Raw genomic sequence first — 226,694 nt, forward strand, 5'->3', positions numbered from 1 at the left:
GCATTGAAACGCAAGTGCCGGGGCCGGAAGATCGCGAACGCGTGAACCAGATAATCTTTGAAGAGCTGTGTCTCGGCACCTTTAGCGATGTTTCGCGCCAGTACTTCGTCAATTTGATTACTCACATGGCGGAAGCGGGCGCGGAAGGGGTGATTTTCGGTTGCACCGAAATTGGCCTGCTGGTGCCGGAATCACGCAGCCCGATCAAGGTGTTTGATACCGCGGCGCTGCACGCGGCCGATGCAGTTAACTTTATGCTCTCTTAATGCTTGTCTGACATGGCAGCCAGCGATCCGGTCACCTGCGGCATGGCTGCCTGCAAATGGTGGGTAAAGGCCTCGACCAGCGCGGAAGCCGGGCGATGCAGCGGGCGAATTAGGCTGACGGTAAACGGCACGTCGATACTGAAGCGCCGTACCGCGACGCCGTTGTTGGCGTAATCCAGCGCCGTGAGCGGGTTGACCACCGAAATGCCTACCCCGGCGCGCACCATCGCACACACCGATGCCGCGCTGTGGGTTTCCAGCACCATTCGCCGTTTCACCTGATGTTCATTGAACAGCGCGTCCAATAATTGCCGATAACTGTCGGTGCGCGACAAACTAATGTAATTCTCCCCCTGAAAATCCCCCGGTGTGAGCACGCTTTTGCGCGCCAGCGGGTGGTTTTGCGGCATCACACACACTTCATTGCAGGTCAGTAGCGGCGTGCGCTCGGTGCCCGCTGGCGTGCTGAGGGTTTCGGTTAAGCCTAAATCATGGCGCTGCGCCGACAACCACTCTTCGAGTAGCGGCGATTCCTGCGGCACGATATTGAGGCTGACATCCGGGTAGCGGGCGAGAAACGGCTGCAACAACAGCGGCAAAAAGGATTGGGAAAACACCGGCAAACAGGCCACCGACAGTTCGCCCTGGCGGAATTCGCGCAGGCTTTCCGCTGCGCTGACAATCCTGTCCAGCCCGTACCAGGATCGCTGCACCTCTTCGAACAGCCGCAGCCCTTGCACTGTTGGGTGTAAGCGCCCGCGCGTGCGCGTAAACAATTTCAGGCCGAGCACTTTTTCAAAGCGCGCCAGTTCGCGGCTCACGGTCGGCTGCGAGGTGTGCAGCATTGCCGCGGCTTCGGTCAGGTTGCCGGTGGTCATCACGGCATGAAAGATTTCAATATGGCGCAAGTTAACAGCAGGCATGGCAGTATCCGGTTACTGAGCGTTATCCATATCATTTTTGCATAGAGTCTCGATAAAACGATATTTTTTATTCCGTTCGTGCTGTGGCGTAATCATAAAAAAGCACGCTATCGGAGTGACTATGCCACGCCCATTACACCAGACCGAAACCGACCTGAACGCCGCCAACCTGCTGAAACTGCCCGCTGAATTTGGCTGCCCGGTATGGGTTTACGATGCGCAAATCATTCGCGCGCAAATCGCCAAACTGCGCGATTTCGACGTGGTGCGTTTCGCGCAGAAAGCCTGTTCCAACATTCATATTTTGCGTTTGATGCGTGAACAGGGCGTCAAAGTGGATTCGGTTTCCCTCGGCGAAATCGAGCGTGCGCTGGCGGCGGGTTACTGCCCGAAAACGCACCCGGACGATATTGTCTTTACCGCCGATGTACTGGATGAGGCGACGATTGCGCGGGTCAGCGAGTTAGGCATTGCGGTAAATGCCGGTTCGGTGGACATGCTGGAGCAACTCGGCGCGGTGTCGCCTGGCCATCGCGTTTGGCTGCGCGTGAATCCGGGCTTTGGTCATGGTCACAGCCAAAAAACCAACACCGGCGGCGAAAACAGCAAACACGGTATCTGGCACAGCGACATGGGCGCGGCGCTGGCGGTTATGCAGCGTTATCAACTGAAACTGGCCGGGATTCATATGCATATCGGTTCCGGTGTCGATTACGGCCACCTCGAACAGGTCTGTGGCGCGATGGTGCAGCAGGTGGTGGATTTCGGTCAGGATCTGCATGCCATTTCCGCCGGTGGCGGCCTGTCGATTCCCTATCACGAAGGGGAAGAGCAGGTCGATACCACACACTATTACGGCCTGTGGAATGCGGCACGTGAGCAGATCGCCAAACATCTCGGCCACGCGGTGAAACTGGAGATCGAACCGGGGCGTTTCCTGGTTGCTGAATCCGGTGTGCTGGTGTCGCAGGTGCGCAGTGTGAAAGCGATGGGCAGCCGCCACTTTGTGCTGATCGACGCCGGGTTCAACGATCTGATGCGCCCGGCCATGTACGGCAGCTATCACCATATTACGGCGCTGGCCGCCGACGGCCGCGATCTGCGTCAGGCGACGCTTATCGACACAGTGGTGGCTGGCCCGCTGTGCGAATCCGGCGATGTGTTCACCCAGCAAGAGGGCGGCAAAGTGGAAACCCGCGCGCTTCCTGAAGTGAAAGCGGGAGATTACCTGGTGTTGCACGATACCGGCGCGTATGGCGCGTCGATGTCCTCCAACTACAACAGCCGCCCGCTGCTGCCGGAAGTGCTGTTTGATAACGGCGTCGCGCGTTTGATCCGCCGCCGCCAGACCATCGAAGAGCTGATCGGCCTTGAACAGTTTTAATGTCTGACCTTCGATCCCGCCGTACAGGGCGGGATCGCCACACGCCTTTCCCACCGCCCTTAAGAAAAACCCCGTCAAATGTCAGGTGGTATGCCAATGTGCCGCCACGTCTCGTTTTGGAATACCGGATTGCGGGTTGCGAGCCGTGTCACAGAACTTTTCTTGATGCATCGCTATTTTTGGTATGCCAAATGGGACTTCAGCTGTATCCCTGTATCGATAAAAAAGCCCCTTACCTGAGGTGTTAACTCATGGCCCTACAAGAAAAGCTCATCGATTCTCTGGGTAGTTTCGCGACCAAGTTCAACAGCTATCGCTATATCATGGCGATCAAATCCTCGTTCATTACCCTGATGCCGGTGATTATCGTCGGCGCGTTTTCCGTTCTGATCTCCAACATGGTGCTGGACCCGAAAAACGGGCTTGCCAGCTTCCAGGCGTTGTCATTTCTCGCGGCGCTAAAACCGATCACCAGCGCGCTGAACTACGCCACGCTGAACTTTCTCAACATCGGCGCGGTGTTTTTAATCGGCATCGAGCTCGGGCGCATCAACGGCATTAAGACGCTGTTTCCCGGTCTGCTGGCGGTGATTTGCTTTATCTGCGTGACGCCGACCACCGTTGAAATGCTGGTGGATGGGCAAATGCACGTGGTGAAAGATGTGCTGCTGCGCCAGTTCTCGGATACCCGCAGCCTGTTCCTCGGCATGTTTATCGCCATTTTGTCGGTGGAGATTTACTGCTGGCTGGAGAGCCGCAAAGGGCTGAAGATCAAAATGCCGGACACCGTACCACCTAACGTCTCGGCTTCGTTCTCGGCGCTGATCCCGGCGATTATCACCACCACCGTGATTGCGACGTTTGGGTTTGTTTTCCAAAAAGTCACCGGCATGTACCTGTATGACGCCGTTTACCAGGTGGTGCAACAGCCGCTGGAGCGCGTGGTGCAAAGCCTGCCGGGGATTTTGCTGCTGATGTTTGTCGCGCAGCTATTTTGGGTCATCGGCATTCACGGCAACCAAATGATCAAGCCTATTCGCGAACCGCTGCTGCTCGGCGCGATCACCGTCAATATGAGCGCTTTTGAGCAGGGCAAAGAGGTGCCGAACATCATCACTATGCCGTTCTGGGATGTGTACATGAGCATCGGCGGCTCCGGGCTGACCATCGGTTTGCTGGTGGCGGTGATGATCGCCACCAAACGCAAAGAGATGAAAGAGATCGCCAAATTGTCGATTGGGCCGGGGATCTTCAATATCAACGAACCGGTGATTTTCGGTATGCCGATCATGCTTAACCCGATCCTCGCGATCCCGTTCATCATCACGCCGCTGGTCACCGGTTCGATTGGCTACTTCGCGACGGCCACCGGTTTTGCCGGGAAAGCGGTGGTGATGGTGCCGTGGACCACGCCGCCGTTGATCAACGCCTGGCTTTCCACCGCCGGTTCGATGGGCGCGGTCATTACGCAGCTTATCTGCATTATCACCGCCATCATTATCTACCTGCCGTTTGTGAAGATTGCGTCACGTCGCGCTGAGCAGGCGCAACTGCAAGCCGAAGCCACTAACAACGCCTGAGGGACGTAATGAGTACAAAAACACTCGCTATACCGCCGTCGTTTATTCTGGGGGCTGCCGCGTCGGCCTGGCAGACAGAAGGTTGGACAGACAAACGCGAGGGCCAGGATTCCTGGCCCGATCTCTGGTACAAAAACGATCGTCACGTCTGGCATGAAGGCTACGGCCCGGCGGTGGCGACTCACTTTTACCAGCGCTTTCGAGAAGATGTGCAGTTGATGAAGCAAGCGGGGCTGACCCACTATCGCACGTCGATCAACTGGTCGCGCTTTCTCACCGATTATGAAAACGGCGTCGTCGACGAGCGTTACGCCGCGTACTACGACGAACTTTTTGATGAGATGGCGCGCCACGACATTGAACCGATGATCTGCCTTGAACACTACGAACTGCCTGGTTATTTGCTGGAAACCTACGGCGGCTGGGCGTCGAAAAAAGTGGTCGAACTCTATCTGCTGTATGTCGAAAAGGTGTTCGAACGCTTTCACCAAAAAGTGACGCGCTGGTTCACTTTCAACGAACCGATTGTGGTGCAAACGCGCGTCTACCTTGATGCGCTGCGCTGGCCCTACGAGCAGAACACCCACACCTGGATGCAGTGGAACCATCATAAAAATCTCGCCACGGCGAAAGTGGTGAAGCTATTTCGCGAGAAAGGTTATGCCGGAACCGTGGGCTGTATTCTCAACCCGGAAGTGACTTATCCGCGTTCGCGCGCGCCGCATGATGTGCTGGCCGCCGAGCGTTATGACCTGTTCTATAACCGCGTGTTTCTTGATCCGATGGTCAAAGGCCACTATCCGCCGGAACTGTTTTCGTTACTGGAAAAACATGGCGTTAAGTGGGATTACAGCGACGAAGAGTTGGCCATTATTCGCGATAACACTGTCGATGAGTTGGGCATTAACCTTTACTACCCGCACCGCGTGAAAGCGCCGTCCCGCGCCTGGCACCCGGAAACGCCGTTTCACCCGGCGTATTATTACGAGCCGTTCGACTTGCTGGGCCGCAAGATGAACAAATCCCGCGGTTGGGAGATCCTGCCGGAGATCATCTACGATATGGCGATGCGCATTAAAAACGACTACGGCAATATTCCGTGGTTTGTCGCCGAAAGCGGAATGGGCATTGAAAACGAGGGGCAGTTTCGCAACGGCGAAGGCATTATCGAGGATGATTACCGTATCGACTTTATCGCTCAGCACCTTTACCAGACGCTGCGCGCCAGAGCCGACGGCGCAAACTGCCACGGTTATATGCTGTGGGCGTTTACCGATAATGTCTCGCCAATGAACGCCTTTAAAAACCGTTACGGGCTGGTAGAAATTGACCTGCAACACAATCGCGACCGTCGGGCGAAAAAATCGCTCTCCTGGTTTCGCAAACTGAGCGATGAGCGTCAGTTGACCCTCACCCTCGACGATGACGTAAAATAGCGCGCAAAGACTAAAAAAGTGCAGGTGATATTGTGGAGAAGGCCGTCGTCCCGCCGGAAAAAAAACAGTACCAGGAGATTGGCGAAGATTTACGCGAGCAGATAATCCAGGGGCATTACCCCGTGGGTTCACGTTTGCCGCCCGAGCGCAATATCGCCGAAAAATACGGTGTCAGCCGTACCATCGTTCGCGAAGCGTTACTGATGCTGGAACTGCAAGGCACGGTGGATATCCGCCAGGGTTCCGGCGTTTACGTGATGCGCATTCCTCAGGAGCATGAAAACGAAGAGGAGCGCTTTCTCAGCAGCGATGTTGGCCCGTTTGAAATTTTGCAGGCGCGCCAGTTGCTGGAAAGCAACATCGCCGCCTTCGCCGCTAAAATGGCGACCCGCGCGGATATCGATAATCTGCGGCGCATTCTGGAGCAGGAACAGCGTGCGATTGCCATGAATGACACTTCGCAGGACAACAGCAAAATGTTCCACCTTGTGCTGGCGGGCGCCTCGCAAAACCAGATGCTGCTGGCGACGGTGGAAAGCATTTGGCACCACATGGACAGCAGCCCGTTGTGGCAGCAATTTAATGTGCACATCGCCAGCCGCCCGTATCGTCTGAAATGGCTGGGTGATCGGCAAACCTTGCTGGCGGCGCTGCGCCGCCGCGATGTGATGGGGGCCTGGCAGGCGATGTGGCAACACCTGGAAAACGTAAAAAAGAGTCTGCTGGAGCTGTCGGACGAAGACGCGCCGGATTTTGACGGTTATCTGTTTGAATCGGTGCCGATTTTTCAGGGGAAATTGATGTGAAAATTGTTCCCTTATATGACGCGCCGCACTTCGCAGAACAGGTGATAGATTGGCTATGGCAGGCGTTTGGCGATTCCCTGCCGCGCGAGTTTTTCGCCAGCATTATCGAACACAGCCAGACGCCAGGGCAGTTGCCGCTGACCTTTGTGTTGGTGGATGATGAACAGTTGCTGGGAACCGTCGGTTTGTGGCGCTGCGATTTGATCAGCCGCCAGGATCTGTTCCCGTGGCTGGCAGCGCTGTATGTGAAAGAGAGTGCGCGCGGGCAGGGGCTCGCAGGGCAGTTACAAGACCATGTCAAAGTGCAGGCGAAAGCGATGGGCTTCGAGCAGTTGCACCTTTATTCCGCCTGCCGCGATTTTTACGAGCGCTTTGGTTGGCACTATATTGGCGACGCGCTCGATTACCCGAATACGACCGTGCATGTGTATCGCATCGCATTGTGATTTTTTGCCGGATGGCGCTGCGCTTAACTCTCCGGCGGCGCAATCACTGAATGGCGTCGCACCAACGTCGGGTTAAACAAATGGGTAATATCCGGTAACGGACGGTTTTCCGCCAACGCCAACGCTAACTCGGCCGCTTGCGTTGCCATGGTGACAATCGGGTAACGCACGGTGGTCAAGCGCGGGCGAACATAACGCGACACCAGCACATCATCGAAACCAATCAACGAAATCTCGCGCGGCACGTCAATGCCGTTATCGTTCAACACGCCCATCGCCCCGGCGGCCATTGAATCGTTATAACAGGCCACGGCGGTAAAATTGCGCCCGCGCCCGAGCAGTTCGGTCATCGCCTGCTCGCCGCCGCTCTCGTCCGGTTCGGCGAATGTCACCAGCCGGTCGTTACACGGCAAACCATTCTCTTTCAGCGCGTCGTAATAGCCCTGCAAACGATCGTCGGCATCGGAAATCGCGTGGTTCGAACAGAGGTAACCAATGCGTGTGTGACCTTGTTGAATAAGATGGCGTGTCGCCAGCCAGGCGCCGTAGCGGTCATCGAGCGCCACACAGCGCTGCTCAAAACCAGGCAGAATGCGGTTAATGAGCACCATGCCCGGCATTTGCTGCATCAACGAGGTGAGATCCTCATCAGGAATGATTTTGGCGTGCACCACCAGGGCTGCGCAGCGGTGGCGCATCAGTTGCTCAATGGCTTTGCGCTCTTTTTCTTCGTTATGGTAGCCATTGCCGATCAACAGGAAATTGCCTGTGGCGGAAGCCACTTGTTCAACGGCTTTCACCATTGCGCCAAAAAACGGATCAGAAACATCGCCCACCACCAGACCCACTGTTTCAGTGGACTGTTGCGCCAGCGCGCGGGCATTTGCGTTCGGGTGGTAATTCAGCGAATCCATCGCGCTTTGTACCGCCTGGCGTGAACTCACACTGGCTTTCGGCGAGTTGTTGATCACGCGGGAAACCGTCGCGACAGAAACCCCTGCCAGCCGTGCTACATCTTTAATCGTCGCCATTTTACACCTTCATGGGTAAGCGTTTACACGCTGCCTAGTGTTACGGAAAAGGGATGTCTTATCAAGGAAGTCACCGGACGGGTATGCGCAAACGTGAACTGACGCGAAGGATAATTGTGAAAACGTTACACGCGGAATTTTGCAAATTAATACAGCCAGAACCTTTAGTTACACTTTGCGAAGGGCTGTTTCGATTGTCCGCTGGTGGAGGGGGAGGCTCTCGTGACAGAGTGATTATCCCAGAGGTATTGATAGGTGAGCGCAACTCGTAGAGTTGCATACTCGAATTACACCAACCTGCGCAGATGCGCAGGTTTTTTTTTGCCAGCGTTTCTCCCTCCGCAGTTCTCATGTAATCTGCCACACTTTGAAGATAACTTGCTTAATTGACTGGCAAAAGGAGTTGAAATGCTACTGAGCTTTTTCCGCGGTCTGTTTCGTGTGTTATTCCGCATTCAGCTGACCGGAAATACACAGGCGTTGCACGGCGAACGCGTGCTCATTACCCCTAACCATGTCTCCTTTATTGATGGCATTTTACTGGCGCTCTTTCTCCCCGTGCGTCCGGTCTTTGCGGTCTACACCTCGATCAGTAGCACCTGGTACATGCGCTGGGTCAGCAAAATTATCGACTTCGTGCCGCTCGATCCCACAAAACCGATGTCAATCAAACATCTGGTACGTTTGATTGAGCAAGGTCGCCCGGTGGTTATTTTCCCGGAAGGGCGTATTTCCGTTTCCGGCTCGCTCATGAAGATTTACGACGGTGCCGGTTTTGTGGCGGCGAAATCCGGCGCGACCGTGGTTCCCCTGCGGATTGATGGCGCCGAGCTTACTTATTTCAGCCGCCTGAAAGGGCTGGTCAAACAGCGCCTGTTCCCGCGAATCACGCTGCATATTCTGCCGCCAACCCAATTGCCAATGCCGGACGCGCCGCGCGCCCGCGACCGCCGCAAGCTGGCCGGCGAAATGCTCCACCAAATCATGATGGAAGCGCGCATGGCGGTGCGCCCGCGTGAAACCCTGTTCGAAGCGCTGCTCTCGGCGCAGCATCGTTTTGGCGCCAATAAACCCTGTGTTGAAGATATTAATTTCACGCCGGACAGCTACCGCAAGTTGCTGACCAAGACGCTGTTTGTCGCGCGCATTCTTGATAAATACAGCGCGCAGGGCGAGAAAATCGGCCTGATGCTGCCGAACGCCGGTATCAGCGCAGCCGTGATTTTCGGTGCGATTGCCCGCGGACGCATTCCGGCGATGATGAACTACACCGCCGGGGTGAAAGGCCTTAGTAGCGCGATCACCGCCGCGCAAATCAAGACCATCTTTACGTCGCGCACCTTTATGGACAAAGGCAAGCTGTGGCATCTGCCGGAACAGTTGACGCAGGTGCGTTGGGTTTATCTGGAAGATTTGAAAGGCGATGTCACCTGGGAAGATAAAGCCTGGATTTTCCGCCATTTGCTGACGCCGCTGAAAGCGCAGGTGGCGCAAAAGCCGGAAGACCCGGCGCTGATCCTCTTTACCTCTGGTTCGGAAGGCAACCCAAAAGGCGTGGTGCACAGCCATAAAAGCCTGCTGGCCAACGTCGAGCAGATTAAAACTATTGCCGACTTTACCGCCAACGACCGCTTTATGTCGGCGCTACCGCTGTTTCACTCCTTCGGGTTAACCGTTGGGTTGCTCACGCCGCTGCTGACCGGCGCGCAAGTGTTTCTCTATCCCAGCCCGCTGCATTACCGCGTGGTGCCGGAACTGGTCTATGACCGTAACTGCACTGTGCTGTTTGGCACCTCGACCTTCCTCAGTAATTACGCGCGCTTCGCCAACCCGTATGACTTTTACCGCCTGCGCTATGTGGTCGCCGGTGCGGAGAAATTGCAAGAGAGCACTCGCCAGTTGTGGCAGGACAAATTTGGTCTACGTATTCTGGAAGGCTACGGCGTAACTGAGTGTGCGCCAGTGGTTTCCATCAATGTGCCAATGGCGGCAAAACCCGGTACGGTCGGGCGCATCTTACCGGGCATGGACGCGCGTTTACTGGCGGTGCCGGGAATTGAAGAGGGCGGGCGCCTGCAACTGAAAGGGCCAAACGTAATGACCGGCTACTTGCGGGTGGAAAACCCCGGTGTGCTGGAAACGCCGGTCGCGGAAAAGGTCAACGGTGAAATGGAGCCTGGCTGGTATGACACCGGCGATATCGTGCTGTTTGACGAGCAGGGGTTTGTGCAGATTCAGGGGCGTGCGAAGCGTTTCGCCAAAATCGCCGGCGAAATGATTTCCCTTGAAATGGTCGAACAACTGGCAATGTCGGTGTCGCCTGAAAAACTGCATGCCACAGTAGTGAAACACGATGCCAGTAAAGGTGAAGCATTGGTGATGTTTACTACCGACGATGCGCTAACGCGCGAAAAGTTACAGCAGAAAGCGCGTGAGCAGGGCATCCCGGAATTGGCGGTGCCTCGCGATATCCGTTTCCTGAAACAACTGCCTGTATTAGGCAGTGGCAAGCCGGATTTTGTGACGCTGAAAACGAGGGTTGATGAGGCGGAAAACCAACATGCATGAGTCAGTAAGCACTAACTCCTCGCTATGGTCGCGTGGAATGATGGCGGTGATTGCCGCCCAGTTCCTCTCGGCATTTGGCGATAACGCATTGCTATTTGCCACACTGGCGCTGCTGAAAGCGGAGTTTTATCCCGACTGGAGCCAGCCGGTTTTGCAGATGGTGTTTGTGGGCGCTTACATTCTTTTCGCGCCGTTTGTCGGTCAGGTCGCCGACAGCTTTGCTAAAGGGCGCGTGATGATGGTCGCCAACGGCCTGAAATTGGTCGGCGCGGCGAGCATTTGTGTGGGCGTGAACCCGTTTGTCGGCTACTTGCTGGTAGGGATTGGCGCGGCGGCGTATTCCCCGGCGAAATACGGCATTCTCGGTGAAATCACCACCGGCGATAAACTGGTGAAAGCCAATGGATTGATGGAATCTTCAACCATTGCCGCGATCCTGATTGGTTCAGTGGCTGGCGGTGTGCTGGCGGACTGGCATGTGCTGGCGGCGTTAATAGTTTGCGCGCTGGTGTATGCCGGCGCGGTGGTCGCCAACCTGATGATCCCCAAACTGCCCGCCGCGCGGCCGGGGAAATCCTGGCGTTTCACGCCGATGACCTACAGTTTCTTCCATGCCTGTAAAAGCCTGTGGCGCAACAGCGAAACCCGTTTTTCACTGGTCGGCACCAGCCTGTTTTGGGGCGCGGGTGTCACGCTGCGTTTCCTGCTGGTGCTGTGGGTGCCGGTGGCGTTGGGCATTACCGATAACGCGACGCCGACCTATCTGAACGCGATGGTCGCTGTCGGGATTGTCGCCGGTGCCGGGCTGGCGGCGAAACTGGTGACGCTGCAAACCGTTGCGCGCTGTATGCCTGCCGGGATTTTGATCGGTGTAGCGGTAGTGCTGTTTTCGTTACAACAGGCGTTGCTGCCTGCCTACGCGGTATTGCTGTTAATTGGCGTGCTTGGCGGCTTTTTCGTGGTACCGCTGAACGCGTTATTACAGGCGATCGGCAAAGATTCTGTCGGCGCGGGCAATGCCATTGCGGTGCAAAACCTCGGCGAAAACGCCGCGATGTTGCTGATGCTAGGGCTTTATTCCCTGGCGGTGAAAGTCGGTGTGCCGGTGATCGGCACGGGTGTGGGCTTTGGTGTGCTGTTTGCGCTGGCGATTGCGGCGCTGTGGATCTGGCAGCGCCGCCGCTGAACATCACGGAGCGGGGTAGGTGTAAACCTGATGCACCGCTTCGATTTCCGCCAGCACTTCGTTGCTCAGTTGCAGATGGAAACTTTCGACATTGGTTTTCAGTTGCTCCATCGTCGTCGCGCCCAGCAGGGTGCTGGCGACGAAGGGTTGACGGCGTACAAAGGCGAGCGCCATTTGTGCCGGATCCAGATTGTGCCGTTTGGCGATATCCACATACGCCGCCACCGCTTTTTGCGCTTGCTCGCCGCTGTAACGCGTAAAACGGCTGAACAACGTGTTGCGTGCGCCCGCAGGCTTCGCGCCGTTGAGATACTTGCCGGTCAGTGTGCCAAACGCCAGACACGAATAGGCCAGAAGCTCGACGCCTTCATACTGGCTCACCTCCGCCAAACCCACTTCGAAACTGCGGTTAAGCAGGCTATACGGGTTCTGAATCGTCACAATGCGCGGCAACTCATGTTTTTCTGCCAGTTGCAGATAGCGCATCACGCCAAACGCGGTCTCGTTTGAGACGCCGATATAGCGAATTTTCCCGGCGCGCTGGCATTCGGTGAGTGCTTCCAGCGTCTCCAGCAATGTCACCACCGGCGCGCTATCAACCCAGCTGTAACCCAGCTTGCCGAAGCAGTTAGTCGGGCGTTGCGGCCAGTGCACTTGGTAGAGATCGAGATAATCCGTTTGCAGGCGTTTTAAGCTTTCGTCCAGCGCGGTGCGGATATTTTTGCGATCCAGCGCCTGGTTCGGGCGAATGCCGCTGTCGTTATTGCGGCTCGGGCCGCTCACTTTGGAGGCGATAACCAGCTTTTCACGGTTAGCGCGTTTTGCCAGCCAGTTGCCGACATAGGTTTCTGTCAATCCCTGCGTTTCCGGGCGTGGCGGAACAGGGTACATTTCTGCGACATCAATCAGGTTGATTCCCTGGCTGACCGCGTAATCGAGCTGTGCATGTGCGTCGGCTTCGCTGTTTTGTTCACCAAACGTCATTGTGCCCAGCCCCAGGGTGCTTATTTCAAGCGAACTGTGGGGGATACGGTGATACTGCATAGCCGGTTTCCTTAAACATACAACGTCAGACGTCCTGACAAAGGAATATAAACATGGCAGAGGGTAGGCAAAAGGGGAAGGAAAAAATGGGATTAAAGGCCAGCAGGTGACTGACCTTTATGGATAATTCTTAGCGTTCGATAATCTGGGAGACGTCATCGCGGTTAATCTGCATTTTGTTGCCTTGCTGATCGTGGTAGCTGACCAACCCGGTATCATCGTCGATTTCCGGCTTGCCATCAGTGAGGATCATTCTGCCGTCTTTTGTTGCCATCACATAATCACTGCTGCATCCGCTAATTGCGCAAGCTAACCCAACTGCGGAAATAATCACTGCCCATTTCTTCATCGTTCTGAACCCTCGTGGCTTTTCGTCTCACACAAGTTTAGTAATAACCTGCTGTTTAGCGATGGAAAACCGGGAATATCCGAAAAAAATTATCTTAGGGCAGATAAAGTATAAAACGCTTCCTCAGACGAGGAAGCGCACTATTTACAGAGGATTCTTCTTATTACGCATCAGGTTCAGGGACTCTACAGCGATGGAGAAGAACATCGCGAAGTAGATATAGCCTTTCGGCACATGAATGGAGACGCTTTCCAGAATCAGCGTGAAGCCGACGAGAATCAAAAACGACAGCGCCAGCATCTTAACAGAAGGGTGACGATCAACAAATTCGCCAATCGGGCGCGCTGCGAACATCATCACACCAACGGCTATCACGACCGCCGCCATCATAATGAACAGGTGATCGGACAGACCCACGGCGGTGATCACCGAATCGAGGCTGAAAATAATATCCAGCAGCATGATCTGTACTATCGCACCCAGGAAGGAGTGAACATTGGTTTTCAGCCCTTCTTCTTCGCCTTCGATCGATTCATGGATCTCTTTGCTCGCCTTCCAGATCAAGAACAGGCCACCTAAGAAAAGAATCATATCGCGGGCAGACACGCTGTGGTCAAACACGCTAAACAGTGGGTGCGTTAGCCTTGTGACCCAGGCGATAGACGCCAACAGCAGCAAACGCATAATCATTGCCCCTGCCAGCCCAAGCCGACGGGCGTGGTTACGTTGAGCGGTGGGGAGTTTCGCAACAACCAGAGAGAGGAAAATAATGTTGTCGATCCCAAGAACGATCTCCAGCAGCGTCAATGTACCGAGCGCGAGCCAGGCGTTGGGATCGGTTATCCATGCAAATAACATCTATAAAGTCCTGCCAAAAAAAGAAGCGCTAATTATAAGCACCGATGAAGCTCAGGCAAAAATTTAATAAGACGACAAAAAGAAATGGCGAGCCAGCAGGGCGCTGGTGAAATTCTTTTTCAGGTAAAAACCGCGCGGCAGAGTCAGGATTGGTTCGCCATGTTCGCCGATGGCCTCGGTCAGCGCTTTACTGTTCGCCGCCTTCGGGCGCAGTTGCAGCACTTCGCCGTGGCGCGCGGTAATGCGGGTCACCTGGCCCAGCACGATCAAGTCCATCAACTCTTCCCAATCCAGACGCAACTGCTGCTCTTCTTCTTCATTTGGGCTCCAGAGCAGCGGCGATCCGACACGGCGCTCGGCGACGGGAATGTCGCGTGAACCTTCAATGGGAACCCATAAGACGCGCTTCAGTTTATGGCGCACGTGGCTGGTTTCCCACACCACGCCGGTGTTACCGGTCAATGGCGCGACGCAAACAAAGGTGGTTTCCAGCGGGCGGCCCAGGTTATCCACCGGGATGGTTTTCAACTCGACGCCCAACGCGGCGAAATCCTGCTCAGGTTTGCTACCCGCGCTGGCGCCCAACCACAGCTCCAGCAAGACGCCCGTCCAGCCTTTATCCCGTTTCAAATCACGCGGGACGGGCATGCCCGCAAGCGCCGCCAGTTCGCCAAGCGTATAGCCTGCCAGACGCTTGGCCTGGGCCAGCAATTGGGCTTCTGTTTCGGGTGGAGACGTGAAAGGAGACAACGCGAGCATGCTAAAAACCTTTTGGTTAAAAAACGAACGGTAGTTTTCCACTGCCTTCGGGGAGTTTACCTTTTTCTGCGAACAATGAGCAATTTGATGATTTGTAAGGTAATTTATTTTATTGCGCACATTGTTGCGCAACAGCGTGGCGGGTTTTCCAAATCTGGTCACTGACAATAAACAGGATCTTACACCCTGTTATCCACAGAAAAGTGGGATAACTGGCAAAAGGGGGTACTACTGTTTCGATCTACAGCCTTGACGTGCGAGGAAAATCGAATTTTTGCACAAAAGGTGCCTAACTTATTGGCATAAACTGTGGATAAAATCGGCTCTGTTCGATCTTTCATCAATGCCAGGATCCTTAAAGTGATGATCGTCACATTGTGAGATGTAATAAGGGTAAATAATGGCTTAACTCGATGAATTATTGAGGATAGTTTTTTATGTCTTAAATTGAGTTATTCGGACTACTCTGGGTTTTCCCTGGGTAATTCCATACTTCTTCACAACTCTATCCACAGAAAAGGTGAATAAAACCGATCGACGGATGGCGTTGCTGTTTATAACTCTCACAATAACTGTGAGTTATTCAATTGTTATCCGTTCGCATCCCTGTCATAGAGTGGTTTACCGTTTTCCGGGAGTGTGAAACAATCGCTTCATTCAGGTTTATTTTGAGGTAGTCCGGTGATTGATGACGATGGCTACCGCCCAAATGTGGGAATCGTAATCTGTAATCGACAGGGTCAGGTCATGTGGGCCAAACGCTTTGGACAACACTCATGGCAGTTCCCCCAGGGGGGAATCAACCCTGGTGAGTCCCCGGAGCAGGCCATGTACCGGGAACTGTTCGAGGAAGTGGGCTTAAGTCGTAAAGATGTTCGTATCCTTGCTTCTACCCGTAACTGGTTGCGTTACAAGTTACCGAAACGTTTGGTGCGTTGGGACACAAAGCCGGTTTGTATCGGCCAGAAACAAAAATGGTTTCTTTTGCAGTTGGTCAGTAACGATAGTGATATCAACATGCAAACCAGCAGTACACCCGAGTTCGATGGCTGGCGTTGGGTGAGCTACTGGTACCCTGTTCGCCAGGTTGTGTCGTTTAAACGCGATGTCTACCGGCGGGTGATGAAAGAGTTTGCAGCCGCAGTCTTGTTGCTTCAGGAAACGCCTCCTAAGCCGCAAAACGCGCCTGCCTGGCGACGTAAACGAGGTTAAGCCACCCACATTATGCTCACCCGACTGCGAGAAATAGTTGAGAAAGTCGCCAGCGCGCCACGTCTTAACGAAGCGCTGGAGATACTGGTTACCGACGTTTGTCTGGCGATGGAAACCGAAGTGTGTTCGGTGTATCTCGCAGATCACGACCGGCGTTGTTTTTATCTGATGGCGACTCGCGGTTTGAAGAAGCCGCGTGGTCGCACCGTTACGCTCGCATTCGATCAGGGGATCGTCGGTCTGGTAGGCAGGCTGGCGGAACCCATCAACCTTGCCGATGCGCAAAAGCACCCCAGTTTTAAATACATTCCCTCAGTAAAAGAGGAGCGTTTTCGTGCGTTTCTCGGTGTGCCGATTATTCAGCGCCGCCAGTTACTCGGTGTGTTGGTGGTGCAGCAGCGTGAACTTCGCCAGTACGATGAGAGCGAAGAGTCTTTTCTGGTTACCCTCGCCACGCAGATGGCGGCGATCCTCTCGCAATCTCAGTTAAACGCCCTGTTTGGCCAGTATCGGCAAACCCGCATTCGCGCATTACCTGCTTCCCCTGGCGTGGCTATCGCCGAAGGCTGGATGGATGAAACGCTGCCGTTGATGGAGCAGGTTTATCCGGCATCCACGCTGGATACTTCCCTTGAGCGCGAGCGGCTGACCTTCGCGCTGGAAGAGGCGGCCAACGAGTTTCGCCGCTACAGCAAGCGCTTCTCCGCCGGGGCGCAAAAAGAGACAGCGGCGATTTTTGACCTTTATTCGCATCTGCTGTCCGATGCCCGCCTGCGGCGTGAACTGTTTGAAGAGGTGGATCGGGGCGTAGTCGCCGAATGGGCGGTGAAAACCGTTATCGAAAGTTTTGCCGAACAGTTTGCCGCCCTTAGCGATGGCTACCTGAAAGAACGCGCTGGTGATCTACGCACCCTTGGTCAGCGTCTGTTGTTCCATCTTGATGACAATATTCAAGGGCCGAATACCTGGCCTGAGCGCTTTGTGCTGGTTGCCGATGAGCTGTCGGCGACTACGCTCGCAGAACTGCCGCACGACCGGTTAGCCGGGGTGGTGGTGCGTGACGGTGCCGCCAACTCGCATGCTGCCATTATGGTGCGCGCGCTGGGCATCCCGACGGTGATGGGAGCGGATATCCAACCGTCGGTGCTACATCGCCGAACACTGGTCGTTGATGGTTATCGCGGTGAACTGCTGGTGGATCCTGAACCGGTTCTGTTGCAGGAATACCAGCGTCTCATCACTGAAGAAAATGAATTAAGCCGTCTTGCCGAAGATGACGTTAACCTGGAAGCCCGGTTAAGCAGCGGCGAACGGGTGAAAGTGATGCTCAACGCGGGTTTAAGCCCTGAGCACGAAGAGAAACTTGGCAAGCGTATCGACGGTATTGGGCTGTATCGCACCGAAATTCCTTTTATGTTGCAAAGCGGTTTTCCCTCCGAAGAGGAGCAGGTGGCGCAGTATCAGGGCATGTTGCAGATGTTCAACGAAAAGCCGGTGACCCTGCGTACGCTGGATATCGGCGCCGACAAACAACTGCCGTATATGCCGATTAGCGAAGAGAACCCGTGTCTTGGCTGGCGCGGCATTCGTATTACGCTCGACCAGCCGGAAATCTTTCTGGTGCAGGTGCGCGCGATGCTGCGTGCCAACGCCGCTACCGGTAATCTCAGCATTTTACTGCCGATGATCACCAGTATTGATGAGGTGGATGAAGCGCGCAGATTGATTGAGCGTGCCGGGCGCGAAGTGGAAGAGATGATCGGTTATGCCATTCCGAAACCGCGTATCGGTGTGATGTTAGAAGTGCCGTCAATGGTGTTTATGCTTTCGCATCTGGTGAACCGGGTCGATTTTATCTCCATCGGTACCAACGATCTGACGCAGTACATTCTGGCGGTGGATCGTAACAATACCCGCGTGGCGACCATGTATGACAGCCTGCACCCGGCGGTGCTGCGCGCGCTGGCGATGGTTTCCAGCGAAGCCGAACGTTTGGGCATTGATCTTTGTTTGTGCGGTGAGATGGCTGGCGACCCGATGTGTGTTGCTGTACTGATTGGTCTGGGTTATCGCCACTTGTCGATGAACGGACGTTCCGTGGCGCGCATCAAATATTTGCTGCGCCGTATTGATTGCGAAGAAGCGCAAACGCTGGCGCGCCGAGCATTGGATGCGCAACTGGCAACCGAAGTACGTCATCAGATCGCCGCATTTATGGAACGACGCGGCCTTGGCGGCCTGATTCGCGGCGGGATTTAAAAAACGTTTTCCGTTGTTCGTTGTCTGCCTGACCCGTTTGGTCTTTATAGGCCGGATAAGCGCAGCGCCATCCGGCGAACAAGGCTCCGACGAGCAATTCAATATCTGACTTGCTTTATACATAACTTTTACAACATAGCGGCAACCCGCCCCCAGAGCCTTATGCTATGATTCGCAGCTTTGGAGCGGCCGCCAAATGTGGTCGCATACGTAAACCGCTGTCCACTTTCGGCGGAATAACAACAAGTTGTGGTGACAGATGAACAGTGGCTATCTGCATTTTCCGGACTTCGATCCGGTGATTTTTTCCGTTGGGCCAGTTTCCCTCCACTGGTACGGTTTGATGTATCTGGTGGGATTCGTTTTTGCCATGTGGCTGGCTACCCGCCGCGCTAACCGCCCAAACAGTGGCTGGACGAAAAATGAAGTTGAAAATCTCCTCTACGCTGGCTTTCTCGGTGTCTTTCTTGGTGGCCGTCTCGGCTACGTGCTGTTCTACAATTTTCCGCTGTTTCTCGCCGATCCGCTTTATCTGTTCCGCGTGTGGGACGGCGGCATGTCCTTCCACGGCGGTTTGATTGGTGTCATTGTGGTGATGATTATCTTCGCCAAACGCACTAAACGCACATTTTTCCAGGTCTCTGATTTTATCGCTCCCCTGATCCCGTTTGGTCTTGGCGCAGGTCGCCTGGGCAACTTTATTAACGGTGAACTGTGGGGCCGTGTCGATCCGTCTTTCCCGTACACCATGCTGTTCCCCGGCTCGCGTGCTGAAGATGCCGCGCTGCTGCCAGCACACCCGGAATGGCAGTCTATCTTTGATACTTACGGCGTGCTGCCGCGTCACATGTCTCAGTTGTATGAGCTGGCGCTGGAAGGCGTTGTACTGTTTATCATCCTTAACCTGTTTATCCGTAAACCTCGCCCGACTGGCGCGGTCTCGGGCCTGTTCCTGATTGGCTACGGCGCGTTCCGTATCATTGTCGAGTTCTTCCGCCAGCCCGATGCACAGTTCACCGGCGAGTGGGTGCAATACATCAGCATGGGGCAGATCCTGTCCATTCCGATGATTGTCGCGGGCATCATTATGATGATTTGGGCGTACCGCCATCGTTCGCCGCAACACGTTTCCTGAGGAACCATGAAACAGTATTTAGATTTGATGCAAAAGGTGCTGACCGAAGGCACCCCGAAAAACGACCGCACCGGGACAGGCACGCTGTCTATTTTTGGCCATCAGATGCGTTTTAATCTGCAGGACGGCTTCCCGCTGGTGACCACCAAGCGTTGCCATTTGCGTTCAATTATTCATGAGCTGCTGTGGTTCCTGCAGGGCGATACCAACATTGCGTATCTGCGCGAAAACAAAGTCACCATCTGGGACGAGTGGGCCGATGAGCAGGGCGATCTTGGCCCGGTTTACGGCAAACAATGGCGCGCATGGCCAACGCCTGATGGCCGCCACATCGACCAGATTTCGACGGTTATCGAGCAGTTGAAAAACGACCCCGACTCCCGCCGTATTATTGTCTCGGCTTGGAACGTCGGTGAGTTGGACAAAATGGCGTTAGCGCCGTGCCACGCGTTCTTCCAGTTCTATGTGGCGGACGGGAAACTCTCCTGCCAGCTCTATCAGCGCTCCTGCGATGTCTTCCTCGGCCTGCCGTTCAACATCGCCAGTTACGCGCTGTTAGTGCATATGATGGCACAGCAGTGCAACCTGGAACCGGGCGACTTTGTCTGGACCGGCGGCGACACGCACCTTTACAGCAATCACCTGGAACAGACCCATTTGCAACTGAGTCGTGAGCCGCGCGCATTGCCGAAACTGGTGATCAAACGCAAGCCCGCCTCGCTGTTTGATTACCGTTTCGAAGACTTCGACATCGAAGGCTACGATCCCCATCCTGCAATCAAAGCACCGGTCGCTATCTGACCTTGCTCAACATGCCACAACCGGTGCGTTAACGTGCCGGTTTTTTTTGTCTGAAATTCCCTTCTTCGAGTTGGCTTCCAGCCAAAATGCAAGCCGCTGCAACACCGCCAATTTCTCGCGTAACGCCTCGATAATCCTCCTTTTGCGCCTCGACGGCATTCTTCAGCGGCGACAGACTGCCGACATGAAAAAAGAAGATGGCTTTACCCTGATTGAAACCCTCGTTGCGGTGGCGCTGGTTGTTATCCTAAGCGGAGTGGGCATTTCCGGCTGGCAAACCTGGCAGGCGCAGCAGCGCTTGTGGCAAACCGCGTTGCAGGTGCGTCATTTTCTGGAGCGGCTGCGTGATGAGGCCAACTGGAGCAACCGTTCAGTGGTGGTCTACAGCGCGCGTGCAGGCGAACAATGGTGTTTGCTCACCACGCCATCGCAAACCTGCGCGGCGGAGCAGCGCCTTATACTGCGCCCGGCGTGGCCGGAAGTTTCGCTGGTGGACGCTACGCCGTCGCTCGGTTTCTATGGTTTGCGCAACACCGCCTGGCCCGGCCATATTCGCTTGCGCAGCAGTGCAGGGGAGTGGCGGGTAGTGATTTCGGCCTGGGGCAGGATCAGGATGTGTCAGCAAGCGGCGGATAATCTATGTTGAGCAACCAGAAAGGGTTTTCACTGCTTGAGACGTTGCTGGCGATGGCGATTGGCAGCGTGATACTCCTCGCCTCCGCCCGGTTTTTACCATCACTGCAACTGGCGGTGACGCAGCATACACGCATGCAGACGATCGAGGACGATCTCTGGCAGCGGCTATGGGCGGTGGCGAAACATCTGCAACGTTCCGGCTACTGTAATGGCAGTTGTAGCGGGCAACCGCTGTTTATCAGCAATACAGGGGAGTGTGTGATTGTACAGTGGGATGCCAACAACAACGGTCGCTGGGAAGCCCCAGCCAGCAGTGAAGCGGAACAGACCGGTTTTCGCCTGCAAAATGGTGCGCTGGAAATGCTACGCGGCGCAACCTCATGCACCGGGCGTGGCTGGGAAAAGGTCACCGACCCCGCGCAGATGCGCGTTGAGCGGTTCATTGTGACGAAGCGCCAAACACCCGGTTTCGCCCCGCAGCTTTCCGTCACGCTTGCAGCCAGTGCGCCGGGGTACGCCGGGCAGGTGGTAAGCGGCGAACTCAGCGTGACCGGGTACAACTTATGAACCGACAACGCGGAATGTCATCGCTGGCGCTGGTGCTCTTGTTACTGCTGTTGGGCAGCCTGATGTTGAATGGGCTAAATCAACAACTGACCAGCCATATCTGGCGTGTGAATCATGAAAACCAGGGCATACGCTATGCTGCGGAAATTCACGCGGCGATGGAGTGGGCGCGTCGCCAGCCATGGTTGCCGCAACCCGTGCAGCAGTGCCTGCAACCCGCAGGACAAAACGCGCGAAGTTGCCTGCGCATTTTTGCCGACGGCTCAGCGTTGTTGATTGTGGCGAATGCTGAGGCAACACTGTGGCGTTTGGCGCGTGTGGAGAACAACAAGGTTCGATTCCTGCCACATGGCTGGAGTGATTTTTGCCCGCTTCAGGAGGCTGCGTTATGTCAGTTGCCATAAATAAACAGCGCGGTTTCAGCCTGATGGAAGTCCTGCTGGCGATGATGCTCATGGTGATGGTGGTCACCGCGCTTGGCGGTTATCATCGCGCACTGGCGTCCGGGTTTTCCTCCGCCAGCCAGTGGCGACAACTATGGCGTTACGCCTGGCAGCAGGCGCAACCGGACGCACCGTCTTTACCGTCGGGCTGGCAGGTTTTACGGGGGCAGACAACGTTAGCGGGATGTGTCAGCATCAACGTCACCGTTATCTCGCCAGTGGGCAGGCAGGGGAAAATGACGCGATTATTTTGCCCAAACAGTCAGTAGTCAGGAGCGCATATGTTAAGGGTTTACCACTCCAATCGTCTGGATGTGCTGGAAGCATTGATGGAGTTCATTGTTGAGCGTGACAGGCTCGACGATCCCTTCGCACCTGAAGTGGTGATGGTGCAAAGCACCGGCATGGCGCAATGGCTGCAAATGACGCTGGCGCAAAAATTCGGCATTGCCGCCAATATCACCTTCCCGCTACCGGCGAGCTTTATCTGGGATATGTTTGTCAGCGTACTGGACGATATTCCCAAAGAGAGTGCTTTCAACAAACAGAGTATGAGCTGGAAGCTGATGTCGCTGCTGCCCGGCATGTTGGCGCGCGAAGAATTTGCCATGCTGCGTCATTACCTGAATGACGATGACGACAAACGCAAACTCTTTCAGCTCTCTTCCCGCGTGGCGGATTTATATGACCAATATCTGGTCTATCGCCCCGAGTGGTTGACGTGTTGGGAAGCTGACGAAATGGTGGATGGGCTAGACGAGGCGCAGCGCTGGCAAGCACCGCTATGGCGCGCGCTAGTGGAGCACACTCGCGCATTAGGCCAACCTCACTGGCACCGTGCCAATCTCTATCAGCGGTTTATTAACAAGCTCGAATCTGCACAGGAACCGCCTGTCGGGCTACCCGCCCGCGTTTTCATCTGCGGGATTTCCGCATTGCCACCCGTTTATCTGCAAGCCTTGCAGGCGCTGGGCAAACATATTGATGTCCACTTGCTGTTTACCAACCCGTGCCGTTACTACTGGGGCGATATTAAAGATCCGGCGTTTCTGGCAAAACTGATCACCCGTAAACGCCGCCATCACCGGGAAGATCGCCAGTTTCCGCTCTTCCAGGACACGCACAATGCCGAAGGCTTATTTAACGCTGACGGCGAGCAGGATGTGGGCAACCCGATGCTGGCGTCATGGGGAAAATTGGGGCGCGACAATATTTTCCTGCTGGCGGGTCTGGAGCGCTATGAAGAGCTGGATGCGTTTGTCGATATCACGCCCGGTACGCTGCTGCAAAACCTGAAGTACGACATCCTTGAACTGCAAAATAATGCGGTCGCCGGTGTCACCGCCGAAGAGTTTGCCCGCAGTGACAAAAAGCGCCCGCTCGATCCGGATGATCGCAGCGTTACGGTGCACATTTGCCATAGCCCCCAGCGCGAAGTGGAAATCCTGCATGACCGGTTGCTGGCGATGCTTGCAGAGGATCCTGAGCTGACACCGCGCGACATTGTGGTCATGGTTGCGGATATCGACAGTTACAGTCCCTATATCCAGGCGGTGTTCGGTAGCGCCAGCGGCGACCGCTATCTGCCTTACGCGATTTCTGACCGCCGCGCACGGCAGGCGCACCCGGCGCTGCAAGCCTTTATCAGCCTGTTATCCCTGCCGGACAGCCGCTTTGTTTCTGAGGATGTGCTGGCGCTGCTCGATGTGCCAGTGCTGGCCGCGCGGTTCAACATTAACGAAGAAGGGCTGCGCTACCTGCGTTTGTGGGTGAACGAGTCCGGGATTCGCTGGGGCATGGATGACGATAACGTGCGCGAGCTGGAACTGCCGCCGACCGGGCAGCACACCTGGCAGTTTGGTCTGACGCGTATGCTACTTGGTTATGCGATGGAGAGTCGTCAGGGGGAATGGCAGTCCATTTTGCCTTATGACGAGTCGAGCGGGCTTATCGCCGAACTGGTGGGGCACCTGGCCTCATTGCTTATGCAGTTGAATATCTGGCGCAGAGGGCTTGCCGAGGCGCGCCCGCTGGAAGAGTGGCTGCCGGTTTGTCGTGAAATGCTTAATGACTTTTTCCTGCCGGACCAGGACACCGAAGCGGCGCTGGCGTTGATCGAGCAGCAATGGCAGGCGATTATCGCCCAGGGCGTTGGCGCGAACTACGACGAGGCGGTTCCGCTCTCTTTACTGCGTGATGAGCTGGCTCAGCGCCTTGATCAGGAGCGTATCAGCCAGCGTTTCCTTGCGGGACCAGTCAACATCTGTACGCTGATGCCCATGCGCTCCATTCCATTCAAAGTCGTTTGCCTGCTGGGAATGAATGACGGGATCTACCCGCGTACGCTCCCGCCGTTGGGTTTTGACCTGATGAGCCAGAAACCACAGCGCGGCGATCGCAGCCGCCGGGACGATGACCGCTATCTGTTTCTTGAAGCGCTGATCTCTGCCCAGCAGCAGCTTTACATCAGCTACATTGGCCGCTCGATTCAGGACAACAAAGAGCGTTTTCCCTCTGTGTTGGTACAGGAGTTGGTGGATTACATCGGTCAGAGCCACTATTTGCCGGGCGACGAATCGCTGAACTGTGATGAAAGTGAACGCCGGGTGAAAGCGCATATCACCCATCTGCATACTCGAATGCCGTTCGATCCTGCCAACTACACGCCTGATGAGTGGCAAAGCTATGCCCGCGACTGGCTGCCCGCGGCGAGTTTGCAAGGCGAAGAACACCTGCCGTTTATTCAAACATTGGAAAATCTCCCGCTGGATACGCTCTCTTTTGATCAGCTCCAACGTTTCTGGACGCACCCGGTGCGGGCCTTTTTTCAGATGCGCTTGCGGGTCAATTTCCGCCCGGAAGAGAGTGAAATCCCCGATGCCGAGCCGTTTATTCTCGATGGCTTAAGCCGCTATCAGCTAAACCATGAATTGTTGAATGCGCTGGTTGAACAGCAGGATGCCGAAAAACTGTTTCGCCGTTATCGGGCGGCGGGAGCACTGCCCTATGGCGCGTTTGGTGAAATCATCTGGGAGACGCAGTGCCAGGAGATGCAAGCGCTGGCCAGCCGTGTGATTGAACATCGCCAACCCGCTGACAGCCTTGAAATTGACCTGCATTGTGCCGGCGTACACCTGACCGGCTGGCTGCCGCATGTGCAGGCGGATGGTCTGTTACGCTGGCGTCCTTCGCTGTTGAAGGTCTCGCAAGGTCTGCAACTTTGGCTGGAACATCTTGTCTACTGTGCCTGTGGCGGAACGGGCGAAAGCCGGTTATTTGTTCGCAAAGACGGGGAGTGGCGTTTTCCGGCGCTGCCTGCCGATCAGGCGCTGCACTACCTTGCCATGATGATTGAAGGATACCGGGAAGGGATGGCAAAACCGCTGTTGCTGCTGCCAGAAAGCGGCGGCGCATGGATAAAAGCCTGTTACGACGTGGCAAATGATGCCATGGTAAAGGACGAGGAGACGTTACAAAAAGCGCAGAGCAAATTTTTGCAGGCGTATGAAGGCAACATGATGGTCAGCGGCGAAGGCGATGATATTTGGTATCAACGTCTGTGGCGAACCCTGGAGCCGGAGTACTACGCTGAAATTACCGAACAGGCGCAACGTTTCCTGTTACCGCTTTATCGCCATAATCAGCCCGGCTGATCGTATAAAAATTGCGCAGAGTGGGTGCTTCCATTATCATGCGCGACGGTCACGGACTGATATAACAAACGTGCTGGCACAGTCAGCACACATTTACCCGCGCTCTCCATGGTCATTGAGAGGCGGGAAAAGTTAATGATGAGGTTCGTGAATGCCCCGCAGCACCTGGTTAAAAGCTTTAGTTCTGTTTTTTGCCCTCTGGGCGTCATTCAGTCAGGCAGACAATGGTTGGCAACCTGTTCAGGAAACCATCCACAAGAGCGACAAAGATACGCGTCAGTATCAGGCGATTCGCCTTGATAACGGCATGGTCGTGCTGCTGGTCTCTGACTCTCAGGCGGTGAAATCCCTCTCCGCGCTGGTGGTGCCGATTGGCTCGCTGGAAGATCCGCAGGCGCATCCCGGTCTCGCTCACTATCTTGAGCACATGACGCTGATGGGCTCGAAAAAATACCCGCAGCCGGATAGCCTCGCCGAATATCTCAAATTGCACGGCGGCAGCCACAACGCCAGTACGGCGCCTTATCGCACTGCGTACTATCTCGAAGTCGAGAATGACGCGCTGGATGGCGCGGTTGACCGTATGGCGGACGCGATTGCCGAACCCATTCTGGATAAAAAATACGCCGAGCGGGAACGTAACGCTGTTAATGCGGAACTGACGATGGCCCGCACCCGTGACGGGATGCGTATGGCGCAGGTCAGCGCTGAGACCATCAACCCCGCTCACCCTGGCGCGCGCTTCTCCGGCGGAAACCTTGAAACGCTGAGTGATAAACCTGACAGCCCGGTGCACGACGCGCTGCTGGCGTTTCGCGATCGGTACTACTCTGCGAACCTGATGAAGGCGGTGATTTACAGTAACCGTCCACTCGATGAACTGGCGAAGTTGGCCGTGAAGACCTACGGTCGCGTACCGAATAAAAATATCGATAAGCCGGAAATTACGGTGCCCGTCGTTACCGATGCGCAAAAAGGCATCATCCTGCATTATGTCCCGGAAGTGCCGCGCAAAGTCCTGCGCGTTGAGTTCCGTATCGACAACAACACCGCGGCATTTCGTAGCAAAACTGACGAACTCATCACCTATCTGATTGGTAACCGTAGCCCTGGAACGCTCTCTGACTGGCTGCAAAGCCAGGGGCTGGTTGAGGGCATTCGCGGCGATTCCGATCCGGTTGTGAACGGCAATAGCGGCGTGCTGGCGATCTCCGCAACCCTGACCGACAAAGGCCAGGCGAACCGCGATCAAGTGGTGGCCGCCATTTTCAGCTACCTGCAATTGCTGCGTGAGAAAGGCGTTGATAAACGCTATTTCGACGAGCTGTCGCACATTCTGGATCTCGATTTCCGCTACCCGTCCATTACCCGCGATATGGATTATGTGGAGTGGCTGGCGGACACCATGATCCGCGTTCCGGTTGCCCATACGCTGGATTCGGTGAATATTGCTGACCAGTTTGATGCCAAAGCGGTGCAGGCGCGTCTGGATGAAATGACGCCGCAAAACGCCCGCATCTGGTACATCAGCCCCGATGAGCCACACAACAAAATGGCTTACTTTGTTGAGGCACCTTACCAGGTCGATAAAATCACCGCGGAAAACTTCGCCGACTGGCAAAAGCGTGCGGCCAACATTGCGCTGAAGTTCCCGGAACTCAACCCCTATATTCCTGACGATTTCTCGCTGATCACCGCGACGAAAAAATATCAACACCCTGAACTGATCGTCGATGAGCCGACGCTGCGCGTGGTTTATCAGCCGAGCCGCTATTTCACCAATGAACCGAAAGCGGATGTCAGCGTGGTGCTGCGTAACCCGCAAGCGATGGACAGCGCAAAGAACCAGGTGATGTTTGCTCTGAATGATTATCTGGCGGGGCTGGCGCTTGATCAGTTAAGTAACCAGGCGGCGGTTGGCGGGATCAGTTTTTCCACCAATGCCAACAATGGCTTAATGCTTAACGCCAACGGTTATTCCCAGCGTCTGCCGCAGCTTTTCCAGACGTTGCTGGAGGGCTACTTCAGTTATACGGCAACGGATGAACAGCTTGAGCAGGCCAAGTCCTGGTATAGCCAAATGATGGCATCCGCCGAGAAAGGCAAAGCGTTTGATCAGGCAATTATGCCGGTGCAGATGGTGTCGCAAGTGCCGTACTTCCAGCGTGAAGAGCGCCGCGCATTGCTGCCGTCGATTACCTTGCAGGACATTTTGCAGTATCGCGATGCGCTGAAAAGCAACGCGCGCCCGGAATTCCTGGTAGTGGGTAATTTGAGCGAACAGCGGGTGAAAGACCTCGCTCACGATGTGCAAAAACAGCTTGGCGCAAACGGCACCGTATGGTGTCGCAACAAAGATGTGCTGGTGGATAAGCAACAGAACGTCAGCTTCGAAAAAGCGGGCACCAGTAGTGATTCCGCCCTTGCCGCAGTGTTTGTGCCGCCGGGCTTTGATGAGTACAGCAGTTCGGCATACAGCGCGATGCTGGGTCAGATTGTTCAACCCTGGTTCTACAACCAGTTGCGTACCGAAGAACAGCTTGGCTATGCGGTCTTTGCCTTCCCGATGAGCGTTGGCCGCCAGTGGGGCATGGGCTTCTTGTTGCAGAGCAACGACAAACAGCCTGCTTATCTTTGGGAGCGTTACAAAGCCTTCTTCCCGACGGCGGAAGCCAAACTGCGGGCGATGAAGCCGGAAGAGTTTGCGCAAATTCAGCAGGGCGTGATCGCGCAAATTATGCAAGCGCCGCAGACATTAGGTGAAGAGGCTTCCAAACTCAGCAAAGATTTCGATCGCGGCAATATGCGTTTCGATTCACGTGATAAAGTAGTGGCCCAGATTAAACTGCTGACGCCGCAAAAACTTGCTGACTTCTTCCATCAGGCGGTGGTGAAGCCGCAAGGTATGGCGATATTGTCACAGATCTCCGGTAGCCAGAGCGGGAAAGCGGAATACGCCCGGCCGCAGGGCTGGAAGGTCTGGGATAGCGCCAGCGCCCTGCAGCAATCCTTACCCTTGATGAGCGAGAAAGATGAGTGAAACAACCGCTGAGTCCCTTGATCCCCTGCGCTTGCCGCTTACCGGCGAGCGCCTGATTGAAGCCTCTGCGGGCACCGGTAAAACCTTCACCATCGCCGCACTCTATCTGCGGCTGTTACTCGGGCTAGGCGGCAACGCCGCCTTCCCGCGTCCACTCAGCGTTGAAGAACTGCTGGTGGTCACCTTTACCGAGGCTGCGACAGAAGAGCTGCGTGGCCGTATTCGCAGCAATATTCATGAACTGCGTATCGCCTGTCTGCGTGAAAGCACCGACAACCCGCTGTATGCCCGCCTGCTTGAAGAGATTGACGATAAACAGCAGGCCGCGCACTGGTTGCTATTGGCAGAACGGCAGATGGACGAAGCCGCTGTCTTTACCATCCATGGCTTTTGCCAGCGCATGCTGAGCCTCAATGCGTTCGAATCCGGCATGTTGTTCGAACTGCAACTGCTGGAAGATGAATCCCTGCTGCGTTACCAGGCCTGCGCCGATTTCTGGCGTCGCCACTGCTACCCATTGCCGCGCGCCATTGCGCAGGTGATCCACGAATCGTGGAAGGGGCCGCAAGATCTTCTCAAATCGATTGACCGCTACCTGCAAGGCGAAGCGCCGCAAATCAAATCGCCGCCGTCGGCGGCTGAGACACTCGCCTCCCGCCATCAGCACATTGTTGCGCAGATCGACGCGGTTAAACGCCAGTGGTTAGCCTCGGTCGGCGAGCTGGAGCCGCTGCTTGAAAACTCTGGCATCGACAGGCGCAAGTTCAACCGGGGCAACCAGGCGAAGTGGATTGAAAAAATCTCCGCCTGGGCGCAGGAAGAGACCTGCAGCTATCTGCTGCCGGAGGCGCTGGAAAAATTTGCGCAGTCGTTTCTCGCCGAGCGCACGAAAGCCGGTGGCGTGGTGCCGGAACATCCGCTATTTGTCGCCATTGAAGAACTGCGTGCGCAGCCTTTAACGCTTAATGATCTGGTGCTGACCAGCGCCATGCGCGAAATTCGCGAGGCGGTGGCAAAAGAGAAGCGCCGCCGGGGAGAGTTAGGTTTTGACGATATGCTCAGCCGGCTGGACAACGCGCTGCAAAGCCCGAACGGCGAGGCGCTGGCAGCCGCGATCCGCGCCCGTTTCCCGGTGGCGATGATTGATGAATTTCAGGATACCGACCCGCAGCAGTACCGTATTTTTAGCCGTATCTGGTTAAACCAGCCCGAGTGCGGATTGTTGCTGATTGGTGACCCGAAACAGGCCATTTACGCGTTTCGCGGCGCGGATATTTTCACCTATATGAAAGCGCGCGACGAAGTGAGCGCCCGCTATACTCTCGATACCAACTGGCGCTCGTCGCCGGGCATGATCGCCAGCGTTAACCGGCTGTTTAGCCAGATGGACGACGCTTTTATGTTTCGCCAGATCCCCTTCCTGCCGGTGAAATCCGCCGCCAAAAATGCCGGGCTACGCTTTGCGTTTCGCGGTGAAACCCAGCCCGCTATGAAGCTGTGGCTGATGGAAGGTGAGGGCGTCGGTGTTGGGGATTACCAGAGTTTTATGGCGCAACTTTGCGCCACGCAAATCCGCGACTGGCTCAGCGCCGGTCAGCAGAATGAGGCGCTGCTCTATGAAGGTGAAACCGCGCGGCCGGTCAGGGCGTCCGACATAACCGTGCTGGTGCGTAGCCGCCATGAAGCGTCGCTGATCCGCGATGCGCTCACGCTGCTCGGCATTCCCTCGGTGTATCTCTCCAACCGCGACAGCGTTTTTGACACGCCGGAAGCGCAGGAACTGCTGTGGCTTTTACACGCGGTGTTGACGCCGGAGCGCGAAAGCACACTGCGCAGTGCGCTAGCGACCTCAATGCTCGGGCTTACCGCGCGGGATATTGAAGCGCTTAATCTGGATGAGCAGGCGTGGGACGACGTGGTGGACGAGTTTTCCCGCTACCGCGAGTTGTGGCAAAAACGCGGTGTGATGGCGATGCTGCGCACGTTGATGAGCGCGCGCCACGTGGCGGAAAACCTGTTGGCGACATCTGGTGGCGAACGGCGGCTGACCGATATTTTGCACATCAGCGAGCTGTTGCAGGAAGCCGGGACGCAGCTTGAAAGTGAGCATGCACTCACGCGCTGGCTGACGCAGCACATCGCGGAACCCAATGCCAACGCCTCCAGCGAACAGCTACGCCTGGAAAGTGACAAACATCTGGTGCAGATTGTCACCATTCACAAATCCAAAGGCCTTGAATACCCGCTGGTCTGGCTGCCGTTTATCGCCAACTTTCGCGTGCAGGATCAGGGCTTTTACCACGATCGTGACTCTTTTAATGCCGTACTCGATCTCAGCCATGCCGACGAAAGCGTCGAACTGGCGGAAGCCGAGCGTCTGGCGGAAGATCTGCGTTTACTCTACGTGGCGCTGACGCGTTCGGTCTGGCATTGCAGTCTCGGCATCGCGCCACTGTTCCGTCGCCGGGGCGAGAAAAGCGGGCCGAGCGATTTCCACCAGAGCGCGCTGGGACGGCTTCTGCAAAAGGGCGAAGCGCTGGATGCCGCCGCATTGCGCAACGCGCTGCAACAGTTGTGCGATAACGATATTGTGCTTTCGACGCCGCCGACGCCGGATACCGCCCGCTGGCAATTTCCGCAAGCGGAAATGCCTGCGCTAAGCGTGCGTGAAGTGACGCGAAAAGTCGCCGATGACTGGCGCGTCACCAGCTATTCCGGGTTACAGCAACGCGCCCACGGTATTGCGCAGGATCTGCTGCCGCGCCTGGATGTGGACGCGGCGGGGGAACGGGAGGCGCAAGCGGAATCCATGCTCACCCCGCATCAATTCCCGCGCGGTGCCGCGCCGGGGACTTTTTTGCACAGCCTGTTTGAAGACCTCGATTTTACCCAACCGGTCTCGCCAACGTGGGTTAGCGAGAAATTACTCGCTGGCGGTTATGAAGAACACTGGCAGCCAGTATTGAGCGGCTGGCTGGAGACCGTGCTACACGCGCCGCTGACGCCTGCGGGCGTTTCTTTAAGCCAGTTAACGGCCAAAGAGAAACAGGTGGAGATGGAGTTTTACCTGCCGATTAGCGCGATGCTGAGCGCCGAGGCGCTGGATGGCCTAATCCGCCAGTACGACCCGCTGTCGGCTGGCTGCCCACCGCTGGATTTTCGCGACGTGCGCGGCATGCTGAAAGGCTTTATCGACCTGGTGTTTCGCCATAACGGGCGTTACTACCTGCTGGATTACAAATCCAACTGGCTCGGCGAAAGCGCCGAAGCCTACACGCAAGCGGCGATGGCGGCGGCAATGCAATCGCACCGCTATGATTTGCAATACCAGCTTTATAGCCTGGCGTTGCACCGCTATTTGCGCCACCGCATCGCGGATTACGACTATGAACAGCATTTTGGCGGTGTGATTTACCTCTTTTTACGCGGCGTTGAGGCGCAAAAACCGCAGCAGGGTATTTTCACCACCCGACCGGATGCCGCGCTGATCGCCCAAATGGATACCCTGTTTGCAGGTGTTGTACCGGAGATGACGCCATGAGTATGCAAGCTTTATTGCAGGATGCGATGGAGCAGAAGTTGCTGCGGCCGTTGGATGTCCAGTTTGCCTTAACCGTTGCCACAGAAGACGAACCGGCGGTGATGCTGGCCGCCGCGCTGCTCAGCCGCGATGCTGGCGAGGGGCACGTCTGCTTGCCGCTGGCGCGTCTGACGCCGGACGCGTTAGCCAATGGTTCGCCCCTTGTCAGCGCATTATTCGAACGGGCTGGGGAACCTGACGACTGGCAGGAAACCCTGCTGGCGTCGCCCGCCGTCGGCGATGGCAGCACCGCAACGCCGCTTATCCTGAGCGGTTCCCGGCTCTATCTGAACCGCATGTGGTGGAACGAACGGCGCGTCGCCGAGTTCTTTGCTGAACAGAGTGCGCTGGTGGAGGTGGATGAAGCCCGGCTGGCGCACGCGTTGGAGACGCTGTTTCCGCCTGGCGCGGATACGGAAGTTAACTGGCAGAAAGTCGCCGCTGCTGTGGCGTTAACACGGCGGATTTCGGTGATTTCCGGCGGGCCGGGAACCGGGAAAACCACCACTGTGGCGAAACTGCTCGCGGCGCTGGTGCAAATGGTGGATGGCGAGAAATGCCGCATCTGCCTTGCCGCGCCAACGGGGAAAGCTGCCGCGCGTTTGACCGAATCGCTGGGCAACGCGCTGCGCCAGCTTCCGTTAAATGATCAGCAAAAAGCGATGCTGCCAGAGGAAGCCAGCACGCTGCACCGCCTGCTTGGCGCGCAGCCTGGCAGCCAGCGTTTGCGTCACCATGCTGGTAACCCATTGCACCTGGATGTGTTGGTGGTGGATGAAGCGTCAATGATTGATTTGCCGATGATGTCGCGGCTGATTGATGCGCTGCCCCCCCGTGCCAGAGTGATTTTTCTCGGCGATCGCGATCAGCTGGCGTCGGTGGAAGCCGGCGCGGTGCTGGGGGACATCTGCGCGTGGGTAAATGCCGGTTACAGCGCCGAACGCGCCGCGCAACTGTCGCTCCTGACCGGCTCAACGGTTCCTGCGGGCACAGGCAATGCGGCGACGGCGCTGCGCGACAGCCTGTGTCTGCTGCAAAAAAGTTACCGTTTTGGCAGCAACTCCGGCATTGGCCAACTGGCGGCGGCGGTCAATCGCGGAGATAAAAGCGCCATGCGGGCAGTCTTCAACCAGGGTTTTGGTGATATTGAACGTAAACCGCTGAACAGCGTTGAAGAGTACCAGGTGATGATCGACGATGCGCTGGCGGGTTATGCGCATTATTTGTCGCGGGTGCACAGCAACGCGGCGCCGGAAGAGATCATCGCCGCGTTTGGTGAATACCAGTTGTTATGCGCGCTGCGCGAAGGGCCGTTTGGCGTGGGCGGGCTAAACGAACGGCTGGAGCTGGCGCTGGTACGCAAGGGGCGAATTTCCCGCCTGACGCATTCGCGTTGGTATCACGGACGACCGGTGATGATTTCGCGCAACGATTCCGCGCTGGGGTTGTTTAATGGCGATATCGGAATCGCGCTGGATCAGGGGCAGGGGATACGCGTCTGGTTTCCGCTGCCGGATGGCAACATCAAATCGGTTCAGCCAAGCCGTTTGCCCGAGCATGAAACGGCCTGGGCGATGACGGTGCATAAATCGCAAGGATCCGAGTTCGATCACGCGGCGCTGATTTTGCCGGGGCAGATTGTGCCGGTCATCACGCGCGAACTGGTTTACACCGCCATTACCCGCGCGCGCAAACGGTTGTCGCTGTATGCCGACGAACGTGTGCTGACGCAGGCGATTGCCACGCGTACCGAGCGGCGCAGCGGGCTTGATGCGTTATTCAGTACGCTTAAGTAACACCCCCGCAGAACGCGGGGGCTGGGTTCAGGTGAGATCCGCCATCAGCACTTTGGAGCGCCGCTGGTAGTTGTACATCTCTTTTTTGGTTTCCGGCAGCGAGTCGATATCCACCGGCGTAAAACCGCGCTCCTGGAACCAGTGAATGCTGCGGGTAGTCAGCACAAACAGCTTGCTCAGGCCAATCTGCTTCGCCTGCGCCGCAATGCGCTCCAGCAGCACTTCGCCACGTGACGAACTGCGGTAATCCGGGTGCACGGCCACGCAGGCCATTTCACCAATCTTCTCTTCCGGGAACGGATAGAGCGCCGCGCAGGCGATGGTCAGATTATCGCGCTCAATAATTGTGAACTTGTCGATTTCCATTTCCAGCTGCTCACGCGAACGGCGCACCAGAATACCTTGCTGCTCCAGCGGGCGGATAAGCTCAAGAATGCCGCCGATATCGTTGATGGTTGCGCGGCGAATTTGTTCGGCGCTCTCCATCACAATCTGCGTACCAATGCCGTCGCGCGAGAACAGTTCCTGCAACAGCGAGCCATCTTCCTGATAGCTGATTAAGTGGCTGCGACGCACGCCGCTGCGGCAGGCTTTCACCGCGCCGCGCAGAAAACGCACGGTACCGGAATGGTAATCTCCGCGTTCTTCCAGCACCTCAACGCGCGCCTGCGCTTCATTCGGGAAGAGCTCGGAAACAATGTCGCCGTCGTCGTTCATCACCCCTTGCGTGGAGCAAAAGCCGATCATTTTTTCTGCTTTAAGTTTGATGGCCAGTTGTGTGGCGATCTCTTCAGAAGTGAGGTTGAAGCTCTCGCCCGTGACGGAAACGGCGACCGGGCCCATCAGCACAATCGCGCCGCTGTCGAGCTGGCGGTGGATCGCTTCTTCATCAATGCGGCGAATACGGCCGCTGTGGCAGTAATCAACGCCGTCATCCACGCCCAACGGTTGGGAAATAATAAAGTTGCCGCTCACCACATTAATATGCGCGCCTTGCAGCGGCGTATTGTTGAGGCTCATCGACAGACGCGCGGTAATATCCAGTTGCAGCAGCCCGGCGGCTTGTTTTACCAGCTCAAGGGTTTTTGCGTCGGTCACGCGGGTATGTTTGTGATAAATCGGCTCGTGGTTGTGTTCGGCCAGATTTGCGTCGATTTGCGGACGCGCGCCATAGACCACAACCAACCTTATTCCTAAGCTATGCAGAAGGCCGATGTCGTTGACAATACTGGAGAAGTTTTCATGCTCAATGGCTTCACCGCCGAGCATAATGACAAATGTCTTTCCCCGATGGGCATTGATATAGGGAACGGAATGGCGAAATCCCTGCACCAGTTCGGTCCTGCGCTCTTTTACCACGGCCTGTCCTCACTGCATGATTATTCGTAAAATGTGTATTTTTATTCTTTTATGACCGTCGGCGCAAGTGTAAATTTTCACGCTATCTCATCAACGCGCTTTCACGAAGCCAGCCAGCAGACATATGTTTACCCTTTAATAGATGACAGTTTATGCATCATTCGCTAAAGTTTTCGGTCAATTCTGACGTAAATCATTATTTAAAGTAATTGCTCGGGAGAAGCATGTCGGGAAGTCATTCAGCGCTGAGCCGCCGCAGATTATTAAAAGGAGCGGGGGCCATGTGGTTATTAAGCGTGAGCCAGGTTGGTCTGGCGGCCGTCAGCCAGGTGGTGGCGGTTCGCGTCTGGCCAGCGTCCAGCTATACGCGCGTGACGGTGGAATCGAACCGTGTTGTGAAATACAAACAGTTTGCGTTGAGCAATCCCGACCGGCTGGTGGTGGATCTTGAAGGGGTGCACCTTAACTCTGTGCTGAAAGGCATGGGCGCGCAGATCCGCGTCGACGATCCTTATATCAAATCCGCGCGTGTCGGGCAGTTCGATCCGCAGACCGTGCGCATGGTGTTTGAGCTAAAACAAGACGTGAAGCCGCAACTGTTTGCGCTGGCACCGGTCGCAGGTTTCAAAGAGCGTCTGGTGATGGATCTTTATCCGGTGAATGCGAAAGATGTGCAGGATCCGCTGCTGGCGCTGCTCGAAGAGTACAACAAAGGCGATCTCGACCAGCAAGTGCCACCGGCGCAAAGCGGCCCGCAGCCAGGTAAAGCCGGGCGCGACAGGCCGATCGTCATAATGCTCGATCCCGGCCACGGTGGTGAAGATCCAGGTGCTACGGGGAAATATCGCACCCGTGAAAAAGACGTGGTGCTGCAAATCGCCCGCCGCTTGCATGCGCTGATCGAGAAAGAAGGCAATATGAAAGCCTATATGACGCGCAACGAGGATGTGTTTATTCCGCTGAAAGTGCGTGTCGCGAAAGCGCAGAAACAGCGCGCGGACCTGTTTGTGTCGATTCACGCCGATGCGTTTAGCAGCCGCCAGCCAAGTGGTTCTTCGGTGTTTGCGCTGTCGACCAAAGGCGCGACCAGTACCGCGGCGAAATATCTGGCGGACACACAGAACGCGGCAGACTTAATTGGTGGGGTGAGTAAAAGCGGCGATCGCTATCTGGACCACACCATGTTCGATATGGTGCAGTCGTTGACCATCAACGACAGCCTGAAGTTTGGTAAAGCGGTGTTGAACAAGCTGGGCGGCGTTAACAATCTGCATAAAAACAGCGTTGAGCAGGCGGGCTTTGCGGTGCTGAAAGCGCCTGATATTCCGTCGATTCTGGTCGAGACGGCGTTTATCAGTAACGTGGAAGAAGAGCGTAAGCTGAAAACCGCGAAATTCCAGCAGGAAGTGGCGGAGTCGATTCTGGCCGGGATTAAAGCCTACTTCGCGGATGGCGCGACGCTGGCGAGAAGGGGATAACAAAATGGCGCTCAATAGCGCCATTATTCTTTTATAAACCGTAGATACAAAAAAACACCCGTTAAGGTGTTTATTGTGTTGGTTGCGGGGGCCGGATTTGAACCGACGACCTTCGGGTTATGAGCCCGACGAGCTACCAGGCTGCTCCACCCCGCGTCCGTCTGTTTACACTTCCATCATGTAAACTTATTTCTTCACATTTTAATTGGTTGCGGGGGCCGGATTTGAACCGACGACCTTCGGGTTATGAGCCCGACGAGCTACCAGGCTGCTCCACCCCGCGTCCGTGGATGCGCACTATACTCTGCAAACTTATTGATGCAACCTTTTTTTTGCCTTAATCAATGAATTGGCGGGATTATGTGTAAAAACAATACAATCAGTTCATATTTTGAACGAAATTGACCTCTGAACGTGCTGGCGCATTTCATTAGCGGGTGGGGTTTGTTATCTTCAATTCGCTTCGGGTTAATCAAAAAGTTGAGAAATAATGAAAGGACGTTGGGCTAAGTACGCACTCACAGGCGCGATGGTGGCAATTCTCGCGGCCTGCTCTTCAAAACCGACCGATCGCGGTCAACAGTATAAAGACGGAAAATTTTCCCAGCCTTTTTCCCTCGTTAACCAACCTGACGCCATTGGCGCGCCAATCAACGCCGGAGACTTCTCCGAACAGATAAGCCAGGTCCGCAGTGCTGCCCCGCGCCTTTATGGTAGCCAGAGCAGCGTTTACAACGCGATTGACGCCTGGCTGCGCGCCGGGGGCGACACGCGTACGCTGCGCCAGTACGGCATTGATGCCTGGCAGATGGAAGGCACCGACAATTATGGCAACGTGCAATTCACTGGCTACTACACGCCGGTGGTGCAGGCACGCCACACTCGGCAGGGTGAATTCCAGTATCCGATTTACCGCATGCCGCCAAAACGCGGCCGCTTACCGTCTCGCGCCGAGATCTACGCCGGTGCGCTCAGTGAGAATTATGTGTTGGCCTACAGCAACTCGCTGATGGACAACTTTATTATGGATGTGCAGGGCAGCGGCTATATCGACTTTGGCGATGGCAGCCCGCTTAACTTCTTTAGCTACGCCGGGAAAAATGGTCATGCCTATCGCAGTATCGGCAAGGTGCTTATCGATAGCGGAGAAGTGAAGCGCGAAGATATGTCGATGCAGGCCATCCGCGAGTGGGGCGAAAAGCACAGCGAATCCGAAGTGCGCGCGCTGCTGGAAGAGAACGCTTCCTTCGTCTTCTTTAAACCGCAATCCTGGGCGCCGGTAAAAGGCGCGAGCGCGGTACCGCTGATTGGCCGTGCGTCTGTTGCCTCTGACCGGACCGTGATCCCGCCGGGAACCACGCTGCTGGCGGAAGTGCCGCAGTTGGATAACAACGGCAAATTCAACGGTCGCTATGAGTTGCGCCTGATGGTGGCGCTGGATGTTGGCGGCGCCATTAAAGGCCAGCACTTTGATATCTATCAGGGCATCGGTCCGGATGCCGGTCACCGCGCCGGTTGGTATAACCATTATGGCCGCGTCTGGGTGCTGAAGAATGCGCCCGGAACCGCCACGGCTGGCAACGTGTTCAGCGGCTGAGTGTGCTAGACTTCGCCCTCTTCCGCCCTGGAAGAGGGTTTCCCGTTTTACCTTGAGGTTTGTTTATGTCAGCAGTAATCAGCGACGCCTGGCGACAGCGCTTTGGCGGCACGGCGCGTTTGTATGGTGAGAAAGCGCTGCAATGGTTTGCCGACGCGCATATCTGCGTGGTGGGTATTGGCGGCGTGGGATCCTGGGCAGCAGAAGCCCTGGCGCGCACCGGTATCGGCGCGATCACGCTGATTGATATGGACGATGTGTGCGTCACGAATACCAACCGGCAGATCCACGCCCTGCGCGAGAATGTCGGCCTGGCGAAAGCCGAAGTGATGGCGAATCGCATCCGTGAAATAAACCCAGAGTGCCTGGTCACCGTGGTGGATGATTTCGTCACGGCGGATAATGTCGCGCAATTGATGAACCGCGATTACAGCTACGTGATTGATGCCATTGACAGTGTGCGCCCAAAAGCGGCGCTAATTGCTTATTGTCGCCGTAACAAAATCCCGCTGGTGACCACCGGCGGCGCGGGCGGGCAGATCGATCCGACGCAGATCCAGGTGAGCGATCTGGCGAAGACCATTCAGGATCCGCTGGCGGCCAAACTGCGCGAGCGCCTGAAAAGCGATTTCGGCGTGGTGAAAAACAGCAAAGGTAAACTCGGCGTGGATTGCGTATTTTCCACTGAAGCGCTGGTTTACCCGCAGGCAGATGGTTCGGTGTGCGCGATGAAAAGCACGGCGGAAGGGCCAAAACGAATGGATTGCGCGGCCGGCTTCGGCGCGGCGACCATGGTGACCGCCACCTTTGGGTTTATCGCGGTCTCCCATGCATTGAAAAAACTGCTGGCGAAAGCCGAGCGTCAGGCCAGCGCCTGACGAGCATCTTCCTGAACGGCGGCGGCCAGCGCCGCCAGCCCCTGGCTGCGTGACGCGCTAAGCTGCGTGCGCAGCCCTAACTCATCAAACAACGCCAGCGGATCGCCCTCAACCAACGTTTCCGGGCGTTTGCCTTCTATTGCGGTCAGCAACACCGCCAGCAAACCGCGAACAATTCGGCCTTCACTGTCGCCAAAAAAGTGCATGGTGCCCTCTGCCGACAACCTCGAACCGAGCCAGACGCGATTTTCGCAACCGGGGATTTCCCGCGCCTGCGCTTTTAGTTCGTCTGTTGCGGCCGGCAACTGTTTACCCAGCAGGATCAGCTGGCGGTACTTATCTTCCCACGCGTTGAGCGTGCTGAACGTTTTGCGTAATGTCTCTTCTGTGACCACGCTGCCGAACGGGTGTCCGGCAAAAGCAGGACTTGTCATTAATCCACCAATATTTCCAGGGCACGGTCAACGGCGTTGACCAGCGCGTCCACATCCTGCTGTGTATTATAGGGCGCAAATGAGGCACGCAAGGTGCCGGTCACACCAAGTGCCGCCAGCAGCGGCTGTGCGCAGTGCTGACCAGCGCGAAGCGCAATACCGTAACCGGCGAGCAGCGTCACCATATCACTGTGGTGGATTCCTTCGAAATCAAACGCCACCAGGCTGGAATCCTGGCAGCGAAAAGAGCGGAAACCGGGGCGCTGCGCCAGTTGCTCTTCCGCAAGCGTCGCCAGGCCACGGCTGTAACTTTCCGCTTGCGCGATATCCAGCGTGTTGAGCCACTCCAGCGCGGCGCTTAAACCAATCACGCCCGCCACGTTCGGCGTCCCGGCTTCCAGCTTGTAAGGCACTGGCTGGGTGGTGAAACCTTCAAACGTCACTTCGGTGATCATCTTGCCGCCGCCAAGCCACGGCGACATCGCATTCAACAATTCTGTTTTGCCATACAGCGCGCCGATGCCGTTTGGCCCATAGAGTTTATGGCCGGAGAACGCATAAAAATCGATATCAAGACGTTGTACGTTAGCCGGGAAATGCACCACGCCTTGCGCACCATCGACCATCACTACCATGCCTGTCGCATGAGCAAGCGTAATGGCGCGTTCGAGATCCGGGCAGCCGCCTGTAACATTGGACATTTGCCCCAGCGCCAGAATGCGGCTGCGCGGCGTAATCAAGTGCGGCAGTTGGTTTATATCAGGAAGATGGTCAGCACCGAGCGGCAATTTCACCACCCGCGCGCCGGTTTGTTGCGCCACCATCAGCCACGGAACGAGGTTCGCGTGATGTTCCGCTTCGCTCACAATGATTTCGTCATCGGGCTGCAAGCGCGGGCGAGCGTAACACTGAGCGACCATATTGATGGCTTCGGTGGTGCCGCGCGTCCAGACAATATTTTTGCCGGAAGGGGCGTTAAGCAGAGCGGCGACCTGGTCGCGCGCGGCTTCATAACGCGCGGTCAGCTGTTGCGCCTGCGCAAACTGGCTGCGATGCACATTGCCCGCGCTCAGGCTGTAGAACTGTTGCGTGGCGTCAATGACCGCCTGCGGTTTTAATGCCGTTGCCGCGCTGTCGAGATAGACACCCGCGTCAGCAAGCGCCGGAAACTGGGCACGAAAGTGTGATGGGTTAAATGCGTTCATACTCATCCTCATCTGTAAGCCGTCGATCGTCGCGCAATTTTTCTGTTGTAGCAAGGAAGTTGATAACCATCGGAATTATCTGTTTGTACTGGCGAACTTGGGGAAGCAGGTTATGCTGAATAGTGTTAGGTATGTGTTCCAGACTCTTCCAGGAAGAGTATTTCACAGCATTAATTGCCAGAAGCAAGGAGAAGAAGATGAAGAAGACTGCCGCAATTATTTCTGCCTGTACGTTAGCTTTTGCCCTGAGCGCTTGTTCCGGTCCTAACTACGCGTTGCACACCAACGATGGTCGGACGATTATTTCTGAAGGCAAGCCGAAAACCGATGACCAGACCGGCCTGATTTCGTACAAAGACGCCAACGGTAATGAGCAGCAGATCAACCGTACCGACGTGAAAGAAATGGTCGCCCTGGATAAGTAATGCCGTTTTCCGGGCAAAAAAAAGCACCGCAATCTTGCGGTGCTACATTAATCACTATGGACAGACAGGGTAAATGTACAGGAAGTGAAAAAGGGGTAGCGTTGCTACCGGGGTCTGAATAGCAGACCAATTTGCAAACACAACAACACAACATCACAACCGTAAGCCAAAAGCCCTTCAGAACAGACATTCCAAAACAGCTTTTCGTTCCGGCTCAGGAAGTGCCGCCACTATAGGTATTTGCTGGTAGAAGCTCAACGGACAATTTATAATGGCTCAGATAAAAAAAACTAATAGGTTAACCACTGTTTCCTGTTTGTTAAATTGAGTTTACATATAAGCCTGATAACCATGTCCAAGCGATTACCACCACTGAATGCATTACGTGTTTTTGATGCCGCTGCCCGCCATCTGAGTTTTACTCGCGCTGCCGATGAGCTTTTTGTGACGCAGGCCGCAGTAAGCCACCAAATCAAGTCTCTCGAGGATTTTCTCGGCCTGAAACTGTTCCGTCGACGCAACCGATCGCTGTTGCTTACCGAAGAAGGGCAGAGTTATTTTCAGGATATCAAAGAGATATTTTCCCAACTCAATGAAGCCACACGCAAACTGCAAGCGCGCAGCGCCAAGGGCGCGCTAACGGTCAGTTTATTGCCCAGTTTTGCGATTCAATGGCTAGTGCCGAGGCTCTCTAGCTTTAACTCAGCTTATCCGGGAATCGATGTGCGAATCCAGGCGGTGGACCGTGAAGAAGATAAGCTGGCGGACGATGTCGACGTGGCGATTTTCTACGGTCGCGGCAACTGGCCGGGGCTGCGCGTTGAAAAGTTGTACGCTGAATATCTGCTGCCGGTCTGCTCTCCTTTATTACTCACCGGCGACAAAGCGATAAAAACGCCGGAGGATTTGGCGCATCACACTTTATTGCACGACGCGTCGCGTCGCGACTGGCAAACTTATACCCGCCAATTAGGTCTTAATCTTAACGTTCAGCAGGGACCCATCTTCAGCCATAGCTCTATGGTGCTACAGGCGGCAATCCACGGACAGGGGATCGCACTGGCCAACAATGTGATGGCGCAGTCCGAAATTGAAGCAGGCCGGTTGGTCTGCCCGTTTAATGATGTTCTGGTCAGTAAGAATGCGTTTTATCTGGTTTGTCATGACAGTCAGGCAGAACTGGGTAAAATAGCCGCCTTTCGTCAATGGATCCTGGCAAAAGCGGCAAGCGAACAGGAAAAATTCCGTTTCCGTTACGAACAATAATTCGCGCGCGTACTGCGCGTATGACTTTTTAGGGTACTCACATGACCAGCCGTTTTATGCTGATTTTCGCCGCGGTGAGCGGTTTTATTTTTGTCGCGCTGGGCGCTTTCGGCGCGCATGTTTTAAGTAAATCTCTGGGTGTTCAGGAGATGAGCTGGATCCAGACCGGCCTTGAATACCAGGCATTCCACACCTTAGCGGTGTTTGGGCTGGCGGTCGCGATGCAGCGCCGCATTAGCATCTGGTTTTACTGGAGCAGTGTTTTTCTGGCGCTTGGCACCGTGCTGTTTAGCGGCAGCCTGTATTGCCTGGCGCTCTCGCATTTACGCCTGTGGGCGTTTGTTACCCCGGTCGGTGGCGTGTGTTTCTTAATCGGCTGGGCTTTGATGTTAGTTGGTGCAATTCGTCTGAAACGTAGGGGCGTTGTTCATGAATAAAGTGGTGCTGCTATGCCGCCCGGGGTTTGAGAAAGAGTGTGCCGCGGAGATTACCGATAAAGCTGGACGTCGTGAGGTGTTCGGTTTTGCCCGTGTGAAAGAGAACGCGGGCTATGTCATTTTTGAGTGCTACCAGGAAGGTGACGCGGACAAACTGGCGCGCGAGCTGCCGTTCAGTTCGTTGATTTTCGCCCGCCAGATGTTCGTCGTCGGCGAACTGCTGCGTGATTTGCCGCCGGAAGACCGCATTACACCCATCACTGGCATGCTGCAAGGCGTGGTGGAAAAAGGCGGCGATCTGCGTGTCGAAGTGGCGGACACCAACGAAAGCAAAGAGCTGATGAAGTTCTGCCGTAAGTTCACCGTGCCGCTGCGCACCGCGTTGCGTGAAGCGGGTGTGCTGGCGCGCAGTGATACGCCAAAACGCCCGGTGGTGCATGTGTTCTTTATTGCGCCGGGTTGCTGTTATACCGGCTATTCCTACACGACCAATAATTCACCTTTTTATATGGGCATCCCGCGTCTGAAGTTCCCATCCGACGCGCCAAGCCGTTCGACGCTGAAACTGGAAGAGGCGTTCCACGTCTTTATTCCTGCGGATGAGTGGGATGAGCGCCTGGCCAACGGTATGTACGCCGTCGATCTGGGCGCGTGTCCTGGCGGCTGGACCTATCAGCTGGTGAAACGCAACATGTGGGTGGCCTCTGTCGATAACGGCCCAATGGCGCAAAGCCTGATGGATACCGGGCAAGTGACCTGGCTGCGCGAAGATGGTTTCCGCTATCGTCCGACGCGTAACAACATCTCATGGATGGTGTGCGATATGGTGGAGAAACCGGCGAAAGTTGCCGCGCTGATGGCGCAATGGCTGACGCAAGGCTGGTGCCGCGAAACCATTTTCAATCTCAAGTTGCCGATGAAAAAACGCTACGAAGAGGTGTCGAACAACCTGGCGTACATTCAGCAGCAGTTGGATGAACATGGCATCGCCGCGCAGATTCAGGCGCGTCAGTTGTATCACGATCGCGAGGAAGTGACGGTTCACGTTCGCAGGATGTGGGCAGCGGTGGGTGGGCGTCGGGATGAGCGCTGAGACTTATTGCCTGATGGCGCTGCGCTTATCAGGCGTACGGATTGTACGCCTGATAAGAAATGCAGGCCGGATAAGCGCAGCGCCACCCGGCATAAATGCTCGACAGCTGAAACTGACGAAAAGATAGGTTTATTTTTTTCCGGCTTTCGCCAGTTCTTTTACCAGCGGCAGCATAATGCGCATGACGTCGCGGCTGCGGCGCTCAATGCGGCCAGGTAAGGCCTGGTCGATATACTGCTGATTATCCAGCCGCGCGTTGTGGTAGCTGGTCCCGTTTGGAAACATCTTCGATTTCGCCCGTTGCTGGGCGCCATCTTTATTCCCCAATGACCAGTTGGTGGCTTCCACCGACAGCACCGGAATCTGCGCCTTATCAAACACGTCGGCATCGCTACAGCAATGCTGATTTTTTGCGGCATTGGTTGGCGTACTCATCGCCAAAATTCCGTGCGAACGGGCAATCGCCAGTGCGCGATCCCGCGTCAGTTTACGCACGGATGCCGGGGTGTTTTTACCGCTATTAAAGTAGAGTTTGTCGCCGACGATCAGGTTGTTCATGTTGATCACCAGCAGCGTGTTCTTGCGCTCTTTTTCGCTCATCCGCGCGAGGAAACTCTCCGCGCCAAGCTGGCCTTCCTCTTCGCCGCTGGTGGCGACAAAACGGACACTGTACTGCGTCGGCTCTGCTTTCAACGCCTGCGCCAGCTCCAGCATCACGCCCAGCGCGGCGGCATTGTCATCCATTCCCTGAAGCGTTAAACCGCCAAGATTGTTATCGACATCGGCGTCGCTGCGCGGCGCGTAAGTATCAAGATGCGCCATAATAATGATCTGCTGCACAAGGGTGCCCTCATGGGCGGCGATCACCGTACTGCCAATCACATTCTGCCAGTTCTGCTGTTTATCTTTTGTGGTGTAGCGGTAACGGGTTTTGAACTTGCGGATATCGCTCTGGTAACCCATTTGTTCAAACTGCTGCTGCACATAATCCGCAGAGAGCATTTCGGCCGGCGTGCCAGTCATGCGGCCGGGGAACAGCGTGGCGATATGACGCGCCTGTTCACTTGCCATGTTACCAGGTTGGGAAGTACGGGCATCAGCCGGAAGGATAAAGCATACGCCGAGCGCCAGGGCAGCGGAACGGAGGCGCAATGCGGAAAACATAGGGAGTCCTTTATGCAGCAAGATTTTTGACGCGCTTAGTATGAAACTGTGATCGTCTTTGCACAATTTCATTTGTTCTTAACCATACGAAAATCCTCGCGTTAAGCACTTTTTGATATTTGCTTTGTATGAGTGTTATTCCTTTAGGGAACTACTCATTCCAATTCGTAATTTCATTCGTTCTAAACCGCCCCCTATAGTCCCTCTATTGCTGGCTGTGAGTGAGTTACTGCGTTGTGGATTACCTGCCGATATTTGCTGCTGTAAAAGACCGCCCCGTTTTAGTGATTGGCGGCGGCGAAATTGCCGCGCGCAAAATCACCTTTTTGCGACGGGCAGGCGCGCACGTGCAAGTGGTCGCGCAACAACTGGAACCGCACTTACAACAGCTTGCCGATGAACACGCCATCCACTGGCTGGCGACCGCGTTTGACGAATCGCAGCTGGATGCCGTTTTCCTGGTGATTGCCGCAACCGATGATGCCGCGCTTAACCGCCGGGTATTTGATGCGGCTAATGCGCGCCATCGGCTGGTTAACGTTGTTGACGACCAGCCGCTGTGCTCCTTTATTTTCCCGTCGATTGTCGATCGTTCGCCGCTGCTGGTGGCGATCTCCTCTGGTGGCAACGCGCCGGTGCTGGCGCGCTTACTGCGTGAAAAAATTGAAGCGTTGCTGCCGGGTAACTTAGGGCGCATGGCGGAAGTTGCCGGGCGCTGGCGCACACGCATTAAGGCGTTTCGGCGCACCACGGATGAACGTCGCCGTTTCTGGGAAAGCGCTTTTCGCGGGCGTTTCGCCAGCCTGATGGCGGCCGGTGATGAACCGGCTGCGGAAAAAACGCTGGAAGCGGAACTGCAACGGCCTGGTTCCAGCGGCGGTGAAATCATCCTCGTCGGCGCCGGGCCGGGCGATGCAGGCTTGCTGACGCTGCGTGGCTTGCAGGTTATCCAGCAGGCCGATGTGGTGTTTTACGATCACCTGGTCAGCGACGAAGTGCTGGAATTGACCCGCCGGGATGCGCAGAAAATCTGCGTCGGCAAACGCGCTGGCGCCCATTCGGTGGCGCAGCACGACACCAACCGCATGCTGGTTGAAGCGGCGCACGAGGGCAAAACGGTGGTGCGTCTGAAAGGCGGCGATCCGTTTATCTTCGGGCGCGGTGGCGAAGAGTTGCAAGCCGCGGCGGCAGCCGGCGTGCCTTTCCAGGTTGTGCCAGGCGTGACCGCGGCATCGGGCGCAACAGCCTATGCGGGCATTCCCCTGACGCACCGGGATTTCGCCCAGAGCGTGACGTTCGTCACCGGCCATTACAAAGCCGACAGCGCCCCGTTTGACTGGGCGCAGCTGGCGCAAAGCCGCCAGACGCTGGCTATCTACATGGGCACCATGAAAGCGGCGGAAATCAGCGCGCAATTAATCGCTTATGGACGAGAGAAAACCACACCGGTGGCGGTGATTTCGCGCGGGACGCGTGCGGATCAACAGGTTGCCACCGGCACATTAGAACAACTCGAGGAACTGGCGAAAGCTGCCCCGATGCCCGCCCTGCTGGTGGTGGGCGAGGTGGTTGGGCTTCATCGCGAACTTGCCTGGTTCCAGCATACGACAGCGACGGCGGCGTTTGACGCTTCCGTGATTAATCTGGCTTAAGGAATGGATATGGACCAAAAACGACTCACTCACCTGCGACAACTGGAGGCGGAAAGCATCCATATCATCCGCGAAGTGGCCGCTGAATTTTCCAATCCGGTGATGATGTATTCCATCGGCAAGGACTCCAGCGTGATGCTGCATCTGGCGCGTAAAGCGTTCTATCCTGGCACGCTACCGTTCCCGCTGCTGCACGTCGACACGGGTTGGAAATTCCGTGAGATGTATGAATTCCGTGACCGTACCGCCAAAGCCTACGGCTGTGAGCTGCTGGTGCATAAAAACCCGGAAGGGGTGGCGATGGGCATCAACCCGTTTGTGCACGGCAGCGCCAAACATACCGACATTATGAAAACCGAAGGGCTGAAACAGGCGCTGAATAAATACGGTTTTGACGCAGCATTCGGCGGCGCGCGCCGTGACGAAGAGAAGTCACGCGCGAAAGAGCGTATTTACTCGTTCCGTGACCGTTTCCACCGCTGGGACCCAAAAAACCAGCGCCCGGAGCTGTGGCACAACTACAACGGGCAGATCAACAAAGGCGAAAGCATTCGCGTGTTCCCGCTGTCGAACTGGACCGAACTGGATATCTGGCAGTACATCTTCCTGGAAAATATCGACATTGTTCCGCTGTACCTGGCGGCTGAGCGCCCGGTGCTGGAGCGCGACGGCATGCTGATGATGATCGATGACGATCGTATCGACCTGCAACCTGGCGAAGTTATCAAAAAGCGCATGGTGCGTTTCCGTACGCTCGGCTGCTGGCCGCTGACTGGTGCCGTTGAATCCAATGCGCAGACGTTGCCGGAGATTATCGAAGAGATGCTGGTTTCCACCACCAGTGAACGTCAGGGCCGCGTAATTGACCGCGACCAGTCCGGCTCCATGGAGCTGAAAAAACGTCAGGGATACTTCTAAGGAGCCGCCATGAACACCACAATCGCACAACAAATCGCTAATGAAGGCGGCGTCGAAGCGTATCTGCATGCCCAACAACACAAAAGCCTGCTGCGCTTTCTGACCTGCGGCAGCGTGGATGACGGCAAAAGTACACTGATTGGCCGCTTACTGCACGATACCCGCCAAATCTACGAAGATCAGCTTTCCACGCTACACAATGACAGCAAGCGTCACGGTACGCAGGGTGAAAAACTTGACCTGGCATTGCTGGTCGATGGCCTGCAAGCCGAGCGCGAGCAGGGCATCACCATTGATGTGGCCTACCGCTATTTCTCAACGGAGAAGCGCAAATTTATCATCGCCGACACGCCGGGGCATGAGCAGTACACCCGTAATATGGCGACCGGCGCGTCGACCTGCGATCTGGCGATTTTACTGATCGATGCGCGCAAAGGCGTGCTGGATCAGACGCGTCGTCACAGCTTTATCTCCACGCTGCTGGGCATCAAACACTTGGTGGTCGCGGTTAACAAAATGGATCTGGTGGATTTCAGCGAAGAGACTTTCGAGAACATCCGCCAGGATTACCTGACTTTCGCCGAGCAACTGCCGGGCAATCTCGATATCCGCTTTGTGCCGCTGTCAGCGCTGGAAGGGGATAACGTCGCCAGCCAGAGCGCGAAAATGCCGTGGTACAGCGGCCCAACATTGCTGGAAGTGCTGGAGATGGTCGAAATCCAGCGCGTTGTGGATGCGCAACCGATGCGCTTCCCGGTGCAGTATGTGAACCGCCCGAACCTCGATTTTCGCGGTTTTTCCGGCACGTTGGCGTCCGGCGCAGTGAAAGTCGGCCAGCGCATTAAAGTGCTGCCGTCGGGCGTGGAATCTTCTGTGGCGCGGATCGTGACCTTCGACGGCGATTTGCAGGAAGCCGCCGCAGGCGAAGCCATCACGCTGGTGCTGAAAGATGAGATTGATATCAGCCGTGGCGACGTGATTCTGGATGCGCAGGAAACCCTGCCGTCAGTGCAAAGCGCCTCGCTGGATGTGGTGTGGATGGCGGAACAGCCGCTCAGCCCGGGTCAAAGTTTTGACATCAAAGTGGCCGGTAAGAAAACCCGCGCCCGCGTTGATAACATTCAGTACCAGGTGGATATCAACAATCTGACCCAGCGCCAGGTGGAAAACTTGCCGCTGAACGGCATCGGCCTGGTTGATTTGACCTTTGACGAACCGCTAACGCTGGACGCTTATCAACAAAACCCGGTGACCGGCGGCGTGATCTTTATCGATCGCCTGAGCAATGTCACCGTTGGGGCAGGGATGGTGCGTGAAGTGCATACCGAATCGCAGGCGGTTCCTTCGCAATTCAGCGCCTTTGAGCTGGAACTGAATCAGCTGGTGCGTAAACACTTCCCGCATTGGGGCGCGCGCGATCTGCTGGGAGGCAAATAATGGCGCAGCATGACGAAAACGTCGTCTGGCATGCCCATCCGGTCACGCCGGCGCAGCGCGAGCAACTCCACGGTCACCGTGGGGTTGTGCTGTGGTTTACCGGGCTTTCTGGCTCCGGGAAATCCACCGTTGCTGGCGCGCTGGAAGAGGCGTTGCATCGCGCGGGTGTCAGCACCTATTTGCTTGATGGCGATAATGTGCGTCACGGCTTGTGCAGCGATCTGGGGTTTAGCGACGCGGATCGAAAAGAGAATATTCGCCGGGTGGGCGAAGTCGCCAAACTGATGGTCGAATCTGGCTTAGTGGTGCTGACGGCGTTTATCTCGCCGCATCGCGCGGAGCGCCAGATGGTGCGCGAGCGCCTGGGGGAAGGGCGCTTTATTGAGGTGTTTGTCGATACGCCGTTGGCCATCTGCGAAGCGCGCGATCCAAAAGGGCTTTACAAGAAAGCACGCGCCGGTGAATTGCATAATTTCACCGGGATCGATTCGGTCTACGAAGCGCCGGAATCGGCGGAAGTGCACCTCGATGGCGAACAATTGGTAACAAATTTGGTTGGTCAATTATTCGATCTCCTCAGGCAGGGCGATATTATCAGATCCTGAGACGGTACAGGCGATACACGCCATCTTCAGGTTATCCCGGCGTTGACGTTCGCGCTTCCTGAAGCTTGCGTGTATTCCGTTTACCGGTCGTACAGGCAACAGGATCAGATATGCGTAACAGTCAGAACATCACCATCCCCCGGTCGCAATCCATTACGACGACCGCCGACGAAACCACATGGTCTCTCCCTGGGGCTATCGTCGGTTTTGTAGCATGGCTGCTGGCGCTGGCGATCCCATTTATGTTTTACGGCTCCAACACGCTGTTTTTCTTTCTCTACACCTGGCCCTTTTTTCTCGCCCTGATGCCCGTTTCCGTGGTGGTCGGCATTGCGCTGCATTCGCTGCTCGACGGCCGGTTGCGCTACAGCTGCGTGGCGACATTGTTAACGGTGGCGGCGATGTTCGGTGTGCTGTTCTTGTGGTTATTAGGCTGAACCCGTCATACTTCAAACCGTAACGCTCATTAAGGCAATGTGTCCGGGTTCGGAAAGTCACACATTTATGATAAAGTCTGGCGCTTGCGCGGTATCACCCGGCCCCGAAGTGGAGTCTGACGAAAAGTTATGGGATGATGATGCCGTTTTTCAGGGGGCAGGATGGGTAAACTAACGCTGCTATTGCTGGCTTTACTGGTCTGGCTGCAATACTCGCTGTGGTTCGGCAAGAATGGTCTGCATGACTATGGCCGCGTCAGCGAAGATGTGGCGGCACAGCAGGCGACAAACGCCAAATTAAAATCGCGCAACGATCAACTTTTCGCCGAAATTGACGATCTCAATGGCGGCCAGGAAGCGATTGAGGAGCGCGCGCGCAATGAATTAACCATGACGAAGCCGGGCGAAACATTTTATCGTCTGGTACCGGACGCGTCGAAACGCACGCCGGGGTCAGCGCAGAACACACAAAATACACAGAACAGACCTTAAATAACCCCGGATTCACGACATGTCAGCAATGATACCGGACGTCTGTGCCGTGGTGCCGGCCGCTGGATTCGGCCGCCGCATGCAAACGGAATGTCCAAAGCAGTATCTCTCCATCGGCGATAAAACGATCCTTGAGCACGCGGTCGCCGCGCTGCTCGCCCATCCGCGCGTGAACCGAGTGATTATCGCCGTCAGCCCGGGCGATGAACGCTTCGCCCAATTACCTCTTGCTCAACATCCGCAAATCACCGTCGTCAACGGCGGAGCAGAACGCGCCGATTCCGTGCTGGCAGGCCTTCGCGCCGCCGCTGGCGCACAATGGGTGCTGGTGCACGATGCCGCGCGTCCTTGCCTGCATCAGGATGATTTAAACCGCCTGCTTCAATTAAGCGAAACCAGCCGCGTTGGCGGAATTCTCGCCGCGCCAGTGCGCGACACCATGAAGCGCGCCGAACCGGGCAAAACAGCGATTGCCCATACCGTTGAGCGCAATGACTTATGGCATGCGCTGACGCCGCAATTTTTCCCGCTCGAACTGCTTCACGACTGTTTAACACGCGCGCTCAATGAAGGCGCGACCATCACCGACGAAGCCTCGGCGCTGGAATATTGTGGCTATCATCCGGAATTAATCGCCGGACGCGCGGATAATATTAAAGTCACCCGACCCGAAGATTTACGACTCGCAGAATTCTATCTGACCCATGCAGACCCCCAGGAGAAAGCATAATGCGCATTGGACACGGTTTTGACGTACACGCCTTTGGAGGCGTTGGCCCAATTATCATTGGCGGCGTGCGCATTCCTTACGAAAAAGGCCTGCTGGCTCACTCTGATGGCGACGTCGCGCTGCACGCGCTGACCGATGCGCTATTAGGCGCGGCGGCGTTGGGCGACATCGGCAAACTGTTTCCGGACACTGACCCGGCGTTTAAAGGCGCAGACAGCCGCGAACTGCTGCGCGAAGCCTGGCGGCGTATTCAGGCCAAAGGCTATCAACTTTGCAACGTGGATGTGACCATCATCGCGCAGGCGCCGAAAATGCTGCCGCACATTCCGCAGATGCGGGTGTTTATCGCCGAAGATCTCGGTTGCCATATGGACGATGTGAACGTCAAAGCGACAACCACCGAGAAACTGGGCTTTACCGGGCGCGGTGAAGGCATCGCCTGTGAAGCGGTTGCGTTGTTAGTAAAGGCGGCGAAATGACGGATTTCGACAACCTGACCTATTTACACGGCAAACCGGCGGGCAGCGGATTACTGAAAGCCAGCCCGGAAGATTTTCTCGTCGTTGAAGACCTCGGCTTTGAGCCAGACGGCGAAGGCGAGCATATTCTGGTACGAATTCTGAAAAATGGCTGCAATACGCGTTTTGTTGCTGACGCGTTAGCCAAATTCCTTAAAATTCATGCGCGTGAAGTCAGTTTTGCCGGACAAAAAGACAAACACGCGGTGACCGAACAGTGGCTTTGCGCGCGCGTGCCGGGCAACACGATGCCGGATCTCAGCAAGTTCACGCTGGAAGGCTGCAAAGTGCTGGAATATGCCCGCCATAAGCGTAAGTTGCGTCTTGGGGCATTGCAGGGTAACGATTTTACTCTGGTGCTACGCGAAGTGAGCGATCGGGCGGACGTTGAAGCGCGTTTGCAGGCCATAAGCGAGAAAGGTGTAGCGAATTATTTCGGCGCTCAGCGTTTCGGTATCGGTGGCAGCAATTTACAGGGCGCGCTGCGCTGGGCGCAAAGTGATGCCCCGGTGCGCGATCGGAATAAACGCAGTTTTTGGTTGTCGGCAGCGCGCAGCGCGTTGTTTAATCAGATAGTTAGCGAACGCCTGAAAAAAACGGACTTTAATCAAGTTGTTGACGGTGATGCGCTACAATTAGCGGGTCGCGGAAGCTGGTTTGTTGCGACCAACGAAGAGCGTGCGGAACTGCAAGCGCGCGTTGATGCAAAAGCGCTGATGGTCACCGCGCCATTGCCTGGCAGCGGCGACTGGGGCTCACAACGTGACGCGCTGGCATTTGAGCAACAGGCCGTTGCCGATGCGCCGGAATTACAGGCTTTGCTGGTGCGGGAAAAAGTTGAAGCAGCGCGCCGCGCCATGCTTCTCTATCCGCAAAAGTTGAGCTGGAACTGGTGGGATGATGTCACCGTCGAGTTACGTTTCTGGCTACCGGCGGGGAGCTTTGCCACCAGTGTGGTCAGGGAACTTATCAACACATCGGGTGATTATGCGAATATTGCTGAGTAACGATGACGGGATCCACGCGTCGGGTATCCAGACGTTGGCCCGTGCTCTCCGGGAGTTTGCCGACGTTCAGGTCGTCGCTCCCGATCGTAACCGCAGCGGTGCGTCTAATTCGCTGACGCTTGAATCTTCGCTTCGTACTTTTACTTTCGATAACGGCGATATCGCCGTGCAAATGGGCACGCCGACGGATTGCGTTTACCTCGGCGTAAACGCGTTAATGCGTCCGCGCCCGGATGTGGTCGTTTCCGGCATCAATGCCGGGCCGAACCTCGGCGATGATGTTATCTACTCCGGCACCGTTGCCGCCGCCATGGAAGGCCGCCACCTGGGTTTTCCGGCGCTGGCGGTGTCCCTCAACGGCTATACCCACTATCAAACGGCTGCGGCGGTCACTTGTTCCATTCTGCGCGCGTTAAGCCGCGAACCCCTGCGAACCGGGCGTATTTTGAATATCAACGTGCCGGATTTGCCCCTCGACGAGATCAAAGGCATTCGCGTGACGCGCTGCGGCAGCCGCCATCCGGCGGATCAGGTGATTCCGCAGCAAGATCCGCGCGGTAACACGCTTTACTGGATTGGCCCGCCCGGCGAAAAATGCGATGCCGGGCCGGATACCGATTTCGCGGCCGTAGACGAAGGCTACGTTTCCGTGACGCCGCTGCATGTGGATTTAACCGCTTACAGCGCGCATGATGTGGTGTCAGGTTGGTTGGAGCGCGCCGGGGTGAATACGCAATGGTAAGCAAACGCGTACAGGATCTTCTCAATCAATTACGTGCGCAGGGCATCAAAGATGAACAGGTGCTCGAGGCGCTGTCGCTGGTACCGCGTGAAAAGTTCGTTGATGAGGCGTTTGAACACAAAGCGTGGGATAACGTCGCGTTGCCAATTGGTCAAGGGCAAACCATTTCCCAGCCCTATATGGTGGCGCGCATGACCGAACTGCTGGAGCTCACTCCGGCGTCGCGCGTGCTGGAGATCGGCACCGGTTCAGGTTACCAGACGGCGATTTTGGCGCATCTGGTGCATCATGTCTGTTCCGTCGAGCGCATCAAAGGGTTGCAATGGCAGGCGCGTCGCCGCCTGAAACAACTCGATTTACACAATATTTCTACTCGTCACGGTGATGGCTGGCAGGGGTGGCAAGCACGCGCGCCATTTGACGCTATTATTGTGACTGCCGCTCCGCTGGAAATCCCAACTGCACTGATGTCGCAATTGGACGAAGGCGGCATTCTCGTTTTGCCTGTGGGCGATGAACTTCAGCAGTTAAAGCGGGTTCGTCGGCAGGGAAGCGAATTCATTATCGATACCGTAGAAGCTGTACGCTTTGTTCCGCTTGTCAGAGGCGAACTGGCCTGAGTTACAGATTTTTCCTGGGTTTTTCAGACCATAACAGCGTATTGTGGGCAAATTTGCCGTCGACATTCGCGGTTGTCTTTAAGTCATTGGTAATTTACATATTGTTGGGGGAAAAATGAGCGCGGGAAGCCCTAAATTAACCGTAAGCCGTGTTGCGGCATTGTCACTGGTTTCACTTTGGCTGGCAGGGTGTTCAAATTCCACTAATACTCCAGCACCGGTCAGTTCCGTTGGCGGAAACGCTGGCTCAAGCGCCAGTTCCGGCAGCAATTCAGGAATGCTCATTACACCGCCGCCAAAATTGGGCTCGGCGTCACAACAACCGCAAATTCAGCCGGTACAGCAACCTTCCATTCAACCGACGCAGACGCAACCCGTCGCCCAGCAACCTGTCGAGACGGTCAACGGGCACATCGTTTATAACCGCAAATACGGCAATATCCCGAAAGGCAGCTACACCGGCGGCAGTACTTACACCGTCAAACGTGGTGATACGCTGTTCTACATTGCGTGGATCACCGGGAACGATTTCCGCGATCTGGCGCAGCGCAACAATGTTGCCGCCCCGTATGGCCTGAATGTCGGGCAGACTTTGCAGGTCGGAAATGCATCTGGTACGCCAATCACAGGTGGTAATGCAATCACTCAGGCTGATGCATCTGCGCAAGGAATCGTCTCAAAATCTGCACAAAATTCAACCGCAGTGGTTGCTTCGAAACCGACAATTACGTATTCTGAAGATTCAGGTGAACAAAGTGCTAACAAAATGTTGCCGAACAACAAGCCTGCGACCACTATCACAGCGCCTGTTACAGCACCTTCTGTAAGCTCTACCGAACCGACTGTCAGCAGTACAACAACCAGCTCGCCGATTACCACATGGCGCTGGCCGACTGAGGGCAAAGTTATCGACAATTTCTCTGCTACCGAAGGTGGTAACAAGGGTGTCGATATCTCGGGCAGTAAAGGACAGGCTATCACCGCGACCGCAGATGGGCGCGTTGTTTATGCCGGTAACGCGCTGCGCGGTTACGGTAATCTAATCATCATCAAACATAACGATGATTACCTGAGTGCCTACGCCCATAACGACACGATGCTGGTCCGGGAACAACAAGAAGTTAAGGCGGGGCAAAAAATCGCTACCATGGGTAGCACCGGAACCAGTTCTACACGCTTGCATTTTGAAATTCGTTACAAGGGGAAATCCGTAAACCCGCTGCGTTATTTGCCGCAGCGATAAATCGGTGCAAAGTAACTGAAGTTCTCTGATTTGAACCGTTGTAGCGCGCGCAGATGCCGCTGTAACAGGCGCAATGAAGCGTCTTCATATACTTTGCCCAGGGATCACGGGTAGGAGCCACTTTATGAGTCAGAATACGCTGAAAGTTCATGATCTAAATGAAGACGCGGAATTTGATGAGAACGGAACAGAGACTTTTGATGAGAAAGTCTTAGTAGAAGAGGAACCCAGTGATAACGACCTGGCTGAAGAGGAGCTGTTATCGCAGGGTGCCACCCAGCGTGTTTTAGACGCGACTCAGCTGTACCTTGGGGAAATTGGGTACTCCCCGCTATTAACGGCCGAAGAAGAAGTCTATTTCGCACGCCGTGCACTACGTGGTGACGTAGCCTCTCGCCGACGCATGATTGAAAGTAACCTGCGTCTGGTAGTGAAAATTGCCCGTCGATATAGCAATCGCGGTCTGGCGCTGCTGGATCTGATTGAAGAGGGCAACTTGGGGCTGATCCGTGCTGTTGAGAAGTTTGACCCTGAACGCGGATTCCGTTTCTCAACCTACGCCACCTGGTGGATTCGTCAGACCATTGAACGGGCAATCATGAACCAAACCCGTACCATTCGTCTGCCGATTCACATTGTTAAAGAGCTGAACGTTTATCTGCGTACCGCGCGTGAGTTGTCGCATAAACTGGATCACGAACCGAGTGCGGAAGAGATTGCCGAACAGCTGGATAAACCTGTTGATGATGTAAGCCGTATGCTGCGTCTCAACGAGCGCATTACCTCCGTTGACACACCGCTGGGCGGTGATTCTGAAAAAGCGCTGCTGGACATCCTGGCCGATGAGAAAGACAACGGTCCGGAAGACACCACGCAAGACGATGATATGAAACAAAGCATCGTCAAATGGCTGTTCGAACTGAACGCCAAACAGCGTGAAGTTCTGGCACGTCGTTTCGGTCTGCTGGGGTATGAAGCTGCGACACTCGAAGATGTAGGCCGTGAAATTGGTCTCACTCGCGAACGTGTTCGTCAGATTCAGGTTGAGGGTCTGCGTCGTTTGCGCGAAATCCTGCAAACACAAGGGCTGAATATCGAAGCGCTGTTCCGCGAATAAGCACCCTTTCCAGTCAAAAAGGCCGGTCGTAGATGACTCGGCCTTTTTCTTTGCCTGCTATCCGGCTACCGTTTCATGCAGGCGCCGCCAAAGCAATCTGCCCATTTCCCGTTTGAACAGCAACTGGTTCACCCTGCCTGGGGTTTTACCTCGCAGGGCATTTATGCCGTTTATGCGGATGCGCAGCATGTTCCCGCCAGGGTGCGCGCGTTTGTTGATTTTCTGCGTGAATGGGTGGCTTAGTCGTGCATCATCTTTTTGATAAGCGCGGAAAACGCCGCTTGTTCGTGCGCATCCAGGCGGCCTAAAAAGGCTTTGTCCACGCTGTTGCCCAGCGGAATGCTGGCGGCCAGCAGCGCTTCGCCTTCGTTTGTCAGGTAGACAAACCGTCGGCGTTTGTCCGCCGGATCGTTTTCCCGGCGCACCAGACCACGGTTTTCCATGCGGCTGAGCATTTCCGCCAGCGTCGCTTTGGTACTCACCGCCGCTTCCGTTAACGCCACTTGCTCAATACCGGGATTGTCCGCAATGGAGCGCAACACAGCGTATTGCGGCTTGGTGAGTTCAGGCAGCGCTTGCTGCCAGCGCGAAGTATGTTGCTGAAACAACTGGCGCAACAGGTGAAACGCTTCGTTTCTCAATTCCATAGACACTCCGAATTATAATTCGCATCTATGATAGCCGCTTCTAAGCGGCTTTATAACAACACAATTTTTAACCTTTCTTGCGGCTAAACAACGGCTGGCTTGTCAGCTCCTCCTGGCGAGCGTAGGGTGCAAAATTAATGTTCGCATACGAACAAATTCAATCCATTTGACCTTGCCTCCACAGGAGAATGCGTAATGGCTTTTGATGATTTGCGAAGTTTTTTACAGGCGCTGGACGACCAAGGACAGTTACTGAAAATCAGTGAAGAAGTGAATGCCGAGCCGGATTTGGCCGCTGCTGCAAATGCGACGGGTCGTATCGGCGAAGGCGCACCGGCGTTGTGGTTCGACAATATTCGCGGCTTTATTGACGCGCGCGTGGCGATGAACACCATCGGTTCCTGGCAGAACCATGCCATTTCCCTCGGCTTGCCGCCCAATACGCCGGTAAAGCAGCAGATTGACGAATTTATTCGCCGCTGGGATACCTTCCCGGTCGCGCCAGAACGCCGGGATAACCCGCCGTGGACGGAAAATAGCGTCGATGGCGACGGTATTAACCTGTTCGACATTCTGCCGCTGTTTCGCCTGAACGATGGCGATGGCGGTTTCTACCTCGATAAAGCCTGCGTTGTTTCGCGTGACCCGCTCGATCCCGATCACTTCGGCAAACAGAATGTCGGTATTTACCGCATGGAAGTGAAGGGCAAACGCAAACTCGGCCTGCAACCTGTGCCGATGCATGACATTGCGCTGCACCTGCATAAAGCGGAAGAGCGCGGCGAAGATTTGCCGATCGCCATTACGCTCGGTAACGACCCGATCATCACGCTAATGGGCGCAACGCCGCTGAAATACGATCAATCAGAATATGAAATGGCGGGCGCGCTACGTGAAAGCCCATACCCGATTGCCACCGCGCCATTGACCGGCCTCGATGTGCCGTGGGGTTCCGAAGTGATCCTCGAAGGGGTAATTGAAGGTCGCAAACGCGAAATCGAAGGGCCGTTTGGCGAGTTTACCGGTCACTATTCTGGCGGGCGCAATATGACGGTGGTGCGCATCGATAAAGTCTCTTACCGCACAAAACCGATTTTCGAATCGCTCTATCTCGGCATGCCGTGGACCGAAATTGATTATCTGATTGGGCCGGCCACCTGCGTTCCGCTGTACCAGCAATTGAAAGCCGAGTTCCCGGAAGTGCAGGCGGTGAACGCCATGTACACCCACGGTTTGCTGGCGATCATCTCAACGAAAAAACGCTACGGTGGTTTTGCCCGTGCCGTGGGGTTACGCGCCATGACCACGCCGCACGGTCTGGGCTACGTGAAGATGGTGATTATGGTCGATGAAGATGTCGATCCGTTTAACTTGCCGCAGGTGATGTGGGCGCTGTCGTCAAAAGTGAATCCGGCGGGCGATTTGGTGCAGTTGCCGAATATGTCGGTGCTGGAGTTGGATCCGGGCTCAAGCCCGGCGGGCATCACCGACAAGCTGGTGATTGATGCCACCACACCGGTTGCGCCGGATACGCGCGGCCATTACAGCCAGCCGGTGCGCGATTTACCCGAAACCAAAGCCTGGGCCGAGAAACTGACTGCCATGCTGGCGAACCGCCAATAAGGAGCAAAAAATGATATGTCCACGTTGTGCCGATGCGCAGATTGAAGTGATGGCGACATCGCCAGTGAAAGGCGTCTGGACGGTGTTTCAGTGCCAGCATTGTTTATACACCTGGCGTGATAGCGAACCGCTGCGCCGCACCAGCCGTGAGCATTACCCCGAGGCGTTTCGGATGACGCAGAAAGAGATTGATGGTGCACCGCAGGTGCCGAGCATTCCGCCGCTGTTGGCGGATGATAAACGTTAGCGCCTAATGCCGGATGGCGGCACTTCGTTTACCCGACCTACAATATTCCGTAGGCCGGATAAGCGTCAGCGCCATCCGGCGATCATCGTCGGCATCACACCAAACTCTTCAACCGATAAATCCACTCGAGCGCCTGGCGCGGCGTCAAACTGTCCGGGTCGAGATTCTCCAGCGCTTCGATCGCCGGGCTGGTCTCTTCCGGCGTGGCGAGCAACGACATTTGCGTACCGTCGATCTGCGTGGCCGCCGCATTTGGCGACAAACTTTCCAGCTCGCGCAATTTACCGCGCGCCCGCTTAATCACCTCTTTTGGCACGCCCGCCAGCGCGGCAACGGCCAGGCCGTAACTCTTGCTCGCCGCGCCATCTTGCACGCTGTGCATAAAGGCAATGGTATCGCCATGCTCCAGCGCGTCGAGATGCACATTCGCCACGCCTTCCATTTTCTCCGGCAACTGCGTCAGCTCGAAATAGTGAGTGGCAAACAGCGTCAGCGCTTTGATTTTATTCGCCAGATTTTCCGCACATGCCCAGGCCAACGACAAACCATCATACGTCGAGGTGCCGCGACCAATTTCGTCCATCAGCACCAGGCTGTTTTCCGTGGCGTTATGCAGGATATTGGCGGTTTCGGTCATCTCCACCATAAAGGTCGAACGCCCGCTGGCCAGATCGTCCGCCGCGCCGACGCGGGTAAAGATGCGATCGATTGGCCCAATCTCCACTTTCTGCGCTGGCACATAGCTGCCGATATAGGCCAGCAGCGCAATCAACGCGGTCTGGCGCATATAAGTACTTTTACCGCCCATGTTCGGGCCGGTGATAATCAACATCCGGCGCTGCGAGGACAAGTTCAGCGGATTGGCGATAAACGGCTCTTTCAGCACCTGCTCAACCACCGGATGACGCCCTTCGCTAATGCGAATGCCCGGTTTGTCGCTAAATGTCGGGCAACAGTAATTAAGGGTGTAAGCGCGTTCCGCCAGATTGACTAACACATCCAGCTCCGCCAGCGCAGAAGCGCTCTGTTGCAAGTCCGCCAGATGCGGCATCAGCAGGTCGAACAACTCATCATAAAGCTGTTTTTCCAACGCCAGCGCTTTGCCCTTCGAGGTCAGAACTTTGTCTTCGTACTCTTTCAGTTCAGGAATAATGTAGCGCTCAGCGTTTTTCAGCGTCTGGCGGCGCACATAATGGATCGGCGCGAGATGGCTTTGCCCGCGACTGATCTGAATAAAATAGCCATGCACCGCGTTATAGCCGACTTTCAGCGTATCCAGCCCGAGACGCTCGCGCTCGCGGATCTCCAGCCGGTCGAGGTAATCGGTCGCGCCATCCGCCAGCCCGCGCCACTCATCAAGCTCCGCGTGATAACCAGGCGCAATCACGCCGCCATCGCGCACCAGCACCGGCGGCGCTTCAATAATGGCCCGTTCCAGCAGCTCGCGCAGTTCAGTGAACTCGCCCATTTTTTCGCGCAGCACTTGCACCGGCGCGCTGTCGACATCCGCTAGCTGGCGGCGCAGCTCGGGTAATTGCTGGAAAGCGTAACGCATACGCGCCAAATCGCGCGGGCGGGCAGTGCGCAGCGCCAGACGCGCCAGAATACGTTCCAGATCGCCCACCTGGCGCAGCACCGGTTGTAACTCCGCCGCGCGATCTTGTAACGCGCTGATGGTTTGCTGGCGTTCGGTAAGCACGTTGGTGTCGCGCACCGGCATATGCAGCCAGCGTTTGAGCATGCGGCTGCCCATTGCCGTGACGGTGCAATCAAGCACCGAGGCGAGCGTGTTTTCAATCCCGCCCGCCAGGTTCTGGGTGATCTCCAGGTTACGGCGCGTGGCGGCATCCATAATAATGGTGTCCTGCTGGCGTTCCATGGTGATCGAGCGAATATGTGGCAGGGCGGTGCGCTGCGTGTCTTTCACATATTGCAACAGGCAACCGGCGGCGCACAGGCCGCGCGGCGCGTTTTCGACGCCAAAACCAATCAGGTCGCGGGTGCCAAACTGCATATTTAATTGCTGGCGGGCGGTGTCGATTTCGAACTCCCACAGCGGGCGACGACGCAAGCCGCGACGGCCTTCGATAAGCGCGGTTTCGGCAAAGTCTTCCGCGTACAGCAGTTCGGCAGGGTTGGTGCGTTGCAGTTCGGCGGCCATGGTGTCGCGATCCGCCGGTTCGCTCACGCGAAAACGCCCGGAGCTAATATCCAGCGTGGCATAGCCGAAGCCTTTGCTGTCTTGCCAGATTGCCGCCAGCAGGTTGTCCTGGCGCTCCTGCAACAGCGCTTCATCGCTGATGGTGCCGGGCGTGACGATGCGCACCACTTTGCGTTCCACCGGCCCTTTGCTGGTGGCCGGGTCGCCAATTTGCTCGCAAATCGCCACCGATTCACCCAGGCTAACCAGTTTCGCCAGGTAGTTTTCCACCGCGTGATGTGGCACACCGGCCATCGGGATCGGTTCACCGGCAGAAGCGCCACGTTTAGTGAGGGAGATATCCATCAACTGCGACGCGCGTTTGGCATCGTCGTAAAACAGCTCATAGAAATCGCCCATACGGTAGAACAGCAGAATGTCCGGATGCTGCGCTTTCAGCTTCAGATACTGCTGCATCATGGGCGTATGGGCGTCGAAATTCTCGATAGTACTCATCAGTTAGTGATGTCCATTTTCTAGAAAATTAAATGAGTTAGTTATTTTTAGTTGTTCTCATTAGCCGTTACGTTTTCTCTTATGAAGCGCAAATTCTCTTTTCATAAGAACCAGGCAGCATGATAACGAAGTCCAGGAAGCTGGGAAATAAGCAGGGATAAAGTGTACGAAATGAGGCTGTCTGGAGGGAAACAAAAAAATCCACGCCGTAGCGTGGATCATTATTTTCAGAAAGGATTAAAACGCAACGTTCGCAGTAATGCCGCCAACAAACGCATCGTCCACCTGATTTACCGCACCTGGCGCGGAGATGTATTGCAGGTTAGGACGAATTTGCAGCCAGTTTGTCGCCTGCACGTTGTAGTAAATCTCATAGTTGTACTCTGAACCGTCCTGAATCGGCAGGTACGCCAGGCTGTTGTAGTCGGTCTGGCCGTTGAAACGGTTCTCGTCGCCCAGCATGCGGGTGTAAGACGAGTTGATGTGAATACGGCCAGCGGCAACGCCAATCTCATCTTGCGGACGGGCATCAAACGGCCCTTTCCAGGTCAGCGCCACGGACTGGTAATTATCCGTTTTTGAGGTTTTATGATCGTTCATCACCGCCTGAACGGTCAGCGTCAAACCGCGATCGCGTGAGCCGCCCTGCGCGGTCAATTGCTGTTGCGCGAGGATGTAACCGCCATAAGAGTGCGCGGTGTCACCGTAACTGCCGTTGCGCCATGAACCGTAGACATCATCGTGCGTTGACGAGTAGTAATAACCGATGCGGTAATTCCCCGGCAGTTTGTCCGCGCCGAGCTGCGGTTGCCAGCCCAGTTCAACCGGCACCAGGTTGCCTTCCGTTGGGTTGAACTCCATGCGGAAACCGTCGCCGCGATCGTAGTTGTACGGGTTCTGGTTATAGAAACCGACCTGCATAAAGACGTCCGGCGTAAAGTTAAGCCGCACGCGTCCGCCCCATTGGGACACCGGCCAGTTATACCAGTGATCGCCGCGCCAGTTGCCCGCCTGGCCGCTACCGAACGCCAGGTTCTGGAACTTGCTATCGAAGTTATCGAAATCTTCACCAACGGTCACACGGCCCGCTTTCACGTCGAGCACATCATCAAAGAAGCCTTTACGCAGCCAGAACTGCGTCAGACGCCAGGTTTGCCCGCGCCCGTAAACTTCCTGGGTAGAAGAGAGCATGCCGGTGCGTGGGTCGGCAACCTGGTCGGAAACGTTCTTGCCATCACGGTTGGTAATGGTCATCTGGAACTCGGCGTCCTGCCAGTTCAGCAGTTTTTCGAGATCGAGGGTAACGCCAAATGCTTGCTGATCGCTGTAGCGCGCGGTGGTTGAGGTGTTGTAACCACCTGCGAAGTTTGAGGCGGCTTCCAGTGTGTAATTAAGCTGGAAATCAACACCTTCATCTTTCAGTTCGGAGCGCGTTCCGCCCCAATCGCCGAGCATCCATGGTGAGTCAGCACTGAAGGCGTCGGCCGCGTGCGCAAAGCCGGGTTGCATGGTCAGGAGTAAAGCTCCGGCAATGCCAGATAAAGCGGGATGTTTCGCCACTGTTTTGAAATGTTTCATTTTATTTATTCTTAGATAACGGTAATGGATGGAATTTTCAGTGTAATAATCTGGCGAAGCAGGTTTTATAGATTTGTGCGCGTAAGTTTTTCTTGGCGAAAAAGTATGATCGGTGCCGCAAAATTACATGCGTAAGATTTCCCTTTGCGCGTTTTAGTGATTCGCCCATGCAGGGCGTTATTCGTTCTGTTCGCGATGCTCTTTCCGGCGACGCGCGGTCAGCAGTGGCGTGACAGAAATTCCGTGCAGCAACACGCTTAACGTCACAATGGTGATGGCGGCATCCGTCACGACATTGGCTTCGGCACCCTGCAAGCCGTGGACATAGGCGTAGGCAATATAATTCAGGCTGCCGATACCGCGAATCCCCAGCCAGCCGAGGCTGGCGCGGTGAAACCAGGAACTGCCGTCACGCCAGGTGACGATAAACACCGCCAGCGGGCGGATAACCACAAAGATAACGAACGCCAGAATCAGCGCGTGCGCATCCCAGTGTTGAGAAAGCGTCACGCCCAGCACAATCACCAGCAACGCCGCCAGCAGGCGCTCGACGGTATCGCCAAACGACAGCGCATCGCCAATCACCAGGCCGACAGATTTGATTGGGTTGCGCTCTTCAAGCCCGTGGCGCGTATGCGGATTGACGCGCATTTCCGCCGGTAAATCGTGGTCTTCTTCGGGATCTAAATGCCGTTTCTGCACGCTTACTTCCGCGCTACGCAGCCCAATACCCGCCGCAAACGCCGCCAGAAAACCGGATGCGCTGACCGCAATCGCCAGCGAAAAGCTCAGGCAGATAAGCGCAAGGGCGACAAAATCACTGGGCGCGACTTCCCCCTGCGCATGGCGCGAACGGGTGGCGATAAGGCCAATCAGCCTGCCCATAATAAAGCCGATGAGCAGCCCGACAACCAGTGCCCACAGCAGGTCAACGCTAAACCATTTTAATAATTCATCGGCACTCACCGCGCCGTCGGCTTCGTACCAGATAAGCGCGAGGATCAGAAAAGGCAGCGCCGTTCCGTCATTCAGACCGGCTTCACTGGAAAGCGCGATGCGCAACTGATCGCCATCCCGCGCGTCGTTAATCGCCACAAGGCTTGCCAGCACCGGGTCGGTCGGCGCGAGGATCGCCCCCAGCGCCAGCGATAATGGCCAGGAGAGATCCATCAAATAGTGCGCGGCGAGCATAATCCCGGCGATGGTCAGCAGCATGCCGGGCAGCGCCAGCTTGATGCCCATTCTCCAGTACGGCGAGGTAAGCGGAATGCGGATTTTCAGCCCGGTAATAAACAGCGACGCCGCCATGGCGATTTCGGTGATGCGGCTGGTAAGCTCAGCGTGCGCCGCGATATCAATGTTGAGAATGCCCATTTCCCACGGGCCGCAGATGATCCCGACCACCAAATAGAGCCCGAAAACGGGAATAGGCACTCGGCTTATCCAGCCATACGACAGTGACATCAACAATAACAAGCCACCCGTGGCAGCCATCCACGCCAAATAACTCATACTTCTCCCTATCCATGCACAACCTGAATGTTGCCTCTAAAAGTTATAGTTGCTTAAAAAGGTCTGCACCAGGCGAGCAGGGGATTCGTGGAAGCACTTTCCTTTGGCTACGCTTAAAAGAAAGTGCGTAACGAGGAGTTCGAATGAGCAAGAAGATCATGCAGGAATACCTTGTGCTGGGGGGAAAGCATCATGGGGACGTCTGGCGCGGCGTCTACCCGGCAATGGGGCTGAATCTGTCAAAACAGGACGAGCGTTTTGGTCAGTTTTATGACCGAGAAGGGCAGCAAAAAATCGAACTCTCGCGCAAGGAGCAATATTTCATTTCGGAATGGTTATCGCCCGAAGGGCACACCTTTTTGCTGGCGACGGCGGAAGATCTGACGGAATTCAATATTGAAGAGGAAATTGGTCGGATTACACCCCCGCTCCGGCCACTGGACTGCAGCATCGAAGACTGGATTTGAGCCTGGGGTTGAAGATGTTTCCGGCGCGCGTTACCTTCGCGCGCCAATTATATTTTTCCCATCAATAACCTCCGCCAAAAATTTTAGAAACGGATTTGCGCATAGGTGAAGTTTTAATAAATTGCGCACTGAGAGAGAGATCTAAAAATGAATATATCCTTATAGACACAGAGAAACATCTTGTATAAAGATGCAGCCTCGAAATAAAAACATATATTCAGGAGGTATAAACATCTAATAAATCTATTTCTCTAATAAATATTCATTCGAATAACATATTCCGTTAATTTTTTTCTTTCATTCAAATTAGCCACGGGAAAGTGCGCTAATAAATTACGCGAACCATTAATACGGCGCGCTAATTTATCAATAAATGGATTGCATAACATGAAAAAGTCTTTACTCGTGCTGTTGATAGCCGCCGCCTGCGGTAACGCTTCTGCGCAAAATTTAACGGTCGAAGAGCGACTGGCGCGATTAGAAAAAACGTTACAGGAAAACAGTGCGGAGCTTGCGAAAACAAAAGCAGAGCTAACGCACTATAAACAGGCCGCGGCAAATAACGAAAAAGACACCCCCGTTATTAACGCCATCAATGATTCATCCGAAAATAGCACAACAGAAAACACGACATTTACCCTAAAAGAGATCAGCGACTATGTTAAGGAAGATATTGGTTTCGCCTGGAATGGTTATTTACGTTCCGGTTGGGGCGCCGCCAGTAACGGTTCGCCAAAAGAGTATGCCATCGGTTCGCTGGGGCGTTTTGGTAATGAATACTCCTCCTGGTTCGATCTGGTTTTAACGCAGCGTGTTTATGAGCAAAACGGCAAATCGGCACATGCCGTGGTGCAATTAGATGGCAATGTCGGCGCGCAATACGGCAGTGCCTGGTTTGATAAAGACTCCGAAAATATGCTGCAATTTTCCGATATTTTCCTCACCACGCGTGGTTTCCTGCCTTTCGCGCCGGAAGCGGATTTATGGGTGGGGAAACATAACCTGCCGAAATATGAAATCCAGATGCTGGACTGGAAAAATCACCAGACCGACAGTGGAGCGGGGATCGGCATCGAAAACTGGCAGCTTGGCGCAGGGAAACTCAACATCGCGCTGGTTCGCCAGGACCTGGACGCCTATGCGGTGACTTACCCGGCAGTGAAGGAAAGCGGTGCCATGCAGGTCAATACCAATACGGTCGATATGCGTTATAAAGATCTGCCGGTAGGGGGTAACACCACGCTGGAGCTGATTGGTCGTTACTCCATGGCGAACAAATCCGGTGCCTACAAAACCGGCGAACAGGATGGGCATTACTACAGCATCAAAGATGCGTGGTTAACGGGAGGCATCTTGCGCCACCGGTTCAAGATGGGCGGTTTTGAAGAGTTGACCGTGCAGGCGGCGGATAACTCGCTGGCCAGCGGCTTTGCGCTGATCTCCAATTCCGGCGCGACCTATGGCTATCGCGATAATTATTATGGCGAGCATTCCTACGGCAAAGCATTCCGCGTGATTTCGCAGGGGGAATTCTACCCGTCGTCGCAAACCGTGATGGCCCACGCGTTGGTCTATTCCGCCGGGAATGATATCTACAGTTACGACACCGGCGCGCATACGGATTTTCGCAGTTATCGCGCAGTGGTTCGCCCGGCGTGGATTTGGGATAACCACAACCAGACCGGCGTAGAGCTGGCGTGGTTTAAGCAGACCAACAAACAGCAGGGCGTTGATTACACGGAAAAAGGCTATAAAACCACGCTGTATCATGCGCTGAAAATCAATTCCAGCATGCTGGAATCCAGACCGGAGCTGCGTTTCTACACCACCTGGCTTCGCGCGGCAGATAATGCGATCAGCCAGTTTCGCTTTAATGATGGCAGAAAAGATCAGTTGACCATTGGGGCGCAGGCCGAGGTGTGGTGGTAAGGGGAAAAAAAGGCGGCGCAGGGCTGCGCCGCAAAACAGGTACTAAATATCAAGAAAACTGCCCAGCCGATAACCTCGGTCGGCAATCGCATATTTCAGTGATGGCGACGTCAGCACATCCAGTTCAGTTAAGCGGGGGTAACAATAACTACTCAGGCGAATCGGGTTGTCGATAAAAGCCGGGTGGCACATCACTTCCAGCGATGTTTCACCCCGTGCGGCAGAGGCATCCAGCGTGCGCAAAAAGAGCGCTTCTGAAACCTCGTCTCCGTAAAATTCACTGCTAAAACCCTGCGTACTGCGAAGCGTTGTGGGCAAATCTGCATCAATCCGTTGGTTGCGATCGATACGCAACGGCAACCCGCGTCGGGCGGCGAATTGCGCCATCAGCGGCAAAACCTGCGGGAGCATATGCACATGGTGATGGCTGTCGAGATGCGTCGGTTCGCGACCAAACAGGGTGGTAAAACGCTGATACTGGCTCTCCAGTTCCTGGGCTATCTCTTCCAGCGGTAGCGTTCCTTGCTCGGCCATTTGCCAAATCCATTTCCCCAGCTTGCCGTCTCGCGCAAGTCCTGGCATCGGCGTTAACGGTCTACCCAACGTCAGCGCAAAGTGCATGCCGACGGCCAGCCAGGGCGCATCTTGCGAAAGCGCAGCGGCATGTTCCACCGCGTCACCATTCACCAGCGCGGTGGTGGAGGTCACCACGCCGTGGCGAAAACTCTCGATAATGCCGTAGTTTTGCCCTTTACTGAGGCCAAAATCATCCGCGTTGACAATCAATAAGCGTTCCATAGCTCACCTCGATTACTGTTGCCTGGCTTTCAGGCGCGCGGCAGTCTGCGCAAAGTTCGGCAGCCACTTTTCATGGGCCAGAATCATTTCGCGCGCCAGCATTTCGGCGTCGCTGTCCGAATGAATAAGTGGGCTAAGGTTGAGCGCCAGCAGCACATCGTTGAACTCGCCGCTGAGTGCCGCCTGGCTCGCCGCCACTTCAAACCCTTTGATGGTGTGAATCAGCCCCAGCACTTTCTCGTCGAAATGGGTAACACGCGGGTGCGGCGTCGCGCCATTGCGGCCCAATATGCAGGTCATCTCGACTGCCCAGTCCGGCGGAATATTGTCGATATGCCCGTGATGGGGAATATTGACGTAATGCTCCGTTTGCTTGTCGTTATAGATAGCGTTAATCACTTCGCACGCCGCATCGGAGTAGTACGCGCCGCCGCGCTGTTCCAGCTCTTTGGGTTTGACCTTTAACTCAGGATCTTTGTAGAGTTCAAACAGTTGCTTCTCAACCTGCTGCACGACTTGCGCCCGCGCGCCGCCTTTGTAGTACTCGCCCATTTCAATCGCCAGCATCTCTTTTTGCTTGAAGTAATAGAGCAGATAAGAGCAGGGCAACAGATTCAGTGAACGAATCAATCCTTCACTGAACGGCAGATCAAAAATGTTTTTTACCGTCGAGGTTTTTAACTTTCCACTCGCCACGCCGTCGAGCAGTTCCGCAAAGCGCGAGGTGCCATTCACTAATACGTCTTTGATAAACACCATGTGATTCAGGCCAAACAGATCCATGGCGATATCATCGTTGTCGCTTAGCGCCAGCACATCGCGGATAAACATTTTCATGCCAACCGGGATATTGCAGACGCCTATAAACTTTTTGAAGTTTGTATGGCGATAGACCGCCTCCGTCACCATGCCTGCCGGATTGGTAAAGTTAATCACCCAGGCGTTCGGGCAAATCGCTTCCACGTCTTTAATGATGTCGAAAATAACCGGGATGGTGCGCAGCCCTTTGAACAGGCCGCCTGCGCCATTGGTTTCCTGGCCTAAATAGCCGTGGCTCAGCGGAATGCGTTCGTCCAGTTCGCGCGCTTTCAACTGACCGACGCGCAGTTGGGTAGTGACAAAATCCGCGCCCTGCAATGCTTCGCGGCGATCCAGCGTTTTATAGAGTTTCAGCGGCACGCCTGCGTTGTCGATCATGCGCTGGCAGAGATCAAAAATGATCGCCAGCTTCTCTTTGCCCTCGTCGACATCAACCAGCCACAACTCCGTGACCGGCAGCTCGTGGTAGCGCTTAATAAACCCTTCCAGTAATTCCGGGGTGTAACTGCTGCCCCCGCCAATCGTGACGACTTTCAATTTCTGGTTCATGGTTTCTCCCTTTCGAGTAAAACGCGCAGGTGCATTACGCAGGCTCGCCATCGTTGCTGGTGATTTCAGTTAACCGTTTTCGGTAACTGTTTGGCGTGAATGACGTCATTTTCTTGAACGTCTTAATAAACAAGCTTGGGCTGCTGTAACCCGATTCCCAGGCGATATCGGTCACCGAATAATTGGTCATTTCGAGCTGTTTTTTCGCGAAATCAATGCGGATCTCATTGATGATCTGCATTGGCGTTTTGCCGTAAAAACGCCGGGTGGCACGCGTCAGATACTCCTGCGATTTCGCAGAAAGCCGCACCATATTTTCCATCGCATGTTCACCAAATTGTGTTTTATCGTGCATTGCCTCAACGGTGGTTTTCAGCCACTGCGGCGTATCATCCAGCACCTGCTCTTCACGGTAGTGGCGCAGGCGGTTGAGCACATAAAAGGTGACGGTTTCGATAAATTCGTCCAGCCCGTTTTCGCGAAAGTTCAGGGAAGCAATCACCGTTTCGACATAGGTCATAAACGCGCTTTGCGTCCGGTACGCCTGGGAAGCGACAAAACAAAATGGCAGTAAAGCGAGGTAGTGCTGCTCGAAAAACTGCCGGCTAATACCGACATTGAGGATGCGCGTGGCACCGAATTCATAAAAACTCTGGTGGTGCGATCCCAACGGGATAAACACGAAATCGCCGCGCTCCAGCAACACCCGTTTGCCATTGATCACCTGGTAGTAACGACCGGTTAAGACCAGCGTAAATTCATAGTAATCATGCTGATGCAGCCCGCTGGCGCTCTCGGTTTTGTTATAGATAAACACATGGAAATTGTTACCGTTGAACAACTGCTGTTCCTGCGCGGTCGCGATTCCTTGTGTGTTGAGCGTCGGCTGCATCGTTCACTCCTGCTGGCTGCGAATGGCGGTCAAAATTTTAGCGCGTTGGCGATATCTTCTTCGCTCTCTTCCTGCTCAATGGCATTCTGGGCTTTATTGGCAACCACCACAAAGGGCAGGTAAACCAGTGTAGCGATGGCGAGGTTAAACAGCGCCAGCAACAGGGCGAGAATGCTGCCATTGGTGTTGAAGAATGCGCCCAACCCGGTTGGCATTGTCCACGGCGCGATATTGGTAATCGGCGGAATCAGGCCCGAGTAATACGCCAACAGCGTGATGGCGGCGAGAATCGGCTGAACCAGAATGAACGGGATAAACATCACCGGGTTCATGATGATCGGCAGCCCGAACAGAATCGGTTCGTTAATTTGAAAGAGGCCGGAAGGCAGCGCCAGCTTGGCCACCTGGCGGTAATCCGCCCGGCGTGAGGCCAGGAAAATCGCGATGATAAGCCCCAGTGTTGCGCCGCTGCCGCCGAGGAAAATATAGGAGTCGAGCATCGGTTTTGCCCAGACATGGAAGGTTTTACCGGCTTCCAGCGCCGCGTCTACCGAACCGTATTGCTGGTAGACAGCGATATTTTCCAGCGCCCACGGCGTCATAATGCCGCTATCCAACGCGGTCAGCGCCAGCGACCCGTGAATGCCAAAGAACCACAGCAGCGGGACAAAAATCACATACGCCCAGCCGACAACGCTGCCCAGTGAAGCCAGCGGCGTAGAGATAGTGTCCATAATAATCTGGTGGAAGTTGGTGCCGTGGCTGGCCAGCGCCCAACTGATGATCCCCATAATCGAGAGGATAATAAAACCCGGAATCAGGGCGGAGAAGGAGCGGGCAACCGAGCTGGGCACGCTTTCGGGTAAGGTGATCACCCAGTTGCGGCGCACAATAAAGGCGAACAACTCGGCGACCACCAGGCCAATAATAATGCCGGAAATTATGTTCGCGCCGCCTAACCAGTTCGCGCCGACGGCGTAGGATTCACCGACGCTGTACGGCGTGACGGTCATAAAGGCGGCAATCGACAGCAGGCCGGCGGCCAGCGAATCCACTTTACGTTCTTCCGCCAGCGCCATGCCGATAAAAAAGGGCGCCATCAACGACATAATGCCCAGCGTGCCGTTATATACATTCGCGCCAATGCCTTTTAACCCGTCGAGGGTTGCAATCGTCGACGCATCCAGCCGAATACCCAGCGAGTAGAAAAACGAACCTTCGCCAAAGCTCAGGAACACGTTATTGATTAGCACAAACATCGCCCCGGCGAGGGTTAACGGCATTAAGCGGATAAACCCATTTTTAATGGCGTTGACGTGCGGCTGTTGACCAATTTTTATCGCAAAAGGCAGAAGTATCTTTTCAAGTGAAGCAATGGCATTACTCATAGAAAAATACCCTTAAAAACCGCAATGCAGGATTGCGGTGAGCCAGAGGTGAAGGTTCTGATAATTATTTTGCAGCGGCTTGTTTGATGGCGGCGACGGCCGCTTTCAGTACGCCTAAGCCATCGACTTTGCCATACAGCATTGAATCAATGACTTCGACGGGTTTATTGGGGAGTAAACGTTGGATTTCGGACAGCTTCCACGCGATTTGTGGGCCAAGCAATACGACATCGGCTTGCGGGCCTTTTTCTGCGGCGAGCGTCTCAGAAAATGCTTCAATAATGACCGGCACTTCATATTTTTCCGCCTGTGCTCGCATTTTTGACACCAACAAAGACGTGGACATGCCCGCAGAACAAAACAGATAGATATGCTTCTTTTCCATAAACGCGACCCTCATTGTCTCAATTTCCGCTGGCCTGGTGGCGATTTACTGCTCTTTCCCGGCTGTGCATTTGCATTAGGAAACTTTTTTCTTCCTCTGAAGCAAGTATACGGCAGCGGGGTAATTGCGGGTATTCCACATCGTTTAAGAATTGTCTCTGGTTGACCTGGTGCTATGCGCTTCTTCACATTTTGGCGAATTTATTCCCCTGCCTGATGGCGCTTTGCTTATCAGGCCTACAGGCGGAGCCGAAAAATGGCCATCCGGCATTCACGCTGTGGCAAAAATTGTCCTGCCGATCGCTTTTGCTTGTTGCAGGCACACTTGCGGCGTACCGAGATCCGGCAACATCAACGTCGCATTGGTTTTCACCGGCGCGCCGCAATAATCAAAAATGCCGTGCGCGATTTGCGTGTTCCACGATTGCGCATAGCCATGTTTCTCAAAGGTTTTATGATCGGATCCGCCAAGCGCCACCAGGTGCACCGGCAGGTGACCCAGTTTTTTAATCACTTTGCCGGTGCCGCTATCTTCATACGCCCAGCCGTTGGCAAATACCCGGTCGATCCAACCTTTCAACAAGCCCGGCATCGTCCACCAATAAATGGGGAACACCAGCACCAGCGCATCCGCTTTTTCAATGCGCGCCTGCTCGGCTTGCACATCCGGCGGCAGCGGTTCAGTTTGCATAAAGGCGTTGTAATCCGCTGCGGAAAAACTCGGGTTAAAACCTTCGCGCGCCAGGTCGGCAATCTCAACGCTATTGGCGGCATTTTCCTCGCGAATCCCTTGTGCGACGGCGTTTGCCAGACCGTGTGTCAATGAATCTTCCAGCGGGTGGGAAACCACGATTAAAGCGTGCATGTTGCCTCTCCTCAGTTGCCATTCGGGGTGAACAAACGTAGTCTTATATACCATCGGTAACCTACTGATGGTAAGTTACCGATGGTATATAACGATGTCAAGGGAGGATGAAAATGGCCGAAACGCGCGTGCGCCAGCGGTTAACGCGAGAAGAACGCTATGCACAATTAATTGAGATCGCCTGGCAAATTATCCGGCAAGAGGGCACCGAAGCGCTGACCCTCGGGCATTTAGCCGAATGCGCCGGGGTGACAAAACCGGTGGTGTACGATCATTTCACCAGCCGTTCCGGGCTGCTGGCGGCGCTTTATCGCGAATATGATTTGCGCCAGAACCGCAAAATGGATGAAGCGCTGAGTAAAACCGCAGCGGAGCTGGAAGCGCGCGCGGCGGTGATTGCCTCGGCGTATATCGAATGTGTGTTGCTTCAAGGCCGTGAAATGCCGAGCCTGCTGGCGGCACTGGCCGGCACGCCGGAACTGGAGAAAATTCGCCGCGAATACGCTGTCGATTTCACTGAAAAATGCCGCACGCTGTTTGCGCCGTTCTGCGAAAAACCGCTACGTGATGCGGCGTTATGGGCGATGCTCGGTTCTGCCGAAGGGCTTTCCTGGGCCGCGGTGCAAGGCGCCATCAGCGAGGCGCAGGCCAAAGCGGAGTTGCAACGGGTGATCATTGCGATGGCGCACGACATTGATGCGCTGATTGCCTGATGGCGCTTTGCTTATCAGGCCTACGTCCCGGAGTGAATTTGTAGGCCGGATAAGGCGTCAGCCGCCATCCGGCATGGATGCGCTGATTGCCTGATGGCGCTTTGCTTATCAGGCCTACGTCCCGGAGTGAATTTGTAGGCCGGATAAGGCGTCAGCCGCCATCCGGCATGGATGCGCTGATTGCCTGATGGCGCTTTGCTTATCAGGCCTACGTCCCGGAGTGAATTTGTAGGCCGGATAAGGCGTCAGCCGCCATCCGGCATGGATGCGCTGATTGCCTGATGGCACTTTGCTTATCAGGCCTACGTCCCGGAGTGAATTTGTAGGCCGGATAAGGCGTCAGCCGCCATCCGGCATCGTTCACACCATCATCCGGCGCATAAAATTGATATCGCGGGTCGTATCCAGCGCCAAAAGCTGGTCATACAACGCCTGGGCATCCGGTAACCGGGCGCAGCAGTCGAGGAATTTCGCCTGCCGCTCTTGTTCGCTAAACGGTTCTTCCCGCGCGCCTTTGGCACTCAGTCGCGCGTGGCGCAATATGCGGCCATCTTTCAACGTCAGCGTCAAAATATGCGGCAGGGCGGGGTTTTCCGCCTCCTGTTCGGCGGTCCACGCGCTCATGCTTATACGCGCCAGTTTCTGCGCATCCGCCTGGGTGGCAACGCCATCCGGGGTGAAATCCGCCACGCTGAGCGCGCCTTTTTCCAGCATCACCGCCGCGCAATATTGCATCGAAAAACGCGCCTGCATCTCATCGACAGGCTGCGGATACGCCAGGTTACGCCAGTTGGCAATGCCAACCTGGCAATGCGCTTGTTCAACATCATCCGCGGCAAACGCATGCAGCGCCTGCAAATCGGCAATCGCATCGAGAATGCGGTGCGTCGAGCCACAGCAGGGGTGTTTTTTCGGCATCACGCCAATGCGCTCAATCACATGCTGCGCATCATTAAGCCACGTCGGAAGGTTGACGCTGCCGGCATACAGCTCTGCGAAACCTTGCGGGCATTCAATAATGTCCAGCCTACCGTGCATGCCGGTGCGCGCGAGCGTTGCGGCTTCCACCGCGTTTCGCGCCGCCATTCCGGCGTGAAACGGTTTCAGCGGCGTGCCGAACTGGCCTTTCACGCCGCTTGCCATGCTGACCGCGATGCTCAATGTGCGCGCAATGCCATCAGCCTCCAGCCCCATTAACGCGGCGACGCCTGCCGCGCTGCCGATGCAGCCAACGGTGGATGTGCCATGCCAGCCCGCGGTGTAGTGGCCGTAACCGATGGCTTCGCCAATAAATGCCTGCGCCTGCAACCCGACTAAATAGGCCTCGATCAGCGCCGCGCCGCTGCTTTCCTGCGCCAGCGCGACGGGTAACAACGCCGGTAACAGCACCGCTGACGCGTGGCTCATGCCGGGCGCGAAGTTGTCGTCATAATCAATCGCGTGCGCCGCGGTGGCATTGATAAGCGCCGCGTGCGACGGCGTAATGGCCGTTTCGCGCCAGGCGTCGTACACCGCGCGGGTGGAGAAATCGTCCCGCCCGGCGACCAGGCAAGCAAGGGTGTCGGTGATGGCTTCGCGGGCGAGTTCCCGTGCCCGTTCGCTAAATGGCTCCGGCGCCGCGCACCAGTTTGCCAGCGTTTCAATCAACGTCATGATGCCAACTCCTGCGCTTTTAGCGCACTGAAAAGGGAATGCAGTAACTGACCGATTTGATATCGATTCACTTCCTGGCCAGGTTGCCGGGTATCGACCCGGTGCACCACCACCAGTTGATGAGACGGCACCACCAGGCAAAAATGCCCGCCCGCGCCCTGCGCCGAGAAGCTGCCTTCCGACAAAATTGCCAGCGGCCAGGCCACGCTGTCGCGGGTCACCCACCACATAAAACCGTACGCCCCGCGTGCGCCCGCGTGTGAAATGGGCGCGGTACTTAAATCGACCCAATGCGCGGGAATCACCTGTTTTCCCGCCCAGCAACCCTGCTGTAAAAAGAGTTGGCCGAAGCGCAGCAGGTCGCGACTTGAAAGCGAAAAAGGGTATGCCGGGTGCTGCGAATGGCTACCCGGTTCCAGCCAGCTATCTTCCTGCGGGCGGTAATCCTGCATGCCAATCGGTTCGGCGATGCGGGTCGCGAAAGCCTGATTGATCGCTTCCCCGGTAAGCTGGCGCCAGGCGGTGCCGAGCGCGTTGAAATCCCAGTTGCTGTAACACCAGTTTTCGCCCGGCGCGAAGCAATGGCGGGGCGGTTTAATGCGTTGCATCCACGGCGTTTCATAATTCGCCGGGTGATAAATGCCGGATCGCGCGGTCAGCAGGTCGTACAGCGTCGCCTGCTTTTCCACCGCGCTTAAGCCTTGCCGATCGTCGATTCCGAGTGCTTCCAGCGTCAGCGACAGGTCGAAACGCCCTTCGGCTTCGGCGCAACCAATCAGCGCGCTGAGGAAACTTTTGCGCATCGAATGGCAGGGGTAGCGCGTGGTTTCATCGCCATAGCGAAAGAGGATTTCATTGCCGCGCGCTACCAGCAAAACCGCGCTTTGTTGGCGCGCCAGTTGCTTTTCCAGATCGTCGAACATGGTTATGCCTCGCTGGCTGCCAGAAATTCACGGGTGTAGTTTTCCCGCGCATCGCCGTGGCGCAGGCGTTCAGCGCTGACCTCTTCCAGCAGCTTGCCCTGGTACATCACACCGACGCGCTGGCACAAATGGGTGACTACCGCTAAATCGTGCGTCACCAGCAAATAGGTGAGGTTACGCTGCGCGCGCATGCGGCTGAGTAAGTTGAGGATTTCCGCCTGCACCGACACATCCAGCGCGGAGGTGGGTTCATCCAGCAGCAGCACCGAGGGTTCGAGGATCAACGCTCTGGCAATCGCCACGCGCTGGCGCTGACCGCCGGAAAGTTGGTGCGGGTAGCGGTAGCGAAACGCATCCGACAACCCGACAGCATGCAGCACGTCGCTGATGCGCGCTTCGTGCTTGTCCATGCCGTGCAGGCGCAGTGGTTCGCGCAGGCTCGCCCACACCATTTTGCGCGGGTGCAGCGAGGCGTAAGGATCCTGAAACACCATCTGCACCTGGCGGTAAAAGGGCTTATCGCGGTGCGGCTGTTGCTCACGGTTATTGAATAAAATATGGCCGTGATAGTCATGGTTCAGCCCGGCCAGCGCGCGCAAGATGGTCGATTTTCCGCAGCCGGATTCACCAATCAAGCCGTAACTTTCGCCGCGCGCCAGCGTCAGGCTGACATCGTTGACCACCTGGCGGCGCTGGCTGCCCTGACCAAACGCGATGGCGAGCGACACCATTTCAATGGCGCGATCGGCGCCAGCAATCGGGTTCATAAGGCAACTCCATAACGATAGCAGGGGCCGTTGAGCCAGGCGGGATCGCGCGTAGGCACGCGCAGCGTTTCTACCGGTTCGCGCAGGCGCGGCTGGCTGGCGAGCAGCGCCTGGGTATAAGGGTGGCAGGCCTGGTCGAGTTCACTGGCGCGCAACTCTTCAACAATGCGCCCGGCGTACATCACCAGCACCCGGTCACAAAAGCGCGACACCAGGTTCAAATCGTGGGTGATAAACAGCAGCCCGGTTTGGCGGCGCTGCAACTGCTCATCAAGAATGCTCAGCACCTGGCGGCGCACGGTGACATCCAGCGCGGAAGTCGGTTCATCGGCGATGATCAAATCCGGTTCCGGGATCAGCATCATGGCGATCATCACGCGCTGGCCCATGCCACCGGAAATTTCATGCGGATAAAGCCGCGCCACTTTCGCGACTTCGCGAATATGCACGGATTCCAGCATCTCCAGCGCCCGCGCGCGGGCTTCTTCTTTGCTCACCCGGCGATGCAAACGCCAGGCTTCCGCCACTTGATCGCCAATGCGCATCAGCGGGTTCAGGGAAAAGCGCGGGTCTTGCAGAATCATTGAGATACGGTTGCCGCGAATGGCGCGCATTTGCCGCTCGCTGGCGTTCAGCAAATCGATCTCGCCAAAGTGCATTTTGGCGGCCTGTACGCGGGCGATTTTCGGCGTCAGTTTCAGCAACGCGCGGCAGGTTTGGGATTTGCCCGAACCGGACTCGCCGACAATCGCCACTTTTTCCCGCCCGACCTGAAAGCTCACATCGCGCACCGCGAGGTTATCTTCGTGCGCGCCTTTAAACAGAATGCTGAGGTTTTCCACCTCCAACAGCGGATTATTCATGGCGGAGATCCATTACGTCGCGCAGGCCATCACCCAGCAGGTTGAAGGCCAGGCTGGTGAACAAAATCGCTAAACCGGGAATGGCGGCAATCCAGCCATTGTTCAGCATAAATTCGCGCCCGGAGGCGAGCATCGCGCCCCATTCCGGGCTGGGCGCTTGCGCACCGAGGCCAAGAAACCCCAGCCCGGCGGCGGTAAGAATGATCGCCGCCATATTGAGCGTCACGCGCACCACCACCGACGGCAGGCACATTGGCATCACATGGCGCAAAATAATGTGCCACGCCGACGCGCCCTGTAAGCGCACGGCGGCGATGTAATCCATCTTGCGGATCGCCAGCGTTTCGGCGCGCGCCAGGCGGGCTATCGGCGGCCAGGCGGAGAGCGAAATGGCGATGATCGCGTTCTCGATCCCCGGCCCGAGCGCGGCGACAAACGCCAGCGCGAGAATCAGGCTCGGGAAGGCGAGGAAAATATCCACCAGCCGCATCAACACCGTATCCACGCGCCCGCCGAGGTAGCCCGCCGTAGCGCCAATCACTAAGCCGAGCGGGGTGATAATCAGCGCCGTCAGCCCAGTGATATAGAGCGTGATGCGTGCGCCATACAGCAGGCGGCTAAAGATATCGCGCCCCAGTTCATCGGTGCCGAGCCAGTGGTCGGCGCTCGGCGGTTGCAGGCGCGCCGCCAGGTTTTGCGCATAAATATCGTGGTTCGCCAGCCACGGCGCGAACAGCGCCGCCGCGACAATCACCAACAACACCAGCAGGCCAAACAGCGCCGAATGGTTGGCGCGAAAGCGCCGCCACTGGATCCACGCCAGTTGCGCGCGCGCCTGCGTTGGCGTTTGCGGGGCGGGATCGCTCAGCCAGGCGCGCAGCCCCTGGCGGGGACGAATGCGCAAAGATTTCGCGGAATCGGTCATGAGTTCTCCTGTCGCGTGCGGGGATCGAAGATGCGATACAGCAGATCGCACAGCAGGTTGAGCGCCACAAAAATGCCGCCGATCAAAAGCGTGCAGCCGACCACCGCGTTCATATCCCCCGCCAATAAAGCGTTCGTTAAATAGCGGCCAAAGCCCGGCCAGGCGAACACGGTTTCCGTCAGCACCGCGCCTTCCAGCAGCCACGCCCAGGAGAGCGCAACCACCGTTAGCACCGGCACGGCGATATTGCGAAAGGCATGCACCCAGACACAGCGCGCCCAGGACAAGCCTTTCACCCGCGCGGTGATGATGTACTCCTGCGAGAGTTGCTCAATCATAAAGCTACGGGTCATGCGGCTGATGTAAGCCAGCGCGCTCAAACCGAGGATCGACGCGGGCAAAATGATGTGACCAAAGACATTTTTGAACACCGCCCAGTTGCCGCTCATGGCGCTGTCTACCAGCCAGAAACCGGTCACCGGGTGCAGTTCGAACTCATAAATAAAGTCGATGCGCCCCGGCCCGCCAATCCAGCCAAGCGTGGCGTAAAACAGCAGCAGCCCCATTAAACCGAGCCAGAAATGCGGCGTGGAATAACTCAGCAGGCCGACAAAACGGATCAGGTGATCGAACCACGAGTTGCGATACATCGCCGCGAAGACCCCGGCAGGAATGCCGAGGCCTACGCCGATAATCGCCGCTACCGTCGCCAGCTCAAGGGTCGCCGGAAACACGCGGGCGATATCCTGCGCCACCGGCTGGCTGGTGGTGAGCGCGGTGCCGAAATCCAGATGCAGCAGTTGCCAGACATAATCGACAAACTGTTTCCACAGCGGCTGATTAAGCCCGAGTTGCTGGTACATCTTCTCGTAAGCTTCCTGACTGGCGTTATCGCCAATCACCGCCACCACCGGGTCGATAGGCAGCAGCCGACCAATAAAGAAGGTCAGCGCCGCCAGCCCCAGCAGCGTACAACAGATGGAAATCACCCCCCGGCTGGCGCGTCTGAGCAGACGCCACAGCGGTGCGGGGGAGGTATCGGTCATGGGTGCCATCACCTGAGACATCAGCAACCTCCGTTACTTACTTGCGTCGCCGTACCAAACGCGAAAGCCGTTCCACGTCCAGTTCTTCACGCCCGGGCTAATACCCGCGCTGTTGTACATCTGAAACATGATCGCCATCGGCCCTTTTTCCATGACCTCTTTTTGCAGTGCGGCATACATCTCGCTGCGTTTGGCGTCGTCCGGCTCCAGCAGCGCCGCGTCGACTTTCTGGTTCATCTGCGCGTCGTAATAAGCCGCTCGCCAGCTTGGGTATTGCGTGGCGCGCGCCTCTTTGCGGTTATCCGGGTTGTAGACCAGACGCGAGGCGTTGCCGTAGGCATCCGGCACCGAGGTTTGCCACGCCATCATCGCGCTCTGGAATTCACGCCCGCGCGCCCGGCTAAACAACTGGGCATTCGCCATGCGTTCCAGCGTCAGCTTCACGCCGATTTTCGCGGCGTTCTGCTGGATGCTTTGCGCAATCGGCGCGGAGTGCGGCAGGGTGCCGAAAATCACCGAGGCGCTGAAACCGTCCGGGTAACCGGCTTCGGTCAGCAACTGTTTGGCTTTCGCCAGATCGAGTTTGAACGGTTGGCCCTCTTTCTCATCCAACGCGCCGAAGGCGCCAATCTGCACAAAACTGGCGCGCGGCACGCCGAGGTACGGCATCACGCTTTTTGCTAAGCCGTCGTAATCAATCAGGTAGCGCATGGCGAGGCGCACTTTTTCATTTTTGAAAATTGGATCTTCGTTGTTGAAGGTCCAGAAAAAGAGCTGCGGTTTAAGGACTTTATCGACCTTAACTTTGCCGCCTTCGTCGAGGGTTTTCAGGTCATCCGCTGACAAATCGCGGGCAATGTCGACATCGCCCTGGGTCAGCAGCAGCCGCTGAGTGCCGGTTTCCGCAACATGGCGGATCAGCACGCGTTTCAGCACCGGCGCTTTGCCCCAGTAATTGTTGTTGGCCTGCAACATGACCCCTTCACCGGCGTTCCAGCGCACCATTTGGTATGGGCCAACGCAGGCGGTGTGGGTGGTCAGGTATTTGTGGCCGAAGTCGCCATCGACGGCCTCTTTTTCCACCACTTTACGGTCAATCAGCGACGAGACGTTATTGGCTGCTACCGCCTGTAATACCAGGTTGGTCGGGTAGGGCTTGTCCAGCTTGAGCACCAGCGTTTTGTCGTCCGGCGCGGTGATGCGGCTGTCGGCGTTCTCTTTGTTAAAACCGTATTCGGTGATCTGCGCGGCGTTGCCGTAACCGAGTTTCACGATGCGCTGCATCGACCAGGCCAGATCGCCGGCGCTGGCGGGCGTACCGTCCGGGAATTTCAGGTTATCTTGCAGATGAAAGGTGATGGTCATCCGGTCGTCCGACACATCCCAGCTTTTCGCCATCAGCGGCGTCAGCTTCTTCTCATCTTTCACATCAAAATCGACCAGCGAATCACACACATTGGCGTAAATTTCACTGGTCACCACTTCGCCAATCTGCGCCGGATCCCAGGTGCTGATGGCGTCGATATTCCAGGCCATCACCAGAGAATCGGGCGGTGTGGCGGCGTTTGCCGCGAGGCTACAGACGCTGGTTAACGCCAGCGCGGCGGCAACAGGAGAAAATTTCATGGCGCTTCCTTATAAAGTGTCCGGGCGGGGCTGGATCGGCGGTTTTACCTCTGCCGGAATCGGGCAGTGGTACGGTTTTTCGCTCACTTGCTCGAAGTGCGCTTTTTTCACCTGCGCCAGTAACACTTTGTCGGTGAGGACATCCACGGCGGTGGCGGCCATCACTTTCGCGACGTGGGCGAGGCCTTTATGCGCGGCGGGCATTTTGCCTTGCGCGGTTAACTGCCAGGAGTGACCCGGCGTACCAATCGCCATGGTCGGAATGTGTGCCTGCACGGTCGGCAACACCCAACTGACATCGCCGACATCGGTGGAGCCAATCATCACTTCGCCATGGGTATCAAGCGGGATGATGTAGTCGCTGAGCGGTTTCGGTTTCGCTGGTTTGATACCGGTTTTGCGATAGCAACTGGCGATCTCTTCGTCAGAAAGTGTGCCCTGGATTTCGGCGGCGAAGGCCTGGTCGGCGTCGTCGAACGGCACCGGGCCGAGGCTTTGCAGGTTGCGCTGCATCGCTTCTTCCAGCGGGCGGTTACCTAACAGGTTGGAGACCGCGCTCATGATGCTGATGTCGACTTTGGTATCGGTCATCAGCGCCGCGCCTTGCGCCACGCGTTTAACGCGCTCGTTGAGTTCGAACATGGCGTGGACATCGCGAGCGCGAATGGCGTAACGTACCGCCGCTTTCGCCTGCACCACGTTCGGCGCGATACCGCCGGAATCGAGCATCGCGTAATGAATGCGGGAATCTTGCGGCACATGCTCACGCAAAAACTGCACGCCAACGTTCATCAGTTCTGCGGCGTCCAGCGCGCTGCGGCCTAAATGCGGCGAGGCGGCGGCATGGGACGAGCGACCGGTGAAGAAGAAATCCATCCGCGTGTTGGCCAGCGACAGTGGTTTCGCCACTTCGTGATGGGCGCTCGGGTGCCAGGTGATCGCCACATCGACACCAGCAAACGCCCCGGCGCGCGCCATAAAGGACTTCGCCGCACCGCCTTCTTCCGCCGGGCAACCGTAGTAACGCACGCGCCCCGGCGTACCCGTCTCTTCCAGCCAGGCTTTCAGCGCGGTTGCCGCCAGCATCGCGCCGGAACCGAGCAGATTGTGCCCGCAGCCGTGACCGTTGCCGTTACCCGGCAGCGGCGAGTAGTGCGCGACGCCGGAGGCCTGGCTCAGGCCGGGCAGGGCGTCATATTCGCCGAGAAACGCGATAATCGGCCCGCCTTCACCGGCTTCGCCCATCACTGCCGTGGGGATGTCCGCCACATTTTCCGTGACGCGAAAACCGTGCGTTTTTAGCATCGCGGTGTGTTCCGCCACCGAGCTGTATTCGGTGTAGCAGATTTCCGGCATGCCCCAGACTCTGTCGCTCAGATCGCAAAAATCCTGCTGGTGTTTCTCTACCCATTTCCAGACTAACGCTTTGTTTTCCATGGTGCTCCCCAGTTTGGTTGGTCGGGATGACGTAACATCGCTGTGCCACCACAATGAGGTAAAAAGTTTCCAAAAGGCCAATGAGCAATTCACACCGGCTATTCCGTTTTTGCATAGTCTGCCGCCATCAGGCGGCATGCGCGGTTTCACTCTGCTGGATCAACTGCCAAAGTTGTTCCGCTTGTGGGTTGCGCAGCACCGGCTGTCGGTAAAGTCGGATGGCGAGGGTGATCTCCCACTCGCTGCTGCCGGCGCGCACCAGCGATCCGTTCGACAACTCTTCATGCACCAGGCTTAACGGCAACCAGGCGACGCCGCCACCTGCCAGCGTCATTGCTTTCAGGTTGGCTGACATGCCGTTTTCATACACCGCCTCCAGCGGCAGAGGATGTTCGCCGAGCATCTGCGCCAGCGCGTGGGCAAAAAACGAGTGGTTGCCGTAGCTCAGCCACGGAATCGGCCGCCCGTCAGGGTTGATGGGGTAGAGCGGCTGGCCGCCGCTGTCCGGGCGACAAACCGGGATCGCCCATTCGCGCCCGAGTGGGATCATGGGATACGGCGCAAGCTGGTGGATCAGCGACACCGCGTCGTGGGCATAGGTGAGCAGAAAGTCGGTTTCGCCACTGTGCAGAGTGGCGATGTGCTCGACGAAGCTCGGTTTGGAGTTGCACATGCGGATGTAACCCAGCTGCTGTTGCAGGTTCAGGCGCTGGATCCAGTCCGGGAAAAAGGTCAATGACAACGTGTTGAGCATGGCGAAGCGCAGCACCGCCGTGCGTGATCGAAAGCGCTGGTTGAGATCGTGGCGCAAATGGGTCATTGAGAAGACCGTTTCGCTGGCGGTGGCGAGAAAGCTTTCGCCCTCTGGCGTCAGGGTCACCGGGTAGGTTTTGCGATCGAATAACGGCACGCCCAGCCACTCTTCCAGTTGGCGAATGCGGCGGCTCAGCGCGGATTGGGTGATATGCCGCTCATCGGCGGCGCGCGTGAAGCTAAGACTGCGGGCAACACTGAGAAAATCTTCAAACCATTTCAATTCCATAGCGATACCTTGCGAAATGAATGGGAAAACGTCTCTTACATGAAACGAAGGTGATCAAGGCAAGAAACGCGCCACTCTTGCAGGCGGGCGCTGGTGGGGGCTGCGGGAAAGGGAAGGGAGGCCAGCCCCCATCATTGCGCAGGAAATGCACTAATGGGGTGCAACGGTGGGATATTAAGTTGTATTATTTATGCATCTTAATTATTGGTGGTGTGTATGTCTGGTCCACGGATCCTGCGGGAAAAATTGACTATCCGAAAGATGATTGCGCTTTACCAGCGTGCCTGTCCGGATGCGGTCAGCAGCGCGGCGCATTACGCGGATTTGTACGCCTATGCCGAGAAACGGCTGGATAAATGCGTGTTCGGCGAGAATAAACCGGCCTGCAAGCAGTGCCCGGTACACTGTTACCAGCCCGCGAAGCGCGAAGAGATGAAGCAGATTATGCGCTGGGCCGGCCCGCGTATGTTGTGGCGGCATCCGATATTGACGGTGCGCCATTTGATTGACGATAAACGCCCGGTCCCCGAGTTACCGGAGAAATATCGGCGTAAAACGTGATTTGTGGGTTTGTGGATTTGTGGATTTGTGGGTTTGTGGGTTTGTAGGCCGGATAAGGCGCTAGCCGCCATCCGGCGATTATGTCACTGTTATGGAATTATCCCGTTCACCGCAATGAGGTTTATTGGGATAACCGTGCTGGTGGTGAACGGAACCCTTCCACCGGATTCAAAACGCCTGATGGCGCTGCGCTTATCAGGCCTACGAATTTTTCCGACCTACAACGCCATCATTCGCGCGTGGCAATCAAAATCGCCGAGGCTTTGATCAACGCAATCACCCGCTTGCCCTGCGCCAACGGCATCTCTTGCAGGCTCTCATTGGTCACTACCGCCACCAACTCAAAACCGGCATCGGTTTTCACATGCACCGTGGCATTCACCGCGCCTTCGGTCACCGCACTGATCTCGCCAGCGAACTGGTTGCGTGCCGAAAACTTTAACCCGCAATCTTCGGTTGCCAGCGTTACCCACGGCGCTTTAATCAGCGCAATCGCCTCTTTACCCGGCGCCAGCCCCAGCGCGACTTTACTGCTGGTGGTGACAATCGCCACCAGCTTCGCGCCACCGTCGAGGGTTAATTCCACTTCATCATTGACCGCGCCGTGCGCCGTTGCGCTGACCTTGCCCACCAACTGGTTACGTGCTGAAACAGCCATATTGCCTCCGTCATATAGGGGGGGAAATACATTAGCATAGCGGGAAATCGCCGGATGGCGACTAACGCCTTCTCTGGCCTACAAAAGCCATAAAAGCGCGCTGCGAGTAGGCCCGATAAGCGCAGCGCCATCGGGCGTTTTGCCGGATGGCGACTAACGCCTTATCCGGCCGACGAAAACCATAAAAGTGTGCCGCGAGTAGGCCCGATAAGCGCAGCGCCATCGGGCGTTTTGCCGGATGGCGGCTAACGCCTTCTCCGGCCTACGAAAACCATAAAAGCGTGCCGGGTCTCAACCCAACGTGTCTTTATCAATCCCCAGCCGTTTCATGCGCGAGAGCAGCGTCGTGCGTTTCAGCCCCAGCCGCTGGGCTGCGCCTTTTGGTCCGGCGACCACGCCGTTGGTTTCGCGCAGCACGCGGAGAATCAACTGGTACTCATCTTCCCCGTCGCGCGCCACTTCCGCCGGTTGCGCAACGGGCGCTTGCGGTACGGCGACTTCCGCCATCGACAACTGCAACACATTGCCGCGCGTCAGCAGTACAGCCCGTTCAATCACGTTTTCCAGCTCGCGCACATTGCCCGGCCACTCCATCGCGCTCAGCACCCGCAACGTTTCCGCCGGAATACTGTCGATGTTGCGCCCCAGCTTGCGGGCGATTTTGAAGGTAAAGGCTTTCACCAGCAGCGGAATATCTTCCGGGCGCTCGCGCAGCGGCGGCAGATGGATCGGGAACACATTCAGCCGGTAATAAAGATCGCTACGAAACTCGCGGTCGGCGACCATTTGTTTCAGATCGCGATTCGTCGCAGCGATCAGCCGTACATCGGTGCGGATCAGCTTATTACTGCCGAGCCGCTCAAACTCCTGCTCCTGCAATACGCGCAGCAGCTTCGGTTGCAATTCAAGGGGCATATCGCCCACTTCATCAAGAAACAGCGAACTTTTATCCGCCAGTTCAAAACGACCAATGCGTTGAGCGCTGGCGCCGGTAAACGCCCCGCGTTCATGGCCAAACAGGTCACTTTCCAGCAACCCGGCGGGCATGGCCGCGCAGTTCATTTTCACCATCCGGCGGCTATTGCGATCGCTCAGGTTGTGGATGGCGCGGGCGATCAGCTCTTTCCCGGTGCCGGTTTCGCCAAGGATCAGCACCGTGCTGTTGCTCGGCGATACCATTTCCACCTGCTTGAGCACGCGAAACATCGCTTCGCTGCGCCCGATAATTTCGCCAAACTCGCTGTCGACATTGTTGAGCTGCTCGGTCAGCGCCAGGTTTTCATCCACCAGCCGCTCTTTCAGGCGGTGGATCTCCTGGTAGGCCAGCGCGTTATCCACCGCAATGGCGATGCGCTCGGCAATCTGGCGCAACAAGTTGAGGTTCGCCTGGGTAAACACCTCTTTCTGGCACTGCGCCAGTTTCAGCACGCCGAGCAGGTTTTTGCCCGACATCAGCGGCAGCAGGCACAGCGTCTGGATTTGGTTACCCCAGGTTTCAAACAGCATGCGCTCATAAGGCGCGAGTTTGTCGCGTTCGTGCAGGTTGAGCAGCAGCATCTCTTTGCTCTGGAATACCCGCTCGGTCAGCGTGCCCGCTTCGTCGGCTTCCTGCGTGTCGTGGGTCGGATCCGTCTCATCCAGATAATGGGTGGAGTAGATGGTCAGTTTGCCTTTACGGCTGCCGCGCAGCACTAAGCTAATGGCGTCAATACCGAAGTAGTAGTGGATCTCTTTGGCGACTTCACTCACCAGTTCATCCATATGCAGCCGGGAAAGCACGGCGTTGGTGATGGCGACAAGAATGCGAAAATCATCACGCTGCTGGCTGAGCGATTCATAGTCCGGTGCCTGGTTTTCGTGATTTTGTAACTGCTCAGCGACCACGGCGACCAGTTGCGTCAGGGTATTGAGCCGGTCGAGTTCCCGCTCGCTCCACGGCTGATCGTGATGGCGAAAGAATTCGCAGCCGCCAAAAATTTGCCCCTCCGCCGCCAGCGGCAATAACGCGTAATGCGCAAACGCGGGGTAAATGTCGCTTTGCGCGATAGCAGGCCAGGTCTCGTTAAAAATGTGCGCGGTGCAGTGCAGCGCCTGCGGGTGAGAGAGAATATGCCGCACCGGCCCGTTTGCCAGTAGCGCTTTGTCGCTGTGTTGCGCGCCGTTGTCGGGCGTTTGCACCGCGTAGCGGCTGGCGCGGTGGCTGTCGGCGTGCCACAGCACAATCGCCGCGCTGTCGGCCAGCGCCGCTTGCCGGGCCAGGCGCGTCAGCGTCTCGCTCAGTGCTGCCATATCCGGCTGCTGTAATAAAATCCGTGTGATATCGAACAACCCTTGTTGCCCGAGATCGCTCATCGGTGTATACGCCATTTTGCTCATCCAGGAACACACCAAACGGTGTGAAAAAAATAAAAAAAGCTAGCAGATCCGCGGCAGCGGTTCCGCATGGGGTAAATCTAAAAGGCGTTTCACGCCATAAAGCCCAGCCAACCGAACACCTTTGCGTTCGACCACTTCACCAATCATTGCTGCGTCGCGCCCTAATGGGTGAGCGCGTAATTGTGCCAGCGCCTGCTCTGCGGCCTCGCGCTGTACGGCAATCACCAGTTTTCCTTCGTTGGCAAAATTCAGTGCATCCAGCCCCAGCAGTTCGCAAACCCCGCGCACCGCCGGTTTTACCGGTAAATCCCGTTCATTCAATTCAATGCCATAACCGCATGCGGCGGCAAACTCATGCACCACCGCGTTGACGCCGCCTCGGGTGGCATCGCGCAGGGCTTTGATGCCGGGAATATCGCGCAGCGGCTGGATTAACGGCGTTAATACCGCGCAGTCGCTGGCCAGTTCACCGTCCAGCCCCAGCCCTTCGCGCAGGTTCAAAATGGTCGCGCCGTGGTCGCCCAACGTGCCGCTGACCAGCAACACATCGCCAGGCGCAAGGGAACTCGCCGCCCAATGAACCGTGGTGGGGATGGCGCCAATCCCGGCGGTGTTAATAAACAGTTTGTCCGCCGCGCCGCGCTGCACCACTTTGGTGTCGCCGGTGACAATCGCGATATCGGCGCTGCGCGCGGTGGCCGCCATGCTTTCGACGAGGGTTTTCAGCGTCGCCATCGGCAAGCCTTCTTCGAGAATAAAGCCGCAAGAGAGGTAACGCGGCGTCGCGCCGCTGACGGCAATATCATTCGCGGTGCCGCACACCGCCAGCTTGCCGATATCGCCGCCGGGGAAAAACAGCGGATCGATAACATAGCTGTCGGTGGAGAAGGCCAGCCGGTCACCGCCTGCGGCAAGTGTGGCTAAATCGAGGCGCGCCTGATCTTCCTGCTCCGCCAGCCACGGGTTGGCGAAGGCTTCTAAAAAAAGCTGGCTGATTAATTGCTGCATGGCCTGGCCGCCGCTGCCGTGCGCCATCTGCACTTCATTCATGCTTCATACTCCTGAGCGCGATATTGATACCAGGCCGCGCAGGCGCCTTCTGATGAAACCATCAGCGCGCCAAATGCGCTTTGCGGGTTGCAAGTGCTGCCAAACAGCGGGCACTGGTGCGGTTTGCATCTGCCGGTCAGTACATCGCCGCAGCGCGCGCGCGGATCGTCATAGACTTGCTGCATCGCCGGGCGAAAATGCGCTTCGGCATCGAAACGCCGGTATTGCGCTGTCAGATGCACGCCGGATTCGCCAATCATTCCCAGCCCGCGCCATTCGCTGTCGCCGCTGACCGCAAACACATCGGCGATGGCGGCCTGCGCCAGCCGGTTGCCTTCATCTGGCACTACGCGGCGATACTGGTTTTCCACCTGGCTGTGGGCAGCGATTTTCTGCTCGACCAGCATCACCACGCCCTGCAGCAGATCAAGCGGCTCGAAACCGGCGACCACCAGCGGGCGCTGAAACTCATCGGCAATAAACGTATAGGCGTCGGTGCCGATCACCATGCTGACATGGCCTGGCGCGAGGAACGCGTCAATGCCGTTATCCGGCTGCTCAAGCAGGCTGCGCAGCGTGGGGATCAACGTAATGTGCTGGCAGAAGAACCAAAAGTTGTCGAGATTGCGGGCTTTCGCCTGTTGCAGCGTAATGGCGGTGGCGGGCATGGTGGTTTCAAACCCGAGGCCGAAGAACACCACTTTGCGCTGCGGATTTTTTTCCGCCAGCGCCAGCGCGTCCATCGGCGAATAGACAATGCGCACATCCGCGCCGCGCGATTTGGCCTGCAATAACGAACCGTTTTTCCCCGGCACGCGAATCGCGTCGCCAAAGGTGCAAAAAATCACCTCCGGGTGGCTGGCGATCTCGACGCAGGTATCAATACGCCCCATCGGCAACACGCAAACCGGGCAGCCAGGGCCGTGGATAAACTCAATGTTTTCCGGCAGTAATTGGTCGAGGCCGAACTTGAAAATGGCATGGGTATGGCCGCCACACACTTCCATAATGCGCAGCGGGCGTTCAGGCGTGTAAGAAAGATGTGCCGCCCGCTCGCGCAGGTGGGCGATAAGCTGCATCACCTGTTCCGGGGCGCGGTATTCGTCGACAAAACGCATTATCGCTCCTCGCCATACAGCAGTGCGCCGACATCGGGTTCGACATCGAACATGTTTTGCAGCGCCGCCAGCGTATCCAGCGCTTCGGCTTCATTGATGACGCTCATCGCAAAACCAACGTGCACCAACACCCATTGCCCAAGGCGTGACTCGCCGTTTTCGTCATGGCTGCCGACCAGCGTTAAATCAACATCGCGCTGAATACCGCTGACATCCACTTTGGCTTGCAGGCCGTCAATGGCGCAAATCTGACCGGGGACGCCTATGCACATCGTTGCGCCTCCAGCCAGTCGAGCCACGCGTCCATGCCGTCGCCTTTGGTGGCGGAGACCAGCAAAATTTCGATTTGCGGGTTCACTTCCCGCGCGTACGCGATGCACTGTTCGACGTCAAAAGTGAGGTAGGGCAGCAAGTCCACTTTGTTGAGCAGCATCAGCGAGGCGGCGGCGAACATATGCGGGTATTTGAGCGGTTTATCTTCCCCTTCGGTGACGGACAACACCGCCACTTTATGGCGCTCGCCGAGATCAAACCCGGCCGGGCAGACCAGGTTACCGACATTTTCGATAAACAAAATGCCGTGCTCATCCAGCGGTAGACGCGGCGCGGCATCGGCAATCATTTGCGCATCCAGATGGCAGCCTTTGCCGGTATTGACCTGAATGGCCGGTGTCCCGGTGGCGCGAATGCGCGCGGCGTCATTAACGGTTTGCTGATCGCCTTCGATAACCGCACAAGGCACGCGCGCTTTCAGGCGTTGAAGGGTTTCGGTGAGCAGGGTGGTTTTGCCGGAGCCGGGGCTGGAAACGAGGTTAAGCACCAGTTGCTGGCGGGCGGCGAAGCGGGCGCGATTGCGGGCGGCGATTTGATTGTTCTTATCCAGAACGTCGATTTCCACTTCCACCATCCGCCGCTGGCTCATGCCTGGCGCATGGGTTCCGGCTTCGCCGTGACCATAATGCAAATCGCCATTTTCCAGTTGCGTCGGGCGGAAATTATCGGTTTTCACCCCGGTGATTTTCAACGCCGGGCGCTCAGCCGGGGCGAAGGGCGCGCCGCGAAACGCAGAGTGGGGGTTATGTTCGTCACCTTCTATATAAAGGTTACCGTCCTGACAACCACATGTTGTACACATTGTTTACTCCTCAATTTCCAGTCGCTGAATTTGCATTCCGTCATCGGCGACGATCTGCAATTGGTCGCTGTGGCATTGTGGGCAGCGGCGCACTCGATGGCTAAGTAACGTCACGTACTGCTGGCAAGACTCGCACCAGCACTCCGCCTGTTGTTGTTCGATGTGCAGTGTACAACCTTCCGCCAGGCTGCCGCGGCAAACCAGATCAAAACAAAACGTTAAAGCGTCGGTTTCCACGCAAGAAAACGCCCCGACTTTGAGCCACACGCCGGTTACCCTTCGTGCGCCATTTGCCGTCGCCTGTTGTTCAATCACTTCCAGCGCTCGCTGGCACAGGGTTATCTCGTGCATAACGCCTCCTCATGGCTTTGCCGCCTTAATGCAATAACGGTGCCATCACCGGTTTAGTCACTGTGACGATGACGAACATGTCGAGATGGCACGTCGAAATATGCTGCTGTTTTATTTTATTTTCATAAAAATCAATTGATTAAAATTTGGCACGGATGATGCTTTACCGCCGTTGTTTCTATTAACCGGGTAAGCAGACATGACGATTTGGGAAATTAGCGAAAAGGCGGATTACATTGCCGGGCGACACCACCGCCTGCAAGAAGAGTGGCGCAGTTACTGCAACGCGCTGGTTCAGGGGATTACGCTCTCCAAAGCGCGCTTGCATCACGCCATTGGCTGCGCGCCGCAGCAGCAGCTCTGTTTTGTGCTGTTCGACCACTTCACGGTTTACATCACCCTGACCGGCGGCTTTAACGGCCACACCATCGAATACGCGATTGCCAACAAAGACAGCGACGACAAGCGTTTGATTGCACAGGCGCAACTGACCAGCGATGGCAACGTCGATGGCGCGTTCAGCGCCCACGATCGCGAAAAAGTGCTGGAACACTATTTGAGCAAAATCGCCACGGTTTACGACGCCCTATACACCGCGTTGGCTGCGGACACGCCGGTCAACCTCACTACACTGGTCAGCGAAAACGGTGCGCCCGCGCTGGCCTGAGATTGGGTGTCGACAGGTGTCGAAGTGACACAAGGCGCGACACGTTTCGTCATAAATGACCGCCCGTAACCCGGGTGAATCACCTGAGGATTAGCTGGTGAACCGTTTTGTAATTGCCGATTCCGCGCTGTGTATTGGCTGCCATACCTGCGAAGCCGCCTGCGCGGAGACGCACCGGGCGCAGGGGCTGCAAGCAATGCCGCGCCTGCGCGTCATGCGCAGTCAATATGAATCTGCGCCGCAGCAGTGCCACCACTGCGAAGACGCGCCCTGCGCGGGCGTTTGTCCGGTCAATGCCATTAACCGCGTCGATGGTGCGGTGCAGCTCAATGAAAGCCTGTGCGTCAGTTGTAAGCTGTGCGCGATCGCCTGTCCGTTTGGCGCTATCGAATTTTCCGGTAGCCGCCCGTTGGACATTCCCGCCAATGTGAATAGCCCAAAAGCGCCCGCTGCGCCGCCCGCGCCTGCGCGGGTCAGTACCTTGCTTGACTGGGTGCCGGGTATTCGCGCTATCGCCGTGAAGTGCGATCTCTGCCATTTCGACGCGCAAGGCCCGGCCTGCGTGCGCATGTGCCCGACCAAGGCGCTGCATCTGGTGAATAAGCGCGATATCGCCAAAGCCAGCCGCCGCAAACGCGAGCAAACCCTCAACACGGATTACGGCGATTTGTCGCTGTTCACGCAGCTAAACGGGAGCGCGAAATGACTCTTCTCTCTTTGCTCAGCGGCGCGGTGGCGGTGCTGATTTGCGCGGCGGCGCTGGCGTATTTGTTCACCCCCGCTAAGACGCTCAGCGGCCTGCTGGCCGGGGTTGGCGGCGCTGTCGGCTGCATGCTGGCAACGGCGGTGGGCGCGATGTCGCTGGTGGGCGCGCAAACCGTTACCGGTACGATGGCGCTGATTCACTATCACATTTTGGTGACGCCGCTCAGCGCCGTGTGGTTGCTGACCCTCGGCATCTGCGGCGCGGTTGTCAGCCTGTATAACATCGCCTGGCACCGCCATGACGGCGTGAAAACCAACGGCTTGCTGATGAATTTATTGCTGGCGGCGGCGCTGTGCGCGGTGAGCGCGGCAAACTTTGGCGCGCTGGTGGTGATGGCGGAAATCATGGCGCTCAGCGCGGTGTTCCTCACCGGTTGTAGCGAATCCGGCAAATTATGGTTTGCGATGGGGCGCCTCGGTACGGCGCTGCTGGCGATCGTCTGCTGGCTATTGTGGCAACGCTATCACACGCTCGATTTCGCCAGCCTCAGCGCACAGCCGCTCAGCAGTGGCGTCTGGTTGTTAGGCGTTATCGGTTTTGGTCTGCTGGCGGGGATTATTCCGCTGCATGCCTGGGTACCGCAGGCGCATGCCAACGCACCCGCGCCCGCAGCGGCGCTGTTTTCGACGGTGGTAATGAAAATCGGCCTGTTCGGCATCTTGAATCTCTCTTTGCTCGGCGGCCAACCGCCGTTGTGGTGGGGTGTGGCGCTGCTGGTGTTTGGCATGCTCACTGCTTTTGTCGGTGGCTTGTACGCGCTGATGGAGCACAACATTCAGCGCCTGCTCGCGTACCACACGCTGGAAAATATCGGCATTATTTTGCTGGGACTCGGCGCGGGCGTGACCGGGCTGGCGCTGCGCCAACCGGCGCTGGCGGCGCTCGGGCTGATTGGCGGTTTGTACCATCTTTTCAATCACAGCCTGTTTAAAAGCACGCTGTTTCTTGGCGCGGGCGCGCTGTGGTTTGGCACCGGTTTTCGCGATATCGAAAAACTCGGCGGCATCGGCAAAAAGATGCCGGTGATGTCGCTGGCGATGCTGGTCGGGCTGATGGCGATGGCCGCGTTGCCGCCGCTTAACGGTTTCGCGGGCGAATGGGTAATTTATCAATCCTTCTTTCGCTTAAGCGGCAGCGGCCACTTTCTGTTGCAACTGATCGGGCCGTCGCTGGCGGTGGGGCTGGCGATCACCGGTGCGCTGGCGGTGATGTGCATGGCGAAAGTCTATGGTGTCACCTTCCTCGGTGCACCGCGTAGCGCACAGGCGGAAAACCCGCGCGCGGTGCCGTGGTTGATGACGGCAAGTGTGGCCGTGCTGGCGGTGTGCTGCATCATCGGTGGCGTTGCCGCGCCGTGGTTGTTGCCGCGCCTGTTCACTGCCGTTCCGCTGCCGTTGCAAACCGCCAACACCGTGGTGTCGCAACCGATGATCACCCTACTGCTGATCGCCGCCCCCCTGTTACCGCTGCTGTTGATGCTGCTGTTCAAAGGCGATCGCCTGCCGGCCCGCCGCCGGGGAAGCGCCTGGGTGTGCGGTTACGATCACGAAAGTTCGATGGTGATTACCGCGCACGGTTTTGCCATGCCGGTTAAAGCCGCCTTCGCCCCGGTACTGAAATTGCGCAAATGGCTGGAGCCCCGGCTTCCGATCCCCGGCTGGAGAGGCGAGGCGGCGCCGGTGTTGTTCCGGCGGCTGGCGCTGATTGAGCTGGCGGTGCTGGTGGTCGTGGTGATTTCCCGAGGAGCCTGATGATGAATTTTCTGTTTGCTGTTGTTGTTGCTGTCGTGCAGGCGCTGGTGCTCTTCGCCTTCGCGCCGCTGCTTTCCGGGATCGGTCGCGTGGCGCGTGCGCGGTTGCATAACCGCCGTGGGCCGGGCGTGCTGCAAGAGTACCGCGACCTTATCAAACTGCTCGGGCGGCAAAGCATTGCTCCGGCGGCGTCCGGCTGGGTGTTTCGCCTGACACCGTTTGTGATGGTCGGCGTCATGCTGACCATCGCCACGGCGCTGCCGGTGGTGACGATTGCTTCGCCGCTGCCGCTGCTTGGCGATGTCATCACCCTGATTTACCTGTTCGCCATTGCCCGCTTTTTCTTTGCGATTAGCGGGCTGGACACCGGTAGCCCATTTACCGGTCTCGGCGCCAGCCGCGAAGCGATGCTCGGCGTGCTGGTCGAGCCGATTTTGCTGCTCGGTTTGTGGGTGGCAGCGCTGGTCGCCGGTTCCACGCACATTACGTTTATTGCCGACACCGTTTATCACTGGCCGCTGAACTACAGCCTGCCGCTGTTTTTGGCGCTGTGCGCTTGTGCCTTCGCCACGTTTATCGAGATGGGCAAACTGCCGTTTGACCTCGCGGAAGCGGAGCAAGAGTTGCAGGAAGGGCCGCTCTCGGAATACAGCGGCAGCGGTTTCGCGGTGTTGAAATGGGGCATCAGCTTAAAGCAACTGGTGGTGCTGCAACTGTTTGTCGGCGTCTTTTTGCCCTGGGGGCAGATGAGCGCGTTCAGCGCCACGGGGTTATTGCTGGCGGTGGCTGTGGCGATCCTCAAGCTGGTGCTCGGCGTGCTGGTGATCGCGCTGTTTGAAAACAGCATGGCGCGGCTGCGTTTTGTCGCCACTTCGCGTTTCACCTGGGCCGGTTTCGGCGTCGCCTTTTTAGCCTTCGTCTCCTTGCTGGCGACATATTAAGAGAGTTTATGCATGTCTGAAGAAAAAATCGGTCAACACTATCTCGCCGCCCTGCACGAGACATTCCCCGGCGTGGTGCTGGACGAGGCGTGGCAGACCAAAGACCAGGTGACCATCACCATCAAGATTAATTATTTGCCGGAGGTGGTGGAGTTTCTCTATTACCAGCAGGGCGGCTGGCTGTCGGTGCTGTTTGGCAACGACGAACGCAAGCTGAACGGCCATTTCGCGGTGTATTACGTGCTGTCGATGGAGCAGGGCGTGAAGTGCTGGATAACCGTGCGCGTTGAAGTCGATGCCCTGAAACCGGAATACCCGTCCGTCACGCCGCGCGTGCCAGCGGCGGTGTGGGGCGAGCGCGAAGTGCGCGACATGTACGGGCTGATTCCGGTCGGCCTGCCGGATGAGCGCCGCCTGGTGCTGCCGGATGACTGGCCGGATGAACTCTACCCGCTGCGCAAAGACAGCATGGATTACCGCCAGCGCCCCACGCCGACTACCGACGCGGAAACCTATGAATTCATTAATGAACTGGGTGACAAGAAAAACAATGTGGTGCCGATTGGCCCGCTGCATGTGACGTCGGACGAACCGGGCCATTTCCGCCTGTTTGTCGACGGCGAAAACATTGTCGATGCCGATTACCGCATGTTTTACGTTCATCGCGGCATGGAAAAACTGGCAGAAACCCGCATGGGTTACAACGAAGTCACGTTCCTCTCCGATCGCGTGTGCGGCATCTGCGGCTTCGCCCACAGCACTGCGTACACCACCTCGGTGGAAAACGCGATGGGCATTGTCGTGCCGGCGCGCGCGCAGATGATCCGCGCCATTTTGCTGGAAGTGGAACGCCTGCACTCCAACTTGCTAAACCTCGGCCTGGCCTGTCACTTTGTCGGTTTTGACTCCGGTTTTATGCAGTTTTTCCGCGTGCGCGAAGCGTCGATGAAGATGGCGGAAATCCTCACTGGGGCGCGTAAAACCTACGGCCTGAACCTGATCGGCGGGATTCGCCGCGACATGCTGAAAGACGACATGATCCAGACTCGCCAGTTAGCGCAGCAAATGCGCCGCGACGTAACGGAATTGGTCGAGATGCTGATGAGCACGCCGAATATCGAGCAGCGCACGGTCGGCATTGGGCGGCTCGACCCGCAAATCGCCCGCGACTTCAGTAACGTCGGCCCGATGGTGCGCGCCAGCGGGCATGCGCGCGACACCCGCGCCGATCACCCGTTTGTCGGTTATGGTCTGCTGCCGATGACCGTGCACACCGAACAGGGGTGCGATGTGATTTCGCGCCTGAAAGTGCGCATCAACGAAGTGCTTACCGCGCTGAACATGATTGATTACGGCCTGGATAACCTGCCCGGCGGCCCGCTGATGGTGGAAGGTTTTACCTATATTCCGCACCGTTTTGCGCTGGGTTTTGCCGAAGCGCCGCGCGGGGATGATATCCACTGGAGTATGACCGGCGACAACCAGAAGTTGTACCGCTGGCGCTGCCGCGCGGCGACTTACGCCAACTGGCCGACGCTGCGCTACATGCTGCGCGGCAACACAGTGTCTGACGCACCGCTGATTATCGGCAGCCTTGACCCGTGCTACTCCTGCACCGACCGCATGACGGTGGTCGATGTGCGCAAGAAGAAAAGCAAAGTGGTGGCCTACAAAGAGTTGGAGCGTTACGGCGTTGAGCGTAAGAACTCGCCGCTGAAATAGAGAGGGAACCATGTTTACCTTTATCAAAAAAGTCATCAAAACCGGGACGCCGACCAGCAGCTATCCGCTGTCGCCGATGCCGGTCGACAAAAACTTTCGTGGCAAACCGCAGCACAACCCGCAGCAGTGCATTGGCTGCGCGGCTTGCGTCAATGCCTGCCCGTCGAATGCGCTGTCGGTAGAAACGGATCTCGCCACGGGCGAGCTTGCCTGGCAGTTCAATCTTGGGCGCTGCATTTTCTGCGCTCGCTGCGAAGAAGTGTGCCCGACAACGGCGATCACCCTTTCGCAAGCGTTCGAACTGGCGGTGTGGAATAAGGCCGATTTCCTGCAACAGTCGCGCTTTGAACTCTGCCAGTGCCGCGAGTGCGCGCGTCCGTTTGCCGTACAAAAAGAGATTGATTACGCCATCGCGTTGCTGGCGCACAATGGCGATACCCGCGCCGAACAGCACCGCGCCAGCTTTGAAACCTGCCCGGCGTGCAAACGGCAGAAGTGCCTGGTGCCGTCCGATCGCATTGAATTGACCCGCCATATGAGAGAGGCCAGCTAATGAGCCAGCTGTTAGGTCCGCGCGACGCAAACGGCATCCCGGTGCCGATGACGGTGGACGAATCCATCGCCAGCATGAAAGCCTCGCTGCTGAAGAAAATCAAACGTTCGGCCTACGTCTACCGTGTGGATTGCGGTGGCTGCAATGGCTGCGAAATCGAAATTTTCGCCACGCTTTCGCCGCTGTTCGACGCCGAACGTTTCGGCATTAAAGTGGTGCCTTCGCCGCGTCACGCCGATATTTTGCTGTTTACCGGCGCGGTGACCCGTGCGATGCGCTCGCCCGCGCTGCGTGCCTGGCAATCTGCGCCGGATCCCAAAATCTGTATCTCTTACGGCGCGTGCGGCAACAGCGGTGGTATCTTCCACGACCTGTATTGTGTGTGGGGCGGCACCGATAAAATCGTGCCGGTGGATGTCTATATTCCCGGCTGCCCGCCCACGCCTGCTGCGACGCTGTATGGTTTTGCGATGGCGCTCGGGTTGCTGGAGCAGAAAATCCACGCCCGTTTACCTGGCGAGCAGGACGATCAACCGGCGGAAATTTTGCACCCGACGATGGTGCAGCCGCTGCGCGTGAAAGTGGATCGCACCGCGCGCCGCCTGGCGGGCTACCGCTATGGCCGCCAGATTGCCGATGACTACCTGCGTTTGCGCAGTGCCGGTGAGCATGAAGTGGTGCGCTGGCTGGCGCAGGAGAACGATCCGCGCCTGACCGAGATTGTCAGCCATCTCAACCAGCTGGTGCAGGAGGCGAAAGCCTGATGGGCGAATCGGTGGTCTTTAGCCAGTTGCGGCGCAAATTTATCGACGAAAACGACGCGACGCCTGCGCAGGCGCAGCAGGTGGTTTATTACAGCCTGGCTATCGGCCACCATCTTGGGGTGATCGACTGCCTGGAAACGGCGTTGCGTTGCCCGTGGGATGCCTACCTGGCGTGGATAGCGACGCTGGAAGCGGGCAGTGACGCGCGGCGAAAAATGGAAGGCGTGCCGCGTTACGGCGAAATCGTTATCGACAGTACGCACGTGATGCTGCTGGCCAACGCCTTTGACCGGGCGCAGGCGCAGCAAACCCCGGCGCAGCAGGCGTGGAGCAAGACGTTGCTGTCGATGCTGCATGATATTCATCAGGAGAGCGCCATCTATTTGATGGTAAGGAGACTGCGTGACTGACGTGTTGCTGTGTGTTGGCAATAGCATGATGGGCGATGATGGCGCCGGTCCGCTGTTGGCGGAAATGTGCGCTGCCAACCCGGTGGGTAGCTGGCAGGTGATTGATGGCGGCAGTGCGCCGGAAAACGATGTGGTCGCCATTCGTGAGCTAAAACCCGCGCGGTTGTTGATTGTCGATGCCACCGATATGGGGCTTAACCCCGGAGAGATCCGCGTCGTCGACCCGGATGACATTGCGGAAATGTTCCTGATGACCACCCACAATATGCCGCTCAACTACCTTGTCGATCAGTTGAAAGAGGATGTTGGCGAGGTGATTTTTCTCGGTATTCAGCCGGATATTGTCGGCTTTTATTACCCGATGACGCCGCCGGTGAAAACTGCGGTAGAAAGTATTTACCAGCGCCTGGCGGGCTGGCAAGGGCAGGGCGGTTTCGACAAGTTGTAATCTGCGCCGGGCACCCGGCGCAACGCATTAGCGGCGGCGTTTTTCCGCGTACATCACTTTATCGCTGTCATCCAGCATTGCGCGCAGCGAATCGTATTTGCTGCCGCCGTTTTCAATCACGCCGTGGGAATAGTTGATGTGGTAGTTTTTGCCGGACAGATGGTCGACGGCATCCATCCGCGATTGCAGATCGAATAAGAACGCATCCACGCCGTTGACCGCGCTGTTGCCCAGCAGCACCGCAAATTCACCGCCGCCCAGACGCGCAGCGATATCCTGATCTTTCAGGCATTTAGTCAGGTTTCCCGCGAAGGTTTTCACCACCAGGTCACCCTCTTTATTGCCCAATAACTCATTGATTGATTTCAGGTTGTCGATGCTGAAATAGAGCAGGCTGAACGCTTTTTTATGCTCTTTTAACGACGCGAAACGCTTCTCGCCGGTGCGGTAAAAACCGCGACTGTTGGGCATGCCGGTCAGCGGATCGCTCATCGCCATGCTGAGGATCAGAAACTCATCTTCGACGATGGCGGCGAAATCGAGCAGGGTGTTGATTTCCGCGCTGGAGAATGGGCGCGGGTAGGTATCAATGATACAGATGGTGCCCGCAATGGCGCCATCCGGCAGGCGTACCGGGCAACCGGCATAGAAACGCACCCAGGGTTCGCCGGTGACAAACGGGTTTTCGCAAAAACGCGGATCGGCCAGTGTGTCTTTGACAATAAAGACGCCCTCTTCGAGGATGGCGTGGGCGCAAAACGAGAGGTTGCGCGGGGTTTCGCAGGTATCGACGCCGCTGCGCGACAACAGCCACTGGCGGTCGCGATCGAGCAGGCTGATGACAGCAATCGGCACATCAAACGTGGTTTTCGCCGTGCGGGTGAGCCGATCAAAGCGTTCGTCATCTTTTTTATCAAGCAAATCCATCATATACAGCGACTTAAGCCGCTCGTTTTCATTGACTGGCATGGCTGGAAAAATCATACGACACCTCGATCTACTGTGTTTCCTCAATTGTAGACATTTCTTATATCGATTGCGTTATATATCCGGGGTTTGCATCACGTAAACAGAGGGAAACGCCGGAGGGCGGCTGACGCCTTATCCGGCCTACAAAATCAGGTACTTTGGCTGGCATGTGGTGCGTAGGCCTGATAAGCGAAGCGCCATCAGGCGATTTTATGCACCAATGCCGGATGGCGGCTGATGCCTTATCCGGCCTACAAAATCAGGTACTTTGGCTGGCGTGGGACGCGTAGGCCTGATAAGCGAAGCGCCATCAGGCGGTTTTATGCACCAATGCCGGATGGCGGCTAACGCCTTATCCGGCCTACAACAGCGTGCGCACCGATTCGCGGCGTACTAACTCCCCTTGATGGGAACAACTGGCGTTGTCTTCTGGCGTGAGCACAATGCCAACCGCGTGGCGGATCATCTCATCCATCGGCACGTGAATGGTGGTCAGAGAAGGGTTGTAATATTTGCCGATAACCGAATCATCGAACCCGGCGAGGGAAACATCCTGCGGCAGCCGCAAACCCGCTTCGTGACAAGCTTTCGCCACGCCAATCGCCATGTCGTCATTGCCCGCTAACACGCAGGTAAACGGCACATCGCGCGCCAGCAACTCGCGCCCGGCTTCATAACCGCTGTCGGTGCTCCAGGTGCCGCGCACCAGCAATTGCGGGTCCGGTTCGATTCCCGCGTTGCGCAATGCGTTGTGGTAACCCGCCAGGCGGCTTTCGCCGGTGGGTGAACCTTCAGATCCTGCGACAAACGCGATGCGCGTGTGCCCTTGCGCCAGCAGGTAGGCCATCATGGCGGCGCAGCTTTGCTGGTGGTCGACGAACACGCACTGGCTGCGATGACGAACCAGCTCGCGGTTGATCACCACAATCGGTGTTTCGCTCTGCTCGATGATTTCGTCGAGTTCTTCGACCGTCAGGTATTTGGGGTAAATCATGATCGCTTCACAGCGCAGCGACAGCAGCAGGTCAATCGCGTCGCGCTCTTCTTGCGCGCTGTGCTTGCCGTCTGCCAGCACCAACTGTCGGCCATGCATTTCGCTGTTGGTGGCGGCGTGGTAAATCATGCTGGAGAAAAATGGGCCGTTATACAGCCCGTTGGTGATAACCAACCCGACCGAGTTGGTTTTATTGTTGGCGAGGTTGCGCGCCAGTTGGTTGGGTTTGTAACCCGTTTCCTCAATGGCCTGCATGATGCGGGCTTTGACTTCTTCGCGAACAAACACTTTGCCATTTAACGCGCGCGATACTGTCGCTTTGGAAACGCCAGCCAGCCTGGCGACATCCAGTATCGTTACCATTGTTCAACCTCACTCTCGTTATTATGACGTCTCAGGCCAGCGACATCAGCGGCACCCCCACGGTAACCGCGCCCTGCGATTGATGGCGGGTGAGCGTGAATTCATCGCTATTGACCACCAGCACCGGCGTGGTCAGATCGTAACCGGCCTGCTCAATTTGCGCTTTATCGAAGGCCAACAGCGGTGTCCCTGCGGCCACTCTGTCGCCCTCTTTTACCAGCGGCGTAAAATATTGCCCCTGTAAATTAACGGTATTCAGGCCGACATGGATCAATAATTCTGCACCATTATCACATATCAGGCCGATAGCGTGATGAGAGTCAATCAATGTTGCGACCTGCGCATCACATGGAGCCACAACTTTACCTTCGTGGGGAATGATCGCGATGCCATCGCCCAGCACTTTTCCGGCAAAGGCTTCATCTTTCACGCTCTCCAGCGCAATCACTTCGCCTTTAATCGGGCTTAGCATTTGCAGGGGACCGACGGTCAGCGGCGCACTTTGCTCGATGTTTTGCGTTTCTTCAACGGGATCCTCAAAACCGACAAACTGCACCATGATGATGGTCAGCACAATTGCCGTCCCGGCACCAACCAGTTCGCCAATAAAGGACATCGGCGCGTCGGGGCTGATGGCGTTCACCAGCGTGAATAAACCTGGCAGCGCGGCATAGGCGTAATAGAGGCTACCAAACAAGCTGGCGACCACGGCACCAATCGCGCCACCGATACAACCACAGATAAACGGCTTTTTAAAGCGCAGCGTCACGCCGTAAATCGCCGGTTCGGTAATACCAAAAATGGCCGTCACGCCCGCCGACAGCGACGTCGCTTTTAGTTGCTTGTTGCGGCTTTTGATAAACACGCCGAACACCGCTGCCATCTGGCCGATCACCGCAATGGTCTGGTAAGCCTGGAAAGAGTCATAACCTTGCGTGTCGAAGTTGGCCATGATCACCGGCGTAATGCCCCAATGCACGCCAAAAATAACGATAACCTGCCAGACTCCACCGATAATGGCCGCCGCTAAAGCCGGCGCAGCATGGAACAGCGCGTTATAACCGTTCGCCACGCCGAGCGCCGCCCAACTGGTAATCGGCCCGATAACAATCAGCGTCAGCGGCACAATCACCACAAAGCAAATCAGCGGCGTAAACAGCGGGCTTATCACTTCCGGCAGCCATTTTTCCACGCGGCGCTCGAACCAGGAGAGCGCCCAAACAAGGAACAGCGGCGGCAGCACCGACGAGGTATACACCGTTTCCGCCAGTGGGAAGAAGAAGAATTTCACTTCGCTACCGGTAGCGATTTTCCCGGCTAAGGCTGTCCATTCCGGGTTGATCAGCGCGCAGCAGCAGAGCACGGCGATAAAAGGGTTACATTTGAAGTGGCGCGCGGCGGTAATCGCGATAAACACCGGCAGGAAGGCAAACGGCGTCCACGACATAAAGTTGAGCACCGCAAAGGTGCCGGTGGATTTGATATCGGCATCCGCCAGACCCAACAGGATCAACAGCCCCTGCAAAATCCCGGCGGCGGCAAGGATATAAACGATAGGCGCAAAAACCGCCGACATGGTGGCGATCACCGCATCCAGCCAGCGCGTTTTCTGCGCCGCGCCATTTTCATTCATTTTCACCATGCCGCTGAACGCGTTGAACACATCCGCGACGTGTGTGCCGATCACCACCTGGAACTGGCCGGCGCTTTCCACCACCGCGATCACGCCGGGCATGCTCTGGACATTGGCTTTCGCTGTAGCGGGCGTTTCGTTTAAGACCAGGCGCAGACGTGTGGCGCAGCGCGAGAAGTTGCTGATGTTTTCCTCACCGCCAACTTCCTGAAGGATATCACTCGCTAACTTGTTGTAATCCCTGATAACGGCCATTTTTATTTACCTTTTATTATCGGTGACTGAGTCGGTGTAACTGGGTGAAACCGGTTTCATGCTAGCCTGGTGAAACGCAGCCGCAACCGGTTTCATGGAAAAATGCGAGCTAAATCACTCCGTAATTTGTGGTAGGTCGAGGGAATGTAGACAGGCACATTTCGTTGGCGGGCGAAGCGTTTGGTTGGTGGCTGCGTAAAACTGGCTGCTCAAAACGATTGATGGAGTGACGTGATGATCGCAGTACTGTTTGAAGCCGATATCGCCGCAGATCAGCAACCGCGCTATTTGCAACTTGCCGCCGAGCTAAAGCCGCTGCTGGCGGAGATCGACGGCTTTATTGCTATTGAGCGCTTTCAAAGCCTGAGTACGGAAGGAAAAATTTTATCGCTCTCCTGGTGGCGCGATGAAGAGTCAGTACTGGCCTGGAAACAAAATATGCTGCACCAGGCCGCGCAGGCTGAAGGGCGACGATCGATTTTCGCTTTTTACCGCATCCGCGTCGCAACGGTGTTTCGCGACTATTCATCTGCCACCAGGAAGCCATGATATGTTCGATATCCACGTTATTCTTAATAATGCCCCCGGCGAATTAGCGGCGCTTGGCGAAACGCTCGGCAACAATGGTGTCGGGTTGGAGGGCGGCGGGGTGTTTACCGTTGCGGGCAAGTGCCACGCGCACTTTTTGGTTATCGAGGGTGAGCGTGCGCGCAAGGTGTTGCTGGCAGCCGGGTTCACGGTGCAAAGCGTGGTTCAACCGGTTATTCGTAAACTGAAGCAGGAGAAACCGGGGGAGCTGGGCGAGATTGCCCGCACGCTAGCGCAGCAGGGTATCAATATTATTGTGCAGTACAGCGATCACGATAATCGCTTGATCCTGCTGACCGATAATGATCCACTGGCCCGCGAGGCCACACAACGTTGGGAAGTTCCGATCGAATGAGTTTACCCGGTTTAGATAATTCGCCGTTCGCACTGGAAGAGGCGCTCTCTGCGGTTGCCAGCGCGATGGCCGATCCTTCCCGCGCGCGAATGTTGTGCGCATTGATGGATGGGCGAGCGTGGACGGCGACCGAATTGAGCGCGGTGGTGGATATTGCCGCCTCGACGGCGAGCGCGCATCTGACAAAGTTGCTCAACAGTGGTTTGCTGGTTTGCGTGTCGCAAGGGCGGCACCGCTATTACCGGCTGGCCGGCAGCGATGTTGCCGCGCTACTGGAGACGATGATGGGCGTGTCGATGAAAGGCGCGCAATCCCCGGCGACCCGCACGCCGGTGGCACTGCGCCAGGCGCGCACTTGCTACGATCATCTTGCCGGGGAGATCGCCGTGGACATTTATGCGTTTATGCAGCGAGAAGGTTGGATAACCCACGACGGTAGCGCCGTCACCGACCACGGCAAACGCAGCCTGGAAAAAATAGGTGTTACCCTCGATCCGCGCAGCCGCCGCAAACCCTGTAGCGCCTGCCTCGACTGGAGTGAACGGCGTTTTCACCTCGGCGGCGATACTGGTGCCGCGCTGCTTATCGCCTTCGAACACCGCGGCTGGCTTAAGCGCACGCCGGGCTACCGCGAAGTCACCGTAACCGAAGAGGGAAAAGCGGGGTTTTTGAGGGTATTTGGTGTGGCGACAGGCACGCTGTAAGCATAACGCGCAATGACTTCAGGGAATGGATAGGATGCGCTTCAGTTTTCTTTTTATCTCTTTCTTGAGCTCGCACGTGGCCGCCGGGCGGCGACCACGTAGGGTGAGAAGAACTTACAACGTGCCGGTACCGCCGTCGGAACACCACACCTGCCCGGAGCTGTAGCTACTTTCCGGGGAGGCTATCGTCACATACAGCGGGGCGATTTCTACCGGCTGACCAGGGCGTTTCAGCGGTGCGCTGGCGCCAAACTGTTTCACTTTTTCCTGCGGCTGGCCGCCGCTCGACTGCAATGGTGTCCAGTAAGGCCCGGGGGCGACCGCATTCACGCGAATGCCCTTTTCACCGAGCTGTTGGGCGAGGGATTTGGTGAAGGCGACAATCGACGCTTTGGTCTGCGCGTAATCCAGCAGGATCGGGCTTGGCTGATACGCCTGCACCGACGAGGTATTAATGATGCTGGCACCGCGCGGCAGGTGTTCCACAGCCGCTTTGGTTATCCAGAACATCGCGTAGACGTTGGTTTTAAAGGTGGCGTCGAAATCTTCGGTGCTCAGGGTGAGAATCGACTCGTTGAACTGCTGACGACCGGCGTTATTGACCAGGATATCCAGCCCGCCGAGGCCAGCAACCGCGTCTTTCACCAGCTTTTTACAAAATTCTTCGGAACGGATGTCGCCAGGTAGGGCGATCGCTTTGCGGCCTTCCGCTTCAATCAGCTTGATCACTTCTGCGGCGTCCGACTCTTCTTCCGGCAAATAACCAATCGCCACATCCGCGCCTTCGCGGGCATAAGCAATGGCGACGGCACGTCCAATCCCGGAATCACCGCCGGTAATCAACGCCTTGCGTCCGGCCAAACGGCCTGAACCGCGGTAGCTGGTTTCGCCGTGATCCGGTACCGGAATCATCTTGCTGGCAAGACCCGGTATGGGTTGTGGTTGCTCGACGAAAGGAGGGGTAGGGTATTGCGGCGCTAAGGTATTTTTAGGGCTTTGCTCTGCCATATTTGCTCCTTGGACGTTGTGAGACACGCCCTTAAGCCTGGCATAGATGTGAGCTTTGTCACGTTAGGTCTGTGTAAACCAGGCCTATACAAAAATGTGCGGCAGCAGAAAAAACGTCTCCGCTGCCGCCGGGATCAGCCGAGATCGGCCCCGTTGCTGGCGATCACTTTCTTATACCACCAGAACGATTTTTTACGGCTGCGCGCCAGCGTGCCGTTGCCTTTATCGTCGCGGTCGACATAGACAAAACCGTAGCGCTTGCTCATTTCGCCGGTCGATGCCGCCACCAGATCGATACAGCCCCAGGTGGTGTAACCGATAACCGGAATGCCATCTTCAATCGCGTCGCCCATCGCGCGGATATGCTCGCGCAAGTAGCTGATGCGGTAATCATCTTCAATCTCGCCGTTGGCGTTGATTTCATCTTTCGCGCCAAGCCCGTTTTCCACCAGGAACAGTGGTTTCTGGTAGCGGTCGTACATCATGTTCATGGTGATGCGCAGACCCAGCGGATCAATACCCCAGCCCCATTCGCTGACTTCAACATGCGGGTTACGCAGTGATTTCACGATGTTGGCGGCGCTGGTGTTATTGGCGTTCATGTCTGCCGACGCGCAGCGCGAGGCGTAATAGCTGAACGAGACAAAATCGACGGTGTTTTTGAGGATCGCATCGTCACCGGCTTCCTTGACGATTTGCACGCCTTTTTCGCGGAACACACGGGCAGAATAGGCCGGGTAGCTGCCGCGCGCCTGCACATCGATAAAGAACAGGTTTTCACGATCTTTTTCCAGCGCCGTCCACACATCGGCCGGTTTGCAGGAGTACGGGTAGAAATTGCCACCCGCCAGCATGCAGCCGACCTGGTTTTGCGGGTTCACTTCATGGGCGATTTTGGTCGCCAGCGCACTGGCGATCAGCTCATGATGCGCGGCCTGGTATTTCACCTGGTCCTGATTTTCACCCTCTTCAAACACCAGCCCGGCACCGGAGAACGGGCTGTGCAGCATGATGTTGATCTCGTTGAAGGTCAGCCAGTATTTCACCAGCCCGTCGAACGCTTCAAAACAGGTGCGGGCGTAACGGGTGAAAAACTCCACCATTTTGCGATTGCGCCAGGAGCCATATTCAATGACCAGATGCATTGGCACATCGAAATGGCACAGCGTCACCAGCGGCTCAATGTTGTACTTTTTGCACTCTTCAAACACCGCGCGGTAAAAGGCGATGCCTTCTGCGTTTGGCGTCAGTTCATCGCCGTTCGGGTAGAGACGGCTCCAGGCAATCGACGTGCGAAACACCGTAAAGCCCATCTCCGCCATCAGCGCGATATCTTCTTTGTAGCGATGGTAAAAATCGATGGCTTCATGGCTCGGGTAATACTCGTCATCGCGCAATGCAAAACGTTTTTCCTGGCCGAGTTTCACCGGCAGGCGGTTTGCGCCGTGTGGGATCATATCGACGGTGGTCAGCCCTTTGCCGCCCTCCCGATATCCCCCTTCCGACTGGTTAGCGGCAAGCGCGCCGCCCCATAAAAATCCTTGCGGAAATACTGACATGCGTTACCTCGCTTCGTTAATCAGGCTCGTGCTTCTTGTACATTAACCGGCTTTGCGGCCTGCGGCTTGTTCTCGGTTTCCACTGGAATATCTTCAAACCCGAGCAGCAGCGTCAGCACAAACGATAGCACTACCGCCAGCGCCATCACGCCAAACACCCAGACAATGCTCATTGGGTTCGCCGGATCGAAGAACTGCACGCTGGTAAATAAGCCCGGTGCCGCCATGGAGTGGCTGGCAAGCCCGGCAATACCCGCGACCGCGCCGCAGATAAAGCCGCTAATCAGGCTGGCGATCAATGGGCGTTTCAGACGCACCGCGACACCGTACAGCGCCGGTTCGGAGATCCCGGCAAGAATCGCGGATGCCGCCGCCGCCAACGCGGTCTGGCGCAGTTCCGGGTTTTTCGTTTTCCACGCCACCGCCAGCGACGAACCGCCGAGCGACAGGTTAGCGCCGATTTCCGACGGCATCACCATGCCTTCTTTACCGGTCTCGGCAATGGTTTGAATGATCGTTGGGGTGAACACGCGGTGCATGCCGGTCATCACCAGCAGTGGCCACAGCGCGCCCATAATGGCGACAGAGAGCCAGCCAAGATAGCCGTGAATGGTGTAAACCAGCGCGGAAATTGCGCTACCGATCCAGATGCCCAGCGGGCCAATCAGCACGATCGCCAGCGGCGCGGCAATCAGCACGATCAGCATCGGTTTGAGGAAGTTTTTCGTCACCGCTGGCGTAATGCGATCCACCCAGCGCTCGATATACGACAGGCACCAGGTCATCACCAGCGCCGGGATCACCGTGTAGGTGTATTTCACCGCGGTCACCGGAATCAGGGCGAATTCAACGTGCTCGCCCTGCGCGGCTTTTGCCATCAAATCGATAAAGCTCGGGTGCACCAACACACCGGCAATGGCAATCGCCAGCGACATATTGGTTTTGAATTTAACGGCGGCTGAGGCGGCAACCATCAGCGGCAGGAAGAAGAACGCGCCATCGCCAATCACCGTCAAAATGGTCAGCGTCGAGGAACCTTTTGGCAGCGCGCCGGACATCTCCAGCACCATCGCCAGCAGTTTTACCATTGAACCGCCGATGATCGCCGGGATCAGCGGCGACATGGTGCCGATCAGCGCATCGAGAATGCCTGCGCCAACCCGGCGTAAGGTCAGTTTCTGTTTTGATTGAACTTCAACCGGCTGCATATTTTGCGGCAGCAGGCTGACCACTTCGCGAAAGGCCTGGGAAACGGTATTGCCGATAATCACCTGGCACTGGTTGTCGTTGCGAACCACGCCCATCACGCCGCTGACGCTTTTCAGCGTTGCGCTGTCGATGCGCGTTTCATCTTTCACCACGAAGCGCAGGCGCGTCATGCAGTGCGTGACAGCGGCGATGTTATCAACACCACCCAGCGCATCCACGACAGCGTGGGCGAGCGCCGCATAATTCTTTGCCATTGGAGTTTTATCCTGTTTAATCAATGCATTATTAAATCACTGCACGCCCTGGCGGCAATGAAACATGAAAATAGGTAACCGGTTCCACAAAATCATGATGAGTTTATGTGGCTATAACAAGATCTAAAAATGAGCAGTTTTCAAAAGCGTGATAACGATCACTTGGTATTCAAAAATGCGCGCTTTTTGACGCATTTGTTAAGTGTTCCAATAAGCGCAGCGCCTGAAGTACACTTCGGGACAGGAAATTTGCAGGGGTGGAAAAATGGCGACAATGCTGGAGGTGGCAAAGCGGGCAGGGGTGTCGAAAGCCACCGTGTCACGCGTGCTGACGGGCAAAGGGTATGTCAGTGAAGAGACAAAAAATCTTGTGTTTCAGGCAATTAGCGAAACAGGTTATCGCCCGAACTTACTGGCGCGCAGCCTCGCCAGCAGCAAAACCCAAACTCTTGGCCTGGTGGTGACCAACACGTTGTATCACGGCGTTTACTTTAGCGAACTGCTGTCGCACGCCGCGCGCATGACCGAGGACAAAGGTCGCCAGTTGTTGTTGGCAGATGGCAAACACAGCGCCGAGGAAGAGCGCCAGGCGATTCAATACCTGCTCGACTTACGCTGTGACGCGGTGATTATTTACCCGCGTTTTCTCAGCGTGGATGAGTTGGACGACATTATCGACAGCCATTCGTTGCCGATCATGGTGCTCAACCGTCGTTTGCGCAAAAACAGCAGCCATTGTGTCTATTCCGATCAACACGCCTCCAGCCAAAGTGCGGTGGCGCAGCTGATTGCGCAGGGCCATCGGGATATCGCGTTTATTACCGGCTCGCTGGATTCGCCCACCGGCATTGAGCGTTTATCCGGCTACAAAGATGCGTTGGTGCAGCAGGGCATTGCCGTGCGTAACGAGCTGATTGTCGAAGGGAAATGGACGCCGTTGAGCGGCGCACAGGCTGTCGAAGAATTGGTCTCCCGCAACGTGCCTTTTACGGCGCTGGTGGCGAGCAATGATGATATGGCGGTCGGCGCTATCAAACAGTTTCACGACAGCGGCATTGCCGTGCCGCAGCAGGTTTCGGTAATTGGTTTTGATGATATCGCGATGGCGCCGTTTACCGTGCCGGCGCTCTCCAGTGTCAAAATCCCGGTCACGGAAATGGTCAAAGAGACCATCAACCGCCTGATCTTTATGCTTGATGGCGGTGAATTTACCTGGCAGCGCACGTTCCCCGGCGAATTAATCCTGCGCGACTCACTGATTGCTGGCCCGCACGCCTGATCTCGTCAGCCGTCATCGTCACTTCTGTCGATGACAGCGCCTTCTTTTATTAATCTTCCTATAAAACAGTAAGTTAAAAATTGGCATGGTTTATGAATACTCCGGCGGGATAAGGCTCTTTGCTGGAGGAAATGATGAACCGATTTATTATGGCCGACGCCGCAAAATGTATTGGCTGTCGTACCTGTGAGGTCGCCTGCGTGGTGTCTCATCAGGAACAGCAAGATTGCGCGGCGCTCACCCCCGAAACTTTTCTGCCGCGTATTCATGTTATTAAAGGCGTCAATGTGTCGACGGCGACGTTGTGTCGTCAGTGCGAAGACGCACCCTGCGCCAACGTCTGCCCGAACGGTGCCATCAGCCGCGATCAAGGTTTTGTGCATGTGATGCAGGAGCGCTGCATTGGCTGCAAAACCTGCGTGGTGGCATGCCCTTACGGCGCGATGGAAGTGGTCGTTCGCCCGGTGATCCGCCACAGCGGCGCCGGTCTGAACGTGCGCGCGGAAAAAGCCGAAGCCAACAAATGTGATTTATGTCACCACAGCGAAAGCGGCCCGGCCTGCATGCAAGCCTGCCCGACAAAAGCGCTGGTGTGTGTCGATCGCGATTTACTGGAACACATGAGCGCTGAAAAACGCCGTCGTGCCGCGCTGGATGGCACCGTTTCGCTGATGTTCTAAACCCTTTACTTTCACTTTTAACAGGTCTGTTACTGATGAAAAAGATCACAAGTGTCTGCCCTTATTGCGGCGCGGGCTGCAAACTGAAACTGGTTGTCGACAACGGGAAAATCATTCGCGCTGAGGCGGCCGACGGTCACACTAACCAGAACGAACTGTGCCTGAAAGGTTACTACGGCTGGGATTTCCTCAACGACACCAAACTGCTGACGCCACGCCTGACCCAGCCGATGATCCGCTATGAAAAAGGCGGCAAATTCACCCCGGTCAGCTGGGACGAAGCGATTCGCTATACCGCCAAACGCCTTGGCGAGATCAAAGCCAAATTCGGCCCGCGCGCCATTATGACGACCGGTTCGTCGCGCGGCACGGGCAATGAAACCAACTACGTGATGCAGAAATTTGCACGCGGCGTGCTCAACACCAATAACGTCGACTGCTGCGCCCGCGTGTGCCACGGCCCGTCTGTCGCCGGGTTGCAAGAAACCCTCGGCAACGGCGCGATGAGCAACTCCATCGGCGATATTGAAAACTCCAGCTGCCTGCTCGTGTTTGGCTACAACTGCGCGGATTCGCACCCGATCGTCGCGCGCCGGGTGATCAAAGCCAAACAAAAAGGGGCGAAAATCATTGTGTGCGATCCGCGGCGTATTGAAACCGCGCGCATCGCCGACCAACACTTGCAACTGAATAACGGCTGCAATATGGCGCTGGTCAACGCCTTCGGCCATGTGCTGCTCGAAGAAGAACTCTACGACAAAGATTATGTCGCGAGCTTCACCACCGGCCTTGAAGCCTACCGTGAAACGGTCAAAGAGTATGCGCCGGAAGCGGTGGAACACCTGACCGGTGTGCCGGCAAAACAGGTACGCCAGGCGATGCGCACCTACGCCGCTGCGCCGTCCGCCACCATTATGTGGGGCATGGGTGTGACGCAATTTGGTCAGGCGGTGGATGTGGTGAAAGGCCTCTCCAGCCTGGCGCTGCTCACCGGTAATCTTGGCCGCGAGCATGTCGGCGTCGGTCCGGTGCGCGGGCAAAACAACGTGCAGGGCGCGTGCGATATGGGCGTTATTCCAAACCAATTCCCTGGTTATCAGGACGTGGTGAACCCGCAAGTGCGGGCGAAATTCGCCAACGCCTGGGGCATCGATCCGGCGGTCATGGACGACAAAGTGGGCGTGCGCATTACCGAAGTGCCGCACCTGGCGCTGGAGGGCAAAGTGAAAGCCTACTACATCATGGGCGAAGATCCGTTGCAGACCGAGGCGGATCTCGGGCTGGTGCGCAAAGGCTTTGAAGCTCTCGATTTTGTCGTGGTGCAAGATATCTTTATGACCAAAACCGCCGAACAGGCGGACGTGCTGCTGCCTGCCACTTCGTGGGGTGAACACGGCGGCGTCTTTACCTGCGCCGACCGGGGTTTCCAGCGTTTCGAAAAAGCCATCGAACCGATGTACAACGTCAAACGCGACTGGGAAATCATCAGCCTGATTGCCACGGAAATGGGCTACCCGATGCATTACGACAACAACCAGCAGATTTGGGATGAGCTGCGCGAATTGTGCCCGCTGTTTTACGGGGTGACTTACGAAAAAATGGGCGATATGGGACATGTGCAGTGGCCGTGCCCGACGCTTGATCACCCCGGCACGCCGTATCTGTATCAGAACAATAAATTTGATACGCCGGACGGCAAAGGCCACCTGTTCGCCGCACAATGGCGTGCGCCCGCCGAACGTCCGGATGACGCGTTTCCGCTGGTGCTCTGTACGGTGCGTGAAGTGGGGCACTATTCTTGCCGTTCAATGACCGGTAACTGCGCGGCGCTGCAAACCCTCGCCGACGAACCCGGCTTTGTGCAGATCAACCCGCAAGATGCGCAGGCGCTGGGCATTAAAGATCGCCAACTGGTGTGGGTCGAATCCCGCCGTGGCAAAGTGATCACTCGCGCCGATGTGAGCGAGCGTGTTAATCACGGCAGCGTTTATATGACCTACCAGTGGTGGATTGGCGCGTGCAACGAACTGACGCAGGATAATCTGGACCCGATTTCCAAAACGCCGGAAACCAAATATTGCGCGGTGCGGGTGAGTGCGATCAACGATCAGCCCTGGGCGGAAGCGTACACTCAGAGCACTTATCAACAGATGAAGACTCGCCTGCGTAACGCGGCGATGCAATGACGATATGACCAACAGCAACGGTGTCTGCTTACGCGTTTATGGGAAGGTGCAAGGGGTGGGGTTTCGCCCCTTTGTCTGGCAACTGGCGCAGCAGCTCGGGCTGAAGGGCGATGTCTGTAACGATGCGCAGGGTGTGGAAGTGCGTTTGCTCGGCGACGAGCGCAAGTTTCTCACCCTGTTGCAGCAACACTGCCCGCCGCTGGCGCGCATTGATCGCGTGGAGCACGCGCCGTTTCACTGGCACTCTATGCCCGGCGATTTCACCATTCGCCACAGCGCGGGCGGCACGATGAACACGCAAATCGTCCCCGATGCGGCAACCTGTCCTGCTTGTCTGGCGGAAATGTTCACGCCCGGCGAGCGCCGCTTTCGCTATCCGTTTATCAACTGTACCCACTGCGGGCCGCGCTTCACCATTATCAACGCCATGCCCTATGACCGGCCTTACACGGTGATGGCCGCTTTTCCGCTGTGCCCGGCGTGCGATGCAGAGTATCGCAACCCGCTGGATCGGCGTTTTCATGCCCAGCCGGTCGCTTGCCCGCAATGCGGGCCGCAACTGGCGTGGCAGGATGATTCGTACCGGGCGAGCGGTGAAGAGGCGTTACAAATGGCCGTCGCGCTGTTAAAAAGCGGCGGAGTGGTGGCGATCAAAGGCGTCGGCGGCTTTCACCTTGCCTGCGATGCCAGCAATCAAGCCGCCGTTGAACATTTGCGGGCGCGTAAACATCGCCCGGCGAAACCGTTGGCGGTAATGCTGCCCGCAAGTACCGATCTGCCTGCGGATGCGCGGCGCTTACTCTCCACGCCCGCCGCGCCGATTGTGCTGGTGGACAAAGCCAGCGTCAGCGGGTTATGCGACGCCATCGCGCCCGGCCTTGATGAAGTGGGCGTGATGCTGCCGGCCAACCCGCTACAACATCTGTTGGCGCAGGCAATGCAGCGCCCGCTGGTGATGACCTCCGGCAATCTTAGCGGTAAACCGCCCGCCATCACCAACACGCAGGCGCTGGAAGACCTGGCGCAGGTTGCCGACGGTTTTCTGCTGCATAACCGCGATATTGTGCAGCGCATGGATGATTCCGTGCTCCGGGCGAGCGGCGAAATGCTGCGCCGCGCCAGGGGCTTTGTGCCGGATGCGCTGCCGCTTCCCGCAGGGTTTCGCGACATCCCGCCGCTGCTGTGCCTTGGCGCGGACATGAAAAATACCTTTTGTCTGCTGCGCGGTGACGCCGCCGTGCCGGGGCAGCACTTTGGGGATTTGACCGATGAAGGCGTCGAAGCGCAGTGGCGTAGCGCGCTGCGCCTGATGCAGCAAATCTACAATTTCACGCCGCAACAGGTCGTTATTGATGCACATCCCGCGTATCGCACCAGCCAGTGGGCGGAAAGTTATGGTTTGCCGGTGCAAACGGTGCTGCATCATCACGCACACGCCGCCGCTTGCCTGGGCGAGCACGGCTGGCCGCTGGAGGGCGGGGATGTGATTGCGGTTACGCTCGACGGCATCGGCATGGGCGAAAACGGCGCATTGTGGGGCGGCGAATGTCTGCGGGTTAACTACCGCGAATGCGAACTGCTTGGCGGTTTACCTGCCGTGGCGCTGCCGGGCGGGGATTTAGCCGCGCAACAGCCGTGGCGCAATTTATTGGCGCAGATGCTGGCGTTTGTGCCGGGCTGGCAAAATCACCCGGAAACGGCAGAAATCCAGCAGCAGAATTGGCCGCTGTTGGCGCGCGCTATTGAACGAGGCATCAACGCGCCGCGGGCGTCATCTTGCGGGCGGTTGTTTGATGCGCTGGCCTGTGCGCTTGGCTGTGCGCCGCTGCACCTCAGTTATGAAGGGGAAGCTGCCTGTCGGCTGGAAGCGCTGGCACGTCAGGTTTCACACATCGAACATCCGGTTCGCCTGCCGCTGCGTGGCAATCAGCTTGATTTGGAAACCTTCTGGCAAACATGGTTTAACTGGCAAGCCACACCTGAACAGCGAGCGTGGGCGTTTCACGATGCGCTGGCGCACGGGTTTGCGAAGCTGTCGCGCGAACAGGCGATGCTTCGCGATATTCGCACAGTGGTGTTCAGCGGCGGCGTGCTGCATAACCGCCTGCTGAAAACCCGTTTACAGCACTATCTGGCTGATTTTACCTTGCTGTTTCCGCACCAGCTTCCGGCCGGGGATGGCGGGATTGCCTTCGGTCAGGGGCTGGTGGCAGCGGCGCGGGTTATACCGCCAGCGCTTTAAGCAGGGCAAACGCCTCTTTCATCCGATCTTCGCTGACGACAAACGCACGAAGTTTGTCGTCGCTATCCATCCCTTTTGCCACCATGCCGACGGCGTCGGTGGAAATCTGCCAGCGCAGATCGGACCGATGAGTTTCGCCAGCCAGATGCAGCGGCATCAGCGGCGTTTTCACTTTCACCAGCATCGCGGGCAGCGTCAGTTGCGCCGGGTTGCCGGTGAGGTTTTTCGAAAGCGTCAGCGCACTCAGCTGGATCGGTTGCAGGAACGGCAACACCCGACCGTTGATCTCGGCGCAATCACCGAGTGCGAAGATATTCGGGTTGCTGGTTTGCAGCATGCCGTTTACCACAATCCCGCGCCCGGTTTCCAGCCCGGCGGCCTGCGCCAGTGCGCTATGCGGCAACAGACCGGTGGCGGCGACCACCACATCGGCGTCGACAAAACGTTCATCATCAAGCTGCGCGCGCACGCCGTTTTCACGCTCATCAAGCTGCGTTAAGCGCGATGAGAGCAGCAGGCGCACGCCCATTGCCGTCAGGCAGTGTTGCAGGCGGCCGCTCACTTCCGGCGGCATCAGCGAAGGCAGAATGCTCGGCGCGTTATCCAGCACGGTCACGGTTTTGCCCGCGCGGCGAAAATCCATCGCCAGCTCGCAGCCAATCAGCCCCGCGCCGACAATCAACACGTTGTTGGCATCGCGCAGTTTGGCTTCGCAGGCGTGATACTCCTGCAAGCTGTTGAGCGTTAGCATTTGCTCGCGCCCCGGCAGCGGCGGCACAAACGCTTTCGCCCCGGTTGCCAGCACTAATTTGTCGTACTGCCACTGTTTGTCCGCGCTTTTCACCACCTGCGCGTGAGTGTCGATAGCGGAGACAAAGGTGTAGGGAAACAGCCGCAGGTTAAACTGCTCGGCAAACTCGCCCGCCGTCTGGCGAATCAACTCATCGGCGCGCTGCGCCTGGCTAATCACATGGCTGAGATCCGGTTTGTTGTACTCTTCCATGCCGTCGGCGGCGATCAGGGTGAGCGGCACGTTGCTATCCAGTTTGCGGATATTTTTCACCAGCGTCCGGGCGGCGAAGCCCGAACCGATAATCACAATGCCTGCGCTCATTTTGCCTCCACCGCCAGTTCGTCAAACACCTCTTTGCCAAGCGAACATTCCGGGCAGAGGAAATTGTCCGGCACTTCGCTCCACGGTGTACCCGGCGCGACATCCTGCATCGGCTCGCCTTTTTCCGGGTCGTAAATCCACTGGCAAACACTGCACTGCATGCTTGGGCCGAGATCCGCAGCGGCCGCCGCGGCGCAGGCGCAGGTTTCTTTTTCTGCGGGTTTGCTTACGGGGGCTGGTAGCGGGGAGAGCGCCCACTGGCGGGCAATCTCACGTCCGTGCTGGCGGCACACTTCCAGCGCGTCCATGTCTGGTCGCCATTTCGCCTTCAGGCTGACGGACATCTCAAAGCCAGCATCCTGTAAACGGGTAGAGAGACGGTCAACCGCGCCGCCGCTCCAGCCGTGGGAACCAAACGCGCTGGCGCGTTTGCTACGAAAACGCAGGCCGGTAATCTCTTCCACCAGCCCGGCGATTTTCGGCATCATCACGTTGTTCATGGTCGACGTGCCGACCAGCACGCCTTTCGAGCGGAACACGTTGGTGAGAATGTCGTTTTTGTCGCTGCGGGCAACGTTAAAGATTTTCACCGCCACGCGGGGATCGACTTCGTTGATCCCCTGAGCGATGGCGTCGGCCATCATGCGGGTGTTGTTGGACATGGTGTCGTAGAAAATCGTGATGCGATCTTCCTGATAATCCGCCGCCCATTTCAGGTACAGCTCGACGATTTGCGTCGGGTTATCGCGCCACACCACGCCGTGGGAGGTGGCAATCATGTCGACGGGCAGGTTGAAGCCGAGGATCTCGGTGATTTTTGGTGTCACCAGGCGGCTGAACGGTGTCAGGATATTGGCGTAGTAGCGCTGGCACTGCTCAAACAGTTCGGCCTGATCCACTTCATCATTGAACAGACGTTCGTCGCAGTAGTGCTGACCAAAGGCGTCGTTGCTGAACAGCACCGCATCGCCGGTCAGGTAGGTCATCATGCTGTCCGGCCAGTGCAACATTGGTGTTTCAACGAAAATAAGCTGTTTGCCGTTGCCGATATCCAGCGTATCGCCGGTTTTCACCACATTGAAATTCCACTCCGGGTGATGGTGGTGGCCGTTGATCGAGTCGATGGCGTTAAGGGTGCAGTAAATCGGCGTGTTCGGGATGTGGGACATCAACTCAGTCAGTGCGCCAGCATGATCCTCTTCAGCGTGGTTGATGACGATGTAGTCGATCATTTCAAGGTCGATCTCGCCGCGTAAATTCTGCACGAACTCGCGGCTGAACTTGTGATCGACGGTATCGATCAGTACGTTTTTGCCTTCGCGGATCAGGTAGCTGTTGTAGCTGCTGCCTTTCAGGGTTTTGTATTCGGTGCCATGAAAATCGCGCACTTCCCAGTCGCGTTGTCCAACCCAGTGAATGTTATTTTTTACATGAATAGCCATGGTGTAAGTCCTGTGCAGTTTTTTCAATTCGATAGCATGGCTATATCAAGATGCGCGCCATATTTTTAATTTATTGATTTATAAGTTTTTACTCGTTTTTATTGAAAATATAAATGTCATAATGACTATGATAAATACAGTCAATATGACATTATGCATTGTCAAAAAGACAGTGAGGTAAGCATGAGTTTTTCGCTGAATGTGCTGGCAGGTATCGCCATTGAATTGCAAAGCGGCATTGGGCACGCGGACCGTTTCCAGCGGCTGATCACCACTCTGCGCCAGGTGCTGGAGTGCGATGCGTCGGCGTTGCTGCGCTACGAGGCGCGGCAGTTTATTCCGCTGGCCATCGACGGGCTGGCGCAGGATGTGCTGGGGCGGCGCTTTACCCTGGAAGGCCACCCGCGACTCGAAGCGATTGCCCGCGCGGGCGATGTGGTGCGTTTTCCCGCCGACAGTTCGCTGCCCGATCCTTACGATGGCCTGATCCCCGGCCAGGAGAGCCTGAAAGTGCATGCCTGCGTCGGGTTGCCGCTGTTTGCCGGGCAGAACCTGATTGGCGCGCTGACCCTTGATGGCATGTCGCCGGATCAGTTCGATACCTTCAGCGATGAAGAGTTGCGGCTGATTGCCGCGCTGGCGGCAGGCGCGCTGAACAATGCGCTGCTGATTGAGCAACTGGAGAGCCAGAATATGCTGCCCGGAGCGCCCGCGGCCTTTGAGCAGGTGGCACGTAGCGAAATGATCGGCCTGTCGGCGGGCATGACACAGTTGAAAAAAGAGATTGATATTGTCGCGCCGTCCGATCTTAACGTGCTGATAAGCGGCGAGACCGGCACCGGCAAAGAGTTGGTGGCGAAGGCTCTCCACGAAGGTTCGCCGCGCGCGGTCAATCCGCTGGTCTATCTCAACTGTGCCGCACTGCCGGAAAGCGTCGCCGAAAGCGAACTATTCGGCCATGTGAAAGGGGCGTTTACCGGGGCTATCAGCAACCGTAGCGGAAAATTTGAGATGGCGGATAACGGCACGCTGTTTCTCGATGAGATTGGCGAACTTTCCTTGTCGCTCCAGGCGAAACTGCTGCGTGTGTTGCAGTACGGCGATATTCAGCGCGTGGGCGATGACCGCAGCCTGCGTGTGGATGTGCGCGTACTTGCGGCGACGAACCGCGACCTGCGCGAAGAGGTGCTGGCCGGGCGTTTTCGCGCCGATCTTTACCATCGCCTGAGTGTGTTTCCGCTGACGGTGCCGCCGCTGCGTGAGCGGGGTGAAGATGTGGTGCTGCTGGCAGGTTATTTCTGTGAACAGTGCCGTTTGCGTCTGGGGTTGGGCCGCGTGGCGTTAAGCCCCGGTGCGCGGGCGCATCTGCTGAGCTACGGTTGGCCGGGAAATGTGCGCGAGCTGGAACATGCCATTCATCGCGCGGTGGTGCTGGCGCGCGGCACGCGAAACCATGACGATGTGGTGCTGGAAGCGCGTCATTTTGCCTTGAGCGATGAACCCGCGGCGGTTTCGCCGTTGGTCACGCTGCCGGGCGCAGAGCAAAATTTGCGTGATGCGACAGAGGACTTTCAGCGGGCGTTTATTTCCCGCTCGCTGCAAGAGCACGGCGGAAAATGGGCGCCCTGCGCCAGAGCGCTGGAAATGGACGTCGCCAACCTGCACCGGCTGGCGAAACGCTTGGGGTTGAAGGATTAAAGGATACCGGCCTGGTAAAAGTCTTGCAGGTTGATGGCGCCAACCAGTTGCCCCTCGTCATTGACCACCGGCGCGGCGGCGATTTTGCGCTGCATCAAACGTTCTTTGGCGTCGACCGCGCGGCTGTTGGCTTCCAGTGTGATGCCGGCTGGCGTCATCGCCTCGCTCACCCTCGCCGTTAACGCACCGCCCGCCACCAGCCAGCGGCGCAAATCACCGTCGGTAAACACGCCTTTGACGTGGCGTTCGTTGTCGCACACCGCCACCAGACCTAAACCGGTGCGGCTCAGTTCCAGCATCGCGTCCATCACATTGGTGGTCAATTGCACCTGCGGCACCTGTTCATCTTTGCGCATCAAGTGGAACACTTTATTCAGCAGCCGTGCGCCAAGCGCGCCCGCCGGGTGCGAACGGGCAAAATCTTCTTCATCAAAACCGCGTGCCTGCATAACCGCCATCGCCAGCGCATCGCCCATCATCAGCGTGTTGACGGTGCTGGAGGTCGGCGCCAGATACATCGGGCAGGCTTCGCGTTCGACCGCGATATCCAGCACCGCGTGAGCAGCCAGCGCCAGCGGCGAGCGGGGTTTCCCGGTCATCGCCAGCAGCACGATGGATTTCTCTTCAAGGCGCGGCAGGATCAGGTCCAGCTCTTTTGCCGACCCGGAATAGGAGATAAAGAGCATCACATCGCGGCTTTCGATCATGCCGAGATCGCCGTGCAGCGCTTCCGCCGGGTGAACAAAAAAGGCTGGCGTGCCGGTGCTGGCGAAGGTGGCGGCGATCTTCTTGCCGATATGACCGGATTTGCCGATGCCGGAGACGATCACTTTCCCTTTGCAGTTCAGCACTGTTTCTGCGGCGCGAACAAAGGCCTCGCCGAGGCGTTCCGGCAGGCGGCTTGCTTCCTGCAATTCCAGCAGCAGGGTTTGTCGCCCGGCGTTAATTAATGACTCACTCATGATGTTCTCCGGCAATGATCACTTCGACCCCTTTTTCTTCCAGCGCAGCGCGGACATCCGCCGGGATCCCCGCGTCGGTGATTAATTTATTGATACTTTCCAGGCTACAAACGACGTTCGGGCTTTTGCGGCCAAATTTCGACGAGTCTGCCATCAGGATCACTTCCCGCGCGGCGTTGCACATCGCTTTACTGACCGTAAAGACCTCATTGAAAGTTGTGACGCCGGCATTCAGATCGATGCCGTCGGTGCCCATAAACAGCTTGTCAAAGCTGAAATGGTCGAAGGCGTTTTCCGCCAGTTGACCGTGGAAGGAGGCGGATTTTTTACGGAAGGTGCCGCCGGGCATCAGAATAGTTTGTTCGTTATCCAGTTCCGACAAAGCGTTGACGATATGCAGGCTGTTGGTCATCACCGTGATGTTGTTGAAGTGGCTAAGCAACGGCACCATTTGCAGCACCGTACTGCCCGCATCGAGGATAATGGAATCGCCGTCGTGGATGTAACTGACCGCCGCTTCGGCAATCAATCCTTTCTGTACGGTGTTGATCAGCGTTTTGTGATCGATCGGCGGGTCGGCCTCATCTTTGTTGAGCACCACGCCGCCATAGGTGCGGATCACCGCGCCGGACTGCTCCAGCGCAACCAAATCTTTACGTATGGTCGTGCCTGTGGTGTCGAAATAGTGTGCCAGCTCTTCAACAGAACACTTTCCCTGCTTTTGCAGATGCTCAAGAATTGCCGCCTGACGCTGACGTGGTTTCATAGGCGAAGTTATCCTGCGTTACGTTGCAAAATGATAATTTCGCAAGCTAATAGCGTTCACAACGAAATTATCCATGTTTCATTTTAAGCGCCAATGATAGAGCATTCTGACAACCCGGATCATGGGGAAAGATCACATCAGGCTCTAATTCCTCTCTTTTTATCCCTATTAAGTGGTCGATTTTTGCCGGACGGGCAAAGACCGTGATGCCGCGCATCAGTAATGTGTCGCTGACGCGGTCTTGTTGATCGAATGCCACCGCCAGCACAACGCGCGGTTTGAAACGCCCACCGGAACGCCCGACGCCGACGCGACCGCGCTGGCACAGCGCATCGAACGCTTTGTTGAACCGGCGGATTTGCCAGCCGCCGAGGGCAAGCTGGCTGAGCCAGGCGATAACGGCGAGGGTTATCAGGGATGGAACCATCGGTGTCTCCTTGATGTTGGTTAACTTGCCGGATGGCGGCTGGCGCCTTATCCGGCCTACGAGTACAGCGCTGTTTTAGCGACCTGGCGTAGGCCTGATAAGCGAAGCGCCATCAGGCAATTGATGCCATCAGAACATCACCTGACCGCCGGTGACATTGATCGACTGGCCGGTGCAATAGGAGGCTTTGGCGCTGGCGTAAAACATCAGCACATTCAGCACATCCTGGTAATCACAGCCGCGTTTGAGCGGCACTTTATCAATGTAATATTGCTCCACTTCGTCTGCTGGTAGGCCAAGCTTGCTGGCGTACTGCGGAATAAGAGACTGGAACATTGGGGATTTCAACAGGTTGCCGAGCATCAGCGAGTGAACGGTAATACCGTATTCCGCCAGATCCAGCGCCAGCGATTGGGTCAGCCCAACGCCGCCGAATTTCGCCGCGCTATAGCCGGAATTGTGTTTGCTGCCCACTTTGCCGGATTTGGAGTTGATCTGAATAATGCGCCCCTGAATGCCGTCGCGAATCATCAGTTTGGAGAACTCGCGCGCGCAGAGGAAATAACCCACCAGATTCACCTGCAACGAGCGGTCAAAATCGCCGAGCGCAAAGTCGCTGATAAACGCCGCTTTGGCGATCCCGGCGCTGTACACCAGTAAATCCGCGCGGCCAAAAATCTCATCGACCCCGCGCGCCAGCGCCAGCACGCTGTGCTCACTGGTGGCATCGGCACCGAAGCCGTATGCCATTCCTTCACCGAACTCGCTATTGATCTCCTGCGCGACATTGGCCGCTTTATCACTCTGAATATCCACTACCGCCACGCGGTAACCTTCTGCGGCAAGCCCACGGCTAAGGAACGCCCCAAGGGTTTGTCCTCCACCAATGACAACGGCAACCTGTTTCATACTCTTCTCCTTACGACTTAAGCGATAAATTTCAAAATGCAGCCGGGGGCGATACCGTCCGGCACCGGGCCTGCGACGTGAACCGTTCCCGGATATTCCGCCTGCGTTTGCCCGTCGAAACGCAGGGTGATATGACCCAACTCGCGCAAATTCTGTTCGGCAACGTCGCCGACGGCGGTCACTGGGTAGTGCTTCTCGCCTAGCTCAAATTGCGCGCCCGGCAACAGCGCACCGTTCAGTGCGCCGTGGTTATGAATAAAACAGAACTCGGCGACATCGGCTGGCGCGCCTTCACGAAAAGTAATCAGCATGTTGTCGCTGAGCGCGTCCGGGGCGCTTTCACCGATACGGGTAATGGTGGTTTGATAAATCACAGTCATAAGACACCCCCTTATTGATAAATGAAGCCGGAGACAAACCAGGCGATCAGCACCGTTGGCGCACCGGTTAAGAAGCGGCTGACCAGCACCGAAGGCACGCCGACGCGCACTGTCTCCTGGCGGGCTTCCGCCAGCGACAGGCCAACAGGAATAAAGTCGCAGGCCGCCTGAGCGTTAATAGCAAACAGCGCGGGCAGGGCCAGGTGCGGGGGAATATGCCCCTGGCCGATTTGTACGCCAATCAGCACGCCAATCACCTGCGCGATAACCGCGCCAGGGCCGAGAAACGGCGACAGAAGGGGGAAAGAGCAGATCAGTGCCAGCGTCACCAGCCCAAGCGGATGGCTGGCAAGCGGCGCAAGACCGTGGGCGATCCAATCGCCAAGACCGGAGGCCATGATGATGCCGATCAGCGCCGAGACGAAGGCCATAAAAGGCAGGATGGTTTTCAATACCGTGTCGATAGTGTCACGCCCGGCCTGGAACAGCACTGCCACCGCCGAGCCCATCCCCATGCCGACTTTCGCCAGCAGCCCGTCGCTCTGTTCGGTAATTTTTTTACTGGTGTCGTAATCTCGCTGCTGCGGCTGTTCCGCCTGGGCAGCTTCGCCCTGGCGGTAGATATTTTCCTCTTTAACACCCGAGACATAGATATCTTCGACGATGTACTGCGCCAGCGGCCCGGATTTACCCGTCGCGTGAATGTTCACCGTGGGAATGCGGCGTTTCGGGTAGATGCCGCAGCGCAGCGTGCCGCCACAGTCAATAATTGCCACACCGATCTCCGCTTCTGGCGGCTCGCCCTCTTTGAAGCCGTCCACCGCCTGCCAGCCGGTCAGTTGCGCCAGTTTGTCGACAATGGTCGGGCGGGTTCCGGCGGTGATATAGACGATTTTTTTCTCAACGCTGGCGTCGAGTTCCAGCGGGCCGCCCCAGCCGCCGGTGCCTTTTTCAATAACGATACGGCTCATGATGTTGCTCCGGCGAGTTGAACACTCTGTGCAAGTTGAATCCCCATTTTCTTCTCGAAGATCGCGGTGGTCAGGTCGGTTATCCAGCCGCGGAAGAAGTTGGTCACCAGACCGACCAGCAGATAGCTCACCGCCAGCGGGCCGAGGGGTAGACCAAGCGTCGTCAGGCCATTGGCAATGCCGAGGTAGACGAACAGCTCGCCGGGATTAATGTGCGGAAACAGGCCGTTCATGGAGTGGCAACTGTATGACGCCGCTGCGTAGTAACTGGGTTTGTACTTCTCTGGCATAAAGCGCCCGAGGCTCAGCGTCATCGGGTTACAAAATACAAAAGTGCCGATGCATGGCAGCAGCAAATAACGGGCAATCGGGTTGCCCGCACAGCGCTGGGCAAATTTTTCGATCCGGTGTTGGCCAATAAAATTAATCAGCGCATTCATGATGACCAGCAGGCTTATCAGCAGCGGCAGAATACCGGTCACCATGCCGGTAAAGACTTCGCCGCCTTTCTGAAACAGCCCGATGAACCACTCGGCACCATGCGTAATGGTTTCCATTGTTCTCTCCTGTAGGGGTGTCGTTTTGTTGTTTAACCGTGCGCTATCATAATCATTATGAAAGGTCTAAATGTGTTATTTGGATCTCATTATGAAAGATAAAATGATCACTTTGAAAGATTTTGCGAGGGCGTACGAATTCAAATGAGCGATAAATGAAACGAAGAAAAGTGAAGTGCGAGTGAGTACGCAGGTGTTGCAGCGCTTCCTTGTCGATAGCCAGATGCTTTACCATACTTGCTCCTGGCTGAATTCGTTTAAATGGATGTCCCATGTTGAAGCGTTGTTACGCAGCGTTGCTGCCTGCGTTTGTTGTGCTCTGTTCCTGTAGCAGTAAACCCCCGCTTGCTGAAGCCCCGCAGACCGTGTCGCCCGCGCCGTCCGGCGGTTTTCTCCTGGAGCCACAGCACAATGTGGTGATGAGCGGTGGCGACTTCGCCAATAACCCGGCGGCGGAGCGGTTTATTGACGCGATGGTGAGCAAGCACGGCTTTGATCGTCAGCAACTGCATGAAATTCTCTCGCAGGCCAAACGTCTGGATTACGTGCTGCGCCTGATGGATAGACAGGCACCGACAACCACGGGGCCGACTGGGCCAAACGGCGCCTGGCTGCGTTATCGCAAACAGTTCATCACGCCAGATAACGTGCAAAACGGTGTGGCGTTCTGGAACCAATATCAGGATGCCCTTGACCGTGCCTGGATGGTGTACGGCGTACCGCCAGAAATTATTGTCGGCATTATCGGTGTGGAAACCCGTTGGGGCCGCGTGATGGGTAAAACCCGCATTCTCGATGGGCTGGCGACGCTGGCCTTTGCTTACCCGCGCCGTGCGGACTATTTCGCCAGCGAGCTGGAAACCTTCTTGCTGATGGCGCGTGATGAGAGTGACGATCCGCTCGAACTGAAAGGTTCTTTCGCCGGTGCGATGGGGTACGGTCAATTTATGCCGTCGTCCTATAAGCAATATGCGGTAGATTTCAACGGCGACGGGCACATCAATCTGTGGGACCCGGTTGATGCGATTGGCAGCGTGGCGAATTACTTCAAACAGCATGGCTGGGTGAAAGGCGACCTGGTTGCTGTGCCAGCTAACGGCCAGGCACCGGGCCTGGAAAACGGTTTTAAAACCAACTACAGCGTTGGACAGCTGGCGGCCGCGGGCTTAACACCGCAGCAGCCGCTGGGCGATCATCAGCAGGCGAGCTTGCTGCGCCTTGATGTCGGCACCGGTTATGAATACTGGTATGGCTTGCCGAACTTCTACACCATCACCCGTTACAACCACAGCACGCACTACGCAATGGCGGTCTGGCAGCTTGGCCAGGCGGTTTCGCTGGCGCGCATCAACATTCAATAATGCTTTCCCCTCCTGCGGGAGGGGACTGAAACATTTCGACGTACTCCCGTTACGTATTCCCGTTTACATCATTATCACTACCATTTATTGTTACGTTATAACATATGGAGTGAGTGAATGATTCCGCTAACACTGTTTTCCCTTTCTGGCATCACCCGCCTGTTATTGGCTGTGGGGCTATTGCTGGTGCTTTGGCTACTGACTGGCTGGGCGGTCGCGCTGCCATGATTGAACTTGACCATTTAGTGGCGGGCTATGGCCGACTGGCAATCACGCCTGCGCTGTGCGGCACGCTGGAACGCGGCAGCATGACGGCGATTGTCGGCGCGAACGGCTGCGGAAAATCGACACTGTTAAAAACGCTGGCAGGATTTTTACTGCCGGTCAGCGGCGTGCTGCACTGGCAACCGGCGCGACCCACAATCGGTTGGCTGGCGCAACGCCATGCGCTGGAATCGCAATTCCCGGTGACGGTACAAGAAGTGGTGAGCATGGGCTGCTGGCCGCGCGTTTCATTGTTTCGCGGCCTGAATCGCGACGCCCGCAAACGCGTGGCGCAAGGGCTGGAGCGCGTCGGGTTGACGGCTATGGCGCGTGAGACGATCGACACTCTTTCTGGCGGGCAATTTCAGCGCATGTTGTTCGCCCGTGTCTGGGTGCAAAACGCGCCACTGGTCATGCTCGACGAACCTTTTACCGGCATTGACGAAATCACGTCGCAAATCTTGATGGAGCAAATTGTCGATATGCACCGCGCGGGGCAAACCCTGCTGGCGGTGCTCCACGACAGCGAACGGGTAACGCGCTATTTCCCACAAACCCTGCGCCTTGGCGAAAATGTGGCGCATTGGGGCGCGACGGAGCAACAGGTAAGGGAGAAGTGTCACGCATGATCTGGCATCTCTTTTTCCAGCCGTTTATCGAATTTGGTTTTATGCGGCGTGCGCTGGTGGTGTGCCTCGCGCTCTCTATCAGCACCACGGCATTAGGCGTCTTTTTGCTGCTGCGGCGCATGAGCCTGATGGGCGATGCTTTGTCACACGCCATTCTGCCCGGCGTGGCGGTGGGTTACCTGCTGAGCGGCATGTCGCTGCTGGCGATGAGCATCGGCGGGTTTATTGCCGGGATAAGCGTCGCGCTGGTGGCGGGATGGGTAAGCCGTCGCACACCGCTCAAAGAAGACGCCAGCTTTGCCGGTTTCTATCTTGGTTCGCTGGCGCTCGGCGTCACGCTGGTGTCGTTGCGTGGCTCCAGTGTTGACCTGCTGCATCTTTTGTTTGGCTCGATTCTGGCCGTGGATCGCGAAGCTGCGCTGTTTGTTGCCGGTGTCGCCAGTTTGACGCTGATTGTGCTGGCGTTGTGCTATCGCGGGTTAGTTAGCGAAGCCTTCGACAGCGCGTTTTTACAGGTTAATGCCCCGCGCTTGCCTGGCTTGCTGCACGGGCTGTTTCTGGCACTGCTGGTGCTCAACCTGGTGGCCGGGTTCCAGGTGCTCGGCACATTGATGGCGGTGGGTGTAATGATGCTGCCTGCCGTGGCAGCGCGCTGCTGGGCGCGAACATTACCGGGTTTATTGCTGTTAGCGGCTGGTATTGGCGCGCTGTGCGCCTGGCTGGGGCTGAGCCTGTCGTGGATGGCGGGTTTGCCTGCCGGTCCGGCGATTGTGCTGACCGCCAGCCTGATCTTCTTTTTTTCCATTTTTTTCGGCACGCGTAGCGGACTGGCACACAGCCTGCGCGCACTTTTCAATTAGCAAGGGGAAATGATGAAACGTACAGGGGTGATTCTGGCGCTCGCGCTGGGTTTGGTGGCGCACGGCGCGATGGCAAAAACAATTAATGTGGTCGCCAGTTTTTCGATTGTGGGGGATATCGCAACTCAGGTCGGCGGCGATCATGTCAAGGTCACCACGCTGGTGGGGCCGGATGGCGACCCGCATACTTTCGAGCCGTCGGCGAAAGACAGCGCGTTGCTTAACAAAGCCGATGTGGTGGTGGTTAATGGCCTGGGGCTGGAAGGTTGGCTGGACAGGCTGGTGAAAGCGTCCGGTTTTAAAGGCCAGATAGTGGTGGCTTCCAACGGTGTGGCAACGCATACGCTGGAAGAAGACGGTGCGACGGTGACCGACCCGCACGCCTGGAACAGCGCTGCCAACGGTGCGTTATATGCGCAAAACATTCTCACTGCGCTGGTGAAAGCCGATCCGGCGGACGACGCGGCGCTGAATGCGTCTGGCCAGCGTTATATTGCGCAGCTAAAACAGCTTGATAGCTGGGCAAAAGAGCGCTTTAGCGCGGTTCCTCAGGCAAAACGTAAAGTGCTGACCAGCCACGATGCGTTTGGCTATTTCGCCCGTGCGTATGGCGTCGAATTTATGGCTCCGCAAGGGCTCTCTTCAGAGAGCGAAGCCAGCGCGGCGCAGGTGGCTGAGCTGATTAAGCAAATTAAAGCTGACGGCGTGAAAGTGTGGTTTATAGAAAACCAGCTGGACCCACGACTGGTCAAACAGATTGCCAGCGCCACCGGCGCACAGCCGGGCGGTGAGCTTTACCCGGAAGCACTGAGCGCGAAAGGCGGCGTGGCGGATACTTACCAGAAAGCGTTTCGTCATAATGTGGATACCATTGTTAACAGCATGAAGTAATTTCGCTATTTATTGCCGGATGTGCATGACGCCATCCGGCGAAAATCGAATTTTTCTGAAGCCTCCTCGTAAATCCGTTATCCCATCCCCCTATTTGCCCGGAAAGTGGTATCTTTTCCGCCACGGTTTTTGGACGCGGGGGAGCCATCATGACGGACAGTGAATTAATGCAACTAAGTGAACGCATCGGGCTGGCGCTGAAAGCGCGGGGTGCGACGCTGACGACAGCTGAATCCTGCACAGGCGGCTGGGTTGCCAAAGTGATCACCGATATTGCGGGCAGTTCCGCCTGGTTCGAACGCGGGTTTGTTACCTACAGTAATGAAGCAAAAGCGCAGATGATTGGTGTCCAGACGGCAACGCTCGACGCGCATGGCGCAGTGAGCGAACCGGTGGTCGTGGAAATGGCGATTGGCGCATTGAAAGCGGCGCGCGCCGACTATGCCATTTCGATCAGCGGCATCGCCGGGCCGGATGGTGGCAGTGAAAGCAAACCGGTTGGCACCGTCTGGTTCGGCATTGCCAGCGCCAGTGGGGAAGGGATCACACGGCGTGAATGCTTCCAGGGCGACCGCGAAGCGGTGCGCAGACAGGCAACGGCTTATGCGCTACAAACCCTGTGGCAACATTTTCTACAAAATACTTGATACTGTATGACCATACAGTATAATCGCGGCAACAGAACAGTTATTCACCACGGGGCGTAATGCGCTTCACTCTGCATGACAGGAGTAATCATGGCTATCGACGAAAACAAACAAAAGGCGCTTGCAGCTGCACTGGGTCAGATCGAAAAGCAATTCGGTAAAGGCTCCATCATGCGTCTGGGTGAAGACCGCTCCATGGATGTGGAAACCATTTCTACCGGCTCACTCTCTCTGGACATCGCGCTGGGCGCGGGCGGTCTGCCAATGGGCCGTATCGTCGAAATCTACGGACCTGAATCTTCCGGTAAAACCACGCTGACTCTGCAAGTCATTGCTGCTGCGCAGCGCGAAGGTAAAACCTGTGCGTTTATCGATGCGGAACATGCGCTGGACCCTGTTTATGCGCGTAAGTTGGGTGTTGATATCGACAACCTGCTGTGTTCCCAGCCGGACACCGGTGAGCAGGCGCTGGAAATCTGTGATGCGCTGGCGCGTTCCGGCGCGGTTGACGTGCTGGTTGTCGACTCCGTTGCGGCACTGACGCCGAAAGCAGAAATCGAAGGCGAAATCGGCGACTCTCACATGGGCCTCGCGGCGCGTATGATGAGCCAGGCGATGCGTAAATTGGCCGGTAACCTGAAACAGTCCAACACGCTGCTTATCTTCATCAACCAGATCCGTATGAAAATCGGTGTGATGTTCGGTAACCCGGAAACCACCACCGGTGGTAACGCGCTGAAATTCTACGCTTCGGTACGTCTGGATATCCGCCGTATCGGCGCGGTGAAAGAGGGTGATAACGTGGTCGGCAGCGAAACCCGCGTGAAAGTGGTGAAAAACAAAATCGCGGCGCCGTTCAAACAGGCTGAATTCCAGATTCTCTACGGTGAAGGCATCAACTTCCACGGCGAGCTGGTCGATCTTGGCGTGAAAGAGAAGCTGATCGAAAAAGCTGGTGCCTGGTATAGCTACAACGGCGACAAAATCGGCCAGGGTAAAGCGAATGCCACGTCCTGGCTGAAAGAGAACCCGGCGGCAGCGAAAGAAATCGAGAAAAAACTGCGCGAAATCCTGCTCAGCAACCAGAATTCCGCAGCGGAATTTACGGTTGATGGCAATGGCGCGGACGTTGAAGAAACCAACGAAGATTTCTGATAACGTAAACCGTAATCAAGGGCTGCTGATGCAGCCCTTTTTGTTTTTCTATGGCCACAGGATTTGCCATGTCCGATAACACTTCTCGCCGTTCTGCGGTTGCCCGCTTACGCGATCGAGCAATGCGTATCCTGGCGATGCGCGACCACAGCGAAAAAGAGTTTCGTCGTAAGCTGACCGCGCCGGTCATGAGTAAAAACGGCCTGGAGGAGATTGACGTCACGCCGGAAGAGATCGATCAGGTAGTGGAATGGTGCCTGGAGCATAACTTTCTCGACGATGCACGTTTTGTCCGCCAGTTTATCGCCAGCCGCGCGCGCAAAGGCTATGGCCCAGCTCGTATCCGCCAGGAGCTGAATCAAAAAGGTATTGGCCGTGACATCAGCGAAAGTGCGATGCGCGAATGCGATATCGACTGGGTTGCGAATGCCCGTGAACAGGCGCTACGGAAGTATGGTGAACCGCTACCGACTGAGTTTGCAGCGAAAGTCAAAGTGCAGCGCTTTTTGCTCTATCGCGGCTTTATGCAGGAAGATATTCAGGAAATATGGCGGAATTTTGTAGACTGAGCGCATACGGGATTTTACTTCGCACTAAAGAAAACTTATCTTATTCCCACTTTTTCCAGTAGCTGGTGCGTTTGTCATGCAATGGCGGCGGCCTGTTACCACATTTCGTTAGCTTGATTTCAGGATAATTATGAGCAAGAGCACCGCTGAGATCCGTCAGGCGTTTCTCGATTTTTTCCATAGCAAGGGACATCAGGTAGTTGCCAGCAGCTCCCTGGTACCGAATAACGACCCGACTCTGCTGTTTACCAACGCCGGGATGAATCAGTTCAAGGATGTGTTCCTTGGGCTCGACAAGCGTAATTATTCCCGCGCTACTACTGCACAGCGTTGCGTTCGTGCCGGTGGTAAACACAACGACCTGGAAAACGTCGGCTACACCGCACGTCATCACACCTTCTTTGAAATGCTGGGCAACTTTAGCTTCGGCGACTACTTCAAACATGATGCTATCCAGTACGCATGGGAACTGCTGACCGGCGAAAACTGGTTCAACCTGCCGAAAGAACGCCTGTGGGTGACGGTGTACGAAACAGACGACGAAGCCTACGAAATTTGGGAAAAAGAAGTTGGTATCCCGCGCGAGCGTATTATCCGCATTGGTGATAACAAAGGCGCGGCCTATGCGTCTGACAACTTCTGGCAGATGGGTGACACCGGTCCGTGCGGCCCGTGCACCGAGATTTTCTACGATCATGGCGATCATATCTGGGGCGGCCCGCCGGGTAGCCCGGAAGAAGACGGCGATCGCTATATCGAAATCTGGAATATCGTCTTTATGCAGTTCAACCGCCAGGCCGATGGCACAATGGAGCCGCTGCCGAAGCCGTCCGTTGATACCGGCATGGGCCTGGAACGTGTTGCGGCTGTGCTGCAACATGTGAACTCTAACTACGAAATCGACCTGTTCACTAAGCTGATTCAGGCAGTGGCGAAGGTGACTGGCGCGACAGATTTGAGTAACAAATCTCTGCGCGTTATCGCTGACCACATCCGTTCTTGCGCATTCCTGATTGCTGATGGCGTGATCCCGTCGAACGAAAACCGTGGCTATGTGCTGCGTCGCATTATTCGTCGCGCTATCCGTCACGGCAATATGCTGGGCGCGAAGGACACCTTCTTTTATAAGCTGGTTGGGCCGCTGATCGACGTGATGGGCTCAGCAGGTGAAGATCTGCAACGCCAACAGGCGCAGGTTGAACAGGTTCTGAAAACTGAAGAAGAGCAGTTTGCCCGTACGCTGGAGCGCGGTTTGGCGCTGTTGGACGAAGAACTGGCAAAATTGAAAGGCGATACGCTGGATGGCGAAACCGCTTTCCGCCTGTATGACACTTACGGTTTCCCGGTGGATCTGACCGCTGACGTTTGCCGCGAGCGCAATCTGAAAGTTGACGAAGTGGGCTTCGAAGCCGCCATGGAAGAGCAGCGCCGTCGCGCGCGCGAATCCAGCGGTTTTGGCGCAGACTACAACGCGATGATCCGCGTTGACGGTGCGTCTGAATTCAAAGGTTATGACCACCTTGAACTGAATGGCAAAGTGACCGCACTGTTTGTTGATGGCAAACCGGTTAACGCGATTGCAGCGGGCCAGGACGCGGTTGTCGTTCTCGACGAAACGCCGTTCTATGCTGAATCGGGCGGCCAGGTTGGCGACAAAGGCGAACTGAAAGGTAACGGGTTTACCTTTGCCGTGCAAGATACGCAGAAATATGGCCAGGCAATTGGTCATATCGGCAAGCTCAGCACCGGTTCGCTGAAAGTCGGCGATGGCGTGAAAGCAGAAGTCGACGAAGCGCGTCGCGCTCGTATTCGCCTGAACCATTCAGCAACGCATCTGATGCATGCTGCGCTGCGTAGTGTGCTCGGTACGCACGTGGCGCAGAAAGGCTCTCTGGTGAACGACAAGGCGCTGCGTTTTGACTTCTCTCATTTCGAAGCCATGAAACCGTCGGAAATCCGCGCGGTGGAAGATCTGGTTAACGCGCAAATTCGCCGTAACCTGCCGATCGAAACCAACATCATGGATCTGGAAGCGGCAAAAGCGAACGGCGCAATGGCGCTGTTTGGCGAGAAATATGACGACCGCGTGCGTGTTTTGAGCATGGGCGATTTCTCGACGGAACTGTGCGGCGGTACGCATGCCTCGCGTACCGGTGATATCGGCCTGTTCCGCATTGTGTCTGAATCCGGCACGGCGGCAGGTGTTCGCCGTATCGAAGCGATTACCGGTGAAGGCGCAATTGCCAGCCTGCATGCGCAAAACGATCAGTTGCACGATATTGCTCAGTTGCTGAAAGGCGACAGCCAGAACCTCGGCGACAAAGTACGTAGCGTTATTGAGCGTACTCGTCAGCTGGAAAAAGAGTTGCAGCAGCTTAAAGCGCAGGCGGCAGCGCAAGAAAGCGCAAACCTGTCCGGTAACGCTATCGAAATAAATGGCGTGAAACTGTTGGTTAGCGAACTGGCAGACGTCGAGCCGAAGATGTTGCGTACCATGGTGGACGACCTGAAGAACCAACTCGGCGCTTCGGTTATCGTTCTTGCCACTGTAGTGGAAGGAAAAGTTTCTCTGATCGCGGGCGTCTCAAAGGATGTGACTGACCGTGTTAAAGCAGGGGAACTGGTAGGAATGGTCGCCCAGCAAGTTGGGGGCAAAGGTGGTGGACGCCCGGATATGGCTCAAGCCGGTGGTACGGATGCGGCCGCGCTTCCTGCGGCTCTCGCCAGTGTTAAAGATTGGGTAAGCGCTAAACTGTCATAATTACAAAGCGAATGCACAGGCCATAACCTTGCGGTTATGGCCTTGTTGCCACTACGCTATTGATAACGAGAAAGTCAGGTTGAAGTTGTGTATATCGGCTAAACTTACGTCTAGCAGAATGTAATGCCGTGACTGCTTACACTTTACGAGTTTGTCATCGCTTACTTTTTGGCGTTGTATGACGGATAATGCCGGGATACAGAGAGACCCGACTCTTTTAATCTTTCAAGGAGCAAAGAATGCTGATTCTGACTCGTCGAGTTGGTGAAACCCTCATGATTGGGGATGAGGTCACTGTGACTGTATTAGGGGTGAAGGGTAATCAGGTACGCATTGGCGTAAACGCCCCTAAAGAAGTGTCGGTTCACCGTGAAGAGATCTACCAGCGTATCCAGGCTGAGAAATCCCAGCAGTCCAATTACTAATGCATTATGCGTCTCGCGGCTGTCCGGCGAGACGCAACCACACCTCCAGATTCTCCCTCGCGCACGTTTCCTTTTTATTTCAAATTCACTGTATTTCTTTCTCTACGACTGCGCTTTTGTCGCCCTCAGCTTCGTGTTTTTTGCCAACGTAGCGGCGGAAATTCTGCTGATAAAACATCCTTTTTGGCCTTTTTGCAGGCTAATTGTCTGCGAAGTGTGCAAACGATTCAGGGGTGGGAAAAATTGTTTGACTTATAAGTCCCAGAAAGTAATATGTGCGCCACGCAGCGACGATGAGCTCTCAACAAGTTCTTCGAAGCACTCGTAAGAGGCGTGTGGTGAGGTGGCCGAGAGGCTGAAGGCGCTCCCCTGCTAAGGGAGTATGCGGTCAAAAGCTGCATCCGGGGTTCGAATCCCCGCCTCACCGCCATTTTGCATCCGTAGCTCAGCTGGATAGAGTACTCGGCTACGAACCGAGCGGTCGGAGGTTCGAATCCTCCCGGATGCACCATCTTGCTCAGTGTGGCGAGGTAACGCAGCACTGAATCAGCGTTGTAAAGCAAGTTTTCCCGATGCATCCGTAGCTCAGCTGGATAGAGTACTCGGCTACGAACCGAGCGGTCGGAGGTTCGAATCCTCCCGGATGCACCATCTTGCTCAGTGTCTCGCATGTAATGCAACACTGAATCTGCGTTGTAAATTAAGTTTCCCCGATGCATCCGTAGCTCAGCTGGATAGAGTACTCGGCTACGAACCGAGCGGTCGGAGGTTCGAATCCTCCCGGATGCACCATCTTCTGTAAGTCCCCCATATTCTGCGAAATTCCTCCCAACAAAGCACAAACCCCTCTGCTTATTGTTCGCTGGCAGCGACAAAAAGCCTTGTTTACGTTAAAGTAAATGTTTGTTATCTGGTTTACGAGAGCACGATGTACGAACGTTACGCTGGTCTGATTTTCGATATGGATGGCACCATCCTCGATACTGAACCGACCCACCGCAAGGCCTGGCATGAAGTGTTGGCGCACTACGGAATGCGTTTTGATGAACAGGCGATGGTCGGGCTGAATGGCTCACCCACATGGCGTATCGCGCAGGCGATCATCGAAGCAAACCAGGCCGATTTCGATCCCCATTTACTGGCTAATGAGAAAACCGCAGCGGTGAAAACAATGTTGTTGGATTGTGTGCGCCCGTTACCGCTGATTGACGTGGTGAAAGAGTGGCATGGTCGCCGTCCAATGTCCGTTGGCACAGGCAGTGAAAGCGCAATTGCCGAAGTTCTGCTGACGCATCTTGGCTTACGCCAATACTTCACTGCGGTCATCGCCGCCGATCACGTTAAAAATCATAAACCTGCACCGGATACTTTCCTGCTCTGCGCCCAAAAAATGGGTGTGGATCCATCGCAGTGCGTCGTGTTTGAAGATGCTGATTTCGGCTTGATGGCCGCGCACGCTGCCGGTATGGACGTTGTGGATGTTCGCGTATTGTGAGTGACGCTCTGTCACTTTTTTCATTGTTTGCCAGCAGTTTTCTCAGTGCCACGCTGTTGCCCGGCAATTCTGAAGTTGTGCTGGTTGCGATGTTACTCACGCATGTTAGTCAGCCCTGGCTGCTTGTTGTAATAGCAATAATAGGTAATAGCCTTGGAGGGCTGACTAACGTTATTCTTGGGCGTTTCGTTTTGCAGCGCAAAGCATCGCGCTGGCAGGAAAAAGCGACCGGCTGGCTCAGACGTTACGGCGCTGCGGCGCTGTTGTTGAGTTGGGTGCCTGTTATAGGCGATTTACTGTGCTTTCTTGCGGGATGGATGCGGCTCCCGTGGGGGCCAGTTCTGATTTTTTTATGCCTTGGCAAAGCGTTGCGCTATGTGGCTCTCGCCCTCGTAACGTTGCAAGGTATGACGTGGTGGCACTAATTGGACTGTGTGAGTGACCTTTCATCGTCAACCATTACAATTATGCTTAATAAAATGATTATTACAGGCGGGAGGTCAATTTGATCCCGGACGTATCACAGGCGTTGTCCTGGCTGGAAAAACATCCTCAGGCTCTCAAGGGGATCCAACGCGGTCTTGAACGTGAAACTTTGCGCGTCAATGCGGATGGTTCTTTAGCAACAACGGGTCATGCGGCAACGCTTGGTTCTGCACTGACCCATAAATGGATTACCACTGATTTCGCCGAAGCGCTGCTGGAGTTTATCACTCCGGTTGATGGCGATATCGACCATATGCTGACGGTGATGCGCGATGTTCATCGCTACACTGCCCGCCAGATTGGCGATGAGCGCCTGTGGCCGCTCAGCATGCCGTGCTATATAAAAGAAGGGCAGGATATTGAGTTGGCGCAATATGGCACCTCTAATATCGGGCGCCTGAAAACGCTTTATCGCGAAGGGCTGAAAAACCGCTACGGCGCGTTGATGCAGGTTATCTCTGGCGTGCATTACAACTTTTCGCTACCGATGGCTTTCTGGGAAGCCAAAAGCGGCAGTACGGATAAAGAAACGGTGTCAGATGGCTATTTCCGTCTGATCCGCAACTATTACCGTTTTGGCTGGGTAATCCCGTACCTGTTCGGTGCATCCCCGGCGATCTGCCCGTCGTTTCTGCAAGGAAAGCCGACCACACTGCCGTTCGAGAAAACGCCAAACGGTATGTACTATCTGCCGTATGCGACCTCATTGCGTATGAGCGATTTGGGTTACACCAATAAATCGCAGAACAACTTGGGCATTACCTTTAACAACCTGCATGATTACGTCGTTGCCCTGAAGCGCGCCATCAAAACGCCTTCAGAAGAATACGCGAAAATCGGCTTGAAAAAAGATGGCAAGTATCTGCAAATCAATACCAATATTTTGCAGATAGAGAACGAGCTGTATGCGCCGATCCGCCCGAAGCGCGTGACCCGCAGCGGCGAAACGCCGTCGGATGCGCTGCTGCGCGGCGGTATTGAATACATCGAAGTGCGCTCGCTGGATATCAACCCGTTCACTGCGATTGGCGTTGACGAGCAGCAGGTGCGCTTCCTCGATCTGTTTATGGTCTGGTGTGTGCTGGCCGACGCACCGGAAATGAGTAGCGACGAATTGCTGTGTACTCGCACCAACTGGAACCGCGTGATTCTGGAAGGTCGTAAGCCAGGTTTAACGCTGGGTATAGGCTGTGAAACGGCGCAATTCCCATTGGCGCAAGTCGGCAAGGATCTGTTTGGCGATCTGAAACGAGTGGCACAAACGCTGGATGGCGTGTACGGTGGCAATGAGTATGAAAAAGTATGTGACCAGCTGGTCGCCAGTTTCGACGATCCTGAATTGACGTTCTCTGCGCGTATTCTGCGCTCAATGATTGATGATGGAATTGGCGGTACAGGTAAGGCGCTGGGCGATCAGTACCGTTCGCAGCTGCGTGAAGAGCCGCTGGAAATCTTGCGTGAAGAAGATTTTATCGCTGAATGCAAAGCATCGCTGGCGCGTCAGGCTGAAGTTGAAGCCGGGGATACGGAGTCATTTGAAGCGTTGCTCGCACGTCACGCCTGATAGAAAAGAAAAAGGCCACATCGCTGTGGCCAAAATTTCATCTCTGAAAATCAGGGATGATGATAACAAATGCGCGTCTTTCACATACTCAGACTCGCACGGGAAAAAAGAGTTCACTTTATTTTTAAAAAAATCACTATCGGAGGTGACTAAATGCCGTTATTGGATAGCTTCACTGTCGATCATACCCGTATGGAAGCGCCTGCAGTCCGTGTTGCCAAGACCATGGACACCCCGCACGGCGACACCATCACCGTATTCGACCTGCGTTTCTGCGTACCGAACAAAGAAGTGATGCCGGAAAAAGGCATTCATACGCTTGAGCATCTGTTCGCGGGTTTTATGCGTAATCACCTCAATGGCAATGGCGTTGAGATTATCGACATCTCCCCGATGGGCTGCCGCACAGGCTTCTATATGAGTCTGATCGGTACGCCGGATGAACAGCGTGTCGCTGACGCCTGGAAAGCGGCGATGGCCGACGTTCTGAAGGTTAAAGAGCAGAACCAAATCCCGGAACTGAACGTTTACCAGTGCGGGACTTACCAGATGCACTCGCTGGACGAAGCGCAGGAAATCGCGCGCCACATCCTCGATCGCGATGTTCGCGTCAACAGCAACGAAGAGCTGGCCCTGCCGAAAGAAAAGCTGCAGGAATTGCACATCTAGCTGCCATTTTTGTCGTTGTCTTTAATACCGCCTTTCTGTTAGCAGAAGGCGGTATTATTATTTGGCTGGTATCTATCAGATAATTTTTATTCACGAAATATATTCAAGCTTTGAATTTATATTAATTATTAATGTGTCTGTAATATCCTGTTTAGCTAAATGTCTTCTGGTTGTCATTTAATTCTTGCCATGATAGTTTTCTCACCTCGTCGTTATTAGACGAACGTTTACTTTCAATATATTTACCTTATAAACAAATTTCAGCGAAAAAGATGCCTGAATGACGAGGATATTATGCGGCGTTTACAGTTTTCTATCATATGTACCTCAATTTTTTTACCGCTCACATTAGCCGGTTGCGTCAAATCGACAGTGCCCACAGTAGTGCAGGATGCGCCGCAAAAGCAGCAAACACAGCAGTGTTATGAGCTACTCACCGCATTAAAAGGTTTAGATAACTCAGCTTATGAAACATATAAGCAACAGTTCAACACCATCAATCAAACCTACGAAGTTTATAAGAAAAATCAGCCGATAATAGATAACAACTCGTCGGAAATAATGAAATCTGAAATTGACAACAAAATTGAAGTTGTCTGTTCTCGCGTACGCAGCGCGGTATTCACGGATATGTCCAGACGAGCAAATACACTGAAACAGTTATGAGAAAACTATTATATTCATCAGCTGTATTGTTATCGGCTATTTCAACCTCTGCGGTCTGTGCTGATCCTGCGGCGCTACTCGACCGCCTTAGCAAAGAGAACATAATATCCGTCGAGCCAAAATCCCCTTTCACCAATGACAGTACTTCTGCAAGCAAGGTTGCCATGCCTGCCTCTCCGGCTCCTGCGCCAAAGCGCGATGTGCCCAAAGAAGAGGCAAGCACTAAAGAGATCAGGCAGCTGAAAAGTAAGCTCGCGGCGTCACGGCGTGAAGTACAAGTATTGCGAAAAAAACAAGCCGCAGCTGCACCTGCAAAGGCCCCGGTTGAGCAGAACAATACCGTTAGTCAGGAAAACAAACAGTTGAAGCAGCAGTTGCAGCAGCTTGCGGAAACGAATAAAAAGCACGCGCAGGATGCCGGGAAATTACAGGCTGTCAGCGACGAGAACAAGCAACTGCAACAGCAGCTCAAAACCAGCCAACAGCAGTTGGCTGAAGAGAAAAAGCAGCGTGCAGAACAAAGCTCGACGCTACAAATCGCGGCAACGAAAACGGCGGATCACGCTAAGCAGCTCACGCAAGCGAATAAAAAGCATGATGAGATAAAGGGCCAGCTTGATGTCGCCACAAAGAAAATAAGCGAGCAAACGGCGCGTATCGCGGCGCTGGAAGAGAAATTGAAACAGAGCGCTGAAGAGAAGGCGACGGTTGAGAAGCAGCTCACCACTGCGCTGGCAACAACCCACGCGCCTGCAAAAGAGGCCGAGAAAACCACGGCGCCGCTTTACTCGCTGGCCGCAAATAAATCAGCTCAGGCGAGGACAAACTATGCCTGGGGCGTCTGGTTTGCGGCAAAAGTGCAACTCGAAAGCGAAATGCTGAAAAGCACCGGGCAGAAATTTATGCCTCCCGCTTTTGTGCAAGGTTTACAGGACAAATTCGCCGGTAGCTTGCAGATGAAGAATGCCGATATCGAGAAGGCACTGGACACCCTTAACAAGCAAGTGGATGATGCGCGAAAACGCGATATGGCGCAAAACAAGAAGCGGGCGCAGGCGCTTCTCGCCAGCGCGGCAAAGCTTAAAGGTGCTGTGCGGGGAGAAAACGGCGTCATCTATCTGGTTGAGAAGCGCGGGCTAGGGGCAGCGATCAGTAATAACGATGTCATCCGCTTCAAAGTGGATGAAACCATCAGCTCCGGGCAAGTTCTGGCGCAGGGAGAGGTTCATACCGGCCGGGTGAGCGAGCTTCCGCCATTGATGCGCGTCGGTGTGGAAAAGCTGGTTATTGGCGGCAGGGTGAAAATTTATATCCCCGTCGAACTGGCTTATGGTGAAGAGGGAATACCCGGCAAGGTGCCCGCCGGTGTAGCCTCGACCATGACACTGGAAGTTCTCAGCATCGAAAAATAAAAAATCGCCTCCTAAATGGAGGCGATTTGCTTTCATCACTAATGCGCGCCGCCACCGCCGCCTGCGCCAAACGGTGGTCTCGCAAACCACACCAGCCCAAGCAGGATCAAGAACACGCCCGCCGAGAACCAGAAAATCTCGTTAGCCGAGATAATCAGCCCCTGGTTAGTAATTTGCTGCGCAATCCAGCTTGATGACTGTTGCTGCGACATGCCCAGCCCTTGCAGTTGGTCATACATTGCTTGCGAGTTCGGGTTGTACGGATTAACCGATTCCGTCAATTGCGCGTGGTGCAACGACTCCCGGTTGGTCCATAGTGTCGTGGTAATCGACGTACCGATGGAACCGGCAAGCGTTCGCGTAAAGTTCGATAAACTGGACGCCGCTGCCAACCGTTCAGGCGGCAAACCGGAAAGGGTTATGGTGGTCAGTGGCATAAAGAAGCATGCCACCGCGAAGCCCTGAATAAACTGCGGCCACGCCGACGCGCCAAAATCCATTCCCGGCTCGAAAGTATACGCACGCCAATAGAAGCACACCGCATACATAATAAAGCTAAATGTCACCAGACGGCGCATATCCAGCTTATGCGCGAAGCGGCCAATAATCGGCGATAGCAATACCGGGATCACCCCAACAGGCGCAGACGCCAGACCCGCCCAGGTCGCGGTATAGCCATACACCTCCTGCAACAACTGCGGCAGCAAAACAATCGCGCCGAAGTAGAGCATATAAGCGAGGCTGATACATAAACAGCCAATGGTAAAGTTGCGCGACTTAAACAGCGACAGGTCGACAATCGGGTTGTCATCGGTCAACTCCCACACCACCAGGAAGCTTATCGACACCACGGCGACGATCGTCAGCACGATGATTTCTGTGGAGTTAAACCAATCCAGCTCTTTACCCTGGTCGAGCATGACTTGCAGGCTACCGATGCCCACCACCAACAGCGCCAGGCCAATGCCGTCAATGCGCCGCTGTTCGGTACGTGTTTCACGACCGCGCAAGCTTTGCAGCGTCAGCAACACCACCAGCGCGCCAATCGGCACGTTGATAAAGAAAATCCAACCCCAGTGGTAGTTATCGCTGATATACCCGCCAAGGATCGGCCCACAAATCGGCGCGACAATCACCGTCATCGACCACAACGCCAGCGCGATAGAGCGTTTGGCAGGCGGGTAGTTACTCAGCAGCAGGCTTTGCGAGAGCGGAATCAACGGCCCGGCGACAATCCCCTGGATGACGCGAAAGAAAATCAGCATCCCCAGACTATTGGAGACACCGCACGCCCAGGAGGCGATGGCAAACGCCACGGTCGACCAGAGAAACAGCTTCACTTCGCCGACGCGTTTCGCCAGCCAGCCGGTGATCGGAATCGAAATCGCATTCGCCACGCCGAACGAGGTGATCACCCACGTCCCCTGGCTCAACGAGGAACCAAGGTTACCGGCGATGGTTGGAATCGCAACGTTGGCGATGGTGGAATCCAGCACCTGCATGAAGGTCGCAAGCGAAAGCGCAATGGTCATAATGACCAGTTGCGCGCCTTCCAGCGGTTTCCTGTGCATTGCACTCACCTCAAATTAACCGGCGTTGGCTTTGACGATGTTATCGATAAGCGTGTTGACCGGCTCAAGGTTGATTTCCCGGGCGTTGCTTTCGTATGCCGGGCGGGTACGCACCTGGCTGGCCAGCACTTGGCCGTCACGGGCAGAAGTGTCCACTTTCACCAGTGTCGAAAGGCCAATGCGCAGCGGATGATCGGCGAGTTGTTTCGCATCCAGCTCAATACGCACCGGCAGGCGCTGAACCACTTTGATCCAGTTACCGGTGGCGTTTTGCGCTGGCAGCAGCGAGAAGGCGCTCCCGGTACCCATATCGAGACCGACAACTTTACCGCTGTACTCCACCTCATCGCCGTAGATATCACTGATGACCGTCGCAGTTTGCCCGATGCGCATATGCGCGACTTGCGTCTCTTTGAAGTTCGCGTCCACCCACAAATGGGTTGCCGGCACCACGGCCATCAACGACGTTGTGGAGCTAATCTGCGCGCCAGGCTGCACGGCACGGCGGGACACGTAACCGGTGATGGGGCTTACAATCTTGGTACGTTGCAGCGCCAGCCAGCTATTCCGCACTTCGGTGGCGGCCTGCATTACCGCAGGTTGGTTTTCAAGGCGAGTATCAAGAATGATCGCCTGATTAGCGTTGTATTGCTGAACGGCGACATCCAGTTCGGCTTGCGCGCTGGCGACCGCATCACGGGCGTGTTGCAGTTCTTCGCGGCCAATCAAATTGGCGCTTCCCAGCGGCACCCGGCGGTTAAAATCGCTTTGTGCCTGCGCCAGTGCGGTTTTTTTCAGTTCAATGCTCGCCAGCAACTGCTTGCTGTTGATCATCGACTGGCGGGTTTGTCGCACGCTGCTCGCCAGCTCAGTTTGCGCTTTTTCAAACGCTTGCTGGGCGTCGGTGGCATCCAGCGTGACCAGCACATCCCCTTGTTTTACTAAATCGGTATTGTCGGCCCAGACTTTCGTCACGCTGCCGGATACCTGCGACATGATTTGAACTTGGTTCCCTGCCACGTATGCGTCATCCGTTTCTTGAAAATGACGCAGTACCAAAAACCAATAAATCCCATATGCCACGGCAATAACAATAAAGAGCAAGGTCAAAAGAAGAAGCAGGCCTTTGCGTTTCCCTTTCTTCTTGACCGGTTGCTGCGGGGGTTGACTCTCCGCAATAGCGCTCATGTTTTTCTCCACGATCTTATATTTTCATTTCGGCGAGGGCCGACCTTTCGTCAGAAAGGCCAGCGAAATGCCGGCCCTTCAATATTCTTATATCCTGGATATTCAAGCAGATAGTCGCGTTAGCGCAGCGCCTCAAGGATGACATCTTCTTCATCCATCTGGTCGAGACGTGACAGGAGTTTGCGGGTGATTTGCTCGAGCTGGTCTTTTTCGCCAACCGTCAACGAAGACCAGAGTTGGTGCAGGCAATTGTGCTGCGGGGGCAGAACTTGGCGCAGGAATTCGTGACCTTTATCAGTCAGTTGCAGGTGCAAACAGCGGCGATCGTTATCGCTTTCGCGGCGCTCAATCCAGCCGCGCTTTTCCAGCTCATCGGCGATACGCGTCGCATTGGTGCGCGATGAACCCAGCGCGCTGCTAAGCTCAGAAGGCTGAATACTGTGGTTTTCCTGAGATTCCAGCGTAATCAACGCCATAAACAACGTCTCGTTAATGCCCTGCGCTTTCAGCATCTTATTGCGGTTTTCCAGCAGCTTGCCCTGCATGTGCATACACAGGCGGGTCAGCAAAATTTCCTGAAACGGGAAATCTTCATAACGGCTGGCGCGAAACTTAAGCATTTGTTCAATGGGCGTAAACGAACTATCCATTTGGGTATAACCTCATTAATTGCAGTCGATATAGTAACGACAGTGACAAATAAAGTAAATGTATTATTTGTACTAATAAATTTGCTTTATCTATATATCCGTTGGAATTTTCCAACGACTCCGTGCGCGCGAACGCGACGCCGCATGGGCGTGTTAAAGATGCTGTGTAGGGAAGTAAAACCGAGCCGGGTGGCAAACATGTCGAAGGCAAACGTAACCGGGACGTTGCTTGAGACGGTGGCAAGACTGTTTCGGATCCCTTCCGGTAAGGTTGCCGCCTTGAACGAGGCGGCTACTGTAGTTGAACTATCCATATCCATAATGTTTGTTATATATCACCCACGTTAATATAACCGGGATAAACAAGTCCCATAACCTTAACAGACTGGGGGGCGCCTTAACACCCCGGGTTTCACCGAATCCAATAAACGTGGGGGTAATCGCGGTTATGCCTCCTGCCGTTGGAATCCTCGCCACCACACTAGCAGGTTGAGTACTGCGAGCGTGCAGCCCGCCACGCACACGCCCGTCCAGCCCGCGTGTTGCCAGGCGGAGGCGGAAATCAACGAACCCGCCGCGCCGCCAATAAAATAGCTGGTCATATACCCGGCGGTCAGGCGGTTACGCGCATCCGGGTTCACGCGGTAGATAATCGTCTGGTTGGTAATGTGTACGGCCTGCACGGTGAGATCCAGCACGATAATGCCGATAACCAGCGCGATCACGGAACTGTGACCCAGCCAGGTGGCAACCCACGAGAGCAGCAGCAAAATCAGGCCGAACGTGGTGGTGAGGTGCGATTTTCCTTTATCGGCCAGACCGCCCGCCTGACGAGCGCCCAGCGCACCCGCCGCTCCTACCAGACCAAACAGGCCAATCACCGCTTCAGAGTAGTTAAACGGCGGCGAGGCCAGCAGAAACGCCATCGACGTCCATAGAATGCTGAAGTTGGCAAAACACAGGCAGCCGAGTATCGCGCGGGTGCGCAACAGTTTATTGCCTGCGAACAGCGTGAATACCGAGCCGAGCAGTTGAGGATAATTGAGATGGTTTTCCTGCTTGAGTTTCGGCAAACCGCGCCACAGCGCCAGCGCCATCAACACCATTAATACGCTGGCAACCCAATAGACAGTGCGCCAGCCGCCGAGGCTGGCAAGTAGCCCGGCCACGGTGCGCGCCAGCAAAATCCCGAGCAGCAGGCCGCTCATAATCGTGCCAACTACTTTGCCGCGCTTTTCCGGCGAGGCGAGCGTCGCCGCCAACGGCACGAGGATCTGCGCCACCACGGAAAACAGGCCGGTCAGCAACGTACCGAGGATCATCAAACTAAGCGACGGGCTACTGGCGGTGATCAACATGCCGCCCGCCGAGAGTAACGACATCACTACGATCAGCGTGCGACGCTCAAACATATCGCCCAGCGGCACCAAAAACAGCAGCCCGGCGGCGTAGCCAAGCTGGGCCGCGGTGACAATAAACCCAGCCTGGTTAGGCGAGAGCGAAAAGGCGTTGGCGATGGTATCAAGCAGCGGTTGCGGGTAGTAGTTGCTGGCGACGGCGAGGCCGGTGGCAACGGACATCAGCGCAATCAGCGCCGGGCTCAGGCCCTGGTTTGGTTTCGTCATGGGAATAATAAGTCAGGTAATGGTTTAGCCGGAAATCTATCATAACCAATTGATTGGGGTTATGTGTTGTCATCTGTGCAGCATATCTATGCCAGATAAGATGACACGCCCGGTGGCGCTAACGTTTACCGGGCCTACAAACCGATTCCGCACCCGTAGGCCGGATAAGGCGAAGCCGCCATCCGGCGAAATACCGACACCATATCCGCAAGCCAGATAAACAAAAGCGCCATCTGGCACAAATCCAGATGGCGCTCTAATGCGTTTGTGATGGGAAACGCGTTATTTCTGAGCGGCCAGCGCTTCTTTCACCCAGCCGTCAAACAGCTGCTGGTGCGCTTTGATCCAGCCATCAACGTGGCCCTGAACATCCGCTTCAGACGATTTGCCTTCATGCATCATGGCATTCTGCGCGTTGATATCCGCCAGCGGCAGTTTCATCACCGAGAACAGCTTCGCCGCCGCCGGGTTTTTCTCGGCCCAGGCTTTGTTGGCAACGATATGCATGGTGTTCACCGGGAAGCCATAGTTCATGCCGTTCGGCAGTTTGGTATCGATATCTTTCTGCTCGCCCGGCAGGGAAGAGAACGGCACCTGCAGCCAGACCACATCTTTACCTGGTTTCAGCACGTCGCTCACCCAGTACGGCGTCCAGGTGTAATACAGAATCGGTTTGCCTTCTTTGAAGCGAGTGATGGTGTCGGCCATCATTGCGGAATAGTTACCGTGGTTAACCGTTACCGTGTTTTCCAGACCGTACGCCTGGTGCTGGTGGTTAATTACCGCTTCACAGCCCCAGCCCGGTGAGCAACCCATCATGTCGGCTTTGCCGTCACCGTTGCCATCAAACAGTTTGGCGATTTTCGGGTCTTTTAACTGCTCAATATTGGTGATGTGGTACTTGTCGGCGGTTTTCTTGTCGATCAGGTAACCCTGCGCTGCGCCAGTCACGAAGGTGCCTTCGCGGTAGAATTTTTTCGCGCCGCCCGCGGCAGCATACATATCGTCGTGCAGCGGCTGCCAGTTCACGGCGGTGAAGGTGACATCACCCGCCGCCAGTGAGGTGTAACCGACGTTGTAATCCACTTCGTCGGGTTTATCGACGGTGTAGCCGAGCTTCTCCAGCGCGCGGCTGACCAGCAAAGTCTGGAAGGCTTCTTCCGCAATGGTGCTCTGGAAAGGTTTTACGGTGATGCCTTTGCCGGGCAAATCTGCATCTGCAGCAAATGTGCTGGTAGAGACAAGGGTGGCAAACGCTGTGGCAAAAAGTACGCTATGTCGCATCGTTGTTCCTTATTTTTCAGGTGGGACGCTGTTGCCCGGTACGGTGTGCACCGGGCAAGAGGTTTATTTTGCGAATGGGCGGGTCAGCAGACCCAGCGGGCCGGTTTGATACCAGCGACGATTACCGCGGCTACGGGAATCGCGACCGACAGCCTGTGTCAGGCGGTCGAGAATGATGGCGAGGATAACGATCCCCACGCCGCCGACGGTGGCAAGCCCCATATCGAGACGGCCAATTCCGCGCAGTACCATCTGGCCAAGCCCACCAACGGCGATCATCGAGGCGATCACTACCATGGAGAGGGCAAGCATCAACGTCTGGTTAATTCCCGCCATAATGGTCGGCATGGCCAGCGGTAACTGTACTTTGAACAACATCTGGCGCGGGCTGGCACCAAATGAGCGTGAAGCTTCAATCAAATCAGCCGGAACCTGGTTAATCCCGAGGATGGTCAGGCGCACGACCGGCGGCAGGGCGAAGATAATCGTCACCACCACACCCGGTACGTTGCCGATACCAAACAGCATCACAATCGGCACCAGGTAAACAAATGCCGGAGTGGTCTGCATCGCATCCAGCAGCGGGCGAATAATTTTCGCCGCCCGCTGGCTACGCGCCAGCCATATCCCCATCGGCAAGCCGATTACCACGCAGAACAGCAGTGCGGTCAGAACCAGCGCCAGCGTCACCATTGCCTGCGACCAGGCACCAATTGCGCCAATCGCAATCAACGACACCAGGGTTGCCACGCCCATCCCGGCGCTGCTCATCTGCCAGGCGATCAGGGAGAAAACAATAATCGCCACCGGCGATGGCATGCCCAGCAGCAACTGCTGGAAGCCGCTCAGAATATAATCCACCGGGACACGAATCCCCTGAAACACCGGGCGGAAGTGCATCACAACCCAGTCGATCGCCTGTGTCACCCAGCTATCAAGCGGGATCAGCGTCTTATGGAACGGATCCATAATATTGAAATGTTCTGGTGCCGGTGCGGGCGCGCTGTGCAGCCAGTCTGCGCCGCCGCCATCGGCTGGCGCGGCAGAACCGCCGCCGCCCCATGCATCAGCAGATTGTGCAGCGTTGTCCGTTGCCGGTGCGCTATCCCACGGATTATTTTGATCAGCCATTGTTTGCCCCCTCGCGATCTAAAGCCTGAAGCAGCATCCGTTTGGAAATGATGCCCACGTACTGTTGTTCTTCACCGACGACTGGCACCGCACAGGGCGCCTGTCCGACATGGGAGAGCAACTCGCTAAGCGGCGTTTCGGCGTCCACCGCGAGCGGGGAGTCAATTAACGCCGCATCGATACCCTGACTCTGGCCTAACGCCTCTTTCAGGGAGTCGATGGAGACAATGCCGACAAATTTATTGCCGCGTTCAATCACATAACCGTATTCACGGTCTTCATCCTGCAATAACTTCAGCGCAGAGCGCGGGCCAAAGCCCGGCGTTTTGCGGATCAAACCGACCGGCGTACGACGCGCAATATCTTTCGCGCTGAACACCTGGCTAATATCCACACCGCGGAAGAAGGTGCGCACATAATCATTGGCCGGATTATTCAAAATCTCATCCGGCGTACCCACCTGTACCACTTCGCCGTTTTGCATAATGGCGATGCGGTCGCCAATACGCATTGCTTCATCCAGATCGTGGGAAATAAACACGACGGTACGCTGGTGTTTCGCTTGCAGCTTCACCAATTCATCCTGCATTTCCGTACGAATTAAGGGATCGAGCGCCGAGAAGGCTTCATCCATTAATAAAATATCGGGATTGATGGCTAATGCACGGGCCAAACCTACACGTTGGCGCATACCGCCAGAGAGTTCATCGGGGTAGGCATGGGCATAATTTTCCAGGCCTACCTGGCGCAGCGCATCCAGCGCTTTTTCCTGGCGCGCTTGCGCCGGAATGCCCGCTAACTCCATACCAAACGCGGTATTATCCAATACCGTCAAATGGGGCATTAGCGCAAATGACTGGAAGACCATCGCAATCTTTTTCCTGCGCACCTCGCGCAACTCGGCGTCTGATATTTTGGCGATATCTACGCCGTCAATCAGCACCTGTCCGCGGGTGGGTTCAATCAGGCGATTGAGAAGGCGTACCATAGTGGATTTACCCGAGCCGGATAATCCCATGATGACAAATATCTCGCCTTCTTCAATGGCCAGACTGGCGTCTTTAACGCCAAGCGACAGACCCGTTTTTTCCAGTATTTCTTCTTTCGAAAGTCCTTTTTCAATATATTTGAAAGCTCGCTGCGGATGCTCACCAAATACTTTGTAGAGATTTTTAACTTCTAATTTAATTGCCATGCAATAATAGAGTTCCTGTTATTTATTATGTCGATATGCTACCCAATGAGAATAATTAACTGGCATTACCCTACCATACTGAGAATCTGAGACAACCCTCAATCGGCGGGCTTTGCAGAATTGACAGGTGCAGAATCGTCTCTATTTCCCATGAGATAAGGGCTGACGGCGGATGGTAAATTTTTCTTATCCATCGGGAAATCGCATCTGAATTGTGGTGGTTCAGATGGAAATGACATGGAAATTACAGTGTAGAACTGCTGAAGATATTATGTTGAGAATTTACGCAATATTAATAAATAACTAATGACCTTTTTTTGCTGCGGGCTATTTTAAATTAAATAATCGCGGGAATATTCCTCTCCCGAAACGGGAGAGGAGAGGGCGGTCAGAAGTTCCAGTCTTCGTCTTCGGTTTCGACGGCTTTACCCATCACATATGAAGAGCCAGAACCCGAGAAGAAGTCGTGGTTTTCATCGGCATTCGGCGACAGCGCGGACAGAATGGCCGGGTTCACTTCTGCCATTTCCGCCGGGAACAGCGCTTCGTAACCGAGGTTCATCATCGCTTTGTTGGCGTTGTAGCAGAGAAACGCTTTCACATCTTCCGCCCAGCCGCTGCCCGCGTACAAATCTTCGGTATAGCTCAGCTCGTTTTCGTAGAGATCCATCAGCAGATCCAGCGCGAAGTTTTTCAACTCTTCACGTTTTTCCGCACTGACTTTCTCCAGCCCTTTCTGATACTTATAACCAATGTAGTAACCGTGAACCGCTTCATCGCGAATGATCAGGCGAATCAAATCGGCGGTGTTGGTCAGCTTGCCACGGCTTGACCAGTACATCGGTAGCCAGAAACCGGAATAGAACAAAAACGACTCTAAAAAAACACTGGCGATTTTCTTTTTCAGCGGATCATCGGCGCGGTAATACTGCAAAACCAGCTGTGCTTTACGCTGCAACGCGCCGTTTTCTTCGCTCCAGGTATAAGCAGCATCAACATCTTTGCTTTGGCATAGCGTCGAAAAAATCGAACTGTACGAACGCGCGTGCACCGCTTCCATAAAGCTGACATTCGACAACACCGCTTCTTCGTGCGGCGTTAGCGAATCCGCCATTAATGCCGGTGCGCCAACGGTGTTCTGAATGGTGTCGAGCAGCGTCAGGCCAGTAAATACGCGAATGGTCAGTTGCTGCTCTGCCGGACTTAAGGTCTGCCAGGCGGGAATATCATTCGACAGCGGCACTTTTTCCGGCAACCAGAAGTTGCTGGTCAGCCGGTTCCACACTTCCAGATCTTTATCGTCCTGGATTTTGTTCCAGTTCACCGCGCTGACGCGTGATAGTTGGCTCATCCTTTTCTCCTTACAACGCGCAGGACACGCAGCCCTGAATCTCGGTGCCTTCCAGCGCAAGCTGGCGCAGGCGGATGTAATACAGCGACTTGATGCCTTTTTTCCATGCGTAAATTTGCGCTTTGTTGATGTCGCGGGTGGTCGCTGTGTCTTTAAAGAACAGCGTCAGCGACAAGCCCTGATCGACATGGCGCGTGGCTTCGGCATAGGTATCAATGATTTTCTCCGGCCCGATTTCATACGCATCTTCGTACAGCGCCAGGTTGTCATTGGTCATAAAGGGCGCCGGGTAATAAACGCGCCCGGTTTTGCCTTCCTTGCGAATTTCAATTTTCGAGACAATCGGGTGAATACTCGATGTCGCATGGTTGATATAGGAAATGGAGCCGGTCGGCGGAACCGCCTGCAAGTTCTGGTTATAGATGCCGTAACGCATCACATCTTCGCGCAGTTGTTGCCACATCGCGCGCGTCGGAATGGTGATGCCGGCACGTTCAAACAGCGTACGGACTTTCTCCGTTTTGGGTTGCCAGTCGCCTTCCAGGTACTGGTTGAAATACTCCCCGCTGGCGTAGCGCGACGCCGGGAAACCGGCGAATTGCTGCCCGCGCTCACGGGCGATCATCATCGAGGTATGCAGCGCATGCCAGGTGATGGTGTAGAAATAAAAATTGGTGAAATCCAACCCTTCCGGGCTGCCGTAAGCAATGCCTTCCCGCGCCAGATAACCGTGCAGGTTCATCTGACCAAGCCCAATGGCGTGCGACGCGGCATTGCCGGATTCCACCGACGGCACCGAACGAATATGGCTCATATCGGACACGGCGGTTAACCCGCGAATGGCGGTTTCCACCGTGCGGCCAAAATCGGGGGAATCCATGGTGTGGGCAATATTCAGCGAACCGAGGTTACAGGAGATATCGCGCCCGGTTTCGGCATAATCGAGGTTCTCATCGAAGGTCGAAGCGCTGTTAACCTGCAAAATCTCCGAGCACAGGTTGCTCATATTAATGCGCCCGGCAATCGGGTTCGCGCGGTTCACCGTATCTTCAAACATGATGTACGGATAACCGGATTCGAACTGAATTTCCGCCAGCGTCTGGAAGAAATCGCGGGCATTAATATAGGTTTTGCGTACACGGTCGTCGGCGAGCAGTTGATCGTACATTTCGCTAATCGCGACATCACCAAACGGTTTGCCGTACAGGCGCTCAACGTCGTACGGCGAGAACAGCGCCATTTGCGCATTCTCTTTCGCCAGACGGAAGGTCACATCCGGGATCACCACGCCGAGCGACAGGGTTTTGATACGGATTTTTTCGTCGGCGTTTTCGCGTTTGGTGTCGAGAAAACGCAGAATGTCCGGATGATGCGCATGCAGATACACCGCGCCCGCGCCCTGGCGAGCGCCGAGTTGGTTGGCGTAAGAGAACGCATCTTCCAGCATCTTCATCACAGGGATCACGCCGGAAGACTGGTTTTCAATGCGTTTGATCGGCGCACCGGCTTCGCGCAGGTTAGAGAGCAGAAAGGCCACGCCGCCGCCGCGTTTTGAAAGCTGTAACGCCGAGTTCACCGCGCGACCAATGGATTCCATATTGTCTTCAATGCGCAGCAGGAAGCAGGAAACCAGTTCGCCGCGCTGCTGTTTACCGCAATTGAGGAAAGTTGGTGTCGCAGGCTGGAAGCGGCCAGAGAGAATTTCATCGGTCAATTGTTGCGCCAGCGCTTTATCGCCCTGCGCCAGCGTCAACGCCACCATGCACGCGCGGTCTTCAAAATGCTCAAGATAGCGTTTGCCATCAAAGGTTTTCAGCGTGTAACTGGTGTAGAACTTCCAGGCACCAAGAAAGGTTTGGAAACGAAAACCGCTGGCGTGCGCCTGCGCAATCAGGTCGACCACGAAAGCGCGGTCGTAACGCGCCAGCACGCTTTCGTCGTAATAATTTTCCGCCACCAACCAGTTCAGCCGCTCGTCCTGGCTATTGAATGTCACGGTATTCGGGCGCACGTGGTGAGCCATAAAGGCGTCGACCGCCTCGTGGTCTTTATCAAACTGAATGCGGCCGTCTTTATCATAAAGATTCAGCATGGCATTCAGCGCATGGAAATCAGGCGTGGCTTGCATCACGCGCTCTGCGGTTGTCGTTGCCAAAATTCGCTCACTCCTTTACGCACATTGTCGATGTCCTGCTGGGTTCCCATTAGCTCAAAACGATACAGATACGGCACGCCGCATTTTTGCGACACCACATCGCCTGCGCGCCCATAGGCGTCGCCGAAGTTGCGGTTACCGGCGGCGATAACGCCGCGAATCAACGCGCGGTTTTGCGGATCGTTTAAAAAGCGAATCACCTGGCGCGGCACAGCGCCTGCCGTACCGCCGCCGCCATAACTGGGAACCACCAGAATATAAGGTTCGTCTACCTGAATACGTTCGCGCTCGTTAAGCGGAATGCGCACAGCGGGCAACCCGAGGCGCGTCATAAAGCGCTGCGTGTTTTCCGAGCTGCTGGAAAAGTAGACGAGATTGCTCATGCGCTGGCGACGCTGGGGGCAGTGTGCAGGCTGTTGATCATATCCGGGCGGAAACCGGACCATTTTGTTTCGCCGGCGACAACCACCGGTAACTGACGAAAGCCCATCGCGCGAAGCTCATCGGCAGCTTCTGGCACATGGTCAACGTTCACCATTTCGAATTCAAAACCACGGTTTTCCATTGCACGTTTGGTGGCGTGACATTGAACACAATCATTTCGAGTGTAAATGGTAATGCGCATAGTTCGTATTTCCGTTTAAAATGAAAGAACGGCGCGAGGTATCGCGTCAGTTAGTGTGTTGCTACTGGAAGAAATACTAGATGTAGTTATCAAAAGATGCAACCACACAATATATAGGAAAATAACATGAGCTATGCCCAGTTGATAAACAGAATGGGTAAGGGCGAATTGTCTAGATTTTATACAGGGATACGCGAGCGAGGGGCAAAGAAAAACCCCTGCACGTCGCGAAACGCGCAGGGGTTCAGAATTATTTTTGCCGGTTAACGGCGCAAACTGAGCAACGCGCCGAGGAACACCCCGACCGCAGCGGCAGCACCCACGCTGCACCAGGGTTTGTCTTTCACAAAGGTATCTGCACAGCCAACAGCATCGCGCGCGGCTTGCTGAACACGGTTACGCCCATGCATACGTGCGCGGGTCTCTTTCAGCAGCGCTTGCGCTTTACGACGTGCGCTATCAGCTTCATCTTTCGCATCGCTACCCCAGGATTTAAGCACTTCTTCCAGGCTATCGGCTAATTGGCTGACATCGTTATTGATATCCTGAACACCTTCATCTACATCACGGCGATTCGGTCTGTTAAACATAGGAGTCTCCCTTTTTTCGATGTGAATTTTAGTTTAGACCATAATTTTCAAGGCCAGACGGCGATCACCTCTTTCACGTCCGTTTGTGGAATTTTCTGAGTCAATGTCCATGCTCAGTACTGTAAGGTGGCGAAGCAGTAGAGAGATGACGAGGAAAATCTATGTACTTACGACCCGATGAAGTGGCACGTGTTCTGGAAAATGTAGGATTTACGATGGATGTGGCCACGCCGAAAACCTATGGTTATCGCCGCGGTGAAAATTATGTTTATGTTAATCGCGAAGCGCGGATGGGACGCACAGCGCTGATCATTCACCCTACGTTAAAAGAACGCAGTTCATCGCTTGCGGAACCTGCCTCGGACATCAAGATGTGCGATCACTATCAGAACTTTCCCCTCTATTTAGGGGGCCACGCGCAGGAGCATTACGGTATTCCGCACGGCTTCAGTTCACGCATGGCACTGGAAAGATTTTTGAGCGGATTATTTGGCGAACAGCACTAACACCCGCGCGCCATCAGGCTTTGGCCTGGTGGTAACTGCTCACCCGGAACAGGCGACGGCAGTAATCAAGGAAATAGCCGTAAACCGCCCCCATCATCATTGACAGCACGATATTCGAACTCACCGCCGCAACAATTTGGTGCCAGTCCGCACCCACCGTCCACAGAATCGCCACATAAACCGGTGACTGAAAGGTCACATAAGCCAGCACATCTGCCAGGTTTTTCATCCAGCCAGACGGGCTAATGCGGCGCGCATAACGCATAAACAGATCGCGATACAGCCCATAAGGCCAGGCAATAATAATGTTGACCGGGATAGCGACAAGGCGTGATGAAAGTGACTGTTCGAAGCTCATTCCGGAGAGGAATATTTCAATCAACATGTTCACTACCGAACAATAGACAACCATCGCAAAGGTGTCCGCAGCGGCGTGACGCAGGCGAGACTGCGAAGAGAACATGGGAGTGCTCCTTGATAAATAATAAAAGGCTAACGAACAGTATTTAGCGTTTTGAATCGGCTAGATTTATGCGAATAGATTATCCATCTGGTTTGAAACTCACAACTAGCGATAAATTTTTATTTTCTTTTCTTTGTTGGATAAAGTGCTCTGCGATTGGTTAAATCTTAACCCTTTCATTATTTTTGTTGGGGATTTAAATAAATGCTATTTATATCAAATGGTTAATCTGAATGAGAGAAAGCATACGACGCTAGCGATAAAGACAGCGGAGAGAATTTTAGTGTGCTGTGCTCCCGTTGTGCTTACAGAATAAGCAGCAGCATTTTTTATGCTGGGCAAGGCAACTTTGCAGGATTAAGTGCTGAGAAATGGGATGGGAATTTATGCGGTTTTATTGCATGAATATTTGAAGCGGTGAGAGAGTTCTCACCGCAGCCAATCAGCAAACGCCGAAATCGCCGTCTTCTTTATACAAAGAAACATCTTCCGCTTTGAGGGTGATTTTATCGGCCTGTTCGTCGTAGGCCGGCACGGCGACAATTTGATCTTCATGAACTTCGAGGACTTTCAATTTAGGGCCGCCAATGCGCGGCTGCACGATATCGCCAATTGCAAACATGCTTTTCTCCTTATTTGTAACGAGCTTGTAAATGTAAACATAGCCTGAACTCCGAAGTCGGTACAGCGTAAAAGAGGGTAAACAGGCTATGTGAGAGTGGCAGGTGCAGGCAAAGTGGCTAAGCTTTAAGAGATTGTGTCATTTTTTCAATCACCTGGAATTTACTTGCATAGGAGGCTATATGGGTTTCTGGCGTGTTGTTATTACGATTCTTCTTCCGCCATTGGGCGTATTGATTGGCAAAGGCTTCGGCTGGGCATTTATCATTAACATTTTGCTCACCTTGTTGGGCTACATCCCCGGTTTAATTCATGCCTTTTGGGTACAAACCCGCGATTAACCCCTTCAGGGCAGCCCTGTTTTAGAAGGACGATCCCACTCATCAAATCACCCGCGCGACGGCAATGTATCGCGCGGGTTGTCTCACCGTTAGAACGTTTCCCAGTTGCTGTCGCTCTTGCCCGATGTCGTTGCGGCGACCGGGCGCAGCGGTGCGGCGTGCGGTTTAGCCGCTTTGGCGCTCAGGGGGGCGCTGTGCCCGTTCACGCGAAATACGGCGACGGCCTGGCGCAGTTGCTCGGCTTGCTCTTCCAGCGCGGCAGACGCGGCGGCGGATTCCTGCACCAGCGAGGCGTTCTGTTGCGTCACGCTGTCCATCTGCGAAACCGCGAGGCTTACTTGCTCAATGCCTTTGCTCTGCTCATCAGAGGCGGACGCGATTTCCCCCATAATGTCCGTCACGCGGGTCACGGCGTTGACGATCTCTTTCATGGTATCGCCCGCTTCCGCCACCAGCGTCGAACCGGAGTTCACGCGGTTCACCGAGTTATCAATCAGCGTTTTGATCTCTTTCGCCGCCTGGGCGCTGCGGCTTGCCAGCGTGCGTACTTCACCGGCCACCACCGCAAAACCACGGCCCTGTTCACCGGCACGCGCGGCTTCAACCGCGGCGTTCAGCGCCAAAATATTGGTCTGGAAGGCAATGCCATCAATCACGCTCGTAATGTGGGCGATTTGCTGCGAACTATCAGAAATCTCACTCATCGTGCGCACCACATTGCTCACCACCTGGCCGCCGCGCGCGGCGGTGTCCGAGGCGTTTTTCGCCAGTTGCGATGCCTGACGCGCGTTGTCGGTGTTCTGTTTCACCGTGGCGGTCAATTGCTCCATGCTGGCAGCCGTCTCTTCCAAAGACGCAGCCTGCTGTTCGGTACGGGAAGAGAGATCGTTGTTGCCGGTGGAGATTTCGCTCGCGCCGGTGTAAATCGAGTCCGAGCTATTGCGCACGGCGCTGACGGTTTTCACCAGTGACGACTGCATCTCGTGCAGGCCCGCCGCCAGTTGGCTCATCTCGTTGCGGCCTTGCGCCGAAATCGACTGCGTGAGATCGCCCCCGGCGATCGCGTGAATATGGCTCATCACGCTATGCAGCGGTTTGAGCAACAGGTGTTGCAGGCCCAGCCAGATGATGACCATCACGGCGATAACCACCAGCAAAATGCTCCCCAGTGTCCACTGCATGCTGGTAAAGCTGCTCTGGTTTTGTTGCGCGGCGGCTTGCAGGAAGGTGTTGTTTTCCGCGCGCCATTTCGCGTAGCTGGCATCCATATCGTCCTGCGCTTGCTGCGCATCGAGGTTGCCATAGGCTTCGTAATTATTGGCACGCAGGAAGGCGATCGATTGCTGCAAAACGTCATGCATTTTGGTGACGTTCTGCGCCACTTCATCGGCTAAGGCGTTGTCCTGCCCGGTAACGTGCGGGGTGTTTTTGTAATTGTTGAAATAGCCTTCGGACTTGCCGAGGGAGTCGGTCGCGACGGTAAGCAGTTTTTCAATGCTGGCGAGAGACGCTGGATCGCGCTGGTTTTTCAAAAAGCGGATGGCGACACGGTTTACGGTGACGCGCGTTTTAATCAGCGTGTTTACGCTGTCGCCCAGGTTTTCTTGCTGTGCGTTCAGTACAACGGTGTTCTGAAAGTTCACTCTGTCGTTGTTGACCGCCGAGTAGAAAAGTCCCCCGGTGACCAGTTGAAGAAGACAAAATACCGAAAGCGCGATGATGATGCCGGTAATAACACGTATGTTTTTGAGCATGGCCATAGTCCGTGAGAGAGTCGGGATTGCTCAATTACTATCGACCTGGCCGCAATTAACTTTATGATCACTTTTTAAACACTTTATTCATGTTTAGAAAAGTGCCCGATGCCGCACACACCGGGAGAGGGAATTATTATTTTTTGCGCCGCGCAACCGCCAGCGCGATGCGAGGTTCCAGCAGTTTTGCCACGGCGGCAAAAACCGGTACGACCACCGAGTTGCCGAACTGGCGATAGGCCTGGGTGTCGGACACCGGAATGCGAAACGGTTTTTCACCCACTGTTTCAAACCCCATCAAACGCGCGCATTCGCGAGGCGTCAGGCGACGTGGGCGGCGCGCCTGGTTTTCCGCATCGCCGAAATCTGCTTCGCCCAGGGCTTTGTCCCAGCCGCGATCGATAAGGATCTCGGAACCGTCTTTGTGATAACGGGCGGAAAGGGTGCGCGCAACGCTCTCGGCGCGAGTGGGATCGACCAGCCCGAAACCAAAACCGTTGCCTTTGGCGGCATGCTTTTTCGCGTAGCGATAAAGGTAGTCCCACAGCTTGTGCGACAGCACATATTTGCTGTCAACGGTGGGTTCTAGCAACTCGCCAAACGCCGGGCGCTGTGTCGGGTAAAGGCGGTCGATATCGCGCAGGGTAAACCCGTCGGCGAGATCGAGATCGCGGCGAAAACCGACCAGCACAATGCGTTCGCGGTGCTGCGGTAAAAAGTGTTTCCCGTCGATGATTTTCGGATCGTCTTTGCCGGACGCATCGGCATCGGCCACGTCGTAACCCAGTTCATCCAGCGTATTCATGATCACACTGAAGGTTTTGCCTTTGTCGTGGCTTTTGAGGTTCTTAACGTTTTCCAGCACGAAAATCGCCGGACGACGGGCTTTGATAATGCGCGCCACATCGAAAAACAGCGTGCCCTGGGCTTCGCATTCAAAACCGTGGGCGCGACCCAGTGCATTCTTTTTACTGACCCCGGCGAGGCTAAACGGCTGGCAAGGAAAACCCGCCAGCAGCACATCGTGTTCGGGGATCTGTTCGGCGATATGCGCGTAAGCCTGCGCTTCAGAGATGCTCGGATTACCGCTCAGTGTCACTTCGCGGATATCCTGGTTAAAGGTGTGCGCGGCGCTATCGTTGTACCAGTTGGCTTTGTAGGTGCGCACCGCGTTTTTATTCCATTCGCTGGTAAACACACACTGCCCGCCAATCGCTTCAAACCCGCGGCGAATGCCGCCAATACCGGCGAAGAGATCGATAAAGCGAAAGCGATAATCAGGATGGTGCGCAGGCGGGGAGGGCAGAAGTCCGCGCAGTAGCGCTTCTTCGGCGGCGGTAAAGGTTCTTGCCGCGCCTTTGCCGTTCACCCAGCGGTTGAGCGATTCGCGGCTCCATTCGGATTTACCCGCTTTTTTTAACTGCTCCGCCACGTACTTTTGACCGTAGATTTCCAGTACCTGGTCCAGTAATGCCCGATCCTGCTGCTGCCGCTGGTCAGTCTCTGCCTCTGCCAGCAGATCCTGCGCGAGTGAATCAAATTCCGCCATGGCGTCTCCTTGGGTTTGCGCCCTGAAATATATCACTCATTTGACCCAGAGGAGAAACGCCAGACGCGCGGAGCCGGTATTTAGTGCTGCCAGGATTTAAAAACAAACTCAAGGCTGTAGCCATCAAGATCGCGAACTTGCGCGGCGTAATAGTCGGGATCGTAGTGCAGTTGCGGGCCGGGCGCGTGGATGTCCGTCGCGCCCGCCGCGAGTGCGGCAGCATACGCGCGGTCGACCATTTCGCAGGAATTCGCCACAAAACCCACATGCACCGCGCCGGGAAGAGCATCGCCCTGGCGTAACCAGAAGAACATGCGCCCGTTTGCGCCAAAACCTTCCAGATCGGGGTGTCCGGCTGGCCCATTGCGTCCTTCGTAGGTAAGTCGATTGCGGATGCCAAGCGGTTTCAATACCTGGGTGTAAAACGTGATGGCACGGTCAACATCACTGACGGTCAAAAAAATATGGTCGAGCATAGGTGGTCTCTCTGATGGCTAACTGATTGCCTTAGCATAATTTTTTACGGGCGATGTTGCTGATGCGATCCGCCTGCAAAGTTGCCTAATCCTGCTTTTCCCTTGTTGCACACGAACGCGCGTGCTACTAATCGCCAATGGAACAACAACTGCAAGAACTGCGCGAACTGGCGAGCTGCGCCGGTCATCAGCGAACAGACACGGGCATCCCTCGGTTAGCGATGGTGCAGGGTGAAATCCCAGAACACCGGTTATCCGCCGTTTACGAACCCATGATTAACCTGGTCCTCACCGGTTCGAAAACCATGAGCGTTGGCGAGCACAGTTACCATTACGATCCAGCGACCTATTTTGTCATGTCGGTGGATTTACCGGCGATTGGGCGTGTACACGCCGACACGCAAAGCGCGGCGCCTTACCTGGCGTTAAGCCTCACCTTGCAACCTGAATTGATTGCAGAACTGCTTTCCAGCCTACCTGGACGCACGTTTACGGAGCGCGATCAGGCGGCTTTTGCCGTTGCTCCCGTCACGCCGGAACTGCTGGATGCCTGGCTGCGTTTGTTGCGCTTAATGAAACGTCCCGAGGAAATTGCGGCGCTGGCGCCGGCCTACGAACGCGAGATTTTATTTCGTGTGCTGCAAGGGCCGCTGGGCTGGATGCTGAGGGATATCGCGACGCCAGAGACGCATCTGGCGCGCATTTATAGCGTTGTCGGCTGGCTAAAAGCCAACTACATGCAACCGGTGCGCATGGAGGTACTGGCCGAGATGGCGGCGCTGAGCGTATCGGCTTTCCATCGCCACTTTCGCGCTATCACCGCGCTAAGCCCGTTACAGTACCAAAAGCGTATCCGGCTGATGCAGGCGCGTTCACTGCTGGCGACCGGCAAAGGTAATGTCACCACCGTCGCTTTTGCGGTTGGTTATCAAAGCCACACGCAGTTTAGCCGCGAATATGCGCGGCTATTTGGCGTACCGCCTTCACAAGATGCACTGCGTCTGCAACGGCGCGGTGGTTAACGTTCCAGGCTGATAATCTCTCGTCGTTTACGGCGATGACAAACAACCGTAATAACCTGGAGAATAACGTCATGGTTTGCCGCACTGTTCTGTTTACACTCTGCGTGCTGGCAGCGTTTAGCTGCGGTGCAAATGCCTTGCCCATCGGGCCGGCGGTTGGCGATCAATCCCTTTCGCCGTTCTACATTTGGAACGGCGCATTGCCGGAAAAACCCGGCGTGATGCTGCGCGAAGAACCTGTGCAAGCTCAGCCGGGAATCATGGATGCCAGCAAAATGCAGCGCATTCTCTACACCTCACAGGACAAACGCTGGAACGCAGGGATTGTGCCGGTCAGCGGCCTGCTGTGGTTCCCGAAAGGCAAAATGCCTGCCGGTGGCTGGCCGATTATCGCCTGGGCGCACGGTACGCTTGGCGTTGCCGACCGTTGTGCACCGTCGTGGACAAACCCCACCGCGCGCGATGCGCACTATATCAACCAGTGGCTGAAACAGGGGTTTGCGGTGGTCGCGACCGATTATCAAGGGCTGGGCGGGCCGGGGCCGCACCCGTATTTGAACTGGGAAGCGGAAGGGCGTTCGGTGCTCGACAGCGTGCGCGCCGCGCGACAGGCTTATCCCACATTGATTGCCAACACATTGGTGATTAGCGGGCAATCGCAAGGTTCCGGCGCATCGCTCGGCGCCAGCCTGATCGCCCCCGATTACGCACCCGAGCTAAACCTGCGCGCCACCCTTGCTACCGGCGTGGTCGCCACCTTCCCGGACGGCCCGGTCAACGCCGGTCATGCGCGTCCTGGCCATCGCGACCCGGCGCGGTTTACGTTGCTGCGCCTGCTCGGCGGTTCGTTACCGGACGGCGCGCCAGCGCCAGAAAAGTGGCTGACCGATAAAGGCGCGGAGATGCTAAAGCTCGCCCGAACCTCCTGTATTAAAGATCTGGGCAGTTATGAAAAGCGTGAAAAAGTGGATGGCAGCACCGCGTTTATTGGCGGTTCACCGCAGGTTGAAGCCGGGTTGATGCCGGTGAGCGATATGCCGGTCAACCGTTTCCCGGCGCCGTTGTTCACCGCCACCGGCCTTGCCGATCACACTTTGGCGCCGCATCACCAATATGCCGCTGTCGCTGCGCTGTGCGCCGGGGGCAATGCGGTGGAATGGAAAACCTACCCCGGCATTACGCACAACGGCATTGTGAATGTCGCGTTTAACGATGAACTGAACTTTGTGCGTGGAGTGATGGACAATGCCCCGCAGCCGAACAGCTGCGGTTCATTACACGCGCCAGGCAAACCGCAAAAGCCCGCCAAAGGCGTGCCGTTTAACGGCTGACGCAGAAGAGAGGATTAACCGTAAACGCTCAATGACGCCAGAATGCGGGTGAAATAGTCATCCGCGCGTTTTTGCGCCAGCTTGCCGTCGCGGGCTTCCAGCGCATCGACCAGCGGGGTGAGTTCGCGCAAGGTCTGTTCGCGCACAATGTCACTGACCGCAGAGTGCAGGGAATGCTGGCCGTCGTACTGCACCGCCCGGCGATCGGCGATGACATTATCGAAAATCTGGATCAGAAAGCGGTTGCGGGTGGCGGCGAACATCGCCTGGTGGACGGCGTAAATATGCTCTTTGTAGAGCAGCCATTCTTGCGCCTCGCGGATCCCTTGCAGGTGATGGCGCATGATGGCGAAATCTTCGCTGGTGGCGCGGCTGGCAACCAGCGTCATCATCATCGGCTCGAACAGCAGGCGGCCTTCGAGGATTTCGCTGTAGGTCGGCACTTCTTTGTGCCAGGCCGCGACCGGGCGATCCGTATCATCAAGATGCTGTCGCAAATTGTCAGAAAGGTAAGAACCACTTCCCACTTTGCGTGTGACCAGCCCCTGCGTGGACATCATCGCCAGCACGTTACGAATCGTACTGCGGGAGGTCTCGAAGCGCCGCGCCAGCTCTCGCTCGTTGGGCAACTTATCGCCTGCTTTTAAATCGCCATCGTTAATGGCGCGCATAATCGCGCGATACACGCTAACGGCGGCGGTCTTGTCGTGTCCGACAATTCGCTGGGTGATGTCATCACTATTGTTCATCTGGCGGCTCCTGATACCGTGCGCAGAAATATCCCTTATTGGCTGACCAATCTGGCCCGCGGTGGTGAATTATATCCTGAGAAAATCACGGCGGCGAGCGTCGTTTACAGCAAGCTGTACGCAAATTACTCTTTCCAGAGCGCTTACTTATTCCTTACACGTTACCAATATGCTGATAAGCTGCGTTATCCGCCGATTTTAACTTTTTTGCAACTTTGCCATACAGATCTCTTATTGGTTGACCATTATGGTTGACCAATAAAAACCAGCGTGTTCATAATGCCGAAAAAAGAGACGACGGGGAAAAAATGAACACGCCCATGCCAACACCAGCTCACACCGCCCATTGCCGACTGGCGGATCACCTGCACCATCTGGGCATTGAGTTGCCGCCGGTCCCTGCGCCGGTGGCGAACTTTGTCACCTGGCGACGTTTCGGCAACGTGCTTTACCTCTCCGGGCAAGGGCCGCTGGAAGCGAGCGGCCATTTGCATACCGGCAAAGTAGGAAGCGAAGTGACCATTGAAGATGCTTACCACCATGCGCGCATCACTGGCTTGAACCTGCTGGCGGTTGTTCGCCAGGCCACCGGCGACCTGGGGCGCGTGAAAAGCGTGGTCAAGTTGCTCGGCTGGGTCAATGCCGATGAGAGCTTCAAACACCATCCGCAGGTCATCAATGGCTGTTCCGATCTGTTCGTGCAGGTGTTTGGCGAACAGATCGGGCGCGGCGCCCGTTCCGCGATTGGCGCCGGATCGTTACCGCAAAACCAGACGGTAGAGATCGAGGCGATCCTCGAACTGGAGGCCAACTCAGATGGATTACCTCTTTGATTTCTCCGCGTTGCTGCCCTACACCGATGTGGTGTTGGAAGGGCTGCTCGGCACGGCGATTTATGCCGTGCTCTCCATCCTGTTTGGCCTGACGCTGGGGGCGGTCTGCGCCCTGACGCTGCTGTATGGCGCAAAAGGCTGGCAGCGCGTCGTGCGCTGTTACGTCGAATTTTTTCGTAACACGCCGTCGCTGGTGCAACTGTTTTTAATCTATTTCGGTTTACCGAGCCTCGGTGTGCATCTCTCGCCGCCGGTGGCGGGCACCATTGCGCTGTCGCTCTATTGCGGGGCGTATATGACCGAAATTCTGCGTGCCGGGCTGATCTCGTTACCGCGCGGTTTGAGCGAGGCGGGCGAAGCGCTGGGCTTGTCGCGTCGGCAAATCATCACGCATGTGCTGACGCTTCCCGCCATGCAGAATGTCTTCCCGGCGCTGGCAAGCCAGATGGTGCTGACATTAATTGGCACCAGCCTGATTTCGCAGATTGGCGTGGAAGAGATTTTCCATAACGGCAGCTTTGTCGAGTCACGCACCTTTCGCAGTTTTGAAATCTACCTGTTGATTTGTGGCCTCTATTTCTTTGCCGTCAGCCTGATGAAAATCGTGCTGCGCTTAGTCTGGTACCGCTTTCAGGAACGGAGGTAAGCATGCGCGGTATTTCTCTTAGCGATCTGTGGATGATCATCAGCGCTCTGCGCTGGACGTTGATCCTCGCTCTCAGCACCTTTGCCTGCGGTGCAATCATTGGCCTGTTGATTGCCACCGCGCGCTCCTCCCATCAGCGCTGGCTGCGCACCGTCGCCTGGTGCTATGTCGAATTGATCCAGGGCATTCCGCTGCTTGGTCTGCTGTTTTTGTTGTTCTTCGGCGTGCCGATGCTGAGCGGCATCGAAGTAAGTTCATTCATTGCCGCATTAACGGCGTTTTCCCTCTCTGCGGGCGCGTTCCTTGGAGAAATCTGGCGTGGCAGCATTGCCGCAGTGCCAAAAGGGCAGTGGGAAGCGTCGCTGTCGCTGGGCATTTCTCGTGGGCAAATGCTGCGCAACGTCATTTGGCCGCAGGCATTTCGCCTGGCATTGCCGCCGACGGTGGGCTTCTCGGTGCAACTGATCAAAAACACCTCGCTGGCGGCGCTGGTGGGCTTTGTTGAGCTGACGCGCTCCGGGCAAATCGTCAGTGGCTCAACCTTGCAGCCGTTGGTTATCTACCTGCTGGTGGCGCTCTGTTATTTCGCGCTCTGTTTCCCGCTGGCTCGACTCTCATTACAACTGGAGGCCCGATTCCATGGCGCTGGTCGTTATTAATTCCCTCAAGAAAAGTTTTGGTCAAAACGAAGTGCTGCGCGGTATCAACGCCACCATCGAACGCGGCGACATTGTGTCGATTATCGGCAAGAGCGGTTCCGGCAAAAGCACGCTGCTGCGCTGCATTAACGGGCTGGAAAAACCCGATAGCGGCTCGATTCACGTGGGCGGTTTGCAGGTCGGTGGAACGCCCGCCGAATTGCAAAAACTGCGGCAAAACGTCGGCATGGTGTTCCAGAGCTTCAACTTGTTTCCCCATCTGACGGCGGCGGAAAACGTCACGCTGGCGCCCATTTTGACGCGGCGCATCAGCAAATCCGAAGCCCCGGCACTGGCAAAACGTTTGCTGGAGCAGGTTGGCCTCGGGCAGAAATGCGATGCCTTTCCCTCCTCCCTGTCCGGCGGGCAACAGCAACGTGTGGCGATTGCCCGCGCGCTGGCGATGTCGCCGGAAGTGATGCTGTTTGATGAAGCGACCTCGGCGCTCGATCCGGAACTGGTCGGCGAAGTCCTGCGCGTAATGGAAGATTTGGCAAAGCAGGGCATGACGATGATTGCCGTCACCCATGAAATGGCCTTCGCCCGTAAAGTTTCCAGCAATGTCGTCTTTATGCACCAGGGCGAAGTCTGGGAAAGCGGGCCACCTGCGGAGATTTTCGGCGCGCCGCGCACCGCGGAATTACAACGATTTATTCAAACCCCAGCCTGATAACACCGGAGATTTGGCATGAAAATGATGAAGAAAATTGCACTGATCGCCTTTTGCGCACTGCCGTTACTGGCGCAGGCGAGTTCGCTGGATGACATCAAATCGCGTGGCGTATTGCGCGTTGCGACCACGGTGGATGCCGCGCCCTGGGGCTACACCGACGCGTCCGGCAAAGCGACCGGGCTTGATGTGGAGTTAGCGCAAAAGCTGGCGCAAGAGATGGGCGTGAAGCTGCAACTGCAACAGGTGACCGGCGCGAACCGCATTCCTTATTTAATGTCGCGCAAAGTGGATGTGCTGATTGCCGCCCTCGGCTCCAGCCCGGAACGCGCCAAACTGGTGTCATTCTCCAAACCGTATGCCGCGGTTTATCTGGGCATTTATGGCAATGACAGCGTGAAAAAAGTCGGCAAGCTGAGCGAACTGGGCAAGGCCACCATCGCGGTGCCGAAAGGCTCCACGCCGGATCTGACGCTGACCGAGCTTTACCCGCAAGGTAACTATTTGCGCCTCGAAGATACCGCTTCAGCGGTGAGCGCGTTTCTCTCCGGGCAAGCGCCGATGTTTGCCGAAAACAACCTGATTGCGCAGAAGGTGTCGCAAGAAAATCCGGCAAAACATATCGAACTGAAATACCTGCTGCGTAAAAGCCCGGCCTATATCGCCGTGCGCCCTGGTCAGCCGGAACTGATGGCGGCAATCAACCAGTTTATCGACAAGAGCACCAAAGATGGCGAGCTGCCCGCGCTGCGCCAGAAGTGGTTTAACGACGAACAAAACGACCTGGCAACGGAGCAGTAACAATGTCGACAGTGTTTACCCATATTGATTTCAACCAGCCCGGCAAACAGGTGGGCTTCGCCCACCTGCCGCTCTCCGCTCATAACGATGCCTGGGGAACCATTGCCATGCCGGTTGCGGTGATCGCCAATGGCGAAGGGCCAACGTTGCTCATCACCGGCGCGATCCACGGTGATGAGTATGAAGGGCCGATCATTATCAATGAGCTGATCCGCACGCTCACCGCCGGGCAGGTGCGTGGGCGCATTATTCTGCTGCCCTGCGCCAACACGCCCGCGCTGCGTGCGTCGATGCGCGTCAGTCCGCTGGACAATAAAAACCTGGCGCGCGTGTTCCCCGGCAACCCGTGGGGAACACCGACCGAGCAGATTGCCGCCTGGATCCACGATGCCCTTTTCCCGTTGTGCGATTTTTACCTCGATCTGCACAGCGGCGGCAGTTCGCTGTTTATTGAAGAGAGCGCGCAAGTCGTGGTGACAGAAGAACTCAGCCCGCAAGTGCGCGAGCAGAGCGAAGCGATGGCGCGCGCGTTCGGCGCTACGCTGACGGTCGTCACCAACAATATGGGCGACCCGCGCACCAGTTGCGGCTCTGCCGCCAATCTCGGCATTCCGGCGATTGCCGCCGAAATGGGCTGGAATGGCAGCATTTCTCCGCGCGGTGTGAAACGCACCCGTGCGGCGGTCGAGCGCGTACTGAACCACCTGGGGCTGATCCAGTCTGATCCCGTGGCGGCAGAAGCGTCGCAACAGGTGTTTATTCCGCCAGGCGGGAATTTACTGTCGCCGGGCGACGGCTGGTTCGAATCGGTCGTGGACATTGGCGATGTGGTGAACGCGGGCGATCTGGCGGGATGGCTGCATCGCCTGTCGGAGCCGGAAGCCGCGCCGCAGGCGGTGCGCTTTGCTATTGGCGGGCGCATTTACTCACAACGCACCTTTGGCGCGACCGCGCAGGGCAACAGCCTGGCGGTACTGGTGCAAGATTTACCCGTGGAGGAAAAAGCATGAGTTCTGACATCACCGCCAATGACTATCTCGCTGCGTTAGACCGGGTTCGCCCGTGGGTGCGCAAAACCCCGTTGGTTGAAGCGGCGCCCTGGCAGCCGGTGGCCGGTATCGAACTGCGCCTGAAAGCCGAATCTTGCCAGGTAACCGGTTCGTTTAAAGCGCGCGGCGCGTTTAACCGCGTGTTGAACCTGCCAACCGATGTACGGGAGCAGGGGCTGGCGACCGCTTCAGGCGGCAACTTCGGCGCGGCCGTGGCCTATGTCGGCCAACAACTGGCGCTGCCAGCGGATATTTTTGTGATGAACACCAGCACGGAACTGACCCGTCAGCGGATTGAAAGCTACGGCGCACAACTGACGGTCGAAGGGGATTTCTGGGATCAAAGTTGGGACGCGGCAGGCGCGCGCATCGCGCAAACCGGCGGCGCACTGCTGCATCCTTACGCCGATCGCGATGTGATCATCGGCCAGGGCACGATGGCGCTGGAGATCCTCGAACAGTGGCCGGAAGTCGAGACGCTGGTGGTGTCGATCGGCGGCGGTGGTTTGATTGCCGGTGTCGCGCAGGCGGCGAAACTGCTCAAACCGGGTATTCGCATTATCGGTGTTGAAGCGGCTGGCTGCCCGATGATGTGGACTTGTCGCCAACAGCAGCAGATCGTCAAACTCGAATCGGTGAAAACCATCGTGCCAATTTTGGCGGCGCGCTCGACCGAGGCGATCAACTTTGCGTTAGTCGAGCAATACGTTGATGAGATTGTACTGGTCCCGGAAGATCAGGTTGAAGCTTCGGCGCGCGAAGTGTGGGCGGCAACGGGACTGGCGATTGAGCTGGGCGCGGCGACCGCCGTTGCCGCCGTTACGCGCCAGCTTTTCACCCTGAAGCCGGATGAGAAAATTGCCGTTGTGCTCTGTGGCAGCGGGACTAACGGTCTCTGACATCAAACAGCGGAACCGCTTTGCCCGTGATATAGCGTCGGCGCAACCAGGCCGACGCCGTATCCATCAGCATCACCACCATCACCAGAATCACGGTGATAAACATCACCACATCCCAGTTCCACAGGCGCATGTTTTCCGCGTAGATAAGACCAATCCCGCCCGCGCCGACAAAACCGAGCACCGCCGCCGAGCGGGTGTTGGACTCAATCTGGTACAGGCTGAGCGCCAGGAATGTCGGGAAGGATTGCGTAAAGGTGCTGAAGCGGTGTTTTTGCAGGCTGCTTGCACCAACGGCGGTTAACCCGCGCCCCGGTGAGCGATCCACCGCTTCATGGCTTTCGGCGTACAGGCGGCCGAGCAGGCCGGTGTCCTGCATGATGATCGCTAACACCCCGGCGAGCGGCCCGAGGCCGACGGCACGCACGAAAATCAACCCCCAAATCGCCATATCAATGCCGCGCAGAATATCGAACAGGCGGCGCACGAAAAACGCAATCGTGCCGAGAACCCCGCCGCGCATAATATTGCGCGCGGCAAAGAACGACAGCAGCAGCGCGAACACGGTGGCGGTCATTGTTCCGGCAAAGACAATTGCCAGCGTGATGCCAATCTGCGTGAAGTAGTAGCCAAACGGCCAGTTGAGAAAATCATGCCAGACGAACATGCGCAGAATGTAACGACCAATTTGCTGCATGCCGCTGAGCGCCTGATCAAGGGGAATGCCGAACTGCATAAAAAACCAGACGTAATAGAGCAGTACGACGAGCGCGACCAGGCCAAGACGGCGCAAATAGCGCCCCTGCGCCTGAAACAGGTGTTTGTTCAGCTTGCGGCTTAGCGCCACATTCGGTACGGCTTGCCAGTTCGTCATTTTTTCCCCTCCACCACCCACTGGCGCAAACGACCCGACAGCGTATCCAGCAGCGACACCACAATAATGATCAGCAGCAAGGTGATACTGACCTGATCGTAGCGGTCGAGTTTGATATTGGTCATCAGCTCCTGGCCGATGCCGCCCGCGCCCACCAGGCCGAGAATGGTGGACGAACGGAAGTTAATCTCCAGGCGCATAAAGCCGTAAGAGAGGAAAATTGGTTTGACTTGCGGCCAGAGTGCAAACCGAATGCGTTGCAAATGCGTGGCGCCGCAGGCGGCCAGCCCGCGCACCGGCCTGTCTTGCGCGCTCTCCACCGCTTCATAAAACAGCTTGGTCAGGCTGCCGATGGTGTGCAGCGCCAGCGCCAGGAAACCGGGGATCGCGCCGATGCCAAAGGCCATCACAAAAATCACCGCCCAGGCAAGCTCGGGCATGGTGCGTAAAAACGCCACCAGTGTGCGAATGGCAATGCGCAGCGCAGGCGGCGACCAGGTGTTGCCCGCCGCCAGAAAAGCCAGCACCGTGGCCGCGGCAAAAGAGACCAGCGTGGCGGCCAGCGCCAGTTGCAGGGTTTCCCAAATCAGCGGGAGCTGGATCGGCAAACGGTAACCCCAGTACGCCAGCGAACCTTTGGTGTGGCTGTCTGCGAACAACTGCGCCCAGTGCAGCGTCGGCACGGTTTCCAGCATGTAATCGAGAAAGTTGGGCAGCGAGTGCCAAATCGTAAACAGGTTAAACTCAGCCGCGCTTCCGGCGGTGAAATAGAGCGCCAGCAACACCAAAGACCAGGTGACAGTATCGCGTTTCTGGCGCAGCCTGATCTGTTGGTAATACTGTTCAAATGGCGTATTCGACGTGTTCATGCGTTAAAAAAGCGTCCTGTATGACAATCGAATAAAAGCCTCTGGTTTTGACGCCAGAGGCCCGGGTGATGAAGGTAACGCGTTGATTAACGTGCCGTTACCAGTTCGCGTTTCATCTCGATAATCTGTTTGAAGTCATCCACGCTGCCGGGGCCGATATGCTGGGTGCCGCCCATCGCTTTCACGAAACAGGCGTGGTTGTCGGTATCCAGTTTTTTCACCGCCGTAATCACTTTGGCTTTGAAATCCGCCGGCAGGCTATTACTCACCAGAATCGGGCCGTTCGGAATAAGCGGCGATTCCCAGATAATGCGGATCTGCTTCATCAGATCAGGGTGATCCATACGAATCAGGCGGTTAAACGCGCCAACGCTGTAACCAGTATCGTAATCACCGACCATTGAGGTCCAGGTGACCGCACCGGCGAATTGGCCGTTCAGCACGCCAAGAATGTCCTGCTCATGGCCGCCAGAGAAAGTGACGCTGGAAAAGGTGTTGTTGTATTTATTATCGGCATTGCCGCCGAACTGCTGTTTAAAGGCGTAGTTCGGGATCAGGAAGCCGGAGGTGGAATCCGGGTCGGCGAAACCAAAGGCTTTGCCTTTCAGATCTTCCAGTTTTTTGTACGGGCTGTCGGCTTTCACAATCACCACCGAGTGGTAACCGCGCGACTTGTCTTTGTCATCCACCGCGATCCCCACGATATCCACCGCTTTCGGGTTGTTGATATACACCGAGGCGTAAGACGAGGGTGACATGCTCAGCACCACGTCCACTTTGCCACCCAGCAAACCCTGGATAACGCCCGAATAATCAGACGAGTTGCGCAGTTTGGTATCCACGTTGAGTTCTTTATCGAGGAACGTTTTTACGCACTGGTTATCGCCAATTTGCTGGGTCGCGTTCTGCCCACCCAAAATCCCCAAATTCAACTCCTTCGGCTGCTCAGCGGCGAAGGCCTGCCCGGTCAGCAGAAGACCGGTCATCAATGCAGATAAACGTAATGCACCAGAAAGTTGCTTTTTCATTGTCATTGCCTGTGTCGTCTTGTTTGAAGGAATTGTTAATGCAGTTGACCGATCTCATCGCCATACAGCGCTTGCAGAACGTCCTGCGTCAGGCGAGAAGGATGATCGTCAAAAATAATCTCTCCTTGAGAAACGCCGATAACCCGCGTGCAGTACTCCTTCACCAGCTCAACGGAGTGCAAATTCACCATCACGCTGATGCCTTGTTCGCTCACTTCGCGCAGCACACCCATGATGCGCGAGGTGTTTTTCGGGTCCAGCGAGGCGACGGGTTCATCCGCCAGTAACAGGGCAGGGTTCTGGATCAACGCCCGGCAAATCGCCACGCGCTGCATTTGACCGCCGGAGAGGGTTTCCGCGCGCTGCAAGGCATGCGGCAACATGTTCAGCCACTCCAGCAGCGCAATAGCCTTTGCGCGGTCTTCATCGGTGAACACGTTAAACAGGGATTTGAGCGTCGAGGTTTGGCTGAGTCTGCCGAGCAGGACGTTGGTCAGCACATCGAGGCGCGGCACCAGGCAGAAATCCTGGAAAATCATCCCGCACTGGCTGCGCCACTGGTTGAGCGCGCGGCCTTTCAGGTGCGCGACATCGTGCGGCGTACCGACATCGGGGAAGCTTAAGATCTCGCCAGACGTCGCGCTGTGGGTACCGTTCAACACATGCAACAGCGTGGATTTCCCCGCGCCCGAACGGCCAATCACGCCAACCATTTCGCCGCGATGCAGATCAAAACTGATGTCGTGCAGCACCGTTTGGTGTTCGTTGTAGGCTTTGCGCAAGTGCTTCACGCTCAGCACTTTTTGCGCCGGAACGGTGTTTAATTGGGGCAGAGACGAATAGGGGGCTTCAGAAAGCTCTGCTAACGCGCTGTTCATAAGTCATCCGGTATTTTTCAGTAAACTCGCGACCATTAAGGGGACCGGGGATGATCGTTTTATGACGAAAAGACGAACAAATAATGAACGCGAAGCGTTGGGGTAGACCTTAGGCGATTGATATTTTCCCATTTGTTAATCACGCGGTGGAAATAAACGCCGCCGTGTTTTATTTATTCCCTTTTGCCAGGCCATTCCTTACGTTGAATATATCTCAGCAATTTCATAGAGAAATTGCCGGATCCCTTGCTTAAAGCACGCCAACTTCACAAAACCCGCAAAAAAGAACCCGCCGCGTTGCATCGGGCGGCCGACGCGCTATATGTTAAATTTGTGTTTAAAAAAAGAAACCAAGGGGTTTGTTCATGGACAAGAAAATAACAGTTCTGGCAGCCGCGCTGGCGACGCTCTTTTCCGCTGCTGCGCTGGGTGCCGTCCCTCAGGGCTATCCGGCGGATTATCAGAAAATCGTCGACGCCGGCACCAAAGAAGGCAAAGTTGTCATCTACTCCACCACCGACACCAAAGCCGCCGGCCCGTTAATTAAAGGTTTTGAAGCGCAATATCCGGGCATCAAAGTTGAATATAACGATATGAACAGCACCGAGCTGTATAACCGTTATCTCAGCGAACAGGCTTCCGGCGGCGGCAGCGGCGATGTGGTGTGGAGTTCTTCAATGGACACCGCGCTGAAACTGGCGACGGAATATGCCGACGAATATGCTTCGCCGGAGCAAAGTAAATTACCGAAATGGGCGGTTTGGCAGAATAAAGCCTACGGCACCACGTATGAGCCGGTGGTCTTTATCTATAACAAACGCCTGATCACGGGAGGTGATGTGCCGGACTCCCACACCGCGCTGGCGAAATTAATCGCCGGTCAGGCCGACAAATTCAAAAATAAAGTCACCACCTACGATATCGAAAAATCCGGGCTCGGTTTTATGCTGGCCGTTGAAGACAGCAAACACGATAAAGCGTATTTCAAAAACCTGGCGGATATCGCGAAGGGCGGACTGACGGTGCAATCATCCACCGGCACCATGATGGAGCGCGTGTCATCCGGTGAAAACCTGGTGGGTTACAACATACTTGGCTCTTACGCCGAAGCGCGGGCGAAAGGTGATAAGGCGCTGGGCATTGCGTACCCGAAAGATTATGTGTTGGTACTCTCGCGCGTCTCGTTTATCAGCGCCGAAGCTGAACACAGCAACGCGGCGAAATTGTGGTTTGACTATGTGCTGTCGGAAAAAGGGCAGAGCATTCTGGCAAGCCAGGCGGATATTCCGTCGTTGCGTAATGATATTGAAGGCAACAACGATATCGACGGCATGACCAAATTGCTCGGTGATGCGTTAAAACCGATCCCGGTTGATGAATCGCTGCTGGAATATCTGGAGCCGAAAAAACGTCTCGAATTTATAAAACAATGGCGCGCCGCGGCTGCCAAATAACCTCTGTACCGGTTGTGTGTTAAGCCGTTTTAAACACGCAACCTTTTTAGCCTTCAACGGGTTTGTAAGATGCACCTGACCACAGGGATTTTTTATGAATATCGTGCGCAGAAAATGGCAGGGGTTACCGCGTGGCGTCATTGTCTTAATTACCGCGCTGGTCATTTATGTTCCGCTGCTATTTATCGTGGTGCAGAGTTTTCTCTCCGCACCGTTCTTTTCCCGCGCTAAAGAGCTCAGCCTCGAATCCTTTGCCTTTATTTTTACCGATCCGGATTTTTATCTGGCGCTCAAATCCGGCTTTATTCTGGCCTTTGGTCTGGTGTTTATTGCCATTCCGCTCGGCGGCATTCTCGCCTTTTTAATGGTGCGTACCGACTTACCCGGACGCCGCTTTATTGAGCCGCTGATCCTTGTGCCAATCTTCGTGTCGCCGATGGTGCTCGCGTTTGGCTATGTGGTCTCCGCCGGGCCGGTCGGTTTTCTCTCGCAGTGGGCGCAGCAGTTGATCGGTGTTGTGCCGTGGAATATCTATTCAATGTTCAGCATTGTGGTGATTGCCGGGTTAACGCACGTGCCACATGCTTACCTCTATATCTCCTCGGCGCTACGCAGTGTTGGGTCGGATGTGGAAGAAGCCGCTCGCACGGTAGGTGCCTCGCCGTTGCAGGTGATGACAGCGGTCAGCCTGCCGATGGTGCGTCCGTCGATTTTATACGCCTGCGTGCTGCTCTTTTTCCTCGGGCTGGAAGTGTTCGGCCTGATGCTGGTGCTCGGCGATCCCGAAGGCAATATGGTGCTGGCGACCTACCTCTATAAGCTCACCAACAAACTCGGCACGCCGTCTTATCACCTGATGGCCGCCGTGGCGGTGGTGCTGATTTGCATCACTATTCCGCTGGTGATGCTGCAACGCCGGTTGATGCGCACCGCCAACCGCTTTGTCACCATGAAAGGCAAAGCCTCGCAGGCGCGCGCGCTGCCGCTGGGCAAATGGCGCTGGGTGGCCGGTGCGGTGGTGATGGCCTGGCTGACGGTCACCATTGGTGTGCCGCTGATTGGCGTGGTGCTGCGGGCGTTTATCTCCAACTGGGGTGTGGGCGTTTCCCTGTGGGATGAAGTCTCGCTGGATACGTTCCGCAATATCTGGCAGCAACCCAATTTGCTGCGCGCTATCGTCAACTCGATGGCGATTGGCGTGTTCGGCGGCGCGCTGGCGGTGGTTTGCTATCTGTTTGTCGGCATTGCCATGCACCGCAAACAGGATAATGTCACACGGTTCCTTGACTACAGTGTGCTGGTTCCCCGCGCGGTACCGGGGTTGCTGGCGGGGCTGGCATTTTTATGGGTGTTCCTGTTTTTACCGATGTGGCTCGATCAGTCGCTGAAAAACGGTTGGCTGTCGGGCTTACCGGTGGCGGAGTGGCTGCGCGAGCACCTGATTGTCTGGCTGCGATCGCTGCGCAATACCATTTTCAGCGTCTGGCTGGCGTACACCGTGGTGTGGATGGCCTACGGCCTGCGGCTGATTTCGTCGACTTTATTGCAGGTCGGGCCGGAGCTGGAAGAAGCCGCGCGCAGCACGGGCGCCACCAGCGGGCAGGTCACGCGCCACGTCACGGTTCCGCTGTCGCGCTATGGGCTGATCGGCTCCTGGCTGCTGATGTTCCTGATTTTTGAGCGCGAGTATTCCACCGGCGTGTATCTGCTCTCGCCCGGTACCGAAACCATCGGTTCGATGCTGGTGTCGCTGTGGGCGGCGGGCGCGATCGACATTGTCGCGGCGCTCTCGTTTATTAATATTTTGCTGGTGGTCATTGGTCTTGGTGTGGCCCTGCGCTTTGGAGTGAAATTACATGATTGAGCTATCGGTAGAGAACCTGCACCTGACCTACGGCGACAACCCGGTGTTAAAAGGCGTGTCGATGGAGCTAAAACGCGGCGAAGTGGTTTCGCTGCTTGGCCCCTCCGGCAGCGGCAAAACCACGCTCCTGCGCGCGGTTGCCGGGTTGGAAAAACCGACCCAGGGGCGAATCACCATCGGCAACAATGTGGTTTATGACGGCACGCCGCGTAGCGAAGTCCCGGCGGAAGAGCGTAACCTCGGGCTGGTGTTTCAATCCTACGCGCTGTGGCCGCACAAAACGGTGTTCGAGAATGTCGCTTACCCGTTGAAACTGCGCAAAGTCTCCTCCTCGGAAATCACCCAACGCGTGCAAACCGTGCTGGACCAGCTCGGGCTTGGCACGCTGGGCAAACGCCATCCGCACCAACTTTCCGGCGGCCAGCAGCAGCGCGTGGCGATCGGGCGGGCGCTGGTCTATAACCCGCCGGTGATCTTATTGGATGAACCGCTTTCCAACCTTGATGCGAAGCTGCGCGAAGAGGCGCGGGTGTTCCTGCGCGAGCTGATTGTCAAACTCGGCTTATCGGCGCTGATGGTCACCCACGATCAGAATGAAGCGATGGCGATTTCCGATCGCATCTTGCTGCTCAATAACGGCGTTATCGAACAGCAGGGCACGCCGCAGGAGATGTACAGCACGCCGTCGACGCTGTTTACCGCTGAGTTTATGGGTAGCAATAATCGGCTGCATGGCAAGGTGAGCGAAGTGGTCAACGGCAAAGCGCGTATTGAAGGGGCGTCGTGGGCATTATGGGGAATCGCCGGTCCTGGCGTGAGTGTCGGCCAGGACGCGACGGCGGTGATCCGCGTTGAAAGCCTGCGCCTGGCGGATGCCCCGCAGGACAACTCGCTGGAACTGCCCATGCTGACCAGCATGTATCTTGGCGATCGCTGGGAATACCTGTTTCGCACGGCGGGCGATGATTTCGTGGTGCGCGTGTACGGCACACAGCAGCGAAGCGAGCAACACTACCGCGTGGTGTTACCCGCCGAGCAACTGTGGATCTTCCCGAAAAAGTGAGGGTTACGGCAGGGAAACCCAGCGGTAACCCAGCGCCATGGTCAGCAGCACAATGGTGCTAATAGCGGCGAGATGCCCTAACAGATCCGCCGCGCTGATATGTGTCGGGTGGCACAGCGATAACAGCGTCAACGCCATACAAGCAACGCCCGCGCCCGCCGCCGCAAGGCTGCGAGCGGGAAACAGCGTGCGGGTGCGGCGCAAGTAACCGACCACAATCGCCGCCATTGGCATGCTGACCACCAGCATAAACAGGTAACAGTTTGGCCCGTCGACGCTGGCGGTTGTGGGGACGCTGTGATGTAAATGCAGGTTTGCCAGGGTGCTGGCAAGCCAGACGCTGACCAGCGGCGCAAACCATTTCCAGCCGAGCGGTTGCCGCCCGGCAATGCTCAGCAAAAACGCATTGCGAATCGCCAGCGTGCCAGCGGCAAAGGTCAGCAGCAGTTGTAACACCACCGCCAGCGCGCCGGTCTGCGACCAGTCGGTCAGGGTTCTGTTAAGCAATAAGCTGGCGACGATACCGCAAGGTAACGCCAGCGCCAGCCAACTGATGACCCGTACGCCGGGCTGCCACGGGCGTTTGACCGGCTCCGCAGAACGGCTCAATTTTTCAATTAATACGTCATGATCGGCCATGATGTGCTCCTAACCGACGAAGTGTCGTTAATGCGCGATGCAGCAGCGACTTAACGGCAGAGACCGTCAAATTGTTGTGCGTCGCGGTTTCCGCAAGGCTCATTTCCCGCAGATGAACATGTTCGATAACTTGCCGCTGGCGTGCCGGAAGCTGGTCAAGCAGCGTCGATAACTCATCGTGCGACGGCGGTTCCATGTTGGCGGCAAACACCGGTTCATCCGCGTGCTCGCTGTTTTGCACTTCCCGCTGCTGGTGGCGCCCGCGTTTACGCAGTGCGTCCACTGCGCGGGCATGGGCGATGGCCATTAACCACGGCAGGAAAGGCGAGGCGGGATCGTAGGTGTGGCGTACCCGGTGTACGGTCAGCAGCACATCCTGAATCACATCTTCCACCAGCACGTCATCGGCGATGTGTTTGCGCGCAAGCGAGCGAATAACCGGCACCAGCGCTTTGAGCAGCCGCGTGTAGGCCTGGCTGTCGCCCGCTTGCGCTTGCGCCATCAGGTGCGGCCATTCATCACGCGCTGCCTCACTTTTTTCCATATCCCGCCTTTAGGTTTTTTTCCCGCTGGCCTGCGTTAATGCATTCACCACAATTGAAGGTGTTAAGACCTGCGGCAAAATTTTCGGCGCGCTGCCATCCGCCGGGTAAAGCACATACAGCGGCAAACTGCCCTGGCCCAGTGCATTCATGGTGTCATCGATGTCGGTGTTAAACTTTGTCGAATCGGCAATCATATACAGCGTGCCGGTCTTCGCCAGCGCCTCTTTCACCGCTTCTGTGGAAAGTGACGTCCGTTCATTCACCTGGCAAGTGATGCACCATGAGGCGGTGAAATTCACAAAAATGGCTTTGCCGTGACCACGGTTATCCGCCACGGTTTGCGGCGACCATTTCACCTCGCTAACGCTCGTTGAGGGCAGAGCGGCTCCGCTTTTCACCACTGACGGCAGCGGCGCAATCGCGGCGATAATGAGCGCGGCGGTGACGGCAAACAGCACCTTATGCCCGCGTCCGGCGAAGCGGCGCTGCTGCGCCATGCCGTACAGCCAGGCGGCGAAACCCAACACGACCGACGCCGCAAGAATCGCCGCCAGCGCGGTGGTTCCCGCCTGTTGCGCCAGTACCCACACCAGCCAGCCGAAGGCGCCAAACATTGGGAATGCCAGCCCGCGTTTTAGGGTATTCATCCACGCGCCGGGGCGCGGCAGCCATTTGCCGAGCGCCGGAAAGAGCGAAATCAGGCTAAACGGTGCGGCAAAACCGAGCGCTAAGGCGAAGAAAATCGCCAGCGCCACAGCGGGCGGTTGCACCAGCGCGTAACCGATAGCGCCTGCCATAAAAGGTGCCGCACACGGCGTGGCAACGATTATCGACAATGCGCCAGTGAGTGCGGCGCGGGTAAACGCCCCGCGCTCAACGGTAATTTCCCCGGCGCGCTGCATCGACAGCCCCACTTCAAACACGCCGAGCAAATTGAGCGCGGCCGCCAGGATAACCAGCGCGAGAAAGGCGATAACCAGCGGAGACTGTAGCTGGAACCCCCAGCCAACCGCCGTTCCGCCGGCACGTAACGCCAGCAGGATCCCCGCAAGCGCCAGCATGGTCGCCACGGTACCCAATAAAAAGCCGAGACCCTCTTTGCGGGTTTGCGCGGTGTTATCGGCGTGGCGCAGCAATCCGAGCGCTTTCAGGGAAATTATCGGAAACACGCACGGCATAAAATTGAGAATAATGCCGCCTGCGAAGGCGGCGAGCATAGCGGTTAACATAATGATTCTCTGACGGAAAAAGGATTAATTACGAATGCGATTTCGCATACTGTTTCACCGCGTCCATCGTTTTTTGAATATGCGTTTCCGGATTTCTGTCAGTGTAGCTCAGCAGGATCTTGCCGTCCGGCGCGATAACGTAAGAGGTGCGATCGGAGAGGGTTTTGCCGTTCATCTGCATCACGCTGTCATATTTCGCGGCCACTTTCGCACCCGGATCGGCGGTGACGGTGAATTTGTCGCGGCACTCCACTTTTGAAAATTCATCCACCTGTTCGGTATTCCCGGCGGTGACGCCAACCACCGTCGCGCCCAGTTTTTTGAAATCATCCGTCGCTTCGGCAAAAGCATGGGCTTCAATCGTACAACCTTTGCTGAACGCCGCCGGGAAGAAGTACAGCACCACCGGGCCTTTTTGCAGCGTTTCCTTTAAGTTGAAGGTCAGCGGTTTACCGGCCAGCGCGCCTTGCAGTTGGAAATCCGGGGCGGACGCACCGGCAGGCAGCGCGGCCTGGGCGGTGGCGACATTCAGCAGTGCGGCGGCAGAAAGGCTGAGAAACAGTTTTTTCATCGGGGTCATGTTGCGCTCCAGTTTGGGGTCAGATTATTCACGCTCATAAACAGTTCGCTGCGGGGAGCGCAAAAGTTTCGGCCTGGCAGAAAAAACATCGAAATTATCAATAGCACGAAACGCCAGTAGCGAATAATCATGGGATTTTTCTCATATGCTATATTTAATATTCTCTCGCCGCAGTGTTTTCTCTATCTGAATTCGTCTTTATTACGGTAAAAATCAATGGCTTATTACACTGCCGTACAAAAAGGCAGCTTGCTGCGCCGATATAATCGGCTGCTTTCCAGATACAGTACGCATCGACATGAATTAGGCCTCGCGCAAATTGCCGATACATTAGCTTGCTCCTCACGCTATGCACGCTCGTTGTTACAAGAGATGCAAGAAGAGGGCTGGCTTATTTGGCGTTCCCGGCCTGGGCGGGGCGCGCTGGGCATGTTGCAATGCCGGATGAGCATCTCGGCGCTGGAGAATATGCTTGATAGCCCATCTCCTATAACAGAGGTGAAACCCGTACGCGCGCCGACGGATGTCTACTCCAGCGATGGCTTTCGCTACTTCATCTCCTTTTATCGCCCGCTGCAGGCACCGGTGCCGTCGATTCACACCGACCGCGCCGGGCGGCATATTCTGCAAATGGTGCATGCCGGGTTAACCCGGCATATTCCCGAACAGGTCGAACCGGTGCCGGGTCTGGCGCATACGATTCGCGTCAGTGACGACGGGTTAAGCTGGCATTTTATGCTGCGCCGCGGGCTGGTCTGGCACAACGGCGAACCGCTGGAGCCCGCGCAGTTGCAGGAAGTGTTGCGGCGCTATGTAGGTGGGCCGGGTTTGCCGCATGTGGTTGAGGTGATTCAGCAAGACTATGTGTTGATCATGCACCTCAGCCAGCCGGATGTGATGTTGCGCTACCGGCTTGCCAGCCCGGTTTATGGCCTGGCGCACCCGCAGATCGGCTCCATCGGCCTTGGGCCGTTTAAAGTCAGCAGCCATTCCGATATGCAAATGACGTTAACGCGCGCGCCTGGCTGGTACGGTGAAACGCCGCAGGCCAGTGAAATTGTCTACAATACGCCGCTCAACGTGGCGCCGCTTCCGGCCGCCGTTCGGCTGGATACGCCGCGATCGCTATTGATGCCCGAACCGGTGACCACCCGAGACAACGCCGATGCCTTTTACTATGTCTCTTTTAACTATTTGCGCGGGCGGTTAAGTCTTGCCCAGCAGTCGGTCATCCGGCTGATCACGCTTTCTCTAAGCCGTGCGCTGGCCGAGCGGGAAGAGACATTGATGCCGCTGCCGGCGTGGTTACAGCCGGAAAAAGAGGCGTCAACGCAGGCGCTATTGCCTGGCACGCTCAACATTGCCTATTTCCGTTCGACGGAGATGAAAAAGCTGGTGGATGAGCTGGTAAAAAGCCTGCGTTATCGCGGATGCACAGTAAATACCAAGCCGATCAGCGTCACACACTGGTTACTGCCGGACGAAAGCTGGGAAGAGCAGGATCTCTGCCTGGGGTTTTTACGGCTTGAACAGCACGAAACCTTCAGCCTGGAAGAGCGTTATCGCCACAGCGTGATGTGGCCCTGGTTCTGGGGCAAAGCGCCGTGGGCGAGGGGGTTACGGTTGTTGGATCACATTGATGCCGGCCCGGTGACCCGCTACAGCCAGCGCATGAAACGGATGATGCGTTATGTCAGCGCACACCGCTGGATAGTTCCGCTGTTTGCGCAGCGTTACCGGCTGGTGACGCCCTCTTGTATTCATAACGTTTTTTGTTTCCCACAAAGCTGGCCGGATTTTACGCGGATCTGGACCGATGAGCGCCAGGAAGAGGGGGGAACAACGCTTAGTTCAGAATAATGTCTTTGGTTTCATCTCAATGAGCAAAGTTAAAAAATCTCTAAATTATTTTTCAGGGAAATTATGGCGCTGATGATGTTCGCATTAACTACTGCTTAATCATCTGAATGGTTGTAAATTATTTCTCTCAATTTCTCTTGACCCATTATTAAATCAATTATTTGTCCTGTATTTTTAATTTTACTCATAAAATAATCACCTTCGATTTTCTTTCAATTTGCTGAAAAACAAGCAAAAAAAAGCCACCCGTAGGTGGCCAATCGAAATAGTGGTTTTACATCACATATGACAACTAACGTACTGTTAGAGTTCACAGTAATATAGTTCAGTCACCGACCTTCTCGTCACGGGCAACTGAAAAAATATGCCTTTCATCGAGAGGGAATTTTCACAAAACATCATTTCGTCTTTACCGGTAAAACTTCCTGATGCACTGCTTGAGCGTATTTTGTCCATTTCTTCGCCCCGCGTAAACAGGGATTTTTTGTTTTGTTTCGTCAAAATTATAGAAAGAGTTCATCGGGTAATTTCATTGTAATTTGTGTGGCATTTATTCGTCGGTATCAGCGTACCAGTGCAGTTTTTTTAACCGGAAAAAAAGGAACTAAATCGACTGTTTTGCGTTTTCGTGCGAAATGTAACAATCGCGGCGTGCTCCTTTTGGAAATATTTGGAAACATTTTAGTTTGGGATTAGCCGAAAAGCGAGGCGTGGCGCGGGTTGGCGAAAAAAAGAGTTGCATTTGCGGAAAAGGAAAAATGCACAAAACTTGCGCAGAGGAAAATACTGGGAAAAGAGAACCGGGAACGCGAGAAGGCGTGGCTTACTCGGGTTCCCGTTTTTGGCAGGCGGGGTACTGCGGGAGCGATGAGAAGACGAACGGTTTACACGGAGATGCGATAGACATTACCGGAACCATCATTGCTGGGATTGCCGCTCTGCCCGTAGAGCTGTGCGGAAGAGGTTGCCCGGCTGACGACTTGCTTAACGTCATTCACCTTCTTCATGTGCATTTCCATCAGCTGGTAACTCTTCTGGTTCAGCTCGCCCGATTTTCTCACTACGCTGGTGATGTTGTTCCAGATTGCCGCGAGTTTCGGCTTTTGTGAGTAAGGCGACGCGATACGCTGCTGCCGCTCTTCCTGCTTGCGCTGCTCATCATAGAAATTAATCGCTGACAGCAAACGGCTTTTGTTATCAGAGATAATTTGCAGTGAAATCGGGTTTATTTGCGCCCGACTTAGCTGGCTGATCTCTTCAGCGAGCGTGCTTTCAAGCTCTTCCAGCAAGCCATAAAGCTTTTTCAGAATTACGGATAAATTTTCCATCTTTAACTATTCGGTTGGGTTATGAGAACAAAAAGATGTCGCGTACCAGCGCGCTGGCGATTTTATCGCTGTCCAGCGTCAGTTCGCCTGCGTCCATCTTCGCCTTAATTTCAGCAACACGATCGGTATCGATATCACGGCTGCTGTCAGTTTTGAATTGCTGCGTTAATTGGCTGAGCTTGACCTGGGTGCCGTTTGGCTGACCGTCTTTTTTAACGGTGTTGCCCATCTCATCAGTTTTGGCCTTCGGCTCACCCTGCGGCTGCGCGGTGGTCGACTGAATAGCTCGTGCCTGACTTGTGCGTTCAATGTTCATGGTTGTCCTGGTGATATCTGCATTACGGTGGCTCTGTAATAAAGATATCGGCCCAGGCAAAATAAAACTGAAATCAGTTGTCGAGGTTAATGCTTACCGTCCCTTGTCCAACCGCGGTGGCAACCACGATATGGCCCGTGCGCGTCTGTATTCTGACGCGTTCATTTTGCGCGGCGTTATCCAGCGCCTTACCCTTCGCGTGAATCAAAAAACCCTCGCCTGGCGCGACAATCTCAACGTCCTGGTTTGCCAGAACCGCCCAACTGCGGCGAATCTGATTTTCCGCCAGCGGCTGGCCGGGGCGAATAATGCGCGTGGGCGTGCTGCCAATAATTTTCCCGGCATCCAGCAGTAACCCGGCTGGAAGCCTGTCCAGTTCGCCGGTTACCGGCTGAATATCCCCTTCGCCAAGGATTTGCCCCGGTTTGAGCGTGTTGGCGGCAATCCAGTAGCGGCCCGTGGCGCTCACTTTGATCTGAAGAAATTGCTGTTTATTGCCGCATTTAGCGATCACGCTGCGATTCCCGGTCAGGCGCACCGGATGACCAGAAAGGCGTAAATCCGGCTGCGGGCATAACGCGGCGAGCTTCGCCGCTGGCGTGAGGATCTTGATGGTTAATGTTGGTTGATTGGGTTGCGTTTCATTCCCGGCGGCCAGCAGGTCGGCAATGCGGGATTGCAGCGGCGACGTTGGCTGGTCTGCGGCCTGTGCCTGCGACAGCAGCGAGCAGCAGAGCGCGAAAAACAGGCACAGCGACGTAAAGAAGGAATGAGGCATTTCGTAAACGACCTTATTAATAAGATAAAAGAATGCAGATATCGCGATTTCTTTAATTGTAATTCAGTCGGGCAAATTGTTTATCAGATAAATGCGCGCACTTTTGACGGTAATTTGCTGGTTTGGTGTTTCTATATATGTGCAAACCGGCGGTTTCGTTATTGTCTGTAGGAATGAAGTATCTAAATGCGCTTATTTCTGACAGATGTTTAAGGTATAGATTTATTAGGTTGTCTCTTAGACTATATCCCGTAATCAATTTGCGAACCAAGCGAGTCATTTCATGTTTGATAAACTTGATAATGAATTGCGTTTCCAGCAGCAGGCATTAAGCCTGATGTCGCGTCGGCAGGATATTTTAGCATCCAATATCGCGAATGCCGACACGCCGGGTTATCAGGCGCGAGACATTGATTTTTCAAAACAATTGAAAAATGCCATGGAAGAGGAAACGCGAAACAATAATCCATTAACATTAGCTCTAACATCTGGAAAACATATTCCCGGTGTGGCGCCTAAAACGGACAATCGACAATTACTTTATCGTATTCCTGATCAGCCAAGTGCCGACGGAAATACAGTCGATATGGATCGTGAACGCGTTAATTTTGCAGACAACAACGTTAAGTATCAAACGAGCTTAACAATTCTCGGCGCCCAAATTAAAGGTTTGATGAGCGTCATTAACCAAGGTTAATAATTTTCATGTCGCTGTTTAGTGTTTTCGATATTTCAGGTTCGGCAATGGCCGCCCAGTCAAAACGACTTAACGTAAGTGCCAGTAATATGGCGAACGCCGACAGTATTGCCGGGCCAGATGGCCAGCCTTATCGCGCCCGCTCGGTAGTATTCAATGTCGATAACGCAGCCGGTCAGGAAATCGGCGGCGTGAAAGTGAGCGGTGTTACTGAATCTACGGCACCGGATCGTTTGGTGTATGAACCGCAAAACCCGCTGGCGGACGGCCAGGGTTATGTGCATATGCCGAATGTCGATGTGGTAGGTGAAATGGTCAACACCATTTCTGCATCCCGCAGCTATCAGGCCAACGTCGAAGTGATGAACTCGGCGAAAAGCATGATGCTGAAAACGCTGACTCTGGGCCAGTAAGGATAAATAAATGGCAGTTTCACCTGTAATGACCCAAAGCGCCTCAACGAACGCAACGACAAAAAGCACGTCGTCAACGTCCAACACGAACTCAACGTCGAGTTCAGGCAACGTCGGCACTGGCTCCACCGCCGACGAGCTGCTGGATAGCTTTATGACGCTGCTGGTTGCGCAGATGCAAAACCAGGATCCAACCGACCCGGTGGACAACAACCAGCTGACCGCTCAGTTGGCGCAGTTCAACACGGCGGCGGGCGTTGAGCAGCTCAACACCACCATGAACAGCATGGGGACGCTGGTCGCCAGTATGCAGCAGATGAACTCGGCTGACTGGGTGGGCCGCGACATCATGGTTGAAGGCGATCCGAAGGTGTCCACCGCGACGGACGGCAACCAGAAAGTGGGACTTTCTCTTGATAGCGATGCGGATGAAGTCACCGTCACGCTGACGGATTCGGCCGGGAATGCCTACAACGCGAAGCTGAAAAATGTGGAAGCGGGCGTGCATCAGTACTCGCTGGATGATTTTGAAGACTTCCAGCCGAGCGATCCGCGTGCCCAGCCGGATACCAGCTTCACGGTGTCGTTCTCCGCCACCAATGCCGATGGCAGCACGCCATCCATTACCGCGCTGAAGCCCGCGAAAGTGCAGAGCGTTTCCTTCACCAGTTCCGGCGCTGTGCTGCAACTGGGCGCGAACGGCACCGCGTCGCTCAGCGAAGTTTACCTTATTGAATAATTTTTCATTCAGATTTGCGCGACACGCGCACAGGACGTTTAGCAAATGGGTTTTTCTCAAGGTCTTAGTGGATTAAATGCCTCCTCGCAGGCACTCGATGTGGTCGGTAACAACATCGCGAACTCCCAGACGGTCGGTTTCAAATCCGGTTCCGTGGCGTTCGCCGACGTGTTTGCCGGCTCCCAGGTCGGTATGGGTGTACAGGTTGCCGGTGTGAACCAGAACTTCAGCGATGGCGTTCTGGGCGCAGGCAGCAGCGCGCTGGATATGGGTATCCAGGGCAACGGTTTCTTCCGCATGGTGACAGAAGCCGGTCGCGTGTTTTACAGCCGTAATGGTCAATTCCAGACCGACGAAAATGGCTATGTCGTGAATAACCAGGGCATGCGCCTGACCGGTTATATGGCGACGGGTACACCGCCTGCGATTCAGCAGGGCGCGCCGGTTGGCGAGATTCAGATCCCGACCGGGCAGATGCCTGCGCGCGCGTCCGACGCCGGTTCCATTTCCGGTAACCTGGATTCGGGCAACGATGTGGTTTCTGTGACGCCTTTCGACCCGGCGGATGGTGATTCTTACACCTATTCCACCCAGGTGAATGCCTACGACAGCCTCGGTAACGAGCACGCGATCAACGTTTATTACGTGAAAACCGCGGACAACCAGTGGACGGCTTACTCGGTGGATTCCACTTCTCCGGGCACCCAGGGTTCCGTCAACCTGACGTTTGACACCTCCGGCAAGCTCACCACCAACCCGGCCGATCTGCCTGTTTCGGGTGCGGCTTACCAGGGCGGCGCGGCGCTGAACTTCAACCTCGATCTGTCCAATCTGAGCCAGCAGGCGTCGGAAAACACCATGGACAGCCCGAGCACCACCGGTTACCCGCCGGGACTGATGAACGGTTACACCGTGGGTGATAACGGTCAGATCATCGCTTCGTACAGCAACGGCGAAAGCCAGCTGCTGGGCCAGGTGGTACTGAGCAACTTCACCAACCCTGGCGGTCTTCAGTCGGCGGGTAACAACTGCTGGACTGAAACCCCGGAATCCGGTCAGCCGGTGATTGGTATCGCGGATACCGGCAACCTCGGTTCGCTGCGCGGCAACATGCTGGAAGCGTCCAACGTGGATCTGAGTAAAGAGATGGTGAACATGATTGTTTACCAGCGTAACTACCAGTCCAACTCTCAGACCATCAAGACCCAGTCTGAGCTTCTGCAAACGCTGGTTAACCTGGGTTAAGAGTAGCGCCTCATGGATCACGCGATTTATACCGCAATGGGCGCCGCAAACGCGGCGCTTAACCGCCAGGCGGTGACGTCTAACAACCTGGCGAACGCTTCTACCACCGGCTTTCGTGCACAGATCGCGGCGTTTCGCGCGATCCCGGTGCAGGGTCCGACGGTGCAAACCCGCACGATGGTGACGGAATCCACGCCGTGGAGTGACAACACGATGGGCGCGGTGCAGGCCACCGGACGCAACCTGGATGTGGCGATGCCGCAAAACGGTTGGCTGGCGGTGCAACTGCCTGACGGCAGTGAAGGCTACACCAAAGATGGCAACATCGAGGTGGACGCGGAAGGCCAGTTGCGGGTTCGCGGTATGCCGCTGATCGGCGATGGCGGCCCGATTGCCGTGCCGCCGCAGTCAGAATTGACCATTGCCGCCGACGGCACCATTTCCGCGCTTGGCGCCGGGGATGAACCTTCGGCGCTGGCGCAGATCGGACGTCTGAAAATGGTCAACGCCGCGCCCGCCATGCTGAAACATGGCGACGATGGTCTGTTTCACGTCGCGAATCCGGCCGCTGCCGCTGTGCTTCCCGCCGATGCCAATCTGCGACTGATGCCAGGCATGCTGGAAGGCAGCAACGTCAGCCCGGTGAAATCCATGGTTGAGATGATCTCAACCTCCCGCGGCTTTGACATGAACATGAAAGTCATCACCACCGTTGATGACAACGAACAGAAAGCCAACCAGTTACTGAGTGCCGGCTAGGCCCAGGTAAGGAGAAAAACAACATGATCCGTTCTCTGTGGATTGCGAAAACGGGCCTCGAAGCCCAGCAAACCAATATGGATGTGATTTCCAACAACCTGGCGAACGTCAGCACCAACGGCTTTAAACGCCAGCGTGCTGTGTTTGAAGATCTGATTTATCAGACCTTACGCCAGCCGGGCGCGCAATCGTCCGAACAGACCACTATTCCGTCTGGTTTGCAGTTGGGTACCGGTGTTCGCCCGGTTGCCACCGAGCGTATTCACAGCCAGGGCAGCCTGACGCAAACCAACAACAGTAAGGACGTGGCGATTGAAGGCGGCGGTTTCTTCCAGGTTCTGTTGCCGGACGGCACCACCGCTTACACCCGCGATGGATCGTTCCAGTTTGACCAGAACGGCCAGCTGGTGACCTCCAGCGGTTATCAGGTTCAACCGGCGATCACTATTCCGCAGGATGCGCAGAGCCTGACCATTGGTAACGACGGTACTGTGACTGTCACCGTGCCGGGCCAGACGGCGCCGCAGCAGGTGGGTCAGCTCACCTTAAGCTCGTTTATCAACGAATCTGGGCTGGAAAGCATTGGCGAGAACTTGTATCGCGAAACGCAATCTTCGGGTGCGCCGAATGAATCCACGCCGGGTTTGAACGGCGCGGGCACCCTGAAGCAAGGCTATGTAGAAACCTCCAACGTTAACGTGGCGGAAGAGCTGGTGAACATGATCCAGACTCAGCGCGCCTACGAAATTAACAGTAAAGCGGTTTCTGCCTCTGACCAGATGCTTCAACGATTGTCACAACTTTGATCCCTGGCCGCGGGCGTTGCTCGCGGCTGCATTACCTGTAGTGAATGAGATGACTAATCACCCTTGCTCTGTAACAACGCTGCGTCGTTTGGCAACGACATTGATGCTGATCTCTGTGGTATCCGGCTGTGCCTATATTCCACAAAAACCACTGGTAGGGGGGGAAACCTCTGCCGCACCTACGCCGGTCGCTGCCGCATCGGTTAATGGCGCAATTTTTCAGTCAGGGCAGGCGATGAATTATGGTTATCAACCGATGTTTGAAGACCGCCGTCCAAGGAACGTGGGCGATACGCTGACCATTACCCTGCAAGAAAACGTGAGCGCCAGTAAAAGCTCTTCGGCTACCGCCACGCGTGATGGTTCCACCGATGTCAGCATGAGCGCGGTTCCCGGTTTCTTGTCTGGTCTGGTCGGTCGCGGTAAAGCGGATGCCTCGCTCAGCGGCAACAATGATTTTGCGGGCAAAGGCGGCGCGGCGGCGAAAAATACCTTCAGCGGCACCATCACCGTCACGGTGAAACAGGTGCTGGAAAACGGCAACCTGGCCGTGGTGGGTGAAAAACAGATTGCCATTAACCAGGGTACGGAATTTATCCGTTTCTCGGGCATTGTGAACCCGCGCACGATCAGCGCCAGCAACACCGTTGTTTCAACGCAAGTGGCAGATGCACGCATCGAATATGTCGGTAACGGCTATATCAATGAAGCGCAGCAAATGGGTTGGTTGCAACGCATGTTCCTTAACCTTTCTCCTTTTTGATTGATGATGAAAATGATTTCCTTAACCCGCTTTCTGACTCTTTTCTGCTGCCTGTCCGCGCTCGTTGTCGGCACAGCCAGCGCAGAGCGGATCCGGGATCTAACGTCCATTTCGGGCGTTCGCGGTAACTCCGTGATGGGCTACGGTTTGGTGGTCGGCCTTGATGGCACCGGCGACCAGACCATGCAAACGCCGTTTACCACCCAGAGCCTGAATAACATGCTCTCGCAGCTCGGTATTACTGTACCGGCGGGCGTCAACATGCAGCTTAAAAACGTCGCCGCGGTGATGGTGACGGCGGAGTTACCGCCGTTTGCCCGCGCGGGGGAAAAGATCGACGTCGTCGTTTCCTCGATGGGTAACGCGAAAAGCCTGCGCGGCGGCACGCTGCTGATGACGCCGCTGAAAGGCGCGGACAGCCAGATTTACGCCCTGGCGCAGGGGAACCTATTGGTTTCCGGCGCAGGCGCACAGGCGGGCGGCAACCGGGTGCAGGTAAACCAACTGAACGGCGCGCGCATTAGTGACGGGGCGACAGTGGAACGCGAAGTGCCGTCCAATTTCGCCGGGCAAAACACATTGAAATTAACCCTCAATGAGGATGATTTCACCGTTGCCCAGCAGATTAGCGATGCGATTAACCGCCGTTTTGCCGGTGCCGCCATCGCTGAAGATGCGCGTACCGTTAGCCTGCGTGCGCCTACTGATAGCGCTTCGCGCGTGCGTTTCCTTTCTGCGGTGCAGGATCTGCCGCTGCGCGTGGATGCGGGCGATGCGCGCATCATCATTAACTCACGCACCGGTTCGGTGGTAATGAACCGTCACGTTTCCCTTGATACCTGTGCGGTTGCGCAGGGCGATTTGACGGTAGAAGTGGCGCAAAACCAGCAGGTGAACCAGCCGAATACGCCGCTGGCGGGCGGGCAAACCGTGGTCACGCAGAACACGCAGCTTTCCGTGCGTGAACAAAATGGCTCGCTGCAACGTGTTAACACCAGTACCGATTTGAACAACGTGGTGCGTGCGCTTAACAGTCTCGGCGCGACGCCGAATGATTTGATGGCGATTTTGCAGTCGATGAAAACCGCTGGCTGCTTGCATGCCCGTCTGGAGATCAACTGATGATTGGCACCGATTTGTCGCAAGGGGCGGCGTTCGACGCCCACAGCCTGGATAAGTTGAAACTGGCGGCGCGCAATGATTCGCCCGAGGCGCTAAAAGCCGTCGCCAAACAGATGGAAGGCCTGTTCGTACAGATGATGCTGAAAAGCATGCGTCAGGCCTCCTTCAAAGATGGCTTATTCAACACGCAACAGTCGGAGATGTTCACCTCGCTGTACGACCAGCAGATTTCACAGAACATCGCCGAAAAGGGAAAAATGGGCTTTGCCGATCTGATGGTCAAACAGATGACCGGCAAAAGCGCGCCTGCGGCGGAAAATGTCACCGCAACGCGTGAAGTTCCGCTCAACATCAGCCCGGCACGCTTTATTGGCGTGCCTCTGCGTTTGCAGCCGGCAGATCCGGACGAACAGCAAGCGCAAAACGCCCAGGCTGAACAAGCTGAAATTTCGGCTATTCCGGGCGGCGGTTTTATTTCCCGCATGATGGCGCCGGCAATGGCGGTTGCGCGTTTAAGCGGCATCCCGCATCAATTAATTATTGCGCAGGCCGCGCTGGAATCCGGTTGGGGTAAACGCGAAATTCTGACGCACGATGGTAAACCGAGCCATAACTTATTTGGCGTAAAAGCCACGGCGGATTGGCAAGGTGAAACCACGGAAATAACCACCACCGAATATGAAAATGGTGTGGCGCAGAAAATAAAAGACAAATTTAAAGTTTATTCTTCCTATGCCGAAGCACTGGAAGATTATACGTCGTTAATTAGTCGTAATCCGCGTTATAAAAATGTTGTGAAATCGCAATCGCCGGAAATAGGGGCAAAAGCGTTGCAATCTGCTGGATATGCAACCGATCCGGCATATGCGAAAAAATTGATCAATATCATTCAACAGGTGCGGAATAAGGTGAGCGAAGCCACGGAAGCTTATTCTTCGGATTTTTCGTCATTATTTTAGGCTGTGGACTTTAGCGAAATTTTGCAGGGCCGATAAATATAGAGAGTAGTAATTTATCGGAGGCGTTTTATCACCTCCTCCTCTGGTAAGGATCGATAACAAATGAATTTAATCAATCTGGCCCAGTCTGGGCTTAACGCCGCGCAGAACGCGTTAAATGTGGTCGGTAACAACTTGTCAAATGCCACGACAGCAGGCTATAGCCGCCAGAATATTGTTCTGGGCGAGGCAGGTGGGAAATCCACGAGTTACGGCTTTTTAGGCTATGGCGTAAAAGTCGGTGATGTTCAGCGTGCTTATGATGGTTTTATGACAAACCAGGTGCGCGGCGCATCAACAGAATTTTATACCCTGAATAGCCGTTACGAGCAGGTCAGCCAAATTGACGACATGCTCGGCGACAGCACCAACAATATTTCCGTGACCATGGACAGCTTATTTGAAGCCATGGAATCGGTGAGTAAAGATCCGGTTGACCCGGCCGCTCGTCAGAGTGTGCTGGCGGAATTCAATGCGCTGGCGAACCAATATCGCAGCAACAGCAAGACATTGAATGGTCTGGAGAAAAGCACTAACACGCACATCAGCCAGACCGTTGATGATATCAACTCCTATACCAAACAACTGGCCACCCTCAATGAGCAAATTGAGAAAGTACACGGCCAGACGGGCGGCATGCCGGCTGACTTGCTGGATCAGCGCGACCAGTTGTTAAGCCAACTGAGCGAAAAGATCGGCATCAAAGTTAACGAAAATAGCGATACCGGCGCGGTGAGCGTTTCCATGCAAAACGGCATGGCGCTGGTCAGCGGCGGCAAATCCTACGACTTGCAGGCGAGCGCGTCGGAAAGCGATCCGAATACCACCGTGGTGGCTTACGTTGATGCGTCCGGCAATGCCTTACCGCTCGATGAAGAGAAGACTACCGGCGAGCTGGGCGGTTATTTCAAATTCCGTAACGAAGATTTGGTGAATGCGCGCGATCAGCTCAACCAGCTGGCGTTGCAGATGGCCAACAAATTCAATGAAGTCAACGGTCAGGGCTACGATCTCGACGGTAACGCCGGTGGCGATATCTTCAACATCGCGAATCCTGAAGCGGTGGGCAACATCAACAACACCGGTACCGGCTCGCTGGATGTCAACTTCACCGACATCCCGTCAGTGAAATCTGAAGATTACGAACTGGTTTATAACGGGCCTGGCAACACCGACTGGTCAATTACCACCAGCGATGGCCGCAACATTACGCCAACGATTGGTACCAATGGCGAGCTGGAGTTCGAAGGTATTTCTGTTACGCCTGGCGGTACACCGGCTCCGGGCGACAGCTTCACTGTTAACCCGACCGATGGCGCGGCAGACAACATTTCTGTTGCCATTACCGATGGCGACCAGATTGCGGCGGCGAAATCCCCCGATCCGGACGACCAGAGTGATAACGAAAATATTCTCGAATTGATTGGCATCAAAGACGAAGAAGTGGTTGACGGTAAAACGCTCTCCGGCGCGTATGCAAGCCTGGTGAGTTCCGTCGGTTCTTCAGTGAGTGCATTAAAAGCGGATATGTCGACCGCAGCGAATGTTTACGATCAGTGGGCGCTTCAGCAGCAGTCGGTATCGGGTGTCGATATGACGGAAGAGTACGTCAATTTGCAGATGTTCTCTCAGTACTACCAGGCGAATGCGCAGGTCCTTCAGACCGCGAATACCCTTTTCGACACCATTTTGAATATCCGTTAAGCGCGCCCGGTTTAACCGGGTCGCCTAACTCAAGAGCAGGAATAGACGATGCGTCTTAGCACAAGTTATATATTTCAAAACCGCATAGACAGCCTCGGCGATGCGATGACGGGTTATAACGACCTGTCGACTCGCCTCTCTGCGGGCCAGACTCTGTTGAAGCCTTCTGACGATCCGACCGGCGCTTCACAGGCGGTGACATTACAAAACGCGTTATCGCGCATGAGCCAGTACGACACGGCGCGTACCTACGCGCAAGATGCGCTGGGCCAGGAAGACAACTCGCTGGATTCTATCTCCAACCTGCTGTCGGAAAACCTGTCGCAGAAAATCGTTGCCGGCGGTAACGGCGCGTACTCAGACGAAGACCGCGCGGCGCTGGCGCAAGAGTTGCAGGGAATCCGCGATAATCTGCTGGATCTGGCAAACACCAAAAACAGCGATGGTCGTTACATTTTTGCCGGTTACAAAACCGGTACCGCGCCTTTCCTTGATGACGGTACTTACGTTGGCGGCGACACGCCGATGACGCAAGTGGTTTCCGACAGCACCGAAATGCAGGTCGGCCATACCGGTAATGATGTCTTTATGAGTGGTTCGTCGGACGATCTGTTCGCCGCGCTCGACAGCGCCATTGCGCAGCTGAAACAGCCGGTGACCGATGATGCCGACCGCGATGCCCTACAGGCTGTGCTGGACGATGCCAATGTCAGTATCAAAAACAATATTGATAATCTCGGCAAGGTTCGCGCCACGGTAGGCACCAATATGCAGCAGATTGAATCTCTTGGCTTCAGCGCTGAAGCACAGAGTATCAATGTGCAAAGCCGCTTGCAGGAGACATTAGGTTCGGATTGGGACTCAATGATTACGCTGTTATCACAATCAAAGATGTCGGAATTCGCGCTTAACTCATCTATGACGGTATTTCAGTCAATGCAGCAGCTCTCAATTTTCAAAGTTGTTGGGTAAATTTCCCGCTGCTGATTTTTAACCTCGTAAGCAATTACGGGCACGTTATTAAACGTACATACGAAGATGAAATACCCGCGGGCGGGTATTTCATTGTGTTCCCTATTACTCAGGTTTAGTTATGTTTAAAGACTTAAAAATATCCACAGGAATTAATCTCCTGCTTGGTTTGTTAATTGTTTGCATTATTGTTGTATCAACCTATGCATTGACCAGTTCTAAATCATCGTCGGATAACTTTGATGACGCCGTTCTGACCAACAACAATATTGATACCTTAAACAGTGCTGTTCTTGGCCTGACCAGCGCAATGGCGCAGGTGAATGCTGGCATGCTGGCGACCATGATTAACCAGCCGGTTAATCAGGGCGATATTGATAATGCGAAAAAAATGTTTGCCACTGCGGAAAAGCAGATGGACAAATTTATGGCCACGCCATTTAAAACTGAAGAAGAGCGTGCTGCTGCTCAGACTATTCAGAAACGTTTTGAAAGTGTGCTGGCGTTTTCGCTGAAGAAGATCAATTACATCGCTAACCCAGCTAGCTATCCCAATGATGTCGTTGATGAAGCAAAACAGCGTATCGCGTTAAGAGACAGTGCGGATGAATATCTGGCCTACGCAGAACAACTCGTCGGCAGCTTTGGCGACGCATCACATACTTATACGCAGCGTATGTCCCTCTTTGCCATTCTGGCATTGGTTATCGCTATCCTCAGTGCCGTGGTTTCCCGTATTTGGCTCAAGCGCACCATTTTCAATCGTCTGGATCAGGCAATTGCTGCATTCCAGTCTATATCTGGCGGGAACCTGAGCACCAAAATCGAGGCGGGCGCGCAGAACGAAATCGGCAAAATGCTGGTTGAAGTGGAAGGCATGCGTCAGTCGCTGACCGACACCGTGTTCGGTATTCGTAGCGGCGTGAAGCACATTTATATCAATGCGCAGGACATCGCTTCCAGCAACAACGATCTCTCTTCCCGTACTGAGCAGCAGGCTTCTGCCCTGCAGCAAACCGCAGCCAGCATGGAAGAGCTGAAAATCACCGTTCGCCAGAACGCCGACAACGCCCACAGTGCACAACAACTGGCAGAAAGCGCCAGCGTAAGCGCGCAGAAAGGCGGCGAAGTCATGAGCAATCTGGACAAGATCATGACAGAAATTACGGTGAACTCCCGTCAAATCGCAGACATCAACAGCGTAATTGATAGCATCGCCAACCAGACCAACATCCTGGCACTGAACGCAGCAGTCGAAGCGGCGCGCGCCGGTGAACAAGGTCGTGGTTTTGCGGTGGTGGCAGGTGAAGTACGTAACCTGGCAAAACGCAGTGCCGATGCGGCGAAAGAGATTCGCCAGTTGATCAACACGTGTGTGGCCAACATGAACACCGGTTCTCAGGAAGTGGAACTGGCTGGCGCCTCAATGCAGGAAATCGTGAAATCCGTTATTCAGGTGACTGACATCATGGCGGAAATCACCTCTGCATCTGATGAACAAAGTACCGGTATCAACCAGATTGCGCAGGCCGTGAACGAAATGGATCTGGTGACCCAGCAGAACGCCCAGATGGTGGAAAATGCCGCGAAAACGGCCACCAGCGTTGAACAGCACGCCAGCGAACTTGACGAAATCGTCGCGCAGTTTGTGGTTAACGAGCACCACGTTTCCGCTGTCGCTCGCGAGAAACACAGTATTGAAACTGTGCGTCCAGTTATTTCATCCGCCCGCAAAGAATATGCTTCCGCTAAAAAATCCGAAAGTGATTGGGAAACATTTTAATTGAGGATGCATGGCGTACTGAATAAAGACGCAATATGTTTCACTTTCCGGTTTCTTATCAGGCTATTTGATTTGGCGATAATCAATAATAATTTCATTCAATTATTATCATCCCGGAAATTGTAATAGTGAATGGTTTATACAGTCCTGAAGGGACAATTCAAAAAGAGCAGTTGTGGACCAAATACGGTTATTTAGTTCGCTACGAAGCGCTGAAATTGCAATCAAGATTATCAGCCAGTGTCGAAATTGATGATCTTATTCAAGCCGGTGCGATTGCTCTTCTTGACGCAGTTGAACAGTTTGACCCCAAAAAAGGGGTCAAACTCAGCGTATATATCGCCCAACGTCTGCGTTGGGCATTTATGGATGAATTACGCGAACACGATTGGGTTCCCCGGCGTGTTCGACGTAAAACCCGCGAAGTCTCCTCTGCCATTATGCGCGTTGAGCAACGTTCCGGTGGTGTGGCATCGGAATCCGATGTTGCCGCAGAGTTGGGCATGACCGTGCAGGAATATCAGCAAATCCTCGCGGACACCAATACCAGCATGCTTTGTTCACTGGATGAATTGCAGGAATTATTGGCCGATGGCGTTGAGCTGGCGGAACTGGAGCAGGACCATTTGGATCCGCTCAACGATGCCATGCTTGGCGATTTAACCAGGCAAGTCAGTAAAGAAATCAGAGAGCTACCTGAACGTGAGCAGATGTTGCTGAATTTATATTATCAACAAGAGTTGAATATGAAGGAGGTCGGTTCGCTGCTGGGGATCACCGAAACGCGCGTGAGCCAGCTCCATAGCCAGACAATTAAACGGTTGCGGGCGCGCCTGGAAGGCCGAGGCTGGGAATAATAAACGATAAAATCCACTATTAAATTTGTTACTCATTGGTTACGAATTTCAGGACGGTAACTGCGGTATTGGTTACAAAATACAAGGGGCAGTTAAAGTGAACGTAACGAATTTTGATGAGCCAATGCAGTGTATTCGGGATATGAATCTTTCTTATCTGCTGCTGGCGCAGCGATTGATTCTCGAAGACCGATTTGCTGCAAAATTTCGACTTGGATTAAGCGAAGCCACGATTGATATCGTGAAGGGACTGACGTTTCCTCAGCTTATAAAACTTTCATCGACCGGCCAGTTAATTTGTCAGTTACGTATTGATAATGAAACGGTCATTGATTGTTTAACCAAGGATTCCCGTATTGATGCTTTGCAGAGCATCCATACCGGAATCATCTTATCTACTGATTTGCTTAATTCTCTTTCTGGGGAAGAGCCTTCGACAACCTGAAAGCGGAGTTTATGATGTGTGAAAAAAGCATAATGTCGGAAATCAGGGATGCGCAGATTGCCATGGAATTAATTTCTTTTGGCGCAAGGATGCAGGTTCTGGAAAGCGAAACAAGTTTGAGTCGCAGAAGATTATTAAAGCTGTATAAAGAACTCAAAGGCTGTTCGCCGCCGAAAGGCATGTTGCCGTTTTCCACAGACTGGTATATGGCGTGGGAACAAAACATCCACTCGTCAATGTTTTATAACATCTATTGTTATCTGCAAAAGACGGAAATAGGTCGCCCTGTTGAGATTATGCTGAAAGGCTATCGTCTCTATTTAGAAAATAGCCTGAATGGTACGGTGAAAAAACCGGTATTAGGGTTAACCCGTGCCTGGACACTGCTGCGCTTTATTGATTGCGGCATGATTAAACACACGGAATGTTGCTCCTGCGGCGGGCGCTTTATTACTACGCCAGAAAATACCCAGGGCGTATTTACTTGCAGTTTATGTTTTCCGCCTTCACGGGCAATTAAACGCGCGGGCACCGAAAGAACGCTAACGAACCCCCGGCTGTAAGCCGGCTTCGGCATGTACTGCGCTTATTTTTTTTAGCGTGGTGAGATGATTTTCTCAATTATTAAGGAGTTGAAGTGTTAGTCATAATTGGCTATATCGTCGTTTTCGCCACTGTATTCGGCGGTTTTGCGCTTAGCGGCGGTAACCTCGCGTCTTTATTTCAGCCTACCGAATTATTGATTATCGGTGGTGCTGGGGTAGGGGCTTTTATTGTCGGTAATAACGGCAAAGCGATCCGCGCAACACTAAAAGCCTTACCCTCTTTATTTAAAGGCTCGCATTTCAGCAAAGCGCTCTATCTGGACTTGCTGGCGATGCTCTATCTGTTACTGGCAAAAAGCCGCCAGAGCGGGCTGGTCGCACTGGAAAACGATATTGAAGATCCGCAAAACAGCCCGATTTTTTCCGCTTATCCGCGCTTGTTAGCCGACTCTGAGGCCATGAACTTTATCGTCGATTACCTGCGTCTGATGGTCAGCGGCAACATGAACGCGTTCGAAATGGAAGCGTTGATGGATGAAGAGATTGAGACCTGCGAGCACGAGCACGAAGTTCCGGCGCATAGCCTGAACGCCGTCGGCGATGGCCTGCCGGCGTTTGGTATCGTGGCGGCGGTAATGGGCGTGGTAAACGCGCTGGCCGCGGCGGATCGTCCTGCGGCCGAACTGGGCGCATTGATTGCCCACGCCATGGTGGGAACATTTCTCGGCATCCTGCTGGCGTACGGCATGGTTCTGCCGCTGGCAACCGTATTGCGTCAACGTAGCGCCGAACACCTGAAAATGATGGAGTGCATCAAAACCACGCTGCTTTCCAGTATCAACGGTTACGCGCCGCAAATCGCGGTGGAATTCGGGCGTAAAACGCTGTTCTCCACCGAACGCCCAAGTTTCGCGGAACTGGAAGAACATGTGCGTGAAGTGCGTACCTCATCGAACTCCCAGGCTTCGGGTGATTCAGCATGAGAAAGAAGCAAGCCGAAACCATCGTCGTTCGCAAGACCATCAAAAAAGCGCATGGTTCACACGGCGGCTCCTGGAAAATCGCCTATGCGGACTTTATGACCGCAATGATGGCGTTCTTCCTGGTGATGTGGTTGCTCTCTTCCTCCAGCCCGGAGCAGCGTGTGCAGATTGCCGAGTACTTTAAAGTGCCGCTGAAAAATGCGCTGGCGCACGGCGAGAAAGCCAGCCTGAGCGACAGCATCGTTCCCGGTGGCGGAGATGATGCGCTCAAGCAAGATGGCGAAGTCTTCAAGAAAACGCTTCAGAAACTGGATGCGAAGAAGAGCGAGAACAACCTGAAACGGGCCAGAGAAAAACTGGAGAACCTGATCGAGATTGACCCGCGTCTGAACAACTTTACCTCGAACCTGCGACTTTCCCTGACCGACGATGGTTTGCTGCTGCAAATCACCGATAGCGCCGACAGGCCGATGTTTAAGGTCGGTCGCCCGACGCCTGAAAATTATATGGTCAATATTCTGCAGGCGCTGGTTCCGGTACTTAACGATATGCCCAACCGCATCATTCTGACCGGGCATACGGATTCTCTCCCTTACGCCAATGGCGAACAGGGTTACAGCAACTGGGAGCTCTCTTCCGATCGCGCCAATGCGTCACGACGCATTCTGGCCAGCGCCGGGCTTGCCAGTAAGAAATTCATTCGGGTGGTAGGAACGGCAGACACCATGATGCAGGCCGGCTCCGACGCGGGCGATCCTATCAACCGACGTATCAGTATCCTGGTGTTAAGCCAGCAGAAAGAAAAACAGATCATGCAAGAAGACGTGCTTTTACGCGACACACTGGTTGCGCCAACCGCCAATCAGACGCCTTCAACTACCGCTGCGACACAGCCCAAAAGCGGCGCGGTGGTGGCTGAATCGCCCGTCGTCACAAGCGCTCCTGAGGAGGTCAAGTAATGGATATAAGTGATTTTTACCAGGCCTTTTTCGATGAGGCGGATGAGCTGATGGCGGATATGGAAAAATATCTGCTGGAGCTGGATCTCGACTCACCGGACAGAGAAGTCCTGAACGCAATATTTCGTGCCGCGCACTCCATCAAAGGCGGGGCGGGTACGTTTGGTTTTTCTGTCTTACAACAAACTATGCATATCCTGGAAAACCTGTTGGACGATGTGCGTAGCGGTAAATTGCAGATTAACGACCCGATCCGCGATCTGTTTTTGGAGAGCAAAGATATTATGCAAGACCAGTTGGACGCGTATAAAGCCTCTGCGGAACCCGATCAAGAAACCTTCCTTTATATTTGCGAAGCATTGCGCCAGATTGCTCTCGACAGCACAGAACAAGCGAGTTTACCCGCCGAGGTTGCCGCTGTTCCGGTGATGGCGGAACCTGTCGCGACGCCGGTAGCGGCGGCGAAGCAGGACGGCGAACGCCTGCGCATCGTGCTGACCAATATTAAAGAAGACGATCAACAGCCGCTGGTTGATGAACTCGGCAATTTAGGTGTAGTGAGCGGCTTGCAGACTGAGAAAGAGCGCCTGCAATTGACGCTGGCAACGACGGCAACGGCTGACGATATCCTCGCGGTGCTTTGCTTCATTCTGGAGCCAGACCAGGTGGATATTTCTCCGGCGCCTGCTGAAGAAGCGCCGGTCGCGGCCAGTGAACCTGAAGCGCCAGCACCAGCACCCGCGCCCCAGGCGAGCGCCGCATCGCCCGCAGCGCCCGCGACCCGCGCGACGCGCCCGGAAACTCAGCGCGCGAAACCGCAGCAGGCGGAAGCCAGCAGTATTCGCGTGGCGGTGGAGAAGGTTGACCAGATAATCAACCAGGTCGGTGAGCTGATCATCACCCAGGCGATGCTCTCTCAGCTTTCCAGCGTGCTGGATGCCGCCAGCCACGACACGTTGCTGAGCACCATCGGCCAGTTGGAACGTAACGCCCGCGATTTGCAGGAATCGGTGATGTCCATTCGCATGATGCCAATGGATTACGTCTTCAGCCGCTTCCCGCGCCTGGTGCACGATCTTGCCGGTAAGCTGAATAAAGAAGTGGAATTGACCCTGGTTGGCGGTTCCGCCGAGCTGGATAAACGTCTGATTGAACAGATCGTCGACCCGCTGACCCACCTGGTGCGAAATAGCCTCGATCACGGGATTGAACCGGTTGAAGTGCGTCGCGCCAACGGTAAAGCCGACAAAGGGAACCTGGTCCTTTCCGCTGAACATCATGGCGGCAATATCATCATTGAAGTGACGGATGATGGCGCAGGCCTTAATCGCGAGAAGATCCTCGCCCGTGCGCAAATGCAGGGCATGGCGATCAGCGAAAACATGAGTGATGAAGATGTCTGGATGCTGATTTTCGCGGCAGGCTTCTCCACCGCAGAAAAAGTGACCGATGTCTCCGGTCGCGGCGTGGGTATGGACGTTGTGCGCCGCAACATTCAGGAGATGGGCGGCCATGTCACGGTGCATTCCGAGCAAGGGCGCGGTTCGAAGATCCGCATTATTCTGCCGCTGACGCTGGCGATCCTCGACGGGATGTCGGTGCGTGTGGGCTCAGAAATCTATGTTCTGCCGCTGGGCAGCATGATGGAATCTCTGATGCTCTCTGAAAATACGCTGCACCGTATGACCGGCGGCGAGCGCATGTTGCAGGTGCGTGAAGAGTATCTGCCGCTGGTTGAGCTTGGCAAACTGTTTGGTGTTCACGATGCGGATTACGACATCAGCGAAGGGATCGCCGTGATCGTACAGAGCGCCGGTAGCCGCTATGCCTTGCTGGTTGATCAACTGATTGGTCAACACCAGGTGGTGGTGAAAAACCTCGAACAGAATTACCGCAAAATCCCCGGTATTTCGGCGGCGACAATCCTTGGCGACGGCAGTGTGGCGCTGATTCTGGATGTAGCTATGTTAACGACATTGGCTAAAAACGCGGAAGCCCAGTGACAGCACGACTGAAGTGCGTTTTTTGAAAAGGTTATGAAATGAACTTATCTGACACAAACAAACAGTTATCCGGTGACAATACCGGGAATGAATTCTTGGTTTTCACGCTGGGCAAAGAAGAGTACGGGATTGAGATCCTGAAAGTACAAGAGATCCGTGGCTACGATCGCGTGACGCGCATTGCGAATACGCCCGATTTTATCGCCGGGGTGACCAACCTGCGCGGCGTGATTGTGCCGATCGTCGACCTGCGCGTGAAGTTCATACTGGGCTCTGCCGAGTTTGATCACAACACCGTGGTGATTGTGCTGAGCCTCGACAGCGGCCGCGTGGTTGGTATCGTGGTTGACGGCGTTTCCGATGTGCTGGCGCTTAATGCCGCGCAGATCAAACCCGCACCGGAATATACCGTTACCCTCTCGACGCAGTATCTGCTCGGCCTCGGTTCGCTGGATGAGCGTATGCTGATTCTGGTTGATATCGAGAAACTGCTGAACAGCGAAGAGATGGAATTGATCGAGCGCGTGACTGAAGCCTCTTTCTAAGCCGCTTCTCGCTTGAGTGTGAAAAGGCCTTTCCTGGCAACGGGAAAGGCCTTTTTTGTTGCCTGTTGTTTGGATGTGGGGAGGCGTAGCTGCCATCCGGCATGTCTGTAACGGTTGTGGAAAGGTTCCGTTCACCCGTCGTTCGGTAGTTTCAGAAACGCGACATACGGTGAACGGGACAAGGGGAACACCGCGTTCCCCTTGTCAATCCCCGCGGCCCCGCAGGGAAATCGGTGCTTCGCACTGCGCTCACCTCCCGCGTGTCTGACTGCGGTCGGCTCGACTCGCCGTACCTGGCTCGGTTCGCCTCTGGCCGCCATCCCTGGCGTCCAGACCTTGTCATTCACGCTTCGGTTCGCCGATTTCGGCGGGGACTTAACCCCCTCGCTGTGAGGCTTGTGCTCATAAATAAATGACGTGTGGCTGAACGGTCCGTAGGCCTGATAAGCGAAGCGCCATCAGGCACCAGTGCTCCGGGCGTTTCGCCGGATGGCGGTTAACGCCTTATTCCGGCCTACAAGGCTGCGCAATACTGTAGGCAGCGTTGTGGTGGATGAAAGGAAAAGGAAAGGGAGGAAATGCACAAAACGCAGAAACGAAAAAACCGCCCTGCTAAGTGGGCGGTTGGAAGGTATGGCAGGTATAAACCTGCCAGAGCGCAGAGATTAACGCAGCAGAGACAGTACGTTCTGCGGAACCTGGTTAGCCTGTGCCAGTACAGAAGTACCTGCAGACTGCAGAATGTTCGCGCGGCTCATTTCAGAAACTTCAGACGCGAAGTCAGCATCCAGGATACGAGAGCGAGATTCAGACAGGTTGTTTACTGTGTTGTTCAGGTTGCTGATGACAGAAGCGAAACGGTTCTGTACCGCACCCAGACCGGAACGCATTTCGTCAACCTGAGACAGTGCTTCGTCGATTTTGGTCAGCGGATCGCTGGTTGCCGGATCAGTAGATACAGCTTTACCAGAATCCGTTGCAGTCCAGTTAGACTCGTCGATAGTTGCTTTGGTCAGGTTACCGGCACCGTCATCAACATAGTAGTTGCCTTCGCCATCTTCCATTAAGGAACCACCCGCACCGGTGATGGCGGACGTGTCAATAGCCTGGTCTTCCATCATATTCTCACCAACAACGCTGGTCGGGGTGCCCACAACAGAGCTAGCCACATCGGTACCGGAGTCAAAGGAGATCTTACCGGTAGTCGGATCTTCCGTTACTGCATACATTTCAGCACCGACTTTGGCATAGACATCACCATTATCGTCTTTCACGATGTCGTCAATGCTAGTAACTGGGGTAGTGCCACCATCCGTAAAGTTAGCGGCATCGTAATCGAAACCACTGTCAACGCTAACTGTACCGGTGCTTGCAGTCAGGGTTGAAGGATCAACACCGTTAGCAACGGAGAAGCCGTCCATACCCAGAGTAGAAGAATCCATTTTGTTGAGTTCGATATCGATGGTCTGGCCATCGTTAGAACCAACCTGGATGGACAGGCTCTGGTCTTTGCTCAGTACTTTCACGCCGTTGAACTCAGTCTGTTCAGAGATACGGTTGATTTCAGACAGACGTGCGTCGATTTCGTCCTGGATGGACTGACGGTCAGAATCAGAGTTAGTACCGTTCTGCGCCTGTACAGACAGACGACGGATGTTCTGCAGGTTGTCGTTGATTTCGTTCAACGCGCCTTCAGTGGTCTGCGCAATGGAGATACCGTCGTTGGCGTTACGGGAAGCCTGGCTCAGGCCGTTGATGTTTGCGGTGAAACGGTTAGAGATCGCCTGACCAGCAGCATCGTCTTTTGCGCTATTAATACGCAGACCAGAAGACAGACGTTCGATTGCGGTACCCAGAGAATCCTGAGATTTATTCAGGTTGTTCTGAGCTACAAGGCTAAGGGCGTTAGTATTAATAACCTGGGACATGGGGTTTCCTTATACACAATTTACTATACAGAGTATGGTTATGCGTCATTTCGTTCGCATACTAAATAAATCGGCCTTTTAAAAAATGACTAAAATTTTTTGCGGCAAAAACTTTTCTCTCTGACGCTTATTTTTTGATGAAAAAGGGTGTTTTGCGGCTATTTCGTTGATATTTTGCGCAGAATCAGGGTTTGTTTACTGAATTGCCGACAGAAATGTCACTATATCGCTTTATCGGTTATTGCTTATTTGGCAGTAAATTTACGCTGCTACTTCTTTCTATATAGAAGAGATTATTTATCTCAATGCAAATCGATAAATTACTGTCATTTTTGATGCTAATTAAAGGGAATGATTTCTTCATTTATAAGTACGTTTTTAATTGCTTCAAATGGCAATAAAAAGTCGCTGAAATCATATTTATACGCAGTGGTAAGCTAATGGTAAAAAATTCATCTTTTATTTTCCTGCGCCGATAGCTTAATAGAGAACCACCGCAAACAGAGATTTCCGACAGGAGAAAAAATGGGTATATCATCATTAGGCGTCGGTACCGGCGGGATTGATACAGCATCCATGCTGGACCAAATTCAGTCAGCCGAGCAAACTCGACTGACGCCTTACACCAACCTCAAAAGCAAATATCAGTCGCAAATTTCAGACTGGGGCAAAATCTCCAGCCTGATGTCGACGTTGCAAAAAAGCATCACCACCATGGGCGGCGATGCATTTAGCAAAATGAACGTCAGCTCCAACGACGCGTTTACCGCGGTCGCCACCAGCGGCGCGCAGGCAGACAGCCACTCGGTAACCATTTCGCAGTTGGCGGCGGCGCATAAGTTGAAAACGCAGGCGCAAGCCAGCGCCGATACCGCGCTCGGGACTGATACGTCTGGCAAAACGCGTACCATCACCATCACGCAGAACGACGGCAAAACGATGGAAGTTGAGCTGGAAGATGATGAAACGTCGCTGAACCAGATTGCGAAAGCGATCAATAAAGAGAAAGGCAGCGTAACCGCCTCGGTACAGCGTACCGATGATGGCTACCAGTTAGTGCTGAGCTCGAAAACCACCGGTTCGGATGGCGAAATGAGCGTCAAGGTAGACGGCGATGCATCGCTGGCCGGTGTGCTGGATACGTCCAATGGCGGCCAGCATATTGACGATCAGGGCCAGGTGGTTAACGACCCCGGCCAGACCGACAACATGATCTCGGTGTCCGATGCTCAGGATGCCAAGCTGCGCGTCGACGGTTCCGATTACACCCGTTCATCCAACAACATCACCGACATCATTGATGGCGTGACGCTGAACCTGAAAACCGTGTCTGAAAACGGCGAATCAGAGCAGTTAACGCTCACTAACGATACCTCGGCGATCAAAACCAGCCTGCAAGATTTTGTTAAGCAATACAACGCATTGCTGAAGCAAACCACCTCTTCCAGTAAGTATGTCGCGGCCGATACGTCAGGCCTTGGCGATGAAGAAGTGGCGACAGAAAACTCCGGCAGCGGCTCGCTGATGGGCGATTCCACCCTGCGTGGGCTGGTCAGTGAAGTTCGCTCTGCGGTGAACGGTGTTTATGGCGATGCGGATGCGACTTACGGTTCACTGGCAGATTTGGGGATCACCGTTGATGCCGCAACCGGCCAGATGACGCTGGATGAAGACACGCTGGATGAAGCAATTGCCGATAACCCGGAGCAAATCGCCACCATGTTTAGCGGACGTGGCGATAACGAAGGGCTGGCGACGACGCTCGGCACGATCATGACGAATTACCTCGGTGACTCGAAAACGAAGACCGACGGCATAATCGACACGGCGACAGAAAGCCTTGAAACGCAGAGCGAAATCGCGCAAACGCAGATCGACAAAACCCAGAAATTGATTGATGCGCAGGTTGAAATTTACCGCGTTCAGTTCCAGAACCTGGACTCCATGATGTCGAACATGAACAGCATGAGCTCGCAGCTGACGTCGTTACTGTCCACACTCTAATTTTTAAATTTCAGCAGGCCCGCGGGCCTGCTTTCAGGAGCCGTATATGTATACCTCACAAGGTCCTCAAGCCTATGCGCAGGTTTCGCTGCAAAGCAAACTCGCGGGCGCGACGCCGCATCAGTTAATCTCCATGCTGTTTGATGGCGCGCACAGTGCCATTTTGCAGGCCGCTATCTATTTCGAAAATGGCAACGTCGCGAAGCGCGGGAAAATGCTTTCGAAAGCGATCAACATTATCGATAACGGTTTGCGCGCCGCCCTTGACCATGAAAGAGGCAAAGGCATTGCCGCCGATCTGGAACAGATGTACGAATATATGTCGCGTACTTTATTAGAAGCGAATTTACGCAACGATCCTGAGCCGTTGAAACATGTCGACAGCTTATTATTGAAACTGGCTGCGACCTGGAAGGAAATAGAACCAGTACAAAAACGGGTGCGCTATGGCTGAAATTATTCTTCGTTACTACCGCGAATTGTACGAAATGAATTTGACAATTCTGGACATGGCAAAACAAGAGCGTTGGGATGATTTTGTCGAGGTCGCATCACGTTATGTCATTAAGAAACAAGACATCTTTAATAACAGTACGGATGCGCTTTCGGCCAGTGAAAAAGAGGAGCTGAAAGGACTGTTAAAACAGTTACTCGATAATGAAGCTGAAATCACCCGCAATTTACGGGCGCGTCTTGATACGTTAAAGCAGAATTTATCTTCTATCCATCGTGGTGCCCGGTGCAGCCAACTTTATACTCTTCATCAAGCCCCTTCATTACATTGACGATATTAAAAAGGCTATCGGTCCATTCCTGACCCATAGCCTTTTTTATTTTCTCAACGATAATTCACGGTTAATTGATTACGCACCACGTTCAGGGGGGGCTGTAGTTGACCGATGCGATTAACAACATAAATAAAACGAAACTCACCGACAGCAGAGAGCGGAATATTCACGCGCCGCTGGCCAGTAAGAGAAGGCAGGACAAGACATTTGTCGATGCGACAAAGCTTGATTTGCAGCCCCGGCGGGGGAGGCGAGAGCAGCGTAATGCGCCAGGAAAAACGCGCAAGCCGCGCGGAAGAGGGAATATCGTCGGGGGAGAACAGCGGGCGGGAACGCAGAACCTGTTTACCCGTACTGACACTGCCGCCTGCGCTTGTGGCGCTCCAGGCGCCTTCTTTAGCAGCAACCGCTGCTGGCAGAACCAGCAGCGTGCAGAGTAATAACAACGCGCGTTTCATCAATTGGTGCCGATGACGGCGGTCATTTGCACCGTTTTGTTGTCGGTGATTTCCATGGTCGAGAGCACGCCAAGCTGCGGGAAAACGCGGCGCAGGAAGCGAGACACCATGGTACGCAGCGCCGGGTTCACTAAGACGACCGGCGAAACGCCCAGCGCCTGCTGTTCGGTAATGGCGCGATCGGCCTGGCGCATCAGGTTTTCCGCAATTCCCGGCTCAATGGCGCTGCCGCTTTGCAGGGACTGAATCAGCAGTTTTTCCAGCGCGCTATCAAGGCCAATCACTTTGATGTCCTTATCATTGCGGAACCACTGCGCGGTAATTGCACGGCCCAGACGCACGCGCACTTGCGACGTCAACTCGTCCGGATCGCTCTGGATCGGCGCATATTCCGCCAGCGTATCGATGATGGTGCGCATATCGCGGATCGACACGCGCTCCGACAACAGGTTCTGCAACACTTTGTGGAACAGCGTCACGGAGATCACGCCCGGAATCAGATCTTCCACCAGCTTCGGCATCTCTTTGGTGATGCGATCGAGAAGCTGCTGCGTCTCCTGGCGGCTGAACAACTCTTCCGTATGCAGGGTGATCAGGTGGTTCAGGTGGGTGGCGATGACCGAACTCGGATCAACCACCGTAAAGCCCTGAATCTGCGCCTGTTCACGCAACACTTCATCAATCCAGCAAGCCGGCAGACCGAATGCCGGATCCACGCACGGCGTGCCAGGCAGTTCGCCCTCGGCGTAGCCGGGGTTGATCGCCATCCAGCGTTCCGGTTCGATTTCGCCGCTGCCGATTTCCACGCCTTTCAGCAGAATGCGGTAATGGCCGGGCGCCAGATCCAGGTTGTCACGAATATGAATTGCCGGCGGCAAGAAGCCCATATCCTGCGCGAATTTCTTACGGATACCGCGCACGCGCACCAGAAGCTGGCCGTCCTGGGTGCTGTCAACCAGCGGAATCAAGCGGTAGCCCACTTCCAGGCCGAGCACATCTTCCATTTCGACATCTTCCCAGGAGGCTTCCGCCGAGGCCTGGTCGTTCGCCGCCTGCGCGCTCACGCTGTCTGTATCATCCCGCGCGGCATTGCGTCCGGCCGGTTTTTTCATTTCGCGACCGCGCATCCACCAGGCAAGACCCAGCAAAATGGCGGTGAACATCAGGAACACCAGGTTTGGCATGCCAGGGATCAGCCCCAGCAGACCAATAACCAAAGCAGAAAGCAGCATCACGCGGGGGTTGTTGAACAACTGTCCAACCATCTGCTCGCCAATGTCTTCATCGTTAGACACGCGGGTAACGATAACACCGGCGGCGGTGGAGATAATCAGGGCAGGGATCTGCGCAACCAGACCATCACCGATGGTCAGCAGGGTGTAGGTTTCACCCGCTTCGGCCACGCTCAGGCCGTGCTGAAGCACACCAATGATCAGCCCGCCGATGACGTTAATCGCCATGATCATCAACCCGGCCATGGCATCACCACGCACGAATTTACTGGCACCGTCCATCGAGCCGTAAAAATCGGACTCCTGGGTGACTTCGCTGCGGCGGCGTTTAGCTTCGGCTTCACCGATAAGCCCGGCGTTTAAGTCGGCATCGATCGCCATCTGCTTACCGGGCATCCCGTCCAGCACAAAGCGAGCGCCCACTTCGGCGATACGCCCCGCACCTTTGGTGATAACCATAAAGTTGATGATGATGAGGATGGCGAACACCACGATACCAATCGCGAAGTTGCCGCCCACCAGGAAGTGACCGAAGGCTTCAACCACCTTACCCGCCGCCGCGGCGCCGGTGTGGCCTTCCATCAAAATAATACGCGTCGACGCGATGTTCAGCGCCAGTCGCAATAGGGTAGAAAACAGCAGCACCGTCGGGAACGCGGAAAACTCGAGGGTTTTCTGCGTGAACATCGCCACCAGCAAGATCATCAATGACAGCACGATATTGAAGGTGAACAGCGTATCCAGCAGGAATGCCGGCAGCGGCAGTACCATCATTGCCAGAATCAGCATGATCAGCACTGGGCCGGCCATAATTTGCCACTGTGTATCTTTAAACGCCGGTAAGCGTAGTTTGCTGGCGAGATTAGCCATCAGTTTGCACTCTCATGTACGAAATCCATCGACTCAGGAACCGCGAGGTCCGTGGGCTTTTTAGGCGGAACGCCGCCGCTACTGCGCCAGCGTCGCAGGCCATAAACCCAGGCCAGAACTTCTGCGACAGCGCTATAAAGCTCGCCCGGGATCTGTTCGCCAATATCGCAATGGCGATAAAGGGCACGGGCAAGCGGAGGTGCTTCGAGCATGGGAATGCGGTGTAACGTTCCCATCTCACGTATTTTCAAGGCGATATCGCCGGCTCCTTTCGCCACCACCGTTGGCGCACCCATGCCGCCTTCTTTATAAGAAAGGGCAACGGAGTAGTGCGTCGGGTTGTTGACGATGACATCCGCTTTCGGGATATCAGCCATCATCCGGCTGCGGGCCGCCGCACGTTGCATCTGCTTGATGCGGTTTTTAATGTGCGGATCGCCTTCTTGTTGTTTAAATTCATCACGAATCTCCTGGCGGCTCATGCGCAGCTTTTTCAGGTGACTCGTTATCTGGTAGAACACGTCGTAGCTGACAACCGGCAGCAGGAAAAAGATGACCATCAGCAGACAGTCAAAAATCATGCTTACCGCGTGGGCAATCGCCATCGGCAGCGACTCGTTAACCAGTTGAATGAAATGCGCTTTGTTGTTGTAGAGGTAGAGTGCGAACGCGCACGCTACTAACGCTACCTTCAGGCAGCCTTTGAGCATTTCTGATAAAACCTGGGCGGAAAACAGCCGTTTCAGCCCCTGCATCAGCGAGAGTCGCGTCAGATCGACTTTCAGTGACTTGCTGCTAAGACTCACGCCGCCCAGCAACATGGGCGAGGCAATTCCTGTCACGAACAACCCGAGCAAAATGGGCAGCACCGCTGAACCCATCATCTCCAGCAGATAACGCGCCTGATGGAACATCGAGTACGGGTCCATCACCGAAAGCCGGTTCAGCACCAGCCCGGTTTGCAGCAGTTGCATCAGGTTGTGGGCGAACTGGCTACCGCCAGAGAGCAACAGCGCCCAACCGGCCAGCAGCATCAACATTGAGCTCAGCTCTTTGGAGCGGGGGATTTGCCCCTCTTCACGTGCTTTTTGCTTTCGGTGGGGTGTGGGTTCTTCTGTTTTCTCTACATCACTTTCTTCAGACATGATTGGCTCGGCGGTACGGCATTGCGCGCCACATTAGAAACCCAGGCTGTCGAGCAGGTCGTCGACCTGATCTTGCGTTGCCACGACACCGGCTTTGGTGCTATCAACCTGCGGGCCGTTGACCAGCGACACTTCCGCTTCTTTCTGTTCCTCAGGCTCGTCGGGAACATAGGCCAACAAGACCTGAATCAGCTCTTTCTCAACCGTTTCGATAAGCGACATCATGCGGCGGATAACCTGACCGGTCAGATCCTGGAAGTCCTGCGCCATCATGATTTCCATCAGATGTTCGTCGGTCGTGCGCGCCATTTTCGGGGTGTGCGCCAGGTATTGACGGGTTTCAGTTACCAACTCGCGGGCATCGGCCAGTTCAACTGGCGCGGCGAACCATGCATCCCAACGGGCCGCTAAGCTGTCGCCGTTCGTGATGATCGCTTCCTGAAGAGGACGGGCTTCTTCCACACAGGTGAGCACGCGCTCGGCGGCCTGCGCGGTTTTGGCCACCACGTAGTTCAACCGTTCGCGCGTGTCCGGTATGGCATCTGCCGCTTCAACGATGGTGCGATCCAGCCCTAAGTCGACCAGGCTGTCACGCAACAAACGCGTCAGTTGCCCTACTCGGGAAAAGATGCCTTTGAAGTCTTCTTCAGGTTGCGTATTTTCCGGGGTCGTCATGGTTTACCAGCCGATTTTTTCAAAGATTTTGTTCAGCTTTTCTTCAAGCGTTGCGGCGGTAAACGGCTTCACGACATAGCCGCTGGCACCGGCCTGCGCGGCGGCAATGATGTTCTCTTTCTTCGCTTCGGCGGTCACCATCAGCACCGGCATGGATTTCAAATTCTCATCGCTGCGGATCTCGGTGAGCAGTTGCAGGCCATCCATGTTGGGCATGTTCCAGTCGCTGATAACGAAATCAAAAGTGTCGGAACGCAGTTTGCCGAGCGCATCCTGACCGTCTTCGGCTTCTTCAACGCGGTTAAAGCCCAAATCCTTCAGCAGATTGCGCACAATGCGTCGCATGGTGGCGAAGTCATCAACAACTAAAAAACGTAAATTCTTGTCGGCCATTGTTATTTCCTGAATCAATAAATGGGAACGGTGTATTGGGGTAATGCTTAAATCCTGCGCGCATGACCCGCAGAATGGTTGAGCATGTGCTGGCTAATGTGCTCAAGATCGACAGTTTCACAAGCGCCGCCGAGGGCAATCGCTTCACGCGGCATACCAAAGACCACGCAGGTACGTTCACTCTGCGCGATGGTCCAGGCACCGGCTTCACGCATTGCCAGTAATCCGGCGGCCCCGTCACTGCCCATGCCCGTTAAAATGGCGCCGACAGCGTTTTTCCCCGCGCAGCGCGCGACGGAATGAAGCAGGGCGTCCACTGACGGACGGTGGCGGTTAATGGGCGACTCATCACTCAACGTGACGTGATAATTCGCCCCGCTGCGCGTCAGCTCCATATGAAAACCGCCCGGCGCGATATAGACATGACCAGGTAGAACCCGATCGCCTTCTTCGGCTTCTTTCACCGACATCTGGCATAAACCGTCCAGCCGTTTCGCGAACGATTTTGTAAAACCTGGCGGCATATGTTGCGCAATCACGATGCCCGGACTGCTGGCCGGCATCGGGACCAGCAAGTGGCGCAGCGCCTCGGTTCCCCCGGTGGACGAACCGATAGCAATAATTTTCTCACTGCCGATCAGCGGTGCATGGGCTACGCGCGGTGGCACAGGCTTATTGTCGCGACGGCGAATTTGCGCTTTTGCCGCCATGCGGATTTTGTCGACAATCATTTCGCTGTAATGCGCCATGCCATCCTGCAAGCCGGTTTCGGGCTTGGTGATAAAGTCCACCGCGCCGAGTTCCAACGCGCTAAGGGTGATATCCGAACCACGCTTGGTCAGCGAAGAGAGCATCACCACCGGCATTGGGCGCAGGCGCATCAGGCGATCTAAAAACTCCAGCCCGTCCATCCGCGGCATTTCGACATCAAGGGTCAATACATCCGGGTTGTGTTGCTTAATGAGATCACGGGCGATGATGGGATCGAGGGCCGTTGCCACCATTTCCATATCGGGTTGTTCGTTGACAATGCCCGTCATTATTTTGCGAATCAGCGACGAGTCATCAATGCACAGCACCTTAATCTTTTTCATCGTTTTTACTCCGCCAGGCGGTAAACAGACTGTCCGAGCAAACGAAATGGACTGTTCATATTTTGAAAATGTTCAGAGTGACCAACGAACAGCAGCCCACCGGGCTTGAGCATTTTCGCGAAGCGCTGTAACAACTTCTCTTGGGTATTCTGATCGAAATAAATCATTACGTTACGGCAGAAAATCGCATCGAAAGGGGCGGGAATGTCCCACTGGTTTTCGATCAAATTCAGCTGGCGGAACTGCACGGTGTTGCGAAACTCGCTTTTGATTTTCACCATCTTTGACTGCTCGCCCGTACCGCGTAAAAACCAGGTTTTCTTTTGCTGTTCGGTCAGGTTGTCGATATCGCCCAGGCGATAAACGCCCTGGGTAGCTTTTTCCAGCACATCGGTGTCGATATCAGTCGCCAGCACGCGTGGGCCAGTGATACTGCGGCCTAACGCCGCTTCCAGCGTCATGGCAATCGACCACGGTTCTTCACCGGTAGATGCCGCCGCGCACCATACGTTGTACATGCCGGAACGGGACTGAGCATGTTTCGCCAGCGTCGGAAAGTGGTACGCCTCGCGGAAAAACGAGGTCAGGTTGGTGGTCAGGGCGTTAATAAACTCCTGCCACTCTTTACTGGTCGGATTGTTAACCAGCATCGCGGTGTATTCATCAAAACGCTGCATGTTCAGGTCACGCAGGCGACGGGAAAGGCGGTTGTACACCATGTCCCGTTTTTGCGGCGTGAGCACAATGCCCGCGCGCTGATAAATCAACTCGCTGATTTTTTCTAATTCATTACCGTTTAGCGCAACGTGAGCGCTCTGAGACTGTTCGGTAATTGAAAACGTATTTTTCTGGCTATTCGTCATAAGTATTGACTTAAACCTACAGGTATTAATGAAAATTGCAGGTGATGCTGAAATGAAACATCGGCGAAATGCCGGGTATTTTATTAACGAAAATAAAACATCCCGACTTATTACGCCGTGAAAGATAGCAGCGATATTTTTTCTTTAATCGGTAATGAGATAATGCTTAGGTCTTATACCGGCATGCTCATGATTTCCTGATATGCACTGACTAATTTATTTCGTACTTGTACGCCAAGGTTTAATGCTACCGATGATTTTTGAATAGAAACCATCACATCATTTAAGCCAATGCCTTCCGCACCTGAAAGATACGCTTGTGACTGACTTTTTGCCTGTGTTTGCATATCGCTAATATTGTTAATGCTATTAAGCAAAATATTAGAGAATTGTGAATTGCTTTCTGTTTTACGCGTCGAGGCAAAAGGGTTCAGCGACGACACATCTGAGACTTGTCTGGCTTGGGATTGAATCTGATCCAATACCCCGCCTAGTGTATTTATAGACATAAAAATGACCTTACTAGTTATTGGCCGCAAGCTTAACATGTGGTGCGAAAAACAGCATAACGTGAATAGCTGACACAAATTTCACCTTATTACCACTTAGAAAACCGGGCTTTCTGTAGATAATACGCAACCGGGAATTTCCCTGAGAAATACATTTGAGTTTATTAATTCGTTACCAGATGAGCCGAGCCGTAATAGCTTGCACTCTTTATTGCGGCGTTCACTTTTACAGGACATTGGCATGACTGCCACAAACACCGGTAGTAAAAAGAAAGGCATTGTCGATGTAAAGGCAGTGCTCGAAAATATTCGGGTTAATCCCCGCATAATATTTTTCATCGCTGCTGCGGCAGCTATTTCCATTGTCATCGCGTTGTTGTTCTGGGCGAAAGAACCGGATTATCGCGTGCTGTACAGCAATATTAGTGAAGAGGATGGCGGAGCCGTTGTCACCCAGCTTCAGCAGATGCAGGTCCCGTACCGTTTTGCTGAGAATAACGGTGCTATCGAGATCCCTGCCGAGCAGGTGTATGAAGTGCGCCTCAAACTCGCCCAGCAAGGGCTGCCGAAAGGCGGCGCGGTGGGCTTTGAACTGCTGGACCAGGAAAAGTTTGGTATCAGCCAGTTCAATGAGCAGGTGAACTTCCAGCGTGCGCTGGAAGGTGAACTGTCGCGCACCATCGAAACGCTTGGCCCGGTACGCTCCGCGCGGGTTCATCTGGCGATGCCGAAACCGTCGCTCTTTTTACAGGATCGCAAAGAGCCTTCCGCGTCCGTGACGTTGAATTTGATCAACGGCAGAACGCTGGATTCCGGTCAGGTAAACGCGATCTCTTACATGATCTCCAGCGCAGTGCCGGGATTGAGCGCCGATCGCGTGACTATCGTCGATCAGAGCGGTCATTTGATATCGCAAAACGGCGCGCAGGCGACGCAGACCACGCAGCTGCAATATGTCCGTAAGGTGGAAGCCGATTACCAGAGCCGTATTCAGGCGATTCTGGCCCCGATTGTCGGTGTGCAGAACGTCAGAACGCAGGTGACCGCGCAGGTTGATTTCACCCAGCATGAGCAGACGGCTGAGCAGTATCAGCCGAACAGTCGCCCGGAAAACATGGCGATCCGTAGCCGTCAGAGCAGCAACAATGAGCAAGGCGGTAAGAATGCGGTGGGTGGCGTGCCGGGTGCGTTAAGTAACCAGCCGCCAGCGCCGGTTGCCACACCGATTGAGAACCCTGCAGCCCAACAGGCGAACGCGCAGGGCGCGGCGAACAACACGGCAAACCGGAATGCAGCACCAGCGCAAACGCCTGCACCGACATTGACGCCGTACAACAAGCAAAGCGACGAAACCACGAACTACGAAGTGGATAAAACGCTGACGCACATTAAGCGCAATACCGGCACGCTCGAACGCTTGTCCGTTGCGGTGGTGGTGAATTTTGTACCTGGCAAAGACGGCAAAACTGCCGCGCTGACCAAAGCTCAGCTTGATCAGATTAATGCGCTGGTGAAAGAGGTGATGGGCTATTCCGACAAACGCGGCGATACGCTGAATGTCGTGAACACGCCGTTTACCGACCAGGAAGAAGAAGCGCCAATTCCGCTGTGGAAACAGCCTGAAGTTATCAAGCTGGGAATGTCCGCCGCGCGCTATCTGCTCGTTGTGCTGATTGCCTGGATCTTGTGGCGTAAAGCGGTGCAGCCGTTCTGGACTCGCCATCAGGAGCTGCTGATCCAGCGTCTGGAGATGGAGAAAGAGGCTCGCCAGGCGGAGCTTGATGAACAAGTTCGTAAACGCCAGAGCGCTGAAACTGCGAAAGCGCAGCAGCGTGTCGAGACGGAGCAAGAGGCGCAGCACCTGCGTGAAATGGCTGACCAGGAGCCGCAGGTTATCGCTCTGGTTATCCGCCAATGGTTGAATAAGGAGCAGAAGTCGTCATGAACGCCGCCGAGAAAAGCGCCATAGTCATGCTGACGCTCGGTGACGAGCGTGCAGCCGAAGTCTTTAAACACCTGAATACGCACGAAGTAACGCTGATCAGTGGCGCGATGGTCGCTATGGGCACCTACACCCACGATCAGCTCGCTATCGTGATGAAGGAGTTCCGTAAGGACTCCGGTGAGTTTGCGGTGCTCGATGTAAACACCAACGAATACCTGCGCAGTGTGCTGGTGAAAGCGTTGGGTGAAGAGCGCGCCAATAATCTGCTGGAAGACCTGCTGGATGCCAACGATGAGCGCAACGGTATTGAGACGCTCAACTTTATGGAACCGCAGATGGTCTTCGATCTCATCCGTGATGAGCATCCGCAGATTATCGCCACCATTCTTGTGCATCTGAAACGTAGCCAGGCGGCCGATCTGCTGGCGAAATTTGATGAGCGTGAACGTAACGACATCATGCTGCGTATCGCCACTTTCGGCGGTGTTCAGCCGGTTGCATTGCAGGAGCTGACCGAAGTGCTCAACAACTTGCTGCATGGCCAGAACATCAAACGCAACAAGATGGGCGGTGTTCGTCCTGCGGCCGAGATCCTCAACCTGATGAAATCTCATCAGGAAGACGCGGCTATCGAAGCGGTACGCGAATACGACCAGGAACTGGCACAGAAAATTATCGACGAGATGTTCCTGTTCGAAAACCTGGTCGAAATGGAAGACCGCAGCATCCAGCGTATCTTGCAGGATATCGACAACGAGTCGTTGATCGTCGCCCTGAAAGGTGTGGACGAAGCGCTGCGCGACAAGTTCTTCCGCAATATGTCCAAGCGTCAGGCCGATATTATGCGTGATGATTTGAACTCTCGTGGCCCTGTACGTATGTCGCAAGTCGAAAACGAACAGAAAGCTATTTTGCTGGTGGTGCGTCGTCTGGCGGAAACCGGCGAGATTGTGATTGGTGGAGGCGACGATGCCTACGTCTAATTCCCGGTGGCAGTCCTGGCGGCCTGAAAATTTGCTTGATGATTCCTTTAGTGAGGAGCGCGAACTGCGTGCTGCGATGCCGGCCAGCGACCCGGCAAGCGAAGCCGCGTTACAGGTTGAGTTATCCCGCCTGCGTCAACAGGCCGAGCAAAAAGGTTTTGCGGCGGGCCAAACGCGTGGCGTAGAAGAGGGCAAAAAGCTCGGCTACGCGCAAGGCTTCGAGGAAGGCCGCGAAGAGGGTATCGAGAAAGGGAAAGCCGAGTACCAACAGTTACAGCAGAAGCAGTCCGATGAATTCGCGCAGCTGATTGATAACGTAAAAATCACGCTTGATAACCTCGATAGCGTCATGCCTGCGCGTCTGGTGCAGGTCGCCCTGATGGCGGCGCGCAGCTTGCTCGGTGAAAGTGTGGTGTCAACCACCACCAACGCCTGGCTACTGACGCGCATTCAACAGCTGTTGCAGGAAGACACGAAGCACTTGAATCAGGTGAAACTGTGGGTCAGCCCGGAAGAGTCTGCCGCAGTGCAGGAGCAACTCGGTGAAGTGTTGCACTCCCGTGGTTGGGAACTGTGTACCGACGATCAAATGCTGCCGGGCGGCTGTCGCTTAACCACCGACGGTGGCGAACTGGACTCCACCACGGAAACGCGCTGGAACGAGCTGTGCACGCTGAGTCGTGAGGACTTCTCTTTATGACCGCCCGCTTAAAAAAGTGGATTGATGGTGTTGCCCTGCGCGAGAGCCGAATCGCAACGCTGCCGCTGTTTCGCCGCTATGGTCGCTTGACGCGCGCAACCGGTCTGGTGATGGAGGCTGTTGGCCTGAAATTACCCATCGGCACGCTCTGTATTGTCGAGCGCGAAAGCGAAGAGGGCATTCAGCGGGTCGAAAGTGAAGTGGTGGGTTTCAATGGTGAAATCCTCTACTTGATGCCCCTTGAGAACGTGGAAGGCGTATTGCCAGGTGCGCGCGTGTATGCGCTCGGCAATAACATTAAAGGCAAATTACTGCCGCTCGGACCGGAACTGTTAGGCCGCGTGTTGGATGCCAGCGCGCGCCCGCTCGACGGCCTGCCGCCGCCGGTTACCGCTGACCGTGGGCCGCTGTTTACGGCGCCGTTTAACCCGTTGCAGCGCGATCCGATCAAAAACGTGCTCGATGTCGGCGTTCGCGCCATCAACGGTTTGCTGACCGTCGGGCGCGGTCAACGTATGGGGCTGTTCGCCGGTTCCGGCGTTGGCAAAAGCGTGCTGCTGGGGATGATGGCGCGTTTCACCAAAGCGGACGTGATTGTCGTTGGGCTGATTGGTGAGCGTGGCCGCGAAGTCAAAGACTTTATCGAAAACATCCTCGGCAAAGATGGCCTGAAGCGATCCGTGGTGATTGCCGCGCCGGCCGATGTGTCGCCGATTTTGCGTATGCAGGGCGCGGTTTATTCCACGCGTCTGGCGGAAGACTTCCGCGATCGCGGCATGAACGTGCTGCTGATTATGGATTCGCTAACCCGCTACGCGATGGCGCAGCGTGAAATCGCCCTCGCCATTGGCGAGCCGCCCGCGACCAAAGGCTACCCACCTTCGGTGTTCGCCAAACTGCCTGCGCTGGTGGAGCGTGCCGGTAACGGCATCAAAGGCGGCGGTTCGATCACCGCGTTCTATACCGTGTTGACGGAAGGGGACGATCAGCAGGATCCGATCGCCGACTCGGCGCGTGCGATCCTCGATGGTCACGTGGTGCTTTCCCGTCGCCTGGCGGAATCGGGCCACTATCCGGCGATTGATATTGAAGCATCGATCAGCCGTGCGATGACCGAGCTTATCGATCCGAAGCATTACAAAAAGGTGCAGCGCTTTAAGCAGATGCTCTCTTCCTTCCAGCGTAACCGCGATTTGGTCAGCGTGGGCGCGTATGCGGCGGGCAGCGATCCGTTGCTGGATCAGGCGATTGCGCTGTACCCGCAAATGGAAAGTTATTTGCATCAGGGCATACATGAGTCCTGTGAATATAAAGACTCGTACGACGGGCTTTCCGCGCTGTTCCCGGAAAACGACGCAACATAATGTGAGGGCATGTTGATGGCCAGTCAAAACCCGATGGATGTGCTGCGCGAGTTGGCAGAAAAAAAGCTGAACGACACCACAACGCGACTGGGTTCGGCTCGGCAAACGCATGCTCACGAAACCACGCGTCTCGATCAACTCAGAGTCTACGCGCAAGAGTACCGCCAGCAGCTCCAGTCGACGATTGTCGACAACGGCGTATCCATTATGGCGCTACAGACGCACCAGCATTTTCTGACCTCGCTGGATGGCGTCGTAGAGCAACAAGTCAGGAGAGTATCTGCCAGTCAGTACACGGTGGATAACGTGCAGGAAGCATGGAGAAAAGATAAGCAGCGGCTGAATGCTTTCGAAGCACTGAAAAACCGTGCCGACGCACAGCGATTGTTAAAAGAGAACCGGCTGGAACAGAAAATGATGGATGAGTTCGCCCGTCGCGCCAGCCAAAGGAATACATAAGATGATTATCAAAAATTCAACCCCAGCTTCCCAGCCAGATGCTGGACGCCAGACGGCATCAACGTCGTCTGCGCAGGAAGAGGGGCCGTTTTCTTCCGAACTGAAAAAGCAGATGTCATCGGGACAAACGCAGAAATCGGAAGATCCACGTTCGCCGCAGGACAAAACCAAGAAGCATGTTGACAAGAAAGCGGCACCGGCTGACGCGAGCACGCAGGTTGCCGCAACGCCGTTACCTGCCGATCCGCTGGCGGACGCCGCCAAAAACTTGGCGATGCCCATTGATGTCACCACGGCGGATGCGCTGTTGGCGCAGGGCGCGCAGACTGCGCAGCCTTCGCTGGCCGATCTGGCGGCACTGCCGCAAGAGGCGACCGATCCGGCACTCGCCGCTGTTCCGGCGAGCGGTCTGCCAACTACCGCATTACCGGTGGATGCGCAAACGGCTGATCCTCTTACTTCGGTGAATTTCACCGCCGTGCTGAACGACAAAGAAGCGACGGCGGCAAAAGCGGGCAAAGAGGGCGCGTCGGAGGGCGTGAAGTTCCAGGCGGCAGCCCAGGTCGCGAAGCCAACCGCGCCGTTAACGGACAAAACCGTTGACGGGACGCGGCCACCGTCGCAGTTACCGGCCAGCGACGCCAGTACGTTAACGGCCAATACGCAAGCCGCGCCGGTTAGCGAAAGCCTGACCAATGCGCTGCATGCCTTCAAAGCAGGGGAACCGGTGCTGACGCCGACCACCGTCGCACAGGCCGCACCGATAACGGCTGCGGCAACAACGCCAGCCGTATCGACCACGGCAGTGGCAACCGGCGCGTTGCAGGCGGAAGTGGGGACACCCGCGTGGCAGCAATCTTTAGGTCAGCAGATCGCGGTCTTCACCCGTAACGGTGTTCACCATGCGGAACTGCGCCTGCATCCGGAAGATCTCGGTTCATTGCAGGTCAGCCTGAAGGTGAATAACGATCAGGCGCAGGTGCACTTTGTTGCCGAGAGCCACCAGGTCCGTGCGGCGTTGGAATCCGCACTGCCGAACTTACGTACCATGCTGCAAGAGTCCGGGATTGAGTTAGGGCAGAGCAGTGTGGGTGCTGACACCTCTTCTTCGGCGGGTGATGCGCAGTCTGGCAACGGTACCGGACAAGGAAAGTCTGATAGCGCGCAAGGCGATCTCACTATTTCGGCGGAAGAAGAGCGTCCTGTATTAACCCGCGTTATGCATTATTCTCGCGGAATCAATACCTTCGCCTGAGGCTAAAGTGCTAACTGGCAAGGTGCTGACAGTAATTTCAGTTTTTCAATGAATTGTACTTGATGGGTGCTGTATTAAAATAACGGCATCCCATCAGGTCATCCGCCCAACGTATGATTCTTGATTTATTTTTTATTACAGAGTTATTCATCAAATGCCGAAGAAGAAACCAGCAGCGCAAAGCGGGAAAAAAAGCCCGCTGTTAATATTACTCATCCTGTTAATTATCCTGGGTATCTGCGCAATTGGCGCGTATGCCTATGTGGAAATCAGCAAGTTGAAGAATCAGGTCACGGATATGAATTCCGGTAAACCCGTTGCCAAAGAGGTTGTTCCTGTCGTGCCGGTTTATATGGATCTCGATACGTTTACCGTCAGCCTGAAACCGGATGCTCAGGACAGCGATCGCATTCTTTATATTGGTCTGACCTTGAAAGTGACCGACGCGAAAACGAAAACTTTGTTGGAAGAACATCTTCCGGATGTTCGTAGCCGTTTATTAGTGCTGTTCTCGCAACAAACAGCGGCGGAATTAACTGGCGATCAAGCGAAAGCCATGCTCGCGACAAAAGTAAAAGATGCGGTTAATGCATCAATTCCTGAACAGCATAAACCGATGGTGACAAACGTCCTGTTTAATGCATTTATCTTACGGTAATCATAATGTCGGACAGCATTTTATCCCAGGATGAGATTGATAATCTTCTTAACGGCGGTTCCAGCAGTAAAACCGAAACTGCCGTAGTGCCAGTTTCGGCAGAAGATAATATTAAGCCTTATGATCCTAATACGCAGCGTCGAGTTGTCCGTGAACGTTTATATTCGTTAGAAATGATCAACGAGCGTTTCGCGCGTCAGTTTCGCATCGGCTTGTTTAATATTTTGCGCCGTAGCCCGGATGTGACGGCGGGGAATATAAAGATTCAGCCGTATCACGAATTTGCCCGCAATTTGCCGGTGATGACCAGTCTTAACCTGATCAACATGAACCCACTGCGCGGGACGGCGTTGTTTGTTTTTTCGCCGAACCTGGTGTTTACCGCAGTGGATAACCTGTTTGGTGGCGATGGACGGTTCCCGACCAAAGCCGATGGGCGTGAGTTTACCCCGACAGAACAGCGCATTATCCAGCGTATGTTGGCGATGGCGCGTGAAGCTTACGACTACGCCTGGAAAACGATTTTCAAAATCAAAACGGAATTTGTGCGTTCTGAATTGCAGGTGAAATTTACCAATATCACCTCGTCACCGAATGACATTGTGATCACCACCCCTTTTCAGGTGGATATTGGATCGCACAGCGGTGAATTACAGATCTGTATTCCGTTTAGCATTATTGAGCCGATTCGTGAGCTTCTGACGAACCCGCCACTGGAAAACTCCCAGCACGAAAATAATCAGTGGCGCAACTCGCTGGCGACACAAATGCGTGATACCGAACTGGAACTGGTGGTGAAATTTGCTGAGATTTCCACCCGCTTGTCCAAAATTATGAATTTGAAACCGGATGATGTTATTCCGCTTGATAAACCTGAAGAGATCGGTGGCTTTGTCAACGATGTCCCTGTGATGAAAGGTAAATATGGCAGCGCGAATAATCAATATGCTATCCAGGTTGATGAATTGAAGAACTCAACATTATTAGGTTTAAAGAAGGAGTAATGGTCGTATGAGCGATATGGAACAAGATTCAGGCTCAAATAAGTCTTCGCTCGGCGACATTTGGGGCGACGCAATGAGTGAACAGTTGTCCAACGAAAGTAATGCCGACGTGCAATCTGAGGCGGCAGATGTAATGGTTAATTTGTCTGAAGATTTAAATCTGGTGCTCGATATCCCGGTCAAAATGACCGTGGAATTAGGCCGCACCAAAATGACGATCAAGGAGCTGTTAAGACTCAGCCCAGGTTCCATTGTTTCACTTGATGGCCTGGCGGGTGAACCGCTCGATATTTTGATCAACGGTTATTTAATTGCGCAGGGCGAAGTGGTTGTCGTTTCCGATAAATTCGGCATTCGTATCACCGATATTATTACGCCGTCCGAACGCATGCATCGCTTGAGCAGATAATGAATACGCATTCGCTTAATACTGTTCAACCAGTATCCGGCGGGCCAGCGATGGCCCCAGTCTCAATGGGCAATATTATTGGCGCGCTGGCGCTGGTGCTGTTGTTGATTGTGGCCGTCGCGTGGGTTTTCCGCCGCACTGGTGTTGCTACACGAATGGTAAAGGGAAATAGCATTCTTTCTGTTAAACACACCCAGTCAATCGGTGCGCGCGAGCGCCTGGTCGTGGTTGAAGTGGACGACAAATGGCTGTTGCTGGGGGTGACGCAAGACAACATCACTAACCTGATGACGATGGAGAAAAAAGCGGAGCTTGAGAGCGTGAAGCCGGCACCGTTTATCTCCAGTTTTCAGACGGCATTGGTGAACTGCATTGCCCAGCGCAAAGGTGAGAGCAAAAAATGAAACGCAACGCTCGCCTGCTGACGGCAGTGCTTGGCACAGGTTTAATTGTTGCCGGGATTTTGCTGCCCGCGCACCAAGCCCTGGCTGCTAACAATGACATTCTGCTTTCACATTCCGGGAATGGTGAAAGTTGGTCATTACCTATACAAACGCTTGTTCTGCTGACATCGCTGACCTTTTTACCGGCGATTTTGCTGATGATGACAGGTTTTACCCGCATTGTGATTGTGCTGGGGTTGCTGCGAAATGCCCTCGGTACAGCCAGTACGCCGCCTAACCAGGTGCTGCTCGGGTTGGCGTTATTTCTGACCTTTTTTGTGATGTCGCCGGTGTTCAACCGCATTTACGACGAAGCCTGGGTTCCGTTGTCGCAGGACAAGATCTCGATGGAAGTGGCGATTGAGAAAGGTTCACAGCCGCTGCGCGCCTTCATGCTCAAGCAGACCCGCGAAGGGGATCTGGCGCTCTTTTCCCGCATCGCCAAAGCAGGTGATTTTGACACCGCCGCCGATGTGCCGATGAGCATTCTGGTGCCCGCTTTTGTCACCAGCGAGTTAAAAACCGGCTTTCAAATCGGTTTTACGATGTTCATTCCCTTTTTGATCATCGACCTGGTGGTAGCCAGCGTCCTGATGGCGCTGGGGATGATGATGGTGCCGCCGGCCACGATTTCGCTGCCGTTCAAGCTGATGCTGTTTGTGCTGGTCGATGGCTGGCAACTGGTTATCGGCTCGCTGGCGCAAAGCTTTTTTAGTTAGAGAAACAGAGAATGACGCCTGAAAGTGTTATGCAACTGGGGTTCCAGGCCACCAAAGTCGGGCTGATGATCGCCACACCGTTACTGATAGCTGCGCTGGTGGCGGGTCTGCTGGTCAGCATTTTGCAGGCCTCGACGCAAATCAACGAAATGACCTTATCGTTTATTCCGAAGATCCTGACGCTCGTTGTTGTGCTGATCGCCTGCGGCCCGTGGATGCTGACTACGCTTGTGGATTATATGCGTGGTTTGTTCACCAGCCTTCCGTACCTTATTCGTTAAGCATGTTTACGCTCTCACTGGTTCACCTGTATGACCACGTAAACCAGTTTTTCTGGCCGTGCCTGCGCATGCTCGCGCTGTTTGGCGCGGCCCCTATCTTCAGTGAAAAGCCGTTGAGCTCGCGCTTCAAAGTTGCGCTGGCGTTGATAACGGCGTTCTTGATTGCCCCACAATTACCGGACAGCGGCATTGCCATCGCCTCGTTGGATGGCTTTTGGGCCTGCTGTCAGCAACTCATCATTGGCATTGCGATTGGGCTCTCGGTTCAGTTGATTTTTGTCGCCGTGCGTCACGCGGGCGAAATCATCGGCATGCAGATGGGCTTGTCATTCGCCATGGTCTACGACCCCAGCGGCGGCCCGAGCATGCCAGTCATTGCCCGATTGTTAAATCTGTTCGTCACGCTGCTGTTTCTGACCTTCAACGGCCACCTTTATATGCTGGAAGTGCTGGCAAACAGCTTTGTCGCATTCCCGGTGAGCGCGGTGCCGCTCGGGCCTGACGGATTTCTTGCAATGGTGCAGGCCGGGACGATGATTTTCCGTTACGGCTTGATGCTCGGCCTGCCGGTGATCACCTTGCTGCTCTGTCTTAACTTGACGATGGGTTTGCTCAACCGCCTGACACCACAGCTGTCCATCTTTGTGATTGGTTTCCCGATTTCATTGACTGTCGGCATGGTTGCCATGTCGCTGGTCATGTTCACGCTTGCGCCTTTCTTTGAAAACATGATGGGCGGGATCTTCGATTACCTGTTTGTGATCTTGACGGGGTTCAGATAACGCATGAAAGGGCACGTCGTTTTTTTTCACTGTTTACCACATTGTGTCACCGGAGGTGACGTACACCAGGGAAGGGGTTATGAGCGGAAAATCCTCCGTCACTACAGCTAATGTTCTGATATATAGCGAAGATATTTTCTCAGCCAGGGGGCTTATCAACCTGATTAAGCTCTATCGGCCTAATTTGCGGGTTAGCCATATTCGCAGCGTTGAAGAAGCGAGCCTGGCGGTAAGCGGCAAAGTGCGGATTATGGTGGCGGTGGCGACACAGGCCACCAATCTGATGTCGTTGATGCAGACGATGCAACATTTGCGCGGAACGTGCCAGGACTTGCCATGCCTGGTGCTGTGCGAAGATCTCAACCCGGTTCTCCCTGCGCTGTTACCGGATGTTCCCACGTTGGGGCTGAATTCACCTATCCGTCAGGTTTTTGAAACCGTCACGGGATTGCTGTCGAAGAAGGGCGCAAAACAGCAAGCGCTGTCTGCGCTACCACTGTTAACGCAGCGCCAGCGCGAAGTGTTGTGCTTGCTGGCTTCTGGTTCCAGCGCACAGGAGGTTTCATCCACATTGGGGATCAGCCTGAAAACCGCCTATGTTCACCGACGTGATATTTTGACGCGCCTGAATATCTGCCCGAGTTATTATCGTGGCGTCTTTACCGGGCGTTTGTCATAACAGTTTGCCGGGCGCAGAAACACGACAGCCTCGCGTGGTCACGTGATATTGACCAGCGAGGCTGTCGTATTTACCCGAGGGGTTATTTGCCCGGAGATCGGACAACGCTTTTCATTACTGAAGCGGGGTGGACGTACCCGCCACAAAATTCAGCATCGGGCTCTTTTTCATCGCTCTTGATGGCGGTACACACAGGCTACAGGTAAAGCCATTAAACATATGTTCTGGTGTGGTGATAAAACTACCGCCACAGCAATCGCACTGCGTCTGTTTCAACATTCCGCCGTCGATAAAACGTAACAGCGTCCATGCACGGGTTAACCCCAGCACCGGTTTTGAATCGGCATCTGCCAGATCGTGTTCCAGATACATACGGTACGCTTTGAGCATTAACTCAACCTGGCGCCCTTTTTCAACTTTCTGCAAATAACAATAAATATTATAAAAAATGGACGAGTGAATATTCTGTTCCCACGCCATATACCAGTCGGCAGAGAAAGGCAGCATTCCCTTCGGCGGCGAATTTCCTTTCAGCTCTTTATAAAGCTTTAATAGCTTTCGACGGCTGAGGCTGGTTTCACTTTCCAGTACCTGCATCCTGGCGCCGAAATTAATCAGTTCCATCGCAATTTGCGCGTCTTTAATTTCAGACATGATGCTTTTTTCGTGCAACATTGAGTCTTCCATTATGCGGCCTCGTTGCTATCGTCACTGATGGCATTAAGCAGATTGCTCGACAGAATAATCCCGGTGTGCAAGCGCTGAAGCGCATCGATACGCGAGTCTTTCGTCAGGCAATTGATCACGACCTCATCATCAATGCGTAAGCGGCTAATCAGCTGTCCTGTAGAAGAGAGTTTAATCAGCTGCGGCAGTGATAAATGATTTAATGTTTCCAGCGTAGTTTCATTCAAACCCAAGCGGAAACCGGCTGCAATTTTATCTTCGCGAATCAGACGCTGTGCCAATAATAAATAGGACAGGTTCAGATCCTGGATAGATTGCATTTGTTCATCTAAATTGTGTTCGTTCATCAAGTTGCTCCCGT

The 226,694-nt window shown here is 55.4% G+C and carries 221 protein-coding genes, 6 tRNA genes and 1 pseudogene (1 of these 228 only partly in view); 135 read left to right on the forward strand and 93 right to left on the reverse strand.

From position 1 onward, the window contains the following. Nucleotides 1-266, forward strand: partial view of an aspartate/glutamate racemase gene (locus AAEY27_RS04565; protein ID WP_342323729.1) — the 3' end only. Its footprint begins 427 nt before the window's first position; 266 of the gene's 693 nt are visible here — the last part of the coding sequence; the start codon falls outside the window, past its left edge; its stop codon occupies nt 264-266. On the opposite strand, the gene AAEY27_RS04570 is transcribed toward AAEY27_RS04565, so the two are convergent. Next, nucleotides 263-1,189: a LysR family transcriptional regulator gene (locus AAEY27_RS04570; protein WP_342323730.1), complete on the reverse strand. Its 927-nt coding sequence runs from the start codon at nt 1,187-1,189 to the stop codon at nt 263-265. The genes AAEY27_RS04565 and AAEY27_RS04570 overlap by 4 nt on opposite strands. A 121-nt stretch (nt 1,190-1,310) precedes the next feature. Here AAEY27_RS04570 and lysA point away from each other — a divergent pair, with 121 nt between their 5' ends. From lysA to AAEY27_RS04595, 5 genes are all read left to right on the forward strand, one after another. After that, nucleotides 1,311-2,573: a diaminopimelate decarboxylase gene (gene lysA, locus AAEY27_RS04575; RefSeq protein ID WP_342323731.1), complete on the forward strand. Its 1,263-nt coding sequence runs from the start codon at nt 1,311-1,313 to the stop codon at nt 2,571-2,573. A 251-nt stretch (nt 2,574-2,824) separates the two neighbouring features. Further along, entirely contained in the window at nt 2,825-4,153 is a 1,329-nt protein-coding gene (locus AAEY27_RS04580) for a PTS sugar transporter subunit IIC (RefSeq protein ID WP_342323732.1), read from the forward strand. An 8-nt stretch (nt 4,154-4,161) separates the two neighbouring features. Further along, nucleotides 4,162-5,589 carry a glycoside hydrolase family 1 protein gene (locus tag AAEY27_RS04585; protein ID WP_342323733.1) on the forward strand — a complete coding sequence of 476 codons (1,428 nt, stop codon included), beginning with the start codon at nt 4,162-4,164 and terminating at the stop codon, nt 5,587-5,589. A gap of 32 nt (nt 5,590-5,621) precedes the next feature. Beyond that, the gene (locus AAEY27_RS04590; RefSeq protein ID WP_342323734.1) at nt 5,622-6,395 is read left to right on the forward strand and encodes a GntR family transcriptional regulator; all 774 of its coding nucleotides are present in this window, start codon (nt 5,622-5,624) and stop codon (nt 6,393-6,395) included. Continuing rightward, the gene (locus tag AAEY27_RS04595) at nt 6,392-6,841 is read left to right on the forward strand and encodes a GNAT family N-acetyltransferase (RefSeq protein WP_342323735.1); all 450 of its coding nucleotides are present in this window, start codon (nt 6,392-6,394) and stop codon (nt 6,839-6,841) included. Before AAEY27_RS04590 ends, AAEY27_RS04595 begins: the two co-directional genes overlap by 4 nt. A 23-nt stretch (nt 6,842-6,864) precedes the next feature. Here AAEY27_RS04595 and galR read toward each other — a convergent pair whose 3' ends face one another. Further along, nucleotides 6,865-7,872: an HTH-type transcriptional regulator GalR gene (gene galR / locus AAEY27_RS04600; RefSeq protein ID WP_342323736.1), complete on the reverse strand. Its 1,008-nt coding sequence runs from the start codon at nt 7,870-7,872 to the stop codon at nt 6,865-6,867. A 408-nt stretch (nt 7,873-8,280) separates the two neighbouring features. Here galR and aas point away from each other — a divergent pair, with 408 nt between their 5' ends. Continuing rightward, the gene (aas, locus tag AAEY27_RS04605) at nt 8,281-10,440 is read left to right on the forward strand and encodes a bifunctional acyl-ACP--phospholipid O-acyltransferase/long-chain-fatty-acid--ACP ligase (RefSeq protein ID WP_342323737.1); all 2,160 of its coding nucleotides are present in this window, start codon (nt 8,281-8,283) and stop codon (nt 10,438-10,440) included. Then, nucleotides 10,433-11,626 (forward strand): lysophospholipid transporter LplT, encoded by a 1,194-nt coding sequence (lplT, locus tag AAEY27_RS04610; protein WP_342323738.1) that lies wholly within the window; start codon nt 10,433-10,435, stop codon nt 11,624-11,626. The genes aas and lplT overlap by 8 nt, the downstream gene beginning before the upstream one ends. 3 nt (nt 11,627-11,629) lie before the next feature. Here lplT and AAEY27_RS04615 read toward each other — a convergent pair whose 3' ends face one another. The 4 genes from AAEY27_RS04615 to mutH all read right to left on the reverse strand — a co-directional run bounded on the left by AAEY27_RS04615 (nt 11,630) and on the right by mutH (nt 14,636). Further along, complete coding sequence (locus tag AAEY27_RS04615; protein WP_342323739.1) at nt 11,630-12,670, reverse strand: NADP(H)-dependent aldo-keto reductase; 1,041 nt, start codon at nt 12,668-12,670, stop codon at nt 11,630-11,632. A gap of 130 nt (nt 12,671-12,800) precedes the next feature. Beyond that, nucleotides 12,801-13,019 carry a lipoprotein YgdR gene (ygdR, locus tag AAEY27_RS04620; protein WP_342323740.1) on the reverse strand — a complete coding sequence of 73 codons (219 nt, stop codon included), beginning with the start codon at nt 13,017-13,019 and terminating at the stop codon, nt 12,801-12,803. A 144-nt stretch (nt 13,020-13,163) separates the two neighbouring features. Further along, on the reverse strand, nt 13,164-13,877 hold the full coding sequence (locus AAEY27_RS04625) for a TerC family protein (RefSeq protein WP_342323741.1): 714 nt from the start codon (nt 13,875-13,877) through the stop codon (nt 13,164-13,166). A gap of 63 nt (nt 13,878-13,940) precedes the next feature. Continuing rightward, nucleotides 13,941-14,636, reverse strand: coding sequence for a DNA mismatch repair endonuclease MutH (mutH, locus tag AAEY27_RS04630; RefSeq protein WP_342323742.1), 696 nt, complete (start codon nt 14,634-14,636; stop codon nt 13,941-13,943). Nucleotides 14,637-15,317: 681 nt separating this feature from the next. On the opposite strand from mutH, the gene rppH reads away from it, so the two are divergent. The 12 genes from rppH to recD all read left to right on the forward strand — a co-directional run bounded on the left by rppH (nt 15,318) and on the right by recD (nt 33,758). After that, nucleotides 15,318-15,848: an RNA pyrophosphohydrolase gene (gene rppH / locus AAEY27_RS04635; RefSeq protein ID WP_342323743.1), complete on the forward strand. Its 531-nt coding sequence runs from the start codon at nt 15,318-15,320 to the stop codon at nt 15,846-15,848. A gap of 12 nt (nt 15,849-15,860) precedes the next feature. Then, complete coding sequence (gene ptsP / locus AAEY27_RS04640; RefSeq protein WP_342323744.1) at nt 15,861-18,107, forward strand: phosphoenolpyruvate--protein phosphotransferase; 2,247 nt, start codon at nt 15,861-15,863, stop codon at nt 18,105-18,107. Nucleotides 18,108-18,366: 259 nt separating this feature from the next. Continuing rightward, nucleotides 18,367-19,242, forward strand: a complete 876-nt coding sequence (lgt, locus tag AAEY27_RS04645) for a prolipoprotein diacylglyceryl transferase (RefSeq protein WP_342323745.1) — start codon at nt 18,367-18,369, stop codon at nt 19,240-19,242. 6 nt (nt 19,243-19,248) lie between these two features. Continuing rightward, nucleotides 19,249-20,043, forward strand: a complete 795-nt coding sequence (gene thyA, locus AAEY27_RS04650; RefSeq protein ID WP_342323746.1) for a thymidylate synthase — start codon at nt 19,249-19,251, stop codon at nt 20,041-20,043. Between the two features lie 184 nt (nt 20,044-20,227). Then, nucleotides 20,228-20,689: a prepilin peptidase-dependent protein gene (locus tag AAEY27_RS04655; protein ID WP_342325460.1), complete on the forward strand. Its 462-nt coding sequence runs from the start codon at nt 20,228-20,230 to the stop codon at nt 20,687-20,689. Beyond that, the gene (locus AAEY27_RS04660) at nt 20,683-21,246 is read left to right on the forward strand and encodes a prepilin peptidase-dependent protein (RefSeq protein WP_342323747.1); all 564 of its coding nucleotides are present in this window, start codon (nt 20,683-20,685) and stop codon (nt 21,244-21,246) included. The genes AAEY27_RS04655 and AAEY27_RS04660 overlap by 7 nt, the downstream gene beginning before the upstream one ends. Beyond that, nucleotides 21,243-21,650 carry a DUF2509 family protein gene (locus AAEY27_RS04665; RefSeq protein ID WP_342323748.1) on the forward strand — a complete coding sequence of 136 codons (408 nt, stop codon included), beginning with the start codon at nt 21,243-21,245 and terminating at the stop codon, nt 21,648-21,650. The genes AAEY27_RS04660 and AAEY27_RS04665 overlap by 4 nt, the downstream gene beginning before the upstream one ends. Continuing rightward, entirely contained in the window at nt 21,635-21,958 is a 324-nt protein-coding gene (locus tag AAEY27_RS04670; RefSeq protein ID WP_342323749.1) for a prepilin-type N-terminal cleavage/methylation domain-containing protein, read from the forward strand. The genes AAEY27_RS04665 and AAEY27_RS04670 overlap by 16 nt, the downstream gene beginning before the upstream one ends. 12 nt (nt 21,959-21,970) lie before the next feature. After that, on the forward strand, nt 21,971-25,342 hold the full coding sequence (recC, locus tag AAEY27_RS04675; protein WP_342323750.1) for an exodeoxyribonuclease V subunit gamma: 3,372 nt from the start codon (nt 21,971-21,973) through the stop codon (nt 25,340-25,342). Nucleotides 25,343-25,493: 151 nt separating this feature from the next. Then, the gene (gene ptrA / locus AAEY27_RS04680; protein WP_342323751.1) at nt 25,494-28,382 is read left to right on the forward strand and encodes a pitrilysin; all 2,889 of its coding nucleotides are present in this window, start codon (nt 25,494-25,496) and stop codon (nt 28,380-28,382) included. Beyond that, a complete protein-coding gene (gene recB / locus AAEY27_RS04685) occupies nt 28,375-31,923 on the forward strand; it encodes an exodeoxyribonuclease V subunit beta (RefSeq protein ID WP_342323752.1) in 3,549 nt (1,182 codons plus the stop codon). Before ptrA ends, recB begins: the two co-directional genes overlap by 8 nt. Beyond that, a complete protein-coding gene (gene recD, locus AAEY27_RS04690) occupies nt 31,920-33,758 on the forward strand; it encodes an exodeoxyribonuclease V subunit alpha (RefSeq protein WP_342323753.1) in 1,839 nt (612 codons plus the stop codon). Before recB ends, recD begins: the two co-directional genes overlap by 4 nt. A 27-nt stretch (nt 33,759-33,785) precedes the next feature. Here recD and argA read toward each other — a convergent pair whose 3' ends face one another. After that, complete coding sequence (argA, locus tag AAEY27_RS04695; protein ID WP_342323754.1) at nt 33,786-35,117, reverse strand: amino-acid N-acetyltransferase; 1,332 nt, start codon at nt 35,115-35,117, stop codon at nt 33,786-33,788. Nucleotides 35,118-35,341: 224 nt separating this feature from the next. Between argA and amiC the strand changes: the two genes are divergently transcribed. Next, nucleotides 35,342-36,595 (forward strand): N-acetylmuramoyl-L-alanine amidase AmiC, encoded by a 1,254-nt coding sequence (gene amiC / locus AAEY27_RS04700; RefSeq protein WP_342323755.1) that lies wholly within the window; start codon nt 35,342-35,344, stop codon nt 36,593-36,595. A gap of 79 nt (nt 36,596-36,674) precedes the next feature. Here amiC and AAEY27_RS04705 read toward each other — a convergent pair. Both AAEY27_RS04705 and AAEY27_RS04710 read right to left on the reverse strand, forming a co-directional pair. Continuing rightward, nucleotides 36,675-36,751, reverse strand: a tRNA-Met gene (locus AAEY27_RS04705). Between the two features lie 50 nt (nt 36,752-36,801). Continuing rightward, nucleotides 36,802-36,878: transfer RNA gene (locus AAEY27_RS04710), tRNA-Met, on the reverse strand. 207 nt (nt 36,879-37,085) lie between these two features. Between AAEY27_RS04710 and mltA the strand changes: the two genes are divergently transcribed. Next, nucleotides 37,086-38,192 carry a murein transglycosylase A gene (gene mltA / locus AAEY27_RS04715; RefSeq protein WP_342323756.1) on the forward strand — a complete coding sequence of 369 codons (1,107 nt, stop codon included), beginning with the start codon at nt 37,086-37,088 and terminating at the stop codon, nt 38,190-38,192. A gap of 65 nt (nt 38,193-38,257) precedes the next feature. Further along, nucleotides 38,258-39,070 (forward strand): tRNA cyclic N6-threonylcarbamoyladenosine(37) synthase TcdA, encoded by an 813-nt coding sequence (gene tcdA, locus AAEY27_RS04720; RefSeq protein WP_342323757.1) that lies wholly within the window; start codon nt 38,258-38,260, stop codon nt 39,068-39,070. On the opposite strand, the gene csdE is transcribed toward tcdA, so the two are convergent. After that, nucleotides 39,055-39,504 (reverse strand): cysteine desulfurase sulfur acceptor subunit CsdE, encoded by a 450-nt coding sequence (gene csdE / locus AAEY27_RS04725; protein ID WP_342323758.1) that lies wholly within the window; start codon nt 39,502-39,504, stop codon nt 39,055-39,057. The two genes, tcdA and csdE, sit on opposite strands and share 16 nt — an antisense overlap. After that, a complete protein-coding gene (gene csdA / locus AAEY27_RS04730) occupies nt 39,504-40,709 on the reverse strand; it encodes a cysteine desulfurase CsdA (RefSeq protein ID WP_342323759.1) in 1,206 nt (401 codons plus the stop codon). The genes csdE and csdA overlap by 1 nt, the downstream gene beginning before the upstream one ends. Nucleotides 40,710-40,906: 197 nt before the next feature. Here csdA and AAEY27_RS04735 point away from each other — a divergent pair, with 197 nt between their 5' ends. The 4 genes from AAEY27_RS04735 to rlmM all read left to right on the forward strand — a co-directional run bounded on the left by AAEY27_RS04735 (nt 40,907) and on the right by rlmM (nt 43,930). Further along, on the forward strand, nt 40,907-41,134 hold the full coding sequence (locus AAEY27_RS04735) for a YgdI/YgdR family lipoprotein (RefSeq protein WP_342323760.1): 228 nt from the start codon (nt 40,907-40,909) through the stop codon (nt 41,132-41,134). A 351-nt stretch (nt 41,135-41,485) separates the two neighbouring features. Continuing rightward, entirely contained in the window at nt 41,486-42,400 is a 915-nt protein-coding gene (gene gcvA / locus AAEY27_RS04740; protein ID WP_342323761.1) for a glycine cleavage system transcriptional regulator GcvA, read from the forward strand. 41 nt (nt 42,401-42,441) lie between these two features. After that, on the forward strand, nt 42,442-42,837 hold the full coding sequence (locus AAEY27_RS04745) for a DUF423 domain-containing protein (protein ID WP_342323762.1): 396 nt from the start codon (nt 42,442-42,444) through the stop codon (nt 42,835-42,837). After that, nucleotides 42,830-43,930 carry a 23S rRNA (cytidine(2498)-2'-O)-methyltransferase RlmM gene (rlmM, locus tag AAEY27_RS04750; RefSeq protein ID WP_342323763.1) on the forward strand — a complete coding sequence of 367 codons (1,101 nt, stop codon included), beginning with the start codon at nt 42,830-42,832 and terminating at the stop codon, nt 43,928-43,930. Before AAEY27_RS04745 ends, rlmM begins: the two co-directional genes overlap by 8 nt. Nucleotides 43,931-44,059: 129 nt before the next feature. On the opposite strand, the gene AAEY27_RS04755 is transcribed toward rlmM, so the two are convergent. Further along, a complete protein-coding gene (locus AAEY27_RS04755; protein WP_342323764.1) occupies nt 44,060-45,094 on the reverse strand; it encodes an aminopeptidase in 1,035 nt (344 codons plus the stop codon). Nucleotides 45,095-45,330: 236 nt separating this feature from the next. On the opposite strand from AAEY27_RS04755, the gene cysG reads away from it, so the two are divergent. From cysG to AAEY27_RS04825, 14 genes and pseudogenes are all read left to right on the forward strand, one after another. Continuing rightward, complete coding sequence (cysG, locus tag AAEY27_RS04760; protein WP_342325462.1) at nt 45,331-46,746, forward strand: siroheme synthase CysG; 1,416 nt, start codon at nt 45,331-45,333, stop codon at nt 46,744-46,746. 9 nt (nt 46,747-46,755) lie between these two features. Continuing rightward, nucleotides 46,756-47,664: a sulfate adenylyltransferase subunit CysD gene (gene cysD / locus AAEY27_RS04765; protein WP_342323765.1), complete on the forward strand. Its 909-nt coding sequence runs from the start codon at nt 46,756-46,758 to the stop codon at nt 47,662-47,664. A 9-nt stretch (nt 47,665-47,673) separates the two neighbouring features. Continuing rightward, nucleotides 47,674-49,101, forward strand: coding sequence for a sulfate adenylyltransferase subunit CysN (cysN, locus tag AAEY27_RS04770; protein WP_342323766.1), 1,428 nt, complete (start codon nt 47,674-47,676; stop codon nt 49,099-49,101). After that, nucleotides 49,101-49,706, forward strand: coding sequence for an adenylyl-sulfate kinase (gene cysC / locus AAEY27_RS04775; RefSeq protein ID WP_342323767.1), 606 nt, complete (start codon nt 49,101-49,103; stop codon nt 49,704-49,706). The genes cysN and cysC overlap by 1 nt, the downstream gene beginning before the upstream one ends. A gap of 110 nt (nt 49,707-49,816) precedes the next feature. Next, nucleotides 49,817-50,143, forward strand: a complete 327-nt coding sequence (locus AAEY27_RS04780; protein WP_342323768.1) for a DUF3561 family protein — start codon at nt 49,817-49,819, stop codon at nt 50,141-50,143. Nucleotides 50,144-50,305: 162 nt separating this feature from the next. After that, nucleotides 50,306-50,635, forward strand: a complete 330-nt coding sequence (ftsB, locus tag AAEY27_RS04785; RefSeq protein WP_342323769.1) for a cell division protein FtsB — start codon at nt 50,306-50,308, stop codon at nt 50,633-50,635. Between the two features lie 19 nt (nt 50,636-50,654). Beyond that, on the forward strand, nt 50,655-51,365 hold the full coding sequence (gene ispD, locus AAEY27_RS04790; protein ID WP_342323770.1) for a 2-C-methyl-D-erythritol 4-phosphate cytidylyltransferase: 711 nt from the start codon (nt 50,655-50,657) through the stop codon (nt 51,363-51,365). After that, nucleotides 51,365-51,844 carry a 2-C-methyl-D-erythritol 2,4-cyclodiphosphate synthase gene (gene ispF / locus AAEY27_RS04795; protein ID WP_342323771.1) on the forward strand — a complete coding sequence of 160 codons (480 nt, stop codon included), beginning with the start codon at nt 51,365-51,367 and terminating at the stop codon, nt 51,842-51,844. The genes ispD and ispF overlap by 1 nt, the downstream gene beginning before the upstream one ends. Beyond that, complete coding sequence (truD, locus tag AAEY27_RS04800; protein WP_342323772.1) at nt 51,841-52,890, forward strand: tRNA pseudouridine(13) synthase TruD; 1,050 nt, start codon at nt 51,841-51,843, stop codon at nt 52,888-52,890. The genes ispF and truD overlap by 4 nt, the downstream gene beginning before the upstream one ends. Further along, nucleotides 52,871-53,632 carry a 5'/3'-nucleotidase SurE gene (surE, locus tag AAEY27_RS04805; protein ID WP_342323773.1) on the forward strand — a complete coding sequence of 254 codons (762 nt, stop codon included), beginning with the start codon at nt 52,871-52,873 and terminating at the stop codon, nt 53,630-53,632. Before truD ends, surE begins: the two co-directional genes overlap by 20 nt. Next, a complete protein-coding gene (locus tag AAEY27_RS04810) occupies nt 53,626-54,252 on the forward strand; it encodes a protein-L-isoaspartate(D-aspartate) O-methyltransferase (RefSeq protein WP_342323774.1) in 627 nt (208 codons plus the stop codon). Before surE ends, AAEY27_RS04810 begins: the two co-directional genes overlap by 7 nt. Before the next feature lie 115 nt (nt 54,253-54,367). Further along, complete coding sequence (nlpD, locus tag AAEY27_RS04815) at nt 54,368-55,495, forward strand: murein hydrolase activator NlpD (protein ID WP_342323775.1); 1,128 nt, start codon at nt 54,368-54,370, stop codon at nt 55,493-55,495. Between the two features lie 124 nt (nt 55,496-55,619). Next, on the forward strand, nt 55,620-56,612 hold the full coding sequence (gene rpoS, locus AAEY27_RS04820; RefSeq protein WP_342323776.1) for an RNA polymerase sigma factor RpoS: 993 nt from the start codon (nt 55,620-55,622) through the stop codon (nt 56,610-56,612). 141 nt (nt 56,613-56,753) lie between these two features. After that, a pseudogene (locus tag AAEY27_RS04825) lies at nt 56,754-56,855 on the forward strand (LysR family transcriptional regulator); the annotation flags it as partial. Here AAEY27_RS04825 and AAEY27_RS04830 read toward each other — a convergent pair. Further along, nucleotides 56,852-57,259, reverse strand: a complete 408-nt coding sequence (locus AAEY27_RS04830) for a MarR family winged helix-turn-helix transcriptional regulator (protein WP_342323777.1) — start codon at nt 57,257-57,259, stop codon at nt 56,852-56,854. The pseudogene AAEY27_RS04825 and the gene AAEY27_RS04830 sit on opposite strands and share 4 nt — an antisense overlap. A gap of 195 nt (nt 57,260-57,454) precedes the next feature. On the opposite strand from AAEY27_RS04830, the gene AAEY27_RS04835 reads away from it, so the two are divergent. Together AAEY27_RS04835 and AAEY27_RS04840 are read left to right on the forward strand one after the other, a co-directional pair. Beyond that, nucleotides 57,455-58,882 carry a non-oxidative hydroxyarylic acid decarboxylases subunit C gene (locus AAEY27_RS04835; protein ID WP_342323778.1) on the forward strand — a complete coding sequence of 476 codons (1,428 nt, stop codon included), beginning with the start codon at nt 57,455-57,457 and terminating at the stop codon, nt 58,880-58,882. Between the two features lie 10 nt (nt 58,883-58,892). Beyond that, the gene (locus AAEY27_RS04840) at nt 58,893-59,129 is read left to right on the forward strand and encodes a non-oxidative hydroxyarylic acid decarboxylases subunit D (RefSeq protein WP_342323779.1); all 237 of its coding nucleotides are present in this window, start codon (nt 58,893-58,895) and stop codon (nt 59,127-59,129) included. Nucleotides 59,130-59,223: 94 nt separating this feature from the next. On the opposite strand, the gene mutS is transcribed toward AAEY27_RS04840, so the two are convergent. From mutS to AAEY27_RS04855, 3 genes are all read right to left on the reverse strand, one after another. Continuing rightward, nucleotides 59,224-61,785, reverse strand: a complete 2,562-nt coding sequence (gene mutS / locus AAEY27_RS04845) for a DNA mismatch repair protein MutS (protein WP_342323780.1) — start codon at nt 61,783-61,785, stop codon at nt 59,224-59,226. Between the two features lie 237 nt (nt 61,786-62,022). Next, nucleotides 62,023-63,294: a carbohydrate porin gene (locus AAEY27_RS04850; RefSeq protein ID WP_342325464.1), complete on the reverse strand. Its 1,272-nt coding sequence runs from the start codon at nt 63,292-63,294 to the stop codon at nt 62,023-62,025. Nucleotides 63,295-63,540: 246 nt separating this feature from the next. Continuing rightward, nucleotides 63,541-64,875: a cation:proton antiporter gene (locus AAEY27_RS04855; protein ID WP_342323781.1), complete on the reverse strand. Its 1,335-nt coding sequence runs from the start codon at nt 64,873-64,875 to the stop codon at nt 63,541-63,543. A 143-nt stretch (nt 64,876-65,018) separates the two neighbouring features. Here AAEY27_RS04855 and AAEY27_RS04860 point away from each other — a divergent pair, with 143 nt between their 5' ends. Both AAEY27_RS04860 and AAEY27_RS04865 read left to right on the forward strand, forming a co-directional pair. Further along, on the forward strand, nt 65,019-65,342 hold the full coding sequence (locus AAEY27_RS04860) for a hypothetical protein (protein ID WP_342323782.1): 324 nt from the start codon (nt 65,019-65,021) through the stop codon (nt 65,340-65,342). 387 nt (nt 65,343-65,729) lie between these two features. Then, the gene (locus AAEY27_RS04865; protein ID WP_342323783.1) at nt 65,730-67,271 is read left to right on the forward strand and encodes a carbohydrate porin; all 1,542 of its coding nucleotides are present in this window, start codon (nt 65,730-65,732) and stop codon (nt 67,269-67,271) included. A 42-nt stretch (nt 67,272-67,313) separates the two neighbouring features. Here AAEY27_RS04865 and chbG read toward each other — a convergent pair whose 3' ends face one another. The 6 genes from chbG to AAEY27_RS04895 form a co-directional block, all read right to left on the reverse strand. Beyond that, the gene (chbG, locus tag AAEY27_RS04870; RefSeq protein WP_342323784.1) at nt 67,314-68,069 is read right to left on the reverse strand and encodes a chitin disaccharide deacetylase; all 756 of its coding nucleotides are present in this window, start codon (nt 68,067-68,069) and stop codon (nt 67,314-67,316) included. 12 nt (nt 68,070-68,081) lie between these two features. Continuing rightward, a complete protein-coding gene (locus AAEY27_RS04875) occupies nt 68,082-69,437 on the reverse strand; it encodes a 6-phospho-beta-glucosidase (RefSeq protein ID WP_342323785.1) in 1,356 nt (451 codons plus the stop codon). Between the two features lie 34 nt (nt 69,438-69,471). After that, nucleotides 69,472-70,329, reverse strand: a complete 858-nt coding sequence (gene chbR / locus AAEY27_RS04880; RefSeq protein ID WP_342323786.1) for a transcriptional regulator ChbR — start codon at nt 70,327-70,329, stop codon at nt 69,472-69,474. A gap of 29 nt (nt 70,330-70,358) precedes the next feature. Then, the gene (chbC, locus tag AAEY27_RS04885; RefSeq protein ID WP_342323787.1) at nt 70,359-71,717 is read right to left on the reverse strand and encodes a PTS N,N'-diacetylchitobiose transporter subunit IIC; all 1,359 of its coding nucleotides are present in this window, start codon (nt 71,715-71,717) and stop codon (nt 70,359-70,361) included. 64 nt (nt 71,718-71,781) lie between these two features. Beyond that, complete coding sequence (locus AAEY27_RS04890) at nt 71,782-72,102, reverse strand: PTS sugar transporter subunit IIB (protein ID WP_342323788.1); 321 nt, start codon at nt 72,100-72,102, stop codon at nt 71,782-71,784. A 270-nt stretch (nt 72,103-72,372) separates the two neighbouring features. Then, nucleotides 72,373-72,966, reverse strand: coding sequence for an NAD(P)H-dependent oxidoreductase (locus tag AAEY27_RS04895; protein ID WP_342323789.1), 594 nt, complete (start codon nt 72,964-72,966; stop codon nt 72,373-72,375). A gap of 113 nt (nt 72,967-73,079) precedes the next feature. Between AAEY27_RS04895 and AAEY27_RS04900 the strand changes: the two genes are divergently transcribed. Then, entirely contained in the window at nt 73,080-73,679 is a 600-nt protein-coding gene (locus tag AAEY27_RS04900) for a TetR/AcrR family transcriptional regulator (RefSeq protein WP_342323790.1), read from the forward strand. Between the two features lie 360 nt (nt 73,680-74,039). Here the strand turns inward: AAEY27_RS04900 and AAEY27_RS04905 are convergent, their stop codons facing one another. From AAEY27_RS04905 to AAEY27_RS04945, 9 genes are all read right to left on the reverse strand, one after another. Then, the gene (locus AAEY27_RS04905) at nt 74,040-75,332 is read right to left on the reverse strand and encodes an MmgE/PrpD family protein (protein WP_342323791.1); all 1,293 of its coding nucleotides are present in this window, start codon (nt 75,330-75,332) and stop codon (nt 74,040-74,042) included. Next, nucleotides 75,329-76,255, reverse strand: coding sequence for a serine hydrolase domain-containing protein (locus tag AAEY27_RS04910; RefSeq protein ID WP_342323792.1), 927 nt, complete (start codon nt 76,253-76,255; stop codon nt 75,329-75,331). Before AAEY27_RS04910 ends, AAEY27_RS04905 begins: the two co-directional genes overlap by 4 nt. Before the next feature lie 2 nt (nt 76,256-76,257). After that, nucleotides 76,258-77,022 (reverse strand): ABC transporter ATP-binding protein, encoded by a 765-nt coding sequence (locus AAEY27_RS04915; RefSeq protein ID WP_342323793.1) that lies wholly within the window; start codon nt 77,020-77,022, stop codon nt 76,258-76,260. Then, complete coding sequence (locus AAEY27_RS04920) at nt 77,019-77,885, reverse strand: ABC transporter ATP-binding protein (RefSeq protein WP_342323794.1); 867 nt, start codon at nt 77,883-77,885, stop codon at nt 77,019-77,021. Before AAEY27_RS04920 ends, AAEY27_RS04915 begins: the two co-directional genes overlap by 4 nt. Then, nucleotides 77,878-78,810: an ABC transporter permease gene (locus AAEY27_RS04925; protein ID WP_342323795.1), complete on the reverse strand. Its 933-nt coding sequence runs from the start codon at nt 78,808-78,810 to the stop codon at nt 77,878-77,880. The genes AAEY27_RS04920 and AAEY27_RS04925 overlap by 8 nt, the downstream gene beginning before the upstream one ends. Continuing rightward, on the reverse strand, nt 78,807-79,877 hold the full coding sequence (locus tag AAEY27_RS04930) for an ABC transporter permease (protein WP_342323796.1): 1,071 nt from the start codon (nt 79,875-79,877) through the stop codon (nt 78,807-78,809). The genes AAEY27_RS04925 and AAEY27_RS04930 overlap by 4 nt, the downstream gene beginning before the upstream one ends. A gap of 12 nt (nt 79,878-79,889) precedes the next feature. Next, nucleotides 79,890-81,482, reverse strand: a complete 1,593-nt coding sequence (locus AAEY27_RS04935) for an ABC transporter substrate-binding protein (RefSeq protein WP_342323797.1) — start codon at nt 81,480-81,482, stop codon at nt 79,890-79,892. A gap of 9 nt (nt 81,483-81,491) precedes the next feature. After that, entirely contained in the window at nt 81,492-82,919 is a 1,428-nt protein-coding gene (locus tag AAEY27_RS04940; RefSeq protein WP_342323798.1) for a M20 family metallopeptidase, read from the reverse strand. 127 nt (nt 82,920-83,046) lie between these two features. Beyond that, nucleotides 83,047-83,961: a LysR family transcriptional regulator gene (locus tag AAEY27_RS04945; protein ID WP_342323799.1), complete on the reverse strand. Its 915-nt coding sequence runs from the start codon at nt 83,959-83,961 to the stop codon at nt 83,047-83,049. A gap of 216 nt (nt 83,962-84,177) precedes the next feature. Here AAEY27_RS04945 and AAEY27_RS04950 point away from each other — a divergent pair, with 216 nt between their 5' ends. Further along, a complete protein-coding gene (locus AAEY27_RS04950; RefSeq protein ID WP_342323800.1) occupies nt 84,178-84,522 on the forward strand; it encodes a nitrous oxide-stimulated promoter family protein in 345 nt (114 codons plus the stop codon). 229 nt (nt 84,523-84,751) lie between these two features. On the opposite strand, the gene AAEY27_RS04955 is transcribed toward AAEY27_RS04950, so the two are convergent. From AAEY27_RS04955 to hypA, 7 genes are all read right to left on the reverse strand, one after another. Next, the gene (locus tag AAEY27_RS04955; RefSeq protein WP_342323801.1) at nt 84,752-85,180 is read right to left on the reverse strand and encodes a TOBE domain-containing protein; all 429 of its coding nucleotides are present in this window, start codon (nt 85,178-85,180) and stop codon (nt 84,752-84,754) included. Between the two features lie 291 nt (nt 85,181-85,471). Further along, complete coding sequence (gene flhA, locus AAEY27_RS04960; protein WP_342323802.1) at nt 85,472-87,547, reverse strand: formate hydrogenlyase transcriptional activator FlhA; 2,076 nt, start codon at nt 87,545-87,547, stop codon at nt 85,472-85,474. A gap of 48 nt (nt 87,548-87,595) precedes the next feature. Continuing rightward, a complete protein-coding gene (hypE, locus tag AAEY27_RS04965) occupies nt 87,596-88,606 on the reverse strand; it encodes a hydrogenase expression/formation protein HypE (RefSeq protein WP_342323803.1) in 1,011 nt (336 codons plus the stop codon). Continuing rightward, nucleotides 88,603-89,724, reverse strand: a complete 1,122-nt coding sequence (hypD, locus tag AAEY27_RS04970) for a hydrogenase formation protein HypD (RefSeq protein WP_342323804.1) — start codon at nt 89,722-89,724, stop codon at nt 88,603-88,605. Before hypD ends, hypE begins: the two co-directional genes overlap by 4 nt. Then, nucleotides 89,724-89,996, reverse strand: a complete 273-nt coding sequence (locus tag AAEY27_RS04975; RefSeq protein ID WP_342323805.1) for a HypC/HybG/HupF family hydrogenase formation chaperone — start codon at nt 89,994-89,996, stop codon at nt 89,724-89,726. Before AAEY27_RS04975 ends, hypD begins: the two co-directional genes overlap by 1 nt. Continuing rightward, the gene (gene hypB / locus AAEY27_RS04980) at nt 89,987-90,859 is read right to left on the reverse strand and encodes a hydrogenase nickel incorporation protein HypB (RefSeq protein ID WP_342323806.1); all 873 of its coding nucleotides are present in this window, start codon (nt 90,857-90,859) and stop codon (nt 89,987-89,989) included. Before hypB ends, AAEY27_RS04975 begins: the two co-directional genes overlap by 10 nt. A gap of 3 nt (nt 90,860-90,862) precedes the next feature. Further along, nucleotides 90,863-91,210 (reverse strand): hydrogenase maturation nickel metallochaperone HypA, encoded by a 348-nt coding sequence (gene hypA, locus AAEY27_RS04985; protein ID WP_342323807.1) that lies wholly within the window; start codon nt 91,208-91,210, stop codon nt 90,863-90,865. 199 nt (nt 91,211-91,409) lie between these two features. Here hypA and hycA point away from each other — a divergent pair, with 199 nt between their 5' ends. The 9 genes from hycA to hycI all read left to right on the forward strand — a co-directional run bounded on the left by hycA (nt 91,410) and on the right by hycI (nt 99,232). Beyond that, nucleotides 91,410-91,877 carry a formate hydrogenlyase regulator HycA gene (gene hycA, locus AAEY27_RS04990; RefSeq protein ID WP_342323808.1) on the forward strand — a complete coding sequence of 156 codons (468 nt, stop codon included), beginning with the start codon at nt 91,410-91,412 and terminating at the stop codon, nt 91,875-91,877. A gap of 97 nt (nt 91,878-91,974) precedes the next feature. Continuing rightward, nucleotides 91,975-92,583: a 4Fe-4S dicluster domain-containing protein gene (locus AAEY27_RS04995; protein WP_342323809.1), complete on the forward strand. Its 609-nt coding sequence runs from the start codon at nt 91,975-91,977 to the stop codon at nt 92,581-92,583. Further along, nucleotides 92,580-94,394, forward strand: coding sequence for a formate hydrogenlyase subunit 3 (gene hycC, locus AAEY27_RS05000; protein WP_342323810.1), 1,815 nt, complete (start codon nt 92,580-92,582; stop codon nt 94,392-94,394). The genes AAEY27_RS04995 and hycC overlap by 4 nt, the downstream gene beginning before the upstream one ends. 2 nt (nt 94,395-94,396) lie before the next feature. Continuing rightward, nucleotides 94,397-95,335: a respiratory chain complex I subunit 1 family protein gene (locus AAEY27_RS05005; RefSeq protein ID WP_342325465.1), complete on the forward strand. Its 939-nt coding sequence runs from the start codon at nt 94,397-94,399 to the stop codon at nt 95,333-95,335. 12 nt (nt 95,336-95,347) lie between these two features. Beyond that, entirely contained in the window at nt 95,348-97,057 is a 1,710-nt protein-coding gene (locus tag AAEY27_RS05010; RefSeq protein ID WP_342323811.1) for a hydrogenase large subunit, read from the forward strand. Nucleotides 97,058-97,067: 10 nt separating this feature from the next. After that, the gene (locus AAEY27_RS05015; protein WP_342323812.1) at nt 97,068-97,610 is read left to right on the forward strand and encodes a formate hydrogenlyase complex iron-sulfur subunit; all 543 of its coding nucleotides are present in this window, start codon (nt 97,068-97,070) and stop codon (nt 97,608-97,610) included. After that, nucleotides 97,610-98,374: an NADH-quinone oxidoreductase subunit B family protein gene (locus AAEY27_RS05020; RefSeq protein ID WP_342323813.1), complete on the forward strand. Its 765-nt coding sequence runs from the start codon at nt 97,610-97,612 to the stop codon at nt 98,372-98,374. Before AAEY27_RS05015 ends, AAEY27_RS05020 begins: the two co-directional genes overlap by 1 nt. Further along, entirely contained in the window at nt 98,374-98,784 is a 411-nt protein-coding gene (locus AAEY27_RS05025) for a formate hydrogenlyase maturation HycH family protein (protein WP_342323814.1), read from the forward strand. The genes AAEY27_RS05020 and AAEY27_RS05025 overlap by 1 nt, the downstream gene beginning before the upstream one ends. Further along, on the forward strand, nt 98,777-99,232 hold the full coding sequence (gene hycI, locus AAEY27_RS05030; RefSeq protein WP_342323815.1) for a hydrogenase maturation peptidase HycI: 456 nt from the start codon (nt 98,777-98,779) through the stop codon (nt 99,230-99,232). Before AAEY27_RS05025 ends, hycI begins: the two co-directional genes overlap by 8 nt. A 27-nt stretch (nt 99,233-99,259) precedes the next feature. Here the strand turns inward: hycI and AAEY27_RS05035 are convergent, their stop codons facing one another. The 3 genes from AAEY27_RS05035 to AAEY27_RS05045 all read right to left on the reverse strand — a co-directional run bounded on the left by AAEY27_RS05035 (nt 99,260) and on the right by AAEY27_RS05045 (nt 103,446). Beyond that, nucleotides 99,260-100,216 carry a sensor domain-containing diguanylate cyclase gene (locus tag AAEY27_RS05035; RefSeq protein WP_342323816.1) on the reverse strand — a complete coding sequence of 319 codons (957 nt, stop codon included), beginning with the start codon at nt 100,214-100,216 and terminating at the stop codon, nt 99,260-99,262. A gap of 346 nt (nt 100,217-100,562) precedes the next feature. Continuing rightward, nucleotides 100,563-101,558 carry a LacI family DNA-binding transcriptional regulator gene (locus AAEY27_RS05040; protein ID WP_342323817.1) on the reverse strand — a complete coding sequence of 332 codons (996 nt, stop codon included), beginning with the start codon at nt 101,556-101,558 and terminating at the stop codon, nt 100,563-100,565. 31 nt (nt 101,559-101,589) lie between these two features. After that, nucleotides 101,590-103,446: a beta-glucoside-specific PTS transporter subunit IIABC gene (locus tag AAEY27_RS05045; protein ID WP_342323818.1), complete on the reverse strand. Its 1,857-nt coding sequence runs from the start codon at nt 103,444-103,446 to the stop codon at nt 101,590-101,592. Nucleotides 103,447-103,680: 234 nt separating this feature from the next. On the opposite strand from AAEY27_RS05045, the gene AAEY27_RS05050 reads away from it, so the two are divergent. Genes AAEY27_RS05050 through AAEY27_RS05060 form a run of 3 tightly spaced genes read left to right on the forward strand, consistent with a single transcriptional unit; the run spans nt 103,681 to nt 105,093 of the window. After that, nucleotides 103,681-103,995, forward strand: a complete 315-nt coding sequence (locus tag AAEY27_RS05050) for an antibiotic biosynthesis monooxygenase family protein (protein ID WP_342323819.1) — start codon at nt 103,681-103,683, stop codon at nt 103,993-103,995. Nucleotide 103,996: 1 nt separating this feature from the next. After that, nucleotides 103,997-104,389: an amino acid-binding protein gene (locus AAEY27_RS05055; protein WP_342323820.1), complete on the forward strand. Its 393-nt coding sequence runs from the start codon at nt 103,997-103,999 to the stop codon at nt 104,387-104,389. Continuing rightward, complete coding sequence (locus AAEY27_RS05060; RefSeq protein ID WP_342323821.1) at nt 104,386-105,093, forward strand: ArsR/SmtB family transcription factor; 708 nt, start codon at nt 104,386-104,388, stop codon at nt 105,091-105,093. Before AAEY27_RS05055 ends, AAEY27_RS05060 begins: the two co-directional genes overlap by 4 nt. 114 nt (nt 105,094-105,207) lie before the next feature. On the opposite strand, the gene AAEY27_RS05065 is transcribed toward AAEY27_RS05060, so the two are convergent. The 3 genes from AAEY27_RS05065 to ascF all read right to left on the reverse strand — a co-directional run bounded on the left by AAEY27_RS05065 (nt 105,208) and on the right by ascF (nt 109,123). Continuing rightward, entirely contained in the window at nt 105,208-106,101 is an 894-nt protein-coding gene (locus AAEY27_RS05065; protein WP_342323822.1) for an SDR family oxidoreductase, read from the reverse strand. Nucleotides 106,102-106,235: 134 nt separating this feature from the next. Continuing rightward, nucleotides 106,236-107,660 carry a 6-phospho-beta-glucosidase gene (locus AAEY27_RS05070; protein WP_342323823.1) on the reverse strand — a complete coding sequence of 475 codons (1,425 nt, stop codon included), beginning with the start codon at nt 107,658-107,660 and terminating at the stop codon, nt 106,236-106,238. Between the two features lie 20 nt (nt 107,661-107,680). Continuing rightward, nucleotides 107,681-109,123 carry a PTS cellobiose/arbutin/salicin transporter subunit IIBC gene (gene ascF, locus AAEY27_RS05075; RefSeq protein ID WP_342323824.1) on the reverse strand — a complete coding sequence of 481 codons (1,443 nt, stop codon included), beginning with the start codon at nt 109,121-109,123 and terminating at the stop codon, nt 107,681-107,683. A 265-nt stretch (nt 109,124-109,388) separates the two neighbouring features. Between ascF and AAEY27_RS05080 the strand changes: the two genes are divergently transcribed. The 4 genes from AAEY27_RS05080 (at nt 109,389) to hypF (ending at nt 115,510) form a co-directional block, all read left to right on the forward strand. Then, nucleotides 109,389-110,402: a LacI family DNA-binding transcriptional regulator gene (locus tag AAEY27_RS05080; RefSeq protein ID WP_342323825.1), complete on the forward strand. Its 1,014-nt coding sequence runs from the start codon at nt 109,389-109,391 to the stop codon at nt 110,400-110,402. Between the two features lie 134 nt (nt 110,403-110,536). Continuing rightward, on the forward strand, nt 110,537-111,082 hold the full coding sequence (hydN, locus tag AAEY27_RS05085; RefSeq protein ID WP_342323826.1) for an electron transport protein HydN: 546 nt from the start codon (nt 110,537-110,539) through the stop codon (nt 111,080-111,082). A gap of 35 nt (nt 111,083-111,117) precedes the next feature. Further along, complete coding sequence (gene fdhF / locus AAEY27_RS05090) at nt 111,118-113,268, forward strand: formate dehydrogenase subunit alpha (protein WP_342323827.1); 2,151 nt, start codon at nt 111,118-111,120, stop codon at nt 113,266-113,268. Between the two features lie 4 nt (nt 113,269-113,272). Further along, nucleotides 113,273-115,510, forward strand: a complete 2,238-nt coding sequence (gene hypF / locus AAEY27_RS05095) for a carbamoyltransferase HypF (protein WP_342323828.1) — start codon at nt 113,273-113,275, stop codon at nt 115,508-115,510. Here hypF and norW read toward each other — a convergent pair. Beyond that, a complete protein-coding gene (gene norW / locus AAEY27_RS05100; RefSeq protein ID WP_342323829.1) occupies nt 115,491-116,624 on the reverse strand; it encodes an NADH:flavorubredoxin reductase NorW in 1,134 nt (377 codons plus the stop codon). The genes hypF and norW overlap by 20 nt on opposite strands. Further along, on the reverse strand, nt 116,621-118,066 hold the full coding sequence (gene norV / locus AAEY27_RS05105) for an anaerobic nitric oxide reductase flavorubredoxin (protein ID WP_342323830.1): 1,446 nt from the start codon (nt 118,064-118,066) through the stop codon (nt 116,621-116,623). The genes norW and norV overlap by 4 nt, the downstream gene beginning before the upstream one ends. A 183-nt stretch (nt 118,067-118,249) precedes the next feature. On the opposite strand from norV, the gene norR reads away from it, so the two are divergent. Next, nucleotides 118,250-119,764 (forward strand): nitric oxide reductase transcriptional regulator NorR, encoded by a 1,515-nt coding sequence (gene norR / locus AAEY27_RS05110; protein WP_342323831.1) that lies wholly within the window; start codon nt 118,250-118,252, stop codon nt 119,762-119,764. On the opposite strand, the gene gutQ is transcribed toward norR, so the two are convergent. The 7 genes from gutQ to srlA all read right to left on the reverse strand — a co-directional run bounded on the left by gutQ (nt 119,761) and on the right by srlA (nt 124,736). Continuing rightward, entirely contained in the window at nt 119,761-120,726 is a 966-nt protein-coding gene (gene gutQ, locus AAEY27_RS05115) for an arabinose-5-phosphate isomerase GutQ (protein WP_342323832.1), read from the reverse strand. The genes norR and gutQ overlap by 4 nt on opposite strands. Beyond that, nucleotides 120,719-121,492, reverse strand: coding sequence for a glucitol operon DNA-binding transcriptional repressor SrlR (gene srlR, locus AAEY27_RS05120; RefSeq protein ID WP_342323833.1), 774 nt, complete (start codon nt 121,490-121,492; stop codon nt 120,719-120,721). The genes gutQ and srlR overlap by 8 nt, the downstream gene beginning before the upstream one ends. Nucleotides 121,493-121,559: 67 nt before the next feature. Continuing rightward, entirely contained in the window at nt 121,560-121,919 is a 360-nt protein-coding gene (gutM, locus tag AAEY27_RS05125) for a transcriptional regulator GutM (RefSeq protein WP_342323834.1), read from the reverse strand. Between the two features lie 129 nt (nt 121,920-122,048). Further along, nucleotides 122,049-122,828: a sorbitol-6-phosphate dehydrogenase gene (srlD, locus tag AAEY27_RS05130; RefSeq protein ID WP_342323835.1), complete on the reverse strand. Its 780-nt coding sequence runs from the start codon at nt 122,826-122,828 to the stop codon at nt 122,049-122,051. Nucleotides 122,829-122,845: 17 nt separating this feature from the next. Next, nucleotides 122,846-123,208 carry a PTS glucitol/sorbitol transporter subunit IIA gene (gene srlB, locus AAEY27_RS05135; RefSeq protein ID WP_342323836.1) on the reverse strand — a complete coding sequence of 121 codons (363 nt, stop codon included), beginning with the start codon at nt 123,206-123,208 and terminating at the stop codon, nt 122,846-122,848. A gap of 11 nt (nt 123,209-123,219) precedes the next feature. Next, a complete protein-coding gene (gene srlE / locus AAEY27_RS05140; RefSeq protein ID WP_342323837.1) occupies nt 123,220-124,179 on the reverse strand; it encodes a PTS glucitol/sorbitol transporter subunit IIB in 960 nt (319 codons plus the stop codon). Continuing rightward, nucleotides 124,176-124,736: a PTS glucitol/sorbitol transporter subunit IIC gene (gene srlA / locus AAEY27_RS05145; protein WP_342323838.1), complete on the reverse strand. Its 561-nt coding sequence runs from the start codon at nt 124,734-124,736 to the stop codon at nt 124,176-124,178. The genes srlE and srlA overlap by 4 nt, the downstream gene beginning before the upstream one ends. A 272-nt stretch (nt 124,737-125,008) precedes the next feature. Between srlA and mltB the strand changes: the two genes are divergently transcribed. The 19 genes from mltB to AAEY27_RS05240 all read left to right on the forward strand — a co-directional run bounded on the left by mltB (nt 125,009) and on the right by AAEY27_RS05240 (nt 140,590). Beyond that, entirely contained in the window at nt 125,009-126,097 is a 1,089-nt protein-coding gene (mltB, locus tag AAEY27_RS05150; RefSeq protein WP_342323839.1) for a lytic murein transglycosylase B, read from the forward strand. Between the two features lie 224 nt (nt 126,098-126,321). Next, nucleotides 126,322-126,990, forward strand: coding sequence for a metal ABC transporter ATP-binding protein (locus AAEY27_RS05155; protein WP_342323840.1), 669 nt, complete (start codon nt 126,322-126,324; stop codon nt 126,988-126,990). Further along, nucleotides 126,987-127,850: a metal ABC transporter permease gene (locus tag AAEY27_RS05160; protein ID WP_342323841.1), complete on the forward strand. Its 864-nt coding sequence runs from the start codon at nt 126,987-126,989 to the stop codon at nt 127,848-127,850. Before AAEY27_RS05155 ends, AAEY27_RS05160 begins: the two co-directional genes overlap by 4 nt. Nucleotides 127,851-127,862: 12 nt before the next feature. After that, nucleotides 127,863-128,741, forward strand: a complete 879-nt coding sequence (locus tag AAEY27_RS05165) for a metal ABC transporter substrate-binding protein (protein WP_342325467.1) — start codon at nt 127,863-127,865, stop codon at nt 128,739-128,741. Nucleotides 128,742-128,890: 149 nt separating this feature from the next. Beyond that, nucleotides 128,891-129,388: a nicotinamide-nucleotide amidase gene (pncC, locus tag AAEY27_RS05170; RefSeq protein WP_342323842.1), complete on the forward strand. Its 498-nt coding sequence runs from the start codon at nt 128,891-128,893 to the stop codon at nt 129,386-129,388. Between the two features lie 90 nt (nt 129,389-129,478). Continuing rightward, the gene (recA, locus tag AAEY27_RS05175; RefSeq protein WP_342323843.1) at nt 129,479-130,543 is read left to right on the forward strand and encodes a recombinase RecA; all 1,065 of its coding nucleotides are present in this window, start codon (nt 129,479-129,481) and stop codon (nt 130,541-130,543) included. A 68-nt stretch (nt 130,544-130,611) separates the two neighbouring features. Continuing rightward, nucleotides 130,612-131,112: a recombination regulator RecX gene (gene recX / locus AAEY27_RS05180; protein ID WP_342323844.1), complete on the forward strand. Its 501-nt coding sequence runs from the start codon at nt 130,612-130,614 to the stop codon at nt 131,110-131,112. A 130-nt stretch (nt 131,113-131,242) separates the two neighbouring features. After that, on the forward strand, nt 131,243-133,873 hold the full coding sequence (alaS, locus tag AAEY27_RS05185; RefSeq protein ID WP_342323845.1) for an alanine--tRNA ligase: 2,631 nt from the start codon (nt 131,243-131,245) through the stop codon (nt 133,871-133,873). A 239-nt stretch (nt 133,874-134,112) separates the two neighbouring features. Then, on the forward strand, nt 134,113-134,298 hold the full coding sequence (gene csrA / locus AAEY27_RS05190) for a carbon storage regulator CsrA (RefSeq protein WP_007370562.1): 186 nt from the start codon (nt 134,113-134,115) through the stop codon (nt 134,296-134,298). A 337-nt stretch (nt 134,299-134,635) separates the two neighbouring features. Next, a tRNA-Ser gene (locus AAEY27_RS05195) sits at nt 134,636-134,728 on the forward strand. A gap of 4 nt (nt 134,729-134,732) precedes the next feature. Next, nucleotides 134,733-134,809 (forward strand) — tRNA-Arg (locus AAEY27_RS05200). Nucleotides 134,810-134,872: 63 nt separating this feature from the next. Then, nucleotides 134,873-134,949, forward strand: a tRNA-Arg gene (locus tag AAEY27_RS05205). A 64-nt stretch (nt 134,950-135,013) separates the two neighbouring features. Next, nucleotides 135,014-135,090, forward strand: a tRNA-Arg gene (locus AAEY27_RS05210). Between the two features lie 136 nt (nt 135,091-135,226). Beyond that, the gene (yqaB, locus tag AAEY27_RS05215; RefSeq protein WP_342323846.1) at nt 135,227-135,793 is read left to right on the forward strand and encodes a fructose-1-phosphate/6-phosphogluconate phosphatase; all 567 of its coding nucleotides are present in this window, start codon (nt 135,227-135,229) and stop codon (nt 135,791-135,793) included. Beyond that, a complete protein-coding gene (locus AAEY27_RS05220; RefSeq protein WP_342323847.1) occupies nt 135,790-136,218 on the forward strand; it encodes a YqaA family protein in 429 nt (142 codons plus the stop codon). The genes yqaB and AAEY27_RS05220 overlap by 4 nt, the downstream gene beginning before the upstream one ends. Before the next feature lie 80 nt (nt 136,219-136,298). Continuing rightward, the gene (gshA, locus tag AAEY27_RS05225) at nt 136,299-137,843 is read left to right on the forward strand and encodes a glutamate--cysteine ligase (RefSeq protein ID WP_342323848.1); all 1,545 of its coding nucleotides are present in this window, start codon (nt 136,299-136,301) and stop codon (nt 137,841-137,843) included. 153 nt (nt 137,844-137,996) lie between these two features. After that, a complete protein-coding gene (luxS, locus tag AAEY27_RS05230) occupies nt 137,997-138,512 on the forward strand; it encodes an S-ribosylhomocysteine lyase (protein ID WP_342323849.1) in 516 nt (171 codons plus the stop codon). 294 nt (nt 138,513-138,806) lie between these two features. After that, entirely contained in the window at nt 138,807-139,178 is a 372-nt protein-coding gene (locus tag AAEY27_RS05235; RefSeq protein ID WP_342323850.1) for a hypothetical protein, read from the forward strand. A gap of 281 nt (nt 139,179-139,459) precedes the next feature. Then, the gene (locus AAEY27_RS05240) at nt 139,460-140,590 is read left to right on the forward strand and encodes an FKBP-type peptidyl-prolyl cis-trans isomerase N-terminal domain-containing protein (protein ID WP_342323851.1); all 1,131 of its coding nucleotides are present in this window, start codon (nt 139,460-139,462) and stop codon (nt 140,588-140,590) included. Between the two features lie 38 nt (nt 140,591-140,628). Here AAEY27_RS05240 and emrB read toward each other — a convergent pair whose 3' ends face one another. The 12 genes from emrB to AAEY27_RS05300 all read right to left on the reverse strand — a co-directional run bounded on the left by emrB (nt 140,629) and on the right by AAEY27_RS05300 (nt 153,955). Next, nucleotides 140,629-142,161 (reverse strand): multidrug efflux MFS transporter permease subunit EmrB, encoded by a 1,533-nt coding sequence (gene emrB, locus AAEY27_RS05245; RefSeq protein ID WP_342323852.1) that lies wholly within the window; start codon nt 142,159-142,161, stop codon nt 140,629-140,631. A 15-nt stretch (nt 142,162-142,176) separates the two neighbouring features. Further along, nucleotides 142,177-143,349 carry a multidrug efflux MFS transporter periplasmic adaptor subunit EmrA gene (emrA, locus tag AAEY27_RS05250; RefSeq protein WP_342323853.1) on the reverse strand — a complete coding sequence of 391 codons (1,173 nt, stop codon included), beginning with the start codon at nt 143,347-143,349 and terminating at the stop codon, nt 142,177-142,179. 119 nt (nt 143,350-143,468) lie between these two features. Further along, nucleotides 143,469-143,999 carry a transcriptional repressor MprA gene (gene mprA, locus AAEY27_RS05255; RefSeq protein ID WP_342323854.1) on the reverse strand — a complete coding sequence of 177 codons (531 nt, stop codon included), beginning with the start codon at nt 143,997-143,999 and terminating at the stop codon, nt 143,469-143,471. A gap of 446 nt (nt 144,000-144,445) precedes the next feature. Beyond that, nucleotides 144,446-145,624: an MFS transporter gene (locus tag AAEY27_RS05260; protein WP_342323855.1), complete on the reverse strand. Its 1,179-nt coding sequence runs from the start codon at nt 145,622-145,624 to the stop codon at nt 144,446-144,448. 282 nt (nt 145,625-145,906) lie between these two features. Next, complete coding sequence (gene proX / locus AAEY27_RS05265) at nt 145,907-146,908, reverse strand: glycine betaine/L-proline ABC transporter substrate-binding protein ProX (RefSeq protein ID WP_342323856.1); 1,002 nt, start codon at nt 146,906-146,908, stop codon at nt 145,907-145,909. Nucleotides 146,909-146,971: 63 nt separating this feature from the next. Further along, complete coding sequence (proW, locus tag AAEY27_RS05270; RefSeq protein WP_342323857.1) at nt 146,972-148,039, reverse strand: glycine betaine/L-proline ABC transporter permease ProW; 1,068 nt, start codon at nt 148,037-148,039, stop codon at nt 146,972-146,974. Continuing rightward, a complete protein-coding gene (gene proV / locus AAEY27_RS05275) occupies nt 148,032-149,234 on the reverse strand; it encodes a glycine betaine/L-proline ABC transporter ATP-binding protein ProV (RefSeq protein ID WP_342323858.1) in 1,203 nt (400 codons plus the stop codon). The genes proW and proV overlap by 8 nt, the downstream gene beginning before the upstream one ends. Before the next feature lie 388 nt (nt 149,235-149,622). After that, entirely contained in the window at nt 149,623-150,585 is a 963-nt protein-coding gene (gene nrdF, locus AAEY27_RS05280; protein ID WP_342323859.1) for a class 1b ribonucleoside-diphosphate reductase subunit beta, read from the reverse strand. 10 nt (nt 150,586-150,595) lie between these two features. Then, on the reverse strand, nt 150,596-152,740 hold the full coding sequence (nrdE, locus tag AAEY27_RS05285; RefSeq protein WP_342323860.1) for a class 1b ribonucleoside-diphosphate reductase subunit alpha: 2,145 nt from the start codon (nt 152,738-152,740) through the stop codon (nt 150,596-150,598). Continuing rightward, the gene (gene nrdI, locus AAEY27_RS05290; RefSeq protein ID WP_342323861.1) at nt 152,713-153,123 is read right to left on the reverse strand and encodes a class Ib ribonucleoside-diphosphate reductase assembly flavoprotein NrdI; all 411 of its coding nucleotides are present in this window, start codon (nt 153,121-153,123) and stop codon (nt 152,713-152,715) included. The genes nrdE and nrdI overlap by 28 nt, the downstream gene beginning before the upstream one ends. Next, nucleotides 153,120-153,365: a glutaredoxin-like protein NrdH gene (gene nrdH / locus AAEY27_RS05295; protein WP_342323862.1), complete on the reverse strand. Its 246-nt coding sequence runs from the start codon at nt 153,363-153,365 to the stop codon at nt 153,120-153,122. The genes nrdI and nrdH overlap by 4 nt, the downstream gene beginning before the upstream one ends. 263 nt (nt 153,366-153,628) lie before the next feature. Continuing rightward, nucleotides 153,629-153,955 carry a DUF883 domain-containing protein gene (locus AAEY27_RS05300; RefSeq protein ID WP_342323863.1) on the reverse strand — a complete coding sequence of 109 codons (327 nt, stop codon included), beginning with the start codon at nt 153,953-153,955 and terminating at the stop codon, nt 153,629-153,631. 161 nt (nt 153,956-154,116) lie between these two features. On the opposite strand from AAEY27_RS05300, the gene AAEY27_RS05305 reads away from it, so the two are divergent. Then, the gene (locus tag AAEY27_RS05305; RefSeq protein WP_342323864.1) at nt 154,117-154,461 is read left to right on the forward strand and encodes a DUF2002 family protein; all 345 of its coding nucleotides are present in this window, start codon (nt 154,117-154,119) and stop codon (nt 154,459-154,461) included. A gap of 13 nt (nt 154,462-154,474) precedes the next feature. Here the strand turns inward: AAEY27_RS05305 and alaE are convergent, their stop codons facing one another. Then, nucleotides 154,475-154,924 (reverse strand): L-alanine exporter AlaE, encoded by a 450-nt coding sequence (alaE, locus tag AAEY27_RS05310; RefSeq protein WP_342323865.1) that lies wholly within the window; start codon nt 154,922-154,924, stop codon nt 154,475-154,477. Nucleotides 154,925-155,366: 442 nt separating this feature from the next. After that, nucleotides 155,367-155,546 (reverse strand): hypothetical protein, encoded by a 180-nt coding sequence (locus AAEY27_RS05315; RefSeq protein WP_342323866.1) that lies wholly within the window; start codon nt 155,544-155,546, stop codon nt 155,367-155,369. A gap of 181 nt (nt 155,547-155,727) precedes the next feature. On the opposite strand from AAEY27_RS05315, the gene AAEY27_RS05320 reads away from it, so the two are divergent. After that, the gene (locus AAEY27_RS05320; protein WP_342323867.1) at nt 155,728-155,886 is read left to right on the forward strand and encodes a YqaE/Pmp3 family membrane protein; all 159 of its coding nucleotides are present in this window, start codon (nt 155,728-155,730) and stop codon (nt 155,884-155,886) included. An 89-nt stretch (nt 155,887-155,975) separates the two neighbouring features. Here the strand turns inward: AAEY27_RS05320 and tcp are convergent, their stop codons facing one another. From tcp to AAEY27_RS05335, 3 genes are all read right to left on the reverse strand, one after another. Next, complete coding sequence (gene tcp, locus AAEY27_RS05325) at nt 155,976-157,640, reverse strand: methyl-accepting chemotaxis citrate transducer (protein ID WP_342323868.1); 1,665 nt, start codon at nt 157,638-157,640, stop codon at nt 155,976-155,978. Between the two features lie 136 nt (nt 157,641-157,776). Beyond that, the gene (locus AAEY27_RS05330) at nt 157,777-159,189 is read right to left on the reverse strand and encodes a DNA cytosine methyltransferase (RefSeq protein WP_342323869.1); all 1,413 of its coding nucleotides are present in this window, start codon (nt 159,187-159,189) and stop codon (nt 157,777-157,779) included. An 80-nt stretch (nt 159,190-159,269) separates the two neighbouring features. Next, entirely contained in the window at nt 159,270-159,665 is a 396-nt protein-coding gene (locus tag AAEY27_RS05335) for a VOC family protein (RefSeq protein WP_342323870.1), read from the reverse strand. Nucleotides 159,666-159,802: 137 nt separating this feature from the next. Between AAEY27_RS05335 and AAEY27_RS05340 the strand changes: the two genes are divergently transcribed. Beyond that, nucleotides 159,803-160,687: an AraC family transcriptional regulator gene (locus AAEY27_RS05340; RefSeq protein WP_342323871.1), complete on the forward strand. Its 885-nt coding sequence runs from the start codon at nt 159,803-159,805 to the stop codon at nt 160,685-160,687. A 35-nt stretch (nt 160,688-160,722) separates the two neighbouring features. Beyond that, nucleotides 160,723-162,018, forward strand: a complete 1,296-nt coding sequence (locus tag AAEY27_RS05345; protein ID WP_342323872.1) for a lipase family protein — start codon at nt 160,723-160,725, stop codon at nt 162,016-162,018. Nucleotides 162,019-162,032: 14 nt separating this feature from the next. On the opposite strand, the gene AAEY27_RS05350 is transcribed toward AAEY27_RS05345, so the two are convergent. Next, the gene (locus tag AAEY27_RS05350) at nt 162,033-162,767 is read right to left on the reverse strand and encodes a FadR/GntR family transcriptional regulator (RefSeq protein WP_342323873.1); all 735 of its coding nucleotides are present in this window, start codon (nt 162,765-162,767) and stop codon (nt 162,033-162,035) included. Here AAEY27_RS05350 and AAEY27_RS05355 point away from each other — a divergent pair. Genes AAEY27_RS05355 through AAEY27_RS05390 form a run of 8 tightly spaced genes read left to right on the forward strand, consistent with a single transcriptional unit; the run spans nt 162,726 to nt 168,363 of the window. Continuing rightward, complete coding sequence (locus tag AAEY27_RS05355) at nt 162,726-163,022, forward strand: hypothetical protein (protein WP_342323874.1); 297 nt, start codon at nt 162,726-162,728, stop codon at nt 163,020-163,022. The two genes, AAEY27_RS05350 and AAEY27_RS05355, sit on opposite strands and share 42 nt — an antisense overlap. Before the next feature lie 53 nt (nt 163,023-163,075). Next, nucleotides 163,076-163,600, forward strand: coding sequence for a RidA family protein (locus AAEY27_RS05360; RefSeq protein ID WP_342323875.1), 525 nt, complete (start codon nt 163,076-163,078; stop codon nt 163,598-163,600). Continuing rightward, the gene (locus tag AAEY27_RS05365; RefSeq protein ID WP_342323876.1) at nt 163,584-164,246 is read left to right on the forward strand and encodes an amino acid ABC transporter permease; all 663 of its coding nucleotides are present in this window, start codon (nt 163,584-163,586) and stop codon (nt 164,244-164,246) included. The genes AAEY27_RS05360 and AAEY27_RS05365 overlap by 17 nt, the downstream gene beginning before the upstream one ends. 2 nt (nt 164,247-164,248) lie before the next feature. Then, entirely contained in the window at nt 164,249-164,905 is a 657-nt protein-coding gene (locus tag AAEY27_RS05370) for an amino acid ABC transporter permease (RefSeq protein ID WP_342323877.1), read from the forward strand. Continuing rightward, entirely contained in the window at nt 164,886-165,614 is a 729-nt protein-coding gene (locus AAEY27_RS05375) for an amino acid ABC transporter ATP-binding protein (RefSeq protein ID WP_342323878.1), read from the forward strand. The genes AAEY27_RS05370 and AAEY27_RS05375 overlap by 20 nt, the downstream gene beginning before the upstream one ends. Before the next feature lie 18 nt (nt 165,615-165,632). Further along, nucleotides 165,633-166,415, forward strand: a complete 783-nt coding sequence (locus tag AAEY27_RS05380; RefSeq protein ID WP_342323879.1) for a transporter substrate-binding domain-containing protein — start codon at nt 165,633-165,635, stop codon at nt 166,413-166,415. Between the two features lie 2 nt (nt 166,416-166,417). Then, on the forward strand, nt 166,418-167,425 hold the full coding sequence (locus tag AAEY27_RS05385; RefSeq protein WP_342323880.1) for a succinylglutamate desuccinylase/aspartoacylase family protein: 1,008 nt from the start codon (nt 166,418-166,420) through the stop codon (nt 167,423-167,425). Further along, on the forward strand, nt 167,422-168,363 hold the full coding sequence (locus tag AAEY27_RS05390) for a threonine ammonia-lyase (RefSeq protein WP_342323881.1): 942 nt from the start codon (nt 167,422-167,424) through the stop codon (nt 168,361-168,363). The genes AAEY27_RS05385 and AAEY27_RS05390 overlap by 4 nt, the downstream gene beginning before the upstream one ends. On the opposite strand, the gene phnE (AAEY27_RS05395) is transcribed toward AAEY27_RS05390, so the two are convergent. The 4 genes from phnE (AAEY27_RS05395) to phnC form a co-directional block, all read right to left on the reverse strand. After that, nucleotides 168,350-169,237, reverse strand: a complete 888-nt coding sequence (gene phnE, locus AAEY27_RS05395) for a phosphonate ABC transporter, permease protein PhnE (RefSeq protein WP_342323882.1) — start codon at nt 169,235-169,237, stop codon at nt 168,350-168,352. The genes AAEY27_RS05390 and phnE (AAEY27_RS05395) overlap by 14 nt on opposite strands. Further along, nucleotides 169,234-170,106: a phosphonate ABC transporter, permease protein PhnE gene (gene phnE / locus AAEY27_RS05400; protein ID WP_342323883.1), complete on the reverse strand. Its 873-nt coding sequence runs from the start codon at nt 170,104-170,106 to the stop codon at nt 169,234-169,236. The genes phnE (AAEY27_RS05395) and phnE (AAEY27_RS05400) overlap by 4 nt, the downstream gene beginning before the upstream one ends. A gap of 86 nt (nt 170,107-170,192) precedes the next feature. After that, on the reverse strand, nt 170,193-171,134 hold the full coding sequence (gene phnD / locus AAEY27_RS05405; protein ID WP_342323884.1) for a phosphonate ABC transporter substrate-binding protein: 942 nt from the start codon (nt 171,132-171,134) through the stop codon (nt 170,193-170,195). Between the two features lie 35 nt (nt 171,135-171,169). Further along, nucleotides 171,170-172,012 (reverse strand): phosphonate ABC transporter ATP-binding protein, encoded by an 843-nt coding sequence (gene phnC / locus AAEY27_RS05410; RefSeq protein WP_342323885.1) that lies wholly within the window; start codon nt 172,010-172,012, stop codon nt 171,170-171,172. A gap of 365 nt (nt 172,013-172,377) precedes the next feature. Between phnC and AAEY27_RS05415 the strand changes: the two genes are divergently transcribed. From AAEY27_RS05415 to AAEY27_RS05425, 3 genes are all read left to right on the forward strand, one after another. Next, the gene (locus AAEY27_RS05415) at nt 172,378-173,466 is read left to right on the forward strand and encodes an ABC transporter substrate-binding protein (RefSeq protein ID WP_342323886.1); all 1,089 of its coding nucleotides are present in this window, start codon (nt 172,378-172,380) and stop codon (nt 173,464-173,466) included. Nucleotides 173,467-173,560: 94 nt separating this feature from the next. Next, nucleotides 173,561-175,330: an ABC transporter permease gene (locus tag AAEY27_RS05420; RefSeq protein WP_342323887.1), complete on the forward strand. Its 1,770-nt coding sequence runs from the start codon at nt 173,561-173,563 to the stop codon at nt 175,328-175,330. Then, nucleotides 175,323-176,393, forward strand: a complete 1,071-nt coding sequence (locus AAEY27_RS05425; RefSeq protein WP_342323888.1) for an ABC transporter ATP-binding protein — start codon at nt 175,323-175,325, stop codon at nt 176,391-176,393. The genes AAEY27_RS05420 and AAEY27_RS05425 overlap by 8 nt, the downstream gene beginning before the upstream one ends. 3 nt (nt 176,394-176,396) lie before the next feature. On the opposite strand, the gene AAEY27_RS05430 is transcribed toward AAEY27_RS05425, so the two are convergent. Genes AAEY27_RS05430 through AAEY27_RS05445 form a run of 4 tightly spaced genes read right to left on the reverse strand, consistent with a single transcriptional unit; the run spans nt 176,397 to nt 179,386 of the window. Next, a complete protein-coding gene (locus AAEY27_RS05430; RefSeq protein WP_342323889.1) occupies nt 176,397-177,032 on the reverse strand; it encodes an NrsF family protein in 636 nt (211 codons plus the stop codon). Further along, the gene (locus AAEY27_RS05435; protein WP_342323890.1) at nt 177,019-177,576 is read right to left on the reverse strand and encodes a sigma-70 family RNA polymerase sigma factor; all 558 of its coding nucleotides are present in this window, start codon (nt 177,574-177,576) and stop codon (nt 177,019-177,021) included. The genes AAEY27_RS05430 and AAEY27_RS05435 overlap by 14 nt, the downstream gene beginning before the upstream one ends. A 9-nt stretch (nt 177,577-177,585) precedes the next feature. Continuing rightward, nucleotides 177,586-178,806, reverse strand: coding sequence for a protein-disulfide reductase DsbD family protein (locus tag AAEY27_RS05440; protein WP_342323891.1), 1,221 nt, complete (start codon nt 178,804-178,806; stop codon nt 177,586-177,588). Nucleotides 178,807-178,834: 28 nt separating this feature from the next. Next, nucleotides 178,835-179,386 (reverse strand): peroxiredoxin, encoded by a 552-nt coding sequence (locus AAEY27_RS05445; protein WP_342323892.1) that lies wholly within the window; start codon nt 179,384-179,386, stop codon nt 178,835-178,837. A gap of 216 nt (nt 179,387-179,602) precedes the next feature. On the opposite strand from AAEY27_RS05445, the gene AAEY27_RS05450 reads away from it, so the two are divergent. Continuing rightward, nucleotides 179,603-181,246, forward strand: a complete 1,644-nt coding sequence (locus tag AAEY27_RS05450; protein ID WP_342323893.1) for an SgrR family transcriptional regulator — start codon at nt 179,603-179,605, stop codon at nt 181,244-181,246. An 884-nt stretch (nt 181,247-182,130) separates the two neighbouring features. Here AAEY27_RS05450 and AAEY27_RS05455 read toward each other — a convergent pair. From AAEY27_RS05455 to flgA, 3 genes are all read right to left on the reverse strand, one after another. After that, nucleotides 182,131-182,574, reverse strand: coding sequence for a flagella synthesis protein FlgN (locus AAEY27_RS05455; protein ID WP_342323894.1), 444 nt, complete (start codon nt 182,572-182,574; stop codon nt 182,131-182,133). 19 nt (nt 182,575-182,593) lie between these two features. After that, nucleotides 182,594-182,890, reverse strand: a complete 297-nt coding sequence (gene flgM, locus AAEY27_RS05460) for a flagellar biosynthesis anti-sigma factor FlgM (RefSeq protein WP_342323895.1) — start codon at nt 182,888-182,890, stop codon at nt 182,594-182,596. A 73-nt stretch (nt 182,891-182,963) separates the two neighbouring features. After that, nucleotides 182,964-183,668 carry a flagellar basal body P-ring formation chaperone FlgA gene (gene flgA / locus AAEY27_RS05465; protein WP_342323896.1) on the reverse strand — a complete coding sequence of 235 codons (705 nt, stop codon included), beginning with the start codon at nt 183,666-183,668 and terminating at the stop codon, nt 182,964-182,966. A gap of 283 nt (nt 183,669-183,951) precedes the next feature. Here flgA and flgB point away from each other — a divergent pair, with 283 nt between their 5' ends. From flgB to cheW, 19 genes are all read left to right on the forward strand, one after another. Further along, nucleotides 183,952-184,365 (forward strand): flagellar basal body rod protein FlgB, encoded by a 414-nt coding sequence (flgB, locus tag AAEY27_RS05470; RefSeq protein ID WP_342323897.1) that lies wholly within the window; start codon nt 183,952-183,954, stop codon nt 184,363-184,365. An 8-nt stretch (nt 184,366-184,373) separates the two neighbouring features. Then, nucleotides 184,374-184,778, forward strand: a complete 405-nt coding sequence (gene flgC / locus AAEY27_RS05475) for a flagellar basal body rod protein FlgC (protein WP_342323898.1) — start codon at nt 184,374-184,376, stop codon at nt 184,776-184,778. A gap of 10 nt (nt 184,779-184,788) precedes the next feature. Next, complete coding sequence (locus AAEY27_RS05480; protein WP_342323899.1) at nt 184,789-185,517, forward strand: flagellar hook assembly protein FlgD; 729 nt, start codon at nt 184,789-184,791, stop codon at nt 185,515-185,517. 45 nt (nt 185,518-185,562) lie between these two features. Continuing rightward, nucleotides 185,563-186,762, forward strand: a complete 1,200-nt coding sequence (flgE, locus tag AAEY27_RS05485; protein WP_342323900.1) for a flagellar hook protein FlgE — start codon at nt 185,563-185,565, stop codon at nt 186,760-186,762. Between the two features lie 12 nt (nt 186,763-186,774). Next, the gene (locus AAEY27_RS05490) at nt 186,775-187,521 is read left to right on the forward strand and encodes a flagellar basal body rod protein FlgF (RefSeq protein ID WP_342323901.1); all 747 of its coding nucleotides are present in this window, start codon (nt 186,775-186,777) and stop codon (nt 187,519-187,521) included. Between the two features lie 23 nt (nt 187,522-187,544). Continuing rightward, nucleotides 187,545-188,327 carry a flagellar basal-body rod protein FlgG gene (flgG, locus tag AAEY27_RS05495; protein ID WP_342323902.1) on the forward strand — a complete coding sequence of 261 codons (783 nt, stop codon included), beginning with the start codon at nt 187,545-187,547 and terminating at the stop codon, nt 188,325-188,327. 103 nt (nt 188,328-188,430) lie between these two features. Next, nucleotides 188,431-189,090 (forward strand): flagellar basal body L-ring protein FlgH, encoded by a 660-nt coding sequence (locus tag AAEY27_RS05500; protein WP_342325469.1) that lies wholly within the window; start codon nt 188,431-188,433, stop codon nt 189,088-189,090. Nucleotides 189,091-189,093: 3 nt separating this feature from the next. Then, the gene (locus tag AAEY27_RS05505; RefSeq protein WP_342323903.1) at nt 189,094-190,212 is read left to right on the forward strand and encodes a flagellar basal body P-ring protein FlgI; all 1,119 of its coding nucleotides are present in this window, start codon (nt 189,094-189,096) and stop codon (nt 190,210-190,212) included. Beyond that, nucleotides 190,212-191,171: a flagellar assembly peptidoglycan hydrolase FlgJ gene (flgJ, locus tag AAEY27_RS05510; protein WP_342323904.1), complete on the forward strand. Its 960-nt coding sequence runs from the start codon at nt 190,212-190,214 to the stop codon at nt 191,169-191,171. The genes AAEY27_RS05505 and flgJ overlap by 1 nt, the downstream gene beginning before the upstream one ends. A 102-nt stretch (nt 191,172-191,273) precedes the next feature. Beyond that, on the forward strand, nt 191,274-192,914 hold the full coding sequence (gene flgK / locus AAEY27_RS05515) for a flagellar hook-associated protein FlgK (protein WP_342323905.1): 1,641 nt from the start codon (nt 191,274-191,276) through the stop codon (nt 192,912-192,914). A gap of 48 nt (nt 192,915-192,962) precedes the next feature. Next, on the forward strand, nt 192,963-193,886 hold the full coding sequence (gene flgL, locus AAEY27_RS05520) for a flagellar hook-associated protein FlgL (RefSeq protein WP_342323906.1): 924 nt from the start codon (nt 192,963-192,965) through the stop codon (nt 193,884-193,886). 121 nt (nt 193,887-194,007) lie between these two features. Further along, nucleotides 194,008-195,669 (forward strand): methyl-accepting chemotaxis protein, encoded by a 1,662-nt coding sequence (locus AAEY27_RS05525; protein WP_342323907.1) that lies wholly within the window; start codon nt 194,008-194,010, stop codon nt 195,667-195,669. Between the two features lie 128 nt (nt 195,670-195,797). Then, on the forward strand, nt 195,798-196,526 hold the full coding sequence (locus AAEY27_RS05530) for an RNA polymerase sigma factor FliA (RefSeq protein ID WP_342323908.1): 729 nt from the start codon (nt 195,798-195,800) through the stop codon (nt 196,524-196,526). Between the two features lie 97 nt (nt 196,527-196,623). Further along, nucleotides 196,624-196,971, forward strand: a complete 348-nt coding sequence (flhD, locus tag AAEY27_RS05535; RefSeq protein ID WP_342323909.1) for a flagellar transcriptional regulator FlhD — start codon at nt 196,624-196,626, stop codon at nt 196,969-196,971. A 14-nt stretch (nt 196,972-196,985) separates the two neighbouring features. Next, entirely contained in the window at nt 196,986-197,534 is a 549-nt protein-coding gene (gene flhC / locus AAEY27_RS05540; RefSeq protein WP_342325471.1) for a flagellar transcriptional regulator FlhC, read from the forward strand. A 74-nt stretch (nt 197,535-197,608) separates the two neighbouring features. Then, nucleotides 197,609-198,499 carry a flagellar motor stator protein MotA gene (motA, locus tag AAEY27_RS05545; RefSeq protein ID WP_342323910.1) on the forward strand — a complete coding sequence of 297 codons (891 nt, stop codon included), beginning with the start codon at nt 197,609-197,611 and terminating at the stop codon, nt 198,497-198,499. After that, nucleotides 198,496-199,458 carry a flagellar motor protein MotB gene (gene motB / locus AAEY27_RS05550; RefSeq protein WP_342323911.1) on the forward strand — a complete coding sequence of 321 codons (963 nt, stop codon included), beginning with the start codon at nt 198,496-198,498 and terminating at the stop codon, nt 199,456-199,458. Before motA ends, motB begins: the two co-directional genes overlap by 4 nt. After that, the gene (gene cheA, locus AAEY27_RS05555; RefSeq protein ID WP_342323912.1) at nt 199,458-201,461 is read left to right on the forward strand and encodes a chemotaxis protein CheA; all 2,004 of its coding nucleotides are present in this window, start codon (nt 199,458-199,460) and stop codon (nt 201,459-201,461) included. Before motB ends, cheA begins: the two co-directional genes overlap by 1 nt. 38 nt (nt 201,462-201,499) lie before the next feature. Beyond that, entirely contained in the window at nt 201,500-202,006 is a 507-nt protein-coding gene (gene cheW, locus AAEY27_RS05560; RefSeq protein ID WP_342323913.1) for a chemotaxis protein CheW, read from the forward strand. A gap of 665 nt (nt 202,007-202,671) precedes the next feature. Here cheW and AAEY27_RS05565 read toward each other — a convergent pair. Beyond that, nucleotides 202,672-203,934 (reverse strand): FliC/FljB family flagellin, encoded by a 1,263-nt coding sequence (locus AAEY27_RS05565; RefSeq protein ID WP_342323914.1) that lies wholly within the window; start codon nt 203,932-203,934, stop codon nt 202,672-202,674. A 525-nt stretch (nt 203,935-204,459) separates the two neighbouring features. Between AAEY27_RS05565 and fliD the strand changes: the two genes are divergently transcribed. The 3 genes from fliD to fliT are packed head-to-tail and all read left to right on the forward strand — an operon-like array spanning nt 204,460 to nt 206,723. Beyond that, the gene (gene fliD, locus AAEY27_RS05570) at nt 204,460-205,938 is read left to right on the forward strand and encodes a flagellar filament capping protein FliD (RefSeq protein ID WP_342323915.1); all 1,479 of its coding nucleotides are present in this window, start codon (nt 204,460-204,462) and stop codon (nt 205,936-205,938) included. Nucleotides 205,939-205,984: 46 nt separating this feature from the next. Then, nucleotides 205,985-206,392, forward strand: coding sequence for a flagellar export chaperone FliS (gene fliS, locus AAEY27_RS05575; RefSeq protein WP_342323916.1), 408 nt, complete (start codon nt 205,985-205,987; stop codon nt 206,390-206,392). After that, nucleotides 206,385-206,723 carry a flagellar protein FliT gene (gene fliT / locus AAEY27_RS05580; RefSeq protein WP_342323917.1) on the forward strand — a complete coding sequence of 113 codons (339 nt, stop codon included), beginning with the start codon at nt 206,385-206,387 and terminating at the stop codon, nt 206,721-206,723. The genes fliS and fliT overlap by 8 nt, the downstream gene beginning before the upstream one ends. Before the next feature lie 53 nt (nt 206,724-206,776). Here fliT and AAEY27_RS05585 read toward each other — a convergent pair whose 3' ends face one another. The 8 genes from AAEY27_RS05585 to fliE form a co-directional block, all read right to left on the reverse strand. Continuing rightward, nucleotides 206,777-207,184 carry a flagellar protein FlhE gene (locus tag AAEY27_RS05585; protein ID WP_342323918.1) on the reverse strand — a complete coding sequence of 136 codons (408 nt, stop codon included), beginning with the start codon at nt 207,182-207,184 and terminating at the stop codon, nt 206,777-206,779. After that, entirely contained in the window at nt 207,184-209,286 is a 2,103-nt protein-coding gene (flhA, locus tag AAEY27_RS05590) for a flagellar biosynthesis protein FlhA (protein WP_342323919.1), read from the reverse strand. Before flhA (AAEY27_RS05590) ends, AAEY27_RS05585 begins: the two co-directional genes overlap by 1 nt. After that, nucleotides 209,286-210,431 (reverse strand): flagellar biosynthesis protein FlhB, encoded by a 1,146-nt coding sequence (gene flhB, locus AAEY27_RS05595; RefSeq protein ID WP_342323920.1) that lies wholly within the window; start codon nt 210,429-210,431, stop codon nt 209,286-209,288. Before flhB ends, flhA (AAEY27_RS05590) begins: the two co-directional genes overlap by 1 nt. Before the next feature lie 33 nt (nt 210,432-210,464). Then, nucleotides 210,465-211,106 carry a protein phosphatase CheZ gene (gene cheZ / locus AAEY27_RS05600; protein ID WP_342323921.1) on the reverse strand — a complete coding sequence of 214 codons (642 nt, stop codon included), beginning with the start codon at nt 211,104-211,106 and terminating at the stop codon, nt 210,465-210,467. A 3-nt stretch (nt 211,107-211,109) separates the two neighbouring features. Continuing rightward, on the reverse strand, nt 211,110-211,499 hold the full coding sequence (gene cheY / locus AAEY27_RS05605; protein ID WP_342323922.1) for a chemotaxis response regulator CheY: 390 nt from the start codon (nt 211,497-211,499) through the stop codon (nt 211,110-211,112). A 47-nt stretch (nt 211,500-211,546) separates the two neighbouring features. Further along, a complete protein-coding gene (locus tag AAEY27_RS05610) occupies nt 211,547-212,593 on the reverse strand; it encodes a protein-glutamate methylesterase/protein-glutamine glutaminase (RefSeq protein WP_342323923.1) in 1,047 nt (348 codons plus the stop codon). 5 nt (nt 212,594-212,598) lie between these two features. Continuing rightward, the gene (locus tag AAEY27_RS05615; RefSeq protein ID WP_342323924.1) at nt 212,599-213,456 is read right to left on the reverse strand and encodes a CheR family methyltransferase; all 858 of its coding nucleotides are present in this window, start codon (nt 213,454-213,456) and stop codon (nt 212,599-212,601) included. 173 nt (nt 213,457-213,629) lie between these two features. Then, nucleotides 213,630-213,965 (reverse strand): flagellar hook-basal body complex protein FliE, encoded by a 336-nt coding sequence (gene fliE / locus AAEY27_RS05620; RefSeq protein WP_342323925.1) that lies wholly within the window; start codon nt 213,963-213,965, stop codon nt 213,630-213,632. Nucleotides 213,966-214,206: 241 nt separating this feature from the next. On the opposite strand from fliE, the gene fliF reads away from it, so the two are divergent. The 14 genes from fliF (at nt 214,207) to AAEY27_RS05690 (ending at nt 225,646) form a co-directional block, all read left to right on the forward strand. Continuing rightward, a complete protein-coding gene (gene fliF, locus AAEY27_RS05625) occupies nt 214,207-215,910 on the forward strand; it encodes a flagellar basal-body MS-ring/collar protein FliF (protein WP_342323926.1) in 1,704 nt (567 codons plus the stop codon). Continuing rightward, nucleotides 215,907-216,893, forward strand: a complete 987-nt coding sequence (gene fliG / locus AAEY27_RS05630) for a flagellar motor switch protein FliG (protein WP_342323927.1) — start codon at nt 215,907-215,909, stop codon at nt 216,891-216,893. The genes fliF and fliG overlap by 4 nt, the downstream gene beginning before the upstream one ends. Further along, on the forward strand, nt 216,880-217,593 hold the full coding sequence (locus tag AAEY27_RS05635; RefSeq protein ID WP_342323928.1) for a flagellar assembly protein FliH: 714 nt from the start codon (nt 216,880-216,882) through the stop codon (nt 217,591-217,593). Before fliG ends, AAEY27_RS05635 begins: the two co-directional genes overlap by 14 nt. Continuing rightward, on the forward strand, nt 217,590-218,957 hold the full coding sequence (gene fliI, locus AAEY27_RS05640; protein ID WP_342323929.1) for a flagellar protein export ATPase FliI: 1,368 nt from the start codon (nt 217,590-217,592) through the stop codon (nt 218,955-218,957). Before AAEY27_RS05635 ends, fliI begins: the two co-directional genes overlap by 4 nt. 15 nt (nt 218,958-218,972) lie before the next feature. Next, nucleotides 218,973-219,416: a flagellar export protein FliJ gene (fliJ, locus tag AAEY27_RS05645; RefSeq protein WP_342323930.1), complete on the forward strand. Its 444-nt coding sequence runs from the start codon at nt 218,973-218,975 to the stop codon at nt 219,414-219,416. Between the two features lies 1 nt (nt 219,417). After that, nucleotides 219,418-220,671 carry a flagellar hook-length control protein FliK gene (locus AAEY27_RS05650; protein WP_342323931.1) on the forward strand — a complete coding sequence of 418 codons (1,254 nt, stop codon included), beginning with the start codon at nt 219,418-219,420 and terminating at the stop codon, nt 220,669-220,671. Between the two features lie 154 nt (nt 220,672-220,825). Then, nucleotides 220,826-221,329: a flagellar basal body-associated protein FliL gene (gene fliL / locus AAEY27_RS05655; protein ID WP_342323932.1), complete on the forward strand. Its 504-nt coding sequence runs from the start codon at nt 220,826-220,828 to the stop codon at nt 221,327-221,329. 5 nt (nt 221,330-221,334) lie between these two features. Continuing rightward, nucleotides 221,335-222,333: a flagellar motor switch protein FliM gene (fliM, locus tag AAEY27_RS05660; RefSeq protein WP_342323933.1), complete on the forward strand. Its 999-nt coding sequence runs from the start codon at nt 221,335-221,337 to the stop codon at nt 222,331-222,333. A 7-nt stretch (nt 222,334-222,340) separates the two neighbouring features. After that, a complete protein-coding gene (gene fliN / locus AAEY27_RS05665) occupies nt 222,341-222,742 on the forward strand; it encodes a flagellar motor switch protein FliN (protein WP_342323934.1) in 402 nt (133 codons plus the stop codon). A 50-nt stretch (nt 222,743-222,792) separates the two neighbouring features. Continuing rightward, nucleotides 222,793-223,146 (forward strand): flagellar biosynthetic protein FliO, encoded by a 354-nt coding sequence (gene fliO, locus AAEY27_RS05670; protein WP_342323935.1) that lies wholly within the window; start codon nt 222,793-222,795, stop codon nt 223,144-223,146. Beyond that, entirely contained in the window at nt 223,143-223,904 is a 762-nt protein-coding gene (gene fliP / locus AAEY27_RS05675) for a flagellar type III secretion system pore protein FliP (protein ID WP_342323936.1), read from the forward strand. The genes fliO and fliP overlap by 4 nt, the downstream gene beginning before the upstream one ends. An 11-nt stretch (nt 223,905-223,915) precedes the next feature. Then, nucleotides 223,916-224,185, forward strand: coding sequence for a flagellar biosynthesis protein FliQ (gene fliQ / locus AAEY27_RS05680; protein WP_342323937.1), 270 nt, complete (start codon nt 223,916-223,918; stop codon nt 224,183-224,185). A gap of 2 nt (nt 224,186-224,187) precedes the next feature. Then, a complete protein-coding gene (gene fliR / locus AAEY27_RS05685) occupies nt 224,188-224,967 on the forward strand; it encodes a flagellar biosynthetic protein FliR (RefSeq protein ID WP_342323938.1) in 780 nt (259 codons plus the stop codon). A 79-nt stretch (nt 224,968-225,046) separates the two neighbouring features. After that, the gene (locus tag AAEY27_RS05690) at nt 225,047-225,646 is read left to right on the forward strand and encodes a helix-turn-helix domain-containing protein (protein WP_342323939.1); all 600 of its coding nucleotides are present in this window, start codon (nt 225,047-225,049) and stop codon (nt 225,644-225,646) included. A gap of 114 nt (nt 225,647-225,760) precedes the next feature. Here the strand turns inward: AAEY27_RS05690 and flhC (AAEY27_RS05695) are convergent, their stop codons facing one another. Both flhC (AAEY27_RS05695) and flhD (AAEY27_RS05700) read right to left on the reverse strand, forming a co-directional pair. Continuing rightward, a complete protein-coding gene (gene flhC, locus AAEY27_RS05695; protein ID WP_342325473.1) occupies nt 225,761-226,318 on the reverse strand; it encodes a flagellar transcriptional regulator FlhC in 558 nt (185 codons plus the stop codon). 14 nt (nt 226,319-226,332) lie between these two features. Continuing rightward, nucleotides 226,333-226,680, reverse strand: a complete 348-nt coding sequence (flhD, locus tag AAEY27_RS05700) for a flagellar transcriptional regulator FlhD (RefSeq protein WP_342323940.1) — start codon at nt 226,678-226,680, stop codon at nt 226,333-226,335. Nucleotides 226,681-226,694 lie beyond the last annotated feature (14 nt).

The sequence above is a fragment of the Kosakonia sp. BYX6 genome, assembly GCF_038449125.1.
GTDB classification, from domain to species: Bacteria; Pseudomonadota; Gammaproteobacteria; order Enterobacterales; family Enterobacteriaceae; genus Kosakonia; species Kosakonia calanthes.

What these genes read in the sequence shown, in the direction of transcription:
- luxS (WP_342323849.1), top strand. Translation starts at nt 137,997, where the DNA reads ATGCCGTTATTGGATAGCTTCACTGTCGATCATACCCGTATGGAAGCG.
- AAEY27_RS05165 (WP_342325467.1), top strand. Translation starts at nt 127,863, where the DNA reads ATGAAACGTACAGGGGTGATTCTGGCGCTCGCGCTGGGTTTGGTGGCG.
- tcdA (WP_342323757.1), top strand. Translation starts at nt 38,258, where the DNA reads ATGTCAGCAGTAATCAGCGACGCCTGGCGACAGCGCTTTGGCGGCACG.
- AAEY27_RS05005 (WP_342325465.1), top strand. Translation starts at nt 94,397, where the DNA reads ATGAATTTTCTGTTTGCTGTTGTTGTTGCTGTCGTGCAGGCGCTGGTG.
- recD (WP_342323753.1), top strand. Translation starts at nt 31,920, where the DNA reads ATGAGTATGCAAGCTTTATTGCAGGATGCGATGGAGCAGAAGTTGCTG.
- AAEY27_RS04855 (WP_342323781.1), bottom strand. Translation starts at nt 64,875, where the DNA reads ATGAGTTATTTGGCGTGGATGGCTGCCACGGGTGGCTTGTTATTGTTG.
- flgB (WP_342323897.1), top strand. Translation starts at nt 183,952, where the DNA reads ATGTTTGATAAACTTGATAATGAATTGCGTTTCCAGCAGCAGGCATTA.
- AAEY27_RS05260 (WP_342323855.1), bottom strand. Translation starts at nt 145,624, where the DNA reads ATGACGAAACCAAACCAGGGCCTGAGCCCGGCGCTGATTGCGCTGATG.
- proW (WP_342323857.1), bottom strand. Translation starts at nt 148,039, where the DNA reads ATGGCTGATCAAAATAATCCGTGGGATAGCGCACCGGCAACGGACAAC.
- AAEY27_RS05080 (WP_342323825.1), top strand. Translation starts at nt 109,389, where the DNA reads ATGGCGACAATGCTGGAGGTGGCAAAGCGGGCAGGGGTGTCGAAAGCC.
- AAEY27_RS05420 (WP_342323887.1), top strand. Translation starts at nt 173,561, where the DNA reads ATGAATATCGTGCGCAGAAAATGGCAGGGGTTACCGCGTGGCGTCATT.
- fliD (WP_342323915.1), top strand. Translation starts at nt 204,460, where the DNA reads ATGGGTATATCATCATTAGGCGTCGGTACCGGCGGGATTGATACAGCA.
- srlB (WP_342323836.1), bottom strand. Translation starts at nt 123,208, where the DNA reads ATGACTGTGATTTATCAAACCACCATTACCCGTATCGGTGAAAGCGCC.
- fliR (WP_342323938.1), top strand. Translation starts at nt 224,188, where the DNA reads ATGTTTACGCTCTCACTGGTTCACCTGTATGACCACGTAAACCAGTTT.
- norV (WP_342323830.1), bottom strand. Translation starts at nt 118,066, where the DNA reads ATGGCTATTCATGTAAAAAATAACATTCACTGGGTTGGACAACGCGAC.
- norW (WP_342323829.1), bottom strand. Translation starts at nt 116,624, where the DNA reads ATGAGCGCAGGCATTGTGATTATCGGTTCGGGCTTCGCCGCCCGGACG.
- mutH (WP_342323742.1), bottom strand. Translation starts at nt 14,636, where the DNA reads ATGCTCGCGTTGTCTCCTTTCACGTCTCCACCCGAAACAGAAGCCCAA.
- AAEY27_RS05480 (WP_342323899.1), top strand. Translation starts at nt 184,789, where the DNA reads ATGGCAGTTTCACCTGTAATGACCCAAAGCGCCTCAACGAACGCAACG.
- AAEY27_RS04655 (WP_342325460.1), top strand. Translation starts at nt 20,228, where the DNA reads ATGAAAAAAGAAGATGGCTTTACCCTGATTGAAACCCTCGTTGCGGTG.
- AAEY27_RS04910 (WP_342323792.1), bottom strand. Translation starts at nt 76,255, where the DNA reads ATGTTCGACGATCTGGAAAAGCAACTGGCGCGCCAACAAAGCGCGGTT.
- fliI (WP_342323929.1), top strand. Translation starts at nt 217,590, where the DNA reads ATGACCGCCCGCTTAAAAAAGTGGATTGATGGTGTTGCCCTGCGCGAG.
- AAEY27_RS05035 (WP_342323816.1), bottom strand. Translation starts at nt 100,216, where the DNA reads ATGATTTTTCCAGCCATGCCAGTCAATGAAAACGAGCGGCTTAAGTCG.
- AAEY27_RS05635 (WP_342323928.1), top strand. Translation starts at nt 216,880, where the DNA reads ATGCCTACGTCTAATTCCCGGTGGCAGTCCTGGCGGCCTGAAAATTTG.
- rpoS (WP_342323776.1), top strand. Translation starts at nt 55,620, where the DNA reads ATGAGTCAGAATACGCTGAAAGTTCATGATCTAAATGAAGACGCGGAA.
- AAEY27_RS05330 (WP_342323869.1), bottom strand. Translation starts at nt 159,189, where the DNA reads ATGGCGGAATTTGATTCACTCGCGCAGGATCTGCTGGCAGAGGCAGAG.
- ftsB (WP_342323769.1), top strand. Translation starts at nt 50,306, where the DNA reads ATGGGTAAACTAACGCTGCTATTGCTGGCTTTACTGGTCTGGCTGCAA.
- flgK (WP_342323905.1), top strand. Translation starts at nt 191,274, where the DNA reads ATGAATTTAATCAATCTGGCCCAGTCTGGGCTTAACGCCGCGCAGAAC.
- nrdI (WP_342323861.1), bottom strand. Translation starts at nt 153,123, where the DNA reads ATGAGCAATCTCGTCTACTTTTCCAGCAGCTCGGAAAACACGCAGCGC.
- hycA (WP_342323808.1), top strand. Translation starts at nt 91,410, where the DNA reads ATGACGATTTGGGAAATTAGCGAAAAGGCGGATTACATTGCCGGGCGA.
- cysD (WP_342323765.1), top strand. Translation starts at nt 46,756, where the DNA reads ATGGACCAAAAACGACTCACTCACCTGCGACAACTGGAGGCGGAAAGC.
- AAEY27_RS05385 (WP_342323880.1), top strand. Translation starts at nt 166,418, where the DNA reads ATGTCGACAGTGTTTACCCATATTGATTTCAACCAGCCCGGCAAACAG.
- AAEY27_RS04930 (WP_342323796.1), bottom strand. Translation starts at nt 79,877, where the DNA reads ATGTCTCAGGTGATGGCACCCATGACCGATACCTCCCCCGCACCGCTG.
- AAEY27_RS04935 (WP_342323797.1), bottom strand. Translation starts at nt 81,482, where the DNA reads ATGAAATTTTCTCCTGTTGCCGCCGCGCTGGCGTTAACCAGCGTCTGT.
- AAEY27_RS05500 (WP_342325469.1), top strand. Translation starts at nt 188,431, where the DNA reads ATGCTGATCTCTGTGGTATCCGGCTGTGCCTATATTCCACAAAAACCA.
- flgE (WP_342323900.1), top strand. Translation starts at nt 185,563, where the DNA reads ATGGGTTTTTCTCAAGGTCTTAGTGGATTAAATGCCTCCTCGCAGGCA.
- AAEY27_RS05455 (WP_342323894.1), bottom strand. Translation starts at nt 182,574, where the DNA reads ATGGAAAATTTATCCGTAATTCTGAAAAAGCTTTATGGCTTGCTGGAA.
- flgC (WP_342323898.1), top strand. Translation starts at nt 184,374, where the DNA reads ATGTCGCTGTTTAGTGTTTTCGATATTTCAGGTTCGGCAATGGCCGCC.
- hypA (WP_342323807.1), bottom strand. Translation starts at nt 91,210, where the DNA reads ATGCACGAGATAACCCTGTGCCAGCGAGCGCTGGAAGTGATTGAACAA.
- phnC (WP_342323885.1), bottom strand. Translation starts at nt 172,012, where the DNA reads ATGAACAGCGCGTTAGCAGAGCTTTCTGAAGCCCCCTATTCGTCTCTG.
- AAEY27_RS05650 (WP_342323931.1), top strand. Translation starts at nt 219,418, where the DNA reads ATGATTATCAAAAATTCAACCCCAGCTTCCCAGCCAGATGCTGGACGC.
- AAEY27_RS05025 (WP_342323814.1), top strand. Translation starts at nt 98,374, where the DNA reads ATGGGCGAATCGGTGGTCTTTAGCCAGTTGCGGCGCAAATTTATCGAC.
- fliE (WP_342323925.1), bottom strand. Translation starts at nt 213,965, where the DNA reads ATGTCTATAAATACACTAGGCGGGGTATTGGATCAGATTCAATCCCAA.
- AAEY27_RS04615 (WP_342323739.1), bottom strand. Translation starts at nt 12,670, where the DNA reads ATGCAGTATCACCGTATCCCCCACAGTTCGCTTGAAATAAGCACCCTG.
- AAEY27_RS05070 (WP_342323823.1), bottom strand. Translation starts at nt 107,660, where the DNA reads ATGTCAGTATTTCCGCAAGGATTTTTATGGGGCGGCGCGCTTGCCGCT.
- AAEY27_RS04745 (WP_342323762.1), top strand. Translation starts at nt 42,442, where the DNA reads ATGACCAGCCGTTTTATGCTGATTTTCGCCGCGGTGAGCGGTTTTATT.
- recA (WP_342323843.1), top strand. Translation starts at nt 129,479, where the DNA reads ATGGCTATCGACGAAAACAAACAAAAGGCGCTTGCAGCTGCACTGGGT.
- cysN (WP_342323766.1), top strand. Translation starts at nt 47,674, where the DNA reads ATGAACACCACAATCGCACAACAAATCGCTAATGAAGGCGGCGTCGAA.
- proX (WP_342323856.1), bottom strand. Translation starts at nt 146,908, where the DNA reads ATGCGACATAGCGTACTTTTTGCCACAGCGTTTGCCACCCTTGTCTCT.
- AAEY27_RS04895 (WP_342323789.1), bottom strand. Translation starts at nt 72,966, where the DNA reads ATGCACGCTTTAATCGTGGTTTCCCACCCGCTGGAAGATTCATTGACA.
- hycC (WP_342323810.1), top strand. Translation starts at nt 92,580, where the DNA reads ATGACTCTTCTCTCTTTGCTCAGCGGCGCGGTGGCGGTGCTGATTTGC.
- AAEY27_RS05305 (WP_342323864.1), top strand. Translation starts at nt 154,117, where the DNA reads ATGTACTTACGACCCGATGAAGTGGCACGTGTTCTGGAAAATGTAGGA.
- flgL (WP_342323906.1), top strand. Translation starts at nt 192,963, where the DNA reads ATGCGTCTTAGCACAAGTTATATATTTCAAAACCGCATAGACAGCCTC.
- AAEY27_RS05340 (WP_342323871.1), top strand. Translation starts at nt 159,803, where the DNA reads ATGGAACAACAACTGCAAGAACTGCGCGAACTGGCGAGCTGCGCCGGT.
- AAEY27_RS05345 (WP_342323872.1), top strand. Translation starts at nt 160,723, where the DNA reads ATGACAAACAACCGTAATAACCTGGAGAATAACGTCATGGTTTGCCGC.
- AAEY27_RS05380 (WP_342323879.1), top strand. Translation starts at nt 165,633, where the DNA reads ATGAAAATGATGAAGAAAATTGCACTGATCGCCTTTTGCGCACTGCCG.
- AAEY27_RS04580 (WP_342323732.1), top strand. Translation starts at nt 2,825, where the DNA reads ATGGCCCTACAAGAAAAGCTCATCGATTCTCTGGGTAGTTTCGCGACC.
- fliQ (WP_342323937.1), top strand. Translation starts at nt 223,916, where the DNA reads ATGACGCCTGAAAGTGTTATGCAACTGGGGTTCCAGGCCACCAAAGTC.
- ascF (WP_342323824.1), bottom strand. Translation starts at nt 109,123, where the DNA reads ATGGCAAAGAATTATGCGGCGCTCGCCCACGCTGTCGTGGATGCGCTG.
- AAEY27_RS05505 (WP_342323903.1), top strand. Translation starts at nt 189,094, where the DNA reads ATGATGAAAATGATTTCCTTAACCCGCTTTCTGACTCTTTTCTGCTGC.
- fliS (WP_342323916.1), top strand. Translation starts at nt 205,985, where the DNA reads ATGTATACCTCACAAGGTCCTCAAGCCTATGCGCAGGTTTCGCTGCAA.
- fliP (WP_342323936.1), top strand. Translation starts at nt 223,143, where the DNA reads ATGAAACGCAACGCTCGCCTGCTGACGGCAGTGCTTGGCACAGGTTTA.
- AAEY27_RS05155 (WP_342323840.1), top strand. Translation starts at nt 126,322, where the DNA reads ATGATTGAACTTGACCATTTAGTGGCGGGCTATGGCCGACTGGCAATC.
- AAEY27_RS05415 (WP_342323886.1), top strand. Translation starts at nt 172,378, where the DNA reads ATGGACAAGAAAATAACAGTTCTGGCAGCCGCGCTGGCGACGCTCTTT.
- AAEY27_RS04860 (WP_342323782.1), top strand. Translation starts at nt 65,019, where the DNA reads ATGAGCAAGAAGATCATGCAGGAATACCTTGTGCTGGGGGGAAAGCAT.
- AAEY27_RS05565 (WP_342323914.1), bottom strand. Translation starts at nt 203,934, where the DNA reads ATGTCCCAGGTTATTAATACTAACGCCCTTAGCCTTGTAGCTCAGAAC.
- cheZ (WP_342323921.1), bottom strand. Translation starts at nt 211,106, where the DNA reads ATGACGACCCCGGAAAATACGCAACCTGAAGAAGACTTCAAAGGCATC.
- AAEY27_RS05690 (WP_342323939.1), top strand. Translation starts at nt 225,047, where the DNA reads ATGAGCGGAAAATCCTCCGTCACTACAGCTAATGTTCTGATATATAGC.
- emrB (WP_342323852.1), bottom strand. Translation starts at nt 142,161, where the DNA reads ATGCACAGGAAACCGCTGGAAGGCGCGCAACTGGTCATTATGACCATT.
- AAEY27_RS05020 (WP_342323813.1), top strand. Translation starts at nt 97,610, where the DNA reads ATGAGCCAGCTGTTAGGTCCGCGCGACGCAAACGGCATCCCGGTGCCG.
- AAEY27_RS04780 (WP_342323768.1), top strand. Translation starts at nt 49,817, where the DNA reads ATGCGTAACAGTCAGAACATCACCATCCCCCGGTCGCAATCCATTACG.
- AAEY27_RS05045 (WP_342323818.1), bottom strand. Translation starts at nt 103,446, where the DNA reads ATGGCCGTTATCAGGGATTACAACAAGTTAGCGAGTGATATCCTTCAG.
- alaS (WP_342323845.1), top strand. Translation starts at nt 131,243, where the DNA reads ATGAGCAAGAGCACCGCTGAGATCCGTCAGGCGTTTCTCGATTTTTTC.
- nrdF (WP_342323859.1), bottom strand. Translation starts at nt 150,585, where the DNA reads ATGAGCCAACTATCACGCGTCAGCGCGGTGAACTGGAACAAAATCCAG.
- fliO (WP_342323935.1), top strand. Translation starts at nt 222,793, where the DNA reads ATGGCCCCAGTCTCAATGGGCAATATTATTGGCGCGCTGGCGCTGGTG.
- proV (WP_342323858.1), bottom strand. Translation starts at nt 149,234, where the DNA reads ATGGCAATTAAATTAGAAGTTAAAAATCTCTACAAAGTATTTGGTGAG.
- AAEY27_RS05050 (WP_342323819.1), top strand. Translation starts at nt 103,681, where the DNA reads ATGATCGCAGTACTGTTTGAAGCCGATATCGCCGCAGATCAGCAACCG.
- surE (WP_342323773.1), top strand. Translation starts at nt 52,871, where the DNA reads ATGCGAATATTGCTGAGTAACGATGACGGGATCCACGCGTCGGGTATC.
- AAEY27_RS05390 (WP_342323881.1), top strand. Translation starts at nt 167,422, where the DNA reads ATGAGTTCTGACATCACCGCCAATGACTATCTCGCTGCGTTAGACCGG.
- AAEY27_RS04865 (WP_342323783.1), top strand. Translation starts at nt 65,730, where the DNA reads ATGAAAAAGTCTTTACTCGTGCTGTTGATAGCCGCCGCCTGCGGTAAC.
- gcvA (WP_342323761.1), top strand. Translation starts at nt 41,486, where the DNA reads ATGTCCAAGCGATTACCACCACTGAATGCATTACGTGTTTTTGATGCC.
- AAEY27_RS04905 (WP_342323791.1), bottom strand. Translation starts at nt 75,332, where the DNA reads ATGACGTTGATTGAAACGCTGGCAAACTGGTGCGCGGCGCCGGAGCCA.
- srlR (WP_342323833.1), bottom strand. Translation starts at nt 121,492, where the DNA reads ATGAAACCACGTCAGCGTCAGGCGGCAATTCTTGAGCATCTGCAAAAG.
- hypF (WP_342323828.1), top strand. Translation starts at nt 113,273, where the DNA reads ATGACCAACAGCAACGGTGTCTGCTTACGCGTTTATGGGAAGGTGCAA.
- AAEY27_RS04835 (WP_342323778.1), top strand. Translation starts at nt 57,455, where the DNA reads ATGGCTTTTGATGATTTGCGAAGTTTTTTACAGGCGCTGGACGACCAA.
- cheA (WP_342323912.1), top strand. Translation starts at nt 199,458, where the DNA reads ATGGATATAAGTGATTTTTACCAGGCCTTTTTCGATGAGGCGGATGAG.
- aas (WP_342323737.1), top strand. Translation starts at nt 8,281, where the DNA reads ATGCTACTGAGCTTTTTCCGCGGTCTGTTTCGTGTGTTATTCCGCATT.
- AAEY27_RS04975 (WP_342323805.1), bottom strand. Translation starts at nt 89,996, where the DNA reads ATGTGCATAGGCGTCCCCGGTCAGATTTGCGCCATTGACGGCCTGCAA.
- AAEY27_RS04830 (WP_342323777.1), bottom strand. Translation starts at nt 57,259, where the DNA reads ATGGAATTGAGAAACGAAGCGTTTCACCTGTTGCGCCAGTTGTTTCAG.
- chbG (WP_342323784.1), bottom strand. Translation starts at nt 68,069, where the DNA reads ATGGAACGCTTATTGATTGTCAACGCGGATGATTTTGGCCTCAGTAAA.
- lplT (WP_342323738.1), top strand. Translation starts at nt 10,433, where the DNA reads ATGCATGAGTCAGTAAGCACTAACTCCTCGCTATGGTCGCGTGGAATG.
- AAEY27_RS05525 (WP_342323907.1), top strand. Translation starts at nt 194,008, where the DNA reads ATGTTTAAAGACTTAAAAATATCCACAGGAATTAATCTCCTGCTTGGT.
- norR (WP_342323831.1), top strand. Translation starts at nt 118,250, where the DNA reads ATGAGTTTTTCGCTGAATGTGCTGGCAGGTATCGCCATTGAATTGCAA.
- AAEY27_RS05350 (WP_342323873.1), bottom strand. Translation starts at nt 162,767, where the DNA reads ATGAACAATAGTGATGACATCACCCAGCGAATTGTCGGACACGACAAG.
- AAEY27_RS05615 (WP_342323924.1), bottom strand. Translation starts at nt 213,456, where the DNA reads ATGACGAATAGCCAGAAAAATACGTTTTCAATTACCGAACAGTCTCAG.
- AAEY27_RS05320 (WP_342323867.1), top strand. Translation starts at nt 155,728, where the DNA reads ATGGGTTTCTGGCGTGTTGTTATTACGATTCTTCTTCCGCCATTGGGC.
- fdhF (WP_342323827.1), top strand. Translation starts at nt 111,118, where the DNA reads ATGAAAAAGATCACAAGTGTCTGCCCTTATTGCGGCGCGGGCTGCAAA.
- amiC (WP_342323755.1), top strand. Translation starts at nt 35,342, where the DNA reads ATGTCGGGAAGTCATTCAGCGCTGAGCCGCCGCAGATTATTAAAAGGA.
- AAEY27_RS05445 (WP_342323892.1), bottom strand. Translation starts at nt 179,386, where the DNA reads ATGACCCCGATGAAAAAACTGTTTCTCAGCCTTTCTGCCGCCGCACTG.
- AAEY27_RS04840 (WP_342323779.1), top strand. Translation starts at nt 58,893, where the DNA reads ATGATATGTCCACGTTGTGCCGATGCGCAGATTGAAGTGATGGCGACA.
- AAEY27_RS04670 (WP_342323749.1), top strand. Translation starts at nt 21,635, where the DNA reads ATGTCAGTTGCCATAAATAAACAGCGCGGTTTCAGCCTGATGGAAGTC.
- lysA (WP_342323731.1), top strand. Translation starts at nt 1,311, where the DNA reads ATGCCACGCCCATTACACCAGACCGAAACCGACCTGAACGCCGCCAAC.
- AAEY27_RS05010 (WP_342323811.1), top strand. Translation starts at nt 95,348, where the DNA reads ATGTCTGAAGAAAAAATCGGTCAACACTATCTCGCCGCCCTGCACGAG.
- AAEY27_RS05370 (WP_342323877.1), top strand. Translation starts at nt 164,249, where the DNA reads ATGCGCGGTATTTCTCTTAGCGATCTGTGGATGATCATCAGCGCTCTG.
- recX (WP_342323844.1), top strand. Translation starts at nt 130,612, where the DNA reads ATGTCCGATAACACTTCTCGCCGTTCTGCGGTTGCCCGCTTACGCGAT.
- lgt (WP_342323745.1), top strand. Translation starts at nt 18,367, where the DNA reads ATGAACAGTGGCTATCTGCATTTTCCGGACTTCGATCCGGTGATTTTT.
- pncC (WP_342323842.1), top strand. Translation starts at nt 128,891, where the DNA reads ATGACGGACAGTGAATTAATGCAACTAAGTGAACGCATCGGGCTGGCG.
- AAEY27_RS04950 (WP_342323800.1), top strand. Translation starts at nt 84,178, where the DNA reads ATGTCTGGTCCACGGATCCTGCGGGAAAAATTGACTATCCGAAAGATG.
- AAEY27_RS04940 (WP_342323798.1), bottom strand. Translation starts at nt 82,919, where the DNA reads ATGGAAAACAAAGCGTTAGTCTGGAAATGGGTAGAGAAACACCAGCAG.
- flgG (WP_342323902.1), top strand. Translation starts at nt 187,545, where the DNA reads ATGATCCGTTCTCTGTGGATTGCGAAAACGGGCCTCGAAGCCCAGCAA.
- srlE (WP_342323837.1), bottom strand. Translation starts at nt 124,179, where the DNA reads ATGAGCCGTATCGTTATTGAAAAAGGCACCGGCGGCTGGGGCGGCCCG.
- galR (WP_342323736.1), bottom strand. Translation starts at nt 7,872, where the DNA reads ATGGCGACGATTAAAGATGTAGCACGGCTGGCAGGGGTTTCTGTCGCG.
- recB (WP_342323752.1), top strand. Translation starts at nt 28,375, where the DNA reads ATGAGTGAAACAACCGCTGAGTCCCTTGATCCCCTGCGCTTGCCGCTT.
- gutM (WP_342323834.1), bottom strand. Translation starts at nt 121,919, where the DNA reads ATGGTTCCATCCCTGATAACCCTCGCCGTTATCGCCTGGCTCAGCCAG.
- AAEY27_RS04735 (WP_342323760.1), top strand. Translation starts at nt 40,907, where the DNA reads ATGAAGAAGACTGCCGCAATTATTTCTGCCTGTACGTTAGCTTTTGCC.
- AAEY27_RS05425 (WP_342323888.1), top strand. Translation starts at nt 175,323, where the DNA reads ATGATTGAGCTATCGGTAGAGAACCTGCACCTGACCTACGGCGACAAC.
- nlpD (WP_342323775.1), top strand. Translation starts at nt 54,368, where the DNA reads ATGAGCGCGGGAAGCCCTAAATTAACCGTAAGCCGTGTTGCGGCATTG.
- AAEY27_RS04625 (WP_342323741.1), bottom strand. Translation starts at nt 13,877, where the DNA reads ATGTTATTTGCATGGATAACCGATCCCAACGCCTGGCTCGCGCTCGGT.
- AAEY27_RS05300 (WP_342323863.1), bottom strand. Translation starts at nt 153,955, where the DNA reads ATGTTTAACAGACCGAATCGCCGTGATGTAGATGAAGGTGTTCAGGAT.
- AAEY27_RS04810 (WP_342323774.1), top strand. Translation starts at nt 53,626, where the DNA reads ATGGTAAGCAAACGCGTACAGGATCTTCTCAATCAATTACGTGCGCAG.
- srlD (WP_342323835.1), bottom strand. Translation starts at nt 122,828, where the DNA reads ATGAAACAGGTTGCCGTTGTCATTGGTGGAGGACAAACCCTTGGGGCG.
- AAEY27_RS05450 (WP_342323893.1), top strand. Translation starts at nt 179,603, where the DNA reads ATGGCTTATTACACTGCCGTACAAAAAGGCAGCTTGCTGCGCCGATAT.
- gutQ (WP_342323832.1), bottom strand. Translation starts at nt 120,726, where the DNA reads ATGAGTGAGTCATTAATTAACGCCGGGCGACAAACCCTGCTGCTGGAA.
- AAEY27_RS05335 (WP_342323870.1), bottom strand. Translation starts at nt 159,665, where the DNA reads ATGCTCGACCATATTTTTTTGACCGTCAGTGATGTTGACCGTGCCATC.
- ispD (WP_342323770.1), top strand. Translation starts at nt 50,655, where the DNA reads ATGTCAGCAATGATACCGGACGTCTGTGCCGTGGTGCCGGCCGCTGGA.
- AAEY27_RS05235 (WP_342323850.1), top strand. Translation starts at nt 138,807, where the DNA reads ATGCGGCGTTTACAGTTTTCTATCATATGTACCTCAATTTTTTTACCG.
- AAEY27_RS04875 (WP_342323785.1), bottom strand. Translation starts at nt 69,437, where the DNA reads ATGAACCAGAAATTGAAAGTCGTCACGATTGGCGGGGGCAGCAGTTAC.
- chbR (WP_342323786.1), bottom strand. Translation starts at nt 70,329, where the DNA reads ATGCAGCCGACGCTCAACACACAAGGAATCGCGACCGCGCAGGAACAG.
- srlA (WP_342323838.1), bottom strand. Translation starts at nt 124,736, where the DNA reads ATGGAAACCATTACGCATGGTGCCGAGTGGTTCATCGGGCTGTTTCAG.
- AAEY27_RS04890 (WP_342323788.1), bottom strand. Translation starts at nt 72,102, where the DNA reads ATGGAAAAGAAGCATATCTATCTGTTTTGTTCTGCGGGCATGTCCACG.
- AAEY27_RS05375 (WP_342323878.1), top strand. Translation starts at nt 164,886, where the DNA reads ATGGCGCTGGTCGTTATTAATTCCCTCAAGAAAAGTTTTGGTCAAAAC.
- AAEY27_RS04570 (WP_342323730.1), bottom strand. Translation starts at nt 1,189, where the DNA reads ATGCCTGCTGTTAACTTGCGCCATATTGAAATCTTTCATGCCGTGATG.
- flgJ (WP_342323904.1), top strand. Translation starts at nt 190,212, where the DNA reads ATGATTGGCACCGATTTGTCGCAAGGGGCGGCGTTCGACGCCCACAGC.
- AAEY27_RS04915 (WP_342323793.1), bottom strand. Translation starts at nt 77,022, where the DNA reads ATGAACCCGATTGCTGGCGCCGATCGCGCCATTGAAATGGTGTCGCTC.
- thyA (WP_342323746.1), top strand. Translation starts at nt 19,249, where the DNA reads ATGAAACAGTATTTAGATTTGATGCAAAAGGTGCTGACCGAAGGCACC.
- AAEY27_RS05440 (WP_342323891.1), bottom strand. Translation starts at nt 178,806, where the DNA reads ATGTTAACCGCTATGCTCGCCGCCTTCGCAGGCGGCATTATTCTCAAT.
- recC (WP_342323750.1), top strand. Translation starts at nt 21,971, where the DNA reads ATGTTAAGGGTTTACCACTCCAATCGTCTGGATGTGCTGGAAGCATTG.
- fliM (WP_342323933.1), top strand. Translation starts at nt 221,335, where the DNA reads ATGTCGGACAGCATTTTATCCCAGGATGAGATTGATAATCTTCTTAAC.
- AAEY27_RS04945 (WP_342323799.1), bottom strand. Translation starts at nt 83,961, where the DNA reads ATGGAATTGAAATGGTTTGAAGATTTTCTCAGTGTTGCCCGCAGTCTT.
- flgM (WP_342323895.1), bottom strand. Translation starts at nt 182,890, where the DNA reads ATGAACATTGAACGCACAAGTCAGGCACGAGCTATTCAGTCGACCACC.
- nrdH (WP_342323862.1), bottom strand. Translation starts at nt 153,365, where the DNA reads ATGCGCATTACCATTTACACTCGAAATGATTGTGTTCAATGTCACGCC.
- tcp (WP_342323868.1), bottom strand. Translation starts at nt 157,640, where the DNA reads ATGCTCAAAAACATACGTGTTATTACCGGCATCATCATCGCGCTTTCG.
- flhB (WP_342323920.1), bottom strand. Translation starts at nt 210,431, where the DNA reads ATGTCTGAAGAAAGTGATGTAGAGAAAACAGAAGAACCCACACCCCAC.
- flgA (WP_342323896.1), bottom strand. Translation starts at nt 183,668, where the DNA reads ATGCCTCATTCCTTCTTTACGTCGCTGTGCCTGTTTTTCGCGCTCTGC.
- AAEY27_RS04955 (WP_342323801.1), bottom strand. Translation starts at nt 85,180, where the DNA reads ATGGCTGTTTCAGCACGTAACCAGTTGGTGGGCAAGGTCAGCGCAACG.
- mutS (WP_342323780.1), bottom strand. Translation starts at nt 61,785, where the DNA reads ATGAGTACTATCGAGAATTTCGACGCCCATACGCCCATGATGCAGCAG.
- hydN (WP_342323826.1), top strand. Translation starts at nt 110,537, where the DNA reads ATGAACCGATTTATTATGGCCGACGCCGCAAAATGTATTGGCTGTCGT.
- AAEY27_RS04925 (WP_342323795.1), bottom strand. Translation starts at nt 78,810, where the DNA reads ATGACCGATTCCGCGAAATCTTTGCGCATTCGTCCCCGCCAGGGGCTG.
- ispF (WP_342323771.1), top strand. Translation starts at nt 51,365, where the DNA reads ATGCGCATTGGACACGGTTTTGACGTACACGCCTTTGGAGGCGTTGGC.
- phnD (WP_342323884.1), bottom strand. Translation starts at nt 171,134, where the DNA reads ATGAAAAAGCAACTTTCTGGTGCATTACGTTTATCTGCATTGATGACC.
- fliF (WP_342323926.1), top strand. Translation starts at nt 214,207, where the DNA reads ATGACTGCCACAAACACCGGTAGTAAAAAGAAAGGCATTGTCGATGTA.
- phnE (WP_342323882.1), bottom strand. Translation starts at nt 169,237, where the DNA reads ATGACGAACTGGCAAGCCGTACCGAATGTGGCGCTAAGCCGCAAGCTG.
- motB (WP_342323911.1), top strand. Translation starts at nt 198,496, where the DNA reads ATGAGAAAGAAGCAAGCCGAAACCATCGTCGTTCGCAAGACCATCAAA.
- fliN (WP_342323934.1), top strand. Translation starts at nt 222,341, where the DNA reads ATGAGCGATATGGAACAAGATTCAGGCTCAAATAAGTCTTCGCTCGGC.
- cheW (WP_342323913.1), top strand. Translation starts at nt 201,500, where the DNA reads ATGAACTTATCTGACACAAACAAACAGTTATCCGGTGACAATACCGGG.
- csdE (WP_342323758.1), bottom strand. Translation starts at nt 39,504, where the DNA reads ATGACAAGTCCTGCTTTTGCCGGACACCCGTTCGGCAGCGTGGTCACA.
- hypB (WP_342323806.1), bottom strand. Translation starts at nt 90,859, where the DNA reads ATGTGTACAACATGTGGTTGTCAGGACGGTAACCTTTATATAGAAGGT.
- AAEY27_RS05060 (WP_342323821.1), top strand. Translation starts at nt 104,386, where the DNA reads ATGAGTTTACCCGGTTTAGATAATTCGCCGTTCGCACTGGAAGAGGCG.
- fliL (WP_342323932.1), top strand. Translation starts at nt 220,826, where the DNA reads ATGCCGAAGAAGAAACCAGCAGCGCAAAGCGGGAAAAAAAGCCCGCTG.
- AAEY27_RS04755 (WP_342323764.1), bottom strand. Translation starts at nt 45,094, where the DNA reads ATGTTTTCCGCATTGCGCCTCCGTTCCGCTGCCCTGGCGCTCGGCGTA.
- hypE (WP_342323803.1), bottom strand. Translation starts at nt 88,606, where the DNA reads ATGAATGAAGTGCAGATGGCGCACGGCAGCGGCGGCCAGGCCATGCAG.
- csrA (WP_007370562.1), top strand. Translation starts at nt 134,113, where the DNA reads ATGCTGATTCTGACTCGTCGAGTTGGTGAAACCCTCATGATTGGGGAT.
- AAEY27_RS05160 (WP_342323841.1), top strand. Translation starts at nt 126,987, where the DNA reads ATGATCTGGCATCTCTTTTTCCAGCCGTTTATCGAATTTGGTTTTATG.
- emrA (WP_342323853.1), bottom strand. Translation starts at nt 143,349, where the DNA reads ATGAGCGCTATTGCGGAGAGTCAACCCCCGCAGCAACCGGTCAAGAAG.
- flhC (WP_342325471.1), top strand. Translation starts at nt 196,986, where the DNA reads ATGTGTGAAAAAAGCATAATGTCGGAAATCAGGGATGCGCAGATTGCC.
- AAEY27_RS05585 (WP_342323918.1), bottom strand. Translation starts at nt 207,184, where the DNA reads ATGAAACGCGCGTTGTTATTACTCTGCACGCTGCTGGTTCTGCCAGCA.
- phnE (WP_342323883.1), bottom strand. Translation starts at nt 170,106, where the DNA reads ATGAACACGTCGAATACGCCATTTGAACAGTATTACCAACAGATCAGG.
- rlmM (WP_342323763.1), top strand. Translation starts at nt 42,830, where the DNA reads ATGAATAAAGTGGTGCTGCTATGCCGCCCGGGGTTTGAGAAAGAGTGT.
- AAEY27_RS05055 (WP_342323820.1), top strand. Translation starts at nt 103,997, where the DNA reads ATGTTCGATATCCACGTTATTCTTAATAATGCCCCCGGCGAATTAGCG.
- fliG (WP_342323927.1), top strand. Translation starts at nt 215,907, where the DNA reads ATGAACGCCGCCGAGAAAAGCGCCATAGTCATGCTGACGCTCGGTGAC.
- hypD (WP_342323804.1), bottom strand. Translation starts at nt 89,724, where the DNA reads ATGCGTTTTGTCGACGAATACCGCGCCCCGGAACAGGTGATGCAGCTT.
- AAEY27_RS05430 (WP_342323889.1), bottom strand. Translation starts at nt 177,032, where the DNA reads ATGGCCGATCATGACGTATTAATTGAAAAATTGAGCCGTTCTGCGGAG.
- AAEY27_RS04585 (WP_342323733.1), top strand. Translation starts at nt 4,162, where the DNA reads ATGAGTACAAAAACACTCGCTATACCGCCGTCGTTTATTCTGGGGGCT.
- AAEY27_RS04660 (WP_342323747.1), top strand. Translation starts at nt 20,683, where the DNA reads ATGTTGAGCAACCAGAAAGGGTTTTCACTGCTTGAGACGTTGCTGGCG.
- flhA (WP_342323919.1), bottom strand. Translation starts at nt 209,286, where the DNA reads ATGGCTAATCTCGCCAGCAAACTACGCTTACCGGCGTTTAAAGATACA.
- AAEY27_RS04665 (WP_342323748.1), top strand. Translation starts at nt 21,243, where the DNA reads ATGAACCGACAACGCGGAATGTCATCGCTGGCGCTGGTGCTCTTGTTA.
- alaE (WP_342323865.1), bottom strand. Translation starts at nt 154,924, where the DNA reads ATGTTCTCTTCGCAGTCTCGCCTGCGTCACGCCGCTGCGGACACCTTT.
- cysC (WP_342323767.1), top strand. Translation starts at nt 49,101, where the DNA reads ATGGCGCAGCATGACGAAAACGTCGTCTGGCATGCCCATCCGGTCACG.
- flhD (WP_342323940.1), bottom strand. Translation starts at nt 226,680, where the DNA reads ATGAACGAACACAATTTAGATGAACAAATGCAATCTATCCAGGATCTG.
- yqaB (WP_342323846.1), top strand. Translation starts at nt 135,227, where the DNA reads ATGTACGAACGTTACGCTGGTCTGATTTTCGATATGGATGGCACCATC.
- mltB (WP_342323839.1), top strand. Translation starts at nt 125,009, where the DNA reads ATGTTGAAGCGTTGTTACGCAGCGTTGCTGCCTGCGTTTGTTGTGCTC.
- mltA (WP_342323756.1), top strand. Translation starts at nt 37,086, where the DNA reads ATGAAAGGACGTTGGGCTAAGTACGCACTCACAGGCGCGATGGTGGCA.
- AAEY27_RS04900 (WP_342323790.1), top strand. Translation starts at nt 73,080, where the DNA reads ATGGCCGAAACGCGCGTGCGCCAGCGGTTAACGCGAGAAGAACGCTAT.
- AAEY27_RS05015 (WP_342323812.1), top strand. Translation starts at nt 97,068, where the DNA reads ATGTTTACCTTTATCAAAAAAGTCATCAAAACCGGGACGCCGACCAGC.
- mprA (WP_342323854.1), bottom strand. Translation starts at nt 143,999, where the DNA reads ATGGATAGTTCGTTTACGCCCATTGAACAAATGCTTAAGTTTCGCGCC.
- AAEY27_RS05490 (WP_342323901.1), top strand. Translation starts at nt 186,775, where the DNA reads ATGGATCACGCGATTTATACCGCAATGGGCGCCGCAAACGCGGCGCTT.
- fliT (WP_342323917.1), top strand. Translation starts at nt 206,385, where the DNA reads ATGGCTGAAATTATTCTTCGTTACTACCGCGAATTGTACGAAATGAAT.
- AAEY27_RS04850 (WP_342325464.1), bottom strand. Translation starts at nt 63,294, where the DNA reads ATGCAACCCGGCTTTGCGCACGCGGCCGACGCCTTCAGTGCTGACTCA.
- AAEY27_RS05360 (WP_342323875.1), top strand. Translation starts at nt 163,076, where the DNA reads ATGAACACGCCCATGCCAACACCAGCTCACACCGCCCATTGCCGACTG.
- chbC (WP_342323787.1), bottom strand. Translation starts at nt 71,717, where the DNA reads ATGAGTAATGCCATTGCTTCACTTGAAAAGATACTTCTGCCTTTTGCG.
- flhA (WP_342323802.1), bottom strand. Translation starts at nt 87,547, where the DNA reads ATGGCGTATACACCGATGAGCGATCTCGGGCAACAAGGGTTGTTCGAT.
- ygdR (WP_342323740.1), bottom strand. Translation starts at nt 13,019, where the DNA reads ATGAAGAAATGGGCAGTGATTATTTCCGCAGTTGGGTTAGCTTGCGCA.
- truD (WP_342323772.1), top strand. Translation starts at nt 51,841, where the DNA reads ATGACGGATTTCGACAACCTGACCTATTTACACGGCAAACCGGCGGGC.
- fliJ (WP_342323930.1), top strand. Translation starts at nt 218,973, where the DNA reads ATGGCCAGTCAAAACCCGATGGATGTGCTGCGCGAGTTGGCAGAAAAA.
- AAEY27_RS04920 (WP_342323794.1), bottom strand. Translation starts at nt 77,885, where the DNA reads ATGAATAATCCGCTGTTGGAGGTGGAAAACCTCAGCATTCTGTTTAAA.
- AAEY27_RS05610 (WP_342323923.1), bottom strand. Translation starts at nt 212,593, where the DNA reads ATGAAAAAGATTAAGGTGCTGTGCATTGATGACTCGTCGCTGATTCGC.
- AAEY27_RS05435 (WP_342323890.1), bottom strand. Translation starts at nt 177,576, where the DNA reads ATGGAAAAAAGTGAGGCAGCGCGTGATGAATGGCCGCACCTGATGGCG.
- AAEY27_RS05040 (WP_342323817.1), bottom strand. Translation starts at nt 101,558, where the DNA reads ATGGTAACGATACTGGATGTCGCCAGGCTGGCTGGCGTTTCCAAAGCG.
- AAEY27_RS05315 (WP_342323866.1), bottom strand. Translation starts at nt 155,546, where the DNA reads ATGTTTGCAATTGGCGATATCGTGCAGCCGCGCATTGGCGGCCCTAAA.
- csdA (WP_342323759.1), bottom strand. Translation starts at nt 40,709, where the DNA reads ATGAACGCATTTAACCCATCACACTTTCGTGCCCAGTTTCCGGCGCTT.
- AAEY27_RS05065 (WP_342323822.1), bottom strand. Translation starts at nt 106,101, where the DNA reads ATGGCAGAGCAAAGCCCTAAAAATACCTTAGCGCCGCAATACCCTACC.
- ptsP (WP_342323744.1), top strand. Translation starts at nt 15,861, where the DNA reads ATGCTCACCCGACTGCGAGAAATAGTTGAGAAAGTCGCCAGCGCGCCA.
- ptrA (WP_342323751.1), top strand. Translation starts at nt 25,494, where the DNA reads ATGCCCCGCAGCACCTGGTTAAAAGCTTTAGTTCTGTTTTTTGCCCTC.
- cheY (WP_342323922.1), bottom strand. Translation starts at nt 211,499, where the DNA reads ATGGCCGACAAGAATTTACGTTTTTTAGTTGTTGATGACTTCGCCACC.
- AAEY27_RS05365 (WP_342323876.1), top strand. Translation starts at nt 163,584, where the DNA reads ATGGATTACCTCTTTGATTTCTCCGCGTTGCTGCCCTACACCGATGTG.